Origin of the sequence: Enterobacter sp. LU1, assembly GCF_008271405.2 — a bacterium.
GTDB classification, from domain to species: Bacteria; Pseudomonadota; Gammaproteobacteria; order Enterobacterales; family Enterobacteriaceae; genus Enterobacter; species Enterobacter hormaechei_C.
The window spans coordinates 112,818-343,503 of record NZ_CP043438.2 but is presented as its reverse complement, the minus strand read 5'-3'; the positions used below and the strand labels follow the sequence as shown (position 1 = coordinate 343,503).

Genomic DNA, 230,686 nt, shown 5'->3' with positions numbered 1-230,686 from the left:
CCTGTCGCTGATGGAAAAACCGGATGTCGACCACATTGAAGGGTTGTCCCCTGCTATCTCCATTGAGCAGAAATCCACATCGCATAACCCGCGCTCCACGGTCGGTACCATTACCGAAATCCATGACTACCTGCGTCTGCTGTATGCGCGCGTGGGCGAGCCGCGCTGCCCGGATCACGATGTCCCGCTGGCGGCACAAACCGTGAGCCAGATGGTGGATAACGTGCTGTCGCAGCCGGAAGGCAAACGCCTGATGCTGCTGGCGCCGATCATTAAAGAGCGTAAGGGCGAGCACACTAAAACGCTGGAGAACCTGGCAAGCCAGGGCTATATCCGCGCCCGTATCGACGGTGAAGTGTGTGACCTGTCGGATCCGCCAAAGCTGGAGCTGCAAAAGAAACACACCATCGAAGTGGTGATTGACCGCTTTAAGGTACGTGAAGATCTGGCGACGCGTCTGGCGGAATCCTTTGAAACGGCGCTGGAACTGTCGGGCGGCACGGCGGTGGTGTCAGACATGGACGATGCAAAAGCGGAAGAGCTGCTCTTCTCCGCCAACTTCGCCTGTCCGATTTGCGGCTACAGCATGCGCGAGCTGGAACCGCGCCTGTTCTCGTTTAACAACCCGGCGGGCGCGTGCCCGACCTGTGACGGCCTGGGCGTTCAGCAGTATTTCGACCCGGACCGTGTGATCCAAAACCCGGAACTGTCGCTGGCGGGTGGCGCTATTCGCGGCTGGGATAAGCGTAATTTTTACTACTTCCAGATGCTGAAATCGCTGGCTGAGCACTATAAGTTCGACGTTGAAGCCCCGTGGGCCAGCCTGAGCGCGAACGTACATAAAGTGATCCTGTTCGGTTCCGGCAAAGAGAATATTGAGTTCAAGTACATGAACGATCGCGGTGACACTTCCGTGCGTCGCCACCCGTTCGAAGGGGTGTTGCACAACATGGAGCGCCGCTACAAAGAGACCGAATCCAGCGCGGTGCGTGAGGAGCTGGCGAAGTTCATCAGCAACCGCTCCTGCGCCACCTGCGAGGGTACACGTCTGCGTCGCGAAGCGCGTCACGTGTTTGTCGAAAACACGGCACTGCCGACCATCTCAGACATGAGCATCGGCCACGCGATGGACTTCTTCAACAACCTGAAGCTCTCCGGTCAGCGCGCAAAAATCGCTGAAAAAGTGCTGAAAGAGATCGGCGATCGCCTCAAGTTCCTCGTGAACGTCGGTCTGAACTACCTGACGCTTTCCCGCTCGGCTGAAACGCTGTCCGGCGGTGAAGCCCAGCGTATCCGTCTGGCGAGCCAGATTGGCGCGGGCTTAGTCGGCGTGATGTACGTGCTGGATGAGCCGTCTATCGGCCTGCACCAGCGCGACAACGAACGCCTGCTCGGCACGCTGGTTCACCTGCGTAACCTCGGCAACACGGTAATCGTGGTCGAGCACGACGAAGATGCGATCCGCGCCGCGGACCACGTGATCGACATCGGCCCGGGCGCAGGCGTACACGGCGGCCAGGTGGTCGCGGAAGGGACGCTGAAAGACATCATGGCGGTGCCCGAGTCGCTGACCGGCCAGTACATGAGCGGCAAGCGCAAAATTGAAGTGCCGAAACAGCGCGTGGCGGCGAACCCGGAAAAAGTGCTGAAGCTGACCGGCGCGCGCGGCAACAACCTGAAGGACGTGACCCTGACGCTGCCTGTCGGGCTGTTTACCTGCATCACCGGCGTGTCCGGTTCCGGTAAATCGACGCTGATCAACGATACGCTGTTCCCGATTGCGCAGACGGCGCTGAACGGCGCGACGCTGGCCGAGCCTGCGCCGTACCGCGACATTCAGGGGCTGGAGCATTTCGACAAGGTTATCGACATCGATCAGAGCCCGATTGGCCGTACGCCGCGTTCCAACCCGGCGACCTATACCGGCGTCTTTACGCCCGTACGTGAACTCTTTGCCGGCGTGCCGGAAGCGCGTTCACGCGGCTATACGCCAGGCCGTTTCAGCTTTAACGTGCGCGGCGGCCGCTGTGAAGCGTGCCAGGGCGACGGCGTAATCAAGGTTGAGATGCACTTCCTGCCGGATATCTACGTGCCGTGCGACCAGTGCAAAGGTAAGCGTTATAACCGTGAAACGCTGGAGATTAAGTACAAAGGCAAGACCATCCACGAAGTGCTGGATATGACCATCGAAGAGGCACGCGAGTTCTTTGACGCCGTCCCTGCGCTGGCGCGTAAGCTGCAAACCCTCATGGATGTGGGTCTGACCTATATTCGTCTGGGGCAGTCAGCGACAACGCTGTCCGGCGGTGAAGCGCAGCGCGTGAAGCTGGCGCGTGAGCTGTCCAAACGCGGTACCGGTCAGACGCTGTATATTCTGGATGAGCCGACCACCGGCCTGCACTTTGCGGATATCCAGCAGCTGCTGGACGTGCTGCACCAGCTGCGCGATCAGGGCAACACCATCGTGGTGATTGAGCACAACCTGGACGTGATTAAAACCGCTGACTGGATTGTCGATCTCGGCCCGGAAGGCGGCAGCGGCGGCGGTGAAATCCTCGTCTCCGGTACGCCAGAGACCGTTGCAGAGTGCGAAGCCTCGCACACCGCGCGCTTCCTCAAACCGTTGCTGTAATCGTCACACGGAGAGCTGCTGTCGGATCGTTTCCGGCAGCAGTTCTACCGCCTGTAGATACGACGCATCCACCAGGTAGTAAATTTGCGAATCTGGCAGCGAGCCGTCGAGAAACACCGTACTCCAGTGCGCTTTATTCAGATGCTTACTTGGCCTGACATCATCGTGCTGCTGGCGCAGTAAGTCCGCCAGTTCCGGACTGGTTTTCAGTGATGCCGCAGGCCGCGCATCCACCTCTTTCACCATCGCGAACAGCACATCCCCCACTTTGATCTGCGTGGCTTTCCAGTCGCTGTGAACGCTTTGTTCCGCACCCGGCTTGCTCATGCAGTACTGAAGTATCTCCGAAATTGTCATCTTTATTCCCCTTGTAGCGTTGCGATAATTTTACGCGAACCACCGTGAATGCGATGTTCTCCCAGCCAGATCCCCTGCCACGTTCCCAGCTGTAGCCGTCCGTTGTGGACCGGCAGCATCAGCGAGACGCCCAGCAAAGAGGATTTAATATGCGAAGGCATATCGTCCGCCCCCTCATAGTCATGCTCATAAGGCGCGTTGTCCGGGACGCTCTTCAGAAAATGGTGCTCTATGTCGGACCGGACGGTGGGATCGCAATTTTCATTAAGCGTGAGAGAAGCAGACGTGTGCTGAAGCAGCAGATGCAGCAAACCCGTTTTGACGCGCGACAGGTCGCGGATTTGCCCGATGACTTCGTCCGTCACAAGGTGAAATCCGCGTGGTTTTGCGCTTAAGGTCAGGGTCTGTTGATACCACATGTGCTGCTCCATTATGAAAGGTGAATCTTTCTAAGTGTGCAGCAAGAAAGCGAAAGGTAAAACCCGCGCAGCGAGATTTGCTTAAAAAAGCATTCACCCCGCCGTTAATACATCAGTATTCAGAGTTAACGATCACCTCTTCACCAAATTTTCCGGCCATCGGCAGCGGTCGGTAGGTGGAGTTCGAGGCGCGTAGCACCCTGATGCCTCTGGCTCCCACGTCTTGCGCCGCGGTGATGTCGTTATCTGAATCCCCGTAGAACACTTTGATATTTTTCTTTTCCAGCCACTGGGTTTTGGTGTTTTGCCCTTCCTGGTCCCCGGCAAAAATGACCGGGTTCATGCTGGCCGCCGGGATCAGGAAATCATCCTGTAGCGTTTTCGAGACGGTTTCGGTTTTGGTCTGGCTACGTCCGGTCACGAAGTAAATGCTGTCGCCGCGCTTTACGTGCATGGCGATCAGCGCGCGGGCAACCTCTTTCGGGATACTGAACTCATCCCAGCCGTTGTTCATCTTTTCCCAGAATTCCGGGGTTTTCAGATAGGCTTCGCTGTCCGGGGAGTACGTTTTTTTACCGCGCCAGAAACCGGGGCTGGAGAAGAGAACGGTATCGTCAATATCGAAGCCCACGGCTATCGGCGGGCGACCCGTCAGGCTATTTTCGATTTGTGCCACTGAAACCCAGTGAATGGGGGCCTGTTCGGCAAGAATGGCGGCGGTAGTGCCGGTGTAAAGCGGCGTGGGTGCAGAAGCCCGTGCAACAACGGCGCTATTAAGCGAGAACAATAAGCAGGCGGCGCTGAGCGCCAGTGTGATCTTGCGCATATTTTCCCCTGAATATTCAGTTTGTTATCTTTTTATTTTGAGCGGATGGTCAAAAAACTATCCGACCATAACCCCAGCGGTAGGGGAAGGAAAGGAGTTTTTACTTATGGAGCTGAATAAAAAGAAGACGATCACAAAGCGCAGAAGAAACGTGTAGGTCCGGGAAGCGAAGCGCCACCGGGCAATGACTGGCACCGGCGCGAACAAAAAAGCCGGGTGGCGGCTACGCCTTGCCCGGCCTACATACAGTATGCAAGTAAGTGAATGCTTACATTACGGATGCAAACGCCTGCGCCACGCGCTGGACGTTGCTGGCATTCAGACCCGCCACGCACATACGGCCGCTGGCGATCAGGTAGACACCGAACTCTTCGCGCAGGCGATCGACCTGCGCTGCGCTCAGTCCGGTGTAGCTGAACATCCCGCGTTGCTTGAGAAGATAATCAAAGTTATGCCCAGGCACGGCCTCTTTCAGGACGTTAACCAACTCCTGACGCATCGACAGGATGCGCTTACGCATCGCTTCCACTTCCGCAAGCCAGGACGCTTTCAGCGTTTCGTCACCGAGAACTGTCGCCACCACCTGTGCACCAAAGTTCGGCGGGCTGGAGTAGATCCGGCGGACCGTCGCTTTCAGCTGACCGAGTACGCGTCCCGCGGCTTCGGCGTCTTCACACACCACGGACAGGCCGCCAACGCGCTCGCCGTACAGGGAGAAGATTTTTGAGAACGAGTTGCTGACCAGAGCGGGAAGCCCCGCGCTGGCAATCGCGCGAATGGCGTAGGCGTCTTCCTCCATGCCCGCGCCAAAGCCCTGATAGGCGATGTCGAGGAACGGGATCAGGTTACGCGCCTTCAGTATCTCGATCACCGCATCCCACTGGGCATTGGTGAGGTCCGCACCGGTCGGGTTATGGCAGCACGGATGCAGCAATACGATACTGCGCTCCGGCAGGGTGTTCAGTTTTTCCAGCAGCGCATCAACGCGCACGCCGTTGGTTTCGCTGTCGAACCACGGATAGGTCGCCACCTTAAAGCCCGCGCCCTCGAAGATCGCAACGTGGTTTTCCCACGTCGGGTCGCTGACCCACACGCCGGAATCCGGGAAGTACTTTTTCAGGAAATCTGCGCCTACCTTCAGCGCACCCGAGCCACCCAGCGTCTGGATAGTCGCCACGCGCTTTTGCGCGAGCACCGCGTGGTCCGCACCAAACAGCAGCGGCGCGATAGTGTTGCGGTAGGTGTTTAATCCTTCCATCGGCAGATAAAGCGAAGCACCGTGCGGGGTTGCGTTCAGACGCGCTTCAGCTTCGGCAACGGCTTTCAACTGAGGAATGATGCCGTCTTCGTTGTAGTAAAGACCAATGCTGAGGTTCACTTTGTCGCTGCGAGGATCTTCTTTGAAACGCTCCATCAAGGAGAGGATAGGGTCGCCGGCGTAGGCGTCTACTTTCTGAAACACGCGATGTTCTCCGGATTATTATGAGGCAGGGCATTCAACAATAAACCGGAAGCGGAAGAAGATCGAGGGGATGTTAACAGAAGCGGGATGCATCGCATCCCGCTCATGCTTAGTCGACGTATTTCATTGCGACCCTTGAGGTAAGGCGCGTGATAAGTTCGTAAGCACTCACTTTTATTATTTCAGCAATACGCTCTACCGGCAGGCCTTCACCCCACATCACCGCATCGTCCCCCGCTTTATCCTGCGCGTCGGGCCCAAGATCAACACAAATCATGTCCATCGCCACGCGACCGACAATCTTGACTTCGCGTCCATTGACCAGCACCGGCGTCCCAGTTGGCGCGGCGCGGGGATAGCCGTCGCCGTAGCCCATCGCCACCACGCCAAGACGCGTGTCGTGCTCGCTGGTCCAGGTGCCGCCGTAACCCACCGGCTCTCCCGCTTTGTGCTCACGCACGGCAATCAGCTTTGAAACCAGCGACATAACCGGCTTAAAGCCAAAGTCCGGCCCCCAGGGTTTGTTCTCCAGCGGCGAAACGCCATAAAGAATGATGCCCGGACGCGCCCAGTCGAAGTGCGACTGCGGCCATAGCAGGATCCCGCCGGACGCCGCAATGGAGCGCATCCCCGGTTTGCCTTCGCAGAAGGTGTTGAAGATATCAAGCTGCTGTTCCGTTGCGCCGCATTCAGGCTCATCGGCGCGGGCAAAGTGGCTGACGATATTCACTGGCTGACGCACATTTTTGCACTGACTCAGACGCTGATAAAACGCCTCCGCGCTTTCCGGCCGCACGCCCAGACGGTGCATGCCCGTGTCGAGCTTCATCCAGACGGTGACCGGCTCGCTCAGTTCAGCCGTTTCCAGCGCGGCCAGCTGTTCTTCGTTATGCACCGCCGTGTGCAGGTGCTGATCGGCAATGGTCGGCAGGTCCGAGGCTTCAAAAAAGCCTTCCAGGAGCAGTATCGGTTGCGTAATTCCACCTGCGCGCAGGCGGAGAGCTTCTTCGAGACGGGCGACGCCAAAAGCGTCGGCATCGGGGAGCGTTCGCGCGGTCTCAAGAAGACCGTGTCCGTAAGCGTTCGCTTTCACGACTGCAACGAGCTTACTGGCGGGCGCCAGTTCTCGCAGACGTTGCAGGTTGTGTCGCAGAGCGCGGCGGTTAATCACAACAGTTGCCGCTTGCATTTGAATTCCTTAGAAATTACTCATCATCATATTGAGGACCGGCATAGTTGTCGAAACGCGACCACTGGCCGTTAAAGGTCAGACGTACCGTACCGATGGGGCCGTTACGTTGCTTACCAATAATAATTTCGGCGATCCCTTTCAGATCGCTGTTCTCGTGATAAACCTCATCACGGTAGATGAACATGATTAAGTCGGCATCCTGCTCGATGGAGCCGGATTCACGCAGGTCGGAGTTGACCGGGCGCTTGTCTGCACGTTGTTCCAGAGAGCGGTTAAGCTGCGATAGCGCCACCACCGGCACGTGCAGCTCTTTGGCTAACGCCTTGAGCGAGCGGGAAATCTCGGCAATCTCCAGCGTACGGTTGTCGGAAAGCGACGGGACGCGCATCAGCTGAAGGTAGTCGATCATGATGAGGCCGATGCCACCGTGTTCACGGGCGATACGGCGCGCGCGGGAGCGCACTTCCGTCGGCGTCAGGCCGGAGGAGTCATCGATATAGATGTTCCGTTTTTCCAGCAAAATCCCCATTGTGCCGGAGATCCGCGCCCAGTCCTCATCGTCCAGCTGACCGGTACGGATGCGGGTCTGATCCACGCGCGACAGGGACGCCAGAGAACGCATCATGATCTGTTCAGAGGGCATCTCAAGACTGAAGATAAGCACCGGCTTATCCTGCAACATCGCCGCGTTTTCGACGAGGTTCATCGCAAATGTCGTTTTACCCATCGACGGACGCGCCGCGACGATAATCAAATCCGATGGCTGAAGACCTGCCGTTTTCTTGTTGAGATCGTCATAACCGGTGTTCACCCCCGTCACGCCATCGTGCGGCTGCTGGAAAAGCTGCTCAATACGCGCAACGGTGGCGTCGAGCACATCGGCGATATTTTTCGGGCCTTCGTCTTTGTTCGCCCGGCTTTCGGCGATTTTAAAGACACGGGATTCCGCCAGGTCGAGCAGATCTTCGCTGGTGCGCCCCTGAGGATCGAAACCGGCCTCGGCGATCTCATTAGCCACCGAGATCATCTCGCGGACAACGGCACGTTCACGGACGATATCAGCGTAAGCGCTGATGTTCGCGGCACTTGGCGTGTTTTTTGACAGTTCTGCCAGATAGGCAAACCCGCCGACGCTGTCGAGCTGACCCAGACGCTCCAGCGATTCTGCGAGCGTAATCAGGTCGATCGGGCTGCCCGACTCCTGCAACCGCGCCATTTCCGTAAAGATGTGGCGGTGCGGGCGAGTATAGAAATCTTCCGCGACAACGCGCTCGGCGACGTCGTCCCAGCGTTCGTTATCCAGCATTAAACCGCCCAACACCGACTGTTCCGCTTCAATCGAGTGCGGCGGGACTTTTAACCCGGCGACCTGATAATCACGCTCACGAGGTTCAGTCTGTTTGTTGAAGGGTTTGTTTCCTGCCATAGTGAATGGAGTTACCGAGATAAAGAGTGGGTCGAAAGATTACCACATTCTGGAGGAAGCATGGCAACACGTATTGAATTTCACAAGCATGGTGGCCCTGACGTACTCAAAGCGGTGGAATTTACCCCCGCTGCGCCTGGCGAGAACGAAATCCAGGTGGAAAACAAAGCGATCGGCATTAACTACATCGATACCTATATTCGCGGCGGCCTCTATCCGCCTCCGTCGATGCCGAGCGGACTGGGCACCGAGGCGGCCGGTATCGTCAGCAAAGTGGGCAGCGCGGTGAAGCACATTAAGGAAGGCGATCGCGTGGTGTACGCGCAGTCGGCGCTGGGCGCTTACAGCTCCATCCATAACGTTCCGGCCGAGAAAGCGGCGCTTCTGCCAAATGCGATCAGCTTCGAGCAGGCTGCCGCCTCATTCCTGAAAGGGCTGACGGTCTATTATCTGCTGCGCAAAACCTACGAAATTAAGCCTGACGAGCAATTCCTGTTTCACGCAGCCGCAGGTGGCGTGGGGCTGATTGCCTGCCAGTGGGCGAAAGCCCTGGGCGCGAAGCTGATCGGCACCACAGGCAGCGCGCAAAAAGCGCAGCGCGCGCTGGACGCGGGCGCATGGCAGGTGATCAACTACCGGGAAGAGAGCATCGTTGAGCGGCTGAAAGAGATCACTGGCGGCAAAAAGGTCCGCGTGGTGTATGACTCGGTGGGGAAAGACACCTGGGAATCTTCGCTGGACTGCCTGCAACGTCGCGGGCTAATGGTGAGCTTCGGTAACGCCTCCGGGGCAGTCACCGGCGTCAACCTGGGCATTCTGAATCAGAAAGGGTCGCTATATGTCACTCGCCCTTCCCTGCAAGGTTACATCACCAACCGGGAAGAACTTGAGGAAGCCAGCAACGAGCTGTTCTCGCTGATCGCCAGTGGGGTAATTAAAGTGGATGTGGCAGAGGCGCAGAAATATCCGCTGACCGATGCGCAGCGCGCGCATGAGGTGCTGGAGAGCCGGGCAACGCAGGGATCAAGTCTGTTAATTCCCTGAGCCATAAAAAGAAATTGGGCTTCCCGTGGGAAGCCCTTTCTTTTTTTAGTTCGGCTGTATGTAGGGTACAGCTCGATGAATTCTTTAGCGGCAGCCATAGTGACAGATTCGATAAGTAAATCCTATTCTGTTCTAAGGATTGCTGCCGGAAAAGTTGCAGGTATGTGACGTACACCTCAATACCTTAGTAACGGAAGCGGTTATTACGCTGATAAGTGGGCAGTTTTGGTGATTTAATCGCCCGTATCGCCCATACCACCGCAATCGCCAGAAGTAACCACGGCAAGAGTTTAATCGTCAGGGCAAATAAACCGCCAACAAACATCACCACCGTGGCCACGACGAGCGCGGCCAGGATACCGAGCAGCGATACGCCCGTGACCATCAGCATGATAAAGAAGCCAATCACAAAAAGTAGTTCCAGCATGGTGCTCTCCCACGAGTTCCCGAATGATGCTGCGATCGTTACAAGAAACATGCCAAAAATAAGTCTTTGTTCTGAAAGCAAAACGCCCCGCAATGTGTTGCAGGGCGTGGCGTATTTGACCATCTTTTAGCGAAATTTAACGTTTATCCGCAACCAGACGCAGCGCGTGTTCCAGGACCTCAATATCCGCACCGGCCTTATGCGCGTTCTCGCTGAGATAACGACGCCACTGGCGCGCGCCAGGAATGCCCTGGAACAGGCCAAGCATATGGCGGGTAATGTGGCCCAGATACGTACCATGACTCAGCTCGCGCTCAATGTACGGATACATGGCGCGCACTACTGCCACGGGATCGGTGTCAGCACCGTCAACGCCAAAGATTTCCCGGTCAACCGTCGCCAGAATGCCCGGGTTCTGATACGCCTCGCGTCCGACCATCACGCCATCCATATGTTCGAGATGCGCTTTGGCCTCGTCCAGCGACGTAATACCGCCGTTGATCGACATGGTCAGGTGCGGGAAGTCGCGTTTTAGCTGGTACACGCGCGGGTAGTCCAGCGGCGGGATCTCGCGGTTTTCTTTCGGGCTGAGGCCAGAGAGCCAGGCTTTACGGGCGTGGATGATAAACATCTCGCATTCACCCTTCCCTGATACGGTGTTGATGAAATCACACAGGAACTCGTAGCTGTCCTGGTCGTCTATGCCGATACGAGTTTTGACCGTGACCGGGATAGAGACGACGTCGCGCATCGCTTTGATACAGTCCGCCACCAGATGTGCATTACCCATCAGACACGCGCCGAACATACCGTTTTGCACACGGTCGGACGGGCAACCGACGTTGAGGTTAATCTCGTCATAGCCGCGTTCTTCAGCCATCTTCGCGCACTGCGCCAGCGCAGCCGGATCGCTGCCACCCAGTTGCAGCGCAACCGGATGCTCCTCTTCGCTGTACGCCAGATAATCGCCCTTGCCGTGAATAATTGCGCCGGTAGTGACCATTTCGGTGTACAGCAGCGTATGGCGGGAGAGCTGGCGCAGGAAATAGCGGCAGTGTCTGTCCGTCCAGTCGAGCATTGGCGCAATGGAGAAACGGTGTGCAGGGAAAGCGGTCTGGAGTTCTGACGACATGGCGAAGTTTTAAGCATCTGGTGGAAAAGGGGCGCTACTATAGCACAAAGAAAAGCCGGAGGCGCAGCGCCTCCGGTGTACTTTAGAACGTCATGCTCAACTGTGCCCCTGCACCCCATGTCTCGTCTTCGCCATAAAGCCCCATCAGGTCAACGTGGACGGAGTTGAACGGCGCGAAACCGACACCGCCGGTAAAGACGTTGCTGTCGTTCCCTTTCATATCCGCACGATAACCGGCGCGTACTGCCAGCCAGCTCAGTGGCGTGACTTCGGCACCAACGCCAACGTACTGGGAGGTATCTTCGCTTTTAAAGCCCTTGGTTTCGGTCAGATCGCCATCTGCGGTCAGCGTGACCAGATCGTTGTGCCAGGCGGCCCCGGCAGTGACCAGCGGACGGATCTGATAAGTGTCTTTATAACTCACCACCTCTCCCGTACGCCCGTTGCGGATGCGGATATCTTTGGTATCGATATCGCGCGACATCAGGTTTTGCCCGCTCACGCCGACCGTCCAGTTTTCACCGAAATCAGCAGCAATACCGGCATCGACGTTGAAGCCAGTGTCGTCGGTACGGTAGCGGCTGTCGTTCCACTTATTACTGTCGTAATCGTAGATTGAAGTGGTGTAGTTATAGAGCCAGGTTTTTTGCAGCTTCGGCGTGACGCCAACGGAAACCGGAACGCCGCCAAGATCGAACTGACGGGCCACCGCAATACCGTAGTCGGACACAATCGCCGCCCGACCAGACGCCGTAGAGTTAAGGTTTTTGGTGATCTGATCGGTACCGTTTAGCGCGGCATCCAGCGCCACACCGGCAGCCACCGCATCGCTTCGTTGTATACCGCGCAGATAATCAATGTCCTGCTGATCGATTGAAGAGCTGACCCGGCCATGGGCATAGCCTTTTGCCATAAAGGCCACGGAAAGAATATCGTTAGGGATACTGACGGCAATCCCCGCCCCTGCGGTGGCGTGTGCGGTCTTGCCTTTCAGGTAGTCCAGTTCATCAGCGAGATCTTTCGCTGCGCCCTGGAACTGATTGATCGAACCTAATGGATTGGTGATAACTTCAATGGGGGTCAGACTATCAACCACATCCTTGTAATGATTGATTTTGTCGTTAATGGTATCAATCTCGTCCTGAAGATTGTCTTCATCGGTCACCTGCACGCCAACGGACGGCAAAATGACCGTCACATCATCCTCTGGCTTAGATTTTGCCAGTAACGCGGGGTTGATTAACGCCCCGCTGCCATAGCTCCCTGCCGCGACACCCGTTCCGCCCATTGCGTCGCTACGCGCTTCCGTCCAGGTATTGGCTGCTCCCGCCTGATTTGCCATAAAAAAGGAGACAGCGATGCTAACCATCGAAAATTTAAAATGTTTTTTCACAGTGTGCTCGTAAATAGTTTGTTATTAGTTAACCCTGTCTGTTATCACCCAAACAGGAACGAACTATTGCTGTGAATAAGTGCAAAAAGACCCGCTATTTCCTTAAGTTAAATTCCATCCCGGCCTGTTGTAATATGTGACGACCATCAATATTTATAGAAGAGGAAATTATTTTCGCCCAGGTTTTCCATCGTGCGGCCCAAAAAACTGAGGCGGATGGTCGACCCAGCGGTCTTCGCGCGTCGCGGCATACACCGGATTGAGCGGATAGTAGATGCGGTTATGTTTTTTATTGGCCTCACCCACCACCAGTAAGCGCACCTCTTCATCGGTATTGTTGATAAAGGTGTGACACACGCCCGTCCCGGCTGGAAATCCCACGCTGTCTCCGGGTTCGAGCTTCCATAAATAGCCATTGATCCAGGCCTCAGGGTAACCCTCCAGAACGTAAACAAACTCCTCTTCGTCGCTTTCCGCATGCGGATAAGACGTACGGCGTCCGGGTGGCAGCCGTTCATGGTGAATACCAATGCGGCCGAGACCCAGCCTGCGGGCCAGCGGCGCGCCAACAGAAAAACGTTCGTTACTGTCAGGATACGTTGCGTCATCAGCGCCTTCCACGTCCCGCCAGTGCCGAATACAGTCAGGTCTTTTCATTTTGCGATCTCCTGATTTGCGATGCGTCAGGTATAGCACAGCCTGGCGGATCTCGGTGTTTTTAGCAGAACATGATAAAGTGAATGTTTTCACCCCTTACCATATCCGAGGTGCCCGATGGACAAGTCCACAAAAGAGCTGTTAGCGCAAGCTGAAAAGCTGTGCGCGCAACGCAATGTGCGCCTGACCCCGCAGCGCCTTGAGGTACTGCGTCTGATGAGCCTTCAACAGGGCGCCATCAGCGCCTACGATCTGCTCGATCTGCTGCGTGAAAGCGAGCCGCAGGCAAAACCGCCGACCGTTTATCGGGCGCTGGATTTTCTGCTGGAGCAAGGGTTTGTGCATAAAGTGGAATCAACAAACAGCTATGTGCTGTGCCATCTTTTTGACCAGCCAACTCACACGTCCGCCATGTTTATCTGCGATCGCTGTGGTGTGGTGAAGGAAGAGTGTGCGGAAGGTGTGGAAGATATTATGCATACGCTGGCAGCCAGAATGGGCTTTGCGCTGCGCCATAACGTGATTGAAGCCCACGGCTTATGTTCTGCCTGCGTGGAGGTGGAGTCATGCCGCCATCAGGATGCCTGTCAGCACGATCACTCTATCCTGGTGAAGAAAAAGCCGCGTTAAAGCCAAAGAAAAAGGCGGCTCAGGGCCGCCCTTGGGGATAGTGCCGGTTACCAGCGGTAGTCGTTACGGGTTTCCCAGTCTTTGACTTCGTTTTCCGCCTGATCTTTTTCGTAACCGTAGCGCTCCTGGATTTTACCTACCAGCTGATCGCGCTTACCTTCAATGACGGTCATATCGTCATCTGTCAGCTTACCCCACTGTTCTTTCGCTTTACCTTTGAATTGCTTCCAGTTGCCGCCGATTTCGTCTTTATTCATAATCGTGTCCTCGTGTTAAGCGTCTATGAGTATCGTCCGCTTCGTTCTTTTCTGCTGGACGTGATTATTATTGTAGTTAAGGATTCGGCAGTTGTTTTTATATTCGGAATCTTTAACCGTTACGATATATCGTGCGGGGCTGGAAACCAGGTATTATTTCGCCAGTGACGATGCCAGATAACGGCCAGCGAAAGGCCACGCAGTGAGAGAAACACCGCCAGCGCCAGCCACAGACCATGATTGCCGAGATACGGCAGGGTTAGCAGCATCAGGCCGAACCCCGCCGCCGCGACGGCCATGCTGTTGCGCATCTCCGCCCCTCGCGTCGCACCAATAAACATGCCGTCCAGCAAATAGCACCACACGCCCACCACCGGTAATACTACCTGCCAGAGGATGTAGCGATCGGCCAGCTCACGTAGCGCGGGCAACGAGGTGAGTAACGCGACAATATGCCCACCAAAACAGGCGTATACCAGAGCAAAGACCAGCGCCACCAGGCCCGCCTGACGACAGGCAGCACGCCAGACTTCACGTAACTGGCCGCTTTCACGCGCGCCATAGGCCTGCCCTGAATGCGCCTCCACGGCGTAAGCAAAACCATCCAGCGCGTAAGCGGTAAAGGTCAGTAATGTCATAAGCACTGCGTTGACGGCAACGATCTCAGGCCCAAGACGCGCACCAAAAACGGTTAATGCACCAAAGCAGAGTTGCAGCAGAAGCGAACGGAGCATGATGTCGCGATTAAGCGCCAGCAGCTTTCGAATGTTGCCGCGCCAGGCCGATTTCAGCAGATCCAGGGTGATACCGCGCATCGCCAGCACGCGCCAGACCATCCCCAAACCGATCAGCAGCGTACCGTACTCGGCAATCGCCGTGGCCAGCGCCGCGCCCCGGACGTTCATGTGCAGCCCCATCACCAGCCAGAGATCGAGCACAATGTTAAGCAGGTTGCCCACCACCAGCAGGATCACCGGCGCGCGGGCGTACTGCACGCCCAGCAGCCAGCCCAGCAGGACCAGGTTTGCCAGTGAAGCGGGCGCGCTGAGCCAGCGAATTTCGAGGAACCGCCGGGCCTGTTCCAGTACGGCATCGCTGCCGCCTACAATATGGAGCGCAAGATCAATCAGCGGCGTACGCAACAGAACGATTAACGCGCCGGCACCGAATGCCAGAATGAGCGGCTGAACCAGCGCACGCGCCAGACGCAGGGGATCTTTTGCACCATACGCCTGGGCCGTCAGGCCTGTCGTACTCATGCGCAGAAAAAGCAGCAGCATAAAGAGGAAGCTGGTCGCCGTTGCGCCGATCGCGACGCCGCCAAGATAAATCGGCGAATCGAGATGCCCGATAACCGCCGTATCCACCAGCCCCAGCAGAGGAACGGTAATATTGGAAAAAATCATCGGTAGCGCAAGACGCCACAACGCCTTATCGGCAGAAGTTAGCAATGCCATGGAAATTACCGGAATCAGAAAACAGGCCAGGCTGTAGAGGAACTACAGCCTGTCAGGAAGAGATTACAGCCATTCACCGTTGCGGATAACGCCGACCGCCAGCCCTTCAATAGAGAAGCTCTGCTCGCGGAGATCTACCACAATCGGGGAGAATTCATTGTTTTCAGGCAGAAGCTGCACGGTATTGCCTTGTTTTTTCAGGCGCTTAACCGTCACTTCATCATCAATGCGCGCCACCACGACTTGCCCGTTACGCACATCCTGCGTTTTGTGTACCGCCAGCAGATCGCCATCCAGAATACCGATATCTTTCATGGACATTCCGCTAACGCGCAGCAGGAAATCGGCGCTCGGCTTGAACATGCCTGGGTCAACCTGATAGTGCCCTTCGATGTGCTGCTGCGCCAGCAGAGGTTCACCTGCGGCAACGCGGCCCACCAGTGGAATACCGCTCTCTTCTTCCACAAGCAGACGAATGCCGCGTGAGGCGCCGGAAACAATCTCAATCACGCCCTTACGCGCCAGCGCTTTAAGGTGCTCTTCGGCAGCATTAGGAGAACGGAAGCCCAGACGCTGCGCAATTTCTGCACGCGTGGGTGGCATACCCGTCTGGCCGATATGATCCCGAATGAGATCAAACACCTCTTGCTGCCTGGTCGTTAACGCTTTCATACCGCCCCCTGGGTGTATATACAGTTATGCTGTGAGTATATACAGTCAAAGGCGATTTTGGAACCAAAAACTGCACAAAAAACCAGGGACTTAATTATTCCTCGAGGCTCATCGGAAATGCGACCAAAGCAGCGTGACCCAGGTGATCGCCGCAGTGATAATCGCCAGCAGTACGGCAGCGGAACCCATGTCTTTCGCCCGGCCAGACAGTTCATGGAATTCCGACCCGATTCGATCAACTACGGCCTCAATAGCGCTATTCAGAATTTCCACTATCATCACCAGAAGGACAGATCCGATGAGCAGTACGCGGGTGATAGCATCAACATCAAGGAAGCAGGCGATGACAACGGCAACGATTGCGGCAACCGCTTCCTGGCGGAAAGCGGCTTCATTAACCCATGCCGCGCGGAAACCTTTCCATGAATAACCGGCAGCTTTAATGATTCGAGTTAACCCAGTGGTATTATTGGCCATTAAAAGAACCTTTTATGATAAATAGCGTCTGTAACTAAAGCCGCAGCGCGTTTTGCTGCAACCTGAAGTATGACGGGTAACAACAGAAATTTTGCGCGCTTTCTGTTATCCTTGCGCCGCAATTGCATTATTAACCAGAGGCTTTACATCGTTTATGTCCGGCTGGCCACGAATTTACTACAAATTACTTAATTTACCATTAAGCGTCCTGGTAAAAAGTAAGTCTATCCCAGCAGAACCTGCGCTGGAATTAGGGCTCGATACGTCGCGCCCTATTATGTACGTTTTGCCTTATAACTCGAAGGCAGACCTGCTGACGCTTCGCGCTCAATGTCTGGCGCACGATTTACCTGACCCGCTTGAACCGCTGGAAGTCGACGGTACGCTGCTGCCGCGCTACGTGTTCATCCATGGCGGGCCGCGCGTGTTCACCTATTACACGCCGAAAGAAGAGTCTATTAAGCTGTTCCATGATTACCTCGATCTGCACCGCAGCAACCCCGATCTGGACGTGCAGATGGTGCCGGTGTCGGTGATGTTTGGCCGTCGTCCGGGGCGCGAAAAAGGGGAAGAGAACCCGCCGCTGCGTATGCTCAACGGCATTCAGAAGTTCTTCGCCGTCTCCTGGCTAGGACGCGACAGCTTTGTCCGCTTCTCACCTTCCGTTTCACTGCGCCGCATGGCGGATGAACACGGCACTGACAAAATCATTGCGCAAAAGCTGGCGCGCGTTGCGCGTATGCACTTTGCACGTCAGCGTCTGGCGGCCGTTGGACCACGTCTCCCGGCACGTCAGGATCTGTTCAACAAGCTGCTGGCTTCCAAAGCGATTGCCCGTGCCGTAGAAGACGAAGCGCGCAGCAAGAAAATTTCGCACGAGAAAGCGCAGCAGAACGCGATAGCGCTGATGGAAGAGATCGCCGCGAATTTCTCCTACGAGATGATTCGCCTCTCTGACCGTATCCTTGGCTTCACGTGGAACCGCCTCTATCAGGGGATTAACGTCCACAACGCCGAGCGCGTACGTCAGTTAGCGCACGACGGCCACGAGATTGTCTATGTGCCCTGCCACCGCAGCCACATGGACTACCTGTTGCTCTCTTACGTGCTCTATCACCAGGGGCTGGTGCCGCCGCATATTGCTGCCGGTATCAACCTGAACTTCTGGCCAGCAGGCCCGATTTTCCGCCGTCTGGGTGCGTTCTTTATTCGTCGTACCTTTAAGGGTAACAAGCTTTACTCCACCGTCTTCAGGGAGTATCTGGGCGAGCTGTTCAGCCGCGGTTATTCCGTGGAGTACTTTGTTGAAGGCGGGCGCTCGCGTACCGGTCGTCTGCTCGATCCGAAGACCGGCACGCTGTCGATGACCATTCAGGCCATGCTGCGTGGCGGTACGCGTCCTATCACGCTGGTGCCTATTTACATCGGTTATGAACACGTGATGGAAGTGGGCACCTACGCGAAAGAGCTGCGCGGTGCAACCAAAGAGAAAGAGAGTCTGCCGCAGATGCTGCGTGGGCTGAGTAAACTGCGCAACCTCGGCCAGGGCTACGTGAACTTTGGCGAGCCCCTGCCGCTGATGACATATCTGAACCATCATGTTCCGGAGTGGCGCGAGTCTATCGATCCTATCGAAGCGGTACGTCCGGCCTGGCTGACGCCAACGGTCAACGGCATTGCATCCGAGCTGATGGTACGCATCAACAATGCTGGTGCGGCAAACGCCATGAACCTGTGTTGTACTGCGCTTCTGGCCTCCCGCCAGCGTTCACTGACCCGCGAACAGCTGACCGAGCAGATTGATTGCTACCTGGATATCATGCGCAACGTGCCGTATTCCGTTGATTCGACCGTGCCGTCTGCCACCGCCAGCGAGCTGATCGATCACGCGTTGCAGATGAACAAGTTCGAAGTCGAGAAAGATACGATTGGTGACATCATCATTCTGCCGCGCGAGCAGGCCGTGCTGATGACCTACTACCGCAATAACATCACGCACATGCTGATGCTGCCGTCGCTGATGGCGGCCATTATTACCCAGCACCGCCGTATTTCGCGTCAGGAGCTGCTGCGCCATATTCAGGCCATCTACCCAATGCTGAAAGCGGAGCTGTTCCTGCGCTGGAGTAAGGATGAACTGGCGGCAGAGCTCGATAAAATGACGGCAGAGATGCATCGTCAGGGGCTGATTACCATCAGTGATGATGAACTGCATATCAATCCGTCACGTTCCCGTACCTTGCAGCTTCTGGCTTCCGGTGCGCGTGAGACGTTGCAGCGCTACGCCATTACCTTCTGGTTGCTGAGTGCAAATCCGTCCATCAACCGCGGTACGCTGGAAAAAGAGAGCCGGACGCTGGCCCAGCGCCTTTCCGTTCTGCATGGCATTAACGCCCCGGAATTCTTCGACAAAGCGGTATTCAGCTCCCTGGTGCTGACGCTGCGCGACGAAGGGTACATTAGCGATACGGGCGATGCCGAGCCGGAAGAGACGATGAAGGTTTACCAGATGCTGGCAGAGCTGATTACCGCGGATGTGCGTTTGACGATTGAGAGTTCTACGCAGGGCGAATGATGCTAAAGCCGGGTGGCGCTAACGCTTACCCGGCCTATATGTTCCGCTAAATCGTAGGCCGGGTAAGGCGAAGCCGCCACCCGGCTTTTTTATCACCAGTAACTCATCGCCAGGCCCAGAAACAGCACCAGCCCTACGTAGTTATTATTCAGAAACGCTTTAAAGCAGGCTTCACGCTCGCGTTTCGCGATCAGCTTCTGCTGATACGCAAACAGCAGCCCCGCCACCAGTACGGACCAGTAAAACTCCCAGTTCAGCCCGTTCAGGCGACCAATCGCCACCATCAGCGCCAGCACCGCCACCTGCAATATGCCGATGATAAGTTTGTCGTGACGACCAAACAGGATCGCCGTCGATTTGATGCCAATCTTGAGATCGTCATCGCGATCGACCATCGCGTATTGGGTATCGTACGCAACGGCCCAGAGAATATTCGCCAGGAACATCAGCCAGCAGCTGAGCGGAACGGACTCGCTGACCGCGGCAAACGCCATGGGAATCGACCAGCCAAATGCCGCACCCAATACCACCTGCGGCAGATGGGTGTATCGCTTCATGAACGGATAAACCCAGGCCAGCGCCAGAGCAGCAACGGACAGCAGAATGGTCATGGTGTTAAGGGTTAACACCAGCATAAAAGAGAGAAGCACCAGCACCACAAACAGAATGCGCGCCTCTTTCCCGGTCACCTGACCGCTCGGCAGAGGACGATTCGCGGTGCGCTTAACATGTCCATCAAATTTCCGGTCAGCATAGTCGTTAACCACACAGCCCGCAGCGCGCATCAGCCAGACGCCCGCCACAAACACCGCCAGGATCCACAGCGGCGGCACGCCCGGCGTGGCAACCCACAGCGCCCATAAGGTCGGCCACAGCAGCAGCAGCGCGCCAATGGGTTTATCAGTACGCATCAGGCGGTGATAGGCCAGCAGCTTATTCTGCGTCAGACTCCACTCCATTTTTTCTCCCTCTTAGTACAACGGCGATGCAGGCAAAAAGAGTTCCGTCAGTATTAACGGCTTGCCACTCAAACGAAGGCGGGAACGGCGCCCCCACAAATCGGCATCGCAACCAATTTCAATAAAATCACGGGTCAGTTCAGACGAGGTGAACAGATAGCGCCCCAGGGGCGTTTTGCCGAGGCGTTGCAATGCCAGCTCCGGCCCGGAAAGTGTAGACTCAGGAACCACCGTCCGCCCGGCAAGCCACGGCTCGCCATCTGCACACAGTAAAATTTCACGCAGCCAGTAGCGTTCTTCTTGCGGCAGCAGCGGCAGCTCGCTGGCAATCTCCGCAGGCGAGACAAACCCTTCCTGAATCATCGTCACCGTGACCGTTTTACCCTGTTGCTCAAAACGTTTTGTCATGGAATCTTCCAGCAGCAGCCAGTCCAGTTGCTCCGGGTCAAGCGCGGGTATTTGGTCGAAATAGCGTAGCGCACGCAGCTGCGTTAGCGCGGGGTGTGACATGCCAGACTCTCCGATACATAACGTAAAGGCATTGTATCGCAGATTGGCAAAATGAGGACGGACAAACCAAATTTAGCGATCACTATCGCAACAATGGCGCAACTTAGCCAAAAAAAGTGCGCCCGTGAAGGCGCACTAAACGACTAACAAAATCAGCACTGTGGGGAGACGGTTACCCCTTGCCTTTTACACTGCTGATAAAGGTGGAACGGGCAGTGGTTGAACCTAAACGCTCGGCTTCATCAAGCAGTTTCAGCGCTTTATCGACATCGCCGTTTTTAACCGCCTGCTTGATGGCGTTGTTAAAGTAAGTTTCAGTATCGTTAAGCACCGGCTCGGCTTTTTTCGCCGGGGCCGGAGCTGCGGCCGGTGCTGCGGCAGGCGCGGCATACACAGGCGCGGCAGTATTACCCACCGTTACCGGACCCGGGCCAGATGAGCCAAACAGCGGGCCTACGAGTACGCTGGAGGCGCTGTTGGTGGAGACTTTCAGCTTGATCAGACCATCGGTGGTATGACGGGCAAGCGGGTCCGGAATATCCGGAACAGAGTTCCCCGTGCCTTTCGCATAGGCTTTTGCCGGGTCAACAAGCTTCGTGGTTTGCTGCAAATCTTTTTCAGTCGTGAACACCAGAACATAAATCTTCTGCTGACCCAGGGCTGGTGTCAGGCGCATAACGCCTTCCAGCCGATCGGCGCTCATGACGCCAGGCTCCTGATAGCTGAAATAGTCGCTTGGGAAGAACGCGGATGGCGTCATGTTCTGATCGAGGATCAGCACGTTAGGCGCGAAGACGCTGGTCTGTTTATTGACTTCACTGGTCAATGTCAGGGTCAGCTCGCCGATATTCGCCGGCACGCTGAAAGCCGCAACCGGACCGCTGATACCCGGCACGTTCAGTGACTGGCCCCCCGCTGAAAGCTGGGTAGTTTGTGTTTTCGATTGATCAACTGGCGTCCACACCAGTTGCTGAAGTGCCGCAGCCGGAATAGCTGGCGCAGCGCTGGTATTTTGAGGAACAAAATTCACATCTGCAAAGGTGACCGCAGGCGCACAGGCCAACAGCCCCGCAGAGAGGCACAGCGCGACGAGACTTTTCTTCATTTTCATTGTTATTACCTCTGATAGCGTGAGCACTGCGGTGGCCAGGCAATAGCGCGCAGCACCCTAAGGAGAGAGGGGCTTGCGCCCCTCTTTTCAGGTCATTACGTCAGGCTTGACGAATTACCACCAGATTTCCATCTGGGCGCCGAAGGTCCACTCATCGTTGTCGCCACGGCTGAAGGTTTTCGCGGAGGTGTCGCTATACGCTACGCCAGAGGTGTAACCTGCACCTGAGTCGTTGTTTGCATAGCCCCATTTCTCATCCCACTTCGCGTAGGTTGCGAAGACGCGGATAGCCGGACGGGACCAGATGCTGTCGCCTGCCTGCCATTGCTGTGCCAGGGTGATTTTGTACTGGCTGTTTTTGTCGTCAGTTTTCTGAGATTTGACGTTGTCGTAGCCCACTTCCAGCAAGGTGCTCATGATCGGCGTCCATTTGAACATTGGACGAACACCCACGGTCCACCACTCGGTACCGTTGTTGTTGTCACGATCGATGTTCTGGTACATACCGACGTACATCAGGTCCCAACGGTCTGCCAGGGTGATTGCACCGTGATCCAGCACGCGCCACATAGAGCCGTCGTTATCGATGCTGCCGCCCTGTGGAATACCTTTACCGTTAGAGGTCATGGAGTCCGTACCGTATTGCAGCACGAACTTGTTGAAGCCTTTCATCATGCTCTGGGTGTGTTCAGCGGTGAACAGCCAGCCATCTTTAGAGGCGCCAGGTTGCAGATAGTAGTCGTCAGGAATGTTGGTATGACCATAGTCAACGCCCAGCTCCAGCGTACCGCCCGGGTTGGTTTCCAGACCGGCTAAACGCACGTCGAAGACGTCGTTTGGTACTACGTTGTCATAAATACGGTCACCGTTCGCATCACGATCGGCGAAGGTCGCAGAACCGCCGGACTCAGAAGAACGGGTCGCTGCAAGAGAGAGTTTACCAAAGCCCAGATCGATGTTTTCAATACCGGCACCAGGACCAGAGATATCCCAGTAGTAGAAGTCGATCATGTGTACGTCATGACGCTGATAGAAGCGTTTACCGGCCCAGATGGTAGAGCCTGGCAGCCATTCAATCAGGTTTTTACCCTGCACGTTAGCTTCACGGAAGGCCGGGCTGGTGGATTCCCAGTCATTCTGTTGAGAAACGGAGTACGCTACGTTGGTGTCGAAATAGAAGCTCTTGTCGCCTTCTTTCCACACTTCCTGGCCCAGTTTCAGTTCGGCGTAGGTTTCACATTCGTTACCGAGACGGTATTTACTTTGTGCGCCTGTTGCCTGGAAACATTGTTGTTCACCGCCACTTCCGGTCCAGCCAATGCCGGAACGAGCATAACCTTTAAAGTCTACGGCGCCCGCCTGGGCAGACAGGATGCCTGCCGCAATGGCGACAGCCAGAGGGACTTTGCGCAGAGTAATCATTATTCTATCTCCTGAGATCATTGCTTTTCTTTGTAATTGGAATGCTTAAACGCCTGGCTCTTTGTGCAACCGACGACATGCAGTGCCATCCTCACGGAACAGATGGCAGCGCTCTGGCGGCAAACCGATAGCGAATGTGGCACCCTCTTCTACCAACACCACGTCATTCTGGCGGTAGACCAGGTTCTGACGGATGGCGGGGATCTGGATATGAATCTGTGTTTCGTGACCAAGCTGTTCGACGACCTGAACTTCACCTTCCAGCGTCACATCAGCGATGTGGCTCGGCAGTAAATGCTCAGGGCGGATACCGAGGGACATATTGGCCCCCACCTGTACGTTGGCGCTGTCGACCGGCAGCCAGACTTGCTGACGGTTTGGCAGCTCCACCTGTACCTGTTCGATTGCCGTCGCGGTCACTTTTACGGGCAGGAAGTTCATCTTTGGCGAGCCAATGAAGCCCGCAACAAAGCGGTCTGCCGGGTAGTGATACAGCTCCAGCGGTTTGCCCACCTGCGCCACGCGACCGGCGTCCAGCACCACGATTTTGTCGGCCAGCGTCATTGCTTCGACCTGATCGTGGGTGACGTAAATCATCGTGCGTCCAAGGCGTTTGTGCAGACGGGAGATTTCGATACGCATCTGGACGCGCAGGGCGGCATCCAGGTTAGAAAGCGGTTCATCGAGCAGGAACACGCGCGGCTCGGCCACCAGCGTACGGCCAATGGCCACACGCTGACGCTGACCACCGGAGAGCGCCTTCGGTTTACGCTCCAGCAGATGTGCCAGCTGGAGCACTTCCGCCACCTGGGTGACGCGCTGGTTAATGGTCTCTTTTTTCGCGCCGGCCAGCTTCAGGCCAAAGGACATGTTCTCGGCAACGGAAAGATGCGGATAAAGGGCATAAGACTGGAACACCATGCCCACGCCGCGTTCAGCTGGCGGGATGTCGTTCATTCGGGTATCACCAATAAATAAATCGCCACTGGTGATGGTTTCAAGACCGGCAATCATACGCAGCAGAGTCGATTTACCACAGCCTGATGGACCCACGAACACCACAAACTCACCTTCGTGGATGTCCAGATTGATGTCTTTTGACACCACTACGTCGCCCCAGGCTTTCGTTACATTACGCAGCTGTACGCTCGCCATGCCCTTCTCCCTTCGTTACAACCTGTCACCGACAGAAACATTCAAGATAAGTTCACTATGCGTGTTCCATTACTTTCGTGAATCCTCCACCCCCCGGCTTTTTTATGGGGGAGGAGGCGGGAGGATGAGAGAGCAGGCTCTGCGACCGCAGCGGAGGGGCTGAGGCGAAAATCGTGAAGCGGCCTGCAAAATTCAGTGGGTTTTTATGTGCGCCAGCACTCATAACTTAAATTTATGTTACAGGGATCACACAAACAGGGGGTGGGGCGTAGGGACTGGGAGGATGGAAAGAGGATGTCAAATAAGGAGACTGAGTCACGTTGAACCACCTTATGTATCCACGAGCACATCACCAATAAAGGATGGCAGATATGAAGATCAAGACTGGCGCACGCGTTTTCGCATTGTCCGCCCTCGCAGCAATGATGATTTCCGCACCGGCTCTCGCCAAAATTGAAGAAGGTAAGCTGGTTATCTGGATTAACGGCGACAAGGGCTATAACGGTCTGGCCGAAGTGGGCAAAAAATTCGAGAAAGACACCGGTATCAAAGTCACCGTAGAACACCCGGACAAACTGGAAGAGAAGTTCCCGCAGGTTGCGGCAACTGGCGATGGTCCGGACATTATCTTCTGGGCGCATGACCGTTTCGGGGGCTACGCGCAGTCTGGCCTGCTGGCAGAAGTTACGCCAGACAAAGCCTTCCAGGACAAACTGTTCCCGTTCACCTGGGACGCCGTTCGCTATAACGGCAGGCTGATCGCTTACCCAATCGCGGTTGAAGCGCTGTCACTGATTTACAACAAAGACCTGGTGCCAAACCCGCCGAAAACCTGGGAAGAGATCCCTGCTCTGGATAAAGAGCTGAAGGCGAAAGGTAAATCCGCCCTGATGTTCAACCTGCAAGAGCCGTACTTCACCTGGCCGCTGATTGCTGCCGACGGCGGTTACGCGTTCAAGTTTGAAAACGGCAAGTATGACGTGAAAGACGTGGGCGTGGACAACGCAGGTGCGAAAGCGGGTCTGACCTTCCTGGTTGACCTCATCAAGAACAAACACATGAATGCGGATACCGACTACTCCATCGCGGAAGCGGCGTTCAACAAAGGCGAAACCGCGATGACCATCAATGGTCCGTGGGCCTGGACCAACATCGACAAGAGCAAAATCAACTACGGCGTGACCCTGCTGCCAACCTTCAACGGCAAGCCGTCTAAACCGTTCGTGGGCGTGCTGAGCGCAGGTATCAACGCCGCCAGCCCGAACAAAGAGCTGGCGAAAGAGTTCCTCGAAAACTACCTGCTGACCGATCAGGGTCTGGATGAAGTGAACAAGGACAAGCCGCTGGGCGCCGTTGCGCTGAAATCCTTCCAGGATCAGCTGGCGAAAGATCCGCGTATTGCGGCCACCATGGATAACGCCCAGAAAGGCGAAATCATGCCGAACATCCCACAGATGGCTGCGTTCTGGTACGCCACCCGTACCGCGGTCATCAACGCTGCAAGCGGTCGCCAGAGTGTCGATGCCGCACTGAAAGATGCTCAGGGCCGTATTACTAAGTAAGTCTGAAAAACGGCGGGTGGCGCGTGCGCTTACCCGCCCTACGACTACGGCACGATCCGTAGGTCAGGTAAGCGCAGCGCCACCTGACGATAAGTTTCCACCGTTGTAGAGGAAGAACCCCATGGATGTCATTAAAAAGAAACACTGGTGGCAAAGCGACGCACTGAAGTGGTCAGTGATAGGTCTGCTGTGTCTGCTGGTGGGTTACCTTGTTGTTTTAATGTACGTGCAAGGGGAATACCTGTTTGCCATCATGACGCTGATTTTAAGCTCGGTTGGCCTGTATATTTTCGCCAACCGTAAAGCGTACGCCTGGCGCTATGTCTACCCGGGCGTTGCCGGGATGGGGCTGTTTGTCCTCTTTCCGCTGATCTGCACCATCGCGATTGCCTTTACCAACTACAGCAGCACCAACCAGCTCGCGCAGGAGCGTGCCACCCAGGTGCTTCTGGATCGTTCTTACCAGGCGGGTAAAACCTTTAACTTCGGCCTGTATCCCACGGGTGACGAGTGGAAGTTAGCGCTCACTGACGGTGAGAGCGGCAAAACCTATCTTTCCGACGCGTTCAAATTTGGCGGCGAGCAGAAGCTGGCCTTAAAAGAGGCTGCGGCCCTGCCGGAAGGTGAACGTGCGAACCTGCGTATCATTACCCAGAATCGTCAGGCGCTGACCCAGCTCACCGCCGTGCTGCCCGATGACAGCAAAGTAACCATGAGCTCGCTGCGCCAGTTCTCCGGCACGCAGCCGCTTTATACTCTGGCGGATGACGGCACGCTGACCAACAACCAGAGCGGCGTGAAGTACCGTCCGAACAACGATATCGGTTTCTATCAGTCGGTGAATGCCGACGGCAGCTGGGGCGACGACAAACTCAGCCCGGGCTATACCGTCACCATCGGCTGGGACAACTTCACCCGCGTATTTACCGACGAAGGCATCCAGAAACCGTTCTTCGCCATCTTCGTCTGGACGGTGGTCTTCTCGGTGCTGACCGTGATCCTGACCGTGGCCGTGGGCATGGTGCTGGCCTGCCTCGTGCAGTGGGAGTCCCTGAAAGGCAAAGCGATTTACCGCGTGCTGCTGATTCTGCCCTACGCCGTGCCGTCGTTTATCTCGATTCTGATTTTCAAAGGGCTGTTTAACCAGAGCTTCGGTGAAATCAACATGATGCTGAGCGCGCTGTTCGGTATCAAACCGGCCTGGTTCAGCGACCCAACCACCGCTCGCTCGATGATTATCATCGTGAACACCTGGCTCGGTTATCCGTACATGATGATCCTGTGCATGGGGCTGCTGAAGGCTATCCCGGACGATCTGTACGAAGCCTCGGCGATGGACGGCGCGGGTCCGTTCCAGAACTTCTTCAAAATTACCCTGCCGCTGCTCATTAAGCCGCTGACGCCGCTGATGATCGCCAGCTTCGCCTTTAACTTTAACAACTTTGTGCTGATTCAGCTGTTGACCAACGGTGGCCCGGACCGTCTCGGCACCACCACGCCGGCAGGCTATACCGACCTGCTCGTGAGCTACACCTACCGCATCGCCTTCGAGGGCGGCGGCGGTCAGGACTTCGGCCTGGCGGCGGCGATTGCCACCCTGATCTTCCTGCTGGTGGGCGCCCTGGCGATTGTGAACCTGAAAGCCACACGTATGAAATTTGACTAAGGAGGGCACTGAACATGGCAATGGTACAACCCAAATCTCAGAAACTGCGCCTCCTCGCGACGCACTTAGGCCTGCTGATTTTTATTGCGGCGATTATGTTCCCGCTGCTGATGGTTATCGCCATCTCCCTGCGCTCGGGCAACTTCGCGACCGGGAGCCTGATCCCGGACGAAATCTCCTGGGAGCACTGGAAGCTCGCGCTGGGCTTCAGCGTTGAACATGCCGATGGCCGCGTCACGCCGCCGCCGTTCCCGGTGCTGCTGTGGCTGTGGAACTCGGTGAAAGTCGCGACCATCACCGCGATCGGCATCGTGGCGCTTTCCACCACCTGCGCTTATGCCTTCGCCCGTATGCGTTTCCCGGGCAAAGCGACGCTGCTGAAAGGGATGCTGATTTTCCAGATGTTCCCGGCGGTACTCTCGCTGGTGGCGCTGTATGCCCTGTTTGACCGTCTGGGCCAGTACGTCCCGTTCATCGGTCTGAACACTCACGGCGGCGTGATCTTCGCCTATCTTGGCGGCATCGCCCTGCACGTGTGGACCATCAAAGGCTATTTCGAAACCATCGACGGTTCGCTGGAAGAAGCGGCGGCGCTGGATGGGGCGACACCGTGGCAGGCGTTCCGTCTGGTGCTGCTGCCGCTGTCGGTGCCGATTCTGGCGGTGGTGTTTATCCTGTCGTTTATCGCCGCCATCACCGAAGTCCCGGTCGCCTCACTGCTACTGCGCGATGTGAACAGCTACACCCTTGCCGTCGGTATGCAGCAGTACCTCAACCCGCAAAACTACCTGTGGGGCGACTTTGCCGCGGCGGCCGTCCTCTCTGCCATCCCGATTACCGTGGTGTTCCTGCTGGCCCAGCGCTGGCTGGTCAACGGCCTGACGGCGGGCGGTGTGAAAGGTTAAGTTTCATTTGTTATGCCACTGCAACCCTCAACTTTAGACGTATTGTATTGAACCAACTTGTGACTGTTATTCGGCGGCCTCCGGGCCGCCATTTTTTTTTATTCGCGTTTCAGCCGCTTCGAGTTGCACAGCCAGAGGGTGATCACCAGCAGCAGGATCGCCGCCGAGTAGATCAGCACGTCGAGCGGGGATTTATGATCGACGATGATCAGCCGCACAATGGCGGTGATGCCAATATAGACAAAATAGCGCAGCGGGAAGTGAAAGCCGGACTGAAAGTACTTCACAATCAGGGCAATAAATTCAAAGTAGAGAAAGTAGACCACCAGGCCTTCCACCAGCGCGTATTTGCTGGTTTGCTCAGGGGCGAACAGCACATCCGCCAGATGCACCGTCTCTTTACCCAGAAAAACGACCAGGATCAGGCCAAGGCTCAGCAGACCGAGGTTCAGCACGGTCTGGAGTATCGTTGAGATAAACTCAACGCGCGGACGAGTCAGGGATGTCATACAGCACCTCATTCTCCAGGGCGAGGTTCCTGTATAACGCAAAAATGTGACGGGGATCTATATTTTTTGTTTATGTTTTGTCCAGATGAACATTCTTGCCGGGCGGCACTGCGTTTGCCCGGCCTACAAAAACACTCTCGTAGGCCCGGTAAGCGCAGCGCCACCGGGCAAATAAGCATCAGCGGAAGTTAATGTTCTTATCGCTGGTCATATCATACAGCTGGAATTTACGTCCAAGCTGCTGACCGCCGTCGCGCGTCAGCGGCGTCCAGCCCACTGCCGCACGGCTGCGGGTTGGGCCTGATGAGAACAGATCCAGCGGAATCGACACGTACACCCCTTTGGTGAAGTCCCCTTCCCCGTACTCGTCTGGCGAAACGTTGGTGATGGTGGCATAGCCGCCCACCACCACGCCGCTGTCGAAGTGTTTGGAGATATCCAGCGTGCCGCCCTTATCACCCGCCAGATACTGGCCGACGCTGGCTTTCACCAGCACGTCCTGCGCGAACGACGGCGTCCAGTAGGCGGTCAGGTGGCCGGTTTTGACGCTGTAGTCGGTGAACTTCATCATGTCCTGCGCGCTGCGCCAGTCACGCTGTTTCACGTAGTTGGCATCAACCCCAAACGCCCAGTTGCTGTCGACAGGACGATAAAGCACTTCTGCCCCGGCGCCGCCGAACATGGTTTCCAGATAGCCACCGTAAACCTGGCCGTAGAAGCCGTTGCCGAAGTACTGGAAGTAGTTGGCCTGGAGGTTATTCACGTAGATATCGTTCTGCACATATTCGCGAACGCGAGTACGCACGCGCGGCAGTTTTGAATCGTTCGGCGGGTTGGTGTAGTTAAATTTGTCGTAGTTGTTAGCAATGTTGCCGAACAGACTACCGGTGGTCAACAGGTGGTCGGTCACCCACAGATCCGCCGTCGCCATCGCCCCCAGCTGATACATGTAGAAGTTTTCCGGCCCACCCACGGACTGGTTCAGCACCGGATCGATATGGAAATCGAAGCGGGATTTATCGATATACCAGCCCTGCTCGGTGCTCTCTGGCACCACCGGCTCAACGCGTTTTTGTACCAGCTCGGTTTCATGTCCCAGCGGTTCGCCTTCAAGATGACGCTTAAGGCTGGCAACATCGGTTTCGGTTGTGACCTGCGGCAGGTTGAGGCGGTTCTCCGTCACGCGGATCGTGCGGATCCCCTCCGGCAGATCGTTCATGACGATCCGGTTGGCGCGCTCGATCCCTTCGCGGGAGTCGCGGTATTTTACCTGCTCGCCGGTGACGTACAGCGTATCGCCTTTGGTCTGGATCTTTGGATCCGCCAGGCCCGCGTTATATTTCAGCAGCGTCAGCTGATTCGCTACCACGGAGTGCTGAATGATCGCATCCTGCGGCTCCGGCTGATATTTTGGCCGCGGGTTGTCATTGTAGTGCGGCCGCATGTCGTTAAAGTTAGTGCGTAGGGTAAAGCCAAACATCAGGGTATTACCGCGCTCATAGCTGAGGTTAACGTCGGCCCAGTCGGTGACGCGGTAAATGGCGCCGACGTTAAACTTGCTCTTTTGCTCAATTTTCCCGGCGAAGTCCTGCGAGTAGTCGTTTCCTTCGTACTCCAGCTTCAGACGTAACGGCTGCCACGGTGTTTGATACTCCACGCCACCAAACAGCGAGGCCGGGCCGTGGAACATCTGGTCCCCGTTGATGGAGCCCGCTTTCTGGTAGCTGTTATCGCGGTAGCAGTATTTATCGCTGTAGGTACAGAACGGATTTTTGACGTTGCCGCTGGTGCCGAGATAGCCCCATCCCAGACCGAGTGAGAAATCAAACGGTCCCCAGGCTTTGCTGGCCACGATATATTCCGCGTCAAACAGGCCGGTCCCGCCGATATCCTTCGCACCAACGGAGACCTGCGGCATCCAGTAGCTCTCTTCCCACAGGCGCAGCTTCACGTCGAAAGCTTTGTCTTTATAAGTCTGGTCGCCGGAGAAGGCATCCACGCTGCTGTACTGTTTTGTACGCACGTCGGTGTAGCGCAGCGTGGTCTCCAGCCAGGGGAACAGCTGCACGGACGCAGAGTAGTAACGGTACTGATCGTTATCGCGATAGTTAAGGCTGATTTCCCCCTCGCGGGCCATACGCGCGGTTGGGGTTTGCAGTAAGCCCACGCCGCCAAAATCGGACTGCGACGGGCCGATGGGTGCCGGATACATTTCTGCATGACAGGCGGCACTCACGCACAGTGCAAGCATGCTGTAGAGATAGGTTTTTTTCATTATTCCGGTATCCGCTGTATCAGGGAGCGAAGGATATCGGCATTAAGCCCGTCATACGCTTTCGTCCAGAAATGGTCGGCAAAACCGACAAAAATGATGCTGCCTGGCATAGGTTCGATATGGCGTTTATTCCAGTAAGCCACCGGCGCTTTCTGCGTATGCCCGTCCGGATAGACCACCCAGGCATAGCTGTTATCCGCTCCGCTGAGCAGACTTTGCTCGTCGAGATAGCTCGCCATGTCCCGGCCCGGCGTAAACGGCTTTTTGCCAGGGCTGCTGAGAAGCCCCATCACGGTGACGGTGGAAGGTTGAGCCGGAAGCCACAGGGTATAGTCCCCTTCCAGCGACGGATTGCCGTTTTCCGCAACGCGCACCTCATCCGGATCCAGATTCACCTTCTGGCGCCCCGTCACCTTAACCGCCTGAAGCTGTTGACGCAGGCTAGTAATGGCCGCGGCATCGTCGGTATCTTCCTGTTGTGCCAGCCCGCTCAGTCGGGCGAGCAGCGCCTGATGTTTTTGTTCCGCTACGATCGTCGCCTGACGCTCGCTGATCACCGCCCCGGTCCACCAGCTTTTCGCCAGCCTCGGCTGCCCCACCAGATCGAGCAGATGCCCGGCATTGGTTAAGGTTTTAGGTTTTTCGCTGTCCGGGGTGTAGACCTGTACCGTTCCCGCAGACCACGCCAGCGGCGAGGTCAGGCTGGCGAGAAGCGCAATGTGGATGAACATTTTCATGATTTCGCCGCCTTGATCAGGGTGGCCTTCACCGGGAAGAAACCGGCACCGAGATACTGTAAGGACTGGCGGATTTGCCCCTCTTCGTCCACCCAGAAGCGGTTATGCCAGGTGGCCTGATCGGTTGTCACTTCTTCATCCAGCACGCGCACCTGCGTTTCGTCGCTGCCCACTTTGACACTGTCCGTACCGTCCCAGCGGAAGGTGGAGCGGGCCGTGGCGTAGCGCACCTGTTTATGCTCGGTCCAGCCCATCGTGCGCGTCCAGCTTGCGCCATCGACGATCTGATTCGGCTTGATGAGCGGATCTTCAGCCAGGTTGTTCACCTCAAGCAGGTTGTCGCCGCCGAGCAACGTTTTCACGATGCGGGAATGCTGCGTCACGATGGTGGCCTGATCCTGCGTCACCCATTTCTGCTGCCCGTTTTCATCGAAAGCGAGCACCACAAACAGTTGCGGACCATCGTTTAGCTGCATGTACTGGCTGGCATACGGCATGTTCTGAAGTTCGTCATCGGTCAGATGCACGCCCGGCGTGCCGAACATGCTGTCCCACAGTGAGTGGCCCAGCCCTTTGGTGGTAGCTGAGCACGCCTGCAACAGCAGGCAAATCAGGATGATTGCAGGTCGCTTCACGACTCTTCTCCGAAGGGGCGAAATAACCACACCGAAGTGTGGTTATGATTAAAACACCCGTTATTACTGGGTGCTGGTCGTCGTAGTGGTCGTGGTTCCGGTATTGGAGCCATCACCGCCACCGGTTGCCGCCAGCGCGACACCCACGGCTGAACTTACGGCGCTGGTGCTGGCTGCGGTAGAACTCCCCGCAGACGCAGACGTCGCTGCCGACCCTGCTGCTTCCCCGACCTGGACCGGAGCTGCATAGACAGACGTCGCCGCAAGCGTAGATATGGCAAAAATGCCATACAGTACTTTCTTCATAACAATTTCCCTTCAATGAATGAATGGAGATTTGCCCGAAAAGAAATTCAGGCGGATTCGAGTATACACAACTAAAGCAGTGGGTTTACCGTGGGGGTAAATAGGGATGAGGTTTTCAGACTAATGGTTAAAAATGGAAGGAAAATAGAATCAAGGAAATATATAATCACTATAAATCAAACATTTATAATATAAGAACATTAAAGCATCACTCCGTATTTTCTTAAAATAAACCTCAGCAATTAACGGGGTTACCGTCTTTTTCGGATTAAACTCAGATTCAGAATTTGAGATAACTAACAGACATCAGGAATTATCCGATAAAAAAATGCCGGCATATCGCCGGCATTGTTCATGACATATTTATTACGCACGCCAGGCTTTATAACGGTTAATCAGACCATTAGTGGAGCTGTCGTGGCTGTCGATCGCTTTATCGTCACCCAGCTCTGGCAGAATGCGGTTTGCCAGCTGTTTGCCCAGCTCAACGCCCCACTGGTCAAAGGTGAAGATGTTCAGAATAGCGCCCTGAGTGAAGATTTTGTGCTCGTAGAGGGCAATCAGCGCACCCAGGCTGAACGGCGTGATTTCGCGCAGCAGAATGGAGTTAGTTGGACGGTTGCCTTCGAATACTTTAAACGGCACAACGTGCTCCAGCGTAGCCGGATCTTTACCCTGGTCACGGTATTCCTGCTCAACCACCTCGCGGGATTTACCGAACGCCAGCGCTTCGGTCTGGGCGAAGAAGTTAGACAGCAGCTTCGGATGGTGGTCGGACAGTGGGTTGTGCGTAATCGCCGGGGCGATGAAATCGCACGGTACCATTTTGGTACCCTGGTGGATCAGCTGGTAGAACGCGTGCTGGCCGTTGGTGCCCGGCTCGCCCCAGATGATTGGGCCAGTCTGGTAATCCACCGCGTTGCCGTTACGGTCAACGTACTTGCCGTTGGATTCCATGTTGCCCTGCTGGAAGTAGGCCGCAAAGCGGTGCATGTACTGGTCGTACGGCAGAATCGCTTCGGTTTCAGCGCCGAAGAAGTTGTTGTACCAGATCCCGATCAGCGCCAGCAGCACCGGCAGGTTTTTCTCAGGCGCGGTGGTGGAGAAGTGTTTGTCCATCGCGTGCGCACCGGAGAGCAGTTCAACGAAGTTGTCGAAGCCCACGGACAGGATGATGGACAGACCGATCGCAGACCACAGTGAGTAGCGGCCGCCCACCCAGTCCCAGAACTCAAACATGTTCGCGGTATCAATACCGAACTCACCCACCGCTTTACCGTTGGTGGACAGCGCCGCAAAGTGTTTCGCCACGTGCTTTTCGTCGCCCGCGGTTTTCAGGAACCAGTCGCGCGCGCTGTGGGCGTTGGTCATGGTTTCCTGAGTGGTGAAGGTTTTAGACGCCACCAGGAATAGCGTGGTTTCCGGGTTCACCTTTTTCAGCACTTCAGCGATGTGAGTCCCATCGACGTTGGACACGAAGTGCATGTTGAGGTGGTTTTTGTACGGGCGCAGCGCCTCGGTCACCATGAACGGGCCGAGGTCAGAGCCGCCGATACCGATGTTTACGACGTCGGTGATCGCTTTGCCGGTGTAGCCTTTCCAGCTACCTGAGATGATCGCTTCAGAGAAGGTTTTCATCTTTTCCAGCACCGCGTTCACTTCCGGCATCACATCTTTGCCGTCTACGATAATTGGCGTATTGCTACGGTTACGCAGGGCCACGTGCAGGACGGCACGGTCTTCGGTGCGGTTGATTTTCTCACCGGAGAACATGGATTTGATGGCATCTGCCAGCTCAGTCTCTTTCGCCAGATCTTGCAGCTTCGCCAGCGTCTCTTCGGTGATACGGTTCTTGGAGAAATCCACCAGCATCAGGTCATCGAAGGTGGCGGAAAACTTGCTGAAACGATCGGCATCTTTCGCGAACAGATCCGCGATAGTGACGTCTTTCATTTCATCAAAATGTTTCTGTAGTGCCTGCCATGCAGCGGTCTGCGTTGGGTTGATGTTTTTCATAGCAATACTCTTCTGATTTGAGAATTGTGACTGCGGTCGATTGTAGCGCCTGCAAATAAAAATTGTGATGGTTTTTATGCCATTGCCCTGGTCTGCATCAAACGCAGGTGAAAAGACCCGAAAAGTATAGCTGCTGTCGCGCCCTTCCGGCGTGGCGAAATGTTGGTCAAAAAGGGGGAAAAAGGAGCATAAAATATGGGCCTGTTATAAGTCCTGTTTCTGAGGGGTACCCCCCCATGAAAAATCCGCATAATCCCAGCATTGACAGGACCTCCCCCGCATTTTATTTATAGGGCCGTATTTTGCGCCTGCACCTGTTCTCGCTTCATTCTTGTGCCAAGGTCGCTCTATTCATTCCCTGACACGAGGTTGTTATGACGAGTTTTGTGGTCGCCAAGTTTGGCGGCACCAGTGTGGCAGACTACGATGCCATGAACCGCAGCGCCGATGTGGTGCTGGCCGATCCGAATACCCGCCTGGTGGTGCTTTCCGCCTCAGCCGGCGTGACGAACCTGCTGGTTTCCCTGTCTGAAGGACTGGAAGCGACCGAGCGTTTCGTGAAGCTGGATGCACTGCGCAAAATTCAGTTCGACATTCTCGAGCGTCTGCAAAACCCGAACGTCATTCGTGAGGAAGTGGAACGCCTGCTGGAAAATATCACCACCCTGGCTGAAGCCGCGTCGCTGGCCACCTCCAGCGCACTGACCGATGAACTGGTCAGCCACGGCGAACTGATGTCCACCCTGCTGTTCGTTGAGATCATGCGCGAGCGCAATATTCAGGCGCAGTGGTTCGACGTGCGTAAAGTGATGCGCACCAGCGACCGCTTTGGCCGCGCCGAGCCGGACGTTGAAGCCCTGGCAGAGCTGACCAACCAGCAGCTTGCCCCGCGCCTGGATGAAGGCATAGTGATCACCCAGGGCTTTATCGGCAGCGAAGCCAAAGGGCGCACAACCACGCTGGGCCGTGGCGGCAGCGACTACACCGCCGCCCTGCTGGGCGAAGCCCTGCACGCCACCCGCGTGGATATCTGGACGGACGTGCCGGGTATCTACACCACCGACCCACGCGTGGTCTCTGCGGCAAAACGTATTGACGTGATCGCCTTTGAAGAAGCGGCTGAAATGGCGACTTTCGGCGCGAAAGTGCTGCACCCGGCCACGCTGCTGCCCGCCGTGCGCAGCGACATTCCGGTCTTCGTTGGCTCCAGTAAAGATCCAAAGGCGGGCGGGACGCTGGTCTGCAAGAAAACCGAGAACCCACCGCTGTTCCGCGCGCTGGCCCTGCGTCGTAAGCAGACGCTGGTTACCCTGCACAGCCATAATATGCTGCACTCCCGTGGATTTCTGGCGGAAGTGTTTGGCATCCTGGCGCGCCACAATATCTCTGTGGACCTGATCACCACGTCAGAAGTCAGCATCGCGCTGACGCTCGACACCACCGGCTCCACTTCTACCGGCGACACCCTGCTGACGCAGTCGCTGCTGATTGAGCTTTCCGAGTTGTGCCGCGTGGAGGTGGAAGAAGATCTGGCGCTGGTGGCCATCATCGGTAATAAGCTGTCGCGCGCGTGCGGCGTGGGCAAAGAGGTGTTCGGCGTGCTCGACCCGTTCAATATCCGCATGATTTGCTACGGCGCGTCCAGCTACAACCTCTGCTTCCTGGTCCCTGCCGATCAGGCCGAGCAGGTCGTGCAGAAACTTCATCAGAATTTGTTTGAATAAAATTCGTTAGCACGATAAACAATATCAATAAGCCGGGCACAGACCCGGCTTTTTTATAACAAAACAACACGACAATACTGCAAGGAATTCACTATGCTCTCCGCTATCACCCGGCTGTTCCCGTTATGGGCGCTGCTGCTCTCTGTACTCGCGTATTACACTCCTGCCACGTTCACGGGCATTGGTCCGTGGGTCACCACGCTGCTGATGCTGATTATGTTCGGCATGGGCGTGCATCTGAAAATTGACGATTTCAAACGCGTGCTGTCTCGCCCGGCGCCGGTTGCCGCAGGGATTTTCCTGCACTACCTGGTGATGCCGCTCGCGGCCTGGCTGCTGGCGATGGCCTTTAAGATGCCGCCCGACCTTTCCGCAGGGATGGTGCTGGTGGGGAGCGTCGCCAGCGGCACGGCATCTAACGTCATGATCTATCTGGCGAAAGGCGACGTGGCGCTCTCCGTCACCATCTCGTCGGTTTCCACGCTGGTGGGCGTGATTGCCACGCCGCTGTTAACCCGCCTGTATGTGGACGCGCATATCCAGGTGGACGTGATGGGCATGCTGCTCAGCATCCTGCAAATCGTGGTGATCCCGATTGCGCTGGGGCTGGTGATCCACCATCTCTTCCCGCGGGTAGTGAAAGCGGTTGAGCCGTATCTGCCCGCGTTTTCGATGGTCTGCATACTGGCCATTATCAGCGCCGTGGTAGCCGGTTCCGCATCGCACATTGCTTCGGTGGGCTTTGTGGTGATCGTCGCGGTTGTGCTGCATAACACTATTGGTCTGCTGGGCGGTTACTGGGGCGGAAAGCTGTTTGGCTTTGACGAATCCACCTGCCGCACGCTGGCGATCGAAGTGGGGATGCAGAACTCCGGCCTGGCGGCGGCGCTGGGTAAAATTTACTTCTCACCGCTGGCAGCGCTACCGGGGGCGCTGTTCTCCGTCTGGCACAACCTGTCCGGTTCGCTGTTAGCAGGATACTGGTCCGGTAAGCCGATTGATGACCAACCGAAAAAAGATGCGGTGAAACAGGGTTAATTGACCCGGCTTGCTTTACACTGAAGCCTCCCCATCAGGAGGCTTCAGCAATGGCTACACCACGTTTGACCCAGAAAGACATGACCGAAGCCGAGCAGCGCGAACTGAAAACGCTTCTCGACCGCGCCCGCATCGCGCATGGCCGCACGCTGACGAACGCCGAAACCAATCAGGTTAAAAAAGAGTACATCGATAAACTGATGGCGCAACGTGATGCCGCGGCGAAAAAAGCCCGCAAGCTGAAAAAAGAGCAGGCTTATAAACCCGATGCAGAGGCGACTTTTTCCTGGTCCGCCAGCACATCAACCCGTGGAAGGCGCTAATCAGCGCCCTTTCTTTTTGCGCCCCGGCTGGGTAAAGCGTTTTCCGTTGCCCGGCTTGCCCCGCCCTTTCTCTTCCGCCTGCGGTGCCTTCACCACCGGACGCTTAATCGCCTGCGTTTTCGGTTTGGCTTTAGCTTTCGGCTTCGCTTCGGACGAGGAGTTCTCGATAAGTTTGAACAGCTCGATCAGCTCGTCATCCGTTAAGTCACGCCACTCGCCCAGCGGGATCCCAGACAGGCTGACGTTCATGATGCGCGTGCGTTCCAGCTTCGTCACTTCATAACCGAAGTACTCGCACATGCGGCGGATCTGGCGATTCAGGCCCTGCACCAGCGTGATACGAAACGCAAACGGCGCCTCTTTTCTGACTTTACACTTCTTCGTCACGGTGCCCAGAATCGGCACGCCTGCGCCCATTCCCCGGATGAACTCGTCCGTGACCGGCTTGTTCACCGTAACAATGTACTCTTTCTCATGGTCGTTACCGGCACGCAGAATTTTGTTCACCAGATCGCCGTGATTAGTCAGGAAAATTAACCCCTGAGAGTCCTTATCCAGACGGCCAATCGGGAAGATACGGCTGCTGTGGTTCACGAAATCAACAATGTTGTCCCGCTCGCCATCTTCCGTGGTGCTGACAATCCCAACCGGCTTGTTCAACGCGATAAACACCAGGTCTTCAGCATCACGCGGTTCGATGACCTGACCATTCACTTTCACCACATCGCCAGGCACCACCTGGTCACCGATGGTGGCGCGCTTGCCGTTAAGAAACACGTTACCTTGTTCAATGTAACGGTCAGCCTCGCGACGTGAGCAGATCCCGCTCTCGCTAATGTATTTGTTTAATCGGGTTGATTGAGTTGGCAGCATAGTTTCTCCTGTGAAGGGCGAAATATACCTTAGGTTTGGGCTGGAAAAAAAGATTAGCCGACGGTTACTGAGACGGGTTTTTTAGTTTGCGAGACGCTTTCAGGATTTAGCGTCAGGCTATTTATCCTTGGGCTAACTCCTTTTAGCTTTACTCTCCAGAGACAATTGCTTGTAGTTTATAAATCACAGGGAGTAATATGAAGGAGATCGTTCAGACAGAATCCTTCCGACGCTGGGAGCAAAATTTAAAGGACAGGCGGGCAAAGACGATTATCGCCTCCCGCCTCTTTAGGCTGGCAAATGGCTTAGCGGGCGACATTAGACCTGTGGGAGAAGGTATCAGTGAACTGAGGATCCACTTTGGCCCGGGCTACAGGATCTATTTTAAGGACCAGGGCAATTTCATCATCGTGCTGTTATGTGGTGGTGACAAAAGCAGCCAGGCCAGAGACATACTTATGGCAAAAATGCTGAGCAATGTATCCCAATGGCAGGAGTGAATGAGCATGCATAAATTAACACCCTACGATCCAGCCAACGCACTGCTGGATGACGAGGAAATCGCTGTGTTTATGGCTGATGCATTAGAGACGGGTGACTCAGCGTACATTGCTAAAGCGCTGGGCGTCATCGCCCGAGCGAAAGGGATGTCGACCATTTCCCAGCAAACGGGCCTGTCACGAGAACAACTGTATCGATCATTCAGTGATAAGGGGAACCCAACGCTCAAAACCACGCTGGCGGTCATGAAAGCATTGGGCCTTGGGTTAACAATCAAACCCTCTGGGGATTAATACTCATCCCGCTCGTCGTCTTCATCCGGCTGCTCCATCACGCTGTACGCCACCGCACAGAACAACGAGTTCAGGCGCTTCATATCGCCCAGCAGTCCCAGGTGGAGGGAGCTGGTCTCGATACTCTGCACGTTCTGCTGGTGCAGACGCTCAACGTGGGCGTGTGAGTAGCGGCGATTAAGGATGCGGAAACGATGCTTATTGCGGCGCAGGCGGCGCGCGCTCGGCACGTCGCTGGAGAAGAAGACCGACATCGCCAGCTTCAGGTTGCTGACCAGCTGTTCGTGCAGCGCTTCCAGCTCTTTCAGCCCTTCAACAGAAAACGCCCGGCGTGCGGCCAGGGATTTGTCTGCGATTTCACTGCCCATACGCTCGACAATATCCGAAGCCTGCTCCAGGTTAAGCGACATCTCGATGATTTCCGCCCAGCGGCGCGACTCCTCTTCCGCCAGCTCGTCCTGGGGGATCCGCGCCAGATAGAGCTTGATGGCGGTATACAGCACGTTGATATCGTCCGCCAGCCTGCGCAGCTCTTTTTCTTCGCGAGGCTCGCCGTGCATCACCTTTTGCAGCCCTTCCAGCATGGTTTCCATCGCGTCGCCCATGCGCAGCGTTTCGCGGGCGGCATTGGCGATTGCCAGCGCAGGAGTATCCAGCACCGAGGTGTCCAGATGCTTCGGTTTAAGGCGCGCGTCCAGCTCCGGTTCATCACGAATAAGCCGCTCGCAGAAGCGGGCCATCGGCGCGGCAAACGGCACCATCGCCAGACAGCGCACCAGGTTGTAGAAGACGTGGAAGTAGATCACCAGCTCCGCTTTCGGCAGAGAGAGATTATCCATCAGGTTCGCCAGCGGGTGCACAAACGGCAGAATGATCAGGCTACCCACCAGCTTAAACAGTAAACTCCCCAGCGCCACCCGGCGGGCGGCAGCGTTGGCGGCGCTGTTGTTGAGCATCGCCAGCAGGCCAGAGCCGAGGTTGGCACCGATCACCAGGCACAGCGCCACCGGGAAGGAAATTACCCCTGCGGCGGTTAAGGTCGCCGTCAGCAGGACCGCTGCCAGGCTGGAGTAGCTGACGATGGCGAATACCGCGCCGATCAGCGCATCCAGCATAATATCGCCGGTTAACGAGGCGAAGATGACCTGCACACCGTTGGCCTGGGTGATCGGCGTGACAGCCTGCACAATCAGCTCCAGCGCCAGCAGGATCAGCCCGAGGCCAATACCGACGCGGCCAAGCTGCCCGGCACGGCTTTGCTTACGGCCGAGGAAAAAAATGACGCCGATAAAAATCAGCAGTGGCGACAGCCAGGAGAGATCGAACGTCAGGATACGCGCCATCAGCGCGGTACCGACGTCGGCGCCAAGGACAATCACCAGCGCCGGGGCGAGCGCCACCAGATCCTGCGCCACGAACGAGGTGACGAGCATGGTGGTGGCGTTGCTGCTTTGCACCAGCGCCGTGACGCCAATACCCGCGCAGAAGGCGAGCGGCTTCTTCTCAACGCTGCCGCTGAGAACGGTACGTAAACGTGCGCCAAACACACGCATCACGCCGGTACGAACGATATGGGTGCCCCATACCAGCAGTGCGACTGCGGAGAGCAGGTGTAACAACGTCAACACGGTAGGCATTCCTCCTTATCGTTATTCGTTTTCCTGAGGTTCAGTATAAGGGTTTAAACGTAAGAAAGAGACAAGGCACCATAGCGGTGCCCTGTTTGTTGTAAGGAAAAGTGACGTTAGTCTGCGTCGTAGCCCAAATTCGGTGCCAGCCAGCGTTCCACCTCTGACACGCTCATGCCTTTACGCAGAGCGTAATCCTCAATCTGATCGCGCTGAAGCTGTGCCACGGCGAAGTACTTGCTGTCCGGATGGCTGAAGTACCAGCCGGAAACGGACGCGCCCGGCCACATGGCGAACGACTCGGTGAGCTTCATGCCGGTATGCGCTTCGACGTCCAGCAACTTCCAGATAGTGCCCTTCTCGGTGTGTTCCGGGCAGGCCGGATACCCCGGCGCCGGACGAATGCCCTGGTAATTTTCGCGGATCAGCTCCTCGTTGCTGAGGTTCTCATTCGCCGCGTAGCCCCAGTGCACCTTACGTACGCGTTCATGCAGATATTCAGCGAAGGCTTCCGCCAGACGGTCGGCGATCGCTTTCACCATGATTTTGTTGTAATCATCGTGCTGCGCGTCGTACGCATCCGCCAGCGCGTCTTCTTCCAGACCACCGGTTACGGCAAAGGCGCCGATATAGTCGGCTTTACCGGAGAGTTTCGGTGCGACGAAATCCGCCAGGCAGTAGTTGGCAAAGCCCACTTTCTCGGTTTGCTGGCGCAGGTGGTGGCTCACGGCCAGCACGTGGGTGCGGGTTTCATCGCGGTAGATTTCCACATCGTCGCCCACGCGGTTCGCCGGGAACAGCCCCACCACGCCGCGCGGGTTGAGGGCTTTCTCTGCGCTCAGCCTGTCGAGCATGTCGTTAGCATCTTTAAACAGGCGCTTCGCCTCTTCGCCCACCACCTCATCTTCAAGAATGCGCGGATATTTGCCCGCCAGCGACCAGGTCATGAAGAACGGCGTCCAGTCGATGTAGTTACGCAGCGTTTCGATGCTGGCCGTCACGTCCTGCACGCCCAGACGGTGTGCGACCGGCGGCGTATAGCTGGACCAGTCGAACGCCAGATCGTTATCGCGCGCCGCCTGAAGCGAAACCGGCGGCGTGCGCGGTTTCTTACGTCCATGCTGAACGCGGACGGTTTCATACTCTTTGCGGGTGCGGGCGACAAAGTCATCGCGCTGGGTGTCGGACAGCAGCGCGGAGACCACGCCCACGGTGCGCGAGGCGTTTTGAACATACACCGTCGGCCCACTGTAGTTCTGCTCGATTTTCACCGCCGTGTGGGCTTTCGAGGTGGTTGCCCCGCCAATCAGCAGCGGAATGGTAAAGCCCTGGCGCTCCATCTCTTTTGCCACGTTGACCATTTCGTCAAGCGAAGGCGTAATCAGCCCGGAAAGACCAATCAGATCCGCATTCACCTCACGCGCGGTCCTGAGGATTTTATCCGCCGGGACCATCACGCCAAGATCGATAATTTCGTAGTTATTACACTGCAACACCACGCCAACGATGTTTTTGCCGATGTCGTGTACGTCGCCCTTCACGGTGGCGATGACCATTTTACCGTTACTGGAGCCCTTCTCTTTGCTGGCTTCGATAAAGGGTTCCAGATACGCCACCGCCTGCTTCATGACGCGGGCGGATTTCACCACCTGCGGCAGGAACATTTTGCCCTCGCCGAACAGATCGCCGACCACGTTCATGCCGTCCATCAGCGGCCCTTCGATCACTTCAATCGGACGGGCGGCCTGCTGACGCGCTTCCTCGGTATCCTGCTCGATAAACTCGGTAATGCCTTTTACCAGCGAGTATTCCAGACGCTTATTCACATCCCAGGAGCGCCATTCGGCCTGTTGAACGTTGGCTGATTCGTCAGATTTACTGCCGCGGTATTTTTCCGCCAGATTCAGCATGCGTTCGGTGGCGTCGTCACGACGATTGAGGATCACGTCTTCTACGGCGTCGCGTAGCTCGGCTGGCAGATCGTCGTAAATTGCCAGCTGGCCGGCGTTGACGATCCCCATGTCCATCCCGTTGCGGATGGCGTAGTAGAGGAATACGGCGTGGATCGCCTCACGCACCGGGTCGTTGCCGCGGAACGAGAACGACACGTTTGACACGCCGCCGGAGATCAGCGCATGCGGTAGCTCGCGTTTAATGTCTTCACACGCGCCGATAAAGTCCTGGGCGTAGTTGTTGTGCTCTTCGATGCCGGTCGCGACGGCGAAGATGTTCGGGTCGAAGATGATGTCTTCCGGCGGGAAGCCCACCTCTTCGGTCAAAATTTTGTACGCGCGGCGGCAAATCTCAATCTTGCGCTCGCGGGTATCGGCCTGGCCCACTTCATCGAAGGCCATCACCACCACGGCGGCTCCGTAGCGACGGACCAGCTTCGCGTGGTGGATAAAGGTATCGACGCCCTCTTTCATCGAGATGGAGTTAACGATGCCTTTGCCCTGAATGCACTTCAGCCCTTTTTCGATGACTTCCCATTTGGAAGAGTCAATCATGATCGGCACGCGGGCGATATCCGGCTCACCGGCAATCAGATTGAGGAAACGCACCATTGCCGCTTCGGCGTCGAGCATCCCCTCGTCCATGTTGATATCGATAATCTGCGCGCCGCTTTCCACCTGCTGGCGGGCAACGTCCAGCGCTTCGCTGTACTTCTCTTCTTTGATCAGGCGCTTGAACTTCGCAGAACCGGTAACGTTAGTACGTTCACCCACGTTCACAAACAGGCTGTCGTCGCCGATGGTCAACGGCTCCAGGCCGGACAGACGACAGGCTACCGGAAGCTCGGGTAGCTTGCGCGGTGCAAGCCCGGCGACGGCGCGGCTCATGGCGGCGATATGCTCCGGCGTGGTGCCGCAGCAGCCGCCGACGATGTTGAGGAAACCAGATTCGGCCCATTCGCGGATTTGCGCCGCCATGGTGTCGGCATCCAGATCGTACTCACCAAACGCGTTCGGCAGACCGGCGTTCGGGTGGGCGGTGACGTAGCACTCTGCGATGCGCGAAAGCTCCTGCACGTACTGGCGCAGCTCGTCCGGCCCCAGCGCGCAGTTCAGGCCGAAGGAGAGCGCTTCGGCGTGGCGCAGGGAGTTATAAAACGCTTCGGTTGTCTGGCCGGACAGTGTGCGCCCCGAGGCGTCGGTGATGGTGCCGGAAATCATGATCGGCAGGTCAACGCCCAGCGCCTCGAACTCCTCTTTCACCGCGTAAATTGCCGCTTTGGCGTTGAGGGTGTCGAATACGGTTTCAATCAGGATCAGATCGGAACCGCCTTCCACCAGCGCTTTAGTGGACTCACGATACGCGGCCACCAGCTGGTCAAAGGTGATGTTCCGAAACGCCGGGTCGTTGACGTCCGGAGAAATCGACGCGGTGCGGTTGGTTGGGCCCAGCACCCCGGCTACGTAGCGCGGCTTGTCCGGCGTACGGGCCGTCCATTCGTCGGCGCAGGCGCGCGCCAGCTTCGCCGCTTCAAAGTTGATCTCCGCCGACAGGGATTCCATCTGGTAATCCGCCATGGCGATGGTTGTCGAGTTGAAGGTGTTGGTTTCAACAATATCCGCACCCGCTTCGAAGTAAGCGTTGTGGATATCCCTGATAACAGACGGTTTGCTTAACACCAGCAGGTCATTGTTCCCTTTCAGGTCACAAGGCCAGTCGGCAAAGCGCTCGCCGCGGAAATCGTCTTCACTCAGACGATAGCCCTGGATCATGGTGCCCATGCCGCCGTCCAGCACCAGAATTCGTTCATTTAACTGCGCACGCAGTTGCTCTACTTTGCTGCTCACACTTGCTCCCGACAACGCTCAACAAGGCCAAAAGGCTGCGTTCCATACTGGCATAATCTCGCAGGGTCGAAAAGTCACACAGCGGTAACATGAGACATGTTCACTATCACTCCTCCGATCAGTCAGGAAAGCGGTTGCAAAACCACCAAATAAAACGAAAATGATTTCCACGATACAGAAAAAGGAGTTCGTCATGGTTACGACCGTTCCCGCTAAACGCGGCAGAAAACCTGCTGCAACCACCGCTGCACAACCAGGCGGACAGGTTCAATCCCTGACGCGCGGCCTGAAGCTGCTGGAATGGATAGCCGAATCGCATGGTAGCGTGGCCCTGACGGAGCTGGCGCAGCAGGCTGGCCTGCCGAACTCCACCACGCACCGTCTGCTGACCACCATGCAGCAGCTGGGCTTCGTGCGTCAGGTGGGCGAGCTGGGGCACTGGGCGGTGGGGGCGCATGCGTTTATTGTCGGCAGCAGCTTCCTGCAAAGCCGCAACCTGCTGGCGATTGTCCACCCGATTCTGCGCAAGCTAATGGAGGAGTCCGGCGAGACGGTAAACCTGGCCGTACTGGATCAGAGCGATCACCAGGCGATTATCATCGACCAGGTGCAGTGTACGCAGCTGATGCGCATGTCCGCGCCGATTGGCGGCAAGTTGCCGATGCACGCCTCTGGCGCAGGGAAAGCGTTTCTCTCGCAGCTGAGCGAAGAGCAGGTAACGGGGCTGCTGCACCGTAAAGGACTGCACGCCTATACCCACGCCACGCTGGTGTCGCCGGTGCATCTGAAAGAAGATCTGGCTCTGACCCGCAAGCGCGGCTATTCGTTTGATGACGAAGAACATGCCCTCGGGCTGCGCTGCCTCGCGTCCTGCATTTTTGACGAGCACCGCGAGCCGTTTGCCGCTATCTCCATCTCCGGGCCGATTTCACGTATGACCGACGACCGCGTCACCGAGCTGGGCGCGATGGTGATTAAGGCCGCGAAAGAGGTGACGCTGGCGTATGGTGGGATTCGTTAAACGTGCATTGCCGCCTGATGCCCTCACCCCGGCCCTCTCCCACAGGGAGAGGGAGAAAAGCGGATGCAAAACCGCTGCTTGCGGCGGTAAGCGTAGACATCTTCCACGTGCCCATTTTTTATCCGCATTTGCAGCCCGCGCCAGTAGCTGGCGCGGAACAGATCGGCATGCATCTCTTCGAATAGCGGCCCGATGCGCGGGTCGGCACAAAGCCAGTGGCGAAACTCCTCCGGAAACACATCGCCCGGCGATACGCTGTACCACGGCTCGCTGGATAGTTCATCTTCCGGGTAGCGCGGCGGCGGGATATCGCGGAAGTTCACCTCGGTCATGTAGCAAATTTCATCGTAATCGTAGAACACCACCCGCCCGTGACGGGTGACGCCGAAGTTTTTAAACAGCATGTCGCCGGGGAAAATATTGGCGGCGGCGAGCTGGCGAATCGCATTGCCGTACTCTTCAATGGCGTCTCGTAAAGCCTGGCCTTCGGATTGCTCCAGCCAGATATTTAGCGGCACCATCCGGCGTTCGATATAGAGATGGCTAATCGCAATCTTATCGCCAAGATCGGTAATTTTCGTCGGCGCTTCCTGCATTAGCAGCGACATCAGCGACGGATCGATCTGCTGCTTGTCCAGCACAAAGTTTTCAAACTCCTGGGTATCCGCCATTCGCCCGACGCGATCGTGCTCTTTAACCAGCTGATAGCAGGCGCGGACGTGAGCGGCGGTCATCTCTTTCTGCGGGGCAAATTTATCCTTAATCACCTTAAACACGCGGTCGAAGCCCGGCAGTGTGAAAACCAGCATCACCATGCCGCGGATCCCCGGCGCTTCGATAAACTGCTCATCAGCCGTGGTGACATAACGCAGGTATTCCCGATAACTTTCCGTTTTGGCATGCTTCTGACAGCCAATCGCCATATACAGCTCGGCGGTGGTTTTGCCCGGCAGGATCTCGCGCAGCCACTCCACCAGGGCGGCAGGCAGTGGGGCATAGACCATGAAATAGGAACGGGCGAAGCCAAATACGATACTGGCCTCAGCGCTGGTAGTCAGGCAGGTATCGACAAACAGTTCGCCGTCGTCGGTACGGTGAATGGGTAGCAGAAACGGCACGATGGCTGTCGGCGTAACCAGTTTGCCCACCAGCCAGGCGGCCTTATTCCGGTAGAAAAGCTCGTTTGCAACCTGCAAATGGCTGCGGCTGAGCACCGCCTCGCCGAAGGTTTCACTGAGATATGCGTGGATATAGCCGATATCCCGGGGTTTATTCTCCCACGGCAGGCGCAGCGGCAAATCCGTTAAGACGCAGTGCAGGAGCTTTTCCCAGCCGCGATCGGGAAAGAAATCTTTCGCCAGCGGACGCGGAATGGTACGGAAGCGGCGCTCCGGCTGGGAGCTGAAGATAAATAACCGCTCAGGAGATAATGAGCGGTGGTCAAATAACCGGCAATAGACGGAGTTGAAAAAGCTCTCCGCAATCTCGAAGCGCGGGTAGTCGGGTAACAGATGGGTGTAATGCTCTTTCACGCGCAGTAAAAATTCCGCATCCGGGCTTTTACCGTCGGTGATACAGCGCAGTTGCTCCACCACCAGACCTACGTGGTGATCATAAAGGTGGATACGCTGCTTCATGGCCTGCTGAACCGCATGCCAGTCGGCGTGCTCAAAACGCTGTTGCGCGCCGGAGGTGACTTCCAGAAAGCGGCCATACTGGGCATCGAAGCCCTGCAAAATAGTTTGGGCAATCAGTAATTCCAGACCACGCGACATATATTCCCCCTCACCCCAACCCTCTCCCCGAGGGGGGAGAGGGGGAAAAGATTAGAACTGTGCTTCTTCCGTCGAGCCCGTTAATGCCGTGACGGAGGAGGCCCCGCCCTGAATAATCGTGGTCACATTATCGAAGTAGCCGGTTCCCACTTCCTGCTGGTGCGAAACGAAGGTATATCCTTCTTTGCCCGCCGCAAATTCTGGCTGCTGTACCTTCTCAACATAGTGTTTCATGCCTTCGCCCTGCGCGTAGGCGTGCGCCAGGTCGAACATGTTGAACCACATGCTGTGGATACCCGCCAGAGTGATGAACTGGTACTTGTAGCCCATATCTGACAATTGCTGCTGGAAGCTGGCGATGGTCGTATCGTCCAGATTCTTTTGCCAGTTGAAGGACGGCGAACAGTTATAGGCCAGCAGCTTGCCCGGATACTTCGCATGAATCGCATCGGCAAAGCGCTTCGCCAGCGCCAGATCCGGCGTGGAGGTTTCACACCAGACCAGGTCGGCGTAAGGGGCATACGCCAGGCCGCGGCTGATCGCCTGTTCAATACCGGCATGTGTGCGATAGAACCCTTCGCTGGTACGTTCGCCGGTAATGAATTCGCTGTCATACGGGTCGCAGTCAGAGGTGATCAGGTCCGCCGCGTCAGCATCGGTACGGGCAATCACCAGCGTCGGCACGCCGAGCACGTCAGCAGCCAGACGCGCGGCAACCAGCTTCTGGATCGCTTCCTGGGTTGGCACCAGCACTTTCCCGCCCATATGCCCGCACTTCTTCACCGACGCCAGCTGATCTTCAAAGTGAACGGCCGCTGCACCGGCCTCAATCATGGATTTCATCAGCTCAAAGGCGTTCAGCACGCCGCCGAAACCGGCTTCCGCATCGGCGACGATCGGCAGGAAATAGTCGATAAAACGCGGATCGTGGGGTTCGATACCCGCGGCCCACTGGATCTGATCCGCACGGCGGAAGGTATTGTTGATCCGATCCACCACTGACGGCACCGAGTTCGCCGGATAAAGAGATTGATCCGGATACATGCTGGCGGCCAGGTTAGCATCCGCCGCGACCTGCCAGCCGGAAAGATAGATAGCCTCAATGCCGGCCTTCGCCTGCTGCAATGCCTGACCGCCGGTCAGCGCGCCGAGGCTGTTGATATAGCCTTTTTTAGACCCCCCATGCAGCAGATCCCACATTTTCGCCGCGCCGTTCTGCGCCAGCGTACATTCCGGGTTAACCGAGCCGCGTAACTTCACCACTTCCTCTGCGCTGTACGGACGGCGAATGCCTTCCCAGCGCGGTTGGGTCCACTCTTTTTGTAACTCTTCGATCTGTTGGGTACGGGTTTTCATGTGCAGATGCTCCATATTGTTATGTGGTGAATTACGCCAGGAAGCGGTAGCCCGGCAGGGTCAGGAAGTCGATTAAGTCATCAGAGGTGGTGATTTGCTCCATCAGGCGTGCGGCATCGTCAAAACGCCCGCTGCTGAAGCGGTGCTCGCCCAGTTCGTCCTGGATGACCCGCATCTCTTCGGCCAGCATCTGACGGAACAGGGCTTTGGTTACCGGTTTGCCGTTGCTGAGCGTTTTTTGATGATGGATCCACTGCCAGATGGAGGTACGTGAAATTTCCGCCGTGGCGGCATCTTCCATCAGGCCGTAGATAGGCACGCAGCCGTTGCCTGAGATCCATGCCTCGATGTACTGCACGGCGACGCGAATGTTGGCGCGCATCCCCTCTTCCGTGCGTTCGCCCGCACACGGCGCCAGCAACTGTTCTTCTGCGATTGGCGCATCGTCTTCACGGGTGACAAACAGCTGGTTTTTGTTGTCGCCGAGTACGCGGTTAAAGACTTCCATCGCCGTATCGGCCAGACCAGGATGGGCAATCCACGTCCCGTCGTGGCCATTACGGGCTTCCAGCTCTTTATCGGCTTTCACCTTGTTGAGCACCTGATTGTTACGCTCTGCGTCTTTGCTCGGGATAAACGCCGCCATACCGCCCATCGCAAAGGCGCCGCGTTTGTGGCAGGTCTTAATCAGCAGGCGCGAGTATGCGCTGAGGAACGGTTTATCCATGGTGACAACCTGACGATCCGGCAATACCCGGTCGGCATGGTTTTTCAGGGTTTTGATGTAGCTGAAGATGTAATCCCAACGGCCGCAGTTCAGGCCCACAATATGGTCACGCAGCGCATGGAGGATCTCATGCATCTGGAATACGGCAGGCAGGGTTTCAATCAGCAGCGTGGCCTTAATGGTGCCGCGCGGCAGGCCAAAGCGGTCTTCTGCGTAGCTGAAAACTTCACTCCACCACGCCGCTTCCTGCCAGGACTGGGTTTTCGGCAGATAGAAATAGGGGCCGCTGCCTTTCGCCAGCAGGTTTTTATAGTTGTGAAAGAAGTACAGCGCAAAGTCGAACAGGCTGCCCGGAATCGCTTCTCCGCGCCAGGTGACGTGTTTTTCTGGCAAATGCAGACCGCGTACGCGGCAGATCAGCACCGCCGGATTCGGTTTGAGCTGGTAAATTTTACCGGCTTCGTTGGTATAGCTGATGGTGCCGTTGACGGCGTCGCGCAGGTTGATCTGCCCGTCGATAACTTTCTGCCAGTCCGGCGCGAGGGAATCTTCGAAGTCCGCCATAAATACTTTGACGTTGGCATTCATGGCGTTGATCACCATTTTGCGCTCTACCGGACCGGTGATCTCTACGCGACGATCCTGTAAATCTTCAGGGATTCCGCGAATTTTCCATTCACCATGACGAATGGAAGCGGTTTCCGAAATAAACCCTGGCAACTTGCCGTTATCGATCTCCTGCTGTTGATGAATGCGCGCCGCCAGCAGTTTATTACGCTGTGGCGTAAAGCGAGTCACCAGTTCAGTCAGAAACTCTACCGCTTCTGCCGTCAAAACTTGCTGTTCTTGTTCACCATTCGGCTGGGTAAAGGTCAGTTCATCGACCGTTGTTGCCTGTTGAGTCATCGTTCTGCTCCTCATCAAAGATCCAAAATCACGCCCCCGACGCGAGCGAAAGATCGTTGTGTAGTTTTCGCTCAGTAGAATTAAGACTATCTATAATTTTTCCAAAATCAAAAACAATTTCCATTTTAATTGAGTTATGCGTGCAATGATTTGATTAATATGAAATTAAAGTTATTCACGATGCTGAGTTGGATTTCGGAAATAAAAAAGGCACCCGAAGGTGCCTGATCTGAATAGCTGAAACGCTTTAGGATCGTTTAATGCAGACGATTACTCCAGCGTCGGATTCATGTGGCGCAGATCGTACGGCGTAATCTGGTAGACGTAATAGTTGAGCCAGTTGGTAAACAGCAAATTTCCGTGGCTACGCCAGGTTGCCCGAGGCGTGTTTTGCGGATCATTTTTCGGGAAATAGTTGTACGGGACATCCGGATTCAGACCCGCTTCAACGTCACGAAAATACTCTGACGCGAGGGTATGCGGATCGTACTCAGGATGGCCGGTAACGAACGCGATGCGTTTGTCTTTACTGGCGAACAGGTAGGCATCGCCGTCTTCCGTTTCGGCCAGGATTTCCAGGTCGGTGTAATCGCGGATCAGCTGTGCCGGAAAATCGGCGTAGCGAGAATGCGGGGCCAGGAAAGTGTCATCGAAACCACGCGTCAGCAGCGCATGCGGGTGAAGAATGTGGTGTTCGTATACGCCAGAAAGTTTGTCGCTGCGGGTTTGCTTGGGAATGCCATAGAGGATATTCAGCGCGGCCTGTACCGCCCAACAGACAAACAAGGTGGACGTGACGTGATCTTTTGCCCACTCCAGCACCTGCCTGATCTGTGGCCAGTAGGCAACGTCATTAAATTCCACCAGACCCAGCGGGGCGCCGGTGACGATCAGTCCATCGAAATTCTCATCGCGAATATCTTCAAAATTACAGTAGAAGTTATTCAGATGCTCAGCAGGCGTGTTGCGTGACTCACGCGCGTCAATGCGCAGCAGCTGGATATCAACCTGAAGCGGAGAGTTGGAGAGCAAACGCAGGAACTGGTTCTCCGTTTCGATCTTCTTTGGCATCAGATTAAGGATCAGCACCTTCAGCGGGCGAATTTCCTGACCAGAAGCACGCGAAGTTGTCATTACGAAGACATTCTCTTCACGCAAGAAATTGACGGCTGGTAGCTCGTCCTGCACCCGAATCGGCATAACCTTAAATCCTCACAGCATACGCATAAACGTTTAGACATCCAGACAGCTAACGATACCCAGAAACGGGGTTAATGTCGAGTCTGCAAGCGAAAGGTGAGAAAGTTTCAAGGAGGAAAAGCATGTAGGGCGGGTAAGGCTGGGCCACCACCCGACTTTTCAGAACGTGCAAAGCAAAAAACCCCGCACCTTACGGTACGGGGTTCTTCTTAATTGATGCCTGGCAGTTCCCTACTCTCACATGGGGAGACCCCACACTACCATCGGCGCTACGGCGTTTCACTTCTGAGTTCGGCATGGGGTCAGGTGGGACCACCGCGCTAAAGCCGCCAGGCAAATTCTGTTAATCTGTATCAGGCTGAAAATTTCGTCTCTTCGCCAAAACACCTTCGGCGTTGTAAGGTTAAGCCTCACGGTTCATTAGTATCGGTTAGCTCAACGCATCGCTGCGCTTACACACCCGACCTATCAACGTCGTCGTCTTCAACGTTCCTTCAGGAGACTTAAAGTCTCAGGGAGAACTCATCTCGGGGCAAGTTTCGTGCTTAGATGCTTTCAGCACTTATCTCTTCCGCATTTAGCTACCGGGCAGTGCCATTGGCATGACAACCCGAACACCAGTGATGCGTCCACTCCGGTCCTCTCGTACTAGGAGCAGCCCCCCTCAATTCTCCAGCGCCCACGGCAGATAGGGACCGAACTGTCTCACGACGTTCTAAACCCAGCTCGCGTACCACTTTAAATGGCGAACAGCCATACCCTTGGGACCTACTTCAGCCCCAGGATGTGATGAGCCGACATCGAGGTGCCAAACACCGCCGTCGATATGAACTCTTGGGCGGTATCAGCCTGTTATCCCCGGAGTACCTTTTATCCGTTGAGCGATGGCCCTTCCATTCAGAACCACCGGATCACTATGACCTGCTTTCGCACCTGCTCGCGCCGTCACGCTCGCAGTCAAGCTGGCTTATGCCATTGCACTAACCTCCTGATGTCCGACCAGGATTAGCCAACCTTCGTGCTCCTCCGTTACTCTTTGGGAGGAGACCGCCCCAGTCAAACTACCCACCAGACACTGTCCGCAACCCGGGTAACGGGTCTACGTTAGAACACCAGCCATTAAAGGGTGGTATTTCAAGGTTGGCTCCACGCAGACTGGCGTCCACGCTTCAAAGCCTCCCACCTATCCTACACATCAAGGACCAGTGTTCAGTGTCAAGCTATAGTAAAGGTTCACGGGGTCTTTCCGTCTTGCCGCGGGTACACTGCATCTTCACAGCGAGTTCAATTTCACTGAGTCTCGGGTGGAGACAGCCTGGCCATCATTACGCCATTCGTGCAGGTCGGAACTTACCCGACAAGGAATTTCGCTACCTTAGGACCGTTATAGTTACGGCCGCCGTTTACCGGGGCTTCGATCAAGAGCTTCGCGTTGCCGCTAACCCCATCAATTAACCTTCCGGCACCGGGCAGGCGTCACACCGTATACGTCCACTTTCGTGTTTGCACAGTGCTGTGTTTTTAATAAACAGTTGCAGCCAGCTGGTATCTTCGACTGATTTCAGCTCCGCCCGCAGGGGCTTCACCTACACATCAGCGTGCCTTCTCCCGAAGTTACGGCACCATTTTGCCTAGTTCCTTCACCCGAGTTCTCTCAAGCGCCTTGGTATTCTCTACCTGACCACCTGTGTCGGTTTGGGGTACGATTTCGTGTTACCTGATGCTTAGAGGCTTTTCCTGGAAGCAGGGCATTTATCACTTCAGCACCGTAGTGCCTCGTCATCACACCTCAGCGTTAACAAGGTACCGGATTTACCTGGAACCTCCGCCTACATGCTTAAACCGGGACAACCGTCGCCCGGCTGACATAGCCTTCTCCGTCCCCCCTTCGCAGTAACACCAAGTACAGGAATATTAACCTGTTTCCCATCGACTACGCCTTTCGGCCTCGCCTTAGGGGTCGACTCACCCTGCCCCGATTAACGTTGGACAGGAACCCTTGGTCTTCCGGCGAGCGGGCTTTTCACCCGCTTTATCGTTACTTATGTCAGCATTCGCACTTCTGATACCTCCAGCATGCCTCACAGCACACCTTCAACGGCTTACAGAACGCTCCCCTACCCAACAACACATAGTGTCGCTGCCGCAGCTTCGGTGCATGGTTTAGCCCCGTTACATCTTCCGCGCAGGCCGACTCGACCAGTGAGCTATTACGCTTTCTTTAAATGATGGCTGCTTCTAAGCCAACATCCTGGCTGTCTGTGCCTTCCCACATCGTTTCCCACTTAACCATGACTTTGGGACCTTAGCTGGCGGTCTGGGTTGTTTCCCTCTTCACGACGGACGTTAGCACCCGCCGTGTGTCTCCCGTGATAACATTCTTCGGTATTCGTAGTTTGCATCGGGTTGGTAAGCCGGGATGGCCCCCTAGCCGAAACAGTGCTCTACCCCCGAAGATGAATTCACGAGGCGCTACCTAAATAGCTTTCGGGGAGAACCAGCTATCTCCCGGTTTGATTGGCCTTTCACCCCCAGCCACAGGTCATCCGCTAATTTTTCAACATTAGTCGGTTCGGTCCTCCAGTTAGTGTTACCCAACCTTCAACCTGCCCATGGCTAGATCACCGGGTTTCGGGTCTATACCCTGCAACTTAACGCCCAGTTAAGACTCGGTTTCCCTTCGGCTCCCCTATACGGTTAACCTTGCTACAGAATATAAGTCGCTGACCCATTATACAAAAGGTACGCAGTCACCCCATAAAGAGGCTCCCACTGCTTGTACGTACACGGTTTCAGGTTCTTTTTCACTCCCCTCGCCGGGGTTCTTTTCGCCTTTCCCTCACGGTACTGGTTCACTATCGGTCAGTCAGGAGTATTTAGCCTTGGAGGATGGTCCCCCCATATTCAGACAGGATACCACGTGTCCCGCCCTACTCTTCGAGTTCACAGCAAGTGTGCTTTCGTGTACGGGACTATCACCCTGTACCGTCGGACTTTCCAGACCGTTCCACTAACACACAAGCTGATTCAGACTCCGGGCTGCTCCCCGTTCGCTCGCCGCTACTGGGGGAATCTCGGTTGATTTCTTTTCCTCGGGGTACTTAGATGTTTCAGTTCCCCCGGTTCGCCTCGTTAACCTATGTATTCAGTTAACGATAGTGCAACGGATTGCACTGGGTTTCCCCATTCGGACATCGCCGGGTCAAGGGTTCATATCACCTCGCCGGCGCTTTTCGCAGATTAGCACGTCCTTCATCGCCTCTGACTGCCAGGGCATCCACCGTGTACGCTTAGTCGCTTAACCTCACAACCCGAAGATGTTTCTTTCGATTCATCATCGACTTGCGAAAATTTGAGAGACTCGAACACACATGAGCTGTGTGTCGTTTCAATTTTCAGCTTGATCCAGATTTTTAAAGAGCAAAACTTCTTAATGCACTCAAAAGTACATTCAGAAGTTCATCATTCATCAGACAATCTGTGTGAGCACTGCAAAGGCAGGTTCTTTAAGGTAAGGAGGTGATCCAACCGCAGGTTCCCCTACGGTTACCTTGTTACGACTTCACCCCAGTCATGAATCACAAAGTGGTAAGCGCCCTCCCGAAGGTTAAGCTACCTACTTCTTTTGCAACCCACTCCCATGGTGTGACGGGCGGTGTGTACAAGGCCCGGGAACGTATTCACCGTGGCATTCTGATCCACGATTACTAGCGATTCCGACTTCATGGAGTCGAGTTGCAGACTCCAATCCGGACTACGACGCACTTTATGAGGTCCGCTTGCTCTCGCGAGGTCGCTTCTCTTTGTATGCGCCATTGTAGCACGTGTGTAGCCCTACTCGTAAGGGCCATGATGACTTGACGTCATCCCCACCTTCCTCCAGTTTATCACTGGCAGTCTCCTTTGAGTTCCCGGCCTAACCGCTGGCAACAAAGGATAAGGGTTGCGCTCGTTGCGGGACTTAACCCAACATTTCACAACACGAGCTGACGACAGCCATGCAGCACCTGTCTCAGAGTTCCCGAAGGCACCAATCCATCTCTGGAAAGTTCTCTGGATGTCAAGAGTAGGTAAGGTTCTTCGCGTTGCATCGAATTAAACCACATGCTCCACCGCTTGTGCGGGCCCCCGTCAATTCATTTGAGTTTTAACCTTGCGGCCGTACTCCCCAGGCGGTCGACTTAACGCGTTAGCTCCGGAAGCCACGCCTCAAGGGCACAACCTCCAAGTCGACATCGTTTACGGCGTGGACTACCAGGGTATCTAATCCTGTTTGCTCCCCACGCTTTCGCACCTGAGCGTCAGTCTTTGTCCAGGGGGCCGCCTTCGCCACCGGTATTCCTCCAGATCTCTACGCATTTCACCGCTACACCTGGAATTCTACCCCCCTCTACAAGACTCTAGCCTGCCAGTTTCGAATGCAGTTCCCAGGTTGAGCCCGGGGATTTCACATCCGACTTGACAGACCGCCTGCGTGCGCTTTACGCCCAGTAATTCCGATTAACGCTTGCACCCTCCGTATTACCGCGGCTGCTGGCACGGAGTTAGCCGGTGCTTCTTCTGCGGGTAACGTCAATCGACAAGGTTATTAACCTTATCGCCTTCCTCCCCGCTGAAAGTACTTTACAACCCGAAGGCCTTCTTCATACACGCGGCATGGCTGCATCAGGCTTGCGCCCATTGTGCAATATTCCCCACTGCTGCCTCCCGTAGGAGTCTGGACCGTGTCTCAGTTCCAGTGTGGCTGGTCATCCTCTCAGACCAGCTAGGGATCGTCGCCTAGGTGAGCCGTTACCCCACCTACTAGCTAATCCCATCTGGGCACATCCGATGGCAAGAGGCCCGAAGGTCCCCCTCTTTGGTCTTGCGACGTTATGCGGTATTAGCTACCGTTTCCAGTAGTTATCCCCCTCCATCAGGCAGTTTCCCAGACATTACTCACCCGTCCGCCACTCGTCAGCGAAGCAGCAAGCTGCTTCCTGTTACCGTTCGACTTGCATGTGTTAGGCCTGCCGCCAGCGTTCAATCTGAGCCATGATCAAACTCTTCAATTTAAAAGTTTGATGCTCAATGAATTAAACTTCGTAATGAATTACGTGTTCACTCGTTGAGACTTGGTATTCATTTAGTGTCCGAGGACATTAAGAATCCATGTCACTTTGAGTGCCCACACAGATTGTCTGATAAATTGTTAAAGAGCAGTTGCGACGCGCTTCAGCGCTCTGTCGCGAGGTGGCGTATATTACGCTTTCCTCTTTCAGAGTCAACCCTGATTTTCAGGATTTTTTCTCTTCAACCGACCGGGTTATCTGTGAAGTGATTCACATCCGCCGTGTCGATGGAGGCGCATTATAGGGAGTTCTCCGCAGGCCGCAACCGCTAAATGACAGAAAAATGACTGACTGCTGCATTCCACAGCAAAACCCCGCCTTATACCTTTTTACGCACAGACTTATCCACAATGATACGAAAAAGTAAAAATATGCGAGCGTTGCGCAAACGTTTTCGTTAAAATGCTCGCGCTTCACAAGGATGCCTCGTCAGGTGTGTTAGATGAGTTTTTCACAGGAAAATTCATCTAACGCTCTCTGTAATCGTGAAATCCAGGGGATTTACCATGCAACAACGTCGTCCAGTCCGCCGCGCTCTGCTCAGTGTTTCTGATAAAGCCGGTATCGTCGAATTCGCTCAGGCACTTTCTGCACGTGGCGTAGAGCTGCTTTCTACAGGCGGTACCGCTCGCCTGTTAGCAGATAAAGGTCTGCCGGTAACCGAAGTGTCCGATTACACCGGTTTCCCGGAAATGATGGATGGACGCGTCAAAACCCTGCACCCGAAAGTGCACGGCGGTATTCTGGGCCGTCGCGGTCAGGACGACGGCATTATGGAGCAGCACAATATTGCCCCCATCGACATGGTGGTTGTTAACCTCTACCCGTTCGCCCAGACCGTTGCCCGCGAAGGCTGTTCTCTGGAAGACGCTGTTGAGAATATCGACATCGGCGGCCCGACCATGGTGCGCTCCGCAGCCAAGAACCATAAAGATGTGGCCATCGTGGTAAAGAGTAGTGACTACAACGCCATTATTAATGAGATGGATGCCAACGAAGGGTCCCTGACGCTTGAAACGCGTTTCGATCTCGCCATCAAAGCCTTCGAGCATACCGCCGCCTACGACAGCATGATCGCCAACTACTTCGGTAGCCTGGTACCTGCCTACCACGGTGAAAGCAAAGATCCCTCTGGCCGCTTCCCGCGCACGCTGAACCTGAACTTCATTAAGAAGCAGGATATGCGTTACGGTGAGAACAGCCACCAGCAGGCTGCCTTCTATATAGAAGAAGAGGTAAAAGAAGCCTCTGTAGCGACTGCCCAGCAGGTACAGGGCAAAGCCCTCTCCTATAACAACATTGCCGATACCGACGCCGCGCTGGAATGCGTGAAAGAGTTCAGCGAGCCAGCCTGCGTTATCGTCAAGCACGCCAACCCATGCGGCGTTGCGGTAAGTGCGTCTATTCTGGAAGCTTACGATCGCGCCTACAAAACCGACCCGACCTCCGCGTTCGGCGGCATTATCGCCTTCAACCGCGAGCTGGATGCGGAAACCGCGCAGGCCATCATCTCCCGTCAGTTTGTCGAAGTGATCATCGCGCCATCAGCATCCGAAGAGGCGCTGAAAATCACCGCGGCGAAACAGAACGTGCGCGTACTGGTTTGCGGCCAGTGGGCAGAGCGCGTTCCAGGCCTGGACTTCAAGCGCGTGAACGGCGGGCTGCTGGTTCAGGACCGCGATCTGGGTATGGTGGGCGAAGCCGATCTGCGTGTCGTCACCAAACGTCAGCCAACCGAGCAGGAACTGCGTGACGCGCTGTTCTGCTGGAAAGTGGCGAAGTTCGTGAAATCCAACGCCATCGTCTACGCCAAAGAGAACATGACCATCGGAATAGGCGCAGGCCAGATGAGCCGCGTTTACTCTGCGAAAATCGCGGGTATTAAAGCAGGTGACGAAGGTCTGGAAGTCAAAGGTTCCGCCATGGCCTCTGACGCCTTCTTCCCGTTCCGCGACGGTATCGACGCGGCCGCTGCTGTGGGCATCACCTGTGTGATCCAGCCTGGCGGTTCAATCCGTGATGACGAAGTGATTGCCGCTGCCGACGAGCATGGCATCGCAATGATCTTCACCGACATGCGCCACTTCCGCCATTAATTCCCGGAGCAGAAAATGAAAGTATTAGTGATTGGTAACGGCGGGCGCGAGCACGCCCTGGCGTGGAAAGCAGCGCAGTCTCCGCAGGTTGAAACCGTCTTTGTGGCACCGGGTAACGCCGGGACCGCGCTGGAGCCCGCACTACAGAACGTCGCCATCGGCGTAACCGACATCCCGGCGCTGCTGAGCTTTGCCCAAAACGAGAATATCGATCTGACGATTGTTGGCCCGGAAGCACCGCTGGTGATCGGCGTTGTAGATGCCTTCCGCGCCGCGGGCCTGAAAATTTTCGGCCCAACGGAAGGGGCTGCGCAGCTGGAAGGCTCAAAAGCCTTCACCAAAGATTTTCTCGCGCGTCATAACATCCCGACGGCGGAATATCAGAACTTCACCGAGGTAGAGCCTGCTCTGGCTTACCTGCGTGAAAAAGGCGCGCCGATTGTGATCAAAGCCGACGGCCTGGCTGCCGGGAAAGGCGTTATCGTGGCGATGACCCTCGAAGAAGCGGAAGCCGCCGTGCAGGATATGCTGGCGGGTAACGCCTTTGGCGACGCGGGCCACCGCATCGTGATTGAAGAGTTCCTCGACGGCGAAGAAGCGAGCTTTATCGTGATGGTTGACGGCGAGCACGTTCTGCCGATGGCGACCAGCCAGGATCACAAGCGCGTAGGCAATGCCGACACGGGGCCAAACACCGGCGGGATGGGAGCTTACTCCCCTGCTCCGGTGGTCACTGACGAAGTACACCAGCGCACCATGGACCGCATCATCTGGCCAACCGTGAAGGGGATGGCTGCGGAAGGCAATACCTACACCGGTTTCCTTTACGCAGGCCTGATGATCGACAAGCAGGGTAACCCGAAGGTGATTGAATTCAACTGCCGCTTCGGCGATCCGGAAACCCAGCCGATCATGCTGCGCATGAAGTCCGATCTGGTTGATCTGTGTCTGGCGGCGTGCGAAGGGAAGCTGGACGAGAAAACTTCCGAGTGGGACGAGCGTGCCTCTTTAGGTGTGGTGATTGCTGCGGGTGGCTATCCGGGTAGCTACAACACCGGAGATGAGATCCACGGCCTGCCGCTGGAAGAGATTGACGGTGCGAAGGTGTTCCACGCCGGTACAAAGCTCTCTGACGACGACCGCGTGCTCACCAACGGCGGTCGCGTGCTGTGTGCGACCGCGCTGGGCCAGACCGTGGCAGAGGCGCAGAAGCGCGCCTATGCGCTGATGGCGGATATTCACTGGAATGGCAGCTTCAGCCGCCAGGATATCGGCTATCGTGCCATTGCGCGGGAGCAGGGAGAGTAATTTCACACCCTCACCCTAACCCTCTCCCACAGGGAGAGGGGATTTACGTCAGAAACTCTTCTCTGTCGGCTGCCAGGTGCAGAAATCTTCATTCGCCACCAGCAACAGCTGAGAGCCTTCCGGCGCTTCCAGCCATGCCACACTCACCTCCACAGATGAATGCCGCTGACGACGCTGAATGTGTTCGGTTGCCCAGGATTCAAGCTCAGGCTTCACCGTCTGCCCTTCGCAGGTGGTCACCGTGCCGTCGGCATGCCAGCGCCCCTGGCGCAGCACCACGCGGCCCTGACGCAGCGCATCGCTGGTCTGGCGGAGTTGTTCAGCACGGTAGCGGTAGAGAGCGACCTGATCGCTGGAAAGCTGCTGTTTCAGTCCACTGACCTCATGCTGCATAAAGCTCAGCTCGCCGTGGTCGTCGAAACGCACCTTCACGTGTTCGGGAGTCTTACTGTAGATATTCAGTTCAATGAGCGACAGCGCATCGCCCTGCCAGCGGTATTCTGCGGTCGAGGTGTTGCCGTTATGCCACGGGCTGAATGCGGTGAGCATATGGACTTCATCGCTGGAATCTTTGCGCCAGATCCTGACCGCACCCTGGTTGTCAGCATAGCCGCTGGCGGTAAACGGGGGGAGTGAGGAATCATGGCTACAGGCAGACAGCAACAGTACGCCTGCCAGCGCGAGCGTTCCACGCCAGAATGACAAAAGGGGCGTTGCCGCCCCTTCGTTAAAACTGTTCACTGCCACGCGTCTTACTTAACTGCGTCTTTCAGTGCTTTACCAGAAACAAATGCCGGCACGTTAGCTGCGGCGATTTTGATTTCTTTACCGGTCTGCGGGTTGCGGCCAGTACGCTCAGCGCGGTGGTTCACTTTGAAGGTACCGAAACCAACCAGTTGTACAGCATCGCCTTCTTTCAGAGACTCAGTAATAGCAGCCAGGGTAGATTCCAGAGCAGCTTTAGCCTGCACTTTAGACAGATCAGCCTTGTCCGCAATTACATCAATCAGTTGAGTCTTGTTCATAAGTTATCCTTTCAATGTGTTTATCGCTTGCTAAGCATCGAGTGCGACGAAAATGCCAAAAAAGCACTCTCCTGCATACACGCACCGATAGCCACTTTTTTTCGCCCCCCAAATGTAGACCAGACGGGGGGCGAAAGGGAAGAGTCGAGGAGTGACAAAACAGGCGTTAAATCACGTTTTGTTGTCTCATTGGTTAAAAATTATACCAATATTGCTCTCACCGGCCTCGCGAAGGTCCGCGCGAAGCCCTTTGATCAGCTCAATATCACGTTCTTCACACTCCGCCAGCAGACGGAAAATTTCCCACTGAATATCCCATTCCTGTTCAACCGCCGGGTTAGCACGCAGCTCCTCGTCGGTCATTTCACGGCCTTCCTGGGTCATTTCCAGCATCGCAACGGTGGTAATGGATGCCTTACTGACTTCAATGGCGTGTTCCAGGGTTTCACCGCTCAGACGGGAGTGGATCAGCTCGCTCAACGCCACACAGGCATCAATGGCCGGGTAGACGCCATACAGGTCGAAATCATCCGCAGCCGGAATAGCCTCTTCCAGCTTTTCGAGCTGAGAGTCAAAATTTACCTTCGCATCTTTGACCGTCAGCGTCTCCCAGATTAAATCCAGGATACGACGATAAATCTGGCCTTCGCCAAACGCCGTCTGCTTGCAGAACGCGGCATAGTTGGGATACATGCGCTCGCACAGGCAAGCCATAAACGTCACGTGCTGCCAGCTTTCCAGCTTCTCAAGGCGCAGATGAATCGGGTTTTGTAACATGATGATGTCTCGAATCGAAAATTAGCCGCAGTTTACCTGAATCACGGCTGAATTTCCTGCCAACGAATGAATGCCGGACGTGAAGAGGCCACGGCGTCAGCCCAGCGGGTTGGCTCCGGTAAACGGTAGCCCTTCATACAGCGTTGCACCCACGCCAGTGCGCTATCCATGCTGACCCGATGCCCGGTGGCGATAAACAACGGGTTGCAGCGCGCTTTACTGCGCCAGACCCACGCCAGCTGCTCGCCTTTATGGATAAGCGGCGCCAGCGCGCCCGGTTCGGCAGAGAGCGGCTCAAACGCGCCGCACAGGCGTTTTTTCGCCACGCCGATGGTCGGCACGTCCACCAGCAGACCAAAGTGGCTGGCGACGCCTAAGCGACGCGGATGGGAGATACCATGCCCATCAACAAACAGCAGATCGGGTTTTCGCGAGAGTTGCTCCCACGCGGCCAGCAGCGCGGGATATTCGCGGAAGGAGAGAAAGCCGGGGATATAGGGCATGGTAGTGGCGATACGCGCCACCTTGTACTCCACCAGCTCCAGCGAAGGGTATTTCAGCACCACCATCGCCGCTCGCGTCACTTCACCGCCCTGCTCAAATCCGACGTCCGCCCCGCCAATGTACCGCGGAGGGTCCGTATCCAGACGATCCTCGCGGATCACTGATGAAGCCAGTTCGATTTGCTGAGCGCGTAGCGACGCGAGATCCATAACCACTCCTTACTTATGATACTGGGCAGAAAGCCGATGCACCGCCTCCACAAATACGCCAGCGTGTTCTGGCGGTACATCCTGATGAATACCGTGACCGAGGTTGAAGACGTGGCCTTCGCCCTGGCCGAAACCAGACAGTATAGTCGACACTTCTTCTTCGATACGGGCAGGCTGCGCATAGAGCATGGACGGATCCATGTTGCCCTGGAGCGCCACTTTGTCCCCCACGCGACGGCGCGCATCGGCAATATCGGTGGTCCAGTCGAGGCCCAGCGCGTCGCAGCCGGTGGCCGCCATCGCTTCCAGCCACTGACCGCCGCCTTTGGTAAACAGCGTCACCGGCACGCGACGGCCTTCGTTTTCACGCAGCAGGCCATCGACAATTTTGTGCATGTAGTACAGGGAGAACTGCTGATAATCACGTCCGGTCAGCACGCCGCCCCAGGTGTCGAAAATCATCACCGACTGCGCGCCCGCTTTAATCTGCGCGTTGAGATAGAGCGTGACGCTCTTCGCCAGCTTGTCGAGCAGGGCATGCAGGGCCAGCGGCTCGGCGTACATCATCTTTTTGATGACGGTAAAGGCTTTGCTGCTGCCGCCTTCCACCATGTAGGTGGCCAGCGTCCACGGACTACCGGAGAAGCCAATCAGCGGCACGTCGCCTTTCAGTTCGCGGCGAATGGTGCGCACGGCGTTCATCACATAGCCCAGCTCGCCTTCAGGATCGGGGATCGGCAGCTTATCAACGTCGGCTTTGCTTTTGATCGGAGAGGTAAAACGCGGGCCTTCTCCGGTTTCGAAATAGAGCCCAAGGCCCATCGCATCCGGAATAGTGAGAATGTCCGAAAAAAGAATGGCGGCATCGAGCGGGAAGCGGCGCAGCGGCTGGAGCGTCACTTCACAGGCCAGCTCGGCGTTTTTGCACAGCGACATAAAATCGCCTGCCTGCGCGCGCGTGGCTTTGTACTCTGGCAGATAGCGTCCCGCCTGGCGCATCATCCACACCGGGGTGACATCAACGGGCTGGCGCAGCAGCGCACGCAGATAACGATCGTTCTTCAGTTCGGTCATTTTGCAGTTCCTTATTGCGTCAGTCCGTCAGTGTAACACTACTCATACTCGGCCCGACACATTGCCACGGTATCTTCTATCAGGCGACGCGCCACCGTTCCCGGCGGGGGCAGCAGCGGTAAATCGTCGTAGCGATACCAGTTCGCCTCCAGCAGCTCTTTCTGATCGATAACAATCTCGCCGCTGTCGTATTCCGCCATAAACGCGGTCATCAGGGACATCGGGAACGGCCACGGCTGCGACGTCACATAGCGCAGGTTTTTCACCTTAATGCCGCTCTCCTCCATCACCTCGCGCGCCACCGCCTGTTCCAGCGTTTCGCCGACTTCCACGAACCCGGCGAGGACGGTGTGAATGCCGTTGCGATGGCGGGTATGCTGCGCCAGCAGGATGGAATCATCACGGCGGATGGCGACAATGATGCACGGTGCGATTTGCGGGTAGTAGCGTTCACGGCAGTGGCCGCAGAGCATTGCCCACTCGGTTTTGCTCGGGTGCATGGTGTGGCCGCAGTAGCCGCAGTATTTGTGCGAGCGGTAAAACTCCGCCAGCTGCACGCCGCGCCCCGCCAGCTGGAACAGGCCGACATCCCGATCCAACACCTGACGAACGGATCCCATATCCTGACGACGAGCCAGTTGGATCAACCATACCGGATCGCCCTGCCACTCGCCGATCCGCAGCGCCGGTTGGCCGACGAGATCGAAGATGTCTGCCGCACCGTAGGGTATCTCCCCACCGGGCAGCCATAATTTTTGTTCGTGACTGACGATCCACCAACCCAGATCTGATTTTTCAATAATACGATCCATATCTATTGCACTACCTTCGCTTCACTGACATGTTGTTAGCATTATGGTTACATTTTGGATAAGCAGATCCCATTCTAAACCTTATGGAGTCGACCATGTTAAACCAGCTGGAAAGCCTGACTGAGCGCGTTGGAGGAAGTAACACCCTGGTGGATCGCTGGCTACATGTGCGCAAGCATCTACTCGTGGCGTATTACAATCTGGTTGGTCTTAAGCCTGGCAAAGAATCCTTTATGCGGCTGAATGAAAAAGCGCTGGACGACTTCTGTCAGAGCCTGGTCGACTACCTTTCCGACGGCCATTTCAACCTTTATGAACGCATTATCCGCGAAATGGAAGGGACAACGCCGTATTTAGCGGCCAGCAAACTCTGTCCGCTGCTGGAAGCCAACACCCAGCAGATCATGGACTACTACGATTCCACGCTAGAGAACGCTATCGATCACGATAACTATCTTGAGTTTCAGCAGGCGCTTTCCGACCTTGGCGAAGCGCTGGAAGAGCGATTCACGCTGGAAGACAAGCTCATCGCCCTCGTGCTGGACAACAACCTGAATATCAGCACCAGCGATAACGTTGCGCGCCCTGCTTGAGTTCTTAATCGTTAACGAGTAATTTACAACCATTCGCCCCTCTCACGAGGGGGATTTTTCTTGTCGGAGTGCCCAGTGTGAAAGCACGGGCTGAGACCGTTAATTCGGGATCCGCGGAACCTGATCAGGTTAATACCTGCGAAGGGAACAAGAGTCACACTGCTGTTGTATCGCCCCTGAGGCGATCTTCTCTTGCTTCATCCGTCGTCTGACAAGCCATGTCCTTCACATCTGGAATGAGCTATGTCTACAACAAAACTGACCCGCCGCGAACAGCGCGAACACGCACAACGCTTCATCGACACCCTGGAAGGCACCGCTTTCCCGAACTCAACGCGCATCTACATCACCGGTTCACAGGCTGATATCCGCGTGCCGATGCGCGAAATCCAGCTCAGCCCGACGCTTATCGGCGGCAGCAAAGAAAACCCGCAGTTTGAAGACAACGAAGCCGTGCCGGTGTATGACACCTCCGGCCCGTACGGCGACCCTTCTGTTGCTATCAACGTACAGCAGGGTCTGGCAAAACTGCGCCAGCCGTGGATTGACGCCCGTAACGACTGCGAAGAACTGAGCGTGCGCAGCTCGGCGTATACCAACGCGCGCCTGGCCGACGACGGTCTGGACGCGCTGCGCTTTACCGGCCTGCTGACGCCGAAACGCGCTAAAGCGGGCAAATGCGTCACCCAGCTGCACTACGCGCGCCAGGGTATCGTCACGCCGGAGATGGAGTTCATCGCCATCCGCGAAAACATGGGCCGTGAGCGCATCCGCAGCGAAGTGCTGCGCCACCAGCATCCTGGTGAAGGGTTTGGCGCTCGCCTGCCGGAAAACATCACGCCGGAATTTGTGCGTGACGAAGTGGCCGCCGGGCGCGCCATTATCCCTGCCAACATCAACCACCCGGAATCCGAGCCGATGATTATCGGCCGCAACTTCCTGGTGAAGGTCAACGCCAATATCGGCAACTCAGCGGTGACGTCATCCATCGAAGAAGAGGTGGAAAAGCTGGTCTGGTCGACGCGCTGGGGCGCGGACACGGTGATGGACCTTTCCACGGGCCGTTATATTCACGAAACCCGCGAGTGGATCCTGCGTAACAGCCCGGTGCCGATTGGCACCGTCCCGATTTATCAGGCGCTGGAGAAGGTCAACGGCATCGCCGAAAATCTCACCTGGGAAGCGTTCCGCGACACGCTGCTGGAGCAGGCCGAGCAGGGCGTGGACTACTTCACCATCCACGCGGGCGTGCTGCTGCGCTACGTGCCGATGACGGCGAAACGTCTGACCGGTATCGTCTCACGCGGCGGTTCGATTATGGCGAAATGGTGCCTTTCCCATCATCAGGAAAACTTCCTCTACGAACACTTCCGCGAAATCTGCGAAATTTGCGCCGCGTACGACGTCTCCCTGTCGCTGGGCGACGGCCTGCGTCCTGGCTCCATCCGCGATGCTAACGACGAGGCGCAGTTTGCCGAGCTGCACACGCTGGGCGAGCTGACCAAAATCGCCTGGGAGTACGACGTGCAGGTGATGATTGAAGGCCCGGGCCATGTGCCGATGCAGATGATCCGTCGCAACATGACCGAGGAGCTGGAGCACTGCCACGAAGCACCGTTCTACACCCTGGGGCCGTTGACGACCGATATTGCGCCAGGCTACGACCACTTCACGTCAGGCATTGGCGCGGCGATGATCGGCTGGTTCGGCTGCGCCATGCTCTGCTACGTGACGCCGAAAGAGCACCTCGGGCTGCCAAATAAAGAGGACGTGAAGCAGGGGCTGATCACCTACAAGATTGCCGCCCACGCGGCGGATCTGGCGAAAGGCCATCCGGGCGCGCAAATTCGCGACAACGCCATGTCCAAAGCGCGCTTTGAATTCCGCTGGGAAGACCAGTTTAACCTGGCCCTCGATCCGTTCACCGCCCGCGCCTATCACGACGAAACCCTGCCGCAGGAATCGGGCAAAGTTGCGCACTTCTGCTCCATGTGCGGACCTAAATTCTGCTCGATGAAAATCAGCCAGGAAGTACGCGATTACGCCGCCGCGCAGACCATTGAAGTCGGCATGGCGGACATGTCGGAAACCTTCCGCGCGAAAGGCGGCGAAATCTACCTCAAAAAAGAGGAGGCATAATGTACCAGCCTGATTTCCCCCCTGTCCCCTTCCGCTTAGGGCTTTACCCGGTGGTGGACAGCGTGGCGTGGATCGCCCGCCTGCTGGAAGCTGGCGTTCGCACGATCCAGCTACGCATTAAGGATAAACGCGATGAAGAGGTGGAGGCCGACGTGATCGCCGCTATCGCGCTGGGACGTCGCTACCACGCCCGCCTGTTTATCAACGACTACTGGCGGCTGGCGGTTAAACACCAGGCGTACGGCGTGCATCTGGGACAGGAAGATCTGGAAACGACCGATCTCAACGCGATCCGTGACGCCGGTCTGCGGCTGGGCGTTTCTACCCACGATGATATGGAGATCAACGTGGCGCTGGCGGCCCGCCCCTCTTACATCGCGCTCGGGCACGTTTTCCCAACGAAAACCAAACAGATGCCGTCCGCTCCACAGGGTTTGACGCAGCTGGCGGCCCACGTTAAGCGCCTTGCCGATTACCCCACCGTTGCCATCGGCGGGATCAGCCTTGAACGTGCGCCCGCGGTGCTGGAGACCGGCGTCGGCAGTATCGCCGTCGCCAGCGCTATCACCCAGGCGGCAGACTGGCAGGCCGCCACCGCGCAGCTTTTACAACTGGCAGGAGCAGGTGATGAAAGATCGTGATTTTATGCGTTACAGCCGCCAGATCCTGCTCGAGGATATCGCCATCGAGGGGCAGCAAAAGCTGCTCGCCAGCCGGGTACTGATTGTCGGTCTGGGCGGATTAGGCACCCCCGCCGCGCTGTATCTGGCCGGCGCGGGCGTGGGCACGCTGGTGCTGGCCGATGACGACGAGGTACATCTCAGCAATCTGCAACGGCAAGTTCTCTTTACGACAGAAGATATCAACCAGCCTAAAGCGCACGTTACGCGCCAGCGGCTGAACCAGCTTAACCCCGATATCGAACTGGTCGCACTCCAGACGCGGCTGAGCGGGGAAGATCTGCAACGCGAAGTGGCCCTTGCCGACGTGGTGCTGGACTGTACGGACAATATGGCGACACGTCAGGCCATCAACGCGGCCTGTGTTGCGCAGAACACGCCGCTGATCACCGCCAGCGCGGTCGGTTTCGGTGGGCAAATAATGGTGCTTACGCCGCCGTGGGCACAGGGCTGCTACCGCTGCCTGTGGCCGGACGAGGCTGAACCGGAGCGTAACTGCCGCACGGCAGGCATTCTGGGCCCGGTGGTGGGCGTGATGGGTACTCTTCAGGCGCTGGAGGCCATCAAGTTGCTCAGCGGCATGGAGACAGAACGCAACACGCTGCGGCTGTTCGACGCCCGCTCCAGCGGCTGGCGTCATCTGGCGTTAAACCGTGCCAGCCACTGCCCGGTATGCGGAGGCCGCAATGCGCATTCTGTTTAACGATGAGCCGATGACGTGCGACGACGATCTCACCGTTGCCGCCCTGCTCGACATGCTGCGCCAGCTGAAGCCGGGAACGGCGCTGGCGCTCAATCAACAGATCCTGCCGCGCGAGCGGTGGGAACATCAGCAGGTCAATGAGGGCGACCAGATCCTGCTGTTTCAGGTTATCGCAGGGGGATGAGATGTTACGTATTGCCGACAAAGTCTTTGATTCACATCTGTTTACCGGAACCGGCAAATTCGCCTCCCCGCAACTGATGGTGGATGCCATTCGTGAAAGCGGCAGCCAGCTGGTGACGCTGGCGATGAAGCGCGTGGATTTGCGTCAGCACAACGATGCCATACTTGCGCCGTTACTGGAGGCAGGCGTGACGCTCTTACCGAATACCTCCGGTGCAAAAACGGCCGAGGAAGCAATTTTCGCTGCGCAACTGGCGCGGGAAGCGCTCGGCACCCGCTGGCTGAAGCTGGAAATTCACCCGGACGCCCGCTGGCTGTTGCCCGATCCGATCGAAACCCTGAAAGCGGCAGAGAAGCTGGTGCAGCAGGGATTCACCGTTCTGCCCTACTGTGGTGCCGACCCCGTGCTCTGTAAGCGTCTGGAAGAGGTCGGCTGCGCGGCCGTAATGCCGCTGGGCGCCCCCATTGGCTCCAACCAGGGGCTGGAGACCCGCGCGATGCTGGAAATCATTATTGAGCAGGCGACCGTGCCCGTGGTGGTGGATGCGGGCATCGGCGTACCCAGTCACGCCGCGCAGGCGCTGGAGATAGGGGCCGATGCGGTGCTGGTCAATACCGCGATTGCGGTGGCCGACGACCCGGTGATGATGGCGCGTGCGTTCCGCCTTGCCGTGGAGTCCGGTCTGCTGGCTCGGCAGTCCGGCCCCGGCTCGCGCAGTGTTCAGGCGCAGGCCACCAGCCCGCTGACCGATTTTCTGGAGGCGCTCTGATGGCTACCTTTACCGATCGCTGGCGTCAGCTTAACTGGGACGATATTGCCTTACGCATCAACAGTAAAACCTCTGCGGACGTAGAGCGGGCATTAACAGCCAAACATTTGACGCGCGAGGATTTGATGGCCCTGCTTTCTCCGGCAGCCAGCGCGTACCTTGAACCGATGGCCCAGCGCGCGCAACGCCTCACCCGCCAGCGCTTTGGCAACACGGTGAGCTTTTACGTGCCGCTCTATCTTTCTAATCTGTGCGCCAATGACTGCACCTACTGTGGTTTCTCCATGAGCAACCGTATTAAGCGTAAAACGCTGGATGAGCATGAGATCGCCCGCGAGTGTGCGGCTATTCGTGAGATGGGTTTTGAACATCTCCTGCTGGTGACGGGTGAACATCAGGGCAAAGTGGGGATGGACTATTTTCGCCAGCATCTTCCGGCCATCCGCCGCGAATTTGCCTCGTTGCAAATGGAAGTGCAGCCTCTGTCGCAGGAGGAATATGCGGAGCTGAAAACCCTCGGGCTGGACGGCGTAATGGTTTATCAGGAAACCTACCATGAGGCGACCTATGCCCGGCATCACCTGAAAGGGAAGAAGCAGGATTTCATCTTCCGGCTGGAAACGCCGGACAGGCTGGGGCGCGCCGGTATCGATAAAATTGGGCTGGGCGCGCTTATCGGTCTGTCCGACAGCTGGCGGGTGGACTGCTATATGGTGGCGGAGCATCTGCTGTGGCTACAGCAGCAGTACTGGCAAAGCCGCTATTCCATCTCTTTCCCGCGGCTGCGTCCCTGTACGGGAGGCGTTGAACCCGCCTCGCTGATGGATGAGCGCCAGCTGGTGCAAACCCTGTGTGCATTTCGCCTGTTCGCGCCGGAAGTGGAATTGTCGCTCTCCACGCGTGAATCCCCCGCGTTTCGCGACCGCGCGATCCCGCTGGCGATCAATAACGTCAGCGCCTTTTCCAAAACGCAGCCGGGCGGTTACGCGGACGATCACCCGGAACTGGAACAGTTTGCACCGCACGACGGCCGACGGCCCGAAGCGGTGGCGGAAGCCCTGACTGCACAGGGGCTCCAGCCGGTGTGGAAAGACTGGGATAGCTGGCTGGGAAGAGCCTCGCATTAGCGCTGAAACTGTCTGCAAAAATGCGAAAAGGTTACGAGGCGGCTCGTAAGATCATAACCGGGCGATTGAGGCGATCTGCCCGGTTTTCTTATGCTTTACCACGTCAGCAACGGACGCTGACCAGGGTGAAAATGCTTCTTCCTCGTTTCGCCCTGCCCTCCGCCTCTTAAACAAAATTCAATTGATACAATAAATACGTCGTTTCTTATCTACGCTTAAGATAAATCATCTCGTCGGTAATCGCCTTCTGTATAATTTACTACCAGCAACCGGACAGCGACTATGCTGAGGGTATCGACAGACGCAACGCGTCTACCATCTGGATTGATGTACAACTCATGGCACTCCACAGTAAAAAGCTCTCTTTTACCCGGCCAATTATGGTCAGCTTCGCGGGGATCCTGTTCAGTTTCGCGCTGATCGCCATCCTGGTCATCCTTTCACAGAGAAAGGATTTTCTTGAGGATTATCATAAAATTAATGGTAATTTCACCCATAATCTGGCGGTGAACTATACCGAATCCATCCTGCGAGAAAATGACTATATTCTTGGTCGCGCTGCGATGTACTTCGCCCGTAACGACAGAGTAAATCAGACAATAAATATCGATCCGACACACGGTTTGCAGATGTTGATGCATTTGCAGAACCTGATGCCGACGGTGTCGTCTATCTCTCTGGCGGACACAGAAGGGCGCCATCTGCGCGCGCCGGAAGTGCTGCCAACGGAGAAAAGTAAGTCGTTCGACGCCAGAAGCCGCCCATGGTTTGTCGGGCAAGCGGAAGCCAGCAACTTTCCTCACTACACCCGCCCCTATCTGGACTATTTCACCCAACATCCTACGGTCACTCTTTATAAGCCGGTCATTTCACCGGAAGGCCGTCTGAAGGGCACGCTCGCTTTCCATCTTGATTTAACGTCCATGGGGTATACCCTGCGCCAGATGGTGGCGCCGGTTCAGGGTGAGTTTTTTGTCGTGGAGCGTGACGGCGCCGTTGTGCTGCATCCGGACACGGGGGCGCTCTTTAAGCATTACGTAAGCGAAGCGCTGATGGACAAAATGACCAGCGGCGAAGGCCATCTTTTCGACCCCAAAAGTAAAACCTGGTATTACTACTACTCTTTCACCAATCCGGACTGGTTTGTAATTTATCGGGTCTCCGATACCACGCTTACCGTCATCACCCGGCATGAAACCACCGTCGTCGGCTGGGGATTTGCGCTGGCGGCAATCATCATCATTCTGTTCGGGCTTTACCTTCGTCATGCCTCGCGTTCTGTGCTGATGAACATTATCAATGCCATCAAAACCGGCGACGTCAACCAGGCGCCACGCCTTGAGGCGATGCTCAGCCATACCATTCGAACCAATAAAGAACGCGAGCTGGCCTATGTCCGTCAGGCCACCCATGATGCGCTGACAGGCTGCAAAAATCGCCGTGCGTTCGATAACGATGTGGATGAGCTGCTGACCGCTCATCAACCCTTCGTTCTGGCGCTGATCGACATCGATAACTTCAAATCCATTAACGACACCTGGGGCCACCTGAGCGGGGATATTGTGCTGCGCAACGTGGCGCGGGAAGGTATTCAGATCATGCAGCCGCACCACGTTTCCGTTTACCGCTACGGTGGAGAAGAGTTCGGCGTGATATTCCCGGCCGAGCTGATGAACTCCGCGCACGCGCTACTGGAAGCCTGGCGCACCGCCGTTGAAAAGCGGACCTGGCGGGAAGAGAACCTGCGAGTGACCTTCAGCGCCGGGATGGGAGAGTGGCGCTTCGAACCGCTGGAACAATTTATCGGTAGCGTAGATGAAGCGCTGTATACCGCTAAACAACAGGGTAAAAACCGCATCGTAAGCACGGCCTGCCGATAATACCCTTCCTCAAATTCTGCCCGATCTGACGGGCAGAATGCTCTCCGCTGTAAAATTGTAACCGGTTTCAGGAAAATGCCGATTTCTTTGTGATGCCTGACACACAATCGCGGTAAAGCGGTTGTTGAAGCGGTCTGCACGGGATAATTATCAATAAACACATGTAGATCGAGGCTGACTATGAAGAACATCGTTTTATGCTGTGCAGCGGGAATGTCAACCAGCATGCTGGTTCAACGTATGAAAGATGCCGCGCAGAAAAAAGGAGTCGAAGTAACCATTAAAGCCGTTCCGGTCGCGGAGTTTAAAGATAACATCGCGACGGCTGATATCGTATTACTGGGGCCACAGGTTAAATACGAACAGGCAAAACTCCAGGCGCAGGCCGATCCGCTCGGAAAAAAGGTTGCGGTCATCGACATGATGGATTACGGCATGATGAAAGGTGATGCCGTACTGGAAAAAGCGCTCAAACTTCTGGAGTCATAATGGAAGACTTAGAAACCACGATTATGGAACTGCTGGTCAACGCAGGCGCAGCGCGCAGCGCGGCCCTGACGGCGTTGCAGATGGCGCGAAAAGGCGACTTTGACGAAGCCGAGAAAGCGATGGAAGAATCGCGTGAATATGTAAAACATGCGCATACGATCCAGACGCAGCTTATCGGTCTTGATGAAGGGACCGGGAAACTTCCGGTTAACCTGATCACCGTTCACTCTCAGGATCACCTGATGAACGCGATGGTTATTCAGGATCTGGCGGGCGATATGATTGAGCTTTATCGACGTATCCCGTTAGTGAACTGAAGACATACAGATGTAAAAAAACCCGCCGAGGCGGGTTTTTTATTGTCGGGTGGCGCTACGCTTACCCGACCTGTGATTCATATGCCCGGTAATTTTACCTACCGGGCATCAACGATTACTCGTTGTCGGAACCGCCCAGACCTGCGTTCAGCAGTTCTGCAAGGCTCGCGGATGCATCTTCGGCAGTCACCTGCGGTGCAGCTGGCAGTTCGCCCGCTGCGCGACGGCGCATACGATCCTGGTGGTACGCATAACCGGTACCGGCCGGGATCAGACGACCCACGATAACGTTCTCTTTCAGACCGCGCAGTTCATCACGTTTACCTGCAACAGCCGCTTCGGTCAGGACACGAGTGGTTTCCTGGAACGATGCAGCAGAGATGAAGGACTCGGTTGCCAGAGACGCTTTGGTGATACCCAGCAGATCGCGTGCGAAGGTCGCACCGATTTTGCCGTTCGCTTCCAGATCGCGGTTAGCGATCTTAACGCGTGAGTATTCAACCTGCTCGCCTTCCAGGAAGTCGGAGCTGCCCGCGTTTTCGATGGTTGCTTTACGCAGCATCTGACGAACGATAACTTCAATGTGTTTATCGTTAATCTTAACGCCTTGCAGACGGTATACGTCCTGTACTTCGTTAACAATGTAACGGGTAACAGCATGCACACCACGCAGACGCAGGATGTCGTGCGGCGCTTCTGGACCATCGGAAACCACGTCACCACGTTCTACGCGTTCACCTTCGAACACGTTGAGCTGACGCCACTTAGGAATCATCTCTTCGTACGGCTCGCTGCCATCTACTGGCGTAATAACCAGGCGGCGCTTACCTTTGGTCTCTTTACCGAAGGAGATGATACCGCTGATTTCAGCCAGGATCGCAGGCTCTTTCGGACGACGTGCTTCGAACAGGTCCGCAACGCGTGGCAGACCACCGGTGATGTCCTTGGTACCGCCGGATTCCTGAGGAATACGCGCCAGGGTGTCACCAGAGCTGATCTGTACGCCATCTTCCAGCTGTACAATCGCTTTACCCGGCAGGAAGTACTGCGCAGGCATATCGGTACCAGGGATCAGAACGTCGTTGCCCTGAGCATCAACGATTTTCAGTGCAGGACGCAGATCTTTACCGCCGGTAGTACGTTCAGCAGAATCCAGAACCACCAGAGAAGACAGACCGGTCAGCTCGTCGGTCTGACGAGTAATGGTCTGGCCGTCGATCATGTCAGTGAAGCGGATGAAACCACTTACTTCGGTGATAACCGGCATGGTGTGTGGATCCCAGTTTGCAACGGTTTCACCGCCAGCAACCTGCTCGCCATCACCTTTCGCCATAACCGCACCGTAAGGCACTTTATAGCTCTCTTTGGTACGACCGAATTCGTCGATCAGCTTCAGCTCGGTGTTACGGGAAGTGATAACCAGTTTACCGCTGGAGTTCACAACCGACTTCGCGTTGCTGAGCTTGATGCTACCTTTGTTTTTCACCTGGATGCTGGATTCAGCAGCCGCACGAGATGCCGCACCACCGATGTGGAACGTACGCATCGTCAGCTGTGTACCCGGCTCACCGATGGACTGTGCCGCGATAACGCCGATAGCCTCACCTTTGTTGATGATGTGGCCACGCGCCAGGTCACGACCGTAGCAGTGCGCACACACACCAAAGTCGGTGTCACAGGATACAACGGAACGCACTTTCACGGAGTCAACAGAGTTCGCTTCCAGCAGGTCACACCACTGTTCGTGCAGCAGGGTGTTGCGTGGAACCAGAATGTCTGCGGTGCCCGGCTTCAGAATGTCTTCCGCGGTCACACGACCCAGTACGCGATCGCGCAGCGGCTCTTTAACATCACCACCCTCGATAACCGGGGTCATGGTGATACCTTCGAGGGTGCCACAATCGTCTTCGGTGACGACCAGATCCTGCGCAACGTCAACCAGACGACGCGTCAGATAACCGGAGTTCGCCGTTTTCAGTGCGGTATCCGCCAGACCTTTACGCGCACCGTGCGTGGAGATGAAGTACTGGAGTACGTTCAGACCTTCACGGAAGTTCGCGGTGATTGGCGTTTCGATGATGGAGCCATCTGGCTTCGCCATCAGACCACGCATACCTGCCAGCTGACGAATCTGTGCCGCAGAACCACGAGCACCGGAGTCGGCCATCATGTAGATGCTGTTGAAGGAGACCTGCTGCTCTTCTACGCCGTCACGGTTAATCACGGTTTCGGTTTGCAGGTTATCCATCATCGCTTTAGATACACGATCGTTCGCCGCAGCCCAGATATCGATAACTTTGTTGTAACGTTCGCCTGCGGTTACCAGACCAGACTGGAACTGCTCCTGGATCTCAGCAACTTCAGCTTCCGCTTCAGAGATGATCTCGTGTTTCTTCTCTGGGATGACCATGTCATCGATACCAACAGATGCACCTGAACGCGCAGCATAAGCAAAGCCGGTGTACATTGTCTGGTCAGCGAAGATTACGGTCGGCTTCAGACCCAGAATGCGGTAACAGGTGTTCAGCATTTTGGAGATCGCTTTCTTGCCCAGCGCCTGGTTGACGATGGAGAAAGGCAGACCTTTCGGTACGATCATCCACAGAATGGCACGGCCAACGGTCGTGTCTTTCAGGCTGGTGTGCGCAACGAACTCGCCGTTTTCATCTTTTTCGTATTCGGTGATACGCACTTTAACGCGCGCATGCAGAGAGGCCAGGCCAGCGCGATAAATACGCTCAGCTTCTTTCGGGCCAGTCAGCACCATGCCTTCGCCTTTGGCGTTAACACAGTCACGGGTCATGTAGTACAGACCCAGTACAACGTCCTGAGAAGGAACGATGATAGGTTCACCGTTCGCTGGAGACAGGATGTTGTTGGTAGACATCATCAGCGCACGCGCTTCGAGCTGGGCTTCCAGCGTCAGCGGTACGTGAACAGCCATCTGGTCACCATCGAAGTCGGCGTTATAGGCCGCACAAACCAGCGGGTGCAGCTGGATCGCTTTACCTTCGATCAGAACTGGCTCAAAGGCCTGGATACCCAGACGGTGCAGAGTTGGTGCACGGTTCAGCAGTACCGGGTGTTCGCGGATCACTTCGTCCAGGATATCCCAAACGACAGCTTCTTCACGCTCAACCATTTTCTTCGCGGCTTTGATGGTGGTGGCGAGGCCACGCAGTTCCAGCTTGCCGTAGATGAACGGTTTGAACAGCTCCAGTGCCATCTTCTTCGGCAGACCGCACTGATGCAGACGCAGGTATGGACCTACGGTGATTACAGAACGACCAGAGTAGTCAACACGCTTACCGAGCAGGTTCTGACGGAAACGACCCTGCTTACCTTTGATCATGTCGGCCAAAGATTTCAGAGGACGTTTGTTAGAACCGGTGATCGCACGACCACGACGACCGTTATCCAACAGGGCATCGACTGCTTCCTGAAGCATACGTTTTTCGTTGCGTACGATGATGTCCGGCGCAGCCAGATCCAGCAGACGTTTCAGACGGTTGTTACGGTTGATCACGCGACGGTACAGATCGTTCAGATCCGACGTTGCGAAACGACCACCATCCAGCGGAACCAGCGGACGCAGATCTGGCGGCAGAACCGGCAGAACGGTCAGGATCATCCACTCTGGTTTGTTACCAGACTGAACGAACGCTTCCAGCAGTTTGATACGCTTGGTCAGCTTTTTACGCTTGGTTTCGGAGTTGGTTTCGTTCAGCTCTTCGCGCAGAGTTTCACACTCTTGCTCCAGATCCATGCTCTTCAGCAGGGCCTGGATAGCTTCCGCACCCATCTTCGCGTCGAATTCGTCACCGAACTCTTCCAGCGCGTCCAGATACTGTTCTTCGGTCAGGATCTGGTTACGTTCCAGATTGGTCATCCCGCCTTCGATAACCACATAAGATTCGAAGTACAGAACACGTTCGATATCGCGCAGCGGCATATCCAGCAGCAGACCGATACGGGACGGCAGAGATTTCAGGAACCAGATGTGAGCGGTCGGAGACGCCAGCTCGATGTGGCCCATACGCTCACGGCGTACTTTGGTCTGGGTCACTTCAACGCCGCACTTCTCACAGATCACACCACGGTGTTTCAGGCGCTTGTACTTACCGCACAGGCACTCGTAATCTTTTACTGGCCCGAAAATACGCGCACAGAAAAGGCCGTCACGCTCAGGTTTGAACGTACGGTAGTTAATGGTTTCCGGCTTTTTAACTTCACCGAAAGACCATGAACGGATCATGTCTGGCGAAGCCAGAGCAATTTTGATCGCATCAAACTCTTCGGTTTTAGTTTGCGCTTTCAGAAACTTTAATAAGTCTTTCACGGATTTGCTCCCGTCGGAGTTAGCACACTCTGCTGTCGGGCGTTAACCCGACAGCAGTGACCTGTTTGAGCGAGAATTACTCGTCTTCCAGTTCGATGTTGATACCCAGCGAACGAATCTCTTTCAACAGTACGTTGAAGGATTCTGGCATGCCCGGTTCCATCTGATGGTTGCCGTCTACGATGTTCTTATACATCTTAGTACGACCGTTCACGTCATCAGACTTAACGGTGAGCATTTCCTGCAAGGTGTATGCTGCGCCGTATGCTTCCAGCGCCCACACTTCCATCTCCCCGAAGCGCTGACCACCGAACTGAGCCTTACCACCCAGCGGCTGCTGAGTAACCAGGCTGTAAGAACCGGTAGAACGAGCGTGCATCTTGTCGTCGACCAGGTGGTTCAGTTTCAGCATGTACATGTAACCTACGGTTACCGGACGCTCGAACTGTTCACCGGTACGGCCGTCAAACAGCGTAATCTGACCAGACGTTGGCAGACCACCCAGTTGCAGCAGCTCTTTAATTTCAGCTTCTTTTGCACCGTCGAATACCGGCGTTGCAATTGGCATACCTTTGCGCAGGTTCTCTGCCAGACGCAGCACTTCTTCATCGCTGAAGGTGTTCAGGTCGACTTTCTGACGAACGTCGGTACCCAGATCGTAGGCACGCTGGATGAACTCGCGCAGTTTCGCGACTTCCTGCTGCTGTTTCAGCATGGCGTTGATCTTATCGCCGATACCTTTCGCAGCCATACCCAGGTGGGTTTCCAGAATCTGACCGATGTTCATACGAGACGGTACGCCCAGTGGGTTCAGTACGATATCTACCGGCGTACCGTTAGCATCGTGCGGCATATCTTCGATCGGGTTGATCTTAGAGATAACACCCTTGTTACCGTGACGACCTGCCATCTTATCACCAGGCTGGATCTGACGTTTAACAGCCAGATACACCTTAACAATCTTCAGCACGCCTGGTGCCAGATCGTCGCCCTGAGTGATTTTACGGCGTTTCGCTTCGAGTTTTTTCTCGAACTCGTGTTTCAGTTCGTCATACTGCTCAGCCAGCTGTTCCAGCTGATTCTGTTTCTCTTCGTCGGTCAGGCCCAGTTCCAGCCAGCGATCGCGTGGCAGTTTGTCGAGCTTCTCAGCTTCAACGCCACCGGCAACCAGCACCGCATAGATACGGCTGAACAGACCTGCTTCGAGGATTTGCAGTTCTTCAGACAGGTCTTTCTTAGCCTGTTTGAGCTGCATCTCTTCGATTTCCAGCGCACGCTTATCTTTCTCAACGCCGTCACGAGTGAAGACCTGAACGTCGATAACCGTACCGGAAACACCGTTTGGTACGCGCAGAGAAGAGTCTTTAACGTCAGACGCTTTCTCACCGAAGATTGCACGCAGCAGTTTCTCTTCTGGCGTCAGCTGGGTTTCGCCTTTCGGCGTGACCTTACCAACCAGAATGTCGCCGCCGGTCACTTCCGCACCGATGTAAACAATACCGGATTCATCCAGTTTAGAGAGCGCAGCTTCACCCACGTTCGGGATGTCAGCGGTGATCTCTTCTGGCCCCAGCTTGGTGTCACGGGACACACATGCCAGTTCCTGAATGTGGATGGTGGTGAAACGATCTTCCTGAACCACACGCTCGGAGACGAGGATGGAGTCTTCGAAGTTGTAACCGTTCCACGGCATGAACGCTACGCGCATGTTCTGACCGAGCGCCAGTTCACCGAGGTCGGTGGACGGACCGTCTGCCAGCACGTCGCCGCGCTCAACTGGCTCACCCAGAGACACACATGGCATCTGGTTGATACAGGTGTTCTGGTTAGAACGGGTGTATTTGGTCAGGTTGTAGATGTCGATACCCGCTTCGCCCGGATACATCTCGTCTTCGTTAACTTTGATAACGATACGGGATGCGTCAACGTACTGAACGGTACCGCCACGCTTAGCAACTGCTGTAACACCAGAGTCAACGGCAACAGCACGTTCCATACCGGTACCAACCAGCGGCTTATCAGCACGCAGAGTTGGAACGGCCTGACGTTGCATGTTCGCACCCATCAATGCACGGTTGGCGTCATCGTGTTCCAGGAACGGGATCAGGGACGCACCGACGGATACCACCTGCTGGGTGGATACGTCCATGTAGTCAACCTGGTCGCGGCTGAACAAGCTGGATTCGCCTTTGCTACGGCAGGTAACCAGATCTTCTACAAAGTGGCCTTCGTCATCCAGGTTGGAGTTCGCCTGAGCGATAACGTAGTTGCCTTCTTCAATAGCAGACAGGTAATGAATTTCGTCAGTAACAACACCGTCGGTCACTTTACGATACGGGGTCTCGAGGAAACCGTATTCGTTCGTCTGTGCGTACACGGACAGGGAGTTGATCAGACCGATGTTTGGACCTTCAGGCGTTTCGATTGGACATACGCGACCGTAGTGAGTCGGGTGTACGTCTCGAACTTCAAAGCCTGCGCGTTCACGGGTCAGACCGCCTGGGCCGAGTGCGGAGATACGACGTTTGTGCGTGATCTCAGACAGCGGGTTGTTCTGGTCCATGAACTGAGACAGCTGGCTGGAACCGAAGAACTCTTTCACTGCCGCAGAAATCGGCTTCGCGTTAATCATATCCTGAGGCATCAGGGTATCCAGATCGCCCAGAGACAGACGCTCTTTCACCGCACGCTCTACACGTACCAGGCCAACGCGGAACTGGTTTTCCGCCATTTCGCCTACGGAACGGATACGACGGTTGCCGAGGTGGTCGATATCGTCCACTTCGCCTTTACCGTTACGGATATCGATGAGCTTCTTCATCACTTCAATGATGTCGTCTTTGCTCAGGATACCGGAACCTTCGATCTCGTCGCGCAGCAGAGAACGGTTGAACTTCATACGACCAACCGCGGACAGATCGTAGCGGTCTTCGGAGAAGAACAGGTTCTCGAACAGGCTTTCAGCCGCTTCGCGAGTTGGTGGCTCACCAGGACGCATCATGCGGTAGATTTCGACCAGCGCGCTCAGACGATCGTTGGTTGGGTCGACGCGTACAGTCTCAGAGATGTACGGACCGTGGTCCAGATCGTTGGTGAACAGCGTTTCGATACGTTTGTGGCCAGACTGGCTCAGCTTAGCCAGCAGATCCAGGCTCAGCTCCATGTTCGCCGGGCAGATCAGCTCGCCAGTTGATTCATCAACGTAATCTTTCGCGGCTACTTTTCCTGCAATGTATTCAACCGGAACTTCGATGTGTTTGATATCATCTTTTTCCAGCTGGCGGATGTGGCGCGCGGTGATACGGCGACCTTTTTCCACATACACTTTGCCGTCGGCTTCGATGTCGAACGACGCGGTCTCACCACGCAGACGTTCCGGCACCAACTCCATCTGCAACTTGTTGTCGCGGATTTCAAAGATCACTTTCTCAAAGAACAGGTCCAGGATCTGCTCAGTGGTATAGTTCAGTGCACGCAGAATGATGGTTGCAGGCAGCTTACGACGACGGTCGATACGGACAAACAGGTTGTCTTTTGGATCGAATTCGAAGTCCAGCCATGAACCACGGTAAGGAATGATGCGTGCGTTATACAGTACTTTACCGGAAGAGTGCGTTTTACCTTTATCGCTGTCGAAGAAGACGCCCGGGCTACGGTGCAGCTGGGAAACGATAACACGCTCAGTACCGTTGATAACGAAAGTACCGTTGTCCGTCATGAGTGGAATTTCACCCATGTAGACTTCTTGTTCTTTAATGTCTTTTACAGTGCCTTCCGGCGCTTCGCGCTCGTAGATCACCAGACGCAGTTTTACGCGCAGCGGTGCGGAATAGGTCACGCCACGGATCTGACATTCCTGAACGTCAAACACCGGTTCGCCAAGGCGGTAGCTGACGTACTGCAGCTCGGAATTACCGCTGTAGCTCTGAATCGGGAACACGGAACGGAAGGCTGCTTCCAGGCCGTACTGCCCTTCAGGATCTTGCTCGATAAACTTCTGGAACGAGTCAAGCTGGATAGAAAGGAGATATGGAATGTCCAGAACTTGTGGACGTTTACCAAAATCCTTACGAATACGTTTTTTCTCGGTATAGGAGTAAACCATAGGGTTCCTCAGCTCGCTGACAAGTCGACCCATCTGTCCGACGAAGGGACAGTTTGTGCAACACCATTTTGTGGACCGGAAAATTGAATACTTTCCGCAATACCTGTTGCTATCACGCTTAAACCATTTCATTGCGATTTACACAGAGCGAGCACCCTGTCGCAGTATATTAAGTCGTCGATAGAAACAAGCATTGTCAGGACAACCAGCAGTCAAACAGTGTGAAATGCTGCTGATGCCTTACAGCGCAAAAAGGCTGGTGACTAAAAAGTCACCAGCCATCAGCCTAATTGCTTAGGCTGCAACCAGAAAAGTTGGCTTATTTAACTTCAACTTCAGCGCCAGCTTCTTCCAGAGATTTTTTCAGTGCTTCTGCGTCGTCTTTGCTCACGCCTTCTTTCAGCGCAGCTGGAGCAGATTCTACCAGGTCTTTAGCTTCTTTCAGACCCAGGCCAGTTGCGCCACGTACTGCTTTGATTACAGCAACTTTGTTCGCGCCAGCAGCTTTCAGAATTACGTCGAATTCAGTTTTTTCTTCAGCAGCTTCAGCCGGGCCCGCAGCTACAGCTACAGCAGCAGCAGCAGAAACACCGAATTTTTCTTCCATTGCAGAAACCAGCTCTACAACGTCCATTACGGACATAGCTGCTACTGCTTCAATGATTTGATCTTTAGTGATAGACATTTAAATTGTTCCTGAAAATCAGAATAAGTTTATACGTAAGCAAATGCTTTATAAAGATAACTGCGATTAAGCAGCTTCTTTCGCATCGCGTACAGCAGCCAGAGTGCGAACCAGTTTGCCAGCCGCAGCTTCTTTCATGGTTGCCATCAGGCGTGCAATTGCTTCTTCGTAGGTCGGCAGGGTTGCCAGGCGATCGATTTGCGATGCCGGGATCAACTCACCTTCAAAGGCTGCAGCTTTGACCTCAAATTTTGCATTCGCTTTCGCGAACTCTTTGAACAGACGAGCAGCAGCGCCCGGGTGTTCCATAGAGTATGCAATCAGGGTCGGACCAACAAACGTGTCTTTCAGGCACTCGAACTGAGTACCTTCAACTACGCGACGCAGCAGGGTGTTACGAACAACACGCATGTATACGCCAGCTTCACGACCTGCTTTACGCAGTTCAGTCATTTTGTCTACAGTAACGCCACGGGAATCCGCAACTACTGCAGACAGCGCGCCTTTGGCTACTTCGCTGACTTCAGCAACAATCGCTTGTTTGTCTTGAAGATTTAAAGCCATTAGCTTTGCTCCTGGATGTTTGCCGGAACTCATGTTCCGGAACTCACTTCACTCGACCCAACGGGAAGAGCGTCTTAATACGGTGAGCAGAAACAAGCCAGAGTATTTAAAATAATCTTAGCGTTCTGTCACCGTCTACGCAGGGGATTAAGTTTCTTGCGAAACACCTGCGGTCTTCGACGGAGGCCTGGATAGGCCAGGCTCCAACGAACAATTCTTTTAGCCGCTAACTTTTGTTAGCAAACGTGGGGGTAAGATTGTAGACAAAATCACCGCCCACGTAAAGGCATTAGTTTGCAGCAGCGCTCAGGCCAGCCTGGTCAACTGCAACACCTGCACCCATGGTGGTGGAGATGCTAACTTTCTTGATGTACACGCCTTTCGCCTGAGTTGGTTTTGCTTTTTTCAGCGCAACCAGCAGAGCTTCCAGGTTTTCTTTCAGTTTGTCAGCGTCAAAGTCCACTTTACCGATGGTGGTGTGGATGATGCCGTTTTTGTCGTTACGGTAACGAACCTGACCTGCTTTAGCGTTCTTAACCGCTTCAGCAACGTTAGGCGTTACAGTACCCACTTTCGGGTTTGGCATCAGGCCGCGTGGACCCAGAACCTGGCCCAGCTGGCCAACAACGCGCATTGCATCTGGAGAAGCAATAACAACGTCAAAGTTCATTTCGCCTTTCTTGATCTGATCAGCCAGATCTTCCATACCTACCAGTTCAGCGCCGGCAGCTTTAGCAGCTTCAGCGTTTGCACCCTGAGCAAATACAGCTACGCGTACGGAACGGCCAGTACCGTGTGGCAGTACAGTTGCGCCACGAACGTTCTGATCGGATTTACGAGCGTCGATGCCCAGGTTAACGGCAACGTCAACGCTTTCAACGAACTTAGCAGTTGCCAGTTCTTTCAGCAGAGCGATAGCTTCGTTGATGTCGTACTGTTTGGTCGCATCAACTTTGTCACGGATCACGGACATGCGCTTGGTCAGTTTAGCCATTTCTTAGTCCTCCACTACCAGGCCCATGGAACGTGCAGTACCTTCGATGGAGCGAGTCATCGCTTCAATGTCGGAACCAGTCATGTCGGCAGCTTTGGTCTGCGCGATTTCCTGCAACTGAGCGCGGGAAATTTTACCCACTTTGTCTTTGTTCGGCTTACCGGAACCAGACTTGATGCCCGCTGCTTTCTTCAGCAGAACTGCTGCTGGAGGGGTTTTGGTAACGAAAGTGAAAGAACGGTCAGCGTAAACAGTGATTACAACTGGGATTGGCAGACCTTTTTCCATGGATTCAGTTTTGGCGTTGAACGCTTTACAGAATTCCATGATGTTCACACCCTGCTGACCCAGAGCTGGACCAACTGGTGGACTTGGGTTCGCCATACCTGCTGCAACCTGCAGCTTGACGTAGGCTTGTACTTTCTTAGCCATTCTAAAATCCTCTGATTGGGTAATAACGCCTCAGAGAGGCTCCCCGTGAATAAAATTCGTTTTACGGGCCGGGGCCCATAAAAACAAAAGGCGCGAAATTGTATTCCAATCTCGCGCCCTGTGCAACGATTAAATCGTCGCTTTTTTGATCGCTGCTTAGGCTTTTTCTACCTGAGCAAAGTCCAGCTCTACCGGGGTCGCACGACCAAAGATAGAAACGGAAACTTTCAGGCGGGACTTCTCGTAGTCCACTTCTTCGACGACGCCATTGAAGTCAGCAAACGGACCGTCGTTAACACGAACCATCTCACCCGGTTCAAACAGCGTTTTCGGACGCGGTTTATCACCAACCTGCTGGAGGCGGTTCATAATCGCATCAACTTCTTTGTCGCTGATTGGCGCCGGACGGTCAGATGTGCCGCCGATAAAGCCCATCACGCGTGGTACGCTGCGCACCAGGTGCCAGCTCGCGTCGTTCATCACCATCTGAACCAGCACGTAACCCGGGAAGAATTTACGCTCGCTTTTGCGACGTTGGCCGCCACGGATCTCAACCACTTCTTCGGTCGGAACCATAACTTCGCCAAATAACTCTTCCATATTATGTAATTTGATATGCTCACGCAGCGACGTAGCTACGCGGCCTTCAAAACCGGAAAACGCCTGAACGACGTACCAGCGCTTTTTAGGGGCTTCAGACATCTCAGAACCTCAGGCCAGTGATAAAGGATACCAGGCGAACCAGAATACCATCCAGTCCCCACAGGATCAGTGACATTACAGCGGTTACCGCCGCTACAATCAGCGTGGTGTGCAATGTTTCCTGGCGAGTCGGCCAAATGACCTTGCGGACTTCGGTACGCGCTTCGCGGGCAAACGCAACGGTCGCTTTGCCTTTCGTCGTCAACAGCGCGACACCACCCGCCGCAGCAATCAGAATTACCACTGCAAGCGCGCGTAGCGGCAGCATCATGTCACGATAAAGATAGTTGCCGACAATCGCCACAATCAGCAGCACGGCTACAACTATCCATTTCATCGCTTCCAGGCCGCGCCCGCTCCCTTGAGCTTCGGTATTCGCACTCATAAACCAACCTGTCAGAAGTATTCTACAAACATTTTCACCCCGCGAGCGCGAGGCAAACCAATCGAAATGCTATTCGCTTTTCGTATTATACGCTCTCCGCAGAGCCTGTCTCAGCAATGATTATGACAAAATTAATCACTGATGAGCCAGGTTCTGATGTGAAAGCGTGCAAAAAGGGCATCAAATGATGCCCTTTTATTGCGCATTGCGTCAAATGTTATCAGCGATTAGCCGAGAACTTTAGCAACAACGCCCGCGCCAACGGTACGGCCGCCTTCACGGATTGCGAAACGCAGACCGTCGTCCATCGCGATTGGGTGGATCAGCGTCACAACCATCTTGATGTTGTCGCCTGGCATTACCATCTCTACGCCTTCTGGCAGTTCGATGGTACCGGTCACGTCAGTTGTACGGAAGTAGAACTGTGGACGGTAGCCTTTGAAGAACGGAGTATGACGGCCGCCTTCGTCTTTGGACAGAATGTACACTTCAGATTCGAACTTGGTGTGTGGCTTGATTGAGCCTGGCTTCGCCAGAACCTGACCACGTTCGATTTCTTCACGTTTGATACCACGCAGCAGAACACCAACGTTCTCACCAGCACGGCCTTCGTCCAGCAGTTTGCGGAACATTTCAACGCCAGTACAGGTAGACTTCGCAGTCTCTTTGATACCAACGATTTCAACTTCTTCACCAACTTTGATGATACCGCGCTCTACACGACCGGTAACAACGGTACCACGACCGGAGATGGAGAATACGTCTTCGATTGGCAGCAGGAATGGCTTGTCAATCGCACGCTCTGGTTCTGGGATGTAAGAATCCAGGTAGCCAGCCAGTTCGATGATTTTCGCTTCCCACTCTGCGTCGCCTTCCAGCGCTTTCAGCGCGGAACCACGAACGATTGGAGTGTCGTCGCCTGGGAAATCGTACTGAGACAGCAGTTCACGAACTTCCATCTCTACCAGTTCCAGCAGCTCTTCGTCATCAACCATGTCGCATTTGTTCAGGAACACGATGATGTAAGGAACGCCTACCTGACGACCCAGCAGGATGTGCTCACGAGTCTGAGGCATAGGGCCGTCAGTCGCAGCAACAACCAGGATCGCGCCGTCCATCTGCGCAGCACCGGTGATCATGTTTTTAACATAGTCGGCGTGGCCTGGGCAGTCTACGTGTGCGTAGTGGCGAGTCGGGGTGTCATACTCAACGTGAGAGGTGTTGATGGTGATACCACGAGCTTTTTCTTCTGGTGCGTTATCGATCTGGTCGAAAGCACGAGCAGCACCGCCGTAGGTTTTAGCCAGTACGGTAGTGATTGCAGCGGTCAGCGTTGTTTTACCATGGTCAACGTGGCCGATAGTACCGACGTTAACGTGCGGTTTTGTACGTTCAAACTTTTCTTTAGACATCGATTGTCCCTCTAAGACACGGATAAATCGGTGATATCACCACATCAACCAGGCGAAAATGCCTGAACTGTTGAATACATTTACATTGAAACAGAGAGAAAGGGAGGGAGAAGTGAAGTGGTGCTGATACCCAGAGTCGAACTGGGGACCTCACCCTTACCAAGGGTGCGCTCTACCAACTGAGCCATATCAGCACGTATTGGAGCGGGCAGCGGGAATCGAACCCGCATCATCAGCTTGGAAGGCTGAGGTAATAGCCATTATACGATGCCCGCATCCTGAAACTCGGCTACCCAGTTCTTTCTGTAACAAAAAAAGAGATTTCTCTCTTTTCTGTTCGAGCTGGTCAATTTTTCCAACCAGCTCCGGCGGCGTTGTCGCTGCCAGAAAGTGGTGGTGGGGGAAGGATTCGAACCTTCGAAGTCTGTGACGGCAGATTTACAGTCTGCTCCCTTTGGCCGCTCGGGAACCCCACCGGACTTGATGGTGCCGACTACCGGAATCGAACTGGTGACCTACTGATTACAAGTCAGTTGCTCTACCTACTGAGCTAAGTCGGCATCAAGTAGCGCGCATTCTATGGAGACCTGCGCAGTCATGCAACTAAAAAATTGCATAAAACGTTCTTTCGCTCACATTTTATTCGAAACCAGGGCTAACCGCTGTAAATTCATCCGCTCACGGTTAAAAATTCAACATGAACGCCTGATTTCGGCACGCTATAGCCCCAGGTGATGCCTGCCCGGTTAAGCATCGCTTTCCCATATTTTTTCTTATTATTCCTCTCATCTGGTGTTAACCTCCTGCCCATTGTCCAAAATTAACTATGTGATGAGCCCGCACCCGCCGTTTCGTGATGGTTCACAGAAGCATGCTTATGAGCAAAAAAGAGCAAACGTTAATGACGCCCTATCTTCAGTTTAACCGTAGCCAGTGGGCAGCCCTGCGTGACTCCGTCCCTATGACACTGACGGAAGGTGAAATCGCACGGCTAAAAGGGATAAACGAAGATCTCTCCCTGGAAGAGGTGGCAGAAATCTATCTCCCCCTCTCTCGCTTGCTTAACTTCTATATCAGCTCCAATTTGCGTCGTCAGGCCGTACTGGAACAGTTCCTCGGCACGAACGGTCAACGTATTCCTTATATCATCAGTATTGCGGGCAGCGTGGCAGTGGGTAAAAGTACCACCGCGCGCGTGCTACAGGCGCTGCTGAGCCGCTGGCCGGAACACCGCAGCGTGGAGCTGATCACCACCGACGGCTTCCTGCATCCCAACGAGGTGTTGAAAGAACGCGGCCTGATGAAAAAGAAGGGCTTCCCGCTCTCTTATGATATGCACCGCCTGGTAAAGTTTGTTTCAGATCTAAAATCGGGCGTACCTCACGTTACCGCGCCGGTTTACTCGCATCTGATCTACGACCGCATCCCGGATGGCGACAAAACGGTTGTGCAGCCCGACATCCTGATTCTGGAAGGCTTAAACGTCCTGCAAAGCGGGATGGATTATCCTCACGATCCGCATCATGTGTTTGTCTCTGACTTTGTCGATTTCTCAATTTATGTCGATGCGCCGGAAGATTTGCTGCAACGCTGGTATATCAACCGCTTCCTGAAGTTCCGCGAAGGCGCGTTCACCGACCCGGATTCCTACTTCCACAACTACGCCCAGCTCTCTGAAGAAGAGGCTATCAGCGTGGCGACCGGGCTGTGGAATGAGATCAACTACGTCAACCTCAAAGAGAACATCCTGCCGACGCGCGAACGCGCAAGCCTGATCCTCACCAAGAGTGAGAAACACGCCGTCGACCAGATTCGTTTACGGAAGTAGATCTCAGACGTAAAAAAACCGGCTTAGCGCCGGTTTTTTTATTTATGCCTGCGGCTTTTCGCCGTTTTCATCCTGATCGACTGCGAAGCAGGCCACCAGCTGTCCGCCATAATCCTTCAGCTGTGGCTGCAACTGCGTGCACGGACCGAAGCGGCGACGGCAGCGGGCGTTGAACGCACATCCCGGCGGCGGGTTAAGTGGGCTTGGCAACTCGCCGGTCAGCTTAATGCGCTCCCGGCGGTCATCCGGGTTCAGTCTCGGCGTTGCAGACAGCAGCGCCTGCGTATACGGATGACGCGGGTTAGTAAAGATCTGATCTTTCGTCCCCTTCTCCACGCAGCGTCCCAGATACATCACCATCACCTCATCGGCAATGTGCTCAACCACGGACAGGTCATGGGAGATGAAGACGTACGACAGTCCCAGATCCTGCTGTAAATCCATCATCAGGTTAAGCACCTGCGCACGAACGGACACGTCAAGCGCTGAGACCGGCTCATCGGCAATCACCACGTCCGGGTCAAGCATCAGCCCACGGGCGATGGCAATACGCTGACGCTGACCGCCAGAGAACATATGCGGGTAGCGATCGTAATGCTCGGTTTTAAGCCCCACCTTCGCCATCATCGCCAGCGCTTTTTCACGACGCTGCTCTTTGCTCAGATTGCTGTTAATCAGCAGCGGCTCTTCCAGAATCTGCCCCACTTTTTTACGCGGGTTTAAAGAACCGTACGGGTTCTGGAACACAATCTGGATTTTTTGACGACGCAGCTTCTGCGCCTGCGGATCGTGCTTGAGCAGATCCTGGCCCTGATAGTAAAGCTCGCCGCCGGTTGGAGTTTCGATCATCGTCAGCAGACGGCCCAGCGTGGATTTCCCACAGCCCGACTCCCCGACGACCGCCAGCGTTTTACCGCGTTCAAGACTGAAGGAGACGCCGTCCAGCGCTTTTACCAGGCGCTCGGGGGCAAAAATCCCTTTCTTCACCGGGTAATGTTTTTTCAGGTCGATAGCCTGCAACAGCGGCTGTTGCGTGGTGGCCTCGTGCGTACTCATAGTGTTGGCCTCCCGGCATCATCGAGTGGGTAGTGGCATTTTGACTGCCGACCATCGGCCAGCAGATTCAGCTCTGGCTCCTCGGCGCGGCATTTGTCCGTCGCATACGGGCAGCGCGGATTCAGCAGGCAGCCCTGCGGACGGTCATATTTACCCGGAACCACACCCGGCAGTGACGCCAGACGCGCTTTGTCCTGGGCAAACTCCGGCAGCGCGCGCAGTAACGCCTGCGTATACGGGTGACGCGGCGCGCGGAAGATATCGTGCGAACTTCCGGTCTCCACCACCTGACCCGCGTACATCACGATGATTTTGTGTGCCGCTTCCGCCACCAGCGCCAGGTCGTGCGTAATCAGCACCAGCGCCATATTCTCTTTCTGCTGCAACTCCAGCAGCAGCTCGATGATTTGCGCCTGGATGGTCACGTCCAGCGCGGTAGTTGGTTCATCCGCAATCAGCAGTTTTGGTCGACAGGCAATCGCCATGGCGATCATCACGCGCTGGCTCATCCCGCCGGAAAGCTGGTGCGGGTAAACGTCCAGACGCGATGCCGGGTCAGGTATCCCCACCTGGTTCAGCAGATCGATAGCACGCTGGCGACGGGTTTTCTTATTCCCGCCCTGATGCACCTTAATGGCTTCCATAATCTGGAAACCGACGGTGTAGCATGGGTTCAGGCTGGTCATGGGGTCCTGGAAGATCATCGCCACTTCCGCGCCCACCAGCTGGCGGCGCTGTTTTTCGGAAATGCGCTTCAGATCCTGACCGTTGAACTCCAGATTTTCCGCCATCACGCGGCCGGGGTAGTCAATCAGCCCCATAATCGCCAGCGAACTCACTGACTTACCGGAGCCCGACTCTCCTACAATCCCGACCACTTCGCCCTGATTAACGCTGTAGCTGATGCGGTCCACGGCGCGAAACGGTGTGCCTTCGTCGCCAAAGTGCACGGATAATTTATCTACATTTAATAACGCCATCTCGTGCCTCTTACTGCTTCAGTTTGGGATCAAGTGCATCACGCAGACCGTCACCCATCAGGTTAAATGCCAGCACCGTCAGCAGAATCGCCAGACCCGGGAAGGTGACGACCCACCAGGCGCTTTGCGCGAACTGCAACACGTCGGAGAGCATGGTGCCCCACTCCGGTGTTGGCGGCTGCGCACCCATGCCAAGGAAGCCAAGAGCGGCCATATCAAGAATGGCGTTAGAGAAACCGAGCGACGCCTGAACAATCAGCGGCGCAAGGCAGTTTGGGAAGATATTGATAAACATCTGACGCATAGCACCGGCACCCGCCACGCGAGAGGCGGTAACGTAGTCGCGGTTCACTTCCACCAGCACCGCCGCACGGGTCAGACGCACGTAATGCGGTAGCGCAACAAACGTCAGCGCAAGCGCGGCGTTACCAATCGACGGACCAAAGATCGCCACCAGCACCAGCGCCAGCAGCAGGCTTGGCAATGCCAGCATAATGTCGACGACGCGCATGATGATGTTATCAACAATGCCGCCGAAGTAGCCCGCCACGAGGCCGAGTACGATCCCCATGATCAGCGACAGTACGACAACGAGGCAGCCAACCAGCAGCGACAGGCGTGCGCCGTACATCAGGCGCGACAGCACATCGCGGCCCACGTCGTCGGTGCCCAGCAGGTGCGCCAGGCTTCCGCCGTCCTGCCATGCGGGAGGTGCCAGCAGCGCATCGCGGAACTGATCAGCCGGGTTATACGGCGCAAGGAAGTTCGCAAACACCGCAATCAGGATCATGATGGAAACATACACCAGCCCGACGACCGCGCCTTTGTTGCGCTTGAAGTAGTGCCAGAACTCCTGCATCGGCGTCATTGGCACCGGTGCGGTGACCACTTTATTTTGAGTAACTTGTGACATGATGGCCCCTTACTTCTTATGACGAATACGCGGGTTCACCACGCCGTACAGCAAATCGACCAGCAGGTTGACGAGGATAATCATCGTCGCGACCAGCAGTACACCGCCCTGCACAACCGGATAGTCACGGCGTTGCAGCGCATCAATCAGCCAGCGTCCAAGACCCGGCCAGGAGAAGATGGTTTCGGTCAGGATCGCCCCCGCCAGCAGCGTACCGACCTGCAAACCGATAACGGTTACCACCGGCAGCATAGCGTTACGCAGGGCATGAATGATGATGACGCGCATACGGGTCAGGCCTTTAGCGCGGGCAGTACGAATATAATCCTCGCCCAGCACTTCCAGCATGGAGGAACGGGTCATACGCACGATCACCGCCAGAGGGATGGTGCCCAGCACCATTGCAGGCAGGATCATGTGCGCAACCGCATCAATGAAGTTGCCCTCTTCGCCCCAGATCGCCGTATCAATCAGCATAAAGCCGGTTAACGGGTTGGTGTCGTCAAGGAAAACCATGTCGCTGACGCGTCCGGAGACCGGCGTCAGGTTCCACTGCACCGAGACCAGCATGATCAGCATCATGCCCCACCAGAAGATAGGCATGGAGTAGCCGGTCAGTGCCAGGCCAACAGCGGTGTGGTCGAAAATAGAGCCACGCTTAACGGCAGCCAGTACGCCAACGGGGATCCCTACCGCGGTCGCGAAGATCATGGCGCAGATACCGAGTTCCAGCGTCGCTTTAAAGCGCGGCACGAACTCGTCCCACACCGGAAGACGGCTTTTCAGTGAAATCCCTAAATCGCCGTGCAACACGCCCCAGATATAGTGGAGATACTGCTGCCACATCGGCTTATCAAGGCCGAGTTCAGCCAGCAGTTGCGCATGACGTTCAGGGGAGATACCACGCTCGCCCGCCATAATCATTACCGGGTCACCCGGGATCATATGGACGAAGGCAAAAGTGAGAAGGGTGATACCGATAAACGTCGGGATAACCAGTCCCAGACGTCGGAGGATGAACTGCAACATAACCCGGATTCTCTCTGATGACGCACGCCCAGTGGCGTGACGTCTGTATTGCTCACAAATGTAAATTCCCTCTCCCTGTGGGAGAGGGTTAGGATGAGGGGATGCATGCACGCCCCTCACCCCTGCCCTCTCCCACAGGGAGAGGGAGAACACCCTACTTATTATTCAACAGACACGTTTTCGAAGTGGTGTTTGCCCAGTGGATCAACCACGTAGCCCTTCACTTCTTTACGCACTGGCTCGTACACGGTGGAGTGAGCAACAATCAGCGCCGGAGCCTGATCGTGCATGACAACCTGAGCTTGCTTGTACAGTTCGATACGTTTGTTGTGATCGTCGGTCGCACGCGCCGGCTGGATCAGATCTTCAAACGGCTTGTAGCACCAGCGAGAGTAGTTGGAACCGTCTTTCGCTGCCGCACAGCTGAACAGGGTCGCGAAGAAGTTGTCCGGATCCCCGTTGTCGCCGGTCCAGCCCATCATGACCGCCTGGTGTTCGCCCGCTTTGGCGCGCTTCAGGTACTCGCCCCACTCGTAGGTCACAATCTTGGCCTGTACGCCAATCTTCGCCCAGTCAGCCTGAACCATTTCCGCCATACGACGTGCGTTCGGGTTGTAAGGACGCTGTACCGGCATCGCCCACAGCTCGACGGTGAAGCCTTTGTCCTGGCCCGCTTCTTTCAGCAGCGCTTTCGCTTTCTCAGGATCGTAGGTGTAGTCCTTAATGTCGTCGTTATAGCCCCACATGGTTGGTGGGATCAGGTTCTTGGCCGCAACGCCCGCGCCCTGGTAAACGGCTTTGATGATCGCTTCTTTGTTCACCGCGTAAGTCAGCGCCTGGCGCACTTTCACGTCATCGAACGGTTTCTTCTCGGTGTTGAAGGAGAGATAACCCACGTTCAGGCCCGCCTGCTCCAGCAGGTTGATATTTTTGTCCTGCTTCATGCGCGCGATGTCAGCCGGGTTTGGATACGGCATCACCTGACATTCGTTTTTCTGCAATTTTGCGTAACGCACGGATGCGTCAGGCGTGATGGAGAAGACCAGACGGTCGATCTGCGGCTTGGTGCCCCAGTAGCCCGGGAAGGCTTTATACAGAATACGGGAATCTTTCTGGTACTGAAGCAGCTGGAACGGGCCGGTACCGATTGGGTTCAGGTCCACTTTTTCCGGCGTGCCGGCTTTCAGCATGTTGTCAGCGTACTCTTTAGAGAGAATCGAGGCGAAGTCCATCGCCAGGTCAGCCAGGAATGGCGCTTCCGGACGCGTCAGCACAAACTGAACGGTTTTATCGTCCACTTTTTTCACTTCAGCGATCAGGTCTGGCAGACCCATCCCTTCGAAGTATTCATAGCTGCCGCCAGACACTTTATGGTACGGGTTCTGGGCATTTTTCTGACGGTCGAAGGAGAACACAACGTCATCGGCGTTAAAGTCGCGCGTAGGTTTAAATTCTTTGCTGTCCTGCCACTTCACGCCCTGGCGCAGGTGGAAGGTATAGGTTTTACCGTCTTCGCTGATATCCCACTTTTCAGCCAGGCCAGGAATTACTTCCGTGGTGCCGGTTTTAAATTCAACCAGACGGTTATAGATCGGTACAGAGCTTGCGTCGTAAGTCGTACCAGAGGTAAAGAGCTGTGGGTTAAAGCCTTCCGGAGAGCCTTCAGAACAGTAAACCAGGGTTTTTGCCTGTACGCTTGCTGCAACGGTCATGGCCACCAGGCTCAGACCAAGCTTCAGCATCCCTGACTTCTTCAAGGAAATACTCATTATTGTGCTCCAATGTGATGTTTTGCTTTGTTGTGTTACGCCGCCTGACCTTTATTTATTTTTTACCCGGTCCGGTCGGTGATGCCCGAAGGCGTTAAAAGGGATAGAGAATCCTTTCAGAAGAGCGTTTGAGTTGCAGCGCAGATCCTCCCTGAAATGCCCCTCGTGCCCTACAATCTGTCAACAGAATGTGAAAACGTCAATACAGGTGGCGGGGATTTACGTGGAGTGTGAGAAACCGCAAACAAAGATTAAAAAAACCCTGACCGTGAGTTTTCAGCAGAGAAATTTATGCTACTCGCCATGATGCAGCACAATTATCTTCATATTTCGCAACACTCAGTGATTAAGTTTTATTCAGAATGGGTAAATTTTCTTACAGAATGGTGATTATCTGAGCACTAAATACCGCGAACGTTAAAACGCACAGCGAAAAATGCTGAGGTTATCCATAAGCAACGCGAAAAAAGATCAAACTATATATAAAAAAATACAATGGATTATGTCACAAAACCGCAAACAGGCAGGGGGAAGCAGGGCTAAGGGGTATTTTGAGGACTCGTGCGGGGTAACGCGTTAATGCAAAAAGGGCTAACCTTGCGGTTAGCCCTTTTTAGAATGTGGTCGGCGAGAGAGGATTCGAACCTCCGACCCACTGGTCCCAAACCAGTTGCGCTACCAAGCTGCGCTACTCGCCGAATGCGGAGCGCATCTTACTGCTGAGGTGCGCCCCCGTCAATCCCTTATTTTCAAAAAGCCATTCAACTGGCGATATTCTCGCCAGACCAGCTACTGCGCGGCTTTTGTGGTGTTATCAGGGAGTTTACACCAGTTGTTGTTTTCGTTAATCCCACCGTTCGGTGAGGTATAGCCCAGACAACCCATAATGGTGTCGTACAGCTCAACGTGACGGCGCGGTACCTTGATCTCTGCCTGCTGTTTCAGATGGGCAAACATTTTGGCTTTGTCCGGGTTTTCCAGGTACTTATCCGACATCCACATGATCATCGGCACGCGGAACTGCTCAGGCGGGGCCAGCTTACGCGGCGTACCGTGTAAATGCTCTTTCTCGTTGATGGACTCGCCGTGGTCGGCCGCGTAGATCACAATCGCTTTCTTATCGCGAAGCTGGTCGATCACCCGGCTGAGGAAGGTATCCACATACAGAATCGAGTTATCATAGGCATTGATCAGCTCCTGCTTGCTACAGTTCTTGTTAATGCCGACGCACTCAGGCGTCCATTTGGCGAAATCGCGCGTATAACGCTGATAGTAGCTGTAGTGTGAACCTTTGGTATGCAGAACAATAAGGTGCTTACCCTGCGGATGGTTTTTCAGCGACTGTTCCATCTCAGAGAGCAGCAGCATATCATCAACGTTCTTTCCGCGGTTACGCGGCTCGGCGCCAATCTGCTCGCGGTAGGCGATGTTATCCGCCATGGTGTTGGTGTAGAACCACATCTCACTTTGCATGGCGAACAGATCGGAGCTAAATCCAAGCTGCTTCAGAACAGCAAACACGTTTTGCTCTTTGAGAGTGCGCTGAGGATTATCACTCGCACCGCCCTCACGAACAAACATACAGCGCAACGAAAGCTTCGTGGCGGTATCGCAGGAGTAGCCGCGGTATGCCACCAGGTTCTTTTCCTGCGCCAGTTTCGGGGTGGTATCGCGGTCATAACCGAGAATACCCATATGATCCCAGCGCGTCGTTTCGCCGATAACGAAGACCACGTAAGTATCATCCAGTCCGTCAGCCGGAGCCTGGTAGGTGAACTTTTTGGTCGGGTTAATCAGCGATTTCACATCGCTGGATTCGTCCGCCTGAGCCCAGGCATAGAGACCTAGCGCCGACAGCCAGTTAGACGGCAGATACGAGTTAGCCACCACGCCGCCGTAGCTTGGCATATCTACGCCTGTCGCTTTTTCGATCCGCTTTTGCTGTTTTTCCATCAGGCGAATAGGCGCCCATACCAGCAGACCCGCCAGAAGAACGACGGCGACGTTGCGGATGCGTTGCCCACGGGTACGCAGCTGGCGTAACAGGGTATAGCGACAGGTATTACTCCAGATAAAGAAGAGCGGGATCAGGCAGGTCAAAATCGTCCACATGATGAACCCTTGCCCCACCACCTCTTTCGAGAGGTCGATGTCCGTGGTCATCACCGAGGCCACAATACCGTAGCCAATGACCACATTCATGAATGTCATGTAATAGCTTGCGGCGGCAGAGATAATCACCACCAGCGAGGCCAGAACCTGCCATGTACGTCTGCCAAAAAGCGAGAGCAGACGTAGCAGGAAGAAGGTTGCCAGAATTGAGCCAAACACTTCAATCGCGGCGAAAATCCCGTTTCTTACGGTGAGGTGTTCAAAATAACCTTCCACTCTTCTGAACAGCACCGCGCCATTCAGAAACAAACCGATATAGACAGCCAGCATCAGACACAATCTTTGCTGGGTAAGAGACCTGATATATTTCATGCAAACAACCCTGGGGGAAGGGGTATAAAGACCCGCCGAATCTCATTGAGAAAGCAGACAGAGTAAGTAGGTGCGAGATAAACCGTTATCAGAAACGTCTACAAGCGCGATAAGTAGACCACAGCGAGGAAGAAAAGTGGCAGCAGAGAATGTGAATCGATGAAAATTTTTACAAAATAACAAGTCCGGAAGTGATATTGCGATAAAAAAAGAGGCCCTGCGGCCCCTTTTTATCGAATCATGCATGCGCTTCTTTATAGACCTCGCGTTGCGGCTGACGAATCGTGGTGGACAGCGCCAGTGAAATAATCAGCAAGGCAAATATCACGCAGAATGTCACGTAGAAGCCACCAAACAGCGAGGCAATCAGCGATCCGCAAATACTGCCGATACCGAAGCCGAGATAAATCACACCGTAGTTTTTCGCCAGATTGTTCAGCCCGAAGAACTCGCTCACCAGCGACGGGAAGACGGTAATGGTACCGCCAAAGTTAAAGGCTACGCAGGCTATCGCCGCAAAGAATGTCGCTTCGTTCAGCGGAGCGAACAGCAGCGCTGCCATCCCCACCAGGGAGATCACCTGCCCCAGCGTAATCACACGGATCCTGGCGATTTTGTCAGACAGGATACCCAGTACCAGACGACCCGAGAGGTTAGCGATGGAGATGACCGTTACCGCGTTCGCCGCCGTCGCCGCGTCCAGCTTCACCATTCCCTGCGCGATATCTTTCGCCACGCCGATGACATACAGACCGCTCATGCAGGCCGTCAGGAACATCACCGCCAGCATCCAGTACTGCGGTTTACGCATGGACTGTGCAAGGGTGAAATCATTCTCCACCACACCGTTAACGGTTTTCACTTCCTGCTGCGGCGCGTCTTTCATCAGCGTTGCGCCGAAGAGGATCATCACCAGCACAATCACGCCCCAGATCATAAAGGTTTTCTCAAGCCCCACCGAGGCCAGCAGATGCGCATCGATGAATTTGAAGCCAAGGCTGCCCAGGCCATATGAACCAATGGCAAACGCGGAGATAAGCCCTTTACGCTCCGGGAACCACTTCACGCAGTTAGACAGCGTCAGCAGGTAACCTGCGCCGTCCGCCAGCCCCACCAGCACCCCGGCGCTCAGCCACAGCATCATCAGGTTGTCGGAATATGCCGTCAGGAAGAAGCCCACGCCCAGCAAGATCCCGGAGGCCATGGTTACACGCTTCACGCCGAAGCGCTCCTGAAGTTTGCCCGCCACGGAAGAGGAAATTGCTAACCCAAGACTCAGCAAGCCGAAGGAGAACGCCACCTGGCTTATCGGCGCGCCGAGCTTATCAGACAGGGCGCTGTTAAACAGGCTCCAGGTATAGACCGATCCCAGTGCGAACTGGGTAACGATGGTGCCGAATAGCGTCAGCCAACGCGTGCGGTTATAAGTTGATGTGTTCATGGCAGTGTCCTGCAAGATAAATTAAGGAAATTCGCTGAGGACACGATAAACAAAACCCCATAACACCAGGGGTAAAACGGCATGAAATGCAGGAGAAACGGAATGAAATGCCTGGAAGCGGGAATGAATGACCTTGCCGGAGAAGAAAAAGCTCAAAGGTGAGCGATCACTATCGCTACAGTCCCTGCCGTTATTGTATTAAATATGTTACCGCAGCGTTTAAAAAAGTGACAACCCTTTAAAATTTGGCGCTCAATCCCAGCGTATATAAATATTCTTCTTCAGTTTGCTGGTTATAGCTGATCTTCGCCCAGGGGTGTAAATCACCATACTGCGTATCGACACGCCACCCCAATGAGTTCACGCTGGCATGCCAGAGTGGATCGGTAAGCGACTGCGTGGTGGTTGTATCCTCAAACGCATTCACTGGTGCGGAGGGAGCGCCATCAGTGCGCCACGCCATTACGGGCCCGGTGGTGAAATGTCCCGCCACGGGAAAATTCCAGCCAACGCTCAGAACGGTTTCCGCATCTGAACCGGATGGGTCGTTCAGGGTAAACCCCGCAGCATTCTGCGTGCGGTTAATACGCTCCGCGAGAATATCTTCATAACGAGGTTGGTGATCGGCGTCCCATGTATAGCGTTCCATCGTATTACTTTGAGCATCTGAAACGATATATTCCTGTTGCCACGCAAAAGCGGTGTTACAAAAAAGCAGGCAGACTGAAACACCCACCAGGCCAGAAGCAGCATGGCGACCACTGATTTTTTTTATCATCATCAAAGCGACTCCAGAAAGAGCCGAGTTCGGCGATATATGTCATTGTTCGAAGAGGTATTAGGGCGTATAGCCCTGTATTAACTATTGTCTCTTTAGCAGACACGTCAAGCCGGGCAGATTGAAATTTTTGCGTTTACCGTATCAGGAAGGGAGATGACCTATGCAACGTTGCGGCTGGGTAAGCCAGGATCAGCTTTATATCGATTATCACGACAAGGAATGGGGCGTACCGGAAACCGACGGTAAAAAACTGTTTGAAATGATTTGCCTTGAAGGCCAGCAGGCCGGACTGTCGTGGATCACCGTTCTGAAAAAGCGTGAGAACTATCGCAAAGCCTTCCACCAGTTCGATCCGGCTGCGGTTGCCGCCATGACCGACGACGACGTGGAAAGGCTGGTTCTGGATACCGGTATCATCCGCCATCGCGGTAAAATTCAGGCCATTATTGGTAACGCGCGTGCTTATCTGGCGATGGAGCAAAACGGCGAACCCTTCTCAGCATTCGTCTGGTCGTTTGTGGATAACGAGCCGAAGGTGACGCAGGCCGCCACGCTTGCAGAGATCCCAACGTCGACCCCCGCCTCAGATGCCCTGTCGAAAGCGCTGAAAAAACGCGGCTTTAAGTTTGTGGGCACCACCATCTGTTACTCCTTTATGCAGGCCTGCGGGCTGGTCAATGACCACATTACGGGCTGCTTCTGCCATCCGGAGGGCCACCATGATCCGCAAATGGCAAAGTGAGGACACCGCTCCGCTTTTGAGTCTGTGGCTGGAGAGCACCACCGAGGCGCATCCGTTTATCGACGCAAGTTACTGGCAAGCGAATGAAGCGGTAGTGCGGGATGAATACCTTCCCGCCGCCGAGACCTGGGTCTGGGAAGAAAACGGTACCCTGTGCGGTTTTATCAGCGTCATGCAGTTCCAGTTCGTGGGGGCATTGTTTATCGCCCCGGCGTTCATCGGAAAGGGGATCGGGCGTGCGCTGCTGAACCACGTTCAGCAGCACTATCCGTATTTAACTCTGGAGGTGTATCAGAAAAACGTGCGGGCGGTGAATTTCTATCATGCTCAGGGTTTTCGCATCGAAGACAGCGCCTGGCAGGATGATACCCAACACCCGACGTGGATCATGAGCTGGCAGGCGGATCAAACGCCGTAAGGGTAAGCGCCGGCCCCTCATATTTCTCCACCCATGCCAGCGCCGTATTCCCCGCGCAGCCATTCCCCAGCTTCGAGCTGGGGAGATCTTTGGTCAGCACGTTTACGGCGCCGTTCTTACAAATACCGCCCTCGTCCAGCGCCAGATCCGGCCATGCGCCCTGATGAATGCAGAAAACGCCAGGGCGGATCCCGTCACTCACCACGGCGCCTGCCAGCACCTGCCCGCGCGCGTTCCAGACCCGAACGAGGTCGCCGTGGTTAATCCCCCGCGCCTTTGCGTCATCGCTGTTCAGCGCAATCGGCTCACGACCCGCCACCGCATACTGCTCGCGCAAAGCCGAATAGTTGAGCTGGCTGTGCAGACGATGGGCGGGATGGGCAGACAGCAGCTGAAGCTGCCCCGGCTGCGCATTGCCATGCCATTCGTCCGGCTCCAGCCACGCCGGATGTGGCGGACAGTCCGCGTAGCCAAAGCTGGCGATGCGTTCGCTGTAGATCACAATCTTCCCGCTTTCGGTTTTTAACGGATGATTCTCCGGATCGCGACGGAAGTCAGCAAAGCGCACAAACCGCGCATTCTGCTCGCTTTCCGGCATTTCGAAGAGTTGATTCGCCTCCCAGAACTCAGCGAATGGCGGCAGCGTCACGCCCTGCGCAGCCCCACGCTGGCTGGCAATCTGGTAAAACGTTTCCAGCCATTGCAGATCGGTTTTGCCCTCGGTGAAACGCTCCCGACCGCCCGCTTCCCACATTTCACTCAGGTCGGCAAAGACATCAAAATCATCCCGCGCTTCATCCCGGGGAGCCACGACGCGCTTCATCGGCACCATATGCTGATTACTGTAATCCCCCGTCATGGTGAGATCGTTACGCTCGAACGAGGTCGTGGCGGGCAAAACGATATCGGCATGTTTCGCTGACGCGGTCCAGAAGCACTCCGAGATCACCACCAGCTCCGGTTTCTGCCAGGCGCGGATCAGGCGGTTAGTATCCTGGTGATGGGTGAAGTTGGCCCCACCCGCCCACCAGACAAACTTAATATCCGGGAAATGCCGATCCTGGCCGTTGTGCTGATAAAACCCGCCTGGGTTCTCCAGGGCTTCAACAATGCGTGCCACCGGAATTTTATCTACCGCGTCCACGCCACCCTGCACCGAGCCCTGCATGGAGGCCAGCACCGCGGCTTTTCGCGTCGGGTTGCCGCCGTTAGCAAAGTGATAGGAAAGCCCAAAACCGCCGCCGGTTGTGCCAATCTGCCCGAGCATCGCGGCGAGCGTCACCAGCATCCAGTGCTTCTGCTCGCCAAACTGCTGGCGCTGCATCCCCCAGCCGGACATGAGCATCGTGACACGGCTATGGAATAACGTCGCCAGTTCGCGGATTTTAACGGCATCAACGCCGCAAATCGCCGCAGCCCACTCTGCGGTTTTGGCGATACCGTCGGTTTGTCCCGTCAGGTAGTCGGCAAATTTATCGAAGCCCGTGGTGCAGCGCGCCAGAAATTCCGTATCGTGCCAGCCGTTCTCCACCAGGGTGTGGGCGATGCCCAGCATCATCGCCACGTCGGTGCCCATATGCGGCGCGATCCACTCGGCGCTGTCGCCGAAGAAATCCAGCGTTTCAGAACGCATCGGATCGATACAGATGATGCGCTTGCCGCTTTTGCGCAGCGCATCAAAGTAGGAAACGCCCTGCTCGTCGGACGCATTCCAGGCAATTTTCAGGGTATTGAGCGGGTTGGCGCTCCAGAGCACCACCACCTCCGCATGCTCCAGCACCAGCGGCCAGCTGGTCTGCTGCTGATAAACCTCATTCCCGCCCACGACATACGGCATGATTGCCTGCGCCGCGCCGGTCGAGTAATCGCCCAGATGGCCGGTGTATCCTCCGGCCAGGCTCATATAGCGTTGCAGCAGGGTTGCGGCCTTATGCAGCACGCCGTTCGAGCGCCAGCCATAGGAGCCGGCAAAAATGGACGACGGGCCATAGCTGTCGCGAATGCGTTTATGCTGGGTATGGATCAACGCCAGCGCGTCGTCCCAGCTCACGCGTACGAACTCATCCTGCCCACGAATACCCTGCGGCTTATCCGGTGACGCCAGAAAGCCTTTACGCACCATCGGCCAGCGGACGCGGGTTTTACTGTGTACCTGATCGCGAACGACGGTCTGTAAAGAGTTGAGATGGCGCGAAGGCAAAGCCCCGCGAGACGACAGCACAGTGTCGCCATCGGTTTCGACCAGCATCGGCCCCCAGTGGGCGGCGGTCAGAATGGTTTTTGTTGAGGTGCTCAAAGCGTGCGCTCCTGGTTGCGTGCAGGTGTTTCGGCCTTTCATTGAGGCAGTTTATCGTTTGTGACAAATTTCAGAGTTATACACTGAATTTTCTCCGTATCCGGACGTCATAATCCACTGCCACGTCCATCGTGGCAAAGAATAAAAAGGATTAAGGAAATAAGATGAAAAAACGCGTACTCGTTATTGCCGCTCTGGTGAGCGGCGCACTGGCTGTTTCTGGCTGTACAACCAACCCTTACACCGGTGAACGCGAAGCGGGCAAATCCGGCATTGGCGCGGGTATTGGTTCCCTGGTGGGCGCTGGCGTTGGCGCACTCTCCTCCTCCAAGAAAGATCGCGGCAAAGGTGCGCTGATTGGCGCAGCGGCAGGCGCAGCCCTGGGCGGCGGCGTGGGTTATTACATGGACGTGCAGGAAGCAAAACTGCGTGACAAAATGAAAGGTACGGGCGTGAGCGTGACGCGCAGCGGTGACAACATCATCCTGAACATGCCAAACAACGTGACCTTTGACAGCAGCAGCGCGACGCTGAAACCCGCCGGCGCAAACACCCTGACCGGCGTGGCCGCAGTGCTGAAAGAGTACAATAAAACTGCCGTGAACGTGATTGGCTACACCGACAGCACCGGCAGCCAGGATCTGAACATGCGTCTGTCCCAGCAGCGCGCCGATTCCGTGGCCAGCTCGCTGATCGCCCAGGGCGTAGAAGCGAACCGCATCCGCACCAGCGGCATGGGTCCGGCTAACCCGATCGCCAGCAACAGCACGGCGGAAGGCAAAGCGCAGAACCGCCGCGTTGAGATTACGTTAAGCCCGGTGCAGTAGTTAAAAGCAAAACGGCAACCCCGTTGCCGTTTTTAGTGTTTGCGCCCTCTCCCGTGGGAGAGGGTTGGGGTGAGGACATCAGACCGCAACCTCCGGTAAGCGCAGCGCCACCCGGCAAATAGCTTGATTCGCCAGATTTTCCCGCTAAGGTATTCTCATTAAATTCAGGGAAATCAGCGATGATCAAACCAACCCGGGCCACCATCAGCGACGTGGCGAAAGCCGCCAAAACCGGTAAAACCAGCATTTCACGCTACCTCAACGGCGAGAAACACCTGCTTTCCGATGCGCTGCTGGCGCGAATCGAACAGGCCATTGCCGATCTCGACTACCGTCCCAGCCTGATGGCGCGCGGCCTCAAGCGGGGCCGCACCCGTCTGATTGGCCTCATCATCGCCGATATCACCAACCCCTACTCCGTAAACGTCCTCAGCGGCATCGAAGCGGCATGCCGTGAGAAAGGCTTTACCCCGCTGGTCTGTAACACCAATAACGAGGTTGATCAGGAGCTGCATTACCTCGATCTGCTGCGCAGCTATCAGGTGGAAGGGATTGTGGTGAATGCCGTCGGGATGCGAGAAGAGGGGCTAAATCGTCTGCAACAATCGTCTCTGCCAATGGTGCTTATTGACCGAAAAATCCCGGAATTTGCCTGCGATGTGGTCGGGCTGGATAACACCCAGGCGGCTACCACCGCCACTGAGCACCTGATTGAACAGGGCTTCGAAGCCATTTTATTCCTGAGCGAACCGCTGGGCATGGTTAACACCCGCCGCGACCGCCTGGCGGCATTTCGTGCCACGCTGGCGCGATATCCCGGCGTGATCGCCGAGAATGCCGAAATCCCCCTGCATGAAGCCGGGCAGCTGGATAATACCCTGCGCCAGTTCCATACCCGCCATCGGGGTATGCGCAAGGCGGTGATCTCCGCGAACGGGGCGCTGACGCTTCAGGTTGCCCGCTCGCTTAAACGCATTGGCCTGCACTGGGGCAGCGACATCGGCTTACTCGGCTTTGATGAACTGGAGTGGGCAGAACTTGCTGGCGTAGGCATCACCACCCTCAAACAACCCACCTGGCAGATCGGCTATGCCGCGGTTGAACAAGTGGTTCGCCGCATTGAAGGCACCCGCGACGCCGTACGCGAGCAGGTGTTTTACGGCGAACTGATCGTTCGCGGCTCTACTGCCCGTTAATTTCCCCTTCGTGACAGCGATCATAAATTCAGCATCCCGATCTTTTCTTTGGAACCGGTTCCATCTAGCGTAATACTATCGATTACGCTCTGGAGTCAGGAAATGAGCAGGAAAATTATGGTGGTCACCGCCGCGTATGGTGCGGATCAGGTGCGACAGGCAGGCGGTCAACGGGCAATACTTCCCGTTATTGCCGGCGCAGGAGCTGATGGCGTTGAAATCCGCCGCGAGCTCTTCAGCAACGACGAGTTAATGGCCCTGCCTGCGCTCGGCGAGTCCATTGAACTGCTGGGTTTACTGGCGTGCTACTCCGCCCCGGCCCCCCTGTTTATGCCCGATGGCACCCTCAACACGGATCTCCCGCGCTACCTTAGCGAAGCCAGCGCCCTGAACGCGCTGTGGCTTAAAGTCTCGCTGGGTCATTTCAGCGACAAACAGCCGCTTGAAGCCCTGCGCGCACTGCTGGATGAAAGCGGCATGACGCTGGTGGTGGAAAACGACCAGACCGACTGCGGGCAGCTCGCGCCGATGCAGCGCTTCAAAGCCGCCTGCCGGGTAATGGCGCTACCGGTCACACTGACGTTCGATATGGGCAACTGGCTGTGGGTTGGCGACTCCCCGGAAGAGGCTGCACGTCAGCTGGCTCCCGCCGTGAGCTATATTCATGTCAAGTCCGCAGTCCCGCATAAGGCGCAGTTCCGCGCCGTCGCGCCGGATCAGACCGATTCTCGCTGGCGGGATCTACTTAATCAACTCCCTGCCGATGCGCCACGCGGTATCGAATTTCCGCTGGAAGGGACGGATCTCACCGCCGTCACCCGCCATTACGTCAACCTGCTGCGCGAGGAGTAAACCATGCACAAGACGCTGGATGTCATCACCATTGGCGAGGCCATGGCGATGTTTGTCGCCACCGAAACGGGCGAGCTGAGCGCAGTGGAGTACTTCATTAAACGCGTGGCAGGTGCCGAGCTGAATGTTGCTACCGGCCTTGCGCGGCTGGGGCTGAATGTCGGCTGGGTAAGCCGCGTGGGAAATGACAGCTTTGGCCATTTTATTCTCGACTCACTGAAAAAAGAGGGCATTGATGCCGCAGGCGTGACCCTCGACGGACGCTTCCCGACGGGCTTTCAGCTGAAATCTAAAGTTGAAAATGGAACCGATCCCATCGTGGAGTATTTCCGCAAAGGCTCAGCGGCAAGCCATCTCTCCGTGGATGATTATCACGCCGCGTATTTCTCCTCCGCGCGCCACCTGCACCTGAGCGGCGTGGCGGCGGCGCTCTCGACCAGCTCGTACGATTTACTGGATCACGCGGCTTCGGCAATGAAAGCGCAGGGCAAAACGATCTCTTTCGATCCGAACCTGCGCCCGGTGCTGTGGAAAAGCGAAGCGGAGATGGCTGAGAAACTCAACCGACTGGCGTTTCAGGCGGACTGGGTTCTGCCTGGCATAAAAGAGGGAATGATCCTCACTGGCGAAAGCACGCCCGAAGGCATTGCCGATTTTTACCTCAACAGAGGGGTAAAAGCCGTGGTGCTGAAAACCGGTGCCGACGGCGCATGGTTCAAAACTGCCGACGGTGAGCAAGGCGCTGTCGCTGCGGTAAAAGTCGACAACGTGGTCGATACCGTGGGCGCGGGCGATGGGTTTGCCGTCGGGGTCATCAGCGCTCTGCTGGAGGGCAAACCGCTGTCGCAGGCCGTGGCGCGAGGCAACAAAATTGGTTCGCTGGCGATTCAGGTGCAGGGCGACAGCGAAGGATTACCAACACGAGCAGAGCTCGGCGTCTAAATTCCCTCTCCCTGTGGGAGAGGACCAGGGTGAGGGCAGCAATCCGCACCAGATAATTAAGCCACCGTGTACCCTACAGACAACGGCGGCAACAACCTCAACAACAGAGGCAAGCCTATGAACAGTTCGACCAATGCAGTAAAACGCTGGTGGTACATCATGCCAATCGTGTTTATCACGTACAGCCTGGCGTACCTGGATCGTGCCAACTTCAGTTTCGCATCCGCCGCCGGGATCAACGAAGACCTCGGGATCACCAAAGGGGTCTCCTCCCTGCTGGGTGCCCTCTTCTTCCTGGGTTATTTCTTCTTCCAGATCCCCGGCGCGATTTACGCTGAACGCCGCAGCGTGCGAAAGCTCATTTTCATCTGCCTGATCTTATGGGGTGCCTGTGCGTCGCTTACTGGCGTGGTGAATAACATTCCTGCTCTGGCGGCTATTCGCTTTATTCTCGGCGTGGTTGAGGCGGCCGTCATGCCAGCAATGCTGATTTACATCAGCAACTGGTTCACAAAATCTGAGCGTTCACGTGCTAATACGTTCCTGATACTCGGTAACCCGGTCACCGTGCTGTGGATGTCGGTGGTTTCCGGCTACCTGATCCAGTCCTTCGGCTGGCGCGAGATGTTCATCATCGAAGGGGTTCCCGCGATTATCTGGGCCTTCTGCTGGTGGGTGCTGGTGAAAGATAAGCCAGCCCAAACAAAATGGCTTTCTGAGGAAGAAAAAGCCGCACTCCAGGCGCAGCTGGATAAAGAGCAGCAGGGGCTGAAAGCGGTGCGTAACTACGGTGAAGCCTTCCGCTCCCGGAACGTTATTCTGCTGTGCGCACAGTATTTTACCTGGAGTATTGGCGTGTACGGCTTTGTGCTGTGGCTACCGTCGATTATCCGCAGCGGCGGTGAAAACCTTGGCATGGTGGAAGTGGGCTGGCTGTCATCGGTGCCTTACCTGGCTGCGACCATCGCGATGATTATCGTCTCCTGGGCATCGGACAAGCTGCAAAACCGTAAGCTGTTCGTCTGGCCACTGCTGCTGATCGCTGCTTTTGCCTTCATTGGCTCCTGGGCCGTAGGCGCGAACCACTTCTGGGCTTCGTATACGCTGCTGGTGATTGCGGGTGCGGCCATGTATGCCCCGTATGGTCCGTTCTTTGCCATCATCCCGGAAATGCTGCCGCGTAACGTCGCAGGGGGCGCGATGGCGTTGATCAACAGTATGGGTGCGCTGGGTTCGTTCTTTGGCTCGTGGTTTGTGGGCTATCTGAACGGCGCCACCGGCAGCCCGTCGGCCTCTTACATCTTTATGGGGGTGGCGCTTTTTGCCTCGGTATGGCTTACTCTGATTGTTAAGCCTGCTAATAATCAACAGCTACCCGTCGGCGCACGCCACGCCTGAATCCTTTTAAAATCAACGGAGATTAGCATGAAGCCGTCCGTCATTTTGTACAAAGCACTGCCTGAAGATCTGCAAAAACGCCTGGAGGAACACTTTACCGTTACCCGGGTAAAGAACCTCAGCCCGGAAACCGTGGCGCAGCACGCCGACGCGTTTGCCAGCGCCGAGGGCCTGCTGGGTTCGAGCGAAAAGGTGGATGCAGCGCTGCTGGAGAAAATGCCGAAGCTTCGTGCTACCTCAACCGTTTCGGTGGGATACGACAATTTCGACGTGGATGCGCTAAACGCGCGCAACATCCTGCTGATGCACACGCCGCATGCCCTGACGGAGACCGTCGCCGACACGCTGATGGCGCTGGTGCTCAGTACCGCGCGTCGCGTGGTGGAAGTGGCCGAGCGCGTGAAAGCGGGCGAATGGACGAAAAGCATTGGCCCGGACTGGTTCGGCGTGGACGTTCATGGCAAAACGCTGGGGATTGTTGGGATGGGGCGCATCGGTCTGGCACTGGCACAGCGCGCGCATTTCGGCTTCAACATGCCCATCCTGTATAACGCACGCCGTCACCACACTGAAGCTGAAGAACGTTTCAATGCCCGCTACTGCGAGCTTGATACGCTGTTGCGGGAAGCCGACTTTGTCTGCCTGATTCTGCCGCTGACGGATGAAACGCGTCATCTCATCGGCAAATCGGCGTTTGAAAAGATGAAGAAATCGGCCATTTTCATCAACGCGGGTCGTGGTCCGGTGGTCGATGAGAAGGCGCTGATTGAGGCACTGCAAAACGGTGAGATCCACGCCGCCGGTCTGGACGTGTTTGAACAGGAGCCGCTGCCGGTGGATTCTCCGCTACTGACCATGCCGAACATCGTCGCCCTGCCTCACATCGGCTCTGCCACTCATGAAACACGCTACAATATGGCGGCGACCGCCGTGGATAACCTGATTGCCGCGCTCGGCGGTAAAGTGGATAAGAACTGCGTTAACCCACAGATACAACAGTAGAAACGAAAAAACCCGCCAGAAGGCGGGTTTTTGAATTTTGTGCTACTGGGTTGGAAGCTTACAGGCTTACAACGTTACCAGCTGCTGGGCCTTTAGCGCCGCTTTCGATGGTGAAGGAAACTTTCTGACCTTCATCCAGAGATTTGTAGCCATCGTTCTGGATAGCAGAGAAGTGTACGAACACGTCTTTAGAGCCATCGTCAGGAGTGATGAAGCCGAAACCTTTATCAGCGTTGAACCATTTTACCAGACCAGTCATTTTAGCAGACATAGAAATTACCTTATTAACAAATATATTGTGCCTTCCGGCTTGATGGATTGCGTTACAGATTTTTAAGCGATGAAGGAAGGGTCACTACGAAGGGTATCTATGGATAACAATCTGGACTGCTTTACTAAACTGCTTTAGGTCTGTGTAACAAACCGACGAACATAGTTATACCGATGTGGTAGATGAATGACAAGTGTTATTTTCATCAAGCATAAAAAAAACCCCGCCGAAGCGGGGGTTTTTCTTATTCCGTAGCAGCGACCGCTGCGCTCCAGGCCTGGCTAAAGGCCTGATGCTGGGACGCTAGCGGCCCGATCAGCGCGTTGTACTGGCTCGCCTGCTGGGAGGTCGGGAACTGGATACCGTTAGAGACGAAGCTCACCTGCGTACCTTGTTCACTAATAAAGTCACCCACCTGAACCAGCTGCTGAGTAAAGACCTGCGCCGCCGGGATCAGCGGTTGCAAGGCGTTTGACGGCTTGGTCACGACTTTCTCATACACCTGGTCATAGACCGGTTTGAGATCCTCGCCCTGCTTCAACGCGGAACGCGACGCATCAGCCTGCATTTTGGCATTTTGCAGCTGCTGGCTCAGTACCCCAAGCGCGCCATTTGACTGGCGCAGCGGTTCGCGCTGGGTCATATAATCCTGTGGAACGCGGATGGCATTCACGCTATCCACTACCGGGCGAATACCGGAATCCATCGCCTGGCTTACCTGCTGTGAATAGCCATACAGAATGGCGTAATCCGACACGAATGGACCAAACTGTTTTTTCTGATCCGCAGTCAGCGTTGGTAAACGCTCGCCGCTACGCATCACTGTATTCTGTAGAAAATCGATAAACGCTTTGCGCTGATCGCCTTCTTTATCGAAACACCCACTCAGGCTAACAACCATCAACAACGCCGCAATAGGCGCAAACCAGCGAGAGCAGGACTTTCCTGTCGCCATTTTATTACTCCTTTCACCCAAAAAGCGCACACCGGCACACGCGTGCCCAACGCTGACAAGGATAGTCCAGGTCAGCCTTGCAAGATAGAGTTTTCATGCAAAACGGGTATTCCCGTTTTTGTACTGACTATTTACAAAAAAATACCTGTGCATCCCTACATATGACTAATCAGGTAATTAGCATAACTATCCATATAGCTGAAACGCGTAAAGCGATCGTTATCGCACAATTAATCACAGCCGTGACGATCCTGTGTCTGGTTTAGGGACTATTCTTAACAGGCTCTCTGATGTTCATGATCCCGATGTGTGATTTATGAGGAGTTCTCAATGGAATTAAAAGATCCTGAGTTTGAGCTGCTGAGCAGCCTGGAACAGATTATTTTTAAAGATGTACCGCCGACGGTTACCCTGAATCAAAAGTCCAATCCTTTTAGTGAATTTGAGCGTTTACGCAAAGGATCGGGCCTGAAAACAGATGAATTCGCAAGAGCGATGGGTGTCAGCGTAGCGATGGTGCTGGAGTGGGAGTCAAAACGTGAAAAACCAACCCCAGCCGAGCTAAAGCTGATGCGCCTGATCCAGGCAAACCCTGACCTTCGCAAGCAGTTAGCCTGATAAAGTTTGTTTGCCCCCGCCCTTGCGGGGGCTTGTGTTTACAGACTTTCACATCGCCATCCCGTCTCTTCCCACACCAGTTCATGCGTCAGCTTCAGCCCTGCCAGAAAGGCTTCATCATGCGACACCACCAGCAGCGCGCCGGGGTAATCGGCTAAGGCCGCTTCTATGGCCTGAACAGAGGCCAGATCAAGATGGTTGGTCGGCTCATCCAGAAGCAGCAGTTGCGTTGCCGCTTCACGCCACAATACGCAGGCCAGCGCGGCCTTCAGGCGCTCGCCGCCACTCAGTTCGGCCAGTGGAAGGGTCACTTTCTCTGCGCCCAGCTGAAGCTGCGCTAAACGGGTACGCAACGCCCCCTCTTCGAGCGGCGTATTGCCGAGGCTAAGGTGTGTCATCACCGACTGCGACAGATCCAGCCGGGAAAGATGCTGATCGAGATAAGCACACCTGACGGAGACCTTACAGGTTCCCGTGACAGGGGCGGTTTCGCCCAACATCACTTTCAACAGCGTGGATTTTCCACAGCCGTTCGGCCCGCGTAGCGCCACGCGCATCGGGCCATCCATTCGCCAGTTTATCGAGGAGACAGGCACGTGCGGAAGCACCAGTTCTTCCAGCACCAGCACCTGTTTTCCTTCCGGGATTTCACTGCCCGGCAGGGTAAACATCACCGCGTTCTCCTCTTCAACCCGCTCGCGTGCCTGGTTGACCGCAGCGTTCAGAGCATAATTTTGATCGCTATGCTGTTTTTTCCAGGAACCAATACGCTCTTTCGCCGCCCCTTTGTATTTGACCCGTTCAAACGAGGCGATGTTAAGGCTGTCGACCGTGCGAAGCGTTTTGGCTGAACGCCGCAGGCTGTCGTCATGCTCTTTATGCATACGGGCGCGGGTACGCTTGCGTTCGGTGGCAGCATGCTCCAGCGCGGCGCGGGCAGCCAGCTGCTCAGCATCACGCTGGGTTCGATAGCCAGCATAATTCCCACCGTAGCTGCGCAGGCCCAATGCGCTCAGTTCAAGGATACGCGATACCTGGGCCAGCAACTCACGGTCGTGGGAGGCCACCAGCACCCCGCCCTGATACCGGGAAAGCTGCTCGTAGAACCACACGCGGCCTTGCCTGTCGAGGTGGTTGGTCGGTTCGTCCAGCAGCAGGTAATCAGCATCTGCGGCGAATGCGCCGCACAGCAAGGCACGAATGCGCTCGCCGCCGCTCAGCTCTGCCGCGCGTTTATTCGGGTCAAAAGGGGGAAGTTTTGCAGTGATAAAAGCCTGGCTCAGCCGTTCAGCCAGATCCCAGTAACCATCGAGCGTGTCGAGATCGTCGGGTTCATAATGACCGCTGTCGATGCGCGTGCGCGCCGCAAAGATCGCGTCGTAACCAAGCAGTCCGGCAAGAGTCGTATCCGCAGAAATATCCTGCTGCTGCGCCACATAGACGTGTGTACCAAAGCGCTCAATATGACCGCTGGCGGGTTCATCAACCCCTGCCAGCAGCCGCAGAAGACGTGTTTTACCGCTGCCGTTGCGGCCAACCAGCGCGCACACTGACGCATCCAGAGAAAGATTCAGTGGACCAAAAAGGATATCGCCCGTCGCAAACTGACAGGTGACCTGATGCAAAATAAAAGAGGGGGACTGCGCAAAATGAGCCATAAGCACTCCTGAATGAAATCAAAACATCCCCTGCAGACGCGGTGCGTTGAGCAAGGATCGAAATTCATCAGTCGTGTTTGTTCATTTTTGGGGGGCGCTCCTGAGGGCGAAATTTAACGGGAACAAGAATAACGGCATTGCGCCGCTCATTTCAAGGTTAAATTTTCACCAGGCTATTGCCCGAGCATAAAAAACCCGCCGAAGCGGGTTTCTCAATCAGATAAACGCAAACGCATCGCCAAACAGACGATCTTCCCGCGCGTCACGCTCGTTGCAGAACAGGTCGCGGGCAATTTTTGCCATTTCAAAGCGACCGGCAATGTAGATATCGTGCCCGGCCAGCGTCCCGTGATCCTGCAATACCGCAGTCAGCACCGTACCGCTGCGCCCGCGCCAGCCCTCTTCCGGCTGCTCGACAACCGGCTCAATGCGCAGGTTTGGATGATTCACGCTCAGCGCTTCCAGCTCAGACAGATCGTAAAGATGCTTCTCTTCACGGCCGCCCCAGTAGATGGTGATATCGCGATTCGGGTTGCGCGCCAGCGCGGTCAGCAGAATAGAACGGACATAAGAGAAGCCCGTGCCACCGGCAATCAGGATCAGCGGACGGTCTTCGTCTTCACGCAGCCAGGCCTCGCCATGAGGAATATCGACCACGATTTCACGCTCTTTCAGGATGCGGTCCATCACGGCCATCGCGTACAGGTTAAGCTCAGACGCACCAATATGCAGCTCAATAAATTCCTTCTCTGCTGGCGTTGAGGCCATAGAGAAAGGACGCTTATCACGCTCGTCCATCACGACCATCAGGTACTGACCGGCACGGAATGAGAAGGCCGCTTCAGGAACCAAACGGACGCGATATACGGTGTCGGTAATAGCATCTACCGACGTCACTTTACAGCTTAAGGTTGTCATTCGCTCTCTCTGTCGGGAAGTCTATAGGGCTAAACGGTCTTATTCTGCCTTACCGTTATTCATTATGGCCAGCTCGTCCCAGATCGCGTCAATTCGCGCGGTCACGTCAGGATCTTTTTCGATCGGGCGACCCCATTCACGGTCGGTTTCGCCAGGCCATTTGTTCGTGGCATCCAGTCCCATTTTTGAGCCAAGGCCGGAAACCGGCGAGGCAAAGTCCAGGTAATCTATCGGCGTGTTTTCCACTAACACCGTATCACGCGCCGGATCCATACGCGTGGTGATGGCCCAAATGACGTCATTCCAGTCGCGGGCATTGACGTCATCATCGCAGACGATCACAAACTTGGTATACATAAACTGGCGCAGGAAAGACCATACGCCCATCATCACGCGCTTAGCGTGACCGGCATACTGCTTCTTCATCGTCACCACCGCCAGGCGATACGAACACCCTTCCGGCGGCAGATAAAAATCGACAATTTCCGGGAACTGCTTTTGCAGGATCGGCACGAACACTTCGTTCAGCGCCACGCCAAGCACCGCCGGTTCATCCGGTGGACGGCCGGTATAGGTGGAGTGATAGATGGCATCTTCACGCTGGGTAATGTGGGTGACGGTGAACACCGGGAAGTTATCCACTTCGTTGTAATAGCCGGTGTGGTCGCCGTACGGCCCTTCGGGTGCCAGCTCGCCCTGTTCAATGTAACCTTCCAGCACAATCTCTGCGCTGGCCGGTACTTCCAGGTCATTGGAGATGCACTTCACCACTTCGGTTTTGGTGCCGCGCAGCAGCCCTGCAAAGGCATATTCAGACAGCGTATCAGGAACAGGCGTCACCGCGCCCAGAATGGTTGCCGGATCGGCACCCAGCGCGACGGAAACCGGGAAGCGTTCGCCCGGATGGGCCGCGCACCACTCCTGGAAATCCAGCGCCCCACCGCGATGGGACAACCAGCGCATGATGAGCTTGTTTTTGCCAATCAGCTGCTGGCGGTAAATGCCGAGGTTTTGACGCTCTTTATGCGGCCCACGCGTCACGGTGAGGCCCCAGGTGATCAGCGGTGCGGCATCGTCAGGCCAGCACTGCATGATGGGAATTTTGGTCAGATCCACCGCATCGCCTTCCAGCACTTTTTGCTGGCACGGCGCACCGCGCAGGCGTTTGGTGGGCATGTTCAGCACCTGCTTAAACTGCGGCAGCTTGTCGAACAGGTCGCGGAACCCTTTTGGCGGCTCCGGCTCTTTCAGAAAGGCCAGCAGTTTGCCCACTTCACGTAACGCCGTGACATCTTCCTGTCCCATCCCCAGCGCCACGCGGCGAGGTGTGCCAAACAGGTTGCACAGCACCGGCATGGCGTAGCCTTTTGGGTTTTCAAACAGCAACGCCGGGCCGCCCGCGCGCAGGGTGCGGTCAGCGATTTCTGTCATTTCCAGATACGGATCAACAGGAAGCGTAATGCGTTTGAGTTCGCCCTGCTTTTCCAGCAGCGCCAGGAAGTCGCGTAGATCGTGGTATTTCATGCAGTTAATCATGGCCTCTCTGTAAGCGCTTCATTATACGGCGTAAGACCGCGTGATGCTGTAATTTTGTTAAATTAGCGTGAACTTCCACGACTTACTCTCTTTTTCGCCATTATAATCACCTTAGCGATCCCGCCAGGGTTTTGGTATGCTTGCGCCCCGAACAATGGGAAGAGTGATTATGCAGGCCTGGTATTTACTGTATTGCAAACGCGGGCAACTTCAGCGCGCGCAGGAACATCTTGAACGTCAGTCTGTTAACTGCCTGACACCCGTGATCACGCTTGAAAAAATGCAGCGTGGAAGACGCACGACCGTCAGTGAGCCTCTGTTCCCGAATTACCTGTTCGTTGAGTTCGACCCCGAAGTGATCCACACCACGACGATCAGCGCCACGCGCGGCGTCAGCCATTTTGTGCGTTTTGGCGCCCATCCGGCAAGAGTACCGTCATCGGTTATTCATCAGCTTTCTGTCTACCAGCAGCCTGAAGATATTACCGATCCGGAAACCCCTTATGCTGGCGACAGCGTGGTGATCACCGAAGGCGCCTTTGAAGGCTTACAGGCCATCTTCGCTGAGCCGGACGGTGAAGCGCGCTCCATGCTGCTGCTCAACCTGCTGAATAAAGAGGTGTTGCAGAGCGTTAAAAACACCGATTTCCGCAAAGTTTAGAACTGCACGCCGAACAGACGACGCACGTTATCATCGGTTTGTGCTGCCAGCCACTGCGCATCTTCTCCGCGCCAGTGCGCCACTCGCTCAGCAATATGCCCCAGGTAGGCCGGTTCATTACGTCGTGATGGCGGTTTGGGCTGCATATCCCGGGGCAACAGATACGGCGCATCCGTTTCCAGCAGCAAACGATCGGCCGGGATAACAGGTAACAGCTCACGCAGCTCCAGCCCACGACGCTCATCGCAGACCCAGCCCGTGATACCCAAATACAGCCCGCGGTTCAGGCAGTCCAGCGCTTCCTGACGGGAGCCCGTAAAGCAGTGCAATACCGCGCCCGGCAGTTTCTCCAGCCAGGGTTCCAGAAGCGCCATAAAACGTTCATGCGCATCGCGACAGTGCATAAACACCGGCATCTCCAGCTCTGCTGCCAGCGCAAGCTGGGCGGTAAATGCCTTCTCCTGCTCTTCAGGCGTCGAGAAGTTACGGTTGAAATCAAGTCCGCATTCGCCAATGGCAGCCACTTCTGGCGTTTGTGCCAGACGATGAAGCGTCTCAGCGCTTTCATGCGTCCACTGACTGCTGTCATGAGGATGCACGCCTGCGGTGGACCAGCAGTGTTGATAGCGTTGCGCCAGCTGCCGTGCCTGCTCACTCTCATGCAGATTCGTTCCCGTCAGTAACAGCCCACGCACGCCAGCGGCAAAGGCGCGCGCCACCACCTCATCGTGGTCTTTCGCAAACTGGGCGCTGGTCAGGTTAAGCCCAATATCAAACATACGTATCCCCATATGACAACCGCCCTGACGGGCGGTTGGTTTTATTCTTTAGTGGTCTCTTCAGACGGCTCGTCTTCTTCGTCCCGGGTACGCCCCTTTCCGACGTAGAAACGAGCGAAGAACACGCCGACTTCAAACAGGCAGTACATGGGTATCGCCAGTAAGGTTTGCGAGAAGACGTCCGGTGGCGTTAACAGCATACCTACGACAAATGCCCCCACCAGGATGTACGGGCGCTTCTTACGCAGATCGTCAGGCGTGGTCACCCCCACCCAGCAGAGCAGGACAATTGCTACGGGCACCTCAAAGGCGACACCAAAGGCCATAAACAGCGCCATCACGAAGCTGAGGTAGCTGGCGATGTCCGTCGACACCTGTACCCCTTCCGGTGCGGTATGCGTCAGGAAACCGAAGGCCAGCGGGAAGACAACGAAGTAGGCGAACGCCATGCCGATATAAAACAGCAGCGAACTGGACACCAGCAGCGGAATAACCAGCTTGCGTTCATGCTTGTACAGCGCGGGCGCCACAAATGCCCAGACCTGATACAAAATGACCGGCGCAGAGGCAATCAACGACACCCAGAAGGTCAGCTTGATCGGGGTAAAGAACGGTGAAGCAACGTCTGTTGCAATCATCGTCGCTCCCAGCGGCATCTGTTTAATCAGCGGCGCGGAAACCACCTGATAGATATCGTTGGCAAAATAGACCAGACATAAAAAAATGAGGAAAACCGCAATAATGCAGTTTAACAGGCGTTTACGCAGCTCAATGAGGTGCGTAATAAGCGGTTGAGTATCATCTACTGCCATGTTTACGCTTTATCACTCGACGAGGGGGATGATTCGGAAACGGGCGCGGCGGGTTTTACCTCAGCCGTTTTGACCACGGGCTCTTCCGGCGGTACCTGCTTTTTCACTTCGGGCTCCTGCGGCGATTGCTCTGGCGAAGCAGCCTGATGCTCCGCGCTGGAAGGCGTTACACCCTCGCGCTGCTCTTCGCTACCCTTCACCACCGGATTGTGGATGGTGTTTGCTTCATCGCTCGCCTTCTCAGGATCGTTAATGCTGTAAGAGCGCTTCATGGATTCCGCCGCTTCGCGCAACTCATCCATTGATGCTTTCAGTTCCGGCGTCAGGTTGTCCATGCTCGCCTTTTCAACCTTTTTCAGGCTGTCCTGAAATTCCTGAAGCTTCAGCTCCTGCGCCAGCTCGTTCTGCACGGTAGTTGCCAGCGAGCGAAGCGCCCGCACCCAGCCCACGACGGTTTTCACCGCAACGGGTAAACGCTGCGGCCCCAACACAATCAGACCAATCACAAAGACCAGCAGTAACTCACCAAAACCAATGTCGAACACGAATTACACCTGCTCTTTATCGTGACGTTTAGCCTCTTCCTTTTTGGCTTCGTCCTGCTTATCGGCGATGGATTTAGCGGTAAAATCAGCATCCTGACTGGTTTTTTCCTGCTTATTCTCATCATCGCTCATGGCTTTCTTGAAGCCTTTGATTGACGCGCCCAGGTCGGAACCAATCGATCCGAGTTTTTTCGTGCCAAACAGCAGCACAACGATGACGGCAATGATCACTAACTGCCAGATACTGATACCACCCATGCGTGTTCCCCAGTGATAGATGATTAATTAGTCAGATCGCATTATACGTATGCAATCCCTCGATAGCGACGCTAATTCAGCGCGTTTTTCTCCAGCCAGCAAGCCAGACAACCACACCGGCAGCCATAATCCAGGCTGGCATCATTTCCCAGTCCGGACGATTGATCAACAGCAACGTGCCGCTTATCAGCAGCGTCGCGCCAATTCCGAAGAGATAGCGGGACTGCCCCTGACGCACGCGACTGGATTGAAGCTCGTGCGCGATTTTATCCATGCTGTGCTGAAGGTTCTTGCTCTGACGCAAACTGTCGTAAACCAGTTCAGGAATTTCAGGCATTTTTTCAATCCAGAACGGGCCTTTCTCTTTAAGCGAGCGAACCAGGGCTGGAATACCGACCTGATCCTTAATCCAGGATTCGAGGAACGGTTTCGCGGTTTTCCACAAGTCTAACTGAGGATAGAGCTGGCGGCCTACGCCCTCAACGTAAAGTAATGTTTTCTGAAGTAAAACTAATTGCGGCTGCACTTCCATATTGAAACGGCGTGCGGTGTTGAACAGGTTGAGCAGGACGTGTCCGAAAGAGATCTCCGAGAGCGGCTTTTCAAAAATCGGCTCACAGACGGTGCGGATCGCAAATTCAAACTCTTCCACATTGGTATCTGGCGGAACCCAGCCTGAATCCACGTGCAGCTCGGCCACCTTACGGTAGTCGCGATTGAAGAAAGCGATAAAGTTCTCTGCGAGGTAGCGCTTATCCTCTTTATTCAGCGAGCCGACAATACCGCAGTCGATGCCGATGTATTTCGGATCTTCCGGGTGCTCATAGCTGACGAAAATGTTGCCCGGATGCATGTCTGCATGGAAGAAGCTGTCGCGGAAAACCTGAGTAAAGAAGACTTGCACGCCACGTTCGGCCAGCAGCTTCATGTTGGTGCCCTGTTTTTCCAGCGCCGCCACGTCCGAGACCGGAATACCGTAGATACGTTCCATCACCATCATGTTCTGACTGCAATAGTCAGAATAGACTTCAGGAACATACAGCATCGGGCTGTCTTCAAAGTTTCGACGCAGCTGAATGGCGTTCGCCGATTCACGCAGCAGGTTAAGCTCGTCAATTAGCGTTTTTTCGTATTCCCGTACCACTTCCAGCGGACGCAGACGGCGACCATCCGGCAACAGACGCGGCACCCAGCGAGCCAGGCGATAAATCAGCTTCATGTCTGCTTTGATAACCGGCAGGATATCCGGACGAATCACTTTGATGACCACCTCTTTGCCATTTTCCTTCAGGCGCGCGGTGTGAACCTGCGCAATAGAGGCAGAGGCCAGGGGCTGAATATCGAAATCATCGAACCAGGTCTCGATGGGGATATTGCCCATCGCTTCTTCGATTTGTTTCTTCGCTCTCTCTCCGTCAAACGGAGCGACGCGGTCCTGCAATAGCGCGAGCTGATCGGCAATTTGCGGTGGGAAAAGGTCGCGACGTGTTGAGAGCATCTGTCCAAACTTGATCCAGACCGGGCCCAGCTCCTGTAACGCAAGACGCAGGCGTGCGCCCAGCTCCTGATCCTTATGGCGATTCGGCATCCAGAACAGCGTGCGACGCCAAAGCCGAAGCGGCAGGGTGATACGCATTCTGGGGATAAGCTCGTCGAGCCCGTAGCTCAAAAAGGTGCGAACGATAAAATAGAGGCGCCGAATTTCACCAGGCGTCATTTGCCCTCCAGTTTTTCCAGCCGTTTGGTTAACGCATCAACTGCGCGCTCAACTGCCGCGGTCTCTTCTGCAAACCAGGCGACTTCTAAAGGCCCCGGCGCCATACGCCACTCTTCGGTCAGCACCTCGGCAGCGTAGCGCTGTTGACGGAGCAGACCTTTACGCAGGAAAGCGGAACCCGTGCGCAGCGTTTTGCTTATACCTTCAGCCGCGATGTCGCCGATATAGGGCGCCAGCAGTTCCGCCGGGTCGAATTCAGCCTGATCGCTGAGAGCAACGAAGTTCTGTACCACCTGAATATCGCCCTCGACCTCCAGCTCACCGCTGCGAATAAGCGCCGTCATCTGCTGACGGTCACGCAGTTTTGGCAATACGCTCATGTGCGTAATCACCGAGCAGTCCGCCTCGCCTTCCCACTCCCCCAGAACGTCAAGCTGGCGTTCGCTGAAGACCAGCACAAGCGGCGTCGAGAACTCCTTTAAAACGATGCGCAGCACCTTTCCGTTAAGCCGCTGACGTGCGGTTTTCAGCGCCGGAGCGCGATACAGAAAGGCATTCAGTACATTCTCGATGCCTGCGGTGACTAAGGGTTTAATGGGCACGGGAAACCTCCACTCAGAACTTGTAACCACGATGCAGCGCGACGACACCCGCCGTCATATTGAAGTATTCCACGTTTTCGAACTCCGCATCCTGCATCATCGCTTTCAGCGTGTCCTGATCCGGGTGCATTCGGATGGACTCAGCCAGATAACGGTAACTTTCTGCATCGTTTGCCACCAGCTCGCCGATGCGCGGCAGAACGTGGAAGGAATAGGCATCGTAAGCTTTGCTCAGCGGGTCGATAATCGGTTTAGAAAACTCGAGAACCAGCAGTCGGCCGCCCGGCTTCAGCACGCGGTACATGGAGCGCAGCGCTTTATCTTTATCGGTCACGTTACGCAGACCGAAAGAGATGGTGATGCAGTCGAACGTATTATCCGGGAACGGCAGCGCTTCGGCGTTGGCCTGAACATATTCAACGTTGCCCACCACGCCGATGTTACGCAGCTTTTCGCGTCCCATTTTCAGCATGGAGTCGTTGATATCCGCCAGCACCACGCGGCCGGTTTCGCCAACCAGACGGGAGAATTTAGCGGTCAGATCCCCTGTGCCTCCGGCTAAATCCAGCACCGTTTGTCCACGGCGCACGCCGCTGCAATCAATAGTGAAGCGCTTCCACAAGCGATGAATGCCGAATGACATCAAATCATTCATCACATCGTACTTCGCCGCCACGGAATGAAATACGTGGGCCACCATGTCAGCTTTCTGCGCTTTGGCGACAGTCTGAAAGCCAAAGTGCGTTGTGTCTTGTGAATCGTCAACCATCTCAGAGCCTGCTAATCAGTCAAATGTTCGTGAAGTGTAACAGATTGGGCGCATTTGCCCTACGTTTCAACCACCGTGAAAGAAACGTGCCGGCTGTGCTTCGGGGGATAAATTTGCCGCTAAGCCATTGTCTTCATTGCGGCTATTTTGCTCACCGTCACCTTCACGCAGACGAAACTCTTCGTCCTGAGCCGTAGCCTGCTCCACCAGTTCCGGATTAATCTCGCGTTTAACTTCCACCCCCAGGCTGCGAAACGCCTCCGCCTGCGCCAGCAAATTGCCGCGCCCGGAGGAGAGTTTTTTCATCGCCTGGCGGTAGTTATCCTGCGCGCGCTCGAGGCTTTGCCCCACCGAGGACATATCGTCCACAAACAGCCGCATTTTGTCGTACAGCTTGCTGGCGCGATCGGCAATCTGCTGCGCGTTACGGCTTTGGTGCTCATAGCGCCACAGGTTGGCAATGGTACGTAACGCCACCAGCAGCGTGGTGGGGCTGACCAGCATAATGTTATTTTTCAGCGCTTCGGTGATCAGCTCGGGCTGTCTGTCGAGCGCCAGCAGGAACGCAGGCTCGACCGGAATGAACATCAGCACATAATCCAGCGATCGCAGCCCCGGCAACTGCTGATAATCTTTTCTGCCCAGGAGACGGATATGGTTACGCACGGAGGCGATGTGCTCCTGCAACGCTGTTTCGCGGGTGTAGTCATCTTCCGCGTTGAAGTAGCGCTCATAGGCCACCAGCGTCATTTTGGCGTCGATAACCACATCTTTGCCCTGCGGCAGACGAACAATGACATCCGGCTGCATCCGCGAGCGCGCATCGTTCTCAATGCTGACCTGCGTTTCGTATTCGTATCCTTCGCGCAGACCAGAGGCCTCCAGCACGCGCGTCATGACCACTTCGCCCCAGTTTCCCTGCGCTTTGTTATCACCTTTCAGTGCGCGCGTCAGGTTAACCGCCTCCTGCGCCATCTGCGCATTCAGCTGCTGGAGATTACGAATTTCATGCGCCAGCGTGTGGCGCTCGCGGGCCTCCTGACCAAAGCTGTCCTGTACCTGACGGCGAAAGCCATCCAACTGCTCACGCAGGGGCGTCAGCAGGCTGTTCAGGCTCTGGCGGTTCTGCTCATCCACGCGGCGATTGCTGTGCTCAAAAATGCGGTTCGCGAGGTTCTCAAACTGCTCGCTAAGACGCTGCTCGCTGTTGATCATCTGACGGATTTTGTCTTCGGCGTGCAGTTGGGTGGATTCAAGGCGGGTGGTCACTTCCCGGAGATCGGCCTCCAGCGAGGTGTTGATATCACGCAGATTGCGCAGTTCGTTATTGAGCAGTTCGCACTCGTCGCGCCAGTGGTCACTCAGCGCAAGCTGTTGTTTCGTCGCGCTGAGTTCGGCGACGATCTCCTCGCGCTCTGCCAGCTGTTCGGCTTTCTGCTGCGCATGCTGGTAGCCGGAAATGAGCCAGCCAATCCCCACGCTCACCAGCGCAACTACCGCATAAACCAGGATTGAGATATCCACAATGCCCCCTGCATCCACGTCTAACCCGCACAAAATAGAATTGTGCTGTATGAACGTCCAGTTTGAAAGGGTTTTCCTGCGAGGCGTTACGCAAAAAAGAAAAGGCCGAGCATGTCGGCCTTTTAGCACTGAAGAGAGAATTAGATCAGGCGGCGCGCCGCTTCAACCACGATTTTCACCGCATGGCTTTCAGTCTGCTTCATGGTTTCAGCGTTCGGGATCTCCTGCTGGGTACGGTTGACGATAACGCCCGCCACCATACCGGCACGCAGACCCTGGCTTGCGCACATGGTCAGCAGCGTCGCAGATTCCATTTCGTAGTTCATGACGCCCATCGACTGCCACTCTTCCATGGAGCCTTTGAAACGGCTCACCACGCGACCAGAGAAGGTGTCGTAACGCTCCTGGCCCGGGTAGAAGGTGTCGGAAGAGGCAGTTACGCCCACGTGGGTGGTGGCGCCCACGGACTTCGCGGCTTCAACCAGCGCGGTGGTGCATTCGAAATCGGCCACTCCCGGGAATTCCATCGGTGCAAAGTGCAGGCTTGCCCCGTCCAGACGCACGGAGGCGGTGGTAACCAGCACGTCGCCCACGTTGATGTGCGGCTGAATGGCGCCGGTGGTGCCGATACGCAGGAAAGTACGAATGCCCAGTTGCGCCAGCTCTTCAACGGCGATAGAGGTAGACGGGCCACCAATACCGGTAGAGCACACGATCACCGCTTTACCGTCCAGCTCTGCGCGCCAGGTGGTGAATTCGCGATGGGCTGCCAGCTTAACCGGCTTATCCATCAGCGCGGCGATCTTTTCCACACGCTCAGGATCGCCGGGGACGATAGCAAGCGTAGCCCCTTGTAAATCGTTTTTAGTGAGGCCGAGATGAAAAACATCAGACTTAGACATAGGTGACTCCTCTGTGGGTCGGTTTGTCAGAAGAAGTAAAACGGTACTTTACAGAAGCAATGCGCATCATTTCGTGACACACCTCACCATGAATGAAAATGATTGCAGTTAATTTCCATAAAATAGTGATTCACATCACATTAACAAGTTATATCGCCGGGTGCTGCACAAAAGATAGACGCTATAAGGCACTGTGGGTTGTTAACCTGGTGTCTATATTTATCTTTGCGCTAATCCATTCATTGGTACGGAGAATGCCATGACTGAAAAAACCGGTTTTGCACCTGCTGCGGCCCCGCACGCTTCAACCATCGTCTCAACCCCTGAAGAAGCCATTACCGCAGGCGAGACCTCCATTCCCTCCCAGGGGGAGAACATGCCAGCGTACCACGCGCGGCCAAAATCCGCCGATGGCCCGCTGCCCATCGTGATTGTGGTGCAGGAAATATTTGGCGTTCATGAACATATTCGCGACCTCTGCCGCCGTCTGGCGCTGGAAGGTTACCTGGCCGTTGCGCCGGAACTGTACTTCCGTCAGGGCGATCCGAATGATTACAGCGACATCCCGACGCTGTTCAGCAACCTGGTCAGCAAAGTCCCGGACGCGCAGGTGCTGGCCGATCTCGACCACGTTGCCAGCTGGGCGGCGCGCAACGGTGGCGACCCGCACCGTCTGATGGTGACCGGCTTCTGCTGGGGCGGACGCATTAGCTGGCTGTATGCCGCGCACAATCCGCAGCTGAAAGCCGCTGTGGCCTGGTATGGTAAACTGGTGGGTGAAAAGACTCTGAACTCGCCGAAGCATCCGGTTGATATCGCCACCGATCTCAATGCCCCGGTGTTAGGGCTGTATGGCGGTCAGGATACCGGCATTCCGCTTGATACCGTCGAGACCATGCGCCACGCGCTGCGGGCAGCAAACGCGACGGCGGAGATCGTGGTGTACCCGGATGCGGGACACGCGTTTAATGCCGATTATCGTCCGAGCTATCACGCAGAATCCGCGAAAGATGGCTGGCAAAGAATGCTGGCGTGGTTCAGCCAGTACGGCGGGAAGAAAGCGTAATACAAAAAGCCCGGTGGCGGCTGCGCCAACCGGGCAATCCAGCCCCACTACGCCTGACGCAAATTCTGCGCCGCCTGCACCATGTTCGCCAGCGCCGCGCGGGTTTCAGGCCAGCCGCGGGTTTTCAGGCCGCAGTCCGGGTTTACCCACAGACGTTCCGCCGGGATGCGCCGGGCGGCTTTTCTCAGCAGCGCTTCAATCCACTCCACGCTCGGCACGTTAGGAGAGTGAATGTCGTACACGCCCGGCCCGATTTCGTTCGGGTAGTCGAACTCTTCGAACGACTCCAGCAGCTCCATGTCTGAACGCGAGGTCTCGATGGTGATCACATCGGCGTCGAGCGCGGCAATGGCGTCCATGATGTCGTTAAATTCGCAGTAACACATGTGGGTGTGGATCTGCGTGTCGTCCTTCGCGACGGCCGCGTTGAGGCGGAACGCCTCCACGCCCCACGTCAGATAAGCATCCCAGTCGCTGCGACGCAGCGGCAGGCCTTCACGCAGCGCCGGTTCGTCGATCTGAATGATGCCAATCCCCGCCGCTTCCAGATCCGCCACTTCATCACGCAGCGCCAGGGCGATCTGTTTGGCGATGGTTTCCCGGGATACATCTTCACGCGGGAACGACCAGCAGAGAATGGTCACCGGCCCCGTCAGCATGCCTTTTACCGGTTTGTCGGTCAGAGACTGGGCATACTTCGCCCACTCCACGGTGATCGCTTCCGGGCGGCTGACGTCGCCGATCACCACCGGCGGCTTCACGCAGCGGGAACCGTAGCTTTGCACCCAGCCGTTCTGGGTAAAGACGAAGCCGTCCAGGTGTTCACCGAAGTATTCCACCATATCGTTACGCTCGGCCTCGCCGTGCACCAGCACGTCCAGACCCAGACGTTCCTGCTCGACGATCGCCTGTTTGATGTGTTCCGCAATGCCGGTGCGGTAGTGATTCGCATCCAGATTGCCCTTTTTGAAGTCCAGCCGCAGGCCGCGGATCTCGGTAGTCTGCGGGAAGGAGCCGATGGTTGTGGTCGGCCACGCGGGCAGGTTAAAGCGCGCACGCTGGGCTTCGGCGCGCACTTCATACGGGCTCTGGCGCTGGCTGTCCCGGGCAGTGATGGCCGCCAGACGTTTTTCCACCACAGGGTTATGCACGCGCGTCGAGTGACGGCGCGCCTGGATCGGAGCGCTCCAGTCGGTAATCGCTGCCGTGTCGCCGCTGTTTAGCGCGTCGCGCAGCAGAGCCAGCTCCTCACACTTTTGCAGAGCAAAGGCAAACCAGCTTTTCACCTCAGGGTCGAGTCGGGTCTCCACGCTCAGGTCGATCGGACTGTGCAGCAGGGAACAGGAAGAGGCTACCCACAATTCACGTTTACCGACAATATCCTTAATTTGTGCATATTTCTCAGTGAGATCGGCACGCCAGACGTTACGACCATTCACCAGACCGGCAGAGAGCAGCCACTCCGCAGGCAGACGCTTGTGCAACTCTGCCACATCGTCTTTGCCGTGAACGAGATCAACGTGCAGACCCTGAACCGGCAGCGCGGTAATGGTGTCGAGGTTCGGCGTTACGCCCTCGAAATAGGTGGTCAGCAGCAGCTTCACCTGGCCCGTGAGCGCGTCATACGCCGGTTTGAAGGCATCCAGCCACGCCTGTGGCAGCTCAAGCACCAGCGCCGGTTCATCGATTTGCACCCACTGAATACCGCGTTTGCCGAGCTCGATCAGAACCTGCTTATAAACCGGCAGAATAGCGTTCAGCAGGCTGAGGCGGTCGAACTGCTCGCCTTTCACTTTGCCCAGCCACAGGTAGCTGACCGGCCCCAGCAGCACGGGTTTCACCTGGTGACCCAGTGCCAGCGCTTCGTCCACTTCATCCAGAAGCTGCGTCCAGGTCAGTTTGAACTGCTGGCCCTTAACGAACTCCGGCACCATATAGTGATAGTTAGTGTTAAACCACTTGGTCATTTCCGCCGCTGCCGCTGGCTCACCCGTTGGCGCGCGGCCACGGCCGATGCGGAACAGGGTATCGATATCCACCGATCCATCTTTGTTCTGATGACGAGCCGGCACGTTGCCAAGCAGCAGGCTGGTGGTCAGAACATGGTCGTACCAGGCGAAATCGCCCACCGGCAGCAGGTCTACGCCCGCCTGTTTTTGCTGTTCCCAGTGACGCGCGCGCAGCTCGCGCCCCACCGCCAGCAGTTCTTCGCGGGTGGCGTTACCCGCCCAGTAGCTTTCTTGCGCTTTTTTCAGCTCGCGACGCAGGCCAACGCGAGGGAAACCGAGAGTGTGAGTGCGGATTGTCATGGCATACCCCTTGTAGAAATTCGTTATTTAGACGTCCAGATGTTTACACTTCTATAATTGGCAGGTACTGTATATTCCTCAAGCGCAAAATGTTCATGGCGAAGTGAAGGACTTTCATGATCGAGATAAAACACCTGAAAACGCTACAAGCGTTGCGGAACTGCGGTTCTCTTGCGGCGGCGGCGGCCACGCTGCACCAGACTCAGTCTGCCCTTTCTCACCAGTTCAGCGATCTGGAACAACGCCTTGGCTTTCGTCTTTTTGTGCGTAAGAGCCAGCCTTTGCGCTTTACGCCGCAGGGCGAAATTTTGCTTCAGCTGGCGAACCAGGTGCTGCCGCAGATTGCCAGCGCGTTGCAGTCCTGCAACGAGCCGCAGCAGACCACCCTGCGCATCGCCATTGAGTGTCACAGCTGTATTCAGTGGCTGACCCCCGCGCTTGAGAACTTCCGCCAGAAGTGGCCGCAGGTGGAGATGGACTTCAAATCCGGCGTCACGTTTGATCCGCAGCCGTCGCTTCAGCAGGGTGAGCTGGATCTGGTGATGACCTCAGATATTCTGCCGCGCAGCGGTCTGCACTATTCGCCAATGTTTGATTTTGAGGTGCGTCTGGTGCTGGCCCCGGACCATCCGCTGGCCGCTAAAACGCGTATCACGCCGGAAGATCTGGCAACGGAGACGCTGCTGATTTACCCGGTACAGCGCAGTCGTCTGGATATCTGGCGCCATTTCCTGCAACCCGCGGGCATCAGCCCACAGCTGAAAAGCGTGGATAACACGCTGCTGTTAATTCAGATGGTGGCGGCCAGAATGGGGATTGCGGCGCTGCCGCACTGGGTGGTCGAGACGGTTGAACGCCAGGGTCTGGTGGTCACCAAAACTCTGGGTGAAGGACTGTGGAGCCGGCTGTACGCCGCCGTGCGTGACGGCGAGCAGCGTCAGCCGATTACGGAAGCGTTTATTCGCTCAGCGCGGAACCACGCGTGCGACCATCTTCCGTTTGTGCGGAGCGCGGAGCGACCCAGCGGCGATGTACCCACAGCGAAGCCAGGATCACCGTTCCCCCAATAAGGAAACTCGGCCAGTGCGGCTGCTCCTGCCAGATGGCGAGGTTCACCAGTAGCCCCGCCGGCACGTGCACATTGTTCATGATCCCCAGCGTCCCGGCGTCTACCTGCGTAGCGCCGTAGTTCCACATAAAATAGCCCAGCCCCGACGCCACCACGCCCAGCCAGACCAGAACGCTCCACTGCACGGAGGTAGTCGGCAGCTTTTGCGGATTGCCGAGCAGAAACCACGCCGCTACCGCGACAATCGCCGCGCCCATATAGAACCACGCAAACGCGTTATGCTGCGGCATCGGGCGGGTCTCCATCAGACGTTTGTAACCCACCATCCCGATGGCAAAGCTGATATTAGCGAGCTGGACGAACATCAGCCCGGTCCAGAAGTGATCGCTTACCTTGTCATAGCGAATAATCGCCGCGCCAATGACTGCCAGCGCAGCGCTCAGCAGATATCCCCAGCGCAAACGGCGCCTGCTGAGCAAGTCATAAATCAGCGTGATGTAGAGCGGCGTCAGCACGGTGAAGAGCAGAAATTCCGAGACGGACAGGTAAACGTAGGCCCGGAAGCTGAACAGGTACATGATGCCGAGCTGCATCGCGCCTACCAGCATGTACAGCAGTATCGTTTTTAGCGACTGCCCGCGGGTACGCAGGAACGGCAGGAACACCAGCGCCGCCAGCCCCACGCGCATCAGTACCGAGAAGTAGCTGTCGACCGATCCGGCAAGGTATTCGCCAATCAGACTAAAGGAGAAGGCCCACAGGATAGTGGTGATAATGAGTAGCGCCACAATGCTTGTCTCTCAGAAAGAAGGAGAGGCATTGTAGCGAACTCTTTAGTTGACATCTGAACAATAAACAATCAATTGAAGATTATTCAAGGAACAGTTTGCGCAGATACTTAGGCACGGCGTTATCGCCGTTGGTGCCGATCACTTCCAGCTCCGGGTGCAGATCTTTCAGGCGCTGATGCGCGTTCTGCATGATGCAGCCTTTACCCGCCATGGAGAGCATCTCGGCATCGTTCATGCCATCGCCAAAGGCGATACAGTCTTTCAGATCAAAGCCCAGCCGTTTCGCTACCGCTTCCAGCGCGTGACCTTTGGACACCCCGCCCGCCATCACTTCCAGACAGGTCAGCGTGGAGAAGCTCACGTTCACGCGGTCACCCCAGCGGGCGTTGATCGCCTGCTCCAGCGGCAGTAACTCCTCATGATTTACACAGGTGAAGAATACCTTGCTGATCCCTTCCGGCTCCAGCAGACCCGGCTCGTACAGTGAGTACTGGAATACGGCTTCCTTGAAGAAGCGCATCTCTTCCGGGCGATGGCGGTTCATAAACCACTCGTCGTCGCGGTAAACGTTAGTCACGATATCCGGGTTGTTATGCACAATGCCGAACAAATCGGTGGCGATGTCGCGATCGAGATTGTGGGTAAAAATCAGGTTGCCGTCCGTGTCATGTACGCGCGCACCGTTAGAGGTGATCATGTACGACTTGATCTCCAGGTTATCGCGGATCTGCCCCACGTCCACGTGGTGGCGACCGGTGGCGAACACAAAGTTCACGCCGCGGGCAGTCAGGAGTTTTAGGGTCTCTTTCGCATAAGGCGACAGGGTGTGGTCGGGGGAAAGCAGCGTGCCATCTAAATCAGATGCAACAACCTGGTACATAGGGATTTCAACCTCTGGTGGAAAACAATAATCAGTTATGCCTGTTGAAAAATTCAACAATGGCGTTGAGCGCGACTGAGCGCATAGCGTCCTTTTCAAAAAGGATCTCATGGTACGCACCGTTGATGACCAGCGGTTTACCCCCTTCACAGGGATGGCCCGCAGCGGCGCGAAGTTCACAATAGCGGTCATGCATGCGGTTATCCACCACACGCTCTTCTTCCGCCTGGATCAGGAGCGTCGGCGTGTCATCATCGCCTACGCCCGCCAGCACCTGCTCACCGGCATGAATACCTTCCCGCACCCAGTGCCAGGTGGGGCCGCCGACCCGCAGACGCGGTTCATCGGCATAAAAACGCAGGTTGCGGCGATAACGCTGCCGGCTGTGGGTTAACACGTTGATGGCAAATGGCAATGCCCGCCAGCGTCCTGTTCCGATGGCATAGCCTTCTCGAATGCGCTGATGGCCCTCAGCCCAGTCGAGAAGATGGCGCACCATCCAGTCAGGAAAACGTATCACAATGCCGTACATCGGCGCGGTCAGCGCAATGGCGTCACACTGGTGCTTATGGCGCTGCAAAAACAACGTCGAGATCGCGCCCCCCATGGAGTGGGCAAGAATATAACGCTTGCGCCACGGTCCGGGCTGCACTTCCTGCTGCCAGAACGCGGCCAGATCGTCGACGTAATCGCTGAAGTTATCCACGTGGCCGCGATGGGTATCCGGCAACATCCTGCCAGAAAGCCCCTGCCCGCGATGGTCGATAATTAACACATCAAAGCCCAGATGGAACAGGTCATACGCCAGCTCGGCATATTTGATATAGCTTTCGATGCGCCCGGGGCAGACCACAATCACCCGGTCATTTTTTTCATCACGGAAACGAACGAAGCGTACCGGGATTTCCCCGACGCCCATAAACTCATCTTCCTCACGCTGGCGCCAGAAATCGGTCAGCGGCCCCATGGAGAAAGCAGCAAATGCGTTTTCTCGTGTTTCCCAGTCCTTTTTCTGCTGAAACATTGGGTTTCCACCCCCCGTAATTCAGGGAATATCGTTTTTTTCGTCACCGGTCACAAAATGACTCAACAATAGCGTATTGTGGCATAAAAACAGACGATCCGGGAGTTTCAAATGACCTTCGAATGGTGGTTCGCCTACCTGCTGACATCCATCATCCTCAGCCTTTCACCTGGCTCGGGCGCAATCAACACCATGACCACCTCCATTAATCACGGCTATCGCGGCGCGGCGGCGTCAATCGCCGGTTTACAGACCGGGCTTGGCATTCATATTGTGCTGGTGGGGATTGGTCTGGGCACGCTGTTCTCCCGTTCGGTGCTGGCCTTCGAGGTGTTGAAATGGGCTGGCGCAGCGTATCTTATCTGGCTGGGTATTCAGCAGTGGCGCGCCGCAGGCTCGATTGATCTGCATACGCTCTCCCGGACGCAAACACGCGGCCACCTGTTTAAACGCGCGGTGTTCGTTAACCTGACCAACCCGAAAAGCATCGTGTTCCTCGCCGCCCTGTTCCCGCAGTTTATCGTGCCGCATCAGCCACAGGTGATGCAGTACGTGGTGCTGGGCGCGACCACCATTATTGTCGATATCATTGTGATGATTGGTTACGCGACGCTGGCGCAGCGAATTGCGGCGTGGATCAAAGGGCCTAAACAGATGAAGGCCCTGAACAAAGTCTTTGGTTCGCTGTTTATGCTGGTTGGCGCTCTGCTTGCGTCAGCGCGTCATGCTTAGCGAGAAATGATGAGATGAATGCCGAAGCCGGCGAACAGCGCGCCGGCAAAGCCGTCGATCCACTTCGCGATGCGCTGGTAGCCGCGACGCATCGCCGGTAAGGCAAACAGGCTTGCCACAACGGTAAACCAGGCGAACGTCTCAACAACGATCAGCAGGAAGATCCCCCAGCGCGCGCCCGCGCCGACGTTATCCCCTACAAACAGCGAGAACACAGAGCCGAAGTAGATAATCGCTTTCGGGTTCGCCAGGTTGGTCAGCAGCCCTTTCACAAAGCTACGGCCGCCCGTTGCCAGCTCAACCTTTGGCTCTTCCGGCTTTTTCTCTTCTTTCTTCAGCGCCCCGCGCAGCATCTGGTAGCCCATCCAGCACAGGTACAGACCGCCGCCGACCATGATGATGTTATGCAGCCACGCCATTTTCGCCAGGATCAGGTTCAGACCGAGCAGCGCAACCGCCGCCCAGACCATGACGCCCATGGTAATACCGAGCACACCCATCATTGCCTCTTTGCGGGAGCGGCTGACGGCCGTTTGTGACACGAAGAAAAAGTCAGGGCCAGGGCTCATCAGCGCAACGATGTGCACTAACGCCACGGTGAGAAATAGCATTAACATAATTAGCTCGCGGGGAAATAATACAGTGAGTCACCATCCTGGCACTTTTTCGCCCGGCTGACTACTCCTCATCATCACCATCAGCGTGGGAACGGATGAGCGCTATAAACTCTTTACCAAAGCGCTCCAGCTTACGCGTGCCGACGCCGTTGACGCTGAGCATCTCGCTGGCGCTGAGCGGCATTTGCTCGGCCATCTCGATAAGCGTCGCGTCGTTGAACACCACGTATGGCGGGATGTTCTCTTCATCCGCAATGGCTTTACGCAGCTTACGCAGCTTGGCGAACAGCTTGCGATCGTAGTTACCGCCGTAGGATTTCTGCATCACGCGCGGCTTCAGGGCGACAACGCGCGGAACGGCGAGCTTCAGTTCAACCTCGCCACGCAGGACCGGTCGCGCCGCTTCGGTCAGCTGAAGCGCAGAGTGCTGGGCAATGTTCTGCGTGGCAAAGCCGAGATGGATCAGCTGGCGGATGATACTCACCCAGTGCTCGTGGCTCTGGTCTTTCCCGATGCCATAAACCGGCAGTTTGTCGTGACCCATATCGCGGATACGCTGGTTGTTAGCCCCGCGCAGCACTTCAACGACGTAGCCCATCCCGAAGCGCTGGTTCACGCGTCCGATAGTCGAGAGCGCTTTGCGCGCGTCCATCAGGCCATCGTACTGCTTCGGCGGGTCGAGGCAGATATCGCAGTTGCCGCACGGTGCCTGACGCCCTTCACCAAAGTAGTTGAGCAGCACCAGACGGCGGCAGGTTTGCGCTTCGGCGAAGGCCCCCATCGCGTTAAGCTTGTGCCGTTCGATATCCTGCAACTGCCCCTGCGGTTTCTCCTCGAGACAGCGGCGCAGCCACGCCATATCCGCCGGATCGTAAAACAGCATCGCTTCCGCAGGCAGGCCGTCACGCCCGGCGCGGCCGGTTTCCTGATAGTAGGATTCGATATTGCGCGGAATGTCGAAATGCACCACAAAGCGCACGTTGGGCTTGTTGATCCCCATCCCGAACGCCACCGTTGCGACCACGATTTGCAGGTCGTCGCGCTGGAATTTCTCCTGCACGTCGGCGCGGATATGGTTCTCCAGCCCGGCGTGATAGGCCGCGGCGCTAAAGCCACGGTTTTGCAGACGCGCGGCGGTGTCTTCCACCTTCGCCCGGCTGTTGCAGTAGATGATGCCGGACTTTCCGCGCTGCTCCTGCACGTAGCGTAAGAGCTGATCCAGCGGCTTGAACTTCTCCATCAGCATATAGCGGATGTTCGGGCGGTCGAAGCTGCTGACCTGAATATACGGGTCGTTCAGCCCCAGCAGGCGAACGATGTCCTGACGCGTGGTGTCGTCCGCCGTGGCGGTAAGCGCCATAAACGGCAGCTCGGGGAAGCGCTGACGAAGCTGGCCAAGCGCGGCGTATTCCGGGCGGAAATCGTGCCCCCACTGGGAGATACAGTGCGCTTCATCCACTGCCAGCAGCACCGGATTCCAGTGCGCCAGATGATCGAGGAAGTTGTCCAGCATCAGGCGTTCTGGCGCGATATACAGCAGGCGGATCTGCCCGGTGCGGCACCCGGCCATTACCTCTTGCTGTTGCTCGCGGGTCTGCGTCGAGTTCAGGCAGGCCGCCGCCACGCCGTTGGCAAGCAGCTGGTCGACCTGGTCTTTCATCAGGGAAATAAGGGGCGATACCACGACCGTCAGGCCATTAAGCACCAGCGCGGGCACCTGATAGCAGAGCGATTTACCGCCGCCGGTCGGCATGACCACCAGGCAATCGCGGCCTTCCAGCACGGTTTCAATGATGGTTTCCTGGCCAGGACGGAACTGCTGGTAGCCAAAGGTTTCCTGCAAAACCTGTTTAGCCAGCGATTCCTGATTCAATACTTCCGCCTGCGCCACGTTAACCCCATATGCCAGAAATGAAACAGGCGCTATTTTCAGCGCCTGAGAGAGAAACTTCAACGTTTAACGCAAAAACATTCGAGCAGCTTAGAAAATATCGTTCAGCATGACGCCCACACCGACGCGGGTCTGATTGAAATTGTAGTCGATCAGCGATTCGCCATACCCGCTATACACCTGAGTATAAAGACGAACGTGTTTCGTTACCGGGTAGCTCAGGCCCAGCTCTGCACCGCCGTAGCCGGTATTCCAGTTGTACTGGCCTTTGGCGCTCAGCACCGCGTCACCCAGCTGATAGCCCACTTTAAGCTGATAGTAGCCCATATATTTGGTGATATCCGGGTTGTCATCGGTGCTGCCCACCACGTACCACGGCTTCACTTCCACCATGAAATTGCCGTTCTGCGCCATCAGACGCGTATAGATGCGGTTCCAGCTGCGTGAGGTTGGGTCGGAACGACCGTTGGAATCGTGGTTATAGCCCACCTCCACGTCTCGCAGCGTCCAGCCTGCAAACTCATAATCGGTGGCGAAACCGAGGAACAGCTGCGGTTCATAGTTGGTTTCGCGGAACGGTGAAGATTCCCCGCTGTTGGAGAGCTGCCACCATGACTTCTGCGTGTAAGACGCGCCAAGCACCGAGTTCGGCCCCAGGATGCCGCGCCAGAACGGGAAGGCGAGGCTGAGCTGGAACTTCACCTCATCTTTACGCGCATTATCAGACCAGTTATAGGAGCTTATCGCCTCTTTGTTGAGATCGCTGGTCTGGGTGTAGATCACGTAGTTTGTATCATAAGGGTACAGCGTGAACGGATTGTCATGCTCCTGAAGCATATTGGCGATGATGCTGCCCTTAACGGCAGGTTTATCATGCACCTCTTTGATCGTCGCTTCCTGCGCATATGCTGTGAGGGGCAGCGCAACCGCCGCCAGTAACCAACCCAGATACGTCCGCATCGGTGGTGTTCTCCTGAAATGGTGACATTTAATGAATAGTTTTGTCCGGGCATTCTACAGACTTCTGCGATAACTTCCGCTTCCTCGTTTCTTAAAGTGGCATTCCTTTATCCTGAAGCATAAAATCAACATTTTGTTAACAAAAAGGATGCCACGTCAGATGTCAGCCACACTCACCGCCGAAGAAACCTTAAAGCTCGTGGGCGAGATTTTTGTGTACCACATGCCGTTCAACCGTGCACTGGGTCTTGAGCTGGAGCGATACGAAAAAGACTTCGCTCAGCTGAGTTTCAATAATCAGCCAATGATGGTCGGTAACTGGGCGCAAAGCATTTTGCACGGCGGGGTCATTGCCTCCGCGCTGGACGTGGCGGCCGGTCTGGTGTGCGTGGGTAGCACGCTGACGCGCCATGACACCATCAACGAAGATGAGTTACGCCAGCGCCTGTCGCGCATGGGCACCATCGATTTACGCGTCGACTACCTGCGTCCGGGACGCGGAAACCGCTTCACCTGCACCAGCAGTCTGCTGCGCGCCGGGAATAAAGTTGCCGTCGCCCGCGTTGAGCTGCATAACGAAGAGCAGGTTTATATCGCCAGCGCAACCGCCACTTATATGGTGGGTTGAGACGGCAAATTCGGGTAAAATTACTTCACTTTTTTGTAACGGATTTTCCCGATGGATGCTAAACAGACGCGGCAGGGCGTTTTACTCGCCCTTGCCGCTTATTTTATTTGGGGTATCGCACCGGCGTACTTCAAACTTATCGCCTATGTCCCGGCGGACGAGATCCTCACTCACCGCGTCATCTGGTCGTTTTTCTTCATGATTGCGCTGATGAGTATCAGCCGTCAGTGGTCAGGCGTCAAAACGCTGCTGAAAACCCCGAAGAAGGTCTTCTTGCTCGCTCTCTCTGCGGTGCTGATTGGCGGAAACTGGCTGCTGTTTATCTGGGCGGTGAATAACCATCACATGCTCGAAGCCAGCCTGGGCTACTTTATTAACCCGCTGGTCAATATTTTGCTGGGGATGATTTTCCTTGGTGAGCGCTTTCGCCGGATGCAGTGGGTGGCGGTGATTCTGGCCTTCTGCGGCGTGCTGGTACAGCTGTGGACCTTCGGCTCACTGCCGGTTATCGCCCTGGGGCTAGCGTTCAGCTTTGCGTTTTACGGCCTGGTGCGTAAGAAGATTGCGGTGGAAGCGCAGACGGGAATGCTGTTTGAAACCCTGTGGCTGCTGCCTGTCGCCGCGATCTACCTGTTCGGTATTGCCGACAGCGCCACCAGCCACATGGGCAGCAACCCATGGTCGCTGAACCTGATGCTGATGGCCGCAGGCGTGGTCACAACGATCCCCCTGCTGTGCTTTACCGGCGCGGCAACGCGTCTGCGCCTCTCCACGCTGGGCTTCTTCCAGTACATTGGCCCGACGCTGATGTTCCTGCTGGCGGTGGTGTTTTACGGCGAGGTGCCGGGTGCGGATAAGATGGTGACGTTCGCCTTTATCTGGGTGGCGCTGGCCATCTTTGTTGCGGATGCGATTTATACCCAGCGCAGGGTGCGCAAAGGGCTGTGATGTTGCCCTCACCCTAACCCTCTCCCACAGGGGAGAGGGTTCCCCAGTAATTTGAAAGCAAAAGCGATAACGTTGCCTCAGAATAACTGAGGGCTTTACAGGGATGTTACCTCCGCCCGTCCCCGATAAGCCGGAAGGAATAAGCCGAAGGCACCGCGAAGCGGCGATTTTCCGCCGGAAGCCCGGGTCGCCAGGGTGGTGGCGACTGAGCCACCCTGGCACGTTCACCGGTCATGTCGTGACAGAGTAGCAAGGAACATAAAGTGAACGGAATGACCACCAGAGCCGTATGTTCCCCCTCACCCCAGCCCTCTCCCTCAAGGGAGAGGGCTGGGGTGCAGGCATTATTTTGTGGGGAACCCTCTCCCACAGGGAGAGGGAATTCGATCGTAGGGCGGGTAAGCGCAGCGCCACCCGCCAGATTTTTACAGCCAGTTCTTCCGCTTAAAGTACAGATACGGCGCCAGCCCGGCGAGGATCATAAAGATAATCGCCCCCGGGTAGCCAAAGCTCCACTTCAGTTCCGGCATAAACTCGAAGTTCATCCCGTAGCTGGACGCCACCAGCGTCGGCGGCAGGAACACCACGGACACCACCGAGAAGATCTTGATGATGCGGTTCTGCTCGATGTTGATAAAGCCCATCGCCGCCTGCATCAGGAAGTTGACCTTCTGGAACAGGGATTCGTTGTGCGGCAGCAGGGATTCGATATCGCGTAAGATCTCACGCGCCTGCTCCAGCTGACCGCCCGGCAGACGCGCCTTGCGCACCAGGAAGTTCAGCGCGCGCTGGGTATCCATCAGACACAAACGCACCTTCCAGCCGATATCTTCCAGCTCAGCCAGCGTGGACAACGCTTCGTCGTACTCATCGCCCTGATGGCCTTCCATGATCACGCGGCTCAGCTTTTCCAGGTCGCTGTAGATGTTTTCGATTTCATCCGCCAGCTGTTCGATTTTGGTTTCGAACAGATCCAGCAGCAGCTCATAAGCGTTGCCGTCCATCATCGCCTGGCTGCGGGCACGCATACGGTAGAGACGAAACGCAGGCAGTTCGCGCTCGCGCAGGGTGAACAGGCGGCCATCGCGGATGGTAAACGCCACGGTGGAGTTCCCCGCGTGGTCTTCGGCATCTTCGAAAAAGAAGAAGGAGTGAATGTGCAGGCCGTCTTCGTCTTCAAAAAAACGGGCGGATGCTTCGATGTCTTCCAGTTCCGGGCGTGTCGCCAGGCTTTGCCCCAGTTCAGATTGTACGCGAAGGCGCTCATCGTCGTCCGGCTCGACCAGATCCACCCATACGGCATCAATGAGGGGCTGTGACTCTTCGGCTTCAAGCCGAGTCAGTCGGTTATTTTCGAGTTGAAATGCGCTCAACATGACCGGGACTCCCAATGCAAAAAATATCGGACAGTTCGGTGGGCACACAGAAACAAATTGGGTTTCAGACCATTAAACAGCCTGACTCAGCGCGACGGGAATGATGCAGTCGCTGACAACCACTAAGGCCATCAGCAAGAGGAGATAGCCTTAGGAGTTGTTCCTGGATGACAGGGAATTGAGCCAGTATCTACTGGGTGTGTCCAAGGCGAATGTCCTCTTAGCGTAATCGTGCGCGCATGTTACGCCAGCAATAACTGTGGCGTCAACACGCAACGGAACGCTGAAGGGCATTAATTGACCTTCAACGTATAAGGCTAGCAGATTATTACAAAATAGTGATATTTTTCTGAAAGTTACACACTTTCCAGCTTGGCATAGGCTGCCACCAGCCATTTGATCCCCTGCCCCTGGAACGCTACCTGCAAACGGCTGTGCTCGCCGCTGCCTTCCAGGTTGACGATGGTGCCTTCGCCAAACTTCGAGTGGCGCACGCGCTGGCCCAGCTTGTAACCGGTGTCGGTTTCAGAGATCGGCGAGCCCATACGCTGATGGCTGACCGGACGGCTGATGCTGGCGCGCAGGCGCACCTCTTCCACACACTCTTCCGGCAGTTCGCCGATAAAGCGCGACGGACGGTGATAAACCTCTTTCCCGTACAGGCGGCGAGTTTCCGCGTAGGTCAGGGTCAGTTTCTGCATCGCACGGGTCACGCCCACGTAGGCCAGACGACGCTCCTCTTCCAGACGCCCGCCTTCATCCAGCGACATCTGGCTCGGGAACATCCCCTCTTCCATCCCGACGATGAACACCTGCGGGAACTCCAGACCTTTTGCGGAGTGCAGGGTCATCAGCTGAACCGCATCCTGCCAGGTATCGGCCTGCCCTTCACCCGCCTCCAGCGCGGCGTGAGAGAGGAATGCCTGCAACGGCATCAGGTCTTCGTCTTCTTCGTTGTAGCTGAACTGGCGCGTTGCCGTCACCAGTTCCTCTAAGTTCTCAATACGGGTCTGGCCCTTCTCGCCTTTTTCCTGCTCGTACATGGTGCGCAAGCCGGAATCTTTGATCACCCGGTCGGTCTGGACGTGCAGCGGCATGTCGGCCGTTTCCTGCGCCAGCGCGTCGATTAACTCCAGGAAGCGCTGCAATGCGCTGGCGGCGCGCCCGGCAAGGGCTTTTTCCTGTAACAGCTCGCGGCACGCCTGCCACAACGTGAGCTGACGATCGCGCGAGGCCTGACGCACCACGTCCAGCGTACGATCGCCGATGCCGCGCGTCGGCGTGTTCACCACGCGCTCAAACGCTGCATCGTCGTTACGGTTGGCAATCAGACGCAAATACGAGAGCGCATCTTTGATCTCCTGACGTTCGAAGAAGCGCATACCGCCATAAATGCGGTACGGCATGCTCACCTGCAACAGCGCCTCTTCCAGCACGCGCGACTGGGCGTTGCTGCGATAGAGAATGGCACACTGCTCCAGCGCGCCGCCGTTCTCCTGCCAGGTTTTAATGCGGTTCACCACGAAGCGGGCTTCGTCGAGCTCGTTGAAGGCGCAGTAAATCGAAATCGGTTCGCCGTCGACGCCATCGGTCCACAGCTTTTTACCCAGGCGCCCGTTGTTGTTCTCAATCAGGGCGTTGGCCGCGCTCAGAATGTTGCTGGTAGAACGGTAGTTCTGCTCCAGACGGATGGTTTGCGCGCCGGGGAAATCGTTGAGGAAGCGCTGGATGTTCTCCACCTGCGCGCCGCGCCAGCCGTAGATAGACTGATCGTCATCGCCTACGATCATCACCTTGCCGGTATCCCCGGCCAGCAGGCGGATCCAGGCGTACTGGATGTTGTTGGTATCCTGGAATTCGTCCACCAGGATGTTGGTAAAGCGTTCACGGTAGTGTTGCAGGATATACGGTTTGTTCAGCCACAGCTCGTGGGCGCGCAGCAGCAGCTCGGCGAAATCCACCAGACCGGCGCGATCGCACGCTTCCTGATAGGCCTTGTAGACGTTCTGCCAGGTCTGCTCGACCGGGTTACCGAAGCTCTGAATATGATGCGGACGCAGCCCTTCGTCTTTCTGACCGTTGATGTACCACATCGCCTGACGCGGCGGCCACTGCTTCTCATCGAGGTTCATCGCCTTGATCAGGCGTTTCAGCAAGCGCAGCTGATCTTCGCTGTCGAGGATCTGGAAATCCTGCGGCAGGTTAGCGTCCATATGGTGCGCGCGCAGCAGACGGTGCGCCAGGCCGTGGAAGGTGCCAACCCACATGCCGCCCTGGCTGGTGCCCATCAGCTGCGCGATACGGTGGCGCATCTCCGCCGCCGCCTTGTTGGTGAACGTCACGGCCATAATCGAGTACGGCGAGCAGTTCTCCACGCTCTGTAGCCAGGCGATACGGTGAACCAGCACGCGCGTCTTACCACTGCCCGCTCCAGCCAGTACCAGCAGGTTTGTACGCGAGGCGGCAACCGCGTCACGCTGTTTATCATTAAGGCTGTCGAGCAGGTAAGAAACGTCCATTGGCACCGTCACGTCATGTCGGGCAGGCAAATGTTTCCATTCGCCAAAACCCTGTTAATTTATACAGAACAATTGATGATTATATCAGCGTCGTGAGGGATGCCAACCGTGAAATTTCCACGTGCGGCAGAAGACGGCTATCCGGGGTAGTCATCAGATCGGCATTTTCCGGCTTGATCCAGCAGGCCTGCATGCCGCAGCGGATCGCCCCGGCGACGTCCGTGGTCAGGTCGTCGCCCACGTGCAGGATCTCACCGAGCGGCAAATCCAGTTTTTCCGCTGCCAGATGATACATATCGTTGAACGGCTTCGAGCGTCCGTGCGGGCCCGCGCGCAGCACGAACTGAAAATAGTTCCCCAGACCAAACAGTTCAGGCTGAGCGTTGCCGTTGGTGATGGCCACCAGCGGCCACTTTTCGGCGAGCTTCGCCAGCGTGTCGTGGGTCTCCTGCGGCACGTCGATCCGACTGCGCCATTTGGCGAAGTTTTCCATGGCCGCTTCGGCCCCCGTGGCCGCATCCTGCGCGCTCAGGCCGGCGTTGAGCATCGCCTGCTCAACCGCACGGCGGCGCCATTCGGTCACGTCGTGGTAAATCTCCGGTTCGGTTTCCCGCAGGGACTGACGCAGCTGCTGGAAGTCTTTGTTCTGCATCGCTTTCAGCGCAGGATGGTAGTTCTGCACAAACGCCAGCGACTCCTGCTCGGTACGCAGGATCACCGGGCGGTTATCGTAAAGAGTGTCATCAAGGTCAAACGTCAGGGCTGATATCTGACCGAGTGGGCGGTAAAAACGCATTATTTCCCCCGTTTGGCGCGTGGATGCGCCGCGTCATACACCGAGGCAAGGTGTTGGAAGTCTAAGTGGGTATAGATTTGGGTGGTCGACAGATTCGCGTGACCAAGCAGCTCCTGTACGCCGCGCAGGTCGCCGCTTGATTCCAGCATGTGCGTCGCAAAGGAGTGGCGCAGCTTGTGGGGGTGAACGTGGCTGTTCAGCCCCTGCTTAATGCCCCACTCCGCAAAGCGCTTCTGCACGTTACGCGCCGAGATCCGCTTGCCGAGTTTCGACAGGAACAGCGCATCTTCGTCGGCGCCAAACAGCCCGCGAAGGTCCAGCCAGTGCTCAATCCAGGAGACCGCATTGCGGCCGATCGGCAGGCGGCGCTCTTTGCTGCCCTTGCCCATTACCCACACCTCGCCGGATTCTAGATCGAGGTGCTTTAAGTCGAGGTTCACCAGCTCAGAGAGACGCAGGCCCGCGCCGTACATCACCTCCAGCATCGCGCGGTCGCGCACGGCCAGCGGATCGTTAAGATCGATATCCAGCAGGCGGTTTACGTCGTCGACGTCGATATTTTTCGGCAGATGACGCGGGGCTTTCGGCGTGGCGATCCCTTTTGCCGGGTTGGCTTTCAGACCGCCCTGACTGACCAGCCAGTCGAAGAAACTGCGCAGGGCAGAGAGCCGGAGCGCCAGGCTCGCCGGGCTGAGATTTTTTTTACGGCTACGCACGACGAACCCGCGTACCGTGGCGGCGTCACATTGTTGCCAGCTTTTCAGGCCGATTTCATCGGCAATCTGCATGATGGCATCAAGCTGACGCTGATAGTTGAGCAGCGTAATAGGGCTGAGCTGGCGTTCCATGCCCAGATAGCGCAGAAAGCGGTTGACGTCAGTGGCGAGCAATCCGTCCGTCATACGCGCTCAATCCAGCGCTCCAGCAGCTCAGGCAGCATCAGGGCGATCTCCTGCAACAGTTGCGTGCCCTGCCCCTGTTCATAATGATGCGCGTCGCGGCTGGTAAATAACATCACGCCCAGGTCACCATCGCGCCCCATCAGCGACATCGCCACCGAGCCGATAGCTTTGGCTTCCGGCAGCACCACCAGCAGTTCTGGCCCGTTAAGCGGCCCCAGATAGTGGTGCTCATGGCCCAGACGCTGAATGCGCAGCGGCTCAAACGCCTGACGGCTCAGCGCCAGATGGGTAAACCCGGACGGCGCGCCAATGCGCCAGCGGTCAGGGAAGAGACGGATCGTCGCGCCTGCCAGCCCCAGCTCGCGCGCCCAGCGGTGGAAGCGGTTGAGGAACTCTTCGAGACTGTGCGCGGAAGCCAGACGCGCCTGAAGGTGCAGAAGACGGTAGAACAGGCTTTCGTTATTGCTGGCCTGCTCCATCAGCAGCGTCATGTTCTCTTCGAGCTGATTGATGTGGTTGCGCGAGCGCGCCATGTGCCATTCAACCAGCGACACGGTCTCGCGAACCGGATGCGGCACGCGCATCCGTTCGACGACGCGTGCATTGCGGATAAAAAACTCAGGATTGTGCAGCAGGTAATCCACAACAGCGCTGTCGTCCAGCTCTGATACAGGTTCCCGCAGTTCTTCCCCTGGTTGCTTCATAGATGGATAAACCCGTCATAAACATGTGTCGCCGGGCCAGTCATGTACAGTGGATGACCCGCTCCTTTCCAGGCGATATCAAGACGTCCGCCCGGTAATTCCACGCGAACCTCTTCTGCCAGTAACCCCTGTGAGATACCGACGGCCACCGCCGCACAGGCACCGCTTCCGCAGGCCTGGGTTTCGCCCGCGCCGCGCTCGTAAACCCGCAGGCGAATGTGTTCACGCTTCACCACCTGCATGAAACCGATGTTCGCCCGCTCCGGGAAGCGCTCGTGGCTTTCCAGCACCGGGCCGAGCGTTTCAACCGCCGCGGTTTGCACATCATCCACCTGAATCACGCAGTGCGGGTTACCCATCGAGACGACGCCGCACAATACTGTCTGCTCGGCGGCACGCATAATATAGGTCTTTTCCGCTTTGTTGGCGCGAAACGGCACGGCAGAGGGGTCGAAGTTCGGCTCGCCCATGTTCACGCGCACCAGTTCGTCGTCGGTGACGCTGAGCACCATCCGGCCGTTGGCGGTGCTGACGCGGATATCGCGCTTGTTGGTCAGCCCTTTCAGCCGAACAAAGCGGGCAAAACAGCGCGCGCCGTTGCCGCACTGGGAAACTTCGCTGCCGTCGGCGTTAAAAATGCGGTAGTGAAAGTCCAGGTCAGGATCGTAAGGCGGCTCCACCACCAGCAACTGGTCAAACCCCACGCCCACGTGTCGATCCGCCAGGCGACGGATCAATTCCGGGGAGAAAAAGACATTCTGCGTTACCGCGTCGACGACCATAAAGTCGTTGCCAAGGCCATGCATTTTAGAGAACTGCATCATTTGCTCCATTGCGCGGGTACAGAACGTAATTGTCAGAGATTGACCTGAGTCGGGCCGCCGTTATTGCCGCGATCGTTGGTATCCGGCGTAGATGACTCGATACCACTTTGCACCGGTTTTGTCGGCGGTGGTGCGTTTTTATCCTCTGGCGGGAAGTACAGTGGTCCCTTCAGTCCACAACCGGTCAGGCTAAACAGAGTGACAAGAACGACAAGCGTTCGGAAGACGTTTTTCATGTAGAGGTTGCCCGTAAGTTCAAATCTGTTTCTATCATCGCAGGAGAAGACACAAAAGCAAGAGTTTGCCGCTTTCCTGCAACGGGAATTATTTAGCGTTATACTGCCGCCATCACGAAAAACAGGAATAAAACCATGAACGACAGTGAATTTCATCGCCTTGCCGATACCCTGTGGATGACCATCGAAGAGCGTATCGACGACTGGGACGGCGACAGCGATATCGATTGTGAAATCAACGGCGGGATCCTGACCTTAAGCTTCGAAAACGGCAGCAAGATTATTATTAACCGTCAGGAGCCGCTTCACCAGGTGTGGCTGGCGGCGAAACAGGGCGGCTATCACTTTGATCTGAAAGGTGACGAGTGGGTCTGCGATCGCAGCGGCGAAACGTTCTGGGATCTGCTGGAGCAGGCAGCGACGGCGCAGGCGGGCGAGGACGTGAGTTTCAGGTAGTTGCGTTGCCCGGTGGCGGCTACGCCTTACCGGGCCTACAACGACTCGAACCGTAGGCCGGGTAAGCGTCAGCGCCACCCGGCAACAGCGGCTCAAACCGTAGGCCGGGTAAGCGTCAGCGCCACCCGGCAACAGCGGCTCGGACCGTAGGCCGGGTAAGCGATAGCGCCACCCGGCAACAGCGGCTCAAACGTAGGCCGGGTAAGCGATAGCGCCACCCGGCAACAGCGGCTCAAACGTAGGCCGGGTAAGCGATAGCGCCACCCGGCGAAAAGCCTCAGGAAAAATACTGCTGCAACAGCGGCGCAGTTTCCTGGTTAGCGGGCGCCGCAGGGGTAATCGCCTGCGTACGGAACGGGATCACCTGCGCTCGCCCATCCACATTCACAATCTGGTAGAACTGCGGCAGGTTGAAGTTGATAAAGCTTGAGCCGTAGGTAAAGCGATCGTGCGAGGACGAATAGAAGCGGCTGACGTCGCGCACCAGCTCCTCTTTGCTGCCTTCGCAGTGGTGATACACCTCGGCACGGTTGGTTTCATCCAGAATGTAGATGTTAAACCCGGCGTTATCGCCCGACTCTTCGAAGAAGAACTGAATAATCCCTTCACTCGCAAAGCCATCCACCACCTGCGGCAGCTTAACGTGATTGGTTTCCACCTGAACCGACAGGCCATGCAGTTTGTTGTGTGAAATCGCGCCGTAGAATTCAATGGCGTTTTCCAGCTTCTGCACCGACACGTTCAGGCGCTCAAAGAACAGCCCCCAGGTCTGGCCGGAGACGCGCAGCGCTTTAAAGCGCCCGGTTTCCTGTCGGGTGCTGGAGAGACGCAGTTCGATGCACTCAGACACCAGCTGCTGAACGCGGGTACGAATCAGGCCGCGCAGGTGCTGACTGTAGCAGAACACCTCCACGCTGTCCGGCGGTGCGGCGTCCTGGTGCATCTTGCCGAGGATCGTTTTCAGCGCCTCGATCATCGCCTGCTCGCCGTTAAAGTGCAGGGTACGCACTTCGTTCCACGAGTTGCGGTACAGCAGATCCACGCTGCCCACCAGGCAGTTTTGCTGCTCGCCAAAGCTAAAGACGTCCAGCTTGCGGAAGTCAAAGTGAACCACCTGATTGCGGAAGGCCGCCGTCGGGTCGTATTCCAGGTTGACGATGATCGCCAGATGGCGAATCTCACACGGGCTGTAGAGCGCTTTTGGCGTCGGCGCAGGCAGACGCAGCGGGAAGTGGTGCGAGACATCCGCCACCATCTCCTGCAACTTGGCTAAATCGACCACCTCGTTGCCTTTGATAAACAACCGGGTACGTGAGGTGAGAAGGCCGTTAAACCAGGCCCAGGCCACCAGCTTGTTCAGGTAGCGGTTATATTCCAGCGGCTGATGGCTGATGATCGAATCCATGCTTGGCGCACGGTTGTACAGATACCACCCGGTGCGGTTCGCGCGGCCCGGCGGCACGTAGATAAAGGTCAGATTCGGTTCAGACAGGTCAGGCGAAATCTGTGGGTTAACCAGCGTTACCTTGCCCGGCAACGCTTCAAACGCGGCGTACAGTTTACGGGTCAGCACCCCGATATCCTGTGGGCTGGCAGAAACGCTAAGGTTGTTACGGCGGGCAAAGCGGATCAGGTTGCGGTAGCTCTGCATCATCGCATCAAGCAGTTCGTTGTGCGCCTCACGCACCTGATCGATCTTCCAGTTGGCGCGGTTGTCGAGCATGGCGAGACGCTCTTCGTCCCATCCCCACTCTTTGACTAACTGGCTGACGACTTCACGACGCCAGCCCACGCAGGCGCGTTCGCGGCTCAGTTTTTCACAGACTTTGAGATAGAAACATCGACGCACCAGGTCAAGACGCGTGGCGTCCTCAATGGCTGTCAGGTATTCGGTGACGCGTTCCAGCATCATGCAGTAGGCATCAAGCCCGTAGGAGACGATCTCCCCGTCGTGCAGACGCTGTTTAATATCTTTCGCCAGCAGGCGCGGCGTGGGGTATTCCCAGGAGTAGGCTTCCAGCAGCAGGGTTTTCAGCACCGCTTTGTACGGTGAATCAATGCTCTTATAAAGCTGCCAGAGGCTTGCGCCAAAGTACTCTTCGGCGGACAGGGAGCTCAGGCCGCCCAGATCCAGCCACTCGTTTGGCGTCAGAACGCCCTGCGAGTAAAGCGACATGACGTAGTCGTCATAATTCTCTTCTTCATCGCACGGCACCATATTCCACAGAATACGTTTCCCGGCCAGGCGAACGGCAGTACGGTAAAACTCATCCAGCAACAGGATGTGCTGAGTCGAGCCGCAGTCTTCACCACCCAGACTGCCGCTTTCGTTATGGCGGAAACGGTTTTCATCAATCAGGAAGAAGCTCACTTCCACGCCGAGCGACGCCGCCCAGCTCTCCAGCAGGCTGCATTTACGCTGCAACAGCTGGCGCTCTTCATTGTCGAGCCAGGACTGATGGCAGACCCAGATATCCAGGTCAGAAGAGCAACTTTGCCCAACCGATGACGTGCTGCCCATGGAGTAAACCCCGGTAATCGGCAGCTCGCCTTTCGGCGAATCCTGCGGCGGCATACCACGGTAGAGTTCAAGTTCAGTCAGGTAATGCTGTTGGGTTTCATCAGGCGTGAAGAGGCAAATGCCCTGGGGAACGTTACCATCAAGGTAACCCGGCATCAGCGGATGGTGATAGTGCAACAATGTTGGCAGTAGACTGTATACCTGCTGGAAAGCAGGGCCCATGGCAGCAAGCGCGCGATCCACACGCAATTGATTGATGGCATCCAGTCTCTGTTTCAGAGTCTCAATATAGAGGTACAAGACGTATCGCCTGATGTTTCCGGGTGTCGCACGCCAGTCAGAACACAAAAAGCAGCGGACCCGCAGTATTTCAAAAAATAACCGTTACCCTTTTTTCGCCTTTTGCTTTTCTGGTGGTACAGACGAAAAAATGGTCTAAAACGTGATCAATTTAACACCTTGCCGGTTGACCGTAAAGAAAGATGCGCTACATACAAGTGTAGCACCGTTCTTGACGTGTAAATTCCTGAATACGGCGATGGCTGACGAGTACGCCGCCCTGTCCCTCTCACTCTTCATCAACCGTAAAACTGCCATCCGAGTGTCAACAATGTTAGGATGGTTAGCGATTGATAATGACGGTAACAAGCATGTTAGACAATGTTTTGAGAATTGCCACACGCCAAAGTCCTCTTGCACTCTGGCAGGCACATTATGTTAAGCAGCGCCTGGAAGCCTGCCACACCGGATTACGCGTTGAGCTGGTGCCAATGGTCACGCGTGGCGATGTCATTCTGGATACGCCGCTGGCCAAAGTGGGCGGAAAAGGTCTGTTTGTCAAAGAGCTGGAGCTGGCATTGCTTGAAAACCGCGCCGATATCGCCGTGCATTCGATGAAGGATGTGCCCGTTGAGTTCCCGGAAGGGCTGGGGCTGGTGACCATCTGCGAGCGCGAGGATCCGCGCGATGCGTTTGTCTCTAATCGCTATGACTCGCTCGATGCGTTGCCGGCAGGCAGCGTGGTCGGCACGTCAAGTTTACGCCGCCAGTGTCAGCTGGCTGAACGTCGCCCGGATCTGGTGATCCGTTCGCTGCGCGGGAACGTCGGCACACGCCTTGGCAAGCTGGATAACGGCGACTACGATGCCATTATTCTTGCGGTTGCGGGCCTGAAACGCCTGGGGCTGGAAGAACGCATTCGCGTCGCGTTGCCGCCGGAGCTGTCGCTGCCCGCCGTCGGCCAGGGTGCCGTCGGCATTGAGTGTCGTCTGGTTGATGCGCGCACTCAGGCACTGCTCGCGCCGCTGAATCATGACGATACCGCCGTTCGCGTAAAAGCCGAGCGCGCGATGAATACTCGCCTCGAAGGAGGCTGTCAGGTGCCAATTGGCAGCTATGCTGAATTAACTGACGGTGAGCTGTGGTTGCGTGCGCTGGTTGGCGCGCCGGACGGCTCACAGATGGTTCGCGGTGAACGTCGCGGCAAGCCGCAAGATGCCGAGGCGCTTGGCGTATCGCTGGCGGAAGAGCTGCTGAATAACGGCGCGCGTGAAATTCTGGCTGAGGTCTATAACGGAGAGCCCCCTGCATGAGCATACTTGTCACCCGCCCTTCTCCCGCAGGAGAGCAGTTAGTGAGCCGTCTGCGCGCACTGGGGCAGGTGGCCTGGAGTTTTCCGCTGATTGAATTCTCCCCCGGTCGCGAGCTGCCTGAGCTCGCTGACCAGATGCGTCTCTTGCAGGAAGGCGATCTGCTCTTTGCGCTGTCGCAGCATGCCGTGGAGTTTGCCCATGCGCAGCTGCAACAGCATGCCGTTAGCTGGCCTCACGCCCCCCGCTATTTCGCCATCGGGCGCACCACAGCGCTGGCCTTACATACCGCGAGCGGAATCGATGTTCGTTACCCGTTAGATCGGGAAATCAGCGAAGTCTTGCTACAATTACCTGAATTACAAACCATTGCCGGAAAGCGCGCGCTCATTTTGCGCGGCAACGGTGGCCGCGAACTGCTGGGCGAAACGCTGCGCGAACGCGGCGCAGACGTGACGTTTGTGGAGTGCTATCAGCGCTGTGCGAAACACTATGATGGCGCGGAAGAAGCAATGCGCTGGCACGCCCGCGGTATTAATACGCTGGTGGTCACCAGCGGTGAAATGTTACAACAGCTTTGGTCGCTGATTCCGCTTTGGTATCGCGAAAACTGGTTACTCCGCTGTCGGCTTCTGGTCGTCAGTGAGCGTCTGGCGAACCACGCCCGGGAACTGGGCTGGCAGGATATTCGGATCGCTGAAAACGCCGACAACGATGCGCTGCTGCGCGCATTACAATAACTCTCAAATGGGAAGCCATAATGACGGAACACGAAAAATCCTCCGCCGTGGTTGAAGAGACCAGGGAGACTGTGGACACCACGTCACAGCCAGAGACGACAGACACAACCGTTGAGAAGAAAAACGGCAGCAATAAAACCAGCCTCACGCTGAGCGTGATTGCCATCGCGATTGCGCTGGCCGCAGGCGTGGGTCTCTACGGACTGGTGAAGAAACAAGGCACCAACCAGACGGCCACCAGCGACGCGCTGGTTAACCAAATCACTGCCCTACAGAAAGCGCAGGAGACGCAAAAAGCTGAGCTGGAAGGCGTGATCAAACAGCAGGCTGCCGCCCTCGCCGACGCGAACAGCAAACGTGAAGAGTTGACCAAACAGCTGAGCGAAGTGCAGGAAAAAGTCGCCACAATTTCAGGAACCGATGCCAAAACCTGGCTACTCTCACAGGCCGATTTTCTGGTGAAACTGGCCGGGCGCAAGCTCTGGAGCGATCAGGATGTCACCACCGCCGCCGCGCTGCTGAAAAGCGCCGACGCAAGCCTGGCTGACATGAACGATCCGAGCCTCATCAACGCACGCCGCGCTATTACGGAAGATATCGCCAGCCTGTCTGCGGTTTCTCAGGTCGATTACGACGGTATCATCCTTAAGGTGAATCAGCTCTCGAACCAGATTGATAACCTTCAGCTGGCCGATAACAACGACGATGACTCCCCGATGGATTCCGACGGTACCGAGCTGTCCAGCTCCCTGAGCGAATGGCGTATCAACCTGCAAAAGAGCTGGCAGAACTTTATGGACAGCTTTATTACCATTCGCCGCCGCGATGAAACTGCCGTGCCGCTGCTGGCGCCGAACCAGGACGTCTATCTGCGCGAAAACATTCGTTCCCGCCTGCTGGTGGCTGCCCAGGCCGTACCGCGTCACCAGGAAGAGACCTACAAACAGGCGCTGGATAACGTTTCAACCTGGGTACGTGCTTACTACGATACCAATGACGCCACCACGACCGCGTTCCTTGAGGATATCGACAAGCTGAGCCAGCAAAACATCACCATGAACGTGCCGGACAAGCTGGAAAGCCAGCCGATTCTGGAGAAGCTCATGCAGACGCGCGTGCGTAACCTGCTGGCCCAGCCGGGCGTTCCGGCAGAGCGTCCGGCTGAAGCACCTGCCGCCGCGCCAGCGCCTGAAAGCGCGCCGCAAGGAGAGTAATGATGCTAAAAGTCTTCTTACTCTTCATCCTGCTGATCGCCGGGATTGTACTGGGGCCGATGCTCGCGGGTCACCAGGGTTATGTATTGATCCAGACCGATAACTACAATATCGAAACCAGCGTAACAGGGCTGGTGATTATCCTGATCCTGGGTGTGGTCGTTCTGCTGGCAGTGGAGTGGCTCCTGCGTCGTATTTTCCGTACCGGCGTACATACGCGCGGCTGGTTCGTTGGCCGTAAGCGCCGTCGCGCCCGCAAGCAGACCGAGCAAGCGTTGCTGAAGCTGGCCGAAGGCGACTATCAGCAGGTTGAAAAGCTGATGTCGAAAAATGCCGACCATGCAGAACAGCCGGTTGTTAACTATCTGCTGGCCGCTGAGGCGGCGCAACAGCGAGGCGATGAGGCCCGCGCCAATCAGCATCTTGAACGCGCGTCTGAGCTCTCTACTAAAGATCCGATTCCGGTTGAGATCACCCGCGTTCGTCTGCAACTGGCGCGCAATGAAAACCATGCCGCTCGTCACGGCGTTGACCGTCTGCTGGAAATTACCCCTCGTCATCCGGAAGTGCTGCGTCTTGCTGAGCAGGCATATATTCGGACCGGCGCCTGGGGCTCGCTGCTGGACATTATCCCTTCCATGGCGAAAGCCGACGTGGGCGATGATGAACATCGTGATGAACTTCAGCGTCTGGCCTGGATTGGCCTGATGGATCAGGCGCGCGCCGATCTCGGCAGCGACGGCCTGAAAACCTGGTGGAAAAACCAGAGCCGCAAAACGCGCCAGCAGGTTCCTCTTCAGGTGGCGATGGCAGAACATCTGATTGAGTGTGACGACCATGACACCGCGCAGGAGATCCTCCTCGACGGTCTCAAGCGACAGTATGATGACCGCCTGGTGATGGTCATCCCGCGTCTGAAAACCAACAATCCGGAACAAATTGAAAAAGCACTGCGCCAGCAGATCAAAACCGTGGGCGATCGTCCACTGCTGTGGAGTACGCTGGGCCAGTCTCTGATGAAACACGGCGAGTGGCAGGAGGCGAGTCTCGCCTTCCGCGCTGCGCTGAAGCAACGTCCGGACGCATTTGATTACGCCTGGCTTGCTGATTCGCTGGACAAGCAGCACAAGCCGGAAGAGGCCGCAGCCATGCGCCGTGATGGGCTGTTATTGACGTTGCAAAATAACGGAACGCAGCAGTAATTAACAGGAGGCCAGATGGCCTCCTTTTTTACGCCCATAAAAAAACGCCTGCTATAAAAGCAGGCGTTAAAACAGGTCTGTAAGACAACATACTTGGTGCTTCACTCAACGTTGTGTCCATGGTGTCTGATGAGGCCGAAGCGACATCTGTCAGTGGACGATAAGCACCGTAAACGGCTCTGCGTCATTCCTGAGTTTATGAGGCCTTAAGGCGAACATAAGAGATGGAATGAGCATCTACACGCACATTATTGCATGTAATGTGCCAGGTTTACACGCAGAACTTTTACATCGCGCAACATTTTAAGATAAAAGGAAATTATGCTGTTAAGAACCGCCTGAAGCCATACAACATCGCGCTGAAGGCGGCGATATGTCGTCACCAGGAGACAGGTTAAGAGGTAAAATAATAAATTCTTAAATATTAACGGGTTATATGTCGCTGAATCGCGACAAGGATATAGAGTGTTGTCGGGGAAGGACTACAGGATAAAAAACGCAGAAAACAAAAAACCCCGCCGAAGCGGGGTTCAAAATTGGTCGGCGAGAGAGGATTCGAACCTCCGACCCACTGGTCCCAAACCAGTTGCGCTACCAAGCTGCGCTACTCGCCGATGTACTGCTTTTTTGAATTTTTAGTTCAACTCATTAAAAGTCGTGGTGCGAGGGGGGGGACTTGAACCCCCACGTCCGTAAGAACACTAACACCTGAAGCTAGCGCGTCTACCAATTCCGCCACCTTCGCAATTCACAACTCTTTCAATAATGGGGTGGCTAATGGGATTCGAACCCACGACAACTGGAATCACAATCCAGGGCTCTACCAACTGAGCTATAGCCACCACTGTATTCTTTCACGCGGTTCTGACTACTTCTCAGACCACCGCAGCTCTAGCGCCGGGACTAAAATGGCGCGCCCGACAGGATTCGAACCTGAGACCTCTGCCTCCGGAGGGCAGCGCTCTATCCAGCTGAGCTACGGGCGCTTAGCGCCGTTGCGGGGCTGGATATTACGTACCTCCGTCCCCGCTGTCTAGTGCTTTTTTGAAAAAAATGCGCGTTTGGTTATGGTTTGCACATTTTGCCGCTTATTCCTCCACTTTATGGGCGGAGCCACGGCGGCCCAGGCCAAAAAGTTTATATGCAGCTGTGACGGCAGCCAGGAAGATCATCCCGACAAACAGCGACATGCGGGTATCTTCATTAAAGTACATTCCAATTAATACGCAAATCAGGAACGCCATCGTCAAATAGTTCGCATACGGGAACAGAATGGAGCGGAACGGATGGCTGGCGATCGCTTTTTTGTGCGCCTGTCGGAAACGCAGCTGGCTAATCAAAATGACAAACCACGGTACCATTCCCGGCAGCACGCTGGCGCTATAGACGTAAACAAACACGCGCTGCGGATTCGGGATGATGTAGTTCAGGCAAGAGCCAATCAGCAGAATCACAATCGACACCGCTACGCCCGCCACCGGTACACCCACGCGGGAGACTTTACCCATCACCGCCGGCAGCTGTTTGTTTTGCGAGAGCGCGTAAAGCATACGCCCGCAGCTGTACATCCCGCTGTTACAGCCGGAGAGCGCCGCCGTCAGTACCACAAAGTTGATAATGGCGGCCGCCGCCGTGATGCCAATCTTAGCGAAGGTTAAGACAAACGGGCTGCCGGTGGTGCCGATCTCGTTCCATGGGAAAATGGTCACGATAACGAAGATCGCGCCCACATAGAAAATCAGGATACGCCACAGCACCTTGCCTACCGCGCTACGCAGCGTGACCTGCGGGTTTTTCGCCTCACCTGCGGTAATGCCGATCAGCTCAACGCCCTGATAAGAGGCGACAACGATACAGAGTGCGGTCAGGAAGCCTTTCCAGCCGCCGGCAAAGAAGCCGCCGTGTCCGGTCAGGTTACCGAAACCAATCGCGTGCCCGCCGTTACCGAAACCAAAGAAGATGACACCCAGACCCACAACAATCATCACGATAATGGTGGTGACTTTGATCATCGCAAACCAGAACTCGATTTCACCGTAAAGGCGAACGGCGGCAAGGTTCGCCAGCGCCACAAGCCCTACGGCGATGAGCGCGGGTATCCACTGGGCCATCTCCGGGAACCAGAACTGCACGTAGACCCCGATGGCGGTGATCTCCGAAATCCCGACGGCCATCCACATAAACCAGTACGACCAGGCCGTGAGATAGCCAAAGAACGGGCTCATATAACGGTGGGCGTAAACGGCGAAAGAGCCCGTTACCGGCTCCAGAAACAACATTTCGCCCATTGAGCGCATGATGAAGAAGACGAACAGCCCGGCAATAATATACGCCAGCAGGACGGAAGGCCCCGCCCATTTCAGCGTGCTTGCCGAGCCCATAAACAGGCCAACGCCGATAGTCCCGCCCAGCGCGATCAATTCAATATGTCGAGCTTCCAGCCCACGCTGAAGCTCCGGTTTTTTCTCTGCCATAAATCCTCGGTTGTGTTTGCTGTTTCCCGACTTATTGCCGGGTATTGTTTTGAGGGGTACTGAAATACGGAGCGAATGGTTTCTTAAATTCTGGCAAATGGCAAACAATGCATTAAAAAAATGAATGCATTGTACAGAAATCCAGCAGTTTTACAGGGGGGGCTGCAGCGCGAACAGCAGATCGCGCTGCATATTGATTACATTTTCCCGGTGTAGTGCCAGGCGAGGTAGCGCAGCAGACGAATCTGTCGTTTGATACGCGTCGGTTGAGAGAGCAGGCGGTAGAGCCACTCCAGCCCCAGGTTTTGCCAGACTTTGGGCGCCCGCTTAACGTGGCCGGTAAAGACGTCGTAGGTGCCGCCAACGCCCATATAGAGCGCATCCGGGCTGACCAGACGGCAATCGCGCATCAGAATTTCCTGGCGCGGCGACCCCATGGCGACAGTGACAATTTTCGCCCCGCTGTCGCGCACGCGCTCATATAACGCCTGGCGATCTTCCGGCCTGAAATAGCCATCCTGACTGCCCACGATGTTAACATTCCACTGGCTACGCAGCTTTTGTTCGGTCTGCGCCAACACCTCTGGCTTGCCGCCGATCAAAAATACCGGCGTGCCTTCAGCGCCTGCGCGTTCCATAAGTCGTTCCCAGAGGTCAGCTCCCGCCACGCGAGACACATTAGCGCCTGGAAACTTTTTACGAATTGAACGCACCACGCTTATACCGTCTGCGTATTTAAACTCCGCGGCTTCAATCAGGCTTTTCACTTCCGCATTATCTTCAACCGCCAGCATTTTTTCTGCGTTGATGGCCACCAGCGTGCCCGATTTCATCTGCCCGTCCGCGAACAGGAAATCCAGCGCGTGTTGCATGTCACGCCAGCCAATAAGCTGTAGCCCACGCAGCGCGTAACGCGGGGCTGAAGTTGTATCCGTCATGATAATCCCTACTCAGACTTGCGACAGCGTTGTGCTGCCCTGTGGCTCACGTCTGTGCACAAGCCCTGCACTGTCAAACAACCAGTACAGCAGTTTTGCCAGCAGCAGACAGAGACCGAAAACGACTATAAAGAACACCACGCGTGAGACGAATGAATCAAGCCCCTCGCGCGCCAGAACGATCATATTGAAAATGGCACCGAAACAGAAACTGTGCAAAACAGCGGCTTTGTAGCGGTTGGTCTCTTCATTACCCAGCGTGTACAGCCAGTCGAACCATTTTATGATCAGCCCGACCGCGATCGCGCCAGGCAGGATAAACCACGTTCCGCCCATCACTACCAGCGAGCCAATCAGTGTTGGGGAAATTGCCAGTCCCGAATGGTTGTTCAGCACTTCCCAGGTAAAGTAGTTCGCCGTGTTCAGGACAATACCGGGACGATCGGGCCACAGCCACGTCGGTATAAAGACATAGAAATCGCGAACAATCGGCGCCAGCCCCTGGAATTCGATTTTGTCGTAGTTTTGCAGCAGTAATGCCAGGTTTTCCCACGGCGAGAAGGTATCGCGCGTCAGATACAGGAAGGTATAAAACGCTTCGTCGCCCGCCACGTTCAGCCCGTAGCGCTTCAGCGCCAGCCAGAACATCCCCACAATGCCAAAGACGCCTGCCGCCGCCAGCATCCACAGCGAGATCCAACCGCGAATAATGCCGATAAACAGGAAAATCGCGAAGGCGATAATGATGTTGGCGCGGGTGCCGCCGACGATCATGTAGGTCAGAATGCCAAATGCGACGGTGCTGACCAGGAAGAACAGCCAGGCTTTGCTGTCCTGACGCACGAAAAAGACCACCAGCATCGCCGGAATGAAGAAATAGAAGAAACGCTTGAGCGCGACGCCGGAGACTTCGGCGGAGAAAATCTGGCTATAGGACTGCAACTTAAACAGTAAAAAGCCGTTATGCATGAAGAAAATCGCCACGCTGACGAGGGCGATGGTCATCAGCATAACCCACGTCAGATGGGTTTCTACCCGGTTCATGGTAAACAGCGGACGACGGGGTGTGGTGTCTTTCGCCGCGCGCAGGCGCGTTTTATAGGTGACGTAATACACCGCGTAGAAGCAGGTCGCAGAGAGCAGCGTCTGCAACAAAATTTCCGGCGGAGCGACGCCAACATCAAAGCGGAACACGAGGATGCTGGTCAGCGGGAAGCCAAAGAAAAAGGTCAGCAAAAACAGCAGCGAGAAGAATACGTTGAAGTTAAAACGTACGCGCCGGAATTCAAACCAGGTGAGCGTGGCGATAAACAGCGTGCTCAGCAGCCAGACCACCAGCAAGCCGCTAAATTGCAACTGGCTCATGCGTTGTCTCCTGAAGCAATACGCAGCGCGCGGTGCCACGGCGTGAGATAGTTCGGGCTGAAAAAGTCGATGCTATTTTTATCCACCAGCGTGAGCTGACGCTGCGCTTCCCGTACCACCTCGACATTAAGCGTGTCAGAGGTAAACAGCACCGGAATATGCTGTTCGGCCATGTCCTGCCAGAACGGGTTTTCGCGGTTGAGCACGCACGGTACGCCCGCCTGAATCAGCAGACACAGCGTACCAATCCCCTGCTGACGGGCAAAGATGAAATAGCCCAGATCGCATTTTCGCAGCAGCGCGAGATAGTCATCAAATTCCAGCTTATCGCTGAGAATGTGCAGATTTTCCGCGCTAAACAGCGCAAGCCCCTGCTGGCGAACTTCATCGATGTAGGCGTCGTTATTGGCGGGATAGCCCATCGGCACCACCACGTTCACCGTATCGCCAAACTGCTGATGCACCGCCCGCAGCGCCGCGACATGCTCGTTACTGCGATCGCCGGAATTTCCCACCAGGATAGTCAGTTTACCCTCACGAACCGCGTCATTCGCCAGGGTATTCAGTGCCGGATCCATACGGGTCGGAAAATAGAGCAGTTCCCCGCGAACCTTCGGGTGCTGTTTAGCAAAATAGTTGAGGTCGCCACGGGTAGCAAAAACGCAGCCCACGCGCGCCTGCGCCAGACGACGCAGCGGATAGAAAAGACGGAACTTCCAGCCGTGGGAGACTTCGTAGAGATCCGCTCCCCAGATATGCCAGCTGAACTGGGAAGGTTTTATCCCGCCGCTTAACAGCGCCAGCCACAGCCCGGTATTGAATTGTCCGTGGAAGAAGAAACGCTGGCTTCGGTCCGCTTTGGCTTTCGCGACAACGGCTTTGGTCAGGGCCGCTTTGTCTGGCCAGAAGGTGATGTGCAATGCCGGACACGCCGCGCTCAGGCCGTTATCGCGTCCAACGACCATAAACTCGCGCGCATCGGGCGTGCCGGATGCCAGTTCATCGTTGAAGAACCGCAGAACGGTCTGGTTATGATGCGGGATATCCGATCCCAGTATGTGTATCAGTGCAGTCATGCGCGTTTACGCCAAAGTAAAAATACGCCGCAACAGGCAGCGAAATAAACGATATAAGTTGCCATATAGGCCTGAGCCGCCCCCAGCGCACCGTGGGTGGGGATCAGCCAGTGAGAAAATGCCGTCAGCAGCGTAAACTGGCCGATCTCTGCCAGGATATACAACCGCAGCGAAGCCTTCGCAATCACCAGATAGCCGAAAACGTATGCCCCCACTTTCAGCACATCGCCGACCAGTTGCCAGGCAAACAGATCGCGCATGGCGGTAAACTTCGCCGAAAACAGCAGCCAGATGGCGAAATCACGCAGTAACCAGACGGTAAAGCTGGCGATCGCAACCGCCGGCAATACAAAACGCAGGGAGCGAAAAATCTCGCGGGTAATATCCTGCCTGGAAGTCAGGCGCGATAAGGTTGGCAGTAAATAGACGCTAAAGGAAGCCGTAATAAATTGGAGGTAAGCATCTGAAATGCTGCTCACGCCCTGCCAGATCCCCACTTCATCCCAGCTGTAATGCGCTGCCAGCAGGTTTCGCATCATCACGTAGGCAACGGGAAGCGTTACCGAAGTGATGAGCGCCATCAGGGTAAACTTTCCTAGCTGCCCCGCCAGCATCTTGTCCCACTGCGGTTTCAGGTAATTCAGCGGGACATTGCCTCTGCGCATCAGCATAAACGCTGCCGGAATGACAACGAGCGCAGGCACCAGCGCCAGCCCCAGCAGTGCGCCTTCATAGCCGCCCAGCCGATAGCACAAGTAGTAGGCGATAACGCCGATGATGCTGCCGAGGATCAGCGCCAGCGCATTCCCGGCGGCATCACGGAAGCCTTTCATCAGCGCCAGCAGCAGGTTTGCCCAGGCGATCCCCATCTGAACGAGCGCCACCAGGCGCACCAGCCCCTGATAATGCGTGTGTCCGAACAGTCCCTGGCTGATGGGTGCCGCCGCCAGCAAAAAGACGACGGCCAGCAACGTAGAGAAGCCCAGCACCATAGCAGAGGAGGTGCCCACCACCGTGCGGAGCTTTTCGGCATCGTCATGATGCTGCGCGACGTATTTGGTGACGCCATTGAATATCCCGGCTCCCGCCAGCACGCCAAGCACCGTGACCAGCTGGCGGAAGTTCCCCGCCAGCCCAACGCCTGACGGACCAAATGAGACGGCCAGCAGCTTGACGACCAGTAACCCGGCGCCAATTTTTACAAGCGTGGACGCTGCCGTCCACACCGACGCTTTTGCCAGAGACATATCAGGCGAAATAACTCAGAAGCGAATTGATCACCGTACGCTGGTTCACCGGCGCGAGGTTGTAGAACAGGGGCAGGCGGAGCAGACGTTCGCTCTCTTTGGTGGTGTAGCGGTCTTCACCGGCAAACATCCCGAAGGCTTCGCCCGCCGGGCTGGAGTGCAGCGGAATATAGTGGAATACCGCCATAATTTCCGCCTCTTTCAGCCAGGCAATCAGCTTGCTGCGATCGTCGTTATCGCGCAGCTTGATGTAGAACATGTGAGCGTTGTGGATGCAGTCTGCCGGAATAGTCGGCAGTTCAATACGTCCGGCTTTTGCCAGCGGCTCCAGCGCGTCGTAGTAGGTTTGCCACAGGGAGAGGCGTTGCAGATTGATGCGCTCTGCCGCTTCCAGCTGCGCCCAGAGATACGCGGCCTGCAAATCCGCCATCAGGTAGCTTGAGCCGATATCGCGCCAGGTGTACTTATCCACCTGACCGCGGAAGAACTGGCTGCGGTTGGTCCCTTTTTCACGGATCACTTCCGCACGCTCTACCAGGGCACGATCGTTAATCAGCGTCGCGCCGCCTTCGCCGCCTGCGGTGTAGTTTTTGGTTTCGTGGAAGCTAAAGCAGCCGATATGACCAATGGTGCCCAGCGCGCGCCCTTTGTAGGTGGACATCACGCCCTGCGCGGCGTCTTCCACCACAAACAGGTTGTGCTTTTTAGCGATGGCCATGATGGTGTCCATCTCACAGGCCACGCCCGCGTAATGCACCGGCACAATCGCCCGCGTTTTATCGGTGACCGCCGCTTCAATCAGCGTTTCGTCGATGTTCATAGTATCCGGACGGATATCCACAAACACAATTTTCGCCCCGCGCAGGACAAACGCGTTCGCCGTGGAGACGAAGGTGTAGCTCGGCATGATCACTTCATCGCCGGGCTGGATATCCAGCAACAGCGCCGCCATCTCAAGCGATGCGGTACAGGACGGCGTCAGCAGTACCTTGGCACTGTGAAAACGTTGCTCCATCCACTGCTGACAGCGGCGGGTAAAACCGCCGTCGCCACAGAGCTTGCCGCTGCCCATAGCAGACTGCATGTAATCAAGTTCAGTGCCCACAACGGGAGGCGCGTTAAATGGAATCATCTTGTCACCTGTATAACCAGTAGGCGGTGGCGTCGATGCCGGCACCACTCGCAATATAACGTTTAAGCGCAGCGGTGTTGCCCATCTGGGTTGCGACCCGCAGCGTCGATACCTGTTGTTGCTCCGCCCAGTGCAGCGCCGCCTGCATGAGTTTCTCGCCCATGCCGCGCCCGGCTAACAAACCGATGCGCGCCTCGTGCTCGTTGAGCCTGCGAAGCGAAACAAAACCCTGAATCTGCCCCCCGGCAGTACGGAACACCAGACAGACGTGGTCAAACGTGCCTTTGACCGCATTCTCTATCCACTGGGCATAAAAGCGGCCGCTGTCATCGGGCGCATACCAGGGCGCCCGGAAACGGCTCTGAGCGAAGGCCAGCGCCGCCATCTTACGCAGCGCGGGGATATCCTGCTCCGTTGCAATTTCCGCGCCCGGTGAGGCGTGGAGAGCCACGGTAACAGAGAGATCAACCTCACCCTCGACCAGCCGGAATCCGTGCTGCTGGAGGGCGTCCAGCAGATCGGCGCGGTCCGCCGGGATCTTAGCCTGTACGCGCTGCCAGGCGCTGAAGTCTGCTTCCTGCAACGCAGGGGCATTGTCGCGCAGACGCACTATCGCTGAGGGACGCGCAAAGAATGCGCTTTCCCACTCAAGGGCCTCCAGCACGCCGTTGAGGATACTCAACGCCACACGCCTTTGGTATCAACAACATACTGCTGACGTACGGCATCACCGGAAACCGCTTTGAACGCATTGTGATCCACCAGCAGCACCAGCACATCCGCCGTCGCCAGCGCGTCATCCAGGGCGGTAAGGGTGCAGTGACCGGCAAGTTTTGCCGGCAGCGCATGAATATTCGGCTCAACCACCAGCGTTTCACCGCTGTGCCAGGCAGCGATCATTTCGGCAATTTCCATCGCCGGGCTTTCGCGCAGATCGTCAATATTCGGTTTGAATGCCAGACCAAAGCAGGCAATTTTCAGCTCACTGGCGCGTTTGCCGCTGTCGGCCAGGCAATCCGCGACCGTGGCTTTGACCTGGTTGATGACCCAGTGCGGTTTGTGGTCGTTTACCTCGCGTGCGGTGCGAATCAGGCGTGCCTGTTCCGGGTTCTGCGCCACGATAAACCACGGATCGACCGCGATGCAGTGCCCACCCACGCCCGGCCCCGGCTGAAGGATGTTCACGCGGGGGTGACGGTTGGCAAGGCGAATAAGTTCCCAGACGTTAATCCCCTGATCGGCGCAAATCAACGACAGTTCATTCGCAAACGCGATGTTAACGTCGCGGAAGCTATTTTCGGTCAGTTTGCACATCTCGGCGGTGCGGGAGTTGGTCACCACACATTCGCCTTCAAGGAAAATTTTATACAGCTCGCTGGCGCGCGCGGAGCAGACTGGCGTCATGCCGCCAATCACGCGGTCGTTTTTAATCAGTTCCACCATCACCTGGCCTGGCAGTACGCGCTCAGGGCAGTAGGCGATATTGATATCGGCCTGGTCGCCCGCCTGCTGCGGGAAGCTGAGATCGGGACGCGCCTCGGCCAGCCACTGCGCCATCTGCTCGGTAGCCCCAACAGGTGAAGTGGACTCAAGGATAACCAGCGCCCCTTTCTTCAGCACAGGCGCAATGGATTTTGCCGCCGCCTCGACGTAAACCATGTCAGGCTCATGATCGCCTTTAAAGGGCGTTGGAACCGCAATCAGGTACGCATCGGCTTCTACCGGCGTGGTGCTGGCGCGCAGGAAGCCACCGTCCACCGCCTTTTTCACCACACGATCGAGATCGGGCTCCACGATATGAATTTCGCCACGGTTGATGGTTTCCACCGCGTGCGCGTTGATATCTACGCCAACGACCTGCTTTTGACGAGAGGCAAAGGCCGCCGCAGTAGGCAGCCCGATATAGCCAAGACCAACAACAGAGATGGTAGAAAAACTCATAGCGTTACCCGATTGTGTTTAAGTGCGTGCAAAATACGACCACAAGCCTGCCCGTCACCGTACGGATTGTGGGCCCGGCTCATCGCCTGATACTCTTCATCGTCATGCAGTAAGCGCGTGACCTCTTCGACAATACGACGCGGATCCGTTCCCACCAGACGCACGGTACCGGCAGTAACCGCTTCCGGGCGTTCGGTGGTTTCACGCATCACCAGTACCGGCTTACCGAGGGAGGGCGCCTCTTCCTGAATGCCGCCAGAATCGGTCAGGATCAGCCAGGCGTGGTTCATCAGCCAGACAAATGGCAAATAGTCCTGCGGCTCGATCAGGAGCACGTTTTCAACGTGGCCCAGGATACGGTTGACCGGTTCGCTGACGTTCGGGTTGAGGTGCACCGGATAGACAATCTGCACATCCTCGTTCTGCGCGGCGATTTCAGCCAGCGCGTGGCATATTTGCTCAAAGCCACGGCCAAAGCTTTCGCGGCGGTGGCCCGTCACCAGAATCGTTTTCTTGCCGTTGTTCAGGAACGGATAGCGTGCAGCAAGTTCTGCCTGAAGCTCGCTGTTAGCCAGCACGCGGTCACGCACCCAAATCAGCGCATCAATGACCGTATTGCCGGTGACGAAGATCTTGCTGTCGCTGATATTTTCGCGCAGCAGGTTCTGACGTGAGTTCTCGGTTGGCGCAAAATGGTACATCGCCAGGTGACCGGTGAGCGTACGGTTGGCCTCTTCCGGCCACGGGGAATAGAGATTGCCGGTACGCAGACCCGCTTCAATATGACCAACGGGGATACGCTGATAGAACGCGGCCAGGCTGGTCGCCACGGTGGTGGTGGTGTCGCCGTGCACCAGCACCACATCCGGCTTGAACGACTCCAGAATAGGCTTTAATTCTTGCAGAATACGGCAGGTGATTTCCGTCAGTCCCTGTCCCAGTTTCATTATATTGAGATCGTAAGCCGGGACGATAGAAAAGAGGGTTAAGACCTGATCGAGCATCTCACGGTGCTGGGCAGTCACGCACACTTTCGCTTCAATATCAGGATCTCTGGCCAGCGCATGAACCAGAGGCGCCATCTTGATGGCCTCCGGCCTGGTGCCAAATACGGTTAGTACTTTCACATCGATTCTCTTCGATTAGACGATGAAGGCCGCAGCCTTCATCGTAGACGGCGTTCTTAGTTTGTGCGGCGACGCAATAACGCTACGCCAGCGCCAGTCAGTGCGCCCACAATCCCCCACATAATCATCAGGAATGCGCGACGCGGACTATCGCGTTTTACAGGCTCTTCAGGCGTTCTTAAATAACGATAGGTCTGAAAACGCGGGTCCAGCGTTGGACCGACGTTGAGCGTATTGAGCATGGCGCGGTTTTGGTCGTAATCAAGGTCAAAGTCAGGGCCAACGGCCTGGATATTTTCCAGACGTGCCTGAAGCATTGGGCGACCAAGAAGGAACATTTCTGAATCCGGGAGTTCGTCAGCCGGAACATCCGTTTCGCTACGGGAAATATTGTGCTGTTCCGCAATCTTCAGCGCCTGCTCAATATTATGTACGCGACGGGCGAAGATAGCCTTAGCGACCTCTTCCTGGCGTTTGACCTGCGCTTTCATCTGAATAGTACGCGCAGCCCAGGCGCCTTTCAGCTCGTCATTCAGATGACTGGCCGCGCGCTGGCTGGCAAAAGCAACGTACTGACGCAACAGGTTATTGGCGTCCGGCGCCGTTTCCGCAATCAGCTTCACGCTGTCGCTAACGTTACGGAGCACATCGCCAGGCATAAACTGAATGTTATTAATCAGGTCATCCAGCAGTGCGGCATCCGCTTTGCTGTTACCGACCATGCGCTGCTTGTAATAGTCCGTCTGGGACCAGAAATCGCGACGTGTATCCCACGACGCCAGCTGCATCACAAACTCTTTGTAGGATTCATCCATCACCGAGGCCTGATCCGGGGTCGCCAGATTGGCCTTGATATCAAGATTACGCAGGAATTGCTGCTGGGAGTAGTAGCCTCCAAGCATATTCACCGTTGGTCGGTCTGTGATCGCCGTGGCGCTCCACTCTTGTTTTGCAAAGAAGGTGTAGGCAAGCGCTAACAGCGCGAACCCCAGGGCAATCCCCACAATCCACAGTTTGCCCTGCCATAACACGCGAAACAAACCACGAACATCCAGCTCGTTCTCAGTGCCCACTGATTTCGCTCCCGCCAACGGTTGAGTCATCATAGTCCCGGTTTTACTTAGTTAATGTTGTGTTTTTGCCACTGTTCCGACGCATCCTGCGTTTTAAACGTTTAATAAAACGCGCGACTTTCCATGCACGCTTGATGCAGTAACCGTACATGAAAAATGCTAGCAAGAATAATACCAACATTACCCATTCAGGAATGAAATGTGCGTATTCCGCGGCAACGCCAATCGCAGCCAGAATAGCAGCCGCAAGCGTAATCAACACAAATGCCTGACGAGACGTGAAGCCGGCGCGCATAATCAGGTGATGAATATGCTGCCGATCGGGAGAAAACGGGCTCATCCCTTTACGCAGACGGCGGTACATAATAGCGACCATGTCCATCAGCGGGATGGCGATAATCCAGAGAGCTGTTACCGGGCTGATAGGGTGCGTTTTACCCTGCGTGGTCTCCAGCAAGACCCAGATAACCGTAAAGCCAATCAGGGTACTGCCCGCATCGCCCATAAAGACTTTATAGCGACGCCCTAACACACCCAGATTCAGGCAGATGTAAGGCAGGATGGCGGCAATCATGGCAAAGCACCACATTGACAGGCTGTACTGGCCGTCAAACCATAAGATGATGCCGATAGCGCCAAACGAAACAGAGGACAGCCCACCGAGCAGACCGTCTATACCGTCAACCATGTTAAAGGCGTTGATAGCCGCCCACACGGCAAACAGCGTCAGGAAGAAGCCGAATGGCCCAAGCACCAGCTCCCAGGGACCAAACACGTAGCCCAGGCTTCTTAGATAGAGGCCGCCTACCACCATCATAATGATGCCAATGGCCGCCTGTACCGTCGCGCGGAACTTCACGCTGATATCAAAACGATCATCAAGGGCGCCGACCAGTACCAGCACACCGGCACATGCCAGGTAGAGTGCGGCATGGGGGATATAGTAATCCGCGATCCCGAATGTGAAACAGATGCCTGCGTATACCGAAATACCGCCCACCAGCGGAATAAGCCCCTGATGACGTTTACGGAAGTTCGGTTTGTCCACTAACCCAATTCTTTTTGCTACCTTGCGCGCAATGAACAAAAAACAGGTTGTGAATAAAAAAATACTGATCAGCTCAGTTACAGCAGTGAGTAGATTCACAATGGATTGCTCTCAACAAATGTTAGTCCCGGAAGTATAACCATGAAGCCTCTGCCTCAGAAGGATTAAAGATGGCTCATCACAACTCCCTTTGTATGTTTTTCAATCAATTATTTCTTTGACTGTGCAAACCTTCTTATTGTCGCACCGACAGGTCTAAATTGGGAGTGTGTGGTAATAGCGTATAGTCCATAAATAAAAAACGCCACGTAAAAACGTGGCGTTTACTGGGATTATTTGCGTTACGAGCGTTTCATCATGTCGAAGAAATCGTCGTTCGTTTTGGTCATCGCCAGTTTGTTAATGAGGAATTCCATTGCGTCGATTTCGCCCATTGGATGGATGATTTTACGCAGGATCCACATTTTCTGAAGCTCTTCCTGAGTGGTAAGCAGCTCTTCTTTACGGGTACCGGAACGGTTGTAGTCGATCGCCGGGAAGACGCGTTTTTCTGCGATTTTACGAGAAAGGTGCAGTTCCATGTTGCCTGTACCTTTGAACTCTTCGTAGATAACCTCGTCCATTTTGGAGCCGGTATCGATCAGCGCCGTCGCGATAATGGTCAGGCTACCGCCCTCTTCCACGTTACGCGCCGCACCGAAGAAACGCTTCGGACGATGCAGGGCGTTAGCATCCACACCACCGGTCAGTACTTTACCGGAAGCCGGCACCACGGTGTTGTAGGCACGCGCCAGACGGGTAATGGAGTCGAGCAGGATGATCACGTCTTTCTTGTGCTCAACCAGGCGTTTCGCCTTCTCGATAACCATTTCCGCAACCTGAACGTGGCGAGAAGCAGGCTCGTCGAAGGTAGACGCAACCACTTCCCCTTTCACTAGACGCTGCATCTCGGTCACTTCTTCCGGACGTTCGTCAATCAGCAGCACCATCAGCACACAGTCTGGATGGTTGTAAGCAATGCTCTGCGCGATGTTTTGCAGCAGCATGGTTTTACCGGCTTTTGGCGGCGCCACAATCAGACCACGCTGGCCACGACCAATTGGCGATGCCAGATCCAGCACACGAGCGGTTAAGTCTTCAGTAGACCCGTTACCACGCTCCATGCGCAGACGAGAGTTAGCGTGCAGCGGCGTTAAGTTCTCGAACAGGATCTTATTGCGGGAGTTTTCCGGTTTGTCGTAGTTAACTTCGTTAACCTTCAACAGCGCAAAGTAGCGTTCACCCTCTTTTGGAGGACGAATCTTACCTGAAATGGTGTCACCAGTGCGGAGGTTGAAACGGCGGATTTGGCTAGGGGATACGTAGATGTCGTCAGGGCCGGCGAGGTAGGAGCTGTCTGCGGAGCGGAGGAAACCAAATCCGTCTTGCAGTATCTCCAGCACACCGTCGCCAAAGATATCTTCGCCACTCTTAGCGTGCTGCTTCAGGATGGCGAAAATGATGTCCTGCTTGCGCATACGAGCCTGGTTTTCCAGTCCCATATTTTCGCCGAGAGTGATCAGCTCAGAAACCGGCGTATTCTTTAATTCGGTAAGATTCATAATGGTGTGGGTTCTTAAACTCGGGGTGATTCTCGAACTTAATGTTGTGAATGGTATGGCAGGGTCATCCATGCCTGTTTAGCGGCCATCACCTCATGTCTGTTCGCTGTCTGGTCACAGGGAAAGAACGCAGAACTGAAACGACAAGACGGATTGAGTGACAAGCCCGGAATCTAGCAACTTCACGCACTGTTTAAGTTAACAACGGGAAGTATCGGGTAAAACAAGATTCAAACAACAAGATATGTTTAAAACGTAGTCATAGCTAACTTAGCACGACTAAAGCCGGGCGTCCAGAGCTCGCCGTTAATTAGGCGTTCTGGACGCTCGGCTGAGAAACCTTACGCCAGGTTAGCGTCCAGGAACTCTTTCAGTTGACCTTTGGACAGTGCGCCCACTTTGGTCGCCGCCACGTCACCGTTCTTGAACAGCAGCAGGGTCGGGATGCCACGGATACCGTATTTTGGCGCGGTGCCCGGGTTCTGGTCGATGTTCAGCTTGGCAACGGTCAGTTTGCCCTGATATTCGTCAGCGATTTCATCCAGAATCGGAGCGATCATTTTGCAAGGACCACACCATTCAGCCCAGAAATCAACGAGGATCAGCCCGTCAGCTTTAAGTACGTCCGTGTCAAAACTGTCGTCAGTCAGGTGAATAATTTTATCGCTCATATATAACTCCACAGGAATAAGCCTGGTACGTTGGTTTTGTCTCCACCAACGACGTGTTGATGTCGCATTAACCAACTAAAGGTTGACTTTATTTCACCGGATACGCTTTCGTAAAGCAATAGTAAGCTGATATTCTACCACACTATGAGCAAAACACATTTAACAGAACAGAAGTTTTCCGACTTCGCCCTGCACCCAAAGGTGATCGAAGCCCTTGAAACTAAAGGGTTTCATAACTGCACGCCCATTCAGGCTCTCGCCCTGCCGCTGACGCTGGCCGGTCGCGACGTTGCAGGGCAGGCGCAAACCGGTACTGGCAAAACGATGGCGTTTTTAACGTCAACGTTTCATTATTTACTTTCTCACCCGGCGATTGCAGACCGCAAAGTTAACCAGCCGCGCGCGCTAATTATGGCCCCGACGCGAGAACTGGCGGTACAGATCCACGCAGACGCTGAGCCCCTGGCGCAAGCCACCGGCCTGAAACTTGGCCTGGCCTATGGCGGCGACGGCTACGATAAACAGCTGAAAGTGCTGGAAAGCGGCGTCGATATCCTGATTGGGACCACCGGCCGTCTTATCGACTACGCCAAACAGAACCATATCAACCTCGGCGCAATCCAGGTCGTGGTGCTGGATGAAGCAGACCGCATGTACGATCTGGGCTTCATTAAAGACATCCGCTGGCTGTTCCGCCGTATGCCTGCGGCAAACCAGCGTCTGAACATGCTGTTCTCCGCTACCCTGTCATACCGCGTACGTGAACTCGCATTCGAGCAGATGAACAATGCGGAATATGTGGAAGTAGAACCGGAGCAGAAAACCGGGCACCGCATTAAAGAAGAGCTCTTCTATCCTTCTAATGAAGAGAAAATGCGCCTGCTGCAAACCCTGATCGAAGAAGAGTGGCCGGATCGCGCGATTATCTTCGCGAACACCAAACACCGCTGTGAAGATATCTGGGGTCACCTGGCGGCAGATGGGCACCGTGTGGGCCTGTTGACCGGCGACGTGGCGCAGAAAAAACGCCTGCGCATTCTCGACGAATTTACTCGTGGCGACCTTGATATTCTGGTCGCGACCGACGTGGCGGCCCGTGGCCTGCACATTCCAGCCGTGACGCACGTCTTTAACTATGACCTGCCAGATGACTGTGAAGACTATGTACACCGTATCGGACGTACCGGTCGTGCCGGCGCAAGCGGTCACTCCATCAGCCTTGCGTGTGAAGAGTATGCGCTGAATCTTCCGGCCATTGAGACCTACATCGGTCACTCTATTCCACAGAGCAAATACAATCCGGACGCGCTGTTGAGCGAGCTGCCGCCACCTAAGCGCCTTACCCGTCCACGCTCCGGCAATGGTCCGCGTCGTTCCGGCGGTGCACCGCGTAATCGTCGTCGTTCAGGTTAAAAAATATGCTCAGCTCCACCTCGCTTTATGCGGCAATTGATCTCGGTTCGAATAGTTTTCATATGCTGGTTGTGCGCGAGGTGGCGGGAAGCATACAAACGCTGACGCGCATTAAGCGCAAGGTCCGCCTCGCGGCGGGCCTGAGCAGCGATAATCACCTCTCCCCGGAAGCCATGGAACGTGGCTGGCAGTGTCTGCGTCTGTTTGCAGAACGTTTGCAGGATATCCCGCTCAGTCAAATTCGCGTTGTTGCCACGGCGACTCTTCGTCTGGCGGTTAACGCTGGCGATTTCATTGCCAGAGCACAGGAAATTCTGGGCTGCCCGGTGCAGGTCATCAGCGGTGAAGAAGAAGCGCGTCTGATTTATCAGGGTGTGGCGCATACGACCGGCGGCGACGATCGTCGTCTGGTGGTCGATATCGGTGGCGCCAGTACCGAACTGGTCACGGGCACAGGCGCGCAGGCGACGTCACTGTTCAGCCTGTCGATGGGCTGTGTGACCTGGCTGGAACGCTACTTTACCGATCGAAACCTTGCCAAAGAGAATTTTGACGAGGCGGAAAACGCGGCGCGTGCGGTCCTGCGCCCGGTCATGGACGAACTGCGCTATCACGGCTGGAAAGTGTGTGTCGGCGCGTCCGGAACCGTTCAGGCGTTGCAGGAAATCATGATGGCACAGGGAATGGACGAGCGGATCACGCTTGCCAAACTCCAGCAGCTTAAACAGCGCGCCATCCAGTGTGGTCGTCTGGAAGAGCTTGAAATAGAAGGGCTGACGCTCGAACGCGCGCTGGTTTTCCCCAGTGGGCTCGCCATTCTGATCGCCATTTTTACTGAACTGAATATCCAGTGTATGACCCTGGCAGGCGGTGCGCTGCGCGAAGGTCTGGTCTACGGAATGCTGCACCAGTCGGTCGATCAGGACATCCGTAGCCGTACGCTGCGTAACGTTCAGCGCCGCTTTATTGTTGATATCGACCAGGCACACAGAGTGAGTCAACTGGCGTCACTGTTTGCCGATCAGGTGAAAAAAAGCTGGGATATTGAACCGTTAAGCCGCGATCTACTCCTAAGCGCCTGTGCGCTACATGAAATTGGTCTCAGCGTGGAGTACAAGCAGGCACCGCTGCACGCGGCCTGGCTGGTGCGTAATCTCGATTTGCCGGGCTATACGCCCGCCCAGAAGAAGCTGCTGGCCACCCTGCTGCTAAATCAGACTAACGCCGTCGATCTCTCTTCCCTTCACCAGCAGAACGCTGTACCGCCGCGCGTGGCGGAGCATCTGTGTCGTCTGCTTCGCCTGGCGATCCTGTTTGCCAGCCGGCGTCGTGATGATTTGCTGCCAGCCATTACGCTGGCGGCAGACGATGAGAAACTGACGCTGACGCTACCGGAAAACTGGCTTGAGGATCATCCGCTTGGGGCGGAACTGATTGAGCAGGAGTACCAGTGGCAGAGCTATGTGCACTGGGCGCTTGATGTGAAGTGACCCTTTGAAGCGTGCCGGGTGGCGGCTTCGCCTTACCCGGCCTGCAAATAGTTATCCCTTCTCTTTGGCTTTTGCCAGCATCGCGCGAATGTTTGCCACGTTTGCCTGCCCTTTGTGCATACGCTCTTCAGCGGTAATGACTTTACGCTCCTGCTCCCAGATAAGATCGTCCTGAGGCAACTCCAGCAGAAAACGGCTCGGCTCCGGGCGCACCAGCTCACCATACTGGCGGCGCTCTTTGCACAGCGTAAACGTCAGCTCTTTCTGCGCACGTGTGATCCCCACGTAGGCCAGACGGCGCTCTTCGTCGACGTTATCTTCATCAATGCTGCTCTGGTGCGGCAATAAGCCCTCTTCCATCCCCACCAGATAGACATAGGGGAACTCCAGCCCTTTCGAGGCATGTAACGTCATTAGCTGAACCTGATCGGCCTCTTCTTCGCTTTCGCCGCGCTCCATCATATCGCGCAGCGTGAAGCGGGTGACCACCTGCGTCAGGGTCATGGGCTCGTCAATCTCAGATCCTTCAAGCATTTCGGTCATCCAGCTGAAGAGCTGGTTCACGTTTTTCATCCGCATCTCGGCTGCTTTCGGGCTGGCAGAGGTTTCATACAACCAGGATTCGTAATCAATGCCGTGGATCAGATCGCGTACTGCCGCCACAGGCTCGCGCTCTGCCAGACGCTGCACCTCACCCAGCCAGTGGGTAAAGCGGGTTAAGGCGTCATAGCCGCGCCCGGTCAGGGTCTGGCTCAGCCCCATATCGAAGCTGGCGGTGAACAGGCTTTTGTTGCGGGTCATCGCCCATTCACCCAGTTTTTGCAGCGTCGCAGAGCCAATCTCGCGTTTCGGCGTATTCACGATGCGCAGGAAAGCGCTGTCGTCATCCGGGTTGGTCAGCACGCGCAGATAGGCCAGCAGATCCTTGATTTCGGGACGCGAAAAGAACGACGTACCGCCGGAGATTTTGTAGGGAATGCGGTTCTGCATCAGCATCTTTTCAAAGACGCGCGACTGGTGGTTTCCGCGATAGAGGATCGCGTAATCCTTGTATTCCGTTTTGTTGACGAAGTGATGGGCAATCAGCTCGCCCGTTACGCGCTCCGCTTCGTGCTCTTCGTTGTTGGCGCTGAGCACTTTCAGCTCGGTGCCGTAACCCAGTTCGGAGAACAGGCGCTTCTCAAAGACGTGTGGGTTATTGGCAATCAGGATGTTCGCCGCCTTCAGGATACGCCCGGAGGAACGGTAGTTCTGCTCCAATTTAATCACCTGCAACGCCGGGAAGTCTTTGCTCAGCAGCACCAGGTTTTGCGGACGTGCGCCACGCCAGGAGTAAATCGACTGATCGTCATCGCCTACGACGGTAAAGCGCGCACGCTGCCCTACCAGCAGCTTTACCAGCTCGTACTGGCTGGTGTTGGTATCCTGGTATTCATCCACCAGCAGGTAACGAATTTTGTTCTGCCAGCGCTCGCGTACCTCTTTATTCCGCTGAAGCAGCAGCGTCGGCAGCAGGATCAGATCGTCGAAATCCAGGACGTTGCAGGCTTTCATATGCGCGTCGTACAGACCGTAGCAGTGGGCAAAGATGCGGTCGCGCTCGCCTTTAGCGCTTGCCGCTGCCTGGGCCGGCGTCATCAGATCGTTTTTCCAGTTCGAGATCGTCGAGATCAGCTGTTGCAACAGCACTTTGTCATCTTCGATCAGTCCTTCCGTCAGCTCTTTAAGCAGCGCCACCTGGTCGGTGTCATCAAAGAGAGAAAAGTTGGACTTCATGCCCAGCGCCGCGTATTCGCGCTTGATGATATCCAGACCCAGCGTGTGGAAGGTAGAGATCATCAGCCCGCGCGCCTCTTTACGGCCCAGCGTCTGGCCGACGCGCTCTTTCATCTCACGCGCCGCTTTGTTGGTAAAGGTGACCGCCGCGATATGGCGCGCCTGGTATCCACAACCCCGAATTAAGTGGGCGATTTTGTTGGTGATCACGCGTGTTTTACCGGATCCCGCTCCTGCCAGCACCAGGCAGGGTCCGGTGACGAATTCGACAGCTTGTTGTTGTCCGGGGTTTAAACGCATAAATGGTCACTCAATGAAAGTCGGGAGAGGAGGAAAAACGCGTGGTAGTATACCGACCGTAAACTAGTCGACTCAAGGCACGATCATGGCAAAAACAGCAGCAGCACTGCATATCCTTGTTAAAGAAGAGAAACTGGCACAGGATCTGCTCGAACAGATTAAAAACGGCGCCGACTTCGGCAAACTGGCGAAGAAACACTCGATTTGCCCGTCAGGCAAACGCGGTGGTGACTTAGGCGAGTTCCGCCAGGGCCAGATGGTCCCGGCGTTTGATAAAGTGGTCTTCTCCTGCCCGGTGCTGGAGCCAACTGGCCCTCTGCACACACAATTCGGCTATCACATTATCAAAGTGTTATACCGCAACTAATCAAAAGCCCGGTGCACTGACTCACCGGGCTTTTTTATTTAGGTGTTCCGGCGTTCAGATACCGTCGCCGTATTCGAAGGTGTGATGAATACCGTTGAAGTGCTGATCCATATCCATCGACGGCTTATCGCTGTCTGGCTTACCGACGATGCGCGCCGGGACGCCAGCGGCGGTGGTGTGCGGCGGTACAGGCTGGAGCACAACCGACCCCGCGCCAATCTTCGCGCCGCGTCCGACTTCAATATTGCCGAGGATTTTAGCGCCCGCGCCAATCATCACCCCTTCACGGATTTTCGGATGGCGATCGCCGCTGGTTTTACCGGTACCGCCCAGCGTAACGGATTGCAGGATCGACACGTCATCTTCGATCACCGCCGTTTCACCAACAACAATGCCGGTGGCGTGATCGAGCATGATCCCGCGGCCAATTTTCGCCGCCGGGTGAATATCGACCTGGAAGGTCACGGAAACCTGGTTTTGCAGGAAGATGGCCAGCGCGCGGCGTCCCTCATTCCATAACCAGTGGCCGATGCGGTACGCCTGTAAGGCGTGGAAGCCTTTGAGATACAGTAGCGGCGTGGAGTATTTATCCACCGCCGGGTCTCGCGTGCGCACAGCCTGGATGTCGCAGGCGGCAGAAGCAATCATCTCCGGATCTGCGGCGTAGGCCTCTTCCACCACCTCGCGAATCGCAATAGCAGGCATGATAGGGGAAGCCAGTTTATTGGCGAGCATATAGCTCAGGGCGCTGCCGAGATTTTCGTGCTTAAGTAGCGTCGCGTGATAGAAACTGGCCAGCATGGGCTCACAGTCGGCCAACGCTCGGGCTTCGGCTTTAATATTATTCCAGACGATATCCAGTTCTTCACACGGCATTGCTTGCTCCAGACGATAGTTAATGACCAGCCAGTTCTGCGCTGGCTGGGTCATTCAGGTGACGATACTTCCCGGCTAATTGCTGCTGCGCTCGTCCTTGCGCGCACGACCTAATAAGGTCAATGCTGCCTCGCGCGCATTTTTTCCGCAATACAATACCTGATAAATTTCCTCGGTTATTGGCATTTCAACACCGAAACGGTGCGCCAGTTCGCGAACTTCCTTGGTATTGCGATAGCCTTCAACCACCTGACCAATCTTCTCCTGCGCGCTTTTTACATCGCTGCCCTGTCCGAGCATCATGCCAAAGCGGCGGTTACGCGACTGGTTATCGGTGCAGGTCAGCACCAGGTCGCCCAGCCCTGCCATTCCCATAAAGGTGGCCGGATCGGCACCCAGCGCTTCGCCCAGGCGGGACATTTCGGTCAGGCCACGGGTGATCAGCGCAGTACGCGCATTCGCGCCGAAACCGATGCCGTCAGACATCCCGGCCCCGATGGCAATGACGTTCTTCACCGCGCCGCCCAGCTGCACGCCGATAAAATCGGGGTTGCTGTACACGCGGAAGCTTTTGCCGCAGTGCAGCAGTTGCTGAAGATCGTCGGAAAATGCCTGGTCGGTGGACGCCAGCGAAATCGCCGTCGGCAAGCCCGCAGCCAGCTCTTTGGCAAACGTCGGCCCGGAGATCACCGCCAGCGGGATCGCTGTTCCCAGCGCTTCGCGGGCAACGTCCTGCAACAGACGTCCGGTTTCCGCTTCCAGCCCCTTCGTCGCCCACACAATACGCGCATCCGCACGCATCAGCGGCTTAATCTGACGCAGGACTTCGCCAAACACATGGCTTGGCACCACAATCAAAATATTGCGGCTGGCCGCCAGCGCGGTCGCGAGGTCGCTTTCCAGATACAGGGAGTCAGGGAACGGAACGTCCGGGAGAAACGCCACATTGCAGCGGTCGTGTTGCAACGTCGCGATATGTTTTGGATCGTGGCCCCACAGGACCACGTCGTGACCATTTCTTGCCAGGGTGATGGCAAGAGCGGTGCCGTAAGAGCCGGCACCGATCACAGTCATTGACGCATTAACAGTGCTCATCAGGCATCCTGATGTTGTTCGGCACCTTCGCCAGCCTGCTGCTGTAGATAGTTCATGAACAGCGCATCAAAGTTTACTGGCGCAAGGTTCAGTTGCGGGAATGTACCGCGAGAAACCAGGCTGGTGATGCATTCACGCGCATACGGGAACAGGATGTTCGGGCAGTATGCACCCAGGCAATGCGCCATCTGGTTGCCTTCGATGCCGCCGATGGAGAAGATACCGCCCTGCTGAACTTCGCACAGGAATGCAGTTTCTTCGCCCAGAGAGGCGGTCACGGTGACACGCAGTACGACTTCATACACATCATCCGCCAGCTGGGTGGATGCGGTATCCAGATCAAGTTTAACCTCTGGCTGCCAGTCTTTCTGGAAAACGTGCGGCGCATTTGGCGCTTCGAAAGAGACATCCTTGGTGTAGATGCGCTGGATCTGGAAAGTCATCTCGGTGTTGTTTTGTTCTGACATGGAAAAACCCTTTTTAATTGTCCTAAAGTCTTTAGCTCAGCAGCGGATCGAGTCCGCCACGAGCGTCGAGCGCATACAAGTCATCACAGCCGCCAATGTGCTGCGCATCAATAAAAATCTGTGGAACCGTTGTGCGACCACTGCGTTGGATCATCTCTTCGCGTTTAATCGCGTCACCATCGATCGGCAGTTCCTTGAACGTTACGCCTTTGCTGGACAGCAGCGCTTTCGCTCGGTGGCAGAACGGGCACGTTGCTTTGGTGTAGATCTCAATATTGGCCATCACTTAACTCCTTATTTACCGCGCACTAAAGGAAGATTCTCCCCGCTCCAGCCGGAGATGCCTTCTTTCAGCACCATTACGTTTTCAAAGCCTGCTTTATGCAGTGCGCTGGCAGATTCCTGCGCCTGCATGCCAGTGCCGTCAACAACAATAATCGGCTGGGCTTTATGCTTCTCCAGCTCACCAATGTTGTTCGCTTTAATTTCCGCGGGCAGCAGGTTGATAGCACCTGCGATGTGGCCCTTGCGGAAATCGTCGCGCTGACGCAGATCGACAACCACGGCGTCCTCTTTGTTGATCAGACGTGTCGCTTCACCGCGGGTGATCACCTTAATTTTAGACGTCAGTCCCTTAAATGTGGTGAACAGTACAGCGACCAGCAGGCCAATCCACGCGATGCTCAGAACCGGGTGGCGGCTAACGAATTGCATAATTTCTTGCATGGGGGGTAACAACTCCCGACTAAGTGATTAAAAAAACCAGGACAGGAGTATACCTGTGCGCTGTGGCAAATACAGCCAGCGACATAAAGCTAATCTATTTTCTGCGGCATGCCACGTAAAAAAAGCCTCAAAATGGCCTGAGAACAGCATTGCCCCCGCGCTTTCTTTGATCTTCTGCGGCTATTTTATCGATTCAGCTGTAGTAAAATTACGCAAATTTTTTGTCTCTTGAGCATGAGGTTGTCGCAATGTCGGTTTCTAAAAAACCTATGGTACTGGTGATTCTGGATGGCTATGGCTACCGTGAAGATCAACAGGATAACGCCATTTTCAACGCCAAAACCCCGGTTATGGATGCGCTATGGGCAAAACGTCCCCACACCCTGATTGATGCGTCTGGCCTGGAAGTGGGTCTGCCGGATCGTCAGATGGGCAACTCTGAAGTGGGTCACGTTAACCTGGGTGCGGGCCGTATCGTTTATCAGGACCTGACGCGCCTGGACGTTGAAATCAAAGAACGTACATTCTTTGCCAACCCAACGCTCACCGGAGCGGTTGATAAAGCCGTTGCCGCAGGCAAGGCCGTTCACATTATGGGTCTGCTCTCTGCGGGCGGCGTTCACAGCCACGAAGATCACATCATGGCGATGGTAGAACTGGCCGCCGAGCGCAGTGCGGAAAAAATCTATCTGCACGCCTTCCTGGATGGTCGCGATACGCCGCCACGCAGCGCAAAAGGTTCTCTTAAAGCGTTTGAAGATAAATTTGCCGCACTGGGCAAAGGCCGCGTGGCGTCCATCGTTGGCCGTTACTATGCCATGGACCGTGACAACCGCTGGGACCGCGTTGAGCAAGCCTATGATCTGCTGACCCTGGCAAAAGGTGAGTTCCAGTTCCCGACCGCCGTTGAAGGCCTGGAAGCGGCTTACGCGCGTGATGAAAACGACGAATTTGTGAAGGCAACCGTGATCCGCGCTGAAGGCCAGGCCGATGCCGCCATGGAAGATGGCGATGCGCTGATCTTCATGAACTTCCGTGCTGACCGCGCGCGCGAAATCACCCGCGCCTTCGTCAACAGCGATTTCGACGGTTTCGCCCGTAAGAAAGTGGCGAAGATCGATTTCATCCAGTTGACCGAGTATGCAGCGGATATCAAAGCCCCATGCGCGTATCCACCCGCTTCCCTGGAAAATACCTTCGGCGAGTGGATGGCGAAAAACGATAAAACGCAGTTGCGCATCTCCGAAACTGAGAAGTATGCGCACGTGACCTTCTTCTTTAACGGCGGCGTAGAAGAGCCGTTTAAAGGCGAAGACCGCATCCTGATTAACTCGCCGAAAGTCGCCACTTACGATCTCCAGCCAGAAATGAGCTCTGCGGAGCTGACCGAAAAACTGGTGGCCGCGATCGAAAGCGGTAAATACGACACCATCATCTGTAACTATCCGAATGGCGACATGGTGGGCCACACCGGCGTGATGGAAGCAGCCGTTAAAGCGGTTGAAGCGCTGGACCACTGCGTTGAGCAGGTCGCGAAAGCGGTTGAATCCGTGGGCGGCCAGCTGCTGATCACCGCTGACCACGGTAACGCAGAACAGATGCGTGATCCGGCAACCGGTCAGGCGCATACCGCCCATACCAACCTGCCTGTTCCACTGATTTATGTAGGTGATAAATCAGTGAAAGCTGTGGAAGGCGGCAAGCTTTCCGACATCGCGCCAACCATGTTGTCGCTGATGGGTATGGAAATCCCTGAAGAGATGACTGGCAAGCCGCTGTTCATCGTGGAATAATCGCTCCCCATGAGGGGAAAGGCGATTTTTTCAATCACATGGGTCGTGAAGCCGCTTCGGTTATCAGTCAGACCTCTGCTTTGCGCCAGCGCACTCAGCGCTGGCGTATTGCTGTGCGCCGCATCCGCCCACGCGGATGACCGCGATCAGCTTAAATCCATTCAGGCCGATATCGCCGCCAAAGAGCGTGCGGTACGTCAGCAACAGCAGCAGCGCGCCACCCTGCTCGCCCAGCTTAAAAAGCAGGAAGAGGCCATTTCCGCCGCCGCGCGTAAGCTGCGTGAAACACAAAACACCCTTGCCCAGCTCAATAAGCAAATCGATGAAATGAACGCGTCGATTGCGAAACTGGAGCGTCAGCGCGATGCCCAGGAGCGGAACCTTGCTGCACAGCTTGATGCTGCTTTCCGTCAGGGTGAGCACACAGGCCTTCAGCTGATCCTCAGCGGTGAAGAGAGCCAGCGTGGTCAGCGTTTACAGGCCTATTTCGGCTATCTAAACCAGGCGCGTCAGGAGACCATTGCGCAGCTGAAACAGACGCGCGAAGAAGTCACCACGCAAAAAGCCGAGCTGGAAGAGAAGCAGAGCCAGCAGCAAACGCTGCTCTACGATCAGCAGGCGCAGCAGGAGAAGCTTGAGCAGGCGCGCAATGAGCGTAAGAAGACGCTCGCCGGGCTGGAGTCCTCTATCCAGGCAGGACAAAGCCAGCTGAGCGAAATGCGCGCCAACGAATCCAGACTGCGTAACAGCATTGCCCGGGCAGAAGCCGCGGCCAAAGCGCGCGCCGAAAAAGAAGCGCGCGAAGCGCAGGCGGTGCGTAATAAGCAGCAGGAAGCCTCCCGGAAAGGCACCACCTACAAACCGACTGAAAATGAACGTTCCCTGATGTCGCGTACCGGCGGCCTCGGCTCCCCGCGTGGTCAGGCTTACTGGCCCGTTCGCGGTACGATCCTGCATCGCTATGGCGAACAGTTGCAGGGTGAGCTACGTTGGAAGGGGATCGTTATCGGTGCGTCTGAAGGTAGCGAAGTGAAAGCCATCGCCGATGGCCGCGTGATCCTGGCCGACTGGCTACAGGGTTATGGGCTCGTGGTGGTGGTTGAACACGGTAAAGGCGATATGAGTCTTTACGGCTACAACCAGAGCGCGCTGGTCAGCGTTGGCACCCAGGTGCGCGCGGGTCAACCCATTGCCCTTGTGGGCAGCAGTGGCGGTCAGGGCCGCCCGTCACTCTATTTCGAAATTCGTCGTCAGGGTCAGGCGGTCAATCCACAGCCGTGGTTGGGAAGATAGGTTTTGCTTCAATTTCGTCGAATTGTTGTTTCCGTAGTCAGCGCACTGGCGCTGGCTGCACCGGTTTATGCAGGCAAACTCGCGATTGTGATTGATGACTTCGGTTATCGACCACACTATGAAAATCAGGTGCTGGCGATGCCGCCAGCCATCTCTGTCGCCGTCCTGCCTAATGCGCCTCACGCGCATGAAATGGCGACCAAAGCGCACAATGGCGGCCATCAGGTCCTCATCCATCTGCCAATGGCCCCCCTCAGCAAGCAGCCGCTGGAAAAAGATACCCTGCGCCCGGACATGAGCAGCGACGAGATCGATCGCATCATCCGCGATGCGTACAATAAAGTGCCGTATGCCGTGGGTCTGAATAATCATATGGGCAGCGCGATGACCTCCAGCCTGTACGGTATGCTTAAAGTGATGCAGGCGCTGGAGCGTTACAATCTCTATTTCCTCGACAGCATGACCATCGGCAACAGCCAGGCGATGCGTGCCGCTCAGGGGACAGGTGTAAAAGTCATCAAGCGCAAAGTATTCCTGGACGACTCCCAGAACGAAGCGGATATCCGCGTGCAGTTCAACCGCGCGGTACAGCTGGCGCGCCGTAACGGTTCGGCGATTGCCATTGGGCATCCGCATCCGTCTACCGTTCGCGTTTTGCAGCAAATGTTGCCGGGCTTACCCGCCGATATTACGCTGGTGCGTCCGAGCGATCTGCTCAATGAACCTCAGGTGGATACTTCTCGTCCGGGTAGCGCGCAACCACCCGCAACGCAGCCGCGTAATCCATTCCGCGGCGTGAAGAACTGCACGCTGAAACAGCCGCCTGAACCGGTCTATGCAACCCGCTTCTTCTCGGTGATTGGCGAAAGCATCAGCAGCAGTACACTGGTTAAATATGTCCAGCAACAGTGGCAGGGTTGGGGAAAAAAAGCCTGATCGGCTAACGCCTATTCTGCCAGATAAGAGTCCGACTGCTCTTTTGCAACGGACTCTCTCTTTTCCCGATCCTGATACCAGGCCTTGAAATACTTCAAAAAACTGTACGCCGTGGCATAAAACCCTGTCACCACACCTACTTTGCCCTGACGCCAGGCACCGCTAAACAGATACCATTTGAAAAATGCGCCGATAGCGCTGATCGCGCCGCGACCAAGAGAGGGACGTATCGTCTGATATTGAACCAGGCGAGTAGTATATCCGTTTAATTTATTAAAAAGTTCATGCAGCGAATGAAACGTCTCATGTCTGACATAACCTGGAATACGTTCAGAACGGAGAAAACCTTCAACCTGATCGTCTACTGGCCGGTTATTAAATCGCGACTGCGTACGGTTAAAAAGACGCACCGGATAATCCGGTGATGAGACGGGATAAATCGTTCGGACATTTTCTCCCAAAACAAACCAGTGACGACATATCCGCCACGCCATATCCGGTTCGGGTTCATCGCCCATTTTTAATTTTAAAATAGCATCAACGGTTTCTTGATCGAGTATTTCGTCACTGTCCATGCACAGCACCCAGTCGTTGTGCGCATGGGATACGGCATGGTTCATCTGCTCGCCGTGCCAGCTATATTTTTTGAATATAGGCGACAATCCATAACTCTGGCAAATATATATCGTCGAGTCTGTACTTCCGGAATCCACTATAACGAATTCATCTGCTATTTTTAAAAGAGGAGGAATAACATCGTGCAACGTTCTTTCGGAGTTAAACGTTAATAAGCAGACCGTTATTTTAAACATATTTTCACTCTCTCAATAACGACATAAAATTTTTCACTCATACTATCGAATTGAGAAGAGGCGATTAAAGTCTTAAATCGCACTTTTAAAATAAGCGCGTTTAAAATGTTTTCTTGTAAAAAGACAAAGAAATACAAAAAATCTATTTTATTTCAGTAAATTCTTTATAATGCGGTCAGATGAAGGGTAGCATACGGATTCAGACATGCCGCAAAAACGTAAAATCCTCCTCCTGGACACGGGCAAAGAATGGGGGGGAGGTACCAACAGTATGCTTGAGCTTCTGAAGCGAATCAACCGCGACAAATTCGACATTACCTGTTGTTTTTACAGGGATTATAGTCGTGCTGAAGGTCAAACGATTGGCCAGGTGCTCAATAGCATTAGGATCCCGCTACTCGTTATCCCTCAACGTAAGCAACCGGCATGGGCAAAACTACTGAAAGAAGCGGGACGTGGTCTGCTGTTTTTCTCGCGTTCAGCGCGCAAAGCTTTTACGCGGCATATCGATACCCTGTGGCGCATTCGCCCCAACGTCAGCAAGATCGAGACCATTTTCAGGGAAGGTGGATTCGATACGCTGTATATGAACAACCAGCCAGGCTCTAACGAAGAAGGGTATCTGGCGGGCGCAAACCTGCATGCGCGGATAATCCAGCACTGCCGGATTGAACCGGTGCTGACCCCGCCGCTGGTGAAGCTGGTCAATGCCCATGCCACAAAAATCATCGCCGTCTCGCACGGCGTTGAACGCGTGTTGCTTCAGCATGGCGTCCGGCCAGCGCTGTGTACCACGGTCAACAATGCTATCGACATCCACCAGCCTTTGCCCGACCGACGCGCGATGCGCCAGCGCCTGAACATTGATGACGACACGTTTGTGTTCGGCAGCATTGGCTCGCTAATCCCTCGCAAAGCCAACCACCATACGCTGGAGGCGCTGGCACAGTTCAGCCAGAGGCACCCGCAGGCAAAATGGAAGATGGTGTTGGTCGGTGAAGGGGCGGAGCGCGGCGCACTGGCGGCACAGGCTGACGCGCTGGGTATTGCTGAGCACGTCATTTTTACCGGTTTCCAGAACACGCCTTTTGACTATCTCGCCACCTTTGACGCATTTATTCTGGCCTCGAAGAGCGAAGGCCTGCCGCGCGTCGTGCTGGAGGCGATGCTGCTGAATATTCCCGTGATTGGTTCAAAGGTGACCGGCACGGCAGAATTGATCGATCATGAGTCGACCGGCCTGCTGTTTCCCTGGAGCGACGTGTCGCAACTTGCTCAACATCTGGATAATATCTGGCAGGATCCTGCTCTGCGCGCCCGGCTCGCCGCTGCCGCACACCAGAATGTCTGCAACATGTATGCCATTGAAAGCTATGTTAACGGTGTCGAGGCCGTTCTTGGCGCGCAATAACCAAACGAGAAGAACATGTTTAAATTCCTGAATGCTCGCTACCGCCACATTACCGGGCGTCATAACATTCCTTACGCTTCCCTTCCGGTCACGCGCGATCTCGTTGCGGTGGATTCCATTGTGATCCCGTGTACGGGCGCGGATTTCGTCGAAGAGGCGTTATTGTCAGCGACCTTTGCAGAGCGTTATGCCACCGACGTCAGCGAGATTGTTATCGTCAGCGATCAGCCTGAATCCGCTTTCGGCGAGCTGCCGCCAAAAACCCGCGTTGTTACCCTCACGCTTCCAAAACGTGAAGAAGGTTACCGCTATAAGCAGATCTACCTCAGTCGTCTGGTGAAGCTTAACGCTCCGTTGCAGGCGCGCGGTGAAGGTGTGCTGATGATCGACTCCGATCTCAACCTGCTTAAAATGCCAGAGATCAACATGGCGGATATGCACATCTACTCCAGCTTCCGTCAGGGCAAAATGATTGCCAAGCTGGACGGCGCGCCAGCGGAGAAAGTGCCGGCATATTACAAAGAAACGGTGCGTCCGTATCTGGTCGATCACGTTAACGGCGCGTTTCTTGCCGCCACCAAAAAGACCTGGCGCCGTATCTGCCCGCTGTGGCTGACGCTGTTCCAGGATACCTGGGAGCTGATGGACGACACGCAGCCGCCGACCGATCAGCTGCCGCTCGCTGCGCTGCTGGACATGCTGGATGTAAAAACGGTTAACCTGGGCGACTGGATGAACTGGCCGGTCTCCAAGAAGATCGGCGGTCAGGAAGCCGTTGTGCCGAAAGAGGTGATTGGCGCGCACGGTGGTTTCCCGCTTTCCGAATGGCAGAAGTATCTGGAATCGCCGGATAACAAACTGCTGTTCAAAGGCCAGGATTACACCCGCAAGGTGCGTTACCTGACGGACGAAGAGAAAAAGAATCAGTAAAAAAGGGGCCGCTGGCCCCTTTTTAATTACTTATCCCAGCTCAGGATCACTTTCCCTGACTGGCCGGACCGCATTGCGTCAAAGCCCTGCTGGAACTCATCGATGGAGAAACGGTGAGTGATAATCGGGGACAGATCCAGACCGGACTGGATCAGCGCGGCCATCTTGTACCAGGTTTCGAACATCTCACGGCCATAGATGCCCTTAATGAACAGCCCCTTGAAGATGACTTTGTTCCAGTCAATGGACATATCTGACGGCGGAATACCCAGCATCGCGATACGGCCACCGTGGTTCATGGTGTCGAGCATGGTGCGGAACGCCGGTGGCGCGCCGGACATCTCCAGACCCACGTCAAAGCCTTCGGTCATGCCCAGCTCTTCCATCACATCGGTCAGGCTCTCTTTCGAGACATCCACCGCGCGGGTGACGCCCATTTTGCGCGCCAGCGACAGGCGGTATTCGTTCACGTCGGTGATCACCACGTTGCGCGCACCCACATGCTTCGCCACGGCTGCCGCCATAATGCCGATGGGGCCCGCGCCGGAAACCAGCACGTCTTCACCCACCAGGTCGAAGGAGAGCGCCGTGTGTACCGCGTTGCCGAACGGGTCGAAGATGGAGGCCAGATCGTCAGAGATATTGTCCGGGATTTTGAAGGCGTTAAACGCCGGGATCACCAGGTATTCCGCGAAGCAGCCCGGACGGTTCACGCCCACGCCGACGGTGTTGCGGCACAGGTGGGTACGCCCACCGCGACAGTTACGGCAGTGACCGCAGGTAATGTGGCCTTCACCGGAGACGCGATCGCCAATGTTGAAGCCTTTTACTTCCTGGCCGATACCCACCACTTCGCCGACATATTCGTGACCGACAACCATCGGTACCGGAATGGTTTTCTGCGACCACTGGTCCCAGTTGTAGATGTGAACGTCAGTACCGCAGATGGCGGTTTTACGAATTTTGATCAGCAGATCGTTATGACCGACTTCCGGCTCCGGCACGTCGGTCATCCAAATCCCTTCTTCCGCTTTCAGTTTGGATAACGCTTTCATCATACGTCCTCAGGCAATGACGCCCAGCTGTTTGCCGATGCGGGTAAAGGCTTCCACCGCACGTTCAATTTGTTCAGGCGAGTGCGCCGCAGACATCTGGGTGCGGATACGCGCCTGACCTTTTGGTACCACCGGGAAGAAGAACCCGGTCACGTAAATCCCTTCTTTCTGAAGCTCACGAGCAAATTTCTGCGCGACAACCGCGTCGCCCAGCATCACCGGAATGATCGCGTGATCGGCACCGGCCAGGGTGAATCCTGCGGCACTCATTTTTTCGCGGAACAGGCGGGCGTTAGCCCACAGGCGGTCGCGCAGCTCAGCTCCGGATTCCACCATCTCCAGCACTTTAATGGAGGCAGCCACAATCGCCGGCGCCAGGGAGTTGGAGAACAGATACGGGCGGGATCGCTGGCGCAGCCACTCGACCACCTCTTTACGCGCGGCGGTGTAGCCGCCAGACGCGCCGCCGAGCGCTTTGCCCAGCGTACCGGTGATGATATCCACGCGGCCCATTACGTCGCAGTATTCGTGGGAGCCACGACCGTTTTCGCCGACAAAACCGACCGCGTGAGAGTCATCCACCATCACCAGCGCGTCGTATTTATCCGCCAGATCGCACACGCCCTTCAGGTTGGCGATCACACCGTCCATGGAGAACACGCCGTCGGTGGCGATCAGGACGTGGCGAGCCCCCGCTTCACGGGCCTCTTTCAGGCGCGCTTCCAGCTCCACCATGTCGTTGTTGGCGTAGCGGAAACGCTTCGCTTTGCACAGGCGTACGCCGTCGATGATGGAGGCGTGGTTCAGGGCGTCGGAGATAATCGCGTCTTCTGCGCCGAGCAGGGTCTCAAACAGACCGCCGTTGGCGTCGAAGCAGGAGGAGTACAGAATCGCGTCTTCCATTCCGAGGAAGTTCGCCAGCTTTTGCTCAAGCTGCTTGTGGCTGTCCTGCGTACCGCAGATAAAGCGAACGGAGGCCATACCGAAACCGTGGGTGTCCATGCCGTTTTTCGCCGCGGCAATTAGCTCAGGGTGATTCGCAAGACCTAAATAGTTGTTCGCGCAAAAGTTGATCACATGGCTGCCGTCGGCAACGGTGATGTCCGCCTGCTGGGCAGACGTGATAATACGCTCTTCTTTGAACAACCCTTCCGCACGTGCGGTATCGAGGTCGCTGTTTAACTGTTTGTAAAAATCACCACGCATTGCAATTCTCCAGACTCGGCAAATTTTGGCACATATTACCCAAACCAATAGTTCATGACGAGATGACGCAGTATCTCTTCTCGTTTTTGCAGCATAAATCACGCGTACCCCTGCTGCATATCGGTGAATGGCTGAAGCCTGAGCATTGTGATGATATGATAAAGAGATTAGCGTTCGGGATATTCCCCGACTCATACTTCAAAGGTTACAGTTATGATCATCGTTACTGGCGGCGCGGGCTTTATCGGCAGCAATATTGTTAAGGCCCTCAATGACAAAGGCATCACCGACATTCTGGTGGTGGACAACCTGAAAGACGGCACCAAGTTCGTGAACCTGGTGGATCTGAACATCGCTGACTACATGGATAAAGAAGACTTCCTTATCCAGATTATGGCGGGTGAAGAGTTCGGCGAGATCGAAGCCATCTTCCACGAAGGTGCGTGCTCCTCCACCACCGAGTGGGACGGCAAGTACATGATGGATAACAACTATCAGTACTCCAAAGAGCTCCTGCACTACTGCCTGGAGCGTGAAATTCCGTTCCTGTACGCCTCTTCCGCGGCAACTTACGGTGGGCGCACTTCAGATTTCATCGAATCCCGCGAATATGAGCAGCCGCTGAACGTTTACGGTTACTCCAAGTTCCTGTTTGATGAGTACGTACGTCAGATCCTGCCAGAAGCGAACTCGCAGATTGTCGGCTTCCGCTACTTCAACGTCTACGGGCCGCGCGAAGGCCACAAAGGCAGCATGGCGAGCGTGGCGTTCCACCTGAACACCCAATTAAATAACGGCGAAAGCCCGAAACTGTTCGAAGGCAGCGACGGCTTCAAGCGTGACTTCGTCTACGTGGGCGATGTGGCGGCAGTAAACCTGTGGTTCCTGGAAAATGGCGTGTCCGGCATTTTCAACCTGGGCACCGGCCGCGCGGAATCCTTCCAGGCGGTGGCAGACGCGACGCTGGCGTACCATAAGAAAGGCAGCATCGAGTACATTCCGTTCCCGGATAAGCTGAAAGGCCGCTACCAGGCATTCACCCAGGCGGACCTGACTAACCTGCGCGCCGCAGGCTACGACAAGCCGTTCAAGACCGTTGCCGAAGGCGTAACGGAATATATGGCCTGGCTGAACCGCGACGCATAAGCATGAAAATTCTGGTGATCGGCCCGTCATGGGTGGGCGACATGATGATGTCGCAAAGTCTCTATCGCACGCTCAAGGCGCGTTATCCCCAGGCGATAATCGACGTGATGGCACCCGCATGGTGCCGTCCGCTGTTATCGCGTATGCCGGAAGTGAACGAGGCGATCCCGATGCCGCTCGGACACGGGGCGCTGGAAATCGGTGAACGCCGCAAACTCGGCCACAGCCTGCGCGAGAAACGCTATGACCGCGCGTACGTGCTGCCTAACTCCTTCAAATCCGCCCTTGTGCCCTTCTTTGCGGGCATCCCGCACCGTACCGGCTGGCGCGGTGAAATGCGCTACGGCCTGCTGAACGACGCCCGGGTGCTGGATAAAGAGGCCTGGCCGCTGATGGTGGAGCGCTACGTGGCGCTGGCCTACGACAAAGGCGTGATGCGCAGCGCGAAAGATCTGCCGCAGCCGCTGCTGTGGCCGCAGCTCCAGGTAAGCGATGGGGAGAAATCCCACACCTGCAACGCATTTGGCATTTCGTCCGAACGCCCGATGATTGGGTTTTGCCCTGGCGCAGAATTCGGTCCGGCAAAACGCTGGCCGCACTATCACTATGCAGAGCTGGCGAAACAGCTTATCGACGAAGGCTATCAGATTGTGCTGTTTGGCTCGGCGAAAGATCATGAGGCGGGCAATGAAATTCTCGCCACGCTGAGCACCGAGCAACAGGCATGGTGCCGCAACCTGGCCGGGGAAACGCAACTCGAGCAGGCGGTTATCCTGATTGCCGCCTGTAAGGCCGTGGTCAGTAACGACTCTGGCCTGATGCACGTCGCCGCCGCGCTGGATCGTCCCTTGGTCGCGCTGTATGGCCCAAGCAGCCCGGACTTTACGCCGCCGCTGTCGCACAAGGCGCGCGTGATCCGTTTGATCACCGGCTACCACAAGGTGCGCAAAGGCGATGCCGCAGAAGGTTACCATCAGAGCCTGATCGACATTACCCCGCAGCGTGTTCTCGAAGAACTCAACGCACTGCTGTTGAGTGAAGAAGGATAACGGATGCGGGTATTGATCGTTAAAACCTCCTCAATGGGTGATGTTCTGCATACGCTGCCGTCGCTGACGGACGCCATGCGGGCCATTCCCGGCATCCGTTTTGACTGGGTGGTGGAAGAAGGCTTCGCGCAGATCCCCACCTGGCATGAAGCGGTTGATCGCGTGATCCCGGTGGCCATTCGCCGCTGGCGCAAAGCGTGGTTCTCCGCACCGATTAAAGCCGAACGCAAAGCCTTCCGCGAAGCGGTGCAGGCCCGGCGTTACGACGCGATCGTCGACGCCCAGGGGCTAGTGAAAAGCGCCGCGCTGGTCACGCGTCTGGCGCACGGCGTAAAGCACGGCATGGACTGGCAAACCGCCCGCGAACCGCTGGCGAGCCTGTTCTATAACCGTCGCCACCATATTGCGAAGCAGCAGCACGCCGTGGAACGTACCCGTGAGCTGTTCGCTAAGAGTCTCGGCTATGCAAAACCCGACCTCCAGGGTGACTACGCCATCGCACAGCATTTTCTGCGCGAAACGGACAAGGATAGCGCGCCCTATCTGGTCTTCCTGCATGCCACAACGCGCGACGATAAGCACTGGCCGGAAACGCACTGGAGAAGGCTGATTGAACTAATGCAACCTTGCGGTATCCATATTAAACTCCCGTGGGGCGCTGAACATGAGCGGCAGCGAGCGGAACGTCTGGCAGCAGGTTTTTCCCACGTCGAGGTGTTACCCAAACTCACGCTGGCGCAGGTTGCCGCACAGCTGGCGGGCGCTAACGCCGTCGTTTCTGTGGATACAGGGTTAAGCCATTTAACCGCCGCACTGGATCGTCCTAATATCACGATTTTCGGCCCGACCGATCCGGGGTTGATCGGGGGTTACGGTAAAAACCAGCATCAGATGGTCAGCCCTACGCAACAAACGAAGGATATTAGCGCAGATGCTATTTTTTCATTTTTACAGGGCAGCCATCGGCTTTCCAACAGGGATATTTAACCCATGAGTTATGTATTTCTGCTGATTTTACTCTTTCCGGTGAAACTCATCCGGAAGCTGTTTCGAAAGGACACGGGCAAGAACCTTGTCATTCAGACAGCCAAAATCGGTGACTTTATTAATGCGACGCCTCTTCTGGCATATCTGCAAAAAAGCGATGTGTTGATCAGTCGCAGCGTTGGCGCGCTGGCGAAGCATGATGAGACTATTGAGCAGATCTATTTTATTGAGCAGCATAAGCGCAACCTGTGGCGTAAACTGTGCTTCGCGTGCAGGATCATGAACCGCTACGACAACGTCTACCTGCTACAGCCCAACAGCGTGAACCTCTTTTTTGCCGCCGTCTGCAATGCCAAAAACAAACAGTTTTTAAGCATTTACACGCGCAGGTGGTATCACGGGATTTTCTATCTCGCAGCCGACGGCACCGTTGAGCATGGCAAAAAAACGCTTTCGGTGACGAACTACCTGAAACTGGCCGACCGCTCGCTCACGTGGCAAGACTCTCCCAAGCACGCCACAAAGCCACTCTTCAAGCCGACGACCTGGCCGGCCATTCTTGATAAACCTGGCGTTATCCGCATCGGCATCAGTATTGCGGCGGGCAATAAAGCCAAAACCGTCCCTCCGGTTATCTGGAAGCGGATTGTTGATCAACTCGCTGATTTACCCTGCGAGTTTTATGTCTTCGGCGCGCCAAACGAACAGTCGTGGATGGACGATATCACCCGTCTTTACGGTGACATCCCCAATTTTATCAATCTTATTGGCAAAATTTCGCTGGAAGAGCTTCCCTGGGCCATTTCTAAGATGGACTGCTATATCGCGTCTGACTCGGGGAATGTCTACATCGCAGACGCCGTCGGCGTGCCGGTGGTCCTGCTGTTTGGACCGTGTTGTCACTATGAACAGCGTCCGCTTGGCAATGTGATGCTGATCGGGAATGACGATAACATTTGTTCTTATGTGTTTGAAACGCGCTATTACTTCCCGCAAGAGCGGGAAGCGCTATTCTCTGTCACTGACTCCGCGTTACACGATCTTCAGCAGTTTATCCGTACATTACCAAAAGCCCGCTCACTGGCTAGCGCTACCGACGCTCAAGGAAACTAATTTTTATGGCTTTTTTAAGCGTCATTATTGCTGCGCATAACGCTGAAGCTACGCTGCACGCCACGCTTTCAAGCCTGCTGGCAGCAACCGATCAGGATACTGAAGTCATTATTTTCAATGACAGTTCTGAGGATGCCACGCAGGCAATAATTGAAGAGTGGTCGCCGAAATTTCCTCAGATCATAACGCGCACCGTGAACTTTCGTAACGTAGGCCGGGTAAGAAACAGCGCTGTCGCGCTGGCATCGGGTGAGTATATTACGATGCTCGACAGTGACGATTGCTTAAAGCCGGGCAGCCTCAGGGACGCAATGGCCTACCTGAAAGCGCAACGTCCGGATATGTTACTGACACGTTTGCTTGAGATTCGCGATCCCCGGAGAATGACTTCAGACTGGCAGGGATTTAATCCTGTGCCATTGTCACAACATGAAGCAATTGCTCGTTTCTTACGTCATAAAGACTTTCAGGCACATCTCATTGGCCAGTTTATTCATCGTAGTCTTTACGAGAAAAATCCCATACCTCCGATGTTATGTTATGAGGATTTCGCTGTCTTCCCGGGAATGTTGATGCAATCGAGTAAAATAGCCTATCAGCGCCAGGGGCATTATTATTACATCAAGCGTCGCGACAGTTTGTCGAGCAGTCTGGACGCCAGCAAAATTTCAACGCTTGTCGAATGCACGTTACAGATGGAAAGAACATTTCCGTCACGCTACAAACATCTCGTCAATTGCCACTGGTTTGATATTTACAGCAACCATCGGTCCTGTCTGACAGACCAACAATTGCAGCTCGTGAAACAACGCGTAAAGACCATGTATACATTGTCTTTTTTCCTGTCCACCGATGTTCGTTTTAGCTACAAAAAAAGGGTTATTGAGGCGTTATGGAAAAAATAAAACCACGGCTATATCAACTGACGATCGCTTTAAGCCTCATCTCCTTGATATTGGCTTTAGTCAGTTCTGGGAAGCAAAGAGAATTTTTCTATATCGCTATTTACGTCAGTATTATTGGCCTGGCTTTCGAATATAAAAAAATCACTCTGCGACCTTTTACTATAGCACTGCCCATTCTGCTGATTGGGTTACTTAACCTCGGCTGGTACTTACTCTATGAGTATCATAACGAGGGCCTCAACCTTTACAGCGACTACCTCGGTGCCAGCAAAAAGTTAATTTTAGCGAGTGTCCTGATTTTCTATATCGACCGCTTTAAGTTTTATATCGATAAGGATACCTTCAGGAAATTCTTCTTCTTCGCAACGGCCCTGGGGTTTGTGCTCGCCACAGGGTATGGCTTGTGGCAGGCCTCGCAAGGTATGACTCGCGTTGAGATGGCAATTAACCGTGCCACCGTTTCAGCTTATGTTTATTCTGTCCTGTCACTGGCTTTCGTATACAGTCTTTACCTTCAACAGAACGTGAAGCTGTATGTTGTTGCGGGCTTCACTATATTAATCTCTTACTTCGTCATACTGTTGACGGGGACCCGCGCTGCGATGGGTTTATATCTGCTTCTGGCGATTGTGCTCACGCTTTATCATTTCAGAAAGATTCATCTTAAATCAGCCCTCATCTTTTTATGCATTGTTGCAGGCGTTGTAATCGTTAGCTACAAGCCATTGATTTCGCCAAAAATACAACAAACCCAACGTGAGGTTGAACGTTATCAACAAGGTTTTGACCGCACCTCACTCGGCGCACGTTTTTCGATGTGGACTATCGGGATCGAGAATGGTCTTGCCCATCCGTTAGGGCAATCGCTGGAAGAGCGTGAAGCGTGGACCCGACACTACATTAAAGACGGCCATCCTCACCTTGGCAGTGCACTCGAATACATCAAAGTCCACCTGCATAATGAATTTATTGAGAAATACTCTTTGCAGGGGATCCCCGGCGTAGCGGTAATGCTCTTTTTCTTCGTTTCGATGATTGTGTATGCCCTACGAAACAGAAACGCACTGCTGCTGACGTCGATGCTTCTTTTGCTTTTGTATGGACTGACGGATGTCATACTGCTCAGTTCAGAAGCCTTAATCTTCTTTATGATTTTGTTTGCGCTAAGTACACCTTTCTCACAAACAAAACAGCAATAACAAATATGCCCGCCTGGCGGGCATAACTATTTTTTGTACTGGTAAAACTCCGCCAGCGTCATCCCCACGGTCTTATCTGATAACCAGGTAAAGAGCTGCTCCAGATCCTGATACAGCCCCTCAATCGCGGCCTCGTCTTTAAAAGTAGGGCTCCCGCCAGGCATAAATTCCGACGAATGCAGCATAAACTCCACGTAGTCATTCCCCTGAGCCAGGCACTGCTGCGCAACCTTAATCATCTCCGCCGCATTTCCTCCGGACGGACGTAACCAGTTAACTGACGGAGAACGGTATTTACCGCGCAGACGATCATAACCCTGCTTCAGGGAATTCAGCCATGCCGGGTGTTTATACTGGATGCTCATCGGCACTTCGAGGAGAGGGCTGTTTCCCGGCCGGGAAATGTCGTCTACGTCCAAAAAGTAGGCACGATCGGGAAAATGCTGGTAATTCGTTCCGCCATTACCCTGCGGGGCACCTTTCGCGTTACGCCAGTTCACGCGCGGCGTAACGGAACAATCTACCTGATACCCCAGCTCAATCAGCAACTGGGCGTAACGGCTGTCGAATGCCCAGCGCCCGGCGCGATGGCTGAGCATTTTTGTCTGGAAAGTCTCTTCCAGTAAGCGGGTCATGAAGAGCACTTTCTCACGCATGACCTCGTCTGAAAACTCAATCAGATAAGGCTGCCAGCGCCAGTCATCACCGGTCAGATCGTGTTCCGGAGGGCTATTCCAGGCATGGAGATGCATTCCCACCTCACCCTGGCCGCGGGCTATGACCTCTTTCGCGAACTCAATGAATACCGGTTCGACTGCCATCTCGTAGTTGGTCAGCCAGACGGGCTTAAAGCCGAAGCGTTCACAAAGCGCCTGAAACCGCGCCAGGTAGCGCGCGTTTTCCGTTTTGATCACCCGGTGGTTCTGCCAGAGATTATCCCCTTCGGTATCGATCGTGATGATAAACGCTGGTTTTTTCATAATGAGCCCGCAAGACAAAATAGTTAGCGCTATGTTACGCACGCCCGAAAGCAGGAGTAAACCCTTCCAGGGAAATTCCTGACATTATGGAGAAAGAGTGCAAGTCGTTACCAGGTCTATTAGAATTGCCAATAGTACAACGCCGATAAGATGATGATGAATAACTTACCTGACACGCCTGATTTGCGCATTTTACTGATCAAACTTCGCCATCATGGCGACATGTTACTCACCACCCCCGTCATCAATTCATTACGCCAGAAATGGCCTGAAGCTCAAATCGACGTGCTTCTCTATGAAGAGACGCGAGACATGCTCGCCGCGCATCCGGCAATCGGGACGATCTATGGTATCGATCGTAAATGGAAGCAGCTGGGGACGCTGAAGCACCTGCAAAAAGAGTGGCAGTTGCTTCGTGCTTTACGCGCTCAGCATTATCATCTGGTGATCAATCTTGCCGATCAGTGGCGCAGCGCGATTGTTACCCGCTTCACCGGCGCACCGGTTCGGCTCGGGTTCGCCTTTAACAAGCGCAATAACGCCTTCTGGCGTTTTTGTCACAGTGAACTGGTCTCGGTCGCCAGCCATCAGTCGTTGCACACCGTTGAACAAAATCTCTCCATACTGTCAGCGCTGCCGGTAATGGCCAACCCTACCGTGACCATGGCTTACAGCGTGGATGACTGGCGCCATGCTCACCAAAAGCTGTCGCAAAAGGGCGTGGGAGACCGCTACATCGTTATTCAACCCACTTCACGCTGGTTCTTTAAGTGCTGGGATGAAGGCAAAATGGCGCAAACTATCGCCGCGTTGCAGCAGGACGGCCACACTATCGTCCTCACGGCGGGACCGGATAAGAAAGAGCTGGCGATGATTGACCGCATTCTTGCCGCCTCCCCGCAGACGGGTGTTGTATCGCTGGCAGGGCAGTTAACCCTGCGCCAGCTGGCCTCGCTAATCGATCACGCGATCCTGTTCATTGGCGTTGACTCCGTACCCATGCACATGGCCGCCGCTCTTCAGACGCCCTGCGTGGCGCTGTTTGGCCCGTCAAAATTGACGTTCTGGTCGCCATGGCAGGTTAACGGAGAGGTCATCTGGGCAGGTAACTACGGCCCGCTTCCCAACCCTGACGCCATTGATACAAAAACGACGGAACGTTATCTCGACGCCATCCCCGTTGATACTGTCGTCTCCGCCGCAAGGAGATACCTGCAATGAAGCTTCATCGTCTGGCCATTGTGCGCCAAAAATATCGTCCGGATGGGGGAGCAGAACGTTTTGTCTCCAGGGCACTTACCGCGCTGAGCAATCAAAATCTTGAGCTCAACGTCATCACCCGCGAGTGGCAGGGCGAAAAGCAGGACGACTGGCATATTCATATTTGCGATCCCCGAAAGTGGGGCCGCATCAGCCGTGAGCGCGGCTTTGCACACGCCGCACGCGCGCTGTGGCAGCAACAGCAGTTTGATATTGTCCAGAGCCACGAACGTATTCCGGGCTGCGATATTTACCGCGCCGGGGATGGTGTACATCGACGCTGGCTGCTACAGCGTACGCGTATTCTTCCCGCCTGGCGCGCGAAGCTGCTTATGCACGATCGCTATCACCGCTACGTGATGCACGCAGAACGTGAAATGTACCAGGCTCCCGAGTTGAAAGCCGTTATCTGTAATGCGGAGATGATCAAGCGCGAAATCGTCGAAGACTTTGATATTGACGCAAAAAAGATACATGTGATTTATAATTCAATAGATTCCAGCCGCTTCGTTCCGGCAGAAGAGAGACAACGCGCTGTACTGCGTCAGCAATTTGGCTTACCCGCTGATGCCGTCATTTTCTGCTTCGTGGGTTCAGGGTTTGAACGCAAGGGGCTGGCAAGCGCTATTCGGGCTATAGCAGGAACCTCGGCGTGGCTGGTTGTGGTCGGTCAGGATAAAGCGGAAAGCCGTTATCGCGACCTCGCCCGTTCATTAGGCTGTGAGGGGCAAATCCGTTTCCTGGGGATGCAAAAAGAGACGCTGCCATTTTATCAGCTTTCTGATGGCTTACTGCTGCCGACGCTGTATGATCCTTTCCCTAACGTCATACTTGAAGCAATGGCCTGTGGATTGCCCGTCATTACGTCAGAGAGTTGCGGTGGTTCAGAATTTATTGAGCAAGGCCAGAACGGGTTTTACTGTGATGCACTTGATATCCACACATTGAAGGAGGCCGTCATGTCCATCCCTTCACTGGAAAAAAATAACAATATGGGGCTTGCGGCGCGTGAACGCGTCAGAGAAGCAACCCCTGAAAAACTATCAAGTCAGCTTATTTCGCTTTATCAAAAATTACTGGATTAATAATGCGCATCCTAATGATTATTGATGGTTTACCCGGTGGAGGAGCCGAAAAAACGGTTCTCACCCTCTCCAGCGGACTGACAGAACTGGGGCATCAGGTCACCCTTTTCTCCTTACGGAAGGTGTGCGACTACGCCATTCCGGAAGGCTTCGATTTTCAGATTGTGCAGGATACCTGTAAAAAACCCTGGCGGAAGCTGACCGAGATCCCGCGTCGCGCCCGTTTGCTGGATCGCGCCATCGAGCAGGCAGAACGCAGCGGTAAATTTGATGTCGTCTTCTCACATCTGCATAAAACCGACCGTATCGTGGCGCACAGCCGCGTGCTGGCTCGGGATAAAGTCTGGTTCTGCGTACACGGGATGTTCTCCTTCTCCTATTTGCGCCATCGCAGCGGGCTTTCTCGCTGGTTTAAGCATTATAAAATTCGTCATACCTATGAAAACCGCAACGTGGTGGCGGTATCCGGCGCCGTGCTGCACGATCTGTCTGAAGTCCTCGCGATCCCCCTGCGGCGCAAAGCGGTTATCCATAACCCCTTTGATATCCCTGAAATTCAGCGTCTGGCGGAAGCGCCCTTTGAGATGCAGGGGCAGGATTACATTATCCATGTTGGCCGTTTTCATGAACACAAACGTCACGACAGGCTGCTGCGGGCGTTTGCGCTGAGCAAGATCGACGCATCGCTGGTGTTGATGGGCAAAGGTTCTGACGCGAAAATAAATCAGCTCAAACAGCTTGCCGCTAAGCTGGGAATTGAAAACAAGATCGTCTTCCGCCCGTTCGAAACCAACCCCTACCCGTGGATCAAAGGGGCACGCCTTTTAGTGTTAAGTTCCGACTGCGAAGGTTTTGGTAATGTACTGGTAGAGTCCATTATCTGTCAGACCCCACCGGTGAGTACAAACTGCCCTGGCGGCCCTGCTGAGATCCTTACTGGCCCCCTGGCGCGTGGTCTGACAGCGTTAACCGACGAATCACTGGCGAAAACACTGGCAGAACTGTATGCCTCTCCGCCCGTTGTTGATCGCGAAACGATCGCATCGTTCGGTATCAACGCCATTTGCCAGCAATACATTGCTTTGGTCGACAACCAAAAATAATCAGGTTTCATATGCAAAATTCAGCGCCTTTATTAAGCGTGGTGGTGGCCGTTTATAACGGTGAAGCTTTTCTCGATCAGTTCTTTACCTGCCTTGTAAATCAACACATCGACAGTATGGAAGTCATCATCGTGAATGACGGTTCCACTGACCGCTCGATGCAGATTGTCGAAAAATGGCGCGAACAGCTGCCACAGATGCAGGTTATTGAACAACCTAATCAGGGCGTGTCCATCGCGCGTAATACTGGCCTGGCCGTTGCGACCGGCCAATATCTCTCTTTCCCGGATATTGATGATGTCTTCAAACCCGGCATGTACCAGCGCCTGCTGGATATGGCCGTCACGCAGAATCTGGATGTCGCCACCTGCAATGGCAACTACGTCTGGGAAAATAACAAAAAACCGTCTAGCCCTATTTTCCCTGAAGATAAGCTCGCCTCAACGGGCGTCATGAATGGCGCGGCATGGTTAAAAAAGGCGCTGGATTCACGTAAGTTCCTGCATGTGACCTGGCTGAATATCTATCGTCACGATTTTATTCGTCAGCACGGCTTCCGTTTCGAGCCTGGCCTGCGCCATCAGGATATCCCGTGGACGACTGAGGTGCTGCTTGCCGCAGAACGCGTTCAGTACACCAGCGAACGCTTTTACGACTACTACATTCACTCCGCCTCGGTATCGCACACCCCGGATAATGACGACACGCTGATTCGCTCTGCGCGCCATTATATGAAGATCCTGAAGATGCTTGATGCCATTAACCAGCGCTACCCGGATAAAGTGAAAAATATCCCGGCCTGTTACTGGCAAATCGCTAAAGAGGGTCTGGGAATTATTCATACCTTCGACAACATGAAGGATGAGGCGAAGAAATCAATGATAATCAAAGAGTTCTTCGACACCGGGATCTGGAAGCTCATCTGGAAAAGTGCCAAAAGCCCGCGTTTGCGCTGGCGCCTGGGCCGGCGCTACTTCCGTTTAAAACGGTATCTGGCATAAGAGATAGCTTTAGCACGCTTAAATGCTTAGAATTTCCCGGCCGAAACTAAAAAAACGGATAATCGCTTGGAATTGTTGTATACCGCCCTGCTCTACATCATTCAGCCACTGGTGTGGCTGCGACTGTTGCTTCGTAGCCGTAAAGCGCCTGCGTACCGTAAACGCTGGGCCGAACGTTATGGCTACTGCCGCAATAAAGTGGCGCCGGACGGTATTCTGCTGCATTCCGTGTCAGTCGGGGAAACGCTGGCCGCCATTCCACTGGTGCGTGCCCTGCGCCACCGTTATCCGTCACTGCCCATCACCGTCACCACGATGACGCCAACCGGCTCAGAGCGCGTGATGTCTGCCTTCGGTAAAGACGTGCATCACGTCTACCTGCCGTACGATCTCCCCTGCGCCATGAACCGTTTCCTGAATACCGTGCGCCCTAAACTGGTGATCGTCATGGAAACCGAACTGTGGCCGAATATGATTTCCGCCCTGCATGCCCGTAAAATTCCTTTGGTTATCGCCAACGCGCGTCTGTCGGAACGCTCGGCGAAAGGGTACGGCAAGCTGGGTAAATTTATGCGTCGCCTCCTCAGCAAAATCACGCTGATCGCCGCGCAGAACGAAGAAGATGCCGCGCGCTTTATCGCCCTCGGCCTGAAGCGCAACCAGCTTGCGGTCACGGGTAGCCTGAAGTTCGATATTTCCGTCACCCCTGAACTCGCCGCCCGTGCGGTAACACTGCGTCGTCAGTGGGCGCCGCGTCGCCAGGTCTGGATTGCCACCAGCACCCATGACGGCGAAGAAGCCATTATTCTTCAGGCTCACCGCCAGCTGCTGGAAAAATTCCCTGATTTACTTCTGATTCTGGTTCCTCGCCATCCTGAGCGTTTTAAAGATGCCCGCGAGATGGTGCAAAAAGGCGGTTTCAGCTTCACCCTGCGCAGCAGCGGCGAAATCCCCTCTGGCAGCACGCAGGTGGTGATTGGCGATACGATGGGCGAACTGATGCTGCTGTACGGGATCGCCGATCTTGCTTTCGTTGGCGGAAGCCTGGTGGAGCGCGGTGGTCATAACCCGCTGGAGCCGGCAGCCCACGCCATTCCCGTGCTGATGGGGCCACACACGTTTAACTTCAAAGATATCTGCGCGAAATTGCAGCAAGCCGATGGCTTAATCACCGTGACCGACGCGGATTCGGTGGTCAAAGAGGTCTCTACCCTTCTGACTGACGAAGATTACCGCCTGTGGTACGGTCGTCACGCCGTTGAAGTCCTGCATCAGAACCAGGGGGCGCTGACCCGTCTGCTGCAACTTCTGCAACCTTACCTGCCGCAGCGGAGCCACTAATGTCAACGCGTCTGTCGGTCGTGATGATCGCCAAAAACGCCGCCGACCTGCTTCCGGATTGCCTGGCCTCTGTTGCCTGGGCTGACGAAATCGTCATTCTCGACTCCGGAAGTACGGACAACACGGCGGACGTTGCCCGTGCAGCCGGGGCAAAAGTCTTTACCGACACCGACTGGCAGGGCTACGGTATTCAGCGCCAGCGTGCGCAGGGTTACGCCACGGGCGATTACGTGTTGATGATCGATACCGATGAGCGCGTCACCCCGGAACTCCGACAGGCCATTCAAACGGTGCTTGCCGCGCCACAGCCCGGCGCGGTCTACAGTATCGCGCGTCGTAACTATTTCCTGGGCCGCTTTATGCGCCACAGCGGCTGGTACCCCGACCGCGTGATGCGCCTCTATGCGCGCGAGCGTTATCAGTACAACGACAACCTGGTCCATGAATCTCTGGCCTGCGATGGCGCTCAGGTCATCCCCCTGACGGGCGATCTGCTTCATCTGACCTGCCGCGATTTCGCCAGCTTCCAGCGTAAACAGCTGAACTATGCCACCGCCTGGGCGCAGGAGCGGCATGCGCGCGGCAAGAAGGCCACGCTGACCGGCATCTTCACCCACACGCTGGGCGCGTTTCTGAAAACGCTGCTGCTGCGTGGCGGCGTGCTGGACGGCAAACAGGGCTGGTTACTGGCCGTAGTGAATGCCCAGTATACTTTCAACAAATACACCGAGCTGTGGGCGCTGAACCGCGGCTACTCAGAGAAAACGTGAGCCATGAGCACAAAAGCGATTTATCCGGGTACCTTCGATCCGATCACTAACGGTCATCTTGATATCATCACCCGTGCGGCGTGTATGTTCGACAAGGTGATTCTGGCCATTGCCGCCAGCCCGAGCAAAAAGCCGATGTTCGACCTGAACGAACGCGTGCAGCTTGCCACCGATGCAATTTCGCATCTGTCGAATGTTGAGGTCGTCGGATTCAGCGACTTGATGGCAAACTTTGCCCGTGACCGGCAGGCCAATATCCTGATCCGCGGTCTTCGCGCGGTAGCAGACTTCGAATATGAGATGCAGCTGGCACACATGAACCGCCATCTGATGCCGGAGCTGGAGAGCGTATTCCTGATGCCCTCCAAAGAGTGGTCCTTCATCTCTTCCTCACTGGTGAAAGAGGTGGCGCGCCATCACGGGGACGTTACCCACTTCCTGCCGGTTAACGTCCACCAGGCGTTGATGGAAAAGCTAAAGTAACCCTACTTCTGGCACTGACGGCAGTAAAACGTGGCGCGCTGAGCGTGCTTCGTGGCAATAATCGGCGTCCCGCAGGCTCTGCACGGCTCACCCTTACGGCCATAAACCTGCAACTCCTGCGCAAAATAGCCCGGCTTCCCGTCGCTTTGCAGGAAATCCTTCAGCGTCGTCCCGCCCTGCTCAATTGAGCGCAGCAGTACCGCTTTAATTACTCTGACCAGCAGCTCGCACTCCTGCGCCGACAGCGAGGAGGCCAGCCGATCGGGATGGATCCCGGCGGCAAACAACGATTCGCTGGCATAGATATTTCCCACGCCCACCACCAGCTTGTTATCCATCAGCCAGGGTTTAATCGGGGTTTTCTTTTTCGCGCACTTCTCTTTGAGATAATCCGCGTTAAACGCCTCTGACAGCGGCTCAGGTCCGAGATGCGCCAGCACGTTGTGTCCTTCCAGCTCTTTGGTCCACAGCCATGCGCCAAAGCGACGCGGGTCGGTGTAACGCAGCACTTTGCCGTTACTCATCACCAGATCAACGTGGTCGTGCTTTTCCGCAGGCAACTCTTCGGTGAGGATGCGCAGGCTTCCCGACATGCCCAGATGGATAATGATCCAGCCGTCAGGCAGCTCCAGCAGCAGGTATTTCGCGCGGCGCTGCACGCTCAGGACGGGTTTGTCGCTTAACGCGTGGATCTCATCGGACACCGGCCAGCGCAGACGCCCGTTGCGAACGACAGCATGAAGAATAGTCGCGCCAACCAGATGGGGCTCAATGCCGCGGCGGCTGGTCTCTACCTCTGGTAATTCAGGCATGGTTCCTCCGTTGAGATGCAGAATGCAAAAAACCCCGCAGTTGCGGGGTTTTTCAATACAAGGAGACTAAAATTATTTGATTTTAGCTTCTTTGTACAGTACGTGCTGGCGTACAACTGGATCGAATTTTTTCAGTTCCAGTTTTTCCGGCTTAGTACGTTTGTTCTTCGTGGTGGTGTAGAAGTGACCTGTACCAGCAGAAGAAACCAGCTTGATTTTCTCGCGAATACCTTTAGCCATGATTTATTTCCTCTTTAAGTACTTAGTACTTTTCGCCACGGGCACGCAGTTCGGACAGAACTGTATCGATGCCTTTCTTATCGATTACACGCATACCTTTAGCAGATACGCGCAGGGTGACAAAACGCTTCTCGCTCTCAACCCAGAAACGGTGAGAGTGCAGGTTCGGCAGGAAACGGCGTTTAGTCGCGTTCAGTGCGTGGGAACGGTTGTTACCGGTCACCGGACGCTTGCCAGTAACTTGGCAGACTCGGGACATGTCTATTCTCCAAAAATCAAATTAGCTCGAGCTTCGTATGGGGTATCGGCGCCTCGTCAGGCTTTACAGCCCGGTCATCGCATAGTTCTATTGAACTCTCGATTGCCAGGCCCAAATGCCAAACCCGAGATTCTCAAAGGTGGCGTAGTATACGCTGACTCGGCGGTGTGCTCAAGTCCCGAACAGACAAAGATCCCGATGGATCGCGAGAAAAGGCCTAAATCCAGCCACGTTCGGCAAAAGAAATGTACTCTCCGCGGCCAATTATCAGATGGTCCAGCACACGAATGTCCATGAATTGACAGCATTTGATAATACGTTCGGTAATTGCTTTGTCAGCTCTGCTTGGTTCTGCACAGCCAGAGGGGTGATTATGCGCGAGGATCACGCCGGCTGCATTCACTTTTATCGCTTCCCGCACAATTTCACGCGGATGCACCTCAACGTGACTCAATGTTCCCGAAAAAAGGCGGGTATGTTTCAGTACCCGGTTTTTGTTGTCGAGAAAGATCACCATAAAGATCTCCCGCTCCAGATCGGAGAGCTGGCTTTGCAGAAATTCGCGGGTCATGTCGGGGGTGAGGATCGGGTCTTCTTCCTCCATACGCACGTTGTAAAATCGCCGGGCCAGCTCGGCAATGCCCCGTAGCTGGGCATATTTCGCCACGCCAATGCCCTCAACGTGCGTAAACGCCTCCAGCTCAGCGGTCAGCAATCCATACAGTGAACCGAAATGGTCTATCAGTTCTTTCGCCAGCGTAAATACCGTTTTCCCCGGCGTGCCTGTGCGTAAAAAGAGCGCCAGCAGCTCGTCGTCCTTTAACAACGTGACGCCATGACGCAGCATTTTTTCACGCGGTAGCAGCAGTTCAGTCTCTTCCATGCCCGGCCTCCTTCTGTTTGCCATTATGCTGCCACAGGCAAATTCGGGGTTCGACGCTGGCATTTCGTTCTTGCGTAACGCCTCGCAAAGTGAATTAAGGACATCATCACCCCGTTTTAGGGATTGTGATAAAATGCCCGCTCTCTGGTGAAACCCAACAGGAAAGAATCATGATGAGCCTGGCCGGTAAAAAAATCGTTCTTGGCGTCAGCGGCGGTATTGCTGCCTATAAAACGCCAGACCTGGTGCGCCGTTTGCGCGAGCGCGGGGCCGACGTACGGGTCGCGATCACCGAAGGCGGCAAAGCCTTTATCACCCCCCTGAGCCTGCAAGCCGTCTCGGGATACCCGGTATCCGACAGCCTGCTCGACCCGGCGGCCGAAGCCGCAATGGGCCACATTGAGCTGGGGAAATGGGCCGATCTGGTTATCCTTGCCCCCGCCACGGCAGATTTAATTGCCCGCGTGGCAGCCGGTATGGCGAACGATCTGTTAACGACCATTTGCCTCGCCACGCCTGCGCCCGTCGCGGTTGTGCCCGCAATGAACCAGCAGATGTACCGCAACGCCGCTACCCAGCATAATCTGGACACGCTGGCCTCGCGCGGCCTGCTGATTTGGGGACCGGACAGTGGCAGCCAGGCCTGCGGCGACGTTGGGCCAGGGCGTATGCTCGACCCATTGACGATTGTTGATATGGCCGCCGCCCATTTCTCGCCTGTCAACGATCTGCAACATCTCAACATCATGATTACCGCGGGCCCCACGCGCGAGCCGCTGGATCCGGTGCGTTACATCACCAACCACAGCTCAGGCAAAATGGGCTTTGCGATTGCTGCCGCGGCAGCCAAACGCGGCGCGAACGTCACGCTGGTGAGCGGCCCGGTGTCGCTTACCACCCCTGCGTTTGTGCAGCGTATTGATGTAACGACCGCGCTGGAAATGGAAGCCGCCGTACAGGCACATGCTCAACAGCAGCATATTTTTATCGGCTGTGCGGCCGTCGCTGATTACCGCGCCGAAACCATTGCCGACGCTAAAATTAAAAAGCAAGGTGATGAATTAACAATAAAAATGGTGAAGAACCCGGATATCGTTGCCGGTGTCGCCGCATTGAAAACTCATCGACCTTACGTTGTTGGGTTTGCCGCAGAAACGAATAATGTGGAAGAATATGCCCGGCAAAAACGTACCCGCAAAAACCTCGATTTGATTTGCGCGAACGACGTATCGCTGTCCACGCAAGGATTTAACAGCGACAGCAACGCATTGCACCTTTTCTGGCAGGATGGAGATAAAGTCTTACCGCTTGAGCGCAAAGAACTCCTGGGCCAACACTTACTGGACGAGATCGTTACCCGTTATGATGAAAAAAATCGACGTTAAGATTCTGGACCCGCGCGTTGGCGAGCAATTTCCGCTGCCAACGTATGCCACCTCCGGCTCTGCCGGTCTTGACCTGCGCGCCTGTCTTGATGACGCCGTAGAACTGGCGCCAGGTGCAACGACCCTGATCCCGACCGGGCTGGCGATTCACATTGCTGACCCGTCACTGGCAGCGGTGATCCTGCCGCGCTCTGGCCTGGGCCACAAGCATGGCGTCGTGCTGGGTAATCTGGTCGGCCTGATCGATTCTGACTATCAGGGTCAGCTGATGGTATCCGTCTGGAACCGTGGCCAGGACAGCTTCACCATTGAGCCGGGCGAGCGTATCGCGCAGATGGTGTTTGTACCGGTGGTGCAGGCAGAATTTAACCTGGTGGCAGACTTCGACGCTACCGACCGTGGCGAAGGCGGCTTCGGCCATTCCGGGCGCAAATAACCGCCCGACAAACACGCATCTCACAGCGCCATAATGCAATAACAAACCGCAAACGTCAGTTTGCGGGTCGCTGTGTGGTTGCCAGCCTGACAAGTGCTTATTTTCAGGGGTATTTTGTAACATGGCAGAAAAACAAACCGCGAAAAGGAATCGTCGCGAAGAAATACTTCAATCTCTGGCTCTGATGCTTGAATCCAGCGACGGCAGTCAACGCATCACCACCGCAAAACTGGCGGCCTCTGTGGGCGTGTCAGAGGCGGCGCTGTATCGTCATTTCCCGAGCAAAACCCGGATGTTTGACAGCCTGATCGAGTTTATCGAAGACAGCCTGATCACGCGCATCAACCTGATTCTGAAGGATGAAAAAGACACCAGCACGCGTCTGCGTCTGATTGTGCTGCTGATTCTGGGCTTTGGTGAACGTAACCCGGGTCTGACCCGTATTCTGACCGGCCACGCGCTGATGTTTGAACAGGATCGTCTGCAAGGCCGTATAAACCAGCTTTTTGAGCGTATCGAAGCCCAGCTGCGTCAGGTTCTGCGCGAGAAGAAAATGCGGGAGGGCGAGGGATATAATACGGATGAAACCCTGCTGGCAAGCCAGATCCTGGCATTTTGCGAAGGGATGCTCTCCCGGTTTGTGCGCAGCGAGTTTAAATATCGACCAACGGACGATTTTGACGCCCGCTGGCCGTTAGTGGCTGCTCAGTTACAGTAACGCCATCGCCGGATGGCGGCTGCGCCTTATCCGGCCTACGAACGGGTAGGCCCGGTAAGCGTAGCGCCACCGGGCAATTGAATTATACGCCAAACTCTTCGCGGTATTGACGCACCGCCGCCAGATGATCAGCCATCTCAGGCTTCTCTTCCAGATACGCAATCAGGTCTTTCAGCGTGATAATCGACGTGACCTTGCAGCCATAATCGCGCTCCACTTCCTGAATAGCAGAGATGTCGCCGCGCCCGCGCTCCTGACGATCGAGCGAAATCAGCACACCCGCAAGCGTTGCGCCGTTAGCCTGGATAATCTCCATCGATTCACGGATCGCGGTACCTGCGGTGATCACGTCATCCACCAGCATCACACGCCCCTGCAACGCACTGCCTACCAGATTGCCGCCTTCACCGTGGGTTTTGGCCTCTTTACGGTTAAAGCAGTACGGTACGTCGCGGTCATGGTGCTCCGCCAGCGCTACCGCCGTGGTGGTTGCAATTGGAATGCCTTTGTACGCGGGGCCAAACAGCAGGTCAAAATCAATCCCGGAATCCACCAGCGCTTCGGCATAGAAGCGGCCTAACAGTGCCAGGTCGCGCCCGGTATTAAACAGCCCGGCGTTGAAGAAATACGGGCTTTTACGCCCGGATTTCAGCGTGAACTCGCCAAACTTAAGTACCTGCTTGTTAAGCGCAAACTCAATAAACTGGCGCTGATACGATTTCATGGATTTGCTCCTTTGTCTTTTCAGTCTTACAGGCAAAAAAAAGGCGACTCATTGGTCGCCTTAAAATCAATTTTCTAACGCCGCTTTCTGCGTCGCTACAATAGATTCGATTCCCCCTCGGGCCAACGCCAGCAAGGTGAGCAGTTCTTCGTGAGTGAATGGCTCGCCTTCTGCCGTACCCTGCACTTCAATGATGCGACCATCTTCGGTCATCACCACGTTCATGTCGGTTTCTGCGGCAGAATCTTCAACGTATTCCAGATCGCAAAGCGCCTCGCCGTTAACGATACCAACGGAGACAGCAGCAACCATCCCTTTCATTGGGTTGGTTTTCAGCTTACCGGCGGCAACCAGCTTGTTCAGGGCATCTGCCAGCGCCACACAGGCACCGGTAATAGAGGCCGTACGCGTGCCACCATCGGCCTGGATCACGTCGCAGTCCAGCGTGATGGTGAACTCACCCAGCGTTTTCAGGTCAACCGCGGCGCGGAGCGCACGCGCGATCAGGCGCTGGATCTCCATAGTACGGCCGCCCTGCTTACCTTTTGCCGCTTCACGGGCATTACGGGTATGGGTTGCGCGCGGCAACATACCGTATTCGGCGGTGATCCACCCCTGGCCCTGACCTTTCAGGAAGCGAGGCACGCCCTCTTCAATGGACGCGGTGCAAAGCACCTTGGTGTCACCAAACTCAACCAGCACGGAGCCTTCAGCGTGTTTTGTATAGTTACGGGTCAGGGTGACGGGACGCACCTGGTTGGCGCTACGACCTGCTGGACGCATGATGGATTCTCCGGCTTGAAACGAATGTGGCTGCGCATTATACGGATAAAGGACGCTTATTCCTATCCTGAGAAGCCCCTGAAAGCTATAATCCCCCCATCTCTCCTTTAAAAACGGGAATGTCTATGATCCGCAGTATGACCGCCTACGCCCGGCGTGAAATCAAGGGTAGCTGGGGTAGCGCTACCTGGGAAATGCGCTCGGTAAACCAGCGCTATCTGGAAACGTATTTCCGTATGCCGGAACAGTTCCGCAGCCTGGAGCCTGTGGTGCGTGAGCGTATCCGTACGCGTCTGACCCGCGGGAAAGTGGAATGTAACCTGCGTTTTGAGCCCGACGCCAGCGCGCAGGGTGAACTGATCCTGAACGAAAAGCTGGCAAAACAGCTGGTTAATGCGGCGAACTGGGTCAAAATGCAAAGCGATGAAGGCGAGATCAACCCGGTTGATATTCTGCGCTGGCCTGGCGTGATGGCCGCCGGAGAGCAGGATCTGGACGCGATTACCGCTGAGATCCTGGCTGCACTCGACGGCACGCTGGATGACTTTATCGTTGCCCGTGAAACCGAAGGCCAGGCGCTGAAAGCGATGATTGAGCAACGCCTTGAAGGCGTGAGCGCCGAAGTCGCTAAAGTGCGCGCTCATATGCCAGAAGTGCTGCAATGGCAGCGTGAGCGTCTTGTCGCCAAACTGGAAGAGGCGGAAGTTCAGCTGGAAAACAACCGTCTGGAACAAGAGCTGGTGCTGATGGCGCAGCGTGTGGACGTGGCTGAAGAGCTGGATCGTCTGGAAGCGCACGTTAAAGAGACCTACAACATTCTGAAGAAGAAAGAAGCGGTAGGCCGCCGTCTCGACTTTATGATGCAGGAGTTCAACCGCGAGTCGAACACGCTGGCGTCTAAGTCTATCAATGCAGAGGTAACCAATTCAGCGATTGAGCTGAAGGTCCTGATTGAGCAGATGCGCGAGCAGATCCAGAATATCGAGTAATTCCTTTCAGGGTGGTGTTGCCTCGCACACCACCCATTACTTTTTCTAATCCTTATTTAGCCTTACTTTCTTTTCCTCCCGCCTTATCACAAGCCCGCCAGGCATGCGTTGATAAATTTCTGTAGGGCAAACCCCCTCGCCTTAGAAAATCTCAATCGTGATCTTCCGCACAAATCGCTAATCTCCTCCTCTTCATTCCGGAGGGTTTATGCTGCTTCACATTCTCTATCTTATTGGCATTACCGCAGAAGCCATGACCGGCGCGCTCGCTGCCGGACGTCGCCGTATGGACACCTTCGGCGTGATTATTATTGCCACGGCCACCGCGCTCGGCGGCGGGTCCGTGCGCGATATCCTGCTTGGCCATTATCCGCTCGGCTGGGTAAAAAACCCTGAGTACGTCATTATCGTGGCAACGGCAGCCGTGCTAACCACGATTGTGGCCCCGGTGATGCCTCATCTGCGCCGCGTGTTCCTGGTGCTGGATGCGCTTGGGCTGATTGTTTTTTCCATCATTGGCGCACAAATCGCTCTCGATATGGGTGAAGGCCCGGTTATCGCCACCATTGCTGCCGTGATCACGGGCGTGTTTGGCGGGGTGCTGCGGGATATGTTCTGCAAGCGTATCCCGCTGGTTTTCCAGAAGGAACTGTATGCCGGCATCTTCTTTGCCGCGGCAGTGCTTTATGTCGCCTTGCAGCACTATGTCACCAGCCACGATGTGGTGGTTATCTCCACCCTGCTGTTTGGCTTCACCGCGCGTATGCTGGCATTGCGCCTTAAGCTGGGCCTGCCCGTTTTTCATTACAAACACAATGCGCATTAATGTCAGAACGGGCAGGCGCCGGATAATCAATTACTCGAATAGTTGTAACCGTAGTGATGATAGCCGTAGCCGTAAGCGTTGCTTGCCCGCTTAACGACGCCGTTGAGAATCACCCCTTTGGTATTGACGCCACTCTGCTCCAGACGCTGTACACAGACCAGCATCTCCTTCACGCTGTTCATCCCGAAGCGGGCGACCAGCAGCGTGGTGCCTGCGCGACGACCGACAACAGCCGCGTCGGTGACCGCCAGGATCGGTGGCGTATCGATAATCACCAGATCGTAGCGTTCATTCGCCCAGTCCAGCAGCTGCTGGAAACGCGTATGCATCAGAAGCTCCGCCGGATTAGGGGGGATCTGCCCGCGCACGATGGTATCGAACCCGCCTTTATCGAAGGTCTGAACGCCCTGGGTATACTCCGCCTTACCGGACAACATCTCCGATAAGCCGCAGGTATTGTCGAGCTTAAACAGATCATGGGCATACCCGCGACGCATATCCGCATCAATATAGAGCACTTTCTGGCCCGCCTGCGCCACGACGGCCGCCAGGGTACTGCTGACAAAGGTTTTACCGCTGTCAGGCGTGGCGCCAGAGATCATCAGTATATTGTTCGCTGACTCCATCATCGCAAAATGCAGACTGGTGCGCAGGCCGCGAATCGCCTCCACGGAGAGATCGACCGGGTTATCCGCCGCCAGGAAGGGGATATGTTTGGTCTTATGGCGCAGCCCTGAGGACATAAAGTCTTTTTTGCGCAAACGCATCTTTTTAGCCAGCCATTCCGACAGCGGTACGGTGGCATAGACGTTAATCCCATGCTCCTCCAGCTGCTCCGGCGTTTCAATGCCCATACGCAGCATACTGCGCGCCAGGATCCAGCCCACAGAGACGAACAGACCCAGGAGAACCCCCAGAACGACGACCAGCGCTTTTTTCGGCTTGACTGGCTGCGGCCGGGTCACGGCCGGATCGATAATGCGGACGTTACCAATTGCGCTCGACCGGGCGATGCTCAGCTCCTGTTCGCGGTTAAGCAGCTGCTGGTAGATAACGCGTCCCGACTCCACATCACGGCTCAGGCGCAACACCTCCTGCTGGGTCGACGGCATGGACGATACCCGTTTATTCAGGCGGTTTTTTTCCTGCTCCAGCGTCTGGCGTTTCTCAATCAGCGCCCGGTAGGTGGGGTGATCTTTTTTGTAGAGCTGCGAAATTTCCGCTTCCCGGAAGGTCAGTTCATTGAGCTGATTGTCCGCATTTACAATCTGCTCCAGCACCGCTTTTGCCTCCAGGTTCAGGTCAACGGAGTCATTTTGCTGGCGATAGCGGTTGAGCTTCTCCTCGGCCTGGTCCAGCTCGCTGCGCACCTGCGGAAGCTGCTGCTTCAAAAATTGCAGGCTTTTCGCATCCTGCGCCGCCTGGCGAGCCACGTTCTGTTGTAAATAGTTATCGGCGATGCAGTTAAGCACGCGCGCCATCTCATCGGGATCTTCCCCCGTGATGGTCAGGCCAAGCATCCCACTGTCCTTGCTGCGCTCGCTCACGGAAAAACGCAGCTGTAGCGCGTCAATGGCCTCCAGCTCGCTCAGCTGTGTAATCGTAAATTGCGTACCCGGCTTCGCCTGGATAGCGGCAATGGTAATGGCGATATTCGCCGCGCTCAGCGGCTGTCCCACAACGCCCTGTAACGTCACGTTATCGCCTTCCAGCTGATAGTGGCCCTTCTCGCCGACGGTCAGCGTCAGCTTTTGCGCCCGGCCCGCGACAGGGGGAAGATTGAGCATACTGACATCGACGATGCCAGGCTGTTGCCCGGTGAGTCGCGCCCAGCCGCGTCCGACAAGGGGAAAATAGTTTTCACTTACCTGCGTGCGCAGGTTCAGGTCATCAATCGTTTTACCGAGGATCATGCGCGACTGGAGAAGCTGAAGCTCCGGCGCCGACTCCGGCGAGGAGTCAGGGATGAACTCGCTAAGGTTATTGAGTAGCGCGTTGCCCTGCTTCTGTTCCACCTGTATCAGCGCATCGGCCTGATAAACCGGCGTGGCAAAGAGCGCATAAAGCAGTGCCGCCAGCGTGAACAGCGCGGTAAGGATGAGAATAAATTTTCGGTGGTCGAGCAGCTCACCCAACAGGCGCACCAGATCGATCTCGTTATTCGCGGCAGACGCATCATGGGCGTGAAGGTTATTTGTTGACATAAAACGTAACTATCCCGTGTGATTAACTGAGCCGTTTCGCCCATTCCAGACTGGCCTGCTCCAGCAGCCCATAAACATATTCAAATGCGTCCCGGTTTTTACGGTAGGGGTCCGGGATCTCTTTTCTGCCCGTCCAGTGACCAAAGAGCATCATTTTGCCGCGCGCCTCCGGTGCGATAGCCGTGACCTGCTCGATATGTTCCAGCTCCATCGCCAGAATCAGATCGTAGTCGCGCACCATGGCGGGGGTGAGCCTGCGCGCCACGTGGCCCTCAAGCAGGGTGCCGCGTTCGGCGGCGATCTCTGTCGCCTGTGAATCGGCGGTGCGCCCTTCCAGGCCACAAATTCCCGCTGAATCGACCCGGGCGGCGGGAAGCAGCCGGCGCAGCAGCCGTTCCCCAATGGGAGAGCGGCAGATATTGCCGGTACAGATCACCAGGATGGCGTTAAACGTTAGTTTGGCCATGTTCTGATATATCTCCCTGTTTCAGTCAGGTCATGTACGCCGGTAATGGTCGGCACAAGCTGAGAGATCACGCGGTTCCAGCGCACCAGCGGCGCGGTGGTGACATAGACGATGTCGTAAGGCTCAAGCTGAAATTCGGTGCTCAACACCATCGCGGTGGCATCCCGGGCGTTAAGCTGGTAGACGTTGGCGATTTTGCCGTTCTGCTTGCCCTGCAACGGACGAATCACAAAGATCCCTGTGGCGTCGGCCATATCCTGATTCACGCCCTGCGCATTACCCAGCGCTTCCGCCAGCGTCATGCCGCTACGGTCCATCTTCAGGGTGCTCTGTTTACCCACCTCGCCCATGACAAACACTTTCAGGTCGTCATTACGGGGAATGAAGAGAATATCGCCCGGATAGAGGAGTTTGTTCTGGGTGAGATCGCCGCGCTGCATCAGCGCGTAGAGAGAAATGTGCGTGTCCTGGCCGTTATGGGTCAGCACCACGTGGCGCCAGTCCGCCTCCGACGTCAGGCCGCCTGCCGCATTGATCGCATCCATTATGGTCAGCGGAATGTTAGTGATGGGCTGCTGGCCCGACTTAGCCACTTCGCCCGTCACGTAGGCTTTTTGCGAGCGGAACGCCGCGACGCTGACATCCACCTGCGGGCTCTCAATCACCGAGTCCAGCCGGGCGGCGATCTCATCGCGCACCTGGGCCAGCGTTTTGCCGACGACGCGGATTTTGCCGATATAGGGGTAGAAGATCGTGCCATCGGCATTCACCCAGTTGCCCGTATCGCTGGCGCTACGGTACTGACCTGCGGGGGTGGTCAGCTCCGGGTGGTCCCAGACGGTAACCATCAGCACGTCGCCGACGCCGATGCGATATTGGTAGTTCTGAAGCTGGCGATCCAGTTCAGGATTCGCGCGGGAGTCGACTTTGCCAGGCAGCAACTGCTCCACCAGCCCCGGCGTGAGCGGATAGACGTTGACCATCTTATTCAGATCGTAATTGCTGTCAGGCAGATCGATAATATCTTTGCCCTGGGTGCTAAGTCCCTGGCCCGGTACGATAGTACAACCGCTTAACGCCATCATAGCCAACGCAAGCACGGAAAATTTAACGTTTTTCATTCAGGAAAATCATCTGGTTAAGTAATGCCTGTTTCATCCGGTACTACTGCCCTACCGGGGTTTCGCGTTCTGACGTCATGTCATAGAGCTGATATTTACGGCCTAACGTCTGGCCGCCATCACGCGTGAGAGGTGTCCACGAGACCACCGCCCGGTTGCGATTTGGGCTGATCGTCATCAGATCAAGCGGGATCGAGATGTAGAAGCCTTTGCTGAAGCCACCTTCGCCATAATCCTCTTTCGAGACGTTGGTCAGCGCCGCCCAGGCGCCTACCGTCACGCCGCTGTCGAATCGCTTCGCGACGTCGAGGGTGGCGCCTTTATCCTTCGCCAGGTACTGCCCGACGCTCAGCTTCATCAGCACGCTGTTGAGCTTCGCCGGGTTCCAGTAGGCGGTGATAAATCCGGTTGGCGCGCTGTAGTCGGTGAAGCGCATCATGTCGTCCCAGTCGCGCTGCTTGACGTAGTTCGCATCCACGCCCAGCGCCCAGTCGCTATCAAGCGGGCGCCAGAGCGCCTCTGCTCCCACGCCGCCGTACATGGTTTCGAGGTAGCCGCCATAAATCTGGGCATAGAAGCCGTGCCCCAGCGCATCGACATAGTTGGCCTGTAAGTTGTTGATGTAGACGTCATTGCTGACATAATCGCGAATATGGGTTCTGACGCGCGGCAGGCTGGAGTCAGCGGGAAGCAGCGAGGATTTGAACTTGTCGTAGTTGTTATAGAGGTTGGCGAACACGCCGCCGTCGAGCAGCAGACGATCGGTCAGCCAGTAGCTGGCGCTGGCCATCACCCCCACCTGGAACATATAGAAATCTTCCGGACCGCCCAGCGACTGCGCCAGCGTCGGTTTGACGCTGTAGCTGAAGCGATCGGCGCGAATACGGTAGCCGCGCCCGAACGCTGTAGTATCCACAGGCTCGACGCGCTGCTGTTTGAGCGCCTCCTCCTGGCCGAGCGGCTCTCCCGCCAGCTGTTTGCGCAGGCTGGTGACATCGGTTTGCGTCGTGACCAGCGGCAGATGGTCACGCCGCTGGGTGATAGCGATCGTGTCGACCCCGTCGGGCAGGTTATTGATCAGAATACGGTTGGCGCGATCCACCGCTTCGCGCGGATCGCGATAGCGATACTGTTCGCCGGTCATGTATAAGGTATTGCCGTGCTGAAGAATCTCCGGCGCATCGAAGCCTGCGTTGTACTTAAGCGCGGTGAGCTGGTTTGCCGCCGAGGTATAGTCCAGCGTCTCGCCTGCCGGTGCCGGTTGCCAGGCCGGTTTCGGGTTATCACGCAGCGCGGGGCGCAGATCGTTAAAATTGGTCCGCAGGGTGAAGCCAAACATCAGCGTATTGCCGCGCTCGTAGCTGAGGTTGAGATCGGCCCAGTCGGCAACGCGATAGACCGCCCCCACGTTAATATGGCTCGACTGCTTAATGGAGCCGGCAAAATCATCGGCATAATTGTTGCCGTCATACTCGAGCTTCAGGCGCAGGGGCTGCCAGGACGTCTGATACTGGAGGCCGCCAAACAGCGACGCCGGTCCACGAAACATATCGCTAAAGCTGATATCCCCGGCATCATGTGATTCGCCGCGGGTGCAATACTTATTGTTGTCGTGGCACAGCGGGTTACCCACGTTGTCGCTATTACCGGGATATCCCCAGGCTATTCCAAAGGTAAAATCGACCGGTCCGGCCATTTTACTGGCAACCAGATATTCACCGTCGAACAGGCCGGTGCCCGCAATATCGCGCTTGCCGAGCGCCACCTGCGGCAGGCTATAGTCCTCTTCCCACAGACGAACCTTAAAATCGAACGACTTATCCTTGTAGCTTTGATCGCCGCTGAAATCCTCGTCGCTGCTGTATTTGCGGGTGCGGACGTCGGTATAACGAATCGTCCCTTCCAGCCACGGAAAGAGCACGACCGAAGAGGAGTAAAAACGATACTGGTCGTTATCGCGGTAGTTGACGCTGAATTCCCCTTCCCGACCAAAGCGCGCGTCGGGCATTTGCATCAGGCCGGTGCCGCCAAAGTCGGACTGTGAAGGTCCGGTCGGATCGGGCCAGGTACGCAGCTCCGCGTGGCAGGCAGAAGAGATCGCCAGAGCAAGGCCGCTCAGTAAAAAAAGTTTGTTCATCAGTCAGGTATCCGCCGCGTCAGGAGCGCAACGATTTGCTCATTCAGACCGGTAAAATCGTCCGGCACCGCCCGGGGATCAAACCCCACCCACAGAACAGCGCCCGGCTCTGCTTCAATATGGCGTGCGTTCCAGTACGCCACCGGCGCAACAACCGTACTGCCGTCAGGATCGATAACGGTCACGTTATTCCTGTCGGCGCCAGCCAGCCGCAGCTGCCCCTGTAAGTAATCCCTGATGCTTGCGCCCGGTCGCCAGGCCAGTTTCCCCGGTGTGGCGACCGCCCCCATCAGCGTGACGGTGCGGGGCGCAGGCGAGAGCCACAGATCGTAACGGCCCTCAAGGGAACGATCGCCGCGGGCGTCGGTACGCACGGCGTCTGGATCGAGGCTGACAAACTGCCGCCCGACGATCCGCAGGGAGCGGATCTGTGTAGCGACAGTGCGAATGGTCGCGATCCGCTCGTCATCGGCGCGATTCTGCCAGGCTGAAAGCGACGCCAGCACCTGCTGTTGCGTCTGTTGCGCTCGCCGCGTGGCGGAAGGGGTTGCGATGACAGCGCCCTGCCACCAGACGTTGTTCAGCTGCGGCTGGGTGACCAGCCGGGAGAGCGTATCGGCCTGTCCAGCAGACCACGTTTTGCCCGGCTGATGCACGGTAACGACGCTTGCACATAAGGCGGGCAGGCTGAAGAGAGATAGCCCTACGCCAGGTAACCATTTTCGGAGTCTGTTCATGGGGCGGGCTTCAACATCGTCATGGTGACAGGGAATACGCCCGCGCCGAGCATCTGTTCGCTCTGGCGTACCTGGCCGGTGGCGGAATCAATCCAGAAGGTGTTATGCCAGCGACGATCGAGGCCGTCGGCCTGCACCGTCTCCTGCCAGACCTGACAACGTAGCGTGTTTCCGGCAAGGGTCAGGTTTTCCGTCCCGCTCAGGGAGAAGCGCGAGGTCAGGTGTGCGGAGCGATACCGCCCCTCTTCCTGCCAGCGCACATCGCGCGACCACTGGCTGCCGTCGCGGAGCTGCGGCGTGTGGCGCAGCGGATCGTGCTCAAGGTTGGTTACCTCAAGCAGGTTATAAGGAAGCTTGAGCGTGTGGATAAGGCGACCGTTATGCGTGACGATCATCGCATTATCCTGCGATAACCACTTACTGTTTCCCTGCTCGATGTATCCGAGAACCACCAGGATCCTCGGGCCATTATCCAGACGCAGGTACATGGTTGAGTATGGGAGCACCTGAATCTGCCCGTCCGTTACCGTCACATCCTGGCGCCCGTCCAGGCTGGCGTTAAAGGTCTCAATAATGCTCTGCTGGCTCGGCGTACATCCCTGGATCAGCAGAGTCATGATGAGCAGAATAAACAGTCTCACCAGAAATCCTTGATTAAATAACATTGAAATCAATTAAATACCCGGCTTTGATATCGCCACCGGGTCAAGTCGTTGCGCTGTTCAGCGCAAGGCTATATCGCCTTGCGCACCAGCCTTAGCGGGTAACTGTCGTCGTGGAAGTACCATTGCCTGAGTCATCGCCACTGTCGCTTGCCGCGACAACGGCTAACGTCGCTACGCCGGCAATCGCAGCGGTGGTGACAACAGCGGTTGTCCCAATCGCGCCTGCCGCCAGTCCCCCCGTAGTGCCAGCGGTAGTTCCCACCGTTGCTCCGGTTGTTGTACCGGTTGTTGCTGCGCTGGTGCTACCTGCTTCGGTGGTAGCGCCTATAGCAGGCAGGGCAGTCGCCAGCGTGAGTGCCGTCAGCACTGTACAAAGCGTCCTTTTCATTTTTGGTCCTCATTCAAATGAAGGAAAATATGAGCACCTGGAAACCAGGTCCCGGTTAACGGGCATAAAGCCCGGGGCTGAATTCCGGCCCGACAGGGACGGAAAATCATCCATGTAAAAGCCCTGGGCTCTGAACACCAGCGCATATAAACCGCCAGGATATATTTCGGTACCCTTAATTGCTTCAATTGGAGTTCAGATAGTTAACTCCCTCACGGGGTGCAAAAAGAAAGGAAAACGCAGAAGTGATGCGAAATGCACCCCAGCGGTAACTACCTTAAAAATTTTGGATAAGATAATTCTTATAATAATTTGACGCAATGATTTCCGGCAGAATAAATATGACTAATTGTTAACCAGAAAACACTCAACATATTATTAATAAAATAGTTAAACAACTGAAATTAAAAGCAAAAATACGAACAATACTCAGGCTGCATTGCCTATAACTCCTTCATTCCCGGCTATTGCTCTCGATTAATAGTGATTGAGATCAATTAAGCCGTTCTCTCAAAGAAAATAAAAACGCAAGCAGAGCAAATTCTGAAATTGGGTTCAGGGATAATATTTCCTCAAAATATATTTACCATGAATAATTCATTTATATTCATAATTATTGCGTATATAAACCGCGTCTCATAAATACGCTATTCACGGCAGCGGAAGTGTGCCCCCTCGCCAGTCTGTTCAGGAGCGCACGCAGATTAAAATCCACCGATGTGCTCTGCGGCCAGCCATTTTGCCAGGGCATCAATCTGAGGCTGATGCAGCCAGTTTACGATCTGGCGGGCCTTCTCCTGCCCGACACCCGGCAGCATCCGCCACTCCGCTTCGCTTCGCTGAATCAGCGCCTGCCAGGTGCGATCCCCTGCCGCCCTGAGCGTCGACCGGGCCAGCGGTATTCCCATCGCGGTGATCCAGCGGATAAAAGGTCGCTCCCGCGCCAGGTTAAACTGATGCCACAGCGCAGCGCCATGCGATGCCGATATCCCCGCCGTCGCGGTGAGCTGCGCCTGCGTGAGCTGTAGCCAGGAGAAGAGGTGCTCAAACCGATGCGCCTGATAGAGGGTCCGCCATCCTGATTCGCCCATTCCTTCGATATCTAACGCCTGCCTGGAACTTAGCCACGTCAGCCGGGCAAAAAATTGCTCCATGCACTCCGGGGAGGCATAGAAACAGGTTAAGCCGTTATAGCGCGATGAGGGCGGCTGCGGTTTACGGCGATCCACATTGCGCCACACCACGTTATCCAGCCGGGGAATACCTTGTCCCGCCAGGCTTACCAGCACCTGATCGCCGGGGGCAATATCCAGCCTCTGCCAGCGGTTAACCGACCCTAAGCTGACGCGCTGTACGCGTTTATCGTCGAGCATCAGCGGCTCAAGCTGCGCAATCGCGGTGATCCGCCCGGTACGGCCAACGGTAAAGTGAATCGCTTTGACTTCCGTCACCTGGGCCACAGGAAGGTATTTCCATGCGACGACCCAACTCCCTTCCCCCGGCAGCCATCGCTCGCCCGGCGGCTCTGCCGAGGCGCGAACCACAATGCCATCCGTGGCGAAGGGCAACGAAGCCTTAAACCAAACCGTCCGCTGCGCCTCCACATCAGCCGCGTTTTTAACCGGCACGGTATAGCGGGCCGTCAGGGTAAAACCTGCCTCCGCCAGCGTGGAAAGGCGTGCTTTCATCGCTTTTGGGCCGTCCGGCCAGGCCCAGATAAAAATGCCTGTCTGCTTCAGCGCTGCGCGATCGGTCGCGCGCATCATTGCCCCCGCTACCTTCGCACGCGCGTTCATCCCCCCCATCCGCTGCTGGATATGCCCGTCGCGCAGCAGAAAAAGTTCACCCTGCAACACGCTGTTGGCAAGCGGCCCGGCCAGCGTTTGCGGAATAGCGGGGATCATTCGCGCCTGTGCCGTCCACTCTTCCCCCTGTAAGCCGTCGCCCCGGCTAATCGCCTGCACCAGCTTGCCGTTTTTGTAGACCAGGGTGACCGCAACACCATCCACCTTTGGCTGTACCCAGAGATCCTGCTGCGTCGCCATCCAGCGGCTAAGCGCCTGCTTGCTTTCTACCTTATGCACGCCGGTATGGGCGAAGGGATGTTTCACCGTCCCACTGGCGGCTGGAAGATCGTCGTGCAGCGGTTCATCGTGAAAACAGCGCTGCCACTGTTTTAAGCGGGCGTTAAGCCTGTCGTAAACGTCGTCGCTCACCTCGCTGCGGCCCTGTTTCCAGTAATCATCGTTCCAGCGGGTCAGCTGCGCCTTCAGGGCCGCGATCTCCTGCCCGGCTTTAGCCGGTGACCAGACCGGGCAGATTGCCATCGCCCCGCTGCTTAAGAAGATCATCAGTATGCTTATCCATTTCACCATTATTACCCCTCCCTGTTTTGCGAAGGGTATACCCTGCCCGGGAGCCGCAGACCAGCTGCAAAATTGCATTTTACGAGCGCGCTTCAGCGCATTGTTTTTATTGCAGCAAAAAGAAGGTAAAAGCTGAAAACGGCACGCAAAATTTAATCATCCAGGGGAAAAAGTGTGACAAAGGCTACGTCACACAGCGGCGACGTGTATAATAAGCCCGTATGTAGGACTTCTTCGTTAACACATACAAAAGACTCTCATGGCTCAAGGCACGCTTTATATTGTTTCTGCCCCTAGTGGCGCGGGTAAATCCAGCCTTATTCAGGCACTGTTAAAAACCCAACCGTTGTACGATACGCAGGTTTCTGTTTCTCACACCACGCGAGCACCGCGTCCGGGTGAAGTGCACGGTGAACACTATTTCTTTGTGAATCACGACGAATTCAGAGCGATGATTGGCAGAGACGCGTTTCTTGAACACGCAGAAGTTTTCGGTAACTACTACGGTACTTCGCGTGAAACCATTGAGCAGGTACTGGCGACCGGCGTTAACGTGTTCCTGGATATCGACTGGCAGGGCGCGCAGCAAATTCGTAAGAAAATGCCTGATTCGCGCAGTATCTTTATTTTACCGCCATCGAAAGATGAACTGGATCGCCGCCTGCGTGGTCGCGGCCAGGACAGCGAAGAAGTTATCGCGAAGCGTATGGCGCAGGCAGTTGCAGAAATGAGCCATTACGCGGAATATGATTACCTTATTGTGAATGATGATTTTGATGCCGCGCTGAGCGATCTCAAAACTATCCTTCGCGCAGAACGTCTGCGTATGAGCCGCCAGAAGCAGCGACATGACGCATTAATCACCAAACTGTTGGCAGACTGAACCCACTTTCAGTATCATGCCCAGTCATTTCTTCACCTGTGGAGCATTTTAAGTATGGCACGCGTAACTGTTCAGGACGCTGTAGAGAAAATTGGTAACCGTTTTGACCTGGTGCTGGTCGCCGCGCGTCGCGCTCGTCAGATGCAGGTAGGCGGTAAAGATCCGCTGGTACCGGAAGAAAACGATAAAACCACCGTTATTGCACTTCGCGAAATCGAAGAAGGTCTGATCAACAACCAGATCCTCGACGTGCGTGAGCGCCAGGAGCAGCAAGAGCAGGAAGCCGCTGAATTACAAGCTGTTACCGCTATTGCTGAAGGTCGTCGTTAATTAAACCTGCGGGTCGCCCTTGTATCTGTTTGAAAGCCTGAATCAACTGATTCAAACCTACCTGCCTGAAGACCAGATTAAGCGTCTTCAGCAGGCGTATCTCGTTGCACGTGACGCTCACGAGGGCCAGACACGTTCAAGCGGTGAACCCTATATCACGCACCCGGTAGCGGTGGCCTGTATTCTGGCCGAGATGAAACTCGACTACGAAACGCTGATGGCCGCCCTGCTGCATGACGTGATTGAAGATACCCCTGCCACCTACCAGGACATGGAACAGCTGTTTGGCAAAAGCGTTGCCGAGCTGGTGGAAGGGGTCTCTAAGCTTGATAAGCTGAAATTCCGCGACAAGAAAGAGGCGCAGGCCGAAAACTTCCGCAAGATGATCATGGCGATGGTGCAGGATATCCGCGTCATTCTCATCAAACTGGCTGACCGCACCCACAATATGCGCACGCTGGGCTCACTTCGCCCGGATAAACGTCGCCGCATCGCCCGTGAAACCCTCGAAATTTACAGTCCGCTGGCGCACCGTTTAGGTATTCATCACATTAAAACCGAGCTGGAAGAGCTGGGTTTTGAGGCGTTGTACCCGAACCGCTATCGCGTGATTAAAGAGGTGGTGAAAGCCGCTCGCGGTAACCGTAAAGAGATGATTCAAAAGATCCTCTCTGAAATCGAAGGGCGTTTGCAGGAAGCGGGCATTCCGTGCCGCGTGAGCGGTCGCGAAAAGCATTTGTACTCTATCTACTGCAAAATGGTGCTCAAAGAGCAGCGTTTTCACTCGATCATGGATATCTACGCGTTCCGCGTCATCGTCCACGATTCAGACACCTGTTATCGCGTGCTGGGGCAGATGCACAGCCTGTACAAGCCGCGTCCGGGGCGCGTCAAAGATTACATCGCCATTCCAAAAGCGAACGGATACCAGTCTTTGCACACCTCCATGATTGGCCCGCACGGTGTCCCTGTTGAGGTGCAGATTCGTACCGAAGATATGGATCAGATGGCGGAGATGGGTGTCGCGGCGCACTGGGCTTATAAAGAGCACGGCGGCGAAAGCAGCACCACCGCGCAAATCCGCGCCCAGCGCTGGATGCAGAGCCTGCTGGAGCTGCAACAGAGCGCAGGTAGCTCGTTTGAATTTATCGAGAGCGTTAAATCCGATCTCTTCCCGGATGAGATTTACGTTTTCACGCCGGAAGGGCGCATTGTCGAACTGCCTGCGGGCGCGACACCAGTCGACTTCGCTTACGCCGTGCATACCGATATCGGCCATGCCTGCGTAGGTGCCCGCGTCGACAGGCAGCCTTATCCGCTGTCGCAGCCGCTTTTCAGCGGACAGACGGTGGAGATCATTACCGCGCCGGGGGCACGTCCTAACGCCGCCTGGCTGAACTTTGTCGTGAGCTCAAAAGCGCGCGCAAAAATCCGCCAGCTGCTGAAAAACCTCAAGCGCGACGACTCCGTTAGCCTGGGGCGTCGTCTGCTCAATCACGCGCTGGGTGGCAGCCGCAAACTGGCAGAGATCCCACCAGAAAACATTCAGCATGAGCTGGAGCGTATGAAGCTCGCCTCGCTGGATGACCTGCTGGCAGAGATTGGTCTCGGCAACGCCATGAGCGTGGTCGTGGCGAAGAATCTGCAACAAGGCGAAACGACAGCCGTTCCTGCCACCACGCAAAATCATGGTCACCTGCCGATCAAAGGCGCTGACGGGGTGCTCATCACCTTCGCCAAATGCTGCCGTCCTATCCCGGGCGACCCGATTATTGCGCATGTCAGCCCGGGTAAAGGGCTGGTGATCCACCATGAATCCTGCCGTAACATCCGTGGCTATCAGAAAGAGCCTGAGAAGTTCATGGCGGTCGAGTGGGATAAAGAGACGGCGCAGGAATTTATCACTGAAATCAAGGTGGATATGTTCAACCACCAGGGTGCACTGGCGAACCTGACGGCAGCGATCAACACGGCCTCGTCCAACATTCAAAGCCTGAATACGGAAGAAAAAGATGGCCGCGTTTACAGCGCCTTTATTCGCCTGACCGCCCGTGACCGCGTGCATCTGGCGAATATTATGCGCAAGATCCGCGTGATGCCGGATGTCATTAAAGTCACCCGAAACCGAAACTAGCATTATGAATTCAAAACGTTACGAGCGAATCTGCGAAATGCTCGCCAGGCGTCAGCCTGACCTGACGGTCTGCATGGAGCAGGTCCATAAACCTCATAACGTCTCTGCTATCGTCCGCACCGCAGATGCCGTCGGCGTGCATGAAGTCCACGCCGTCTGGCCAGGCGCACGTATGCGTACCATGGCCTCCACCGCCGCAGGCAGCAACAGCTGGGTATCCGTGAAAACTCACCAGACTATTGGTGAAGCGGTCTCGCACCTGAAAGGGCGTGGCATGCAGGTTCTGGCAACCAACCTCTCTGCTAAAGCCGTGGATTTCCGTGAGATCGACTACACCCGTCCGACCTGTATTTTAATGGGCCAGGAGAAAACGGGGATCACGCAGGAAGCACTGGATTTGGCCGATCGGGACATCATCATTCCAATGATCGGCATGGTCCAGTCACTCAACGTGTCGGTCGCCTCGGCGCTGATCCTGTATGAAGCGCAGCGCCAGCGTCAGAATGCCGGAATGTACGAGCGCAGCAACAGCATGCTGCCGGAAGAGGAGCAGCAGCGCCTGCTGTTTGAAGGTGGCTATCCGGTGCTGGCTCGCGTTGCGAAGCAGAAGAAATTGCCTTACCCCCACGTCAACGCGCAGGGCGAAATTGAAGCCGATGCCGAGTGGTGGTCCACCATGCAGTACGCGGGGTAAATCATGAAAGGCCGCCTGCTGGACGCCATACCGCTCAACAGCCTGACGGGCGTGGGCGCGGCACAAAGCAGTAAACTGGCGAAGATAGGCCTGCACACCGTGCAGGATCTCCTGCTCCACCTCCCCCTGCGTTACGAAGACCGTACCCAGCTTTATAAAATTGGCGATCTGCTGCCCGCTATTTACGCCACCGTTGAAGGGGAAGTGCTGAACTGCAACATCACCTTTGGCGGACGCAGAATGATGACCTGCCAGATCAGCGACGGCACCGGCATTCTCACCATGCGCTTTTTCAACTTCAATGCGGCAATGAAAAACAGCCTTGCCACTGGACGACGCGTACTTGCGTACGGTGAAGCCAAACGGGGCAAATACGGCGCGGAGATGATCCACCCGGAATACCGCGTGCAGGGCGATCTCAGCTCACCTGAGCTACAGGAGACGCTCACGCCGGTCTATCCAACCACTGAAGGCATTAAGCAGGCTACGCTGCGCAAGCTCACCGACCAGGCGCTGGAGCTGCTCGATACCTGCGCCATTAACGAGCTGCTGCCGCCGGAGCTGGCACAGGGCATGATGAGCCTGCCGGAGGCGTTGCGCACCCTGCACCGTCCACCGCCAACGCTTCAGCTTGTTGATTTAGAGAGCGGGAAACACCCCGCCCAACGGCGTCTTATCCTTGAGGAATTACTGGCTCACAACCTGAGCATGCTGGCCCTGCGCGCAGGTGCGCAGCGTTTCCACGCGCAGCCATTAAGCCAGCGTGATGAGCTCAAAGATAAGCTGCTGGCCTCACTGCCGTTTAAACCCACCGGCGCCCAGGCGCGGGTGACTGCCGAGATCGAACGCGATATGGCGCTGGATGTGCCAATGATGCGCCTGGTGCAGGGCGACGTGGGTTCCGGGAAAACGCTGGTCGCCGCGCTGGCCGCTTTGCGCGCCATCGCCCACGGTAAGCAGGTGGCGCTGATGGCACCGACGGAACTGCTGGCCGAGCAGCACGCCAACAATTTCCGGAACTGGTTTGCCCCGCTGGGAATTGAAGTGGGCTGGCTGGCCGGGAAGCAGAAGGGCAAAGCGCGCCTTGCGCAGCAGGAAGCCATTGCCAGCGGGCAGGTGCAGATGATTGTCGGCACGCACGCCATTTTCCAGGAACAGGTGCAGTTTAACGGCCTGGCGCTGGTCATTATCGACGAACAGCACCGCTTTGGTGTTCATCAGCGTCTGGCGCTGTGGGAGAAAGGTCTGCAACAGGGCTTCCACCCGCATCAGCTGATCATGACCGCCACGCCAATACCGCGCACCCTGGCGATGACGGCCTATGCCGATCTGGATACCTCCACCATCGACGAACTCCCCCCGGGCCGTACGCCGGTGACAACGGTCGCCATTCCGGACACGCGCCGCAGCGACATCATTGACCGCGTGCGCAACGCCTGCACCCACGAAGGACGTCAGGCTTACTGGGTCTGTACCCTGATTGAAGAGTCTGAGCTGCTGGAAGCGCAGGCTGCCGAAGCCACGTGGGAAGAGTTAAAGCTCGCCCTGCCGGAGCTGAACGTAGGTCTGGTTCACGGGCGCATGAAGCCTGCCGAGAAGCAGGCGGTGATGCAGTCGTTCAAACAGGGCGAGCTGCATTTGCTGGTCGCGACCACGGTCATCGAAGTGGGCGTGGACGTGCCGAACTCCAGCCTGATGATTATTGAGAACCCGGAGCGCCTGGGCCTGGCGCAGCTCCACCAGCTACGAGGCCGCGTGGGCCGTGGCGCGATCGCCTCTCACTGCGTGCTGCTCTACAAAGCCCCTCTGTCGAAAACCGCGCAGATGCGTTTGCAGGTATTACGCGACAGCAATGACGGCTTCGTCATTGCGCAAAAAGATCTGGAGATCCGCGGCCCGGGCGAACTGCTGGGCACGCGTCAGACGGGTAACGCCGAATTTAAAGTGGCGGATTTATTGCGCGATCAGGCCATGATCCCCGAAGTACAACGCCTTGCGCGTCATATTCATGAACGCTACCCCGAACAGGCGGCAGCGTTAATTGAACGCTGGATGCCGGAAACCGAGCGGTATTCCAACGCCTGACGATCAGCCAAACATCGGCAGCATCAGGTAGAGCTTAATGACCAGCGCGTTGACGATATCAATGAAGAATGCGCCCACCATCGGCACCACCAGAAACGCCATGTGCGACGGGCCGAACCGTTCGGTGATCGCCTGCATATTCGCGATGGCCGTTGGCGTCGCTCCCAGACCAAACCCACAGTGGCCCGCAGCCAGTACCGCCGCATCATAGTTTTTGCCCATCATGCGCCAGGTAACAAAGATGGCATACAGCGCCATGAACACGGCCTGCACCGCCAGGATCGCCACCATCGGCAGCGCCAGCGAGGCCAGTTCCCACAGCTTGAGGCTCATCAGCGCCATCGCCAGGAACAGCGACAGGCTGACGTTCCCCAGCACGGACACTGCACGCTCAAAGACGCGGTAGAAGCCCATCTGCGCCAGACCGTTGCTCAGGATCACCCCGATAAACAGCACGCAGACAAAGGTTGGCAGTTCGAAAGCCGTTCCCGCCAGCCATTGCGCAACGATTTTGCCCACGGTTAGGCAGATGGCAATCATGGCGATGGTTTCAATCATCACCAGCGAGGTGATGCTGCGGCCAACGTCCGGTTTTTCAAATGCTGTCGGCACCATTTCATCGTCTGGCCTGCCTTCCGGCGTGGTGGAGTGTTTCACCAGATAGCGCGCTACCGGGCCGCCAATCAGCCCGCCAAGCACCAGGCCAAAGGTCGCGCAGGCCATTGCCACTTCCGTTGCGTTTTCAAAGCCATAGCGTTCGATGAACAGCTTGCTCCACGCCGCGCCCGTTCCGTGGCCACCTGACAGGGTAATCGACCCCGCCAGCAGACCCATCAGCGGATCCAGCCCCAGCAGCGACGCCATACCGATGCCGATGGCGTTTTGCATCAGCAGCAGACCCACCACAACAATCAGAAACACGCCCAGCACCTTGCCGCCCGAACGCAGGCTTGCGAGGTTAGCGTTCAGGCCGATAGTGGCAAAGAAGGCCAGCATCAACGGATCTTTCAGGGACATATCAAAATCGATTTCCCAGCCCATGCTTTTTTTCAGCACCAGCAGGGCCAGCGCCACCAGCAATCCACCGGCGACAGGTTCAGGAATGGTGTACTTTTTCAGAAAGGAAACACTGTGTACCAGCTTGCGACCAAGCAGAAGAACCAGCGTTGCGGCAACAAGGGTCGACAACGTATCGAGATGAATCATAAAAGGCTCCTGTTATGCGCGTGTTCCATACACACGCGGCGTTATCCTGGGCCGGGTGATGCTCGTCATGAGCCGCCGGCGCGAAAAGTGTAATTTTTTTTTCCTGTTCGTTGTAGAAAACCTGCTCACACCGGCAGATTTTCTCTCTTTTTTTTGCTGGCAATCGTTTGCTTTTACCAGGTGGTCAGCTAAAATGCCCGCTTTTCCACCGTGGGATTGCCGCCGATGTCTGTTAACACTCTGGAGTCTGCTGATGCGCAACCGATTGCGCAGAAGCAAAACAGCGAACTGATTTACCGCCTTGAAGATCGTCCCCCGCTGCCTCAAACCCTGTTTGCCGCCTGCCAGCACCTGCTGGCGATGTTCGTTGCGGTCATCACGCCGGCTCTGCTGATTTGCCAGGCGCTGGGGTTACCGGCGCAGGATACGCAACACATCATCAGTATGTCTCTGTTCGCTTCCGGCGTGGCCTCCATCATTCAAATTAAAGCCTGGGGTCCGGTGGGCTCGGGTTTGCTGTCGATTCAGGGCACCAGCTTTAACTTTGTGGCGCCGCTGATCATGGGCGGTACGGCACTGAAAACCGGCGGCGCAGATGTCCCGACGATGATGGCGGCGCTTTTCGGCACCCTGATGCTGGCAAGCTGCACAGAGATGATCATTTCCCGCGTTCTGCACCTGGCGCGCCGGGTGATCACCCCGCTGGTCTCCGGCGTGGTGGTGATGATTATCGGCCTGTCACTGATCCAGGTGGGTCTGACCTCCATCGGGGGCGGCTACGCGGCAATGAGCGACCATACCTTCGGCGCGCCGAAAAACCTGCTGCTGGCAGGCGTCGTGCTGGCGATCATTATTCTGCTTAACCGCCAGCGTAACCCGTACCTGCGCGTGGCATCGCTGGTGATCGCCATGGCCGCCGGTTACCTGCTGGCGTGGGCGCTGGGCATGCTGCCGGAAAACACCACCCCAACCAACAGCGCGTTGATTACCGTGCCAACGCCGCTCTACTACGGCCTGGGCATTGACTGGAGTCTGCTCCTGCCGCTGATGCTGGTCTTTATGATCACCTCGCTGGAAACCATTGGCGATATCACCGCCACCTCCGACGTGTCCGAGCAGCCGGTCTCCGGCCCGCTGTACATGAAACGTCTGAAAGGCGGCGTGCTGGCGAACGGACTGAACTCGTTTGTCTCGGCGGTGTTCAACACCTTCCCGAACTCCTGCTTCGGCCAGAACAACGGCGTGATCCAGCTGACCGGCGTGGCCAGCCGCTACGTGGGCTTCGTGGTAGCGCTGATGCTGGTGGTCCTCGGCCTGTTCCCGGCGGTAAGCGGGTTTGTGCAGCACATCCCTGAGCCGGTACTGGGCGGCGCGACGCTGGTCATGTTCGGTACCATCGCGGCCTCTGGCGTGCGTATCGTCTCCCGCGAGCCGCTGAACCGCCGCGCAATCATGATTATTGCGCTGTCTCTCGCCGTAGGGCTTGGCGTCTCCCAGCAGCCGATGATTTTGCAGTTTGCCCCGGACTGGGTGAAAAACCTGCTCTCTTCCGGCATCGCCGCGGGCGGTATTACCGCTATCGTGCTGAATCTCATTTTCCCGCCTGAAAAGAACTGATCCCCACACGGCAGGCTGTCAATGCCTGCCGTGACATCTCTTTACACCATTCCCGCCTTGAGCATTGCGCATAAATCGTGCATAACACCCTTATGTGCGTTTCGCGGGAAGGAAGACCATGAAATTTATTGGAAAGCTGCTTATCTATCTTCTGGTAGCCCTGCTCATTGTAGTGCTCGCCTTTTATTTTCTGCTCCAGACCCGCTGGGGCGCATCGCAGGTCAGCAGTTGGATCACGGTGAATACCGATTACGAGCTCAACTTTGACCTGATGGATCACCGCTTTTCATCCCCTTCTCACATCCTTCTGGAAAACGTTACCTTCGGACGAGATGGCAAACCGGCCACGCTGGTCGCTAAAAAAGTGGATATTGGCTTAAGCAGCCGCCAGATCACCGACCCGCTGCATATGGATGCCATCACCCTGTTCGATGGCACGCTGAATTTATCGCCGCAGACGGCGCCGCTGCCGTTCCAGGCCGACCGTCTGCAACTGAATAACATGGCCTTTAACAGCCCGAATACGGAGTGGGATCTCAGTGCGCAAAAGGTGACCGGCGGCGTCAGCCCGTGGCAGCCCGAGGCGGGGAACGTACTCGGGAAAAATGCGCAAATCCAGATGAGCGCCGGGTCGCTCACGCTCAACGGCATACCGGCCAACAACGTGCTGATTCAGGGACAACTCAACGGCAAAGAGGTGGTGCTGAATACCATCGGTGCCGATATGGCGCGCGGCTCGCTGACGGGCTCGGCTCTGCGTAATGCCGACGGTGGCTGGGTTATCAACACCCTACGTCTGAATGAGATCCGCCTGCAAAGCGACAAATCGCTGCTGGATTTCTTCGCCCCTCTCTCCACCCTGCCTTCGTTACAGATTGGGCGGCTGGAAGTGACCGATGCCCGTCTACAGGGGCCAGACTGGGCGGTAACCGACCTCGATCTCAGCCTGCGTAACCTCACCCTGAGTAAAGGTGACTGGCAAAGCCAGGAGGGACGGTTATCCATGAACGCCAGCGAATTTATCTACGGCTCGCTGCATCTGTTTGACCCTATCCTGAATGCGGAATTCTCCCCGCAGGGCATTGCGCTGCGTCAGTTCACCTCCCGCTGGGAAGGGGGCATGGTGCGTACCTCCGGCAACTGGCTGCGCGAGGGTCAGGCGCTGGTGCTGGACGACGTTGCCATTGCCGGGCTGGAATATACGCTTCCGGAAAACTGGAAAACGCTGTGGATGGACCCGCTTCCGGCATGGCTGAACAGCGTGACGCTAAAAAAATTCGGCCTGAGCCGCAACCTGGTGATCGACATCGATCCGGCGTTCCCGTGGCAGATCACCTCCCTCGACGGTTATGGCGCTAATCTGCGGCTGGCGCAGGATCACAAGTGGGGCGTGTGGGGCGGTAACGCAACCCTCAACGGGGCGGCAGCAACCTTTAACCGCGTCGACGTGCGTCGCCCGTCGCTGGCGCTGAATGCCAACGCCGCAACGGTAAATATTACCGATCTGAGCGCCTTTACCGAGAAAGGGATCCTGGAAGCGACCGCCACCGTGTCACAGCTGCCACAGCGACAAACCACCGTGAGCCTGAACGGGCGCGGTGTACCACTCAACGTTATGCAGCAGTGGGGCTGGCCAGCGCTGCCTATTGCGGGCGACGGCAATATTCAGCTCACCGCCAGCGGCAGCGTGCAGGCCAATGCGCCGCTGAAGCCGACGGTGAACGGGAAGCTGAGCGCGGTGAATATGGATAAACAGCAGGTGCAACAGACCATGACCGCCGGGATGGTGTCGACGGTGGCTCCGGCACAGTAAATAGCCGGGTGGCGGCTTCGCCTTACCCGGCCTACGATCTAATGTAGGCCCGGTAAGCGAAGCGCCACCGGGCATTTTTCCAGCTCAGAGGTGAACCACCACCTCATCCCCCTCGGCTTTCACCACCACACCCCATTCGCTGCCCGCATGTGAACCGCCTTTTACGCCGCCGACCTTCTGCACGTTGCGCAAGCATACCGACCAGTTTTGCGCATCTCCCGCGCCGGTAAAGGTCACGACGTCGCCCTGACGTGACGCCTTCAGCGCAAACACTACAGAACCGTCCGCCGCAGGCACTTCACTCACCGCCGTTGCGCCATCGCTCAGGTTAAAGAGCTGGAAGGCCGTCCCCTCGTGCCACGCATAGTCCGGCTTCTGGTTATTATTGCCGAGCGCCAGCAGCGTGTTGTCGCGCACATAGACCGGCAGGCTCTGGAAATCGTGCTGCTGCTTATGCCAGCGGCTACCCTCGATTTCATCGTTGTGCCACAGGTGCGTCCAGCGCCCTTCCGGCAGGTAGAACTGCACGTCGCCCGCCTCGGAGAACACCGGCGCCACCATCATTGAATCCCCCAACATGTACTGGCGGTCGAGGTAATCGCACGCCGGATCGTCCGGGAACTCCAGCATCATCGCCCGCAGCATCGGCGTGCCGAACTCGTGCGCCAGCGCCGCCTGACGATACAGGTACGGCATCAGCTGGCATTTCAGCTGCGTGAAGTGGCGCACCACATCGCAGGACTCGTCATCGTACGCCCACGGCACGCGGTAGGATTTGCTGCCGTGCAGGCGGCTGTGGCTGGAGAACAGCCCGAACGCGCACCAGCGTTTGTAGACGTGCGCCGGAGCGGTGTTTTCGAACCCGCCGATATCGTGGCTCCAGAACCCGAAGCCGGACAGGCCAATCGACAGCCCGCCGCGCAGGCTTTCGGCCATCGATTCGTAGTTGGCGTAGCAGTCGCCACCCCAGTGTACCGGGAACTGTTGCGCACCCACGGAGGCAGAACGGGCAAACAGCACCGCCTCTTCTTCTCCCACCGTCTCTTTCAGCACGTTCCACACCAGTTCGTTGTAGATGTAGGCGTAATGGTTATGCATCTTCTGCGGATCGGAACCGTCAAACCACTGGATCTCCGTCGGGATACGCTCGCCGAAGTCGGTCTTGAAGCAGTCGACGCCGATCTCCACCAGGCCTTTCAGCTTGTCGGCATACCACCGGCACGCGTCCGGGTTGGTGAAGTCGTAGATCGCCAGCCCCGGCTGCCATTTGTCCCACTGCCACAGGGAGCCGTCCGGGCGCTTGAGCAGGTAGCCCTTCTCTTTCAACTCCCGGAAGATCGGCGATTTCTGGCCGATGTACGGGTTGATCCACACGCAGACCTTCAGCCCTTTCTCTTTCAGGCGGCGGATCATGCCTTCCGGATCGGGGAAGGTCACCGGGTCCCACTCGAAGTCGCACCACTGGAAGGCCTTCATCCAGAAGCAGTCGAAGTGGAACACGTGCAGCGGCAGGTCGCGCTCGGCCATGCCGTCGATAAAGCTGTTAACCGTCGCTTCGTCGTAGTTGGTGGTGAACGAGGTGGTCAGCCACAGGCCGAACGACCACGCAGGCGGCAGCGCCGGACGGCCGGTGAAGCGGGTATAGCGGTTCAGCACTTCTTTCGGCGTCGGGCCGTCGATCACGAAGTACTCCAGATACTCCCCTTCCACGCTGAACTGCACTTTGGAGACTTTTTCGGAGCCGACTTCAAACGAGACGTTCTCGGGGTGATTCACCAGCACGCCGTAGCCGCGGTTGGTCAGGTAGAACGGGATGTTTTTGTAGGATTGCTCGGTGCTGGTGCCACCGTCGCGGTTCCAGGTTTCGA

General features: G+C 55.8%; 204 protein-coding genes, 9 tRNA genes, 3 rRNA genes and 1 riboswitch (2 of these 217 only partly in view). Of the genes, 79 read left to right on the top strand and 137 right to left on the bottom strand.

Annotation, left to right across the window (positions count from 1 at the left end):
- On the top strand, positions 1 to 2,632 hold the 3' portion of the coding sequence (gene uvrA / locus FZF21_RS01620) for an excinuclease ABC subunit UvrA (protein ID WP_003860287.1). It extends 191 nt beyond the left edge of the window; the window shows 2,632 of its 2,823 coding nt (coding positions 192–2,823); its start codon lies beyond the left edge, outside the window; it ends in the stop codon at positions 2,630 to 2,632.
- 3 nt (positions 2,633 to 2,635) lie between these two features.
- Here the strand turns inward: uvrA and FZF21_RS01615 are convergent, their stop codons facing one another.
- From FZF21_RS01615 to dnaB, 6 genes are all read right to left on the bottom strand, one after another.
- Positions 2,636 to 2,989 (bottom strand): MmcQ/YjbR family DNA-binding protein, encoded by a 354-nt coding sequence (locus FZF21_RS01615; RefSeq protein WP_017382628.1) that lies wholly within the window; start codon positions 2,987 to 2,989, stop codon positions 2,636 to 2,638.
- A gap of 2 nt (positions 2,990 to 2,991) precedes the next feature.
- On the bottom strand, positions 2,992 to 3,408 hold the full coding sequence (locus FZF21_RS01610) for a secondary thiamine-phosphate synthase enzyme YjbQ (protein ID WP_149121114.1): 417 nt from the start codon (positions 3,406 to 3,408) through the stop codon (positions 2,992 to 2,994).
- Between the two features lie 112 nt (positions 3,409 to 3,520).
- The gene (gene aphA / locus FZF21_RS01605; protein ID WP_047736638.1) at positions 3,521 to 4,234 is read right to left on the bottom strand and encodes an acid phosphatase AphA; all 714 of its coding nucleotides are present in this window, start codon (positions 4,232 to 4,234) and stop codon (positions 3,521 to 3,523) included.
- Positions 4,235 to 4,502: 268 nt separating this feature from the next.
- Positions 4,503 to 5,696: an aromatic amino acid transaminase gene (gene tyrB, locus FZF21_RS01600; protein WP_017382625.1), complete on the bottom strand. Its 1,194-nt coding sequence runs from the start codon at positions 5,694 to 5,696 to the stop codon at positions 4,503 to 4,505.
- Between the two features lie 109 nt (positions 5,697 to 5,805).
- Entirely contained in the window at positions 5,806 to 6,885 is a 1,080-nt protein-coding gene (gene alr, locus FZF21_RS01595; RefSeq protein WP_047740964.1) for an alanine racemase, read from the bottom strand.
- Positions 6,886 to 6,901: 16 nt separating this feature from the next.
- The gene (gene dnaB, locus FZF21_RS01590) at positions 6,902 to 8,314 is read right to left on the bottom strand and encodes a replicative DNA helicase (protein WP_003860298.1); all 1,413 of its coding nucleotides are present in this window, start codon (positions 8,312 to 8,314) and stop codon (positions 6,902 to 6,904) included.
- A 60-nt stretch (positions 8,315 to 8,374) separates the two neighbouring features.
- Here dnaB and FZF21_RS01585 point away from each other — a divergent pair, with 60 nt between their 5' ends.
- Positions 8,375 to 9,358 carry a quinone oxidoreductase gene (locus FZF21_RS01585; protein WP_015570182.1) on the top strand — a complete coding sequence of 328 codons (984 nt, stop codon included), beginning with the start codon at positions 8,375 to 8,377 and terminating at the stop codon, positions 9,356 to 9,358.
- Positions 9,359 to 9,542: 184 nt separating this feature from the next.
- On the opposite strand, the gene pspG is transcribed toward FZF21_RS01585, so the two are convergent.
- The 4 genes from pspG to FZF21_RS01565 all read right to left on the bottom strand — a co-directional run bounded on the left by pspG (position 9,543) and on the right by FZF21_RS01565 (position 12,967).
- Positions 9,543 to 9,785 carry an envelope stress response protein PspG gene (gene pspG, locus FZF21_RS01580; RefSeq protein WP_017382623.1) on the bottom strand — a complete coding sequence of 81 codons (243 nt, stop codon included), beginning with the start codon at positions 9,783 to 9,785 and terminating at the stop codon, positions 9,543 to 9,545.
- Between the two features lie 136 nt (positions 9,786 to 9,921).
- Positions 9,922 to 10,917, bottom strand: coding sequence for a tRNA dihydrouridine(20/20a) synthase DusA (gene dusA / locus FZF21_RS01575; RefSeq protein WP_047732535.1), 996 nt, complete (start codon positions 10,915 to 10,917; stop codon positions 9,922 to 9,924).
- An 82-nt stretch (positions 10,918 to 10,999) separates the two neighbouring features.
- A complete protein-coding gene (gene traF, locus FZF21_RS01570; protein ID WP_023302926.1) occupies positions 11,000 to 12,310 on the bottom strand; it encodes a conjugal transfer protein TraF in 1,311 nt (436 codons plus the stop codon).
- A gap of 168 nt (positions 12,311 to 12,478) precedes the next feature.
- Positions 12,479 to 12,967 carry a cupin domain-containing protein gene (locus tag FZF21_RS01565; protein WP_017382621.1) on the bottom strand — a complete coding sequence of 163 codons (489 nt, stop codon included), beginning with the start codon at positions 12,965 to 12,967 and terminating at the stop codon, positions 12,479 to 12,481.
- Positions 12,968 to 13,084: 117 nt separating this feature from the next.
- Between FZF21_RS01565 and zur the strand changes: the two genes are divergently transcribed.
- Positions 13,085 to 13,597, top strand: coding sequence for a zinc uptake transcriptional repressor Zur (zur, locus tag FZF21_RS01560; protein ID WP_006810484.1), 513 nt, complete (start codon positions 13,085 to 13,087; stop codon positions 13,595 to 13,597).
- A 47-nt stretch (positions 13,598 to 13,644) separates the two neighbouring features.
- Here the strand turns inward: zur and FZF21_RS01555 are convergent, their stop codons facing one another.
- The 4 genes from FZF21_RS01555 to FZF21_RS01540 form a co-directional block, all read right to left on the bottom strand.
- On the bottom strand, positions 13,645 to 13,854 hold the full coding sequence (locus tag FZF21_RS01555) for a CsbD family protein (protein WP_003860314.1): 210 nt from the start codon (positions 13,852 to 13,854) through the stop codon (positions 13,645 to 13,647).
- Positions 13,855 to 13,973: 119 nt separating this feature from the next.
- Positions 13,974 to 15,311 (bottom strand): MATE family efflux transporter DinF, encoded by a 1,338-nt coding sequence (gene dinF, locus FZF21_RS01550; protein ID WP_047740961.1) that lies wholly within the window; start codon positions 15,309 to 15,311, stop codon positions 13,974 to 13,976.
- A 63-nt stretch (positions 15,312 to 15,374) separates the two neighbouring features.
- The gene (lexA, locus tag FZF21_RS01545) at positions 15,375 to 15,983 is read right to left on the bottom strand and encodes a transcriptional repressor LexA (protein ID WP_003860318.1); all 609 of its coding nucleotides are present in this window, start codon (positions 15,981 to 15,983) and stop codon (positions 15,375 to 15,377) included.
- A gap of 108 nt (positions 15,984 to 16,091) precedes the next feature.
- Positions 16,092 to 16,460 (bottom strand): diacylglycerol kinase, encoded by a 369-nt coding sequence (locus FZF21_RS01540; RefSeq protein ID WP_017382619.1) that lies wholly within the window; start codon positions 16,458 to 16,460, stop codon positions 16,092 to 16,094.
- A gap of 154 nt (positions 16,461 to 16,614) precedes the next feature.
- Here FZF21_RS01540 and plsB point away from each other — a divergent pair, with 154 nt between their 5' ends.
- Entirely contained in the window at positions 16,615 to 19,035 is a 2,421-nt protein-coding gene (gene plsB / locus FZF21_RS01535; protein WP_003860322.1) for a glycerol-3-phosphate 1-O-acyltransferase PlsB, read from the top strand.
- Between the two features lie 92 nt (positions 19,036 to 19,127).
- On the opposite strand, the gene ubiA is transcribed toward plsB, so the two are convergent.
- From ubiA to malK, 5 genes are all read right to left on the bottom strand, one after another.
- Positions 19,128 to 19,994 (bottom strand): 4-hydroxybenzoate octaprenyltransferase, encoded by an 867-nt coding sequence (ubiA, locus tag FZF21_RS01530; protein ID WP_015570176.1) that lies wholly within the window; start codon positions 19,992 to 19,994, stop codon positions 19,128 to 19,130.
- Positions 19,995 to 20,006: 12 nt separating this feature from the next.
- Entirely contained in the window at positions 20,007 to 20,504 is a 498-nt protein-coding gene (gene ubiC, locus FZF21_RS01525) for a chorismate lyase (RefSeq protein WP_015570175.1), read from the bottom strand.
- A 172-nt stretch (positions 20,505 to 20,676) separates the two neighbouring features.
- Positions 20,677 to 21,615 carry a maltose operon protein MalM gene (malM, locus tag FZF21_RS01520; protein WP_015570172.1) on the bottom strand — a complete coding sequence of 313 codons (939 nt, stop codon included), beginning with the start codon at positions 21,613 to 21,615 and terminating at the stop codon, positions 20,677 to 20,679.
- A 114-nt stretch (positions 21,616 to 21,729) separates the two neighbouring features.
- Complete coding sequence (locus FZF21_RS01515) at positions 21,730 to 23,040, bottom strand: maltoporin (RefSeq protein ID WP_026080558.1); 1,311 nt, start codon at positions 23,038 to 23,040, stop codon at positions 21,730 to 21,732.
- Between the two features lie 42 nt (positions 23,041 to 23,082).
- Positions 23,083 to 24,192 carry a maltose/maltodextrin ABC transporter ATP-binding protein MalK gene (gene malK, locus FZF21_RS01510; protein WP_003860329.1) on the bottom strand — a complete coding sequence of 370 codons (1,110 nt, stop codon included), beginning with the start codon at positions 24,190 to 24,192 and terminating at the stop codon, positions 23,083 to 23,085.
- Between the two features lie 371 nt (positions 24,193 to 24,563).
- Between malK and malE the strand changes: the two genes are divergently transcribed.
- The 3 genes from malE to malG all read left to right on the top strand — a co-directional run bounded on the left by malE (position 24,564) and on the right by malG (position 28,325).
- A complete protein-coding gene (gene malE / locus FZF21_RS01505; RefSeq protein ID WP_047736648.1) occupies positions 24,564 to 25,754 on the top strand; it encodes a maltose/maltodextrin ABC transporter substrate-binding protein MalE in 1,191 nt (396 codons plus the stop codon).
- A gap of 121 nt (positions 25,755 to 25,875) precedes the next feature.
- The gene (gene malF, locus FZF21_RS01500) at positions 25,876 to 27,420 is read left to right on the top strand and encodes a maltose ABC transporter permease MalF (protein WP_015570169.1); all 1,545 of its coding nucleotides are present in this window, start codon (positions 25,876 to 25,878) and stop codon (positions 27,418 to 27,420) included.
- A 14-nt stretch (positions 27,421 to 27,434) separates the two neighbouring features.
- Positions 27,435 to 28,325, top strand: a complete 891-nt coding sequence (gene malG / locus FZF21_RS01495) for a maltose ABC transporter permease MalG (RefSeq protein ID WP_047736649.1) — start codon at positions 27,435 to 27,437, stop codon at positions 28,323 to 28,325.
- A gap of 98 nt (positions 28,326 to 28,423) precedes the next feature.
- Here malG and psiE read toward each other — a convergent pair whose 3' ends face one another.
- The 6 genes from psiE to pgi all read right to left on the bottom strand — a co-directional run bounded on the left by psiE (position 28,424) and on the right by pgi (position 34,803).
- Positions 28,424 to 28,834 carry a phosphate-starvation-inducible protein PsiE gene (gene psiE, locus FZF21_RS01490; RefSeq protein WP_000202963.1) on the bottom strand — a complete coding sequence of 137 codons (411 nt, stop codon included), beginning with the start codon at positions 28,832 to 28,834 and terminating at the stop codon, positions 28,424 to 28,426.
- Between the two features lie 178 nt (positions 28,835 to 29,012).
- Positions 29,013 to 31,109 (bottom strand): YjbH domain-containing protein, encoded by a 2,097-nt coding sequence (locus FZF21_RS01485; RefSeq protein ID WP_149121115.1) that lies wholly within the window; start codon positions 31,107 to 31,109, stop codon positions 29,013 to 29,015.
- On the bottom strand, positions 31,109 to 31,846 hold the full coding sequence (locus FZF21_RS01480) for a capsule biosynthesis GfcC D2 domain-containing protein (RefSeq protein ID WP_047736651.1): 738 nt from the start codon (positions 31,844 to 31,846) through the stop codon (positions 31,109 to 31,111). Before FZF21_RS01480 ends, FZF21_RS01485 begins: the two co-directional genes overlap by 1 nt.
- The gene (locus FZF21_RS01475; protein WP_017382614.1) at positions 31,843 to 32,481 is read right to left on the bottom strand and encodes a YjbF family lipoprotein; all 639 of its coding nucleotides are present in this window, start codon (positions 32,479 to 32,481) and stop codon (positions 31,843 to 31,845) included. Before FZF21_RS01475 ends, FZF21_RS01480 begins: the two co-directional genes overlap by 4 nt.
- A gap of 63 nt (positions 32,482 to 32,544) precedes the next feature.
- Positions 32,545 to 32,787 carry an exopolysaccharide production protein YjbE gene (gene yjbE / locus FZF21_RS01470; RefSeq protein WP_032620653.1) on the bottom strand — a complete coding sequence of 81 codons (243 nt, stop codon included), beginning with the start codon at positions 32,785 to 32,787 and terminating at the stop codon, positions 32,545 to 32,547.
- Between the two features lie 366 nt (positions 32,788 to 33,153).
- On the bottom strand, positions 33,154 to 34,803 hold the full coding sequence (pgi, locus tag FZF21_RS01465; RefSeq protein WP_003860343.1) for a glucose-6-phosphate isomerase: 1,650 nt from the start codon (positions 34,801 to 34,803) through the stop codon (positions 33,154 to 33,156).
- Positions 34,804 to 35,177: 374 nt separating this feature from the next.
- On the opposite strand from pgi, the gene lysC reads away from it, so the two are divergent.
- From lysC to FZF21_RS01450, 3 genes are all read left to right on the top strand, one after another.
- Positions 35,178 to 36,527 (top strand): lysine-sensitive aspartokinase 3, encoded by a 1,350-nt coding sequence (gene lysC, locus FZF21_RS01460; protein ID WP_006810501.1) that lies wholly within the window; start codon positions 35,178 to 35,180, stop codon positions 36,525 to 36,527.
- Positions 36,528 to 36,620: 93 nt separating this feature from the next.
- The gene (gene panS / locus FZF21_RS01455) at positions 36,621 to 37,565 is read left to right on the top strand and encodes a ketopantoate/pantoate/pantothenate transporter PanS (protein ID WP_015570166.1); all 945 of its coding nucleotides are present in this window, start codon (positions 36,621 to 36,623) and stop codon (positions 37,563 to 37,565) included.
- A gap of 50 nt (positions 37,566 to 37,615) precedes the next feature.
- A complete protein-coding gene (locus FZF21_RS01450) occupies positions 37,616 to 37,888 on the top strand; it encodes a DUF3811 domain-containing protein (protein ID WP_017382612.1) in 273 nt (90 codons plus the stop codon).
- Here FZF21_RS01450 and rluF read toward each other — a convergent pair whose 3' ends face one another.
- Positions 37,889 to 38,761, bottom strand: coding sequence for a 23S rRNA pseudouridine(2604) synthase RluF (gene rluF / locus FZF21_RS01445; RefSeq protein WP_003860347.1), 873 nt, complete (start codon positions 38,759 to 38,761; stop codon positions 37,889 to 37,891).
- Between the two features lie 197 nt (positions 38,762 to 38,958).
- On the opposite strand from rluF, the gene FZF21_RS01440 reads away from it, so the two are divergent.
- Together FZF21_RS01440 and FZF21_RS01435 are read left to right on the top strand one after the other, a co-directional pair.
- Complete coding sequence (locus tag FZF21_RS01440) at positions 38,959 to 39,261, top strand: type II toxin-antitoxin system RelE/ParE family toxin (RefSeq protein WP_047736653.1); 303 nt, start codon at positions 38,959 to 38,961, stop codon at positions 39,259 to 39,261.
- A 6-nt stretch (positions 39,262 to 39,267) separates the two neighbouring features.
- Entirely contained in the window at positions 39,268 to 39,555 is a 288-nt protein-coding gene (locus FZF21_RS01435) for an addiction module antidote protein (protein WP_023295755.1), read from the top strand.
- On the opposite strand, the gene FZF21_RS01430 is transcribed toward FZF21_RS01435, so the two are convergent.
- Entirely contained in the window at positions 39,552 to 41,183 is a 1,632-nt protein-coding gene (locus tag FZF21_RS01430; protein WP_003860350.1) for a Na/Pi cotransporter family protein, read from the bottom strand. The two genes, FZF21_RS01435 and FZF21_RS01430, sit on opposite strands and share 4 nt — an antisense overlap.
- Positions 41,184 to 41,299: 116 nt before the next feature.
- Positions 41,300 to 44,983 carry a methionine synthase gene (gene metH / locus FZF21_RS01425; RefSeq protein ID WP_149121116.1) on the bottom strand — a complete coding sequence of 1,228 codons (3,684 nt, stop codon included), beginning with the start codon at positions 44,981 to 44,983 and terminating at the stop codon, positions 41,300 to 41,302.
- A 193-nt stretch (positions 44,984 to 45,176) separates the two neighbouring features.
- Here metH and iclR point away from each other — a divergent pair, with 193 nt between their 5' ends.
- Positions 45,177 to 46,004 (top strand): glyoxylate bypass operon transcriptional repressor IclR, encoded by an 828-nt coding sequence (gene iclR, locus FZF21_RS01420; protein ID WP_003860353.1) that lies wholly within the window; start codon positions 45,177 to 45,179, stop codon positions 46,002 to 46,004.
- Between the two features lie 23 nt (positions 46,005 to 46,027).
- Here iclR and aceK read toward each other — a convergent pair whose 3' ends face one another.
- The 7 genes from aceK to FZF21_RS01385 all read right to left on the bottom strand — a co-directional run bounded on the left by aceK (position 46,028) and on the right by FZF21_RS01385 (position 57,022).
- Complete coding sequence (aceK, locus tag FZF21_RS01415) at positions 46,028 to 47,779, bottom strand: bifunctional isocitrate dehydrogenase kinase/phosphatase (RefSeq protein WP_047736656.1); 1,752 nt, start codon at positions 47,777 to 47,779, stop codon at positions 46,028 to 46,030.
- 51 nt (positions 47,780 to 47,830) lie between these two features.
- On the bottom strand, positions 47,831 to 49,135 hold the full coding sequence (gene aceA, locus FZF21_RS01410; RefSeq protein ID WP_017382606.1) for an isocitrate lyase: 1,305 nt from the start codon (positions 49,133 to 49,135) through the stop codon (positions 47,831 to 47,833).
- Between the two features lie 31 nt (positions 49,136 to 49,166).
- Positions 49,167 to 50,768: a malate synthase A gene (aceB, locus tag FZF21_RS01405; protein WP_023295752.1), complete on the bottom strand. Its 1,602-nt coding sequence runs from the start codon at positions 50,766 to 50,768 to the stop codon at positions 49,167 to 49,169.
- 270 nt (positions 50,769 to 51,038) lie between these two features.
- Entirely contained in the window at positions 51,039 to 51,968 is a 930-nt protein-coding gene (gene metA, locus FZF21_RS01400) for a homoserine O-succinyltransferase (RefSeq protein WP_017382604.1), read from the bottom strand.
- A gap of 218 nt (positions 51,969 to 52,186) precedes the next feature.
- A 5S ribosomal RNA gene (gene rrf, locus FZF21_RS01395) occupies positions 52,187 to 52,302 on the bottom strand.
- A gap of 65 nt (positions 52,303 to 52,367) precedes the next feature.
- Positions 52,368 to 55,272 (bottom strand): 23S ribosomal RNA (locus FZF21_RS01390).
- A 208-nt stretch (positions 55,273 to 55,480) separates the two neighbouring features.
- Positions 55,481 to 57,022, bottom strand: a 16S ribosomal RNA gene (locus FZF21_RS01385).
- The 16S, 23S and 5S rRNA genes sit together here, the layout of an rRNA operon.
- Positions 57,023 to 57,585: 563 nt before the next feature.
- On the opposite strand from FZF21_RS01385, the gene purH reads away from it, so the two are divergent.
- Both purH and purD read left to right on the top strand, forming a co-directional pair.
- Positions 57,586 to 59,175: a bifunctional phosphoribosylaminoimidazolecarboxamide formyltransferase/IMP cyclohydrolase gene (gene purH, locus FZF21_RS01380; protein ID WP_023295751.1), complete on the top strand. Its 1,590-nt coding sequence runs from the start codon at positions 57,586 to 57,588 to the stop codon at positions 59,173 to 59,175.
- A gap of 15 nt (positions 59,176 to 59,190) precedes the next feature.
- Complete coding sequence (gene purD, locus FZF21_RS01375; protein WP_015569963.1) at positions 59,191 to 60,483, top strand: phosphoribosylamine--glycine ligase; 1,293 nt, start codon at positions 59,191 to 59,193, stop codon at positions 60,481 to 60,483.
- Between the two features lie 48 nt (positions 60,484 to 60,531).
- On the opposite strand, the gene FZF21_RS01370 is transcribed toward purD, so the two are convergent.
- From FZF21_RS01370 to nudC, 6 genes are all read right to left on the bottom strand, one after another.
- Positions 60,532 to 61,224, bottom strand: coding sequence for a DUF1481 domain-containing protein (locus FZF21_RS01370; protein WP_017384076.1), 693 nt, complete (start codon positions 61,222 to 61,224; stop codon positions 60,532 to 60,534).
- An 11-nt stretch (positions 61,225 to 61,235) separates the two neighbouring features.
- Complete coding sequence (gene hupA, locus FZF21_RS01365) at positions 61,236 to 61,508, bottom strand: nucleoid-associated protein HU-alpha (RefSeq protein ID WP_002445246.1); 273 nt, start codon at positions 61,506 to 61,508, stop codon at positions 61,236 to 61,238.
- Between the two features lie 186 nt (positions 61,509 to 61,694).
- The gene (locus FZF21_RS01360) at positions 61,695 to 62,285 is read right to left on the bottom strand and encodes a YjaG family protein (RefSeq protein ID WP_003862310.1); all 591 of its coding nucleotides are present in this window, start codon (positions 62,283 to 62,285) and stop codon (positions 61,695 to 61,697) included.
- 41 nt (positions 62,286 to 62,326) lie between these two features.
- Positions 62,327 to 62,998, bottom strand: a complete 672-nt coding sequence (nfi, locus tag FZF21_RS01355; protein ID WP_023302920.1) for a deoxyribonuclease V — start codon at positions 62,996 to 62,998, stop codon at positions 62,327 to 62,329.
- A 9-nt stretch (positions 62,999 to 63,007) separates the two neighbouring features.
- On the bottom strand, positions 63,008 to 64,072 hold the full coding sequence (hemE, locus tag FZF21_RS01350) for a uroporphyrinogen decarboxylase (protein ID WP_022650209.1): 1,065 nt from the start codon (positions 64,070 to 64,072) through the stop codon (positions 63,008 to 63,010).
- A 38-nt stretch (positions 64,073 to 64,110) separates the two neighbouring features.
- Entirely contained in the window at positions 64,111 to 64,884 is a 774-nt protein-coding gene (nudC, locus tag FZF21_RS01345; protein WP_045328866.1) for an NAD(+) diphosphatase, read from the bottom strand.
- Positions 64,885 to 64,979: 95 nt separating this feature from the next.
- On the opposite strand from nudC, the gene FZF21_RS01340 reads away from it, so the two are divergent.
- From FZF21_RS01340 to FZF21_RS01295, 10 genes are all read left to right on the top strand, one after another.
- Positions 64,980 to 65,477: an Rsd/AlgQ family anti-sigma factor gene (locus FZF21_RS01340; protein ID WP_017384077.1), complete on the top strand. Its 498-nt coding sequence runs from the start codon at positions 64,980 to 64,982 to the stop codon at positions 65,475 to 65,477.
- 54 nt (positions 65,478 to 65,531) lie between these two features.
- Positions 65,532 to 65,641, top strand: a riboswitch (TPP riboswitch).
- Between the two features lie 79 nt (positions 65,642 to 65,720).
- On the top strand, positions 65,721 to 67,616 hold the full coding sequence (thiC, locus tag FZF21_RS01335; RefSeq protein WP_045328864.1) for a phosphomethylpyrimidine synthase ThiC: 1,896 nt from the start codon (positions 65,721 to 65,723) through the stop codon (positions 67,614 to 67,616).
- Entirely contained in the window at positions 67,616 to 68,257 is a 642-nt protein-coding gene (gene thiE, locus FZF21_RS01330; protein ID WP_047736578.1) for a thiamine phosphate synthase, read from the top strand. Before thiC ends, thiE begins: the two co-directional genes overlap by 1 nt.
- On the top strand, positions 68,244 to 68,999 hold the full coding sequence (gene thiF / locus FZF21_RS01325) for a thiazole biosynthesis adenylyltransferase ThiF (RefSeq protein ID WP_047736576.1): 756 nt from the start codon (positions 68,244 to 68,246) through the stop codon (positions 68,997 to 68,999). Before thiE ends, thiF begins: the two co-directional genes overlap by 14 nt.
- Positions 68,983 to 69,183 carry a sulfur carrier protein ThiS gene (thiS, locus tag FZF21_RS01320; protein WP_015569971.1) on the top strand — a complete coding sequence of 67 codons (201 nt, stop codon included), beginning with the start codon at positions 68,983 to 68,985 and terminating at the stop codon, positions 69,181 to 69,183. Before thiF ends, thiS begins: the two co-directional genes overlap by 17 nt.
- Position 69,184: 1 nt before the next feature.
- The gene (thiG, locus tag FZF21_RS01315; RefSeq protein WP_015569972.1) at positions 69,185 to 69,952 is read left to right on the top strand and encodes a thiazole synthase; all 768 of its coding nucleotides are present in this window, start codon (positions 69,185 to 69,187) and stop codon (positions 69,950 to 69,952) included.
- A complete protein-coding gene (gene thiH / locus FZF21_RS01310) occupies positions 69,952 to 71,079 on the top strand; it encodes a 2-iminoacetate synthase ThiH (RefSeq protein WP_015569973.1) in 1,128 nt (375 codons plus the stop codon). Before thiG ends, thiH begins: the two co-directional genes overlap by 1 nt.
- 338 nt (positions 71,080 to 71,417) lie before the next feature.
- Positions 71,418 to 72,959, top strand: coding sequence for a sensor domain-containing diguanylate cyclase (locus tag FZF21_RS01305; protein ID WP_149121117.1), 1,542 nt, complete (start codon positions 71,418 to 71,420; stop codon positions 72,957 to 72,959).
- 180 nt (positions 72,960 to 73,139) lie between these two features.
- Positions 73,140 to 73,448 carry a PTS sugar transporter subunit IIB gene (locus FZF21_RS01300; protein ID WP_010425948.1) on the top strand — a complete coding sequence of 103 codons (309 nt, stop codon included), beginning with the start codon at positions 73,140 to 73,142 and terminating at the stop codon, positions 73,446 to 73,448.
- On the top strand, positions 73,448 to 73,765 hold the full coding sequence (locus FZF21_RS01295) for a PTS lactose/cellobiose transporter subunit IIA (RefSeq protein ID WP_003862327.1): 318 nt from the start codon (positions 73,448 to 73,450) through the stop codon (positions 73,763 to 73,765). Before FZF21_RS01300 ends, FZF21_RS01295 begins: the two co-directional genes overlap by 1 nt.
- A 115-nt stretch (positions 73,766 to 73,880) precedes the next feature.
- Here the strand turns inward: FZF21_RS01295 and rpoC are convergent, their stop codons facing one another.
- From rpoC to FZF21_RS01230, 13 genes are all read right to left on the bottom strand, one after another.
- Complete coding sequence (gene rpoC, locus FZF21_RS01290) at positions 73,881 to 78,104, bottom strand: DNA-directed RNA polymerase subunit beta' (RefSeq protein WP_017384083.1); 4,224 nt, start codon at positions 78,102 to 78,104, stop codon at positions 73,881 to 73,883.
- 76 nt (positions 78,105 to 78,180) lie between these two features.
- Complete coding sequence (gene rpoB, locus FZF21_RS01285) at positions 78,181 to 82,209, bottom strand: DNA-directed RNA polymerase subunit beta (protein ID WP_015569976.1); 4,029 nt, start codon at positions 82,207 to 82,209, stop codon at positions 78,181 to 78,183.
- Between the two features lie 319 nt (positions 82,210 to 82,528).
- Entirely contained in the window at positions 82,529 to 82,894 is a 366-nt protein-coding gene (rplL, locus tag FZF21_RS01280) for a 50S ribosomal protein L7/L12 (protein ID WP_002445276.1), read from the bottom strand.
- A gap of 66 nt (positions 82,895 to 82,960) precedes the next feature.
- The gene (rplJ, locus tag FZF21_RS01275; protein WP_003862338.1) at positions 82,961 to 83,458 is read right to left on the bottom strand and encodes a 50S ribosomal protein L10; all 498 of its coding nucleotides are present in this window, start codon (positions 83,456 to 83,458) and stop codon (positions 82,961 to 82,963) included.
- 289 nt (positions 83,459 to 83,747) lie between these two features.
- Positions 83,748 to 84,452, bottom strand: a complete 705-nt coding sequence (rplA, locus tag FZF21_RS01270; RefSeq protein WP_006810530.1) for a 50S ribosomal protein L1 — start codon at positions 84,450 to 84,452, stop codon at positions 83,748 to 83,750.
- Positions 84,453 to 84,455: 3 nt separating this feature from the next.
- Positions 84,456 to 84,884 carry a 50S ribosomal protein L11 gene (gene rplK, locus FZF21_RS01265; RefSeq protein ID WP_003862340.1) on the bottom strand — a complete coding sequence of 143 codons (429 nt, stop codon included), beginning with the start codon at positions 84,882 to 84,884 and terminating at the stop codon, positions 84,456 to 84,458.
- A gap of 156 nt (positions 84,885 to 85,040) precedes the next feature.
- The gene (gene nusG, locus FZF21_RS01260; RefSeq protein ID WP_003862341.1) at positions 85,041 to 85,586 is read right to left on the bottom strand and encodes a transcription termination/antitermination protein NusG; all 546 of its coding nucleotides are present in this window, start codon (positions 85,584 to 85,586) and stop codon (positions 85,041 to 85,043) included.
- Between the two features lies 1 nt (position 85,587).
- On the bottom strand, positions 85,588 to 85,971 hold the full coding sequence (gene secE / locus FZF21_RS01255; protein ID WP_001275693.1) for a preprotein translocase subunit SecE: 384 nt from the start codon (positions 85,969 to 85,971) through the stop codon (positions 85,588 to 85,590).
- A 227-nt stretch (positions 85,972 to 86,198) separates the two neighbouring features.
- Complete coding sequence (gene tuf / locus FZF21_RS01250; RefSeq protein ID WP_014885484.1) at positions 86,199 to 87,383, bottom strand: elongation factor Tu; 1,185 nt, start codon at positions 87,381 to 87,383, stop codon at positions 86,199 to 86,201.
- A 118-nt stretch (positions 87,384 to 87,501) separates the two neighbouring features.
- Positions 87,502 to 87,577: transfer RNA gene (locus FZF21_RS01245), tRNA-Thr, on the bottom strand.
- A 6-nt stretch (positions 87,578 to 87,583) separates the two neighbouring features.
- Positions 87,584 to 87,658: transfer RNA gene (locus FZF21_RS01240), tRNA-Gly, on the bottom strand.
- Positions 87,659 to 87,774: 116 nt separating this feature from the next.
- Positions 87,775 to 87,859, bottom strand: a tRNA-Tyr gene (locus tag FZF21_RS01235).
- Between the two features lie 8 nt (positions 87,860 to 87,867).
- A tRNA-Thr gene (locus FZF21_RS01230) sits at positions 87,868 to 87,943 on the bottom strand.
- A gap of 317 nt (positions 87,944 to 88,260) precedes the next feature.
- Here FZF21_RS01230 and coaA point away from each other — a divergent pair.
- Positions 88,261 to 89,211, top strand: a complete 951-nt coding sequence (coaA, locus tag FZF21_RS01225) for a type I pantothenate kinase (protein WP_015569977.1) — start codon at positions 88,261 to 88,263, stop codon at positions 89,209 to 89,211.
- Between the two features lie 42 nt (positions 89,212 to 89,253).
- On the opposite strand, the gene dppF is transcribed toward coaA, so the two are convergent.
- The 9 genes from dppF to FZF21_RS01180 all read right to left on the bottom strand — a co-directional run bounded on the left by dppF (position 89,254) and on the right by FZF21_RS01180 (position 99,664).
- On the bottom strand, positions 89,254 to 90,267 hold the full coding sequence (gene dppF, locus FZF21_RS01220) for a dipeptide ABC transporter ATP-binding subunit DppF (RefSeq protein WP_017383568.1): 1,014 nt from the start codon (positions 90,265 to 90,267) through the stop codon (positions 89,254 to 89,256).
- Entirely contained in the window at positions 90,264 to 91,247 is a 984-nt protein-coding gene (gene dppD / locus FZF21_RS01215) for a dipeptide ABC transporter ATP-binding protein (RefSeq protein WP_045333501.1), read from the bottom strand. The genes dppF and dppD overlap by 4 nt, the downstream gene beginning before the upstream one ends.
- 10 nt (positions 91,248 to 91,257) lie before the next feature.
- Positions 91,258 to 92,160, bottom strand: coding sequence for a dipeptide ABC transporter permease DppC (gene dppC, locus FZF21_RS01210; RefSeq protein ID WP_045338310.1), 903 nt, complete (start codon positions 92,158 to 92,160; stop codon positions 91,258 to 91,260).
- 9 nt (positions 92,161 to 92,169) lie between these two features.
- Complete coding sequence (gene dppB / locus FZF21_RS01205; protein ID WP_006810536.1) at positions 92,170 to 93,189, bottom strand: dipeptide ABC transporter permease DppB; 1,020 nt, start codon at positions 93,187 to 93,189, stop codon at positions 92,170 to 92,172.
- A gap of 161 nt (positions 93,190 to 93,350) precedes the next feature.
- A complete protein-coding gene (gene dppA / locus FZF21_RS01200) occupies positions 93,351 to 94,958 on the bottom strand; it encodes a dipeptide ABC transporter periplasmic-binding protein DppA (RefSeq protein ID WP_003860756.1) in 1,608 nt (535 codons plus the stop codon).
- Positions 94,959 to 95,579: 621 nt separating this feature from the next.
- Positions 95,580 to 95,656: transfer RNA gene (locus FZF21_RS01195), tRNA-Pro, on the bottom strand.
- Between the two features lie 91 nt (positions 95,657 to 95,747).
- Positions 95,748 to 97,442: a kdo(2)-lipid A phosphoethanolamine 7''-transferase gene (gene eptB / locus FZF21_RS01190; protein WP_017383570.1), complete on the bottom strand. Its 1,695-nt coding sequence runs from the start codon at positions 97,440 to 97,442 to the stop codon at positions 95,748 to 95,750.
- A gap of 238 nt (positions 97,443 to 97,680) precedes the next feature.
- Complete coding sequence (locus FZF21_RS01185; protein WP_023295746.1) at positions 97,681 to 98,883, bottom strand: MFS transporter; 1,203 nt, start codon at positions 98,881 to 98,883, stop codon at positions 97,681 to 97,683.
- Between the two features lie 238 nt (positions 98,884 to 99,121).
- On the bottom strand, positions 99,122 to 99,664 hold the full coding sequence (locus FZF21_RS01180) for a hypothetical protein (protein ID WP_015569983.1): 543 nt from the start codon (positions 99,662 to 99,664) through the stop codon (positions 99,122 to 99,124).
- 160 nt (positions 99,665 to 99,824) lie between these two features.
- Between FZF21_RS01180 and tag the strand changes: the two genes are divergently transcribed.
- A complete protein-coding gene (tag, locus tag FZF21_RS01175) occupies positions 99,825 to 100,406 on the top strand; it encodes a DNA-3-methyladenine glycosylase I (protein WP_017383572.1) in 582 nt (193 codons plus the stop codon).
- Complete coding sequence (locus FZF21_RS01170) at positions 100,384 to 100,824, top strand: N-acetyltransferase (protein WP_015569985.1); 441 nt, start codon at positions 100,384 to 100,386, stop codon at positions 100,822 to 100,824. Before tag ends, FZF21_RS01170 begins: the two co-directional genes overlap by 23 nt.
- Here the strand turns inward: FZF21_RS01170 and FZF21_RS01165 are convergent.
- Positions 100,793 to 103,162, bottom strand: a complete 2,370-nt coding sequence (locus FZF21_RS01165; RefSeq protein WP_149121118.1) for a molybdopterin guanine dinucleotide-containing S/N-oxide reductase — start codon at positions 103,160 to 103,162, stop codon at positions 100,793 to 100,795. The two genes, FZF21_RS01170 and FZF21_RS01165, sit on opposite strands and share 32 nt — an antisense overlap.
- 122 nt (positions 103,163 to 103,284) lie before the next feature.
- Here FZF21_RS01165 and FZF21_RS01160 point away from each other — a divergent pair, with 122 nt between their 5' ends.
- From FZF21_RS01160 to ghrB, 6 genes are all read left to right on the top strand, one after another.
- Complete coding sequence (locus FZF21_RS01160) at positions 103,285 to 103,947, top strand: OmpA family lipoprotein (RefSeq protein WP_015569987.1); 663 nt, start codon at positions 103,285 to 103,287, stop codon at positions 103,945 to 103,947.
- Between the two features lie 179 nt (positions 103,948 to 104,126).
- The gene (locus FZF21_RS01155; RefSeq protein WP_149121119.1) at positions 104,127 to 105,143 is read left to right on the top strand and encodes a LacI family DNA-binding transcriptional regulator; all 1,017 of its coding nucleotides are present in this window, start codon (positions 104,127 to 104,129) and stop codon (positions 105,141 to 105,143) included.
- A 102-nt stretch (positions 105,144 to 105,245) separates the two neighbouring features.
- On the top strand, positions 105,246 to 105,995 hold the full coding sequence (locus FZF21_RS01150) for a sugar phosphate isomerase/epimerase (protein ID WP_015569989.1): 750 nt from the start codon (positions 105,246 to 105,248) through the stop codon (positions 105,993 to 105,995).
- 3 nt (positions 105,996 to 105,998) lie between these two features.
- Positions 105,999 to 106,937 carry a sugar kinase gene (locus FZF21_RS01145; protein ID WP_048246574.1) on the top strand — a complete coding sequence of 313 codons (939 nt, stop codon included), beginning with the start codon at positions 105,999 to 106,001 and terminating at the stop codon, positions 106,935 to 106,937.
- 117 nt (positions 106,938 to 107,054) lie between these two features.
- The gene (locus FZF21_RS01140) at positions 107,055 to 108,335 is read left to right on the top strand and encodes an MFS transporter (RefSeq protein ID WP_149121120.1); all 1,281 of its coding nucleotides are present in this window, start codon (positions 107,055 to 107,057) and stop codon (positions 108,333 to 108,335) included.
- A 27-nt stretch (positions 108,336 to 108,362) separates the two neighbouring features.
- Entirely contained in the window at positions 108,363 to 109,337 is a 975-nt protein-coding gene (ghrB, locus tag FZF21_RS01135; RefSeq protein ID WP_039269330.1) for a glyoxylate/hydroxypyruvate reductase GhrB, read from the top strand.
- A 58-nt stretch (positions 109,338 to 109,395) separates the two neighbouring features.
- Here ghrB and cspA read toward each other — a convergent pair whose 3' ends face one another.
- The gene (gene cspA, locus FZF21_RS01130) at positions 109,396 to 109,608 is read right to left on the bottom strand and encodes an RNA chaperone/antiterminator CspA (RefSeq protein ID WP_003860775.1); all 213 of its coding nucleotides are present in this window, start codon (positions 109,606 to 109,608) and stop codon (positions 109,396 to 109,398) included.
- Between the two features lie 244 nt (positions 109,609 to 109,852).
- Entirely contained in the window at positions 109,853 to 110,563 is a 711-nt protein-coding gene (locus FZF21_RS01125) for a DUF3053 domain-containing protein (RefSeq protein WP_017383576.1), read from the bottom strand.
- Between the two features lie 330 nt (positions 110,564 to 110,893).
- Here FZF21_RS01125 and FZF21_RS01120 point away from each other — a divergent pair, with 330 nt between their 5' ends.
- Positions 110,894 to 111,181 carry an HTH-type transcriptional regulator gene (locus FZF21_RS01120; RefSeq protein ID WP_003860776.1) on the top strand — a complete coding sequence of 96 codons (288 nt, stop codon included), beginning with the start codon at positions 110,894 to 110,896 and terminating at the stop codon, positions 111,179 to 111,181.
- Positions 111,182 to 111,219: 38 nt separating this feature from the next.
- Here FZF21_RS01120 and FZF21_RS01115 read toward each other — a convergent pair whose 3' ends face one another.
- The 3 genes from FZF21_RS01115 to ubiD form a co-directional block, all read right to left on the bottom strand.
- Complete coding sequence (locus tag FZF21_RS01115) at positions 111,220 to 112,839, bottom strand: ABC-F family ATP-binding cassette domain-containing protein (RefSeq protein ID WP_149121121.1); 1,620 nt, start codon at positions 112,837 to 112,839, stop codon at positions 111,220 to 111,222.
- 216 nt (positions 112,840 to 113,055) lie between these two features.
- Complete coding sequence (fre, locus tag FZF21_RS01110) at positions 113,056 to 113,757, bottom strand: NAD(P)H-flavin reductase (protein ID WP_003860778.1); 702 nt, start codon at positions 113,755 to 113,757, stop codon at positions 113,056 to 113,058.
- A gap of 39 nt (positions 113,758 to 113,796) precedes the next feature.
- A complete protein-coding gene (ubiD, locus tag FZF21_RS01105) occupies positions 113,797 to 115,290 on the bottom strand; it encodes a 4-hydroxy-3-polyprenylbenzoate decarboxylase (RefSeq protein ID WP_149121388.1) in 1,494 nt (497 codons plus the stop codon).
- A 172-nt stretch (positions 115,291 to 115,462) separates the two neighbouring features.
- Here ubiD and rfaH point away from each other — a divergent pair, with 172 nt between their 5' ends.
- Positions 115,463 to 115,954 carry a transcription/translation regulatory transformer protein RfaH gene (gene rfaH / locus FZF21_RS01100; RefSeq protein WP_003860779.1) on the top strand — a complete coding sequence of 164 codons (492 nt, stop codon included), beginning with the start codon at positions 115,463 to 115,465 and terminating at the stop codon, positions 115,952 to 115,954.
- Here rfaH and tatD read toward each other — a convergent pair.
- The 9 genes from tatD to udp all read right to left on the bottom strand — a co-directional run bounded on the left by tatD (position 115,951) and on the right by udp (position 123,862).
- A complete protein-coding gene (gene tatD / locus FZF21_RS01095; RefSeq protein ID WP_063946236.1) occupies positions 115,951 to 116,733 on the bottom strand; it encodes a 3'-5' ssDNA/RNA exonuclease TatD in 783 nt (260 codons plus the stop codon). The genes rfaH and tatD overlap by 4 nt on opposite strands.
- A gap of 41 nt (positions 116,734 to 116,774) precedes the next feature.
- Positions 116,775 to 117,545, bottom strand: a complete 771-nt coding sequence (gene tatC / locus FZF21_RS01090) for a Sec-independent protein translocase subunit TatC (RefSeq protein ID WP_015569997.1) — start codon at positions 117,543 to 117,545, stop codon at positions 116,775 to 116,777.
- Between the two features lie 2 nt (positions 117,546 to 117,547).
- A complete protein-coding gene (gene tatB, locus FZF21_RS01085; RefSeq protein ID WP_003860783.1) occupies positions 117,548 to 118,090 on the bottom strand; it encodes a Sec-independent protein translocase protein TatB in 543 nt (180 codons plus the stop codon).
- Between the two features lie 3 nt (positions 118,091 to 118,093).
- Positions 118,094 to 118,348: a Sec-independent protein translocase subunit TatA gene (tatA, locus tag FZF21_RS01080; RefSeq protein ID WP_003860787.1), complete on the bottom strand. Its 255-nt coding sequence runs from the start codon at positions 118,346 to 118,348 to the stop codon at positions 118,094 to 118,096.
- A gap of 76 nt (positions 118,349 to 118,424) precedes the next feature.
- A complete protein-coding gene (gene ubiB, locus FZF21_RS01075) occupies positions 118,425 to 120,065 on the bottom strand; it encodes a ubiquinone biosynthesis regulatory protein kinase UbiB (RefSeq protein WP_017694740.1) in 1,641 nt (546 codons plus the stop codon).
- Complete coding sequence (gene ubiJ / locus FZF21_RS01070) at positions 120,062 to 120,667, bottom strand: ubiquinone biosynthesis protein UbiJ (RefSeq protein WP_003860788.1); 606 nt, start codon at positions 120,665 to 120,667, stop codon at positions 120,062 to 120,064. The genes ubiB and ubiJ overlap by 4 nt, the downstream gene beginning before the upstream one ends.
- A 13-nt stretch (positions 120,668 to 120,680) precedes the next feature.
- On the bottom strand, positions 120,681 to 121,436 hold the full coding sequence (gene ubiE, locus FZF21_RS01065) for a bifunctional demethylmenaquinone methyltransferase/2-methoxy-6-polyprenyl-1,4-benzoquinol methylase UbiE (RefSeq protein ID WP_003860790.1): 756 nt from the start codon (positions 121,434 to 121,436) through the stop codon (positions 120,681 to 120,683).
- Between the two features lie 66 nt (positions 121,437 to 121,502).
- On the bottom strand, positions 121,503 to 122,960 hold the full coding sequence (gene rmuC, locus FZF21_RS01060; protein ID WP_047737376.1) for a DNA recombination protein RmuC: 1,458 nt from the start codon (positions 122,958 to 122,960) through the stop codon (positions 121,503 to 121,505).
- Between the two features lie 140 nt (positions 122,961 to 123,100).
- Positions 123,101 to 123,862: a uridine phosphorylase gene (gene udp, locus FZF21_RS01055; RefSeq protein ID WP_047737373.1), complete on the bottom strand. Its 762-nt coding sequence runs from the start codon at positions 123,860 to 123,862 to the stop codon at positions 123,101 to 123,103.
- Positions 123,863 to 124,121: 259 nt separating this feature from the next.
- Between udp and FZF21_RS01050 the strand changes: the two genes are divergently transcribed.
- Positions 124,122 to 124,928: a dienelactone hydrolase family protein gene (locus FZF21_RS01050; protein ID WP_032646815.1), complete on the top strand. Its 807-nt coding sequence runs from the start codon at positions 124,122 to 124,124 to the stop codon at positions 124,926 to 124,928.
- A gap of 47 nt (positions 124,929 to 124,975) precedes the next feature.
- Here the strand turns inward: FZF21_RS01050 and metE are convergent, their stop codons facing one another.
- Entirely contained in the window at positions 124,976 to 127,237 is a 2,262-nt protein-coding gene (gene metE, locus FZF21_RS01045) for a 5-methyltetrahydropteroyltriglutamate--homocysteine S-methyltransferase (protein ID WP_047737371.1), read from the bottom strand.
- A 116-nt stretch (positions 127,238 to 127,353) separates the two neighbouring features.
- Between metE and metR the strand changes: the two genes are divergently transcribed.
- Complete coding sequence (gene metR, locus FZF21_RS01040; protein WP_015570000.1) at positions 127,354 to 128,307, top strand: HTH-type transcriptional regulator MetR; 954 nt, start codon at positions 127,354 to 127,356, stop codon at positions 128,305 to 128,307.
- Here the strand turns inward: metR and FZF21_RS01035 are convergent.
- From FZF21_RS01035 to pldB, 3 genes are all read right to left on the bottom strand, one after another.
- Positions 128,195 to 129,094 carry a carboxylate/amino acid/amine transporter gene (locus FZF21_RS01035; protein ID WP_023295736.1) on the bottom strand — a complete coding sequence of 300 codons (900 nt, stop codon included), beginning with the start codon at positions 129,092 to 129,094 and terminating at the stop codon, positions 128,195 to 128,197. The two genes, metR and FZF21_RS01035, sit on opposite strands and share 113 nt — an antisense overlap.
- Positions 129,095 to 129,176: 82 nt before the next feature.
- Entirely contained in the window at positions 129,177 to 129,977 is an 801-nt protein-coding gene (yigL, locus tag FZF21_RS01030) for a sugar/pyridoxal phosphate phosphatase YigL (RefSeq protein WP_015570001.1), read from the bottom strand.
- Positions 129,978 to 130,008: 31 nt separating this feature from the next.
- The gene (gene pldB / locus FZF21_RS01025; RefSeq protein ID WP_015570002.1) at positions 130,009 to 131,001 is read right to left on the bottom strand and encodes a lysophospholipase L2; all 993 of its coding nucleotides are present in this window, start codon (positions 130,999 to 131,001) and stop codon (positions 130,009 to 130,011) included.
- Between the two features lie 111 nt (positions 131,002 to 131,112).
- On the opposite strand from pldB, the gene rhtB reads away from it, so the two are divergent.
- Positions 131,113 to 131,733, top strand: a complete 621-nt coding sequence (rhtB, locus tag FZF21_RS01020; protein WP_006812363.1) for a homoserine/homoserine lactone efflux protein — start codon at positions 131,113 to 131,115, stop codon at positions 131,731 to 131,733.
- Here rhtB and rhtC read toward each other — a convergent pair.
- The 3 genes from rhtC to pldA form a co-directional block, all read right to left on the bottom strand.
- Positions 131,730 to 132,350 carry a threonine export protein RhtC gene (rhtC, locus tag FZF21_RS01015; RefSeq protein ID WP_006179256.1) on the bottom strand — a complete coding sequence of 207 codons (621 nt, stop codon included), beginning with the start codon at positions 132,348 to 132,350 and terminating at the stop codon, positions 131,730 to 131,732. The genes rhtB and rhtC overlap by 4 nt on opposite strands.
- Positions 132,351 to 132,411: 61 nt before the next feature.
- Positions 132,412 to 134,241, bottom strand: coding sequence for an ATP-dependent DNA helicase RecQ (gene recQ, locus FZF21_RS01010; RefSeq protein ID WP_063946237.1), 1,830 nt, complete (start codon positions 134,239 to 134,241; stop codon positions 132,412 to 132,414).
- Between the two features lie 90 nt (positions 134,242 to 134,331).
- The gene (gene pldA / locus FZF21_RS01005; protein WP_003860803.1) at positions 134,332 to 135,201 is read right to left on the bottom strand and encodes a phospholipase A; all 870 of its coding nucleotides are present in this window, start codon (positions 135,199 to 135,201) and stop codon (positions 134,332 to 134,334) included.
- 160 nt (positions 135,202 to 135,361) lie between these two features.
- Here pldA and yigI point away from each other — a divergent pair, with 160 nt between their 5' ends.
- Both yigI and rarD read left to right on the top strand, forming a co-directional pair.
- Positions 135,362 to 135,829, top strand: a complete 468-nt coding sequence (gene yigI / locus FZF21_RS01000) for an acyl-CoA thioesterase YigI (protein WP_006812366.1) — start codon at positions 135,362 to 135,364, stop codon at positions 135,827 to 135,829.
- A gap of 51 nt (positions 135,830 to 135,880) precedes the next feature.
- Positions 135,881 to 136,777, top strand: coding sequence for an EamA family transporter RarD (gene rarD, locus FZF21_RS00995; protein ID WP_017694744.1), 897 nt, complete (start codon positions 135,881 to 135,883; stop codon positions 136,775 to 136,777).
- Between the two features lie 425 nt (positions 136,778 to 137,202).
- Here rarD and corA read toward each other — a convergent pair whose 3' ends face one another.
- The 8 genes from corA to FZF21_RS00960 all read right to left on the bottom strand — a co-directional run bounded on the left by corA (position 137,203) and on the right by FZF21_RS00960 (position 144,134).
- The gene (corA, locus tag FZF21_RS00990; protein ID WP_003860807.1) at positions 137,203 to 138,153 is read right to left on the bottom strand and encodes a magnesium/cobalt transporter CorA; all 951 of its coding nucleotides are present in this window, start codon (positions 138,151 to 138,153) and stop codon (positions 137,203 to 137,205) included.
- Positions 138,154 to 138,303: 150 nt separating this feature from the next.
- Complete coding sequence (gene ysgD, locus FZF21_RS22150) at positions 138,304 to 138,360, bottom strand: YsgD/CorL family protein (protein WP_212743980.1); 57 nt, start codon at positions 138,358 to 138,360, stop codon at positions 138,304 to 138,306.
- A 149-nt stretch (positions 138,361 to 138,509) separates the two neighbouring features.
- Positions 138,510 to 140,672 (bottom strand): DNA helicase II, encoded by a 2,163-nt coding sequence (uvrD, locus tag FZF21_RS00985; RefSeq protein ID WP_149121389.1) that lies wholly within the window; start codon positions 140,670 to 140,672, stop codon positions 138,510 to 138,512.
- 79 nt (positions 140,673 to 140,751) lie between these two features.
- Complete coding sequence (gene yigB, locus FZF21_RS00980; protein WP_017383587.1) at positions 140,752 to 141,468, bottom strand: 5-amino-6-(5-phospho-D-ribitylamino)uracil phosphatase YigB; 717 nt, start codon at positions 141,466 to 141,468, stop codon at positions 140,752 to 140,754.
- Entirely contained in the window at positions 141,468 to 142,370 is a 903-nt protein-coding gene (gene xerC / locus FZF21_RS00975; RefSeq protein ID WP_149121122.1) for a tyrosine recombinase XerC, read from the bottom strand. The genes yigB and xerC overlap by 1 nt, the downstream gene beginning before the upstream one ends.
- On the bottom strand, positions 142,367 to 143,074 hold the full coding sequence (locus FZF21_RS00970) for a DUF484 domain-containing protein (RefSeq protein ID WP_015570007.1): 708 nt from the start codon (positions 143,072 to 143,074) through the stop codon (positions 142,367 to 142,369). The genes xerC and FZF21_RS00970 overlap by 4 nt, the downstream gene beginning before the upstream one ends.
- Positions 143,071 to 143,895, bottom strand: a complete 825-nt coding sequence (gene dapF / locus FZF21_RS00965) for a diaminopimelate epimerase (RefSeq protein WP_017383590.1) — start codon at positions 143,893 to 143,895, stop codon at positions 143,071 to 143,073. Before dapF ends, FZF21_RS00970 begins: the two co-directional genes overlap by 4 nt.
- Before the next feature lie 35 nt (positions 143,896 to 143,930).
- Entirely contained in the window at positions 143,931 to 144,134 is a 204-nt protein-coding gene (locus FZF21_RS00960; RefSeq protein WP_003860815.1) for a lipoprotein, read from the bottom strand.
- A gap of 135 nt (positions 144,135 to 144,269) precedes the next feature.
- On the opposite strand from FZF21_RS00960, the gene cyaY reads away from it, so the two are divergent.
- Positions 144,270 to 144,590: an iron donor protein CyaY gene (gene cyaY / locus FZF21_RS00955; RefSeq protein ID WP_003860816.1), complete on the top strand. Its 321-nt coding sequence runs from the start codon at positions 144,270 to 144,272 to the stop codon at positions 144,588 to 144,590.
- Between the two features lie 277 nt (positions 144,591 to 144,867).
- Here cyaY and cyaA read toward each other — a convergent pair whose 3' ends face one another.
- The gene (gene cyaA / locus FZF21_RS00950) at positions 144,868 to 147,411 is read right to left on the bottom strand and encodes a class I adenylate cyclase (RefSeq protein WP_017383591.1); all 2,544 of its coding nucleotides are present in this window, start codon (positions 147,409 to 147,411) and stop codon (positions 144,868 to 144,870) included.
- Between the two features lie 350 nt (positions 147,412 to 147,761).
- On the opposite strand from cyaA, the gene hemC reads away from it, so the two are divergent.
- Genes hemC through hemY form a run of 4 tightly spaced genes read left to right on the top strand, consistent with a single transcriptional unit; the run spans position 147,762 to position 151,856 of the window.
- The gene (gene hemC, locus FZF21_RS00945; RefSeq protein WP_017383592.1) at positions 147,762 to 148,703 is read left to right on the top strand and encodes a hydroxymethylbilane synthase; all 942 of its coding nucleotides are present in this window, start codon (positions 147,762 to 147,764) and stop codon (positions 148,701 to 148,703) included.
- Positions 148,700 to 149,440 (top strand): uroporphyrinogen-III synthase, encoded by a 741-nt coding sequence (gene hemD, locus FZF21_RS00940; protein ID WP_017383593.1) that lies wholly within the window; start codon positions 148,700 to 148,702, stop codon positions 149,438 to 149,440. The genes hemC and hemD overlap by 4 nt, the downstream gene beginning before the upstream one ends.
- A gap of 20 nt (positions 149,441 to 149,460) precedes the next feature.
- On the top strand, positions 149,461 to 150,654 hold the full coding sequence (gene hemX / locus FZF21_RS00935; RefSeq protein WP_015570012.1) for a uroporphyrinogen-III C-methyltransferase: 1,194 nt from the start codon (positions 149,461 to 149,463) through the stop codon (positions 150,652 to 150,654).
- Positions 150,655 to 150,656: 2 nt separating this feature from the next.
- Positions 150,657 to 151,856 carry a protoheme IX biogenesis protein HemY gene (gene hemY / locus FZF21_RS00930; protein WP_026080629.1) on the top strand — a complete coding sequence of 400 codons (1,200 nt, stop codon included), beginning with the start codon at positions 150,657 to 150,659 and terminating at the stop codon, positions 151,854 to 151,856.
- A gap of 537 nt (positions 151,857 to 152,393) precedes the next feature.
- Here hemY and FZF21_RS00925 read toward each other — a convergent pair.
- From FZF21_RS00925 to trxA, 17 genes are all read right to left on the bottom strand, one after another.
- Positions 152,394 to 152,470 (bottom strand) — tRNA-Pro (locus FZF21_RS00925).
- 44 nt (positions 152,471 to 152,514) lie between these two features.
- Positions 152,515 to 152,601: transfer RNA gene (locus FZF21_RS00920), tRNA-Leu, on the bottom strand.
- 21 nt (positions 152,602 to 152,622) lie between these two features.
- Positions 152,623 to 152,698, bottom strand: a tRNA-His gene (locus tag FZF21_RS00915).
- Between the two features lie 67 nt (positions 152,699 to 152,765).
- Positions 152,766 to 152,842 (bottom strand) — tRNA-Arg (locus FZF21_RS00910).
- A 102-nt stretch (positions 152,843 to 152,944) separates the two neighbouring features.
- A complete protein-coding gene (locus FZF21_RS00905) occupies positions 152,945 to 154,330 on the bottom strand; it encodes an amino acid permease (protein WP_017693946.1) in 1,386 nt (461 codons plus the stop codon).
- 197 nt (positions 154,331 to 154,527) lie between these two features.
- Positions 154,528 to 155,268, bottom strand: a complete 741-nt coding sequence (gene wecG / locus FZF21_RS00900; RefSeq protein WP_032104528.1) for a lipopolysaccharide N-acetylmannosaminouronosyltransferase — start codon at positions 155,266 to 155,268, stop codon at positions 154,528 to 154,530.
- A 12-nt stretch (positions 155,269 to 155,280) separates the two neighbouring features.
- Positions 155,281 to 156,633 (bottom strand): ECA oligosaccharide polymerase, encoded by a 1,353-nt coding sequence (wzyE, locus tag FZF21_RS00895; protein WP_149121123.1) that lies wholly within the window; start codon positions 156,631 to 156,633, stop codon positions 155,281 to 155,283.
- Complete coding sequence (locus tag FZF21_RS00890) at positions 156,630 to 157,709, bottom strand: TDP-N-acetylfucosamine:lipid II N-acetylfucosaminyltransferase (RefSeq protein ID WP_045329451.1); 1,080 nt, start codon at positions 157,707 to 157,709, stop codon at positions 156,630 to 156,632. Before FZF21_RS00890 ends, wzyE begins: the two co-directional genes overlap by 4 nt.
- Entirely contained in the window at positions 157,706 to 158,956 is a 1,251-nt protein-coding gene (gene wzxE, locus FZF21_RS00885) for a lipid III flippase WzxE (RefSeq protein WP_047737363.1), read from the bottom strand. The genes FZF21_RS00890 and wzxE overlap by 4 nt, the downstream gene beginning before the upstream one ends.
- A gap of 1 nt (position 158,957) precedes the next feature.
- A complete protein-coding gene (gene rffA, locus FZF21_RS00880; RefSeq protein WP_015570019.1) occupies positions 158,958 to 160,088 on the bottom strand; it encodes a dTDP-4-amino-4,6-dideoxygalactose transaminase in 1,131 nt (376 codons plus the stop codon).
- A gap of 4 nt (positions 160,089 to 160,092) precedes the next feature.
- On the bottom strand, positions 160,093 to 160,770 hold the full coding sequence (gene rffC, locus FZF21_RS00875) for a dTDP-4-amino-4,6-dideoxy-D-galactose acyltransferase (RefSeq protein WP_047737360.1): 678 nt from the start codon (positions 160,768 to 160,770) through the stop codon (positions 160,093 to 160,095).
- On the bottom strand, positions 160,767 to 162,029 hold the full coding sequence (gene wecC / locus FZF21_RS00870; RefSeq protein ID WP_015570020.1) for a UDP-N-acetyl-D-mannosamine dehydrogenase: 1,263 nt from the start codon (positions 162,027 to 162,029) through the stop codon (positions 160,767 to 160,769). The genes rffC and wecC overlap by 4 nt, the downstream gene beginning before the upstream one ends.
- Positions 162,026 to 163,156, bottom strand: coding sequence for a UDP-N-acetylglucosamine 2-epimerase (non-hydrolyzing) (wecB, locus tag FZF21_RS00865; RefSeq protein WP_149121124.1), 1,131 nt, complete (start codon positions 163,154 to 163,156; stop codon positions 162,026 to 162,028). Before wecB ends, wecC begins: the two co-directional genes overlap by 4 nt.
- Positions 163,157 to 163,212: 56 nt before the next feature.
- Positions 163,213 to 164,259 carry an ECA polysaccharide chain length modulation protein gene (gene wzzE, locus FZF21_RS00860; protein WP_047737355.1) on the bottom strand — a complete coding sequence of 349 codons (1,047 nt, stop codon included), beginning with the start codon at positions 164,257 to 164,259 and terminating at the stop codon, positions 163,213 to 163,215.
- A gap of 13 nt (positions 164,260 to 164,272) precedes the next feature.
- A complete protein-coding gene (gene wecA, locus FZF21_RS00855; protein WP_001050933.1) occupies positions 164,273 to 165,376 on the bottom strand; it encodes a UDP-N-acetylglucosamine--undecaprenyl-phosphate N-acetylglucosaminephosphotransferase in 1,104 nt (367 codons plus the stop codon).
- A gap of 242 nt (positions 165,377 to 165,618) precedes the next feature.
- Entirely contained in the window at positions 165,619 to 166,878 is a 1,260-nt protein-coding gene (rho, locus tag FZF21_RS00850) for a transcription termination factor Rho (RefSeq protein WP_001054528.1), read from the bottom strand.
- Between the two features lie 341 nt (positions 166,879 to 167,219).
- Positions 167,220 to 167,549, bottom strand: coding sequence for a thioredoxin TrxA (gene trxA / locus FZF21_RS00845; RefSeq protein WP_006812392.1), 330 nt, complete (start codon positions 167,547 to 167,549; stop codon positions 167,220 to 167,222).
- A gap of 144 nt (positions 167,550 to 167,693) precedes the next feature.
- On the opposite strand from trxA, the gene rhlB reads away from it, so the two are divergent.
- Together rhlB and gppA are read left to right on the top strand one after the other, a co-directional pair.
- Positions 167,694 to 168,962, top strand: coding sequence for an ATP-dependent RNA helicase RhlB (gene rhlB / locus FZF21_RS00840; protein ID WP_006812393.1), 1,269 nt, complete (start codon positions 167,694 to 167,696; stop codon positions 168,960 to 168,962).
- Between the two features lie 5 nt (positions 168,963 to 168,967).
- Positions 168,968 to 170,452, top strand: a complete 1,485-nt coding sequence (gene gppA, locus FZF21_RS00835; protein ID WP_017383602.1) for a guanosine-5'-triphosphate,3'-diphosphate diphosphatase — start codon at positions 168,968 to 168,970, stop codon at positions 170,450 to 170,452.
- Between the two features lie 51 nt (positions 170,453 to 170,503).
- Here the strand turns inward: gppA and rep are convergent, their stop codons facing one another.
- Complete coding sequence (rep, locus tag FZF21_RS00830) at positions 170,504 to 172,528, bottom strand: DNA helicase Rep (protein ID WP_047731271.1); 2,025 nt, start codon at positions 172,526 to 172,528, stop codon at positions 170,504 to 170,506.
- An 85-nt stretch (positions 172,529 to 172,613) separates the two neighbouring features.
- On the opposite strand from rep, the gene ppiC reads away from it, so the two are divergent.
- Complete coding sequence (ppiC, locus tag FZF21_RS00825; RefSeq protein WP_006812396.1) at positions 172,614 to 172,895, top strand: peptidylprolyl isomerase PpiC; 282 nt, start codon at positions 172,614 to 172,616, stop codon at positions 172,893 to 172,895.
- A gap of 54 nt (positions 172,896 to 172,949) precedes the next feature.
- Here ppiC and cysE read toward each other — a convergent pair whose 3' ends face one another.
- The 5 genes from cysE to FZF21_RS00800 form a co-directional block, all read right to left on the bottom strand.
- On the bottom strand, positions 172,950 to 173,771 hold the full coding sequence (cysE, locus tag FZF21_RS00820; protein WP_022646641.1) for a serine O-acetyltransferase: 822 nt from the start codon (positions 173,769 to 173,771) through the stop codon (positions 172,950 to 172,952).
- Positions 173,772 to 173,846: 75 nt separating this feature from the next.
- Positions 173,847 to 174,866: an NAD(P)H-dependent glycerol-3-phosphate dehydrogenase gene (gene gpsA, locus FZF21_RS00815; RefSeq protein ID WP_006812398.1), complete on the bottom strand. Its 1,020-nt coding sequence runs from the start codon at positions 174,864 to 174,866 to the stop codon at positions 173,847 to 173,849.
- Positions 174,866 to 175,333: a protein-export chaperone SecB gene (gene secB / locus FZF21_RS00810; RefSeq protein WP_003860835.1), complete on the bottom strand. Its 468-nt coding sequence runs from the start codon at positions 175,331 to 175,333 to the stop codon at positions 174,866 to 174,868. The genes gpsA and secB overlap by 1 nt, the downstream gene beginning before the upstream one ends.
- Positions 175,334 to 175,364: 31 nt before the next feature.
- The gene (gene grxC, locus FZF21_RS00805; RefSeq protein WP_003860837.1) at positions 175,365 to 175,616 is read right to left on the bottom strand and encodes a glutaredoxin 3; all 252 of its coding nucleotides are present in this window, start codon (positions 175,614 to 175,616) and stop codon (positions 175,365 to 175,367) included.
- Between the two features lie 11 nt (positions 175,617 to 175,627).
- Complete coding sequence (locus FZF21_RS00800) at positions 175,628 to 176,059, bottom strand: rhodanese-like domain-containing protein (protein WP_032646787.1); 432 nt, start codon at positions 176,057 to 176,059, stop codon at positions 175,628 to 175,630.
- A 248-nt stretch (positions 176,060 to 176,307) separates the two neighbouring features.
- Between FZF21_RS00800 and gpmM the strand changes: the two genes are divergently transcribed.
- From gpmM to FZF21_RS00785, 3 genes are read left to right on the top strand one after another with little or no spacing between them, the layout of a single operon-like run.
- The gene (gpmM, locus tag FZF21_RS00795) at positions 176,308 to 177,852 is read left to right on the top strand and encodes a 2,3-bisphosphoglycerate-independent phosphoglycerate mutase (protein ID WP_047737349.1); all 1,545 of its coding nucleotides are present in this window, start codon (positions 176,308 to 176,310) and stop codon (positions 177,850 to 177,852) included.
- Between the two features lie 33 nt (positions 177,853 to 177,885).
- A complete protein-coding gene (gene envC / locus FZF21_RS00790) occupies positions 177,886 to 179,145 on the top strand; it encodes a murein hydrolase activator EnvC (RefSeq protein WP_026094345.1) in 1,260 nt (419 codons plus the stop codon).
- Between the two features lie 3 nt (positions 179,146 to 179,148).
- Positions 179,149 to 180,081 (top strand): divergent polysaccharide deacetylase family protein, encoded by a 933-nt coding sequence (locus tag FZF21_RS00785; protein WP_017693955.1) that lies wholly within the window; start codon positions 179,149 to 179,151, stop codon positions 180,079 to 180,081.
- An 11-nt stretch (positions 180,082 to 180,092) separates the two neighbouring features.
- Here the strand turns inward: FZF21_RS00785 and FZF21_RS00780 are convergent, their stop codons facing one another.
- Positions 180,093 to 180,893 (bottom strand): glycosyltransferase family 2 protein, encoded by an 801-nt coding sequence (locus FZF21_RS00780; RefSeq protein WP_032646783.1) that lies wholly within the window; start codon positions 180,891 to 180,893, stop codon positions 180,093 to 180,095.
- A gap of 205 nt (positions 180,894 to 181,098) precedes the next feature.
- Here FZF21_RS00780 and FZF21_RS00775 point away from each other — a divergent pair, with 205 nt between their 5' ends.
- Both FZF21_RS00775 and FZF21_RS00770 read left to right on the top strand, forming a co-directional pair.
- On the top strand, positions 181,099 to 182,304 hold the full coding sequence (locus FZF21_RS00775) for a glycosyltransferase (protein WP_047737347.1): 1,206 nt from the start codon (positions 181,099 to 181,101) through the stop codon (positions 182,302 to 182,304).
- A 15-nt stretch (positions 182,305 to 182,319) separates the two neighbouring features.
- Positions 182,320 to 183,234 carry a hypothetical protein gene (locus FZF21_RS00770; RefSeq protein ID WP_015570028.1) on the top strand — a complete coding sequence of 305 codons (915 nt, stop codon included), beginning with the start codon at positions 182,320 to 182,322 and terminating at the stop codon, positions 183,232 to 183,234.
- Between the two features lie 26 nt (positions 183,235 to 183,260).
- Here the strand turns inward: FZF21_RS00770 and tdh are convergent, their stop codons facing one another.
- Together tdh and kbl are read right to left on the bottom strand one after the other, a co-directional pair.
- Positions 183,261 to 184,289 carry an L-threonine 3-dehydrogenase gene (gene tdh / locus FZF21_RS00765; protein ID WP_017383610.1) on the bottom strand — a complete coding sequence of 343 codons (1,029 nt, stop codon included), beginning with the start codon at positions 184,287 to 184,289 and terminating at the stop codon, positions 183,261 to 183,263.
- A gap of 9 nt (positions 184,290 to 184,298) precedes the next feature.
- A complete protein-coding gene (gene kbl, locus FZF21_RS00760) occupies positions 184,299 to 185,495 on the bottom strand; it encodes a glycine C-acetyltransferase (RefSeq protein WP_015570030.1) in 1,197 nt (398 codons plus the stop codon).
- Positions 185,496 to 185,708: 213 nt separating this feature from the next.
- Here kbl and rfaD point away from each other — a divergent pair, with 213 nt between their 5' ends.
- The 6 genes from rfaD to FZF21_RS00730 are packed head-to-tail and all read left to right on the top strand — an operon-like array spanning position 185,709 to position 191,894.
- Positions 185,709 to 186,641: an ADP-glyceromanno-heptose 6-epimerase gene (rfaD, locus tag FZF21_RS00755; RefSeq protein ID WP_003860858.1), complete on the top strand. Its 933-nt coding sequence runs from the start codon at positions 185,709 to 185,711 to the stop codon at positions 186,639 to 186,641.
- 2 nt (positions 186,642 to 186,643) lie between these two features.
- On the top strand, positions 186,644 to 187,690 hold the full coding sequence (gene rfaF / locus FZF21_RS00750) for an ADP-heptose--LPS heptosyltransferase RfaF (protein WP_015570031.1): 1,047 nt from the start codon (positions 186,644 to 186,646) through the stop codon (positions 187,688 to 187,690).
- A gap of 3 nt (positions 187,691 to 187,693) precedes the next feature.
- Positions 187,694 to 188,677, top strand: coding sequence for a lipopolysaccharide heptosyltransferase RfaC (rfaC, locus tag FZF21_RS00745; RefSeq protein ID WP_039269342.1), 984 nt, complete (start codon positions 187,694 to 187,696; stop codon positions 188,675 to 188,677).
- Positions 188,678 to 188,680: 3 nt separating this feature from the next.
- Positions 188,681 to 189,790, top strand: a complete 1,110-nt coding sequence (locus FZF21_RS00740; RefSeq protein ID WP_017693958.1) for a glycosyltransferase family 9 protein — start codon at positions 188,681 to 188,683, stop codon at positions 189,788 to 189,790.
- A gap of 5 nt (positions 189,791 to 189,795) precedes the next feature.
- Positions 189,796 to 190,695 carry a glycosyltransferase family 2 protein gene (locus FZF21_RS00735; RefSeq protein WP_045338664.1) on the top strand — a complete coding sequence of 300 codons (900 nt, stop codon included), beginning with the start codon at positions 189,796 to 189,798 and terminating at the stop codon, positions 190,693 to 190,695.
- Entirely contained in the window at positions 190,683 to 191,894 is a 1,212-nt protein-coding gene (locus FZF21_RS00730; RefSeq protein ID WP_015570034.1) for an O-antigen ligase family protein, read from the top strand. The genes FZF21_RS00735 and FZF21_RS00730 overlap by 13 nt, the downstream gene beginning before the upstream one ends.
- A gap of 26 nt (positions 191,895 to 191,920) precedes the next feature.
- Here FZF21_RS00730 and FZF21_RS00725 read toward each other — a convergent pair whose 3' ends face one another.
- Complete coding sequence (locus FZF21_RS00725; protein ID WP_023302886.1) at positions 191,921 to 192,874, bottom strand: polysaccharide deacetylase family protein; 954 nt, start codon at positions 192,872 to 192,874, stop codon at positions 191,921 to 191,923.
- Between the two features lie 150 nt (positions 192,875 to 193,024).
- On the opposite strand from FZF21_RS00725, the gene rfaQ reads away from it, so the two are divergent.
- From rfaQ to coaD, 7 genes are all read left to right on the top strand, one after another.
- On the top strand, positions 193,025 to 194,095 hold the full coding sequence (gene rfaQ, locus FZF21_RS00720) for a putative lipopolysaccharide heptosyltransferase III (protein WP_074145782.1): 1,071 nt from the start codon (positions 193,025 to 193,027) through the stop codon (positions 194,093 to 194,095).
- Positions 194,092 to 195,219 (top strand): glycosyltransferase family 4 protein, encoded by a 1,128-nt coding sequence (locus FZF21_RS00715; RefSeq protein WP_015570036.1) that lies wholly within the window; start codon positions 194,092 to 194,094, stop codon positions 195,217 to 195,219. The genes rfaQ and FZF21_RS00715 overlap by 4 nt, the downstream gene beginning before the upstream one ends.
- Positions 195,220 to 195,221: 2 nt before the next feature.
- Positions 195,222 to 196,322: a glycosyltransferase gene (locus FZF21_RS00710; RefSeq protein ID WP_047737344.1), complete on the top strand. Its 1,101-nt coding sequence runs from the start codon at positions 195,222 to 195,224 to the stop codon at positions 196,320 to 196,322.
- Between the two features lie 11 nt (positions 196,323 to 196,333).
- On the top strand, positions 196,334 to 197,323 hold the full coding sequence (locus FZF21_RS00705) for a glycosyltransferase (protein ID WP_047737341.1): 990 nt from the start codon (positions 196,334 to 196,336) through the stop codon (positions 197,321 to 197,323).
- Positions 197,324 to 197,389: 66 nt separating this feature from the next.
- Positions 197,390 to 198,664 carry a lipid IV(A) 3-deoxy-D-manno-octulosonic acid transferase gene (waaA, locus tag FZF21_RS00700; protein WP_003860874.1) on the top strand — a complete coding sequence of 425 codons (1,275 nt, stop codon included), beginning with the start codon at positions 197,390 to 197,392 and terminating at the stop codon, positions 198,662 to 198,664.
- Complete coding sequence (locus FZF21_RS00695) at positions 198,664 to 199,434, top strand: glycosyltransferase family 2 protein (RefSeq protein ID WP_023315166.1); 771 nt, start codon at positions 198,664 to 198,666, stop codon at positions 199,432 to 199,434. The genes waaA and FZF21_RS00695 overlap by 1 nt, the downstream gene beginning before the upstream one ends.
- 3 nt (positions 199,435 to 199,437) lie before the next feature.
- Positions 199,438 to 199,917 (top strand): pantetheine-phosphate adenylyltransferase, encoded by a 480-nt coding sequence (gene coaD, locus FZF21_RS00690; protein ID WP_015570040.1) that lies wholly within the window; start codon positions 199,438 to 199,440, stop codon positions 199,915 to 199,917.
- 2 nt (positions 199,918 to 199,919) lie between these two features.
- Here coaD and mutM read toward each other — a convergent pair whose 3' ends face one another.
- From mutM to radC, 4 genes are all read right to left on the bottom strand, one after another.
- Positions 199,920 to 200,729 (bottom strand): bifunctional DNA-formamidopyrimidine glycosylase/DNA-(apurinic or apyrimidinic site) lyase, encoded by an 810-nt coding sequence (mutM, locus tag FZF21_RS00685; RefSeq protein ID WP_003860879.1) that lies wholly within the window; start codon positions 200,727 to 200,729, stop codon positions 199,920 to 199,922.
- A gap of 72 nt (positions 200,730 to 200,801) precedes the next feature.
- A complete protein-coding gene (gene rpmG, locus FZF21_RS00680; RefSeq protein ID WP_003024094.1) occupies positions 200,802 to 200,969 on the bottom strand; it encodes a 50S ribosomal protein L33 in 168 nt (55 codons plus the stop codon).
- A 22-nt stretch (positions 200,970 to 200,991) separates the two neighbouring features.
- Positions 200,992 to 201,228 (bottom strand): 50S ribosomal protein L28, encoded by a 237-nt coding sequence (gene rpmB, locus FZF21_RS00675; RefSeq protein WP_002436699.1) that lies wholly within the window; start codon positions 201,226 to 201,228, stop codon positions 200,992 to 200,994.
- Between the two features lie 217 nt (positions 201,229 to 201,445).
- Complete coding sequence (gene radC, locus FZF21_RS00670) at positions 201,446 to 202,111, bottom strand: DNA repair protein RadC (RefSeq protein ID WP_006812419.1); 666 nt, start codon at positions 202,109 to 202,111, stop codon at positions 201,446 to 201,448.
- Between the two features lie 173 nt (positions 202,112 to 202,284).
- Here radC and coaBC point away from each other — a divergent pair, with 173 nt between their 5' ends.
- The 3 genes from coaBC (at position 202,285) to slmA (ending at position 204,650) form a co-directional block, all read left to right on the top strand.
- The gene (coaBC, locus tag FZF21_RS00665) at positions 202,285 to 203,496 is read left to right on the top strand and encodes a bifunctional phosphopantothenoylcysteine decarboxylase/phosphopantothenate--cysteine ligase CoaBC (RefSeq protein ID WP_168928032.1); all 1,212 of its coding nucleotides are present in this window, start codon (positions 202,285 to 202,287) and stop codon (positions 203,494 to 203,496) included.
- Positions 203,474 to 203,932, top strand: coding sequence for a dUTP diphosphatase (gene dut / locus FZF21_RS00660; RefSeq protein WP_015570042.1), 459 nt, complete (start codon positions 203,474 to 203,476; stop codon positions 203,930 to 203,932). Before coaBC ends, dut begins: the two co-directional genes overlap by 23 nt.
- Positions 203,933 to 204,053: 121 nt before the next feature.
- Positions 204,054 to 204,650 (top strand): nucleoid occlusion factor SlmA, encoded by a 597-nt coding sequence (slmA, locus tag FZF21_RS00655; RefSeq protein ID WP_003860901.1) that lies wholly within the window; start codon positions 204,054 to 204,056, stop codon positions 204,648 to 204,650.
- A gap of 82 nt (positions 204,651 to 204,732) precedes the next feature.
- Here the strand turns inward: slmA and pyrE are convergent, their stop codons facing one another.
- Together pyrE and rph are read right to left on the bottom strand one after the other, a co-directional pair.
- Positions 204,733 to 205,374 (bottom strand): orotate phosphoribosyltransferase, encoded by a 642-nt coding sequence (gene pyrE, locus FZF21_RS00650; RefSeq protein ID WP_015570043.1) that lies wholly within the window; start codon positions 205,372 to 205,374, stop codon positions 204,733 to 204,735.
- A 66-nt stretch (positions 205,375 to 205,440) separates the two neighbouring features.
- The gene (gene rph / locus FZF21_RS00645; RefSeq protein WP_015570044.1) at positions 205,441 to 206,157 is read right to left on the bottom strand and encodes a ribonuclease PH; all 717 of its coding nucleotides are present in this window, start codon (positions 206,155 to 206,157) and stop codon (positions 205,441 to 205,443) included.
- 125 nt (positions 206,158 to 206,282) lie between these two features.
- Here rph and FZF21_RS00640 point away from each other — a divergent pair, with 125 nt between their 5' ends.
- Positions 206,283 to 207,146, top strand: a complete 864-nt coding sequence (locus tag FZF21_RS00640) for a YicC/YloC family endoribonuclease (protein ID WP_003860907.1) — start codon at positions 206,283 to 206,285, stop codon at positions 207,144 to 207,146.
- 208 nt (positions 207,147 to 207,354) lie between these two features.
- Positions 207,355 to 207,972: a trimeric intracellular cation channel family protein gene (locus FZF21_RS00635; protein ID WP_149121125.1), complete on the top strand. Its 618-nt coding sequence runs from the start codon at positions 207,355 to 207,357 to the stop codon at positions 207,970 to 207,972.
- Between the two features lie 26 nt (positions 207,973 to 207,998).
- Here FZF21_RS00635 and etk read toward each other — a convergent pair whose 3' ends face one another.
- The 8 genes from etk to ligB all read right to left on the bottom strand — a co-directional run bounded on the left by etk (position 207,999) and on the right by ligB (position 218,065).
- Positions 207,999 to 210,176 (bottom strand): tyrosine-protein kinase, encoded by a 2,178-nt coding sequence (etk, locus tag FZF21_RS00630; RefSeq protein WP_047737332.1) that lies wholly within the window; start codon positions 210,174 to 210,176, stop codon positions 207,999 to 208,001.
- A gap of 22 nt (positions 210,177 to 210,198) precedes the next feature.
- On the bottom strand, positions 210,199 to 210,642 hold the full coding sequence (locus FZF21_RS00625; RefSeq protein WP_045142428.1) for a protein-tyrosine-phosphatase: 444 nt from the start codon (positions 210,640 to 210,642) through the stop codon (positions 210,199 to 210,201).
- Positions 210,630 to 211,763, bottom strand: coding sequence for a polysaccharide export protein (locus FZF21_RS00620; RefSeq protein WP_032646765.1), 1,134 nt, complete (start codon positions 211,761 to 211,763; stop codon positions 210,630 to 210,632). The genes FZF21_RS00625 and FZF21_RS00620 overlap by 13 nt, the downstream gene beginning before the upstream one ends.
- A 43-nt stretch (positions 211,764 to 211,806) precedes the next feature.
- On the bottom strand, positions 211,807 to 213,900 hold the full coding sequence (locus tag FZF21_RS00615) for a YjbH domain-containing protein (protein ID WP_149121126.1): 2,094 nt from the start codon (positions 213,898 to 213,900) through the stop codon (positions 211,807 to 211,809).
- The gene (locus tag FZF21_RS00610) at positions 213,900 to 214,637 is read right to left on the bottom strand and encodes a capsule biosynthesis GfcC family protein (protein WP_045349561.1); all 738 of its coding nucleotides are present in this window, start codon (positions 214,635 to 214,637) and stop codon (positions 213,900 to 213,902) included. The genes FZF21_RS00615 and FZF21_RS00610 overlap by 1 nt, the downstream gene beginning before the upstream one ends.
- A complete protein-coding gene (locus FZF21_RS00605) occupies positions 214,634 to 215,278 on the bottom strand; it encodes a YjbF family lipoprotein (RefSeq protein ID WP_023295702.1) in 645 nt (214 codons plus the stop codon). The genes FZF21_RS00610 and FZF21_RS00605 overlap by 4 nt, the downstream gene beginning before the upstream one ends.
- Before the next feature lie 115 nt (positions 215,279 to 215,393).
- Positions 215,394 to 215,690 carry a hypothetical protein gene (locus FZF21_RS00600; RefSeq protein WP_017383628.1) on the bottom strand — a complete coding sequence of 99 codons (297 nt, stop codon included), beginning with the start codon at positions 215,688 to 215,690 and terminating at the stop codon, positions 215,394 to 215,396.
- Between the two features lie 704 nt (positions 215,691 to 216,394).
- Positions 216,395 to 218,065: an NAD-dependent DNA ligase LigB gene (gene ligB, locus FZF21_RS00595; protein WP_047737326.1), complete on the bottom strand. Its 1,671-nt coding sequence runs from the start codon at positions 218,063 to 218,065 to the stop codon at positions 216,395 to 216,397.
- Between the two features lie 250 nt (positions 218,066 to 218,315).
- On the opposite strand from ligB, the gene gmk reads away from it, so the two are divergent.
- From gmk to recG, 5 genes are read left to right on the top strand one after another with little or no spacing between them, the layout of a single operon-like run.
- On the top strand, positions 218,316 to 218,939 hold the full coding sequence (gene gmk, locus FZF21_RS00590) for a guanylate kinase (RefSeq protein ID WP_006177710.1): 624 nt from the start codon (positions 218,316 to 218,318) through the stop codon (positions 218,937 to 218,939).
- Positions 218,940 to 218,993: 54 nt separating this feature from the next.
- Complete coding sequence (rpoZ, locus tag FZF21_RS00585; protein ID WP_000135058.1) at positions 218,994 to 219,269, top strand: DNA-directed RNA polymerase subunit omega; 276 nt, start codon at positions 218,994 to 218,996, stop codon at positions 219,267 to 219,269.
- A 19-nt stretch (positions 219,270 to 219,288) separates the two neighbouring features.
- Entirely contained in the window at positions 219,289 to 221,403 is a 2,115-nt protein-coding gene (gene spoT / locus FZF21_RS00580; protein WP_003860921.1) for a bifunctional GTP diphosphokinase/guanosine-3',5'-bis pyrophosphate 3'-pyrophosphohydrolase, read from the top strand.
- Positions 221,404 to 221,407: 4 nt separating this feature from the next.
- Positions 221,408 to 222,097, top strand: coding sequence for a tRNA (guanosine(18)-2'-O)-methyltransferase TrmH (gene trmH, locus FZF21_RS00575; protein WP_003860922.1), 690 nt, complete (start codon positions 221,408 to 221,410; stop codon positions 222,095 to 222,097).
- Between the two features lie 3 nt (positions 222,098 to 222,100).
- Positions 222,101 to 224,182, top strand: coding sequence for an ATP-dependent DNA helicase RecG (recG, locus tag FZF21_RS00570; RefSeq protein WP_015570052.1), 2,082 nt, complete (start codon positions 222,101 to 222,103; stop codon positions 224,180 to 224,182).
- A 3-nt stretch (positions 224,183 to 224,185) separates the two neighbouring features.
- Here the strand turns inward: recG and gltS are convergent, their stop codons facing one another.
- On the bottom strand, positions 224,186 to 225,388 hold the full coding sequence (gene gltS / locus FZF21_RS00565) for a sodium/glutamate symporter (protein ID WP_006812438.1): 1,203 nt from the start codon (positions 225,386 to 225,388) through the stop codon (positions 224,186 to 224,188).
- A 225-nt stretch (positions 225,389 to 225,613) separates the two neighbouring features.
- Here gltS and xanP point away from each other — a divergent pair, with 225 nt between their 5' ends.
- Entirely contained in the window at positions 225,614 to 227,005 is a 1,392-nt protein-coding gene (gene xanP, locus FZF21_RS00560) for a xanthine/proton symporter XanP (protein WP_015570053.1), read from the top strand.
- 118 nt (positions 227,006 to 227,123) lie between these two features.
- Positions 227,124 to 228,818: an AsmA family protein gene (locus tag FZF21_RS00555; RefSeq protein ID WP_149121127.1), complete on the top strand. Its 1,695-nt coding sequence runs from the start codon at positions 227,124 to 227,126 to the stop codon at positions 228,816 to 228,818.
- Positions 228,819 to 228,902: 84 nt separating this feature from the next.
- Here the strand turns inward: FZF21_RS00555 and yicI are convergent, their stop codons facing one another.
- Positions 228,903 to 230,686, bottom strand: the 3' portion of a protein-coding gene (gene yicI, locus FZF21_RS00550) for an alpha-xylosidase (protein ID WP_149121128.1). 535 nt of this gene lie beyond the right edge of the window; the window shows 1,784 of its 2,319 coding nt (coding positions 536–2,319); its start codon lies off the right edge, out of view; its stop codon occupies positions 228,903 to 228,905.

Coding starts and splice junctions, on each gene's coding strand:
- FZF21_RS01615 (WP_017382628.1), bottom strand. CDS start 2,989: ATGACAATTTCGGAGATACTTCAGTACTGCATGAGCAAGCCGGGTGCG.
- FZF21_RS01610 (WP_149121114.1), bottom strand. CDS start 3,408: ATGTGGTATCAACAGACCCTGACCTTAAGCGCAAAACCACGCGGATTT.
- aphA (WP_047736638.1), bottom strand. CDS start 4,234: ATGCGCAAGATCACACTGGCGCTCAGCGCCGCCTGCTTATTGTTCTCG.
- alr (WP_047740964.1), bottom strand. CDS start 6,885: ATGCAAGCGGCAACTGTTGTGATTAACCGCCGCGCTCTGCGACACAAC.
- dnaB (WP_003860298.1), bottom strand. CDS start 8,314: ATGGCAGGAAACAAACCCTTCAACAAACAGACTGAACCTCGTGAGCGT.
- FZF21_RS01585 (WP_015570182.1), top strand. CDS start 8,375: ATGGCAACACGTATTGAATTTCACAAGCATGGTGGCCCTGACGTACTC.
- pspG (WP_017382623.1), bottom strand. CDS start 9,785: ATGCTGGAACTACTTTTTGTGATTGGCTTCTTTATCATGCTGATGGTC.
- dusA (WP_047732535.1), bottom strand. CDS start 10,917: ATGTCGTCAGAACTCCAGACCGCTTTCCCTGCACACCGTTTCTCCATT.
- FZF21_RS01565 (WP_017382621.1), bottom strand. CDS start 12,967: ATGAAAAGACCTGACTGTATTCGGCACTGGCGGGACGTGGAAGGCGCT.
- zur (WP_006810484.1), top strand. CDS start 13,085: ATGGACAAGTCCACAAAAGAGCTGTTAGCGCAAGCTGAAAAGCTGTGC.
- FZF21_RS01555 (WP_003860314.1), bottom strand. CDS start 13,854: ATGAATAAAGACGAAATCGGCGGCAACTGGAAGCAATTCAAAGGTAAA.
- dinF (WP_047740961.1), bottom strand. CDS start 15,311: ATGGCATTGCTAACTTCTGCCGATAAGGCGTTGTGGCGTCTTGCGCTA.
- lexA (WP_003860318.1), bottom strand. CDS start 15,983: ATGAAAGCGTTAACGACCAGGCAGCAAGAGGTGTTTGATCTCATTCGG.
- FZF21_RS01540 (WP_017382619.1), bottom strand. CDS start 16,460: ATGGCCAATAATACCACTGGGTTAACTCGAATCATTAAAGCTGCCGGT.
- plsB (WP_003860322.1), top strand. CDS start 16,615: ATGTCCGGCTGGCCACGAATTTACTACAAATTACTTAATTTACCATTA.
- ubiA (WP_015570176.1), bottom strand. CDS start 19,994: ATGGAGTGGAGTCTGACGCAGAATAAGCTGCTGGCCTATCACCGCCTG.
- ubiC (WP_015570175.1), bottom strand. CDS start 20,504: ATGTCACACCCCGCGCTAACGCAGCTGCGTGCGCTACGCTATTTCGAC.
- malM (WP_015570172.1), bottom strand. CDS start 21,615: ATGAAAATGAAGAAAAGTCTCGTCGCGCTGTGCCTCTCTGCGGGGCTG.
- malK (WP_003860329.1), bottom strand. CDS start 24,192: ATGGCGAGCGTACAGCTGCGTAATGTAACGAAAGCCTGGGGCGACGTA.
- malE (WP_047736648.1), top strand. CDS start 24,564: ATGAAGATCAAGACTGGCGCACGCGTTTTCGCATTGTCCGCCCTCGCA.
- malF (WP_015570169.1), top strand. CDS start 25,876: ATGGATGTCATTAAAAAGAAACACTGGTGGCAAAGCGACGCACTGAAG.
- malG (WP_047736649.1), top strand. CDS start 27,435: ATGGCAATGGTACAACCCAAATCTCAGAAACTGCGCCTCCTCGCGACG.
- psiE (WP_000202963.1), bottom strand. CDS start 28,834: ATGACATCCCTGACTCGTCCGCGCGTTGAGTTTATCTCAACGATACTC.
- FZF21_RS01485 (WP_149121115.1), bottom strand. CDS start 31,109: ATGAAAAAAACCTATCTCTACAGCATGCTTGCACTGTGCGTGAGTGCC.
- FZF21_RS01480 (WP_047736651.1), bottom strand. CDS start 31,846: ATGAAAATGTTCATCCACATTGCGCTTCTCGCCAGCCTGACCTCGCCG.
- yjbE (WP_032620653.1), bottom strand. CDS start 32,787: ATGAAGAAAGTACTGTATGGCATTTTTGCCATATCTACGCTTGCGGCG.
- pgi (WP_003860343.1), bottom strand. CDS start 34,803: ATGAAAAACATCAACCCAACGCAGACCGCTGCATGGCAGGCACTACAG.
- lysC (WP_006810501.1), top strand. CDS start 35,178: ATGACGAGTTTTGTGGTCGCCAAGTTTGGCGGCACCAGTGTGGCAGAC.
- panS (WP_015570166.1), top strand. CDS start 36,621: ATGCTCTCCGCTATCACCCGGCTGTTCCCGTTATGGGCGCTGCTGCTC.
- FZF21_RS01450 (WP_017382612.1), top strand. CDS start 37,616: ATGGCTACACCACGTTTGACCCAGAAAGACATGACCGAAGCCGAGCAG.
- rluF (WP_003860347.1), bottom strand. CDS start 38,761: ATGCTGCCAACTCAATCAACCCGATTAAACAAATACATTAGCGAGAGC.
- FZF21_RS01440 (WP_047736653.1), top strand. CDS start 38,959: ATGAAGGAGATCGTTCAGACAGAATCCTTCCGACGCTGGGAGCAAAAT.
- FZF21_RS01435 (WP_023295755.1), top strand. CDS start 39,268: ATGCATAAATTAACACCCTACGATCCAGCCAACGCACTGCTGGATGAC.
- iclR (WP_003860353.1), top strand. CDS start 45,177: ATGGTTACGACCGTTCCCGCTAAACGCGGCAGAAAACCTGCTGCAACC.
- aceK (WP_047736656.1), bottom strand. CDS start 47,779: ATGTCGCGTGGTCTGGAATTACTGATTGCCCAAACTATTTTGCAGGGC.
- aceA (WP_017382606.1), bottom strand. CDS start 49,135: ATGAAAACCCGTACCCAACAGATCGAAGAGTTACAAAAAGAGTGGACC.
- aceB (WP_023295752.1), bottom strand. CDS start 50,768: ATGACTCAACAGGCAACAACGGTCGATGAACTGACCTTTACCCAGCCG.
- metA (WP_017382604.1), bottom strand. CDS start 51,968: ATGCCGATTCGGGTGCAGGACGAGCTACCAGCCGTCAATTTCTTGCGT.
- purH (WP_023295751.1), top strand. CDS start 57,586: ATGCAACAACGTCGTCCAGTCCGCCGCGCTCTGCTCAGTGTTTCTGAT.
- purD (WP_015569963.1), top strand. CDS start 59,191: ATGAAAGTATTAGTGATTGGTAACGGCGGGCGCGAGCACGCCCTGGCG.
- hupA (WP_002445246.1), bottom strand. CDS start 61,508: ATGAACAAGACTCAACTGATTGATGTAATTGCGGACAAGGCTGATCTG.
- FZF21_RS01360 (WP_003862310.1), bottom strand. CDS start 62,285: ATGTTACAAAACCCGATTCATCTGCGCCTTGAGAAGCTGGAAAGCTGG.
- nfi (WP_023302920.1), bottom strand. CDS start 62,998: ATGGATCTCGCGTCGCTACGCGCTCAGCAAATCGAACTGGCTTCATCA.
- hemE (WP_022650209.1), bottom strand. CDS start 64,072: ATGACCGAACTGAAGAACGATCGTTATCTGCGTGCGCTGCTGCGCCAG.
- nudC (WP_045328866.1), bottom strand. CDS start 64,884: ATGGATCGTATTATTGAAAAATCAGATCTGGGTTGGTGGATCGTCAGT.
- FZF21_RS01340 (WP_017384077.1), top strand. CDS start 64,980: ATGTTAAACCAGCTGGAAAGCCTGACTGAGCGCGTTGGAGGAAGTAAC.
- thiC (WP_045328864.1), top strand. CDS start 65,721: ATGTCTACAACAAAACTGACCCGCCGCGAACAGCGCGAACACGCACAA.
- thiE (WP_047736578.1), top strand. CDS start 67,616: ATGTACCAGCCTGATTTCCCCCCTGTCCCCTTCCGCTTAGGGCTTTAC.
- thiF (WP_047736576.1), top strand. CDS start 68,244: ATGAAAGATCGTGATTTTATGCGTTACAGCCGCCAGATCCTGCTCGAG.
- thiS (WP_015569971.1), top strand. CDS start 68,983: ATGCGCATTCTGTTTAACGATGAGCCGATGACGTGCGACGACGATCTC.
- thiG (WP_015569972.1), top strand. CDS start 69,185: ATGTTACGTATTGCCGACAAAGTCTTTGATTCACATCTGTTTACCGGA.
- thiH (WP_015569973.1), top strand. CDS start 69,952: ATGGCTACCTTTACCGATCGCTGGCGTCAGCTTAACTGGGACGATATT.
- FZF21_RS01305 (WP_149121117.1), top strand. CDS start 71,418: ATGGCACTCCACAGTAAAAAGCTCTCTTTTACCCGGCCAATTATGGTC.
- FZF21_RS01300 (WP_010425948.1), top strand. CDS start 73,140: ATGAAGAACATCGTTTTATGCTGTGCAGCGGGAATGTCAACCAGCATG.
- FZF21_RS01295 (WP_003862327.1), top strand. CDS start 73,448: ATGGAAGACTTAGAAACCACGATTATGGAACTGCTGGTCAACGCAGGC.
- rpoB (WP_015569976.1), bottom strand. CDS start 82,209: ATGGTTTACTCCTATACCGAGAAAAAACGTATTCGTAAGGATTTTGGT.
- rplL (WP_002445276.1), bottom strand. CDS start 82,894: ATGTCTATCACTAAAGATCAAATCATTGAAGCAGTAGCAGCTATGTCC.
- rplJ (WP_003862338.1), bottom strand. CDS start 83,458: ATGGCTTTAAATCTTCAAGACAAACAAGCGATTGTTGCTGAAGTCAGC.
- rplA (WP_006810530.1), bottom strand. CDS start 84,452: ATGGCTAAACTGACCAAGCGCATGTCCGTGATCCGTGACAAAGTTGAT.
- rplK (WP_003862340.1), bottom strand. CDS start 84,884: ATGGCTAAGAAAGTACAAGCCTACGTCAAGCTGCAGGTTGCAGCAGGT.
- nusG (WP_003862341.1), bottom strand. CDS start 85,586: ATGTCTGAAGCCCCTAAAAAGCGCTGGTACGTCGTTCAGGCGTTTTCC.
- secE (WP_001275693.1), bottom strand. CDS start 85,971: ATGAGTGCGAATACCGAAGCTCAAGGGAGCGGGCGCGGCCTGGAAGCG.
- tuf (WP_014885484.1), bottom strand. CDS start 87,383: ATGTCTAAAGAAAAGTTTGAACGTACAAAACCGCACGTTAACGTCGGT.
- coaA (WP_015569977.1), top strand. CDS start 88,261: ATGAGCAAAAAAGAGCAAACGTTAATGACGCCCTATCTTCAGTTTAAC.
- dppF (WP_017383568.1), bottom strand. CDS start 90,267: ATGAGTACGCACGAGGCCACCACGCAACAGCCGCTGTTGCAGGCTATC.
- dppD (WP_045333501.1), bottom strand. CDS start 91,247: ATGGCGTTATTAAATGTAGATAAATTATCCGTGCACTTTGGCGACGAA.
- dppC (WP_045338310.1), bottom strand. CDS start 92,160: ATGTCACAAGTTACTCAAAATAAAGTGGTCACCGCACCGGTGCCAATG.
- dppB (WP_006810536.1), bottom strand. CDS start 93,189: ATGTTGCAGTTCATCCTCCGACGTCTGGGACTGGTTATCCCGACGTTT.
- dppA (WP_003860756.1), bottom strand. CDS start 94,958: ATGAGTATTTCCTTGAAGAAGTCAGGGATGCTGAAGCTTGGTCTGAGC.
- eptB (WP_017383570.1), bottom strand. CDS start 97,442: ATGAAATATATCAGGTCTCTTACCCAGCAAAGATTGTGTCTGATGCTG.
- FZF21_RS01185 (WP_023295746.1), bottom strand. CDS start 98,883: ATGAACACATCAACTTATAACCGCACGCGTTGGCTGACGCTATTCGGC.
- FZF21_RS01180 (WP_015569983.1), bottom strand. CDS start 99,664: ATGATGATAAAAAAAATCAGTGGTCGCCATGCTGCTTCTGGCCTGGTG.
- tag (WP_017383572.1), top strand. CDS start 99,825: ATGCAACGTTGCGGCTGGGTAAGCCAGGATCAGCTTTATATCGATTAT.
- FZF21_RS01170 (WP_015569985.1), top strand. CDS start 100,384: ATGATCCGCAAATGGCAAAGTGAGGACACCGCTCCGCTTTTGAGTCTG.
- FZF21_RS01165 (WP_149121118.1), bottom strand. CDS start 103,162: ATGAAAGGCCGAAACACCTGCACGCAACCAGGAGCGCACGCTTTGAGC.
- FZF21_RS01160 (WP_015569987.1), top strand. CDS start 103,285: ATGAAAAAACGCGTACTCGTTATTGCCGCTCTGGTGAGCGGCGCACTG.
- FZF21_RS01155 (WP_149121119.1), top strand. CDS start 104,127: ATGATCAAACCAACCCGGGCCACCATCAGCGACGTGGCGAAAGCCGCC.
- FZF21_RS01150 (WP_015569989.1), top strand. CDS start 105,246: ATGAGCAGGAAAATTATGGTGGTCACCGCCGCGTATGGTGCGGATCAG.
- FZF21_RS01145 (WP_048246574.1), top strand. CDS start 105,999: ATGCACAAGACGCTGGATGTCATCACCATTGGCGAGGCCATGGCGATG.
- FZF21_RS01140 (WP_149121120.1), top strand. CDS start 107,055: ATGAACAGTTCGACCAATGCAGTAAAACGCTGGTGGTACATCATGCCA.
- ghrB (WP_039269330.1), top strand. CDS start 108,363: ATGAAGCCGTCCGTCATTTTGTACAAAGCACTGCCTGAAGATCTGCAA.
- cspA (WP_003860775.1), bottom strand. CDS start 109,608: ATGTCTGCTAAAATGACTGGTCTGGTAAAATGGTTCAACGCTGATAAA.
- FZF21_RS01125 (WP_017383576.1), bottom strand. CDS start 110,563: ATGGCGACAGGAAAGTCCTGCTCTCGCTGGTTTGCGCCTATTGCGGCG.
- FZF21_RS01120 (WP_003860776.1), top strand. CDS start 110,894: ATGGAATTAAAAGATCCTGAGTTTGAGCTGCTGAGCAGCCTGGAACAG.
- FZF21_RS01115 (WP_149121121.1), bottom strand. CDS start 112,839: ATGGCTCATTTTGCGCAGTCCCCCTCTTTTATTTTGCATCAGGTCACC.
- fre (WP_003860778.1), bottom strand. CDS start 113,757: ATGACAACCTTAAGCTGTAAAGTGACGTCGGTAGATGCTATTACCGAC.
- rfaH (WP_003860779.1), top strand. CDS start 115,463: ATGCAGGCCTGGTATTTACTGTATTGCAAACGCGGGCAACTTCAGCGC.
- tatD (WP_063946236.1), bottom strand. CDS start 116,733: ATGTTTGATATTGGGCTTAACCTGACCAGCGCCCAGTTTGCGAAAGAC.
- tatC (WP_015569997.1), bottom strand. CDS start 117,545: ATGGCAGTAGATGATACTCAACCGCTTATTACGCACCTCATTGAGCTG.
- tatA (WP_003860787.1), bottom strand. CDS start 118,348: ATGGGTGGTATCAGTATCTGGCAGTTAGTGATCATTGCCGTCATCGTT.
- ubiB (WP_017694740.1), bottom strand. CDS start 120,065: ATGACGCCTGGTGAAATTCGGCGCCTCTATTTTATCGTTCGCACCTTT.
- ubiE (WP_003860790.1), bottom strand. CDS start 121,436: ATGGTTGACGATTCACAAGACACAACGCACTTTGGCTTTCAGACTGTC.
- udp (WP_047737373.1), bottom strand. CDS start 123,862: ATGTCTAAGTCTGATGTTTTTCATCTCGGCCTCACTAAAAACGATTTA.
- FZF21_RS01050 (WP_032646815.1), top strand. CDS start 124,122: ATGACTGAAAAAACCGGTTTTGCACCTGCTGCGGCCCCGCACGCTTCA.
- metE (WP_047737371.1), bottom strand. CDS start 127,237: ATGACAATCCGCACTCACACTCTCGGTTTCCCTCGCGTTGGCCTGCGT.
- metR (WP_015570000.1), top strand. CDS start 127,354: ATGATCGAGATAAAACACCTGAAAACGCTACAAGCGTTGCGGAACTGC.
- yigL (WP_015570001.1), bottom strand. CDS start 129,977: ATGTACCAGGTTGTTGCATCTGATTTAGATGGCACGCTGCTTTCCCCC.
- pldB (WP_015570002.1), bottom strand. CDS start 131,001: ATGTTTCAGCAGAAAAAGGACTGGGAAACACGAGAAAACGCATTTGCT.
- rhtB (WP_006812363.1), top strand. CDS start 131,113: ATGACCTTCGAATGGTGGTTCGCCTACCTGCTGACATCCATCATCCTC.
- rhtC (WP_006179256.1), bottom strand. CDS start 132,350: ATGTTAATGCTATTTCTCACCGTGGCGTTAGTGCACATCGTTGCGCTG.
- pldA (WP_003860803.1), bottom strand. CDS start 135,201: ATGCGGACGTATCTGGGTTGGTTACTGGCGGCGGTTGCGCTGCCCCTC.
- yigI (WP_006812366.1), top strand. CDS start 135,362: ATGTCAGCCACACTCACCGCCGAAGAAACCTTAAAGCTCGTGGGCGAG.
- rarD (WP_017694744.1), top strand. CDS start 135,881: ATGGATGCTAAACAGACGCGGCAGGGCGTTTTACTCGCCCTTGCCGCT.
- corA (WP_003860807.1), bottom strand. CDS start 138,153: ATGTTGAGCGCATTTCAACTCGAAAATAACCGACTGACTCGGCTTGAA.
- uvrD (WP_149121389.1), bottom strand. CDS start 140,672: ATGGACGTTTCTTACCTGCTCGACAGCCTTAATGATAAACAGCGTGAC.
- yigB (WP_017383587.1), bottom strand. CDS start 141,468: ATGCGTTTTTACCGCCCACTCGGTCAGATATCAGCCCTGACGTTTGAC.
- xerC (WP_149121122.1), bottom strand. CDS start 142,370: ATGACGGACGGATTGCTCGCCACTGACGTCAACCGCTTTCTGCGCTAT.
- FZF21_RS00970 (WP_015570007.1), bottom strand. CDS start 143,074: ATGAAGCAACCAGGGGAAGAACTGCGGGAACCTGTATCAGAGCTGGAC.
- dapF (WP_017383590.1), bottom strand. CDS start 143,895: ATGCAGTTCTCTAAAATGCATGGCCTTGGCAACGACTTTATGGTCGTC.
- FZF21_RS00960 (WP_003860815.1), bottom strand. CDS start 144,134: ATGAAAAACGTCTTCCGAACGCTTGTCGTTCTTGTCACTCTGTTTAGC.
- cyaY (WP_003860816.1), top strand. CDS start 144,270: ATGAACGACAGTGAATTTCATCGCCTTGCCGATACCCTGTGGATGACC.
- hemC (WP_017383592.1), top strand. CDS start 147,762: ATGTTAGACAATGTTTTGAGAATTGCCACACGCCAAAGTCCTCTTGCA.
- hemD (WP_017383593.1), top strand. CDS start 148,700: ATGAGCATACTTGTCACCCGCCCTTCTCCCGCAGGAGAGCAGTTAGTG.
- hemX (WP_015570012.1), top strand. CDS start 149,461: ATGACGGAACACGAAAAATCCTCCGCCGTGGTTGAAGAGACCAGGGAG.
- hemY (WP_026080629.1), top strand. CDS start 150,657: ATGCTAAAAGTCTTCTTACTCTTCATCCTGCTGATCGCCGGGATTGTA.
- FZF21_RS00905 (WP_017693946.1), bottom strand. CDS start 154,330: ATGGCAGAGAAAAAACCGGAGCTTCAGCGTGGGCTGGAAGCTCGACAT.
- wecG (WP_032104528.1), bottom strand. CDS start 155,268: ATGACGGATACAACTTCAGCCCCGCGTTACGCGCTGCGTGGGCTACAG.
- wzyE (WP_149121123.1), bottom strand. CDS start 156,633: ATGAGCCAGTTGCAATTTAGCGGCTTGCTGGTGGTCTGGCTGCTGAGC.
- FZF21_RS00890 (WP_045329451.1), bottom strand. CDS start 157,709: ATGACTGCACTGATACACATACTGGGATCGGATATCCCGCATCATAAC.
- wzxE (WP_047737363.1), bottom strand. CDS start 158,956: ATGTCTCTGGCAAAAGCGTCGGTGTGGACGGCAGCGTCCACGCTTGTA.
- rffA (WP_015570019.1), bottom strand. CDS start 160,088: ATGATTCCATTTAACGCGCCTCCCGTTGTGGGCACTGAACTTGATTAC.
- wecC (WP_015570020.1), bottom strand. CDS start 162,029: ATGAGTTTTTCTACCATCTCTGTTGTTGGTCTTGGCTATATCGGGCTG.
- wzzE (WP_047737355.1), bottom strand. CDS start 164,259: ATGACTCAACCGTTGGCGGGAGCGAAATCAGTGGGCACTGAGAACGAG.
- rho (WP_001054528.1), bottom strand. CDS start 166,878: ATGAATCTTACCGAATTAAAGAATACGCCGGTTTCTGAGCTGATCACT.
- trxA (WP_006812392.1), bottom strand. CDS start 167,549: ATGAGCGATAAAATTATTCACCTGACTGACGACAGTTTTGACACGGAC.
- rhlB (WP_006812393.1), top strand. CDS start 167,694: ATGAGCAAAACACATTTAACAGAACAGAAGTTTTCCGACTTCGCCCTG.
- gppA (WP_017383602.1), top strand. CDS start 168,968: ATGCTCAGCTCCACCTCGCTTTATGCGGCAATTGATCTCGGTTCGAAT.
- rep (WP_047731271.1), bottom strand. CDS start 172,528: ATGCGTTTAAACCCCGGACAACAACAAGCTGTCGAATTCGTCACCGGA.
- ppiC (WP_006812396.1), top strand. CDS start 172,614: ATGGCAAAAACAGCAGCAGCACTGCATATCCTTGTTAAAGAAGAGAAA.
- cysE (WP_022646641.1), bottom strand. CDS start 173,771: ATGCCGTGTGAAGAACTGGATATCGTCTGGAATAATATTAAAGCCGAA.
- gpsA (WP_006812398.1), bottom strand. CDS start 174,866: ATGAGCACTGTTAATGCGTCAATGACTGTGATCGGTGCCGGCTCTTAC.
- secB (WP_003860835.1), bottom strand. CDS start 175,333: ATGTCAGAACAAAACAACACCGAGATGACTTTCCAGATCCAGCGCATC.
- grxC (WP_003860837.1), bottom strand. CDS start 175,616: ATGGCCAATATTGAGATCTACACCAAAGCAACGTGCCCGTTCTGCCAC.
- FZF21_RS00800 (WP_032646787.1), bottom strand. CDS start 176,059: ATGCAAGAAATTATGCAATTCGTTAGCCGCCACCCGGTTCTGAGCATC.
- gpmM (WP_047737349.1), top strand. CDS start 176,308: ATGTCGGTTTCTAAAAAACCTATGGTACTGGTGATTCTGGATGGCTAT.
- FZF21_RS00780 (WP_032646783.1), bottom strand. CDS start 180,893: ATGTTTAAAATAACGGTCTGCTTATTAACGTTTAACTCCGAAAGAACG.
- FZF21_RS00775 (WP_047737347.1), top strand. CDS start 181,099: ATGCCGCAAAAACGTAAAATCCTCCTCCTGGACACGGGCAAAGAATGG.
- FZF21_RS00770 (WP_015570028.1), top strand. CDS start 182,320: ATGTTTAAATTCCTGAATGCTCGCTACCGCCACATTACCGGGCGTCAT.
- tdh (WP_017383610.1), bottom strand. CDS start 184,289: ATGAAAGCGTTATCCAAACTGAAAGCGGAAGAAGGGATTTGGATGACC.
- kbl (WP_015570030.1), bottom strand. CDS start 185,495: ATGCGTGGTGATTTTTACAAACAGTTAAACAGCGACCTCGATACCGCA.
- rfaD (WP_003860858.1), top strand. CDS start 185,709: ATGATCATCGTTACTGGCGGCGCGGGCTTTATCGGCAGCAATATTGTT.
- rfaF (WP_015570031.1), top strand. CDS start 186,644: ATGAAAATTCTGGTGATCGGCCCGTCATGGGTGGGCGACATGATGATG.
- rfaC (WP_039269342.1), top strand. CDS start 187,694: ATGCGGGTATTGATCGTTAAAACCTCCTCAATGGGTGATGTTCTGCAT.
- FZF21_RS00740 (WP_017693958.1), top strand. CDS start 188,681: ATGAGTTATGTATTTCTGCTGATTTTACTCTTTCCGGTGAAACTCATC.
- FZF21_RS00735 (WP_045338664.1), top strand. CDS start 189,796: ATGGCTTTTTTAAGCGTCATTATTGCTGCGCATAACGCTGAAGCTACG.
- FZF21_RS00730 (WP_015570034.1), top strand. CDS start 190,683: ATGGAAAAAATAAAACCACGGCTATATCAACTGACGATCGCTTTAAGC.
- FZF21_RS00725 (WP_023302886.1), bottom strand. CDS start 192,874: ATGAAAAAACCAGCGTTTATCATCACGATCGATACCGAAGGGGATAAT.
- rfaQ (WP_074145782.1), top strand. CDS start 193,025: ATGATGATGAATAACTTACCTGACACGCCTGATTTGCGCATTTTACTG.
- FZF21_RS00715 (WP_015570036.1), top strand. CDS start 194,092: ATGAAGCTTCATCGTCTGGCCATTGTGCGCCAAAAATATCGTCCGGAT.
- FZF21_RS00710 (WP_047737344.1), top strand. CDS start 195,222: ATGCGCATCCTAATGATTATTGATGGTTTACCCGGTGGAGGAGCCGAA.
- FZF21_RS00705 (WP_047737341.1), top strand. CDS start 196,334: ATGCAAAATTCAGCGCCTTTATTAAGCGTGGTGGTGGCCGTTTATAAC.
- FZF21_RS00695 (WP_023315166.1), top strand. CDS start 198,664: ATGTCAACGCGTCTGTCGGTCGTGATGATCGCCAAAAACGCCGCCGAC.
- coaD (WP_015570040.1), top strand. CDS start 199,438: ATGAGCACAAAAGCGATTTATCCGGGTACCTTCGATCCGATCACTAAC.
- mutM (WP_003860879.1), bottom strand. CDS start 200,729: ATGCCTGAATTACCAGAGGTAGAGACCAGCCGCCGCGGCATTGAGCCC.
- rpmG (WP_003024094.1), bottom strand. CDS start 200,969: ATGGCTAAAGGTATTCGCGAGAAAATCAAGCTGGTTTCTTCTGCTGGT.
- rpmB (WP_002436699.1), bottom strand. CDS start 201,228: ATGTCCCGAGTCTGCCAAGTTACTGGCAAGCGTCCGGTGACCGGTAAC.
- radC (WP_006812419.1), bottom strand. CDS start 202,111: ATGGAAGAGACTGAACTGCTGCTACCGCGTGAAAAAATGCTGCGTCAT.
- coaBC (WP_168928032.1), top strand. CDS start 202,285: ATGAGCCTGGCCGGTAAAAAAATCGTTCTTGGCGTCAGCGGCGGTATT.
- dut (WP_015570042.1), top strand. CDS start 203,474: ATGATGAAAAAAATCGACGTTAAGATTCTGGACCCGCGCGTTGGCGAG.
- slmA (WP_003860901.1), top strand. CDS start 204,054: ATGGCAGAAAAACAAACCGCGAAAAGGAATCGTCGCGAAGAAATACTT.
- pyrE (WP_015570043.1), bottom strand. CDS start 205,374: ATGAAATCGTATCAGCGCCAGTTTATTGAGTTTGCGCTTAACAAGCAG.
- rph (WP_015570044.1), bottom strand. CDS start 206,157: ATGCGTCCAGCAGGTCGTAGCGCCAACCAGGTGCGTCCCGTCACCCTG.
- FZF21_RS00640 (WP_003860907.1), top strand. CDS start 206,283: ATGATCCGCAGTATGACCGCCTACGCCCGGCGTGAAATCAAGGGTAGC.
- FZF21_RS00635 (WP_149121125.1), top strand. CDS start 207,355: ATGCTGCTTCACATTCTCTATCTTATTGGCATTACCGCAGAAGCCATG.
- etk (WP_047737332.1), bottom strand. CDS start 210,176: ATGTCAACAAATAACCTTCACGCCCATGATGCGTCTGCCGCGAATAAC.
- FZF21_RS00625 (WP_045142428.1), bottom strand. CDS start 210,642: ATGGCCAAACTAACGTTTAACGCCATCCTGGTGATCTGTACCGGCAAT.
- FZF21_RS00620 (WP_032646765.1), bottom strand. CDS start 211,763: ATGAAAAACGTTAAATTTTCCGTGCTTGCGTTGGCTATGATGGCGTTA.
- FZF21_RS00615 (WP_149121126.1), bottom strand. CDS start 213,900: ATGAACAAACTTTTTTTACTGAGCGGCCTTGCTCTGGCGATCTCTTCT.
- FZF21_RS00610 (WP_045349561.1), bottom strand. CDS start 214,637: ATGAACAGACTCCGAAAATGGTTACCTGGCGTAGGGCTATCTCTCTTC.
- FZF21_RS00600 (WP_017383628.1), bottom strand. CDS start 215,690: ATGAAAAGGACGCTTTGTACAGTGCTGACGGCACTCACGCTGGCGACT.
- ligB (WP_047737326.1), bottom strand. CDS start 218,065: ATGGTGAAATGGATAAGCATACTGATGATCTTCTTAAGCAGCGGGGCG.
- gmk (WP_006177710.1), top strand. CDS start 218,316: ATGGCTCAAGGCACGCTTTATATTGTTTCTGCCCCTAGTGGCGCGGGT.
- rpoZ (WP_000135058.1), top strand. CDS start 218,994: ATGGCACGCGTAACTGTTCAGGACGCTGTAGAGAAAATTGGTAACCGT.
- trmH (WP_003860922.1), top strand. CDS start 221,408: ATGAATTCAAAACGTTACGAGCGAATCTGCGAAATGCTCGCCAGGCGT.
- recG (WP_015570052.1), top strand. CDS start 222,101: ATGAAAGGCCGCCTGCTGGACGCCATACCGCTCAACAGCCTGACGGGC.
- gltS (WP_006812438.1), bottom strand. CDS start 225,388: ATGATTCATCTCGATACGTTGTCGACCCTTGTTGCCGCAACGCTGGTT.
- xanP (WP_015570053.1), top strand. CDS start 225,614: ATGTCTGTTAACACTCTGGAGTCTGCTGATGCGCAACCGATTGCGCAG.
- FZF21_RS00555 (WP_149121127.1), top strand. CDS start 227,124: ATGAAATTTATTGGAAAGCTGCTTATCTATCTTCTGGTAGCCCTGCTC.